The organism is Campylobacter concisus, from assembly GCF_902460665.1.
Taxonomy (GTDB): domain Bacteria; phylum Campylobacterota; class Campylobacteria; order Campylobacterales; family Campylobacteraceae; genus Campylobacter_A; species Campylobacter_A concisus_AL.
The window spans coordinates 110,609-323,266 of record NZ_CABPUR010000001.1; the positions used below are offsets into that span (position 1 = coordinate 110,609).

General features: G+C 37.2%; 210 protein-coding genes, 6 tRNA genes and 1 pseudogene. 132 read left to right on the plus strand and 85 right to left on the minus strand.

The features are described 5' to 3' along the window. Positions 1 to 163 precede the first annotated feature (163 nt). Positions 164 to 2,443: a formate dehydrogenase subunit alpha gene (gene fdhF, locus F3G66_RS09760; RefSeq protein WP_410470306.1), complete on the plus strand. Its 2,280-nt coding sequence runs from the start codon at positions 164 to 166 to the stop codon at positions 2,441 to 2,443. 104 nt (positions 2,444 to 2,547) lie between these two features. Here the strand turns inward: fdhF and cmoA are convergent, their stop codons facing one another. The 12 genes from cmoA to F3G66_RS00645 form a co-directional block, all read right to left on the minus strand. Further along, positions 2,548 to 3,252: a carboxy-S-adenosyl-L-methionine synthase CmoA gene (gene cmoA / locus F3G66_RS00590; protein ID WP_149706804.1), complete on the minus strand. Its 705-nt coding sequence runs from the start codon at positions 3,250 to 3,252 to the stop codon at positions 2,548 to 2,550. Beyond that, entirely contained in the window at positions 3,249 to 4,142 is an 894-nt protein-coding gene (locus F3G66_RS00595) for a bifunctional riboflavin kinase/FAD synthetase (RefSeq protein WP_149706805.1), read from the minus strand. Before F3G66_RS00595 ends, cmoA begins: the two co-directional genes overlap by 4 nt. After that, a complete protein-coding gene (gene tlyA / locus F3G66_RS00600; RefSeq protein WP_149706806.1) occupies positions 4,108 to 4,821 on the minus strand; it encodes a 23S rRNA (cytidine-2'-O)-methyltransferase TlyA in 714 nt (237 codons plus the stop codon). Before tlyA ends, F3G66_RS00595 begins: the two co-directional genes overlap by 35 nt. Beyond that, positions 4,811 to 6,754 (minus strand): NAD-dependent DNA ligase LigA, encoded by a 1,944-nt coding sequence (gene ligA, locus F3G66_RS00605; protein ID WP_149706807.1) that lies wholly within the window; start codon positions 6,752 to 6,754, stop codon positions 4,811 to 4,813. Before ligA ends, tlyA begins: the two co-directional genes overlap by 11 nt. Before the next feature lie 41 nt (positions 6,755 to 6,795). Then, positions 6,796 to 7,227 carry an NADAR family protein gene (locus F3G66_RS00610; RefSeq protein ID WP_223154172.1) on the minus strand — a complete coding sequence of 144 codons (432 nt, stop codon included), beginning with the start codon at positions 7,225 to 7,227 and terminating at the stop codon, positions 6,796 to 6,798. Further along, positions 7,221 to 8,360, minus strand: a complete 1,140-nt coding sequence (gene folP, locus F3G66_RS00615; RefSeq protein ID WP_149706808.1) for a dihydropteroate synthase — start codon at positions 8,358 to 8,360, stop codon at positions 7,221 to 7,223. Before folP ends, F3G66_RS00610 begins: the two co-directional genes overlap by 7 nt. After that, on the minus strand, positions 8,357 to 8,977 hold the full coding sequence (locus tag F3G66_RS00620; protein WP_149706809.1) for a DNA polymerase III subunit delta': 621 nt from the start codon (positions 8,975 to 8,977) through the stop codon (positions 8,357 to 8,359). Before F3G66_RS00620 ends, folP begins: the two co-directional genes overlap by 4 nt. Next, positions 8,978 to 9,520 (minus strand): HobA family DNA replication regulator, encoded by a 543-nt coding sequence (locus F3G66_RS00625; RefSeq protein WP_072594585.1) that lies wholly within the window; start codon positions 9,518 to 9,520, stop codon positions 8,978 to 8,980. Further along, positions 9,520 to 10,722 (minus strand): aspartate kinase, encoded by a 1,203-nt coding sequence (locus F3G66_RS00630; RefSeq protein ID WP_021091541.1) that lies wholly within the window; start codon positions 10,720 to 10,722, stop codon positions 9,520 to 9,522. The genes F3G66_RS00625 and F3G66_RS00630 overlap by 1 nt, the downstream gene beginning before the upstream one ends. Then, positions 10,722 to 11,186, minus strand: a complete 465-nt coding sequence (locus F3G66_RS00635; RefSeq protein ID WP_021091471.1) for an RNA pyrophosphohydrolase — start codon at positions 11,184 to 11,186, stop codon at positions 10,722 to 10,724. Before F3G66_RS00635 ends, F3G66_RS00630 begins: the two co-directional genes overlap by 1 nt. Before the next feature lie 63 nt (positions 11,187 to 11,249). Further along, the gene (locus F3G66_RS00640; RefSeq protein ID WP_149706810.1) at positions 11,250 to 12,347 is read right to left on the minus strand and encodes a PepSY-associated TM helix domain-containing protein; all 1,098 of its coding nucleotides are present in this window, start codon (positions 12,345 to 12,347) and stop codon (positions 11,250 to 11,252) included. Between the two features lies 1 nt (position 12,348). Further along, positions 12,349 to 14,295 carry a TonB-dependent receptor domain-containing protein gene (locus tag F3G66_RS00645; protein WP_149706811.1) on the minus strand — a complete coding sequence of 649 codons (1,947 nt, stop codon included), beginning with the start codon at positions 14,293 to 14,295 and terminating at the stop codon, positions 12,349 to 12,351. Between the two features lie 106 nt (positions 14,296 to 14,401). Here F3G66_RS00645 and F3G66_RS00650 point away from each other — a divergent pair, with 106 nt between their 5' ends. The 6 genes from F3G66_RS00650 (at position 14,402) to F3G66_RS00680 (ending at position 19,423) form a co-directional block, all read left to right on the plus strand. Next, complete coding sequence (locus F3G66_RS00650; RefSeq protein ID WP_149706812.1) at positions 14,402 to 15,286, plus strand: helix-turn-helix domain-containing protein; 885 nt, start codon at positions 14,402 to 14,404, stop codon at positions 15,284 to 15,286. A gap of 54 nt (positions 15,287 to 15,340) precedes the next feature. Continuing rightward, on the plus strand, positions 15,341 to 16,387 hold the full coding sequence (hemW, locus tag F3G66_RS00655; protein ID WP_149706813.1) for a radical SAM family heme chaperone HemW: 1,047 nt from the start codon (positions 15,341 to 15,343) through the stop codon (positions 16,385 to 16,387). A 67-nt stretch (positions 16,388 to 16,454) separates the two neighbouring features. Continuing rightward, the gene (tatB, locus tag F3G66_RS00665; protein WP_149706814.1) at positions 16,455 to 16,853 is read left to right on the plus strand and encodes a Sec-independent protein translocase protein TatB; all 399 of its coding nucleotides are present in this window, start codon (positions 16,455 to 16,457) and stop codon (positions 16,851 to 16,853) included. Beyond that, positions 16,853 to 17,611: a twin-arginine translocase subunit TatC gene (tatC, locus tag F3G66_RS00670; RefSeq protein ID WP_149706815.1), complete on the plus strand. Its 759-nt coding sequence runs from the start codon at positions 16,853 to 16,855 to the stop codon at positions 17,609 to 17,611. Before tatB ends, tatC begins: the two co-directional genes overlap by 1 nt. Next, positions 17,604 to 18,626 (plus strand): tRNA preQ1(34) S-adenosylmethionine ribosyltransferase-isomerase QueA, encoded by a 1,023-nt coding sequence (queA, locus tag F3G66_RS00675; RefSeq protein ID WP_149706816.1) that lies wholly within the window; start codon positions 17,604 to 17,606, stop codon positions 18,624 to 18,626. The genes tatC and queA overlap by 8 nt, the downstream gene beginning before the upstream one ends. Then, positions 18,623 to 19,423, plus strand: a complete 801-nt coding sequence (locus tag F3G66_RS00680) for a hypothetical protein (RefSeq protein ID WP_149706817.1) — start codon at positions 18,623 to 18,625, stop codon at positions 19,421 to 19,423. Before queA ends, F3G66_RS00680 begins: the two co-directional genes overlap by 4 nt. A gap of 15 nt (positions 19,424 to 19,438) precedes the next feature. Here F3G66_RS00680 and ruvX read toward each other — a convergent pair whose 3' ends face one another. From ruvX to ilvC, 4 genes are read right to left on the minus strand one after another with little or no spacing between them, the layout of a single operon-like run. Continuing rightward, complete coding sequence (ruvX, locus tag F3G66_RS00685; protein WP_149706818.1) at positions 19,439 to 19,822, minus strand: Holliday junction resolvase RuvX; 384 nt, start codon at positions 19,820 to 19,822, stop codon at positions 19,439 to 19,441. After that, positions 19,819 to 20,589: a DNA-processing protein DprA gene (locus tag F3G66_RS00690; RefSeq protein WP_149706819.1), complete on the minus strand. Its 771-nt coding sequence runs from the start codon at positions 20,587 to 20,589 to the stop codon at positions 19,819 to 19,821. Before F3G66_RS00690 ends, ruvX begins: the two co-directional genes overlap by 4 nt. Then, positions 20,586 to 21,977 (minus strand): divergent polysaccharide deacetylase family protein, encoded by a 1,392-nt coding sequence (locus tag F3G66_RS00695; protein ID WP_149706820.1) that lies wholly within the window; start codon positions 21,975 to 21,977, stop codon positions 20,586 to 20,588. The genes F3G66_RS00690 and F3G66_RS00695 overlap by 4 nt, the downstream gene beginning before the upstream one ends. A gap of 3 nt (positions 21,978 to 21,980) precedes the next feature. Further along, entirely contained in the window at positions 21,981 to 23,003 is a 1,023-nt protein-coding gene (ilvC, locus tag F3G66_RS00700) for a ketol-acid reductoisomerase (RefSeq protein WP_054196937.1), read from the minus strand. Positions 23,004 to 23,145: 142 nt separating this feature from the next. On the opposite strand from ilvC, the gene F3G66_RS00705 reads away from it, so the two are divergent. The 12 genes from F3G66_RS00705 to F3G66_RS00760 all read left to right on the plus strand — a co-directional run bounded on the left by F3G66_RS00705 (position 23,146) and on the right by F3G66_RS00760 (position 29,412). Next, positions 23,146 to 23,964 carry an HDOD domain-containing protein gene (locus F3G66_RS00705; protein ID WP_149706821.1) on the plus strand — a complete coding sequence of 273 codons (819 nt, stop codon included), beginning with the start codon at positions 23,146 to 23,148 and terminating at the stop codon, positions 23,962 to 23,964. Beyond that, positions 23,961 to 25,880 (plus strand): RNB domain-containing ribonuclease, encoded by a 1,920-nt coding sequence (locus F3G66_RS00710; protein ID WP_149706822.1) that lies wholly within the window; start codon positions 23,961 to 23,963, stop codon positions 25,878 to 25,880. Before F3G66_RS00705 ends, F3G66_RS00710 begins: the two co-directional genes overlap by 4 nt. Then, entirely contained in the window at positions 25,873 to 26,871 is a 999-nt protein-coding gene (gene holA / locus F3G66_RS00715) for a DNA polymerase III subunit delta (protein ID WP_149706823.1), read from the plus strand. The genes F3G66_RS00710 and holA overlap by 8 nt, the downstream gene beginning before the upstream one ends. A gap of 77 nt (positions 26,872 to 26,948) precedes the next feature. Further along, the gene (rpsF, locus tag F3G66_RS00720) at positions 26,949 to 27,368 is read left to right on the plus strand and encodes a 30S ribosomal protein S6 (RefSeq protein WP_087580576.1); all 420 of its coding nucleotides are present in this window, start codon (positions 26,949 to 26,951) and stop codon (positions 27,366 to 27,368) included. Between the two features lie 13 nt (positions 27,369 to 27,381). Next, complete coding sequence (locus F3G66_RS00725) at positions 27,382 to 27,939, plus strand: single-stranded DNA-binding protein (protein WP_149706824.1); 558 nt, start codon at positions 27,382 to 27,384, stop codon at positions 27,937 to 27,939. Positions 27,940 to 27,954: 15 nt separating this feature from the next. Further along, positions 27,955 to 28,215 (plus strand): 30S ribosomal protein S18, encoded by a 261-nt coding sequence (gene rpsR, locus F3G66_RS00730; protein ID WP_021091467.1) that lies wholly within the window; start codon positions 27,955 to 27,957, stop codon positions 28,213 to 28,215. 570 nt (positions 28,216 to 28,785) lie between these two features. After that, positions 28,786 to 28,861: transfer RNA gene (locus F3G66_RS00735), tRNA-Lys, on the plus strand. A 13-nt stretch (positions 28,862 to 28,874) separates the two neighbouring features. Then, positions 28,875 to 28,950 (plus strand) — tRNA-Glu (locus F3G66_RS00740). An 18-nt stretch (positions 28,951 to 28,968) separates the two neighbouring features. Beyond that, positions 28,969 to 29,044, plus strand: a tRNA-Val gene (locus F3G66_RS00745). A gap of 8 nt (positions 29,045 to 29,052) precedes the next feature. Beyond that, positions 29,053 to 29,129, plus strand: a tRNA-Asp gene (locus F3G66_RS00750). A 124-nt stretch (positions 29,130 to 29,253) separates the two neighbouring features. Beyond that, a tRNA-Lys gene (locus tag F3G66_RS00755) sits at positions 29,254 to 29,329 on the plus strand. A gap of 8 nt (positions 29,330 to 29,337) precedes the next feature. Further along, positions 29,338 to 29,412 (plus strand) — tRNA-Glu (locus F3G66_RS00760). A gap of 527 nt (positions 29,413 to 29,939) precedes the next feature. On the opposite strand, the gene F3G66_RS00765 is transcribed toward F3G66_RS00760, so the two are convergent. The 27 genes from F3G66_RS00765 to rpsU all read right to left on the minus strand — a co-directional run bounded on the left by F3G66_RS00765 (position 29,940) and on the right by rpsU (position 56,464). Then, positions 29,940 to 32,315, minus strand: coding sequence for a tetratricopeptide repeat protein (locus F3G66_RS00765; RefSeq protein ID WP_149706825.1), 2,376 nt, complete (start codon positions 32,313 to 32,315; stop codon positions 29,940 to 29,942). 22 nt (positions 32,316 to 32,337) lie between these two features. Next, positions 32,338 to 33,828 carry an NADH-quinone oxidoreductase subunit NuoN gene (gene nuoN / locus F3G66_RS00770; RefSeq protein ID WP_149706826.1) on the minus strand — a complete coding sequence of 497 codons (1,491 nt, stop codon included), beginning with the start codon at positions 33,826 to 33,828 and terminating at the stop codon, positions 32,338 to 32,340. Then, a complete protein-coding gene (locus tag F3G66_RS00775) occupies positions 33,825 to 35,336 on the minus strand; it encodes an NADH-quinone oxidoreductase subunit M (protein ID WP_149706827.1) in 1,512 nt (503 codons plus the stop codon). Before F3G66_RS00775 ends, nuoN begins: the two co-directional genes overlap by 4 nt. Beyond that, positions 35,336 to 37,174: an NADH-quinone oxidoreductase subunit L gene (gene nuoL, locus F3G66_RS00780; protein WP_149706828.1), complete on the minus strand. Its 1,839-nt coding sequence runs from the start codon at positions 37,172 to 37,174 to the stop codon at positions 35,336 to 35,338. The genes F3G66_RS00775 and nuoL overlap by 1 nt, the downstream gene beginning before the upstream one ends. Positions 37,175 to 37,177: 3 nt before the next feature. Beyond that, positions 37,178 to 37,480 (minus strand): NADH-quinone oxidoreductase subunit NuoK, encoded by a 303-nt coding sequence (gene nuoK, locus F3G66_RS00785; protein WP_004317991.1) that lies wholly within the window; start codon positions 37,478 to 37,480, stop codon positions 37,178 to 37,180. Further along, on the minus strand, positions 37,477 to 38,013 hold the full coding sequence (locus tag F3G66_RS00790) for an NADH-quinone oxidoreductase subunit J (protein WP_107796827.1): 537 nt from the start codon (positions 38,011 to 38,013) through the stop codon (positions 37,477 to 37,479). The genes nuoK and F3G66_RS00790 overlap by 4 nt, the downstream gene beginning before the upstream one ends. A gap of 12 nt (positions 38,014 to 38,025) precedes the next feature. Next, entirely contained in the window at positions 38,026 to 38,643 is a 618-nt protein-coding gene (gene nuoI, locus F3G66_RS00795) for an NADH-quinone oxidoreductase subunit NuoI (protein ID WP_149706829.1), read from the minus strand. Between the two features lie 8 nt (positions 38,644 to 38,651). Then, positions 38,652 to 39,647: an NADH-quinone oxidoreductase subunit NuoH gene (gene nuoH, locus F3G66_RS00800; RefSeq protein WP_004318044.1), complete on the minus strand. Its 996-nt coding sequence runs from the start codon at positions 39,645 to 39,647 to the stop codon at positions 38,652 to 38,654. After that, positions 39,640 to 41,940, minus strand: coding sequence for an NADH-quinone oxidoreductase subunit G (locus F3G66_RS00805; protein ID WP_149706830.1), 2,301 nt, complete (start codon positions 41,938 to 41,940; stop codon positions 39,640 to 39,642). The genes nuoH and F3G66_RS00805 overlap by 8 nt, the downstream gene beginning before the upstream one ends. After that, a complete protein-coding gene (locus tag F3G66_RS00810; protein ID WP_149706831.1) occupies positions 41,937 to 42,647 on the minus strand; it encodes a hypothetical protein in 711 nt (236 codons plus the stop codon). The genes F3G66_RS00805 and F3G66_RS00810 overlap by 4 nt, the downstream gene beginning before the upstream one ends. Next, positions 42,644 to 42,874, minus strand: a complete 231-nt coding sequence (locus F3G66_RS00815) for an NADH-ubiquinone oxidoreductase subunit E family protein (protein WP_148821771.1) — start codon at positions 42,872 to 42,874, stop codon at positions 42,644 to 42,646. The genes F3G66_RS00810 and F3G66_RS00815 overlap by 4 nt, the downstream gene beginning before the upstream one ends. Beyond that, positions 42,871 to 44,100: an NADH dehydrogenase (quinone) subunit D gene (gene nuoD, locus F3G66_RS00820; protein WP_149706832.1), complete on the minus strand. Its 1,230-nt coding sequence runs from the start codon at positions 44,098 to 44,100 to the stop codon at positions 42,871 to 42,873. The genes F3G66_RS00815 and nuoD overlap by 4 nt, the downstream gene beginning before the upstream one ends. Continuing rightward, positions 44,097 to 44,861 (minus strand): NADH-quinone oxidoreductase subunit C, encoded by a 765-nt coding sequence (locus F3G66_RS00825; RefSeq protein ID WP_149706833.1) that lies wholly within the window; start codon positions 44,859 to 44,861, stop codon positions 44,097 to 44,099. Before F3G66_RS00825 ends, nuoD begins: the two co-directional genes overlap by 4 nt. Then, positions 44,858 to 45,370: a NuoB/complex I 20 kDa subunit family protein gene (locus F3G66_RS00830; protein ID WP_149706834.1), complete on the minus strand. Its 513-nt coding sequence runs from the start codon at positions 45,368 to 45,370 to the stop codon at positions 44,858 to 44,860. The genes F3G66_RS00825 and F3G66_RS00830 overlap by 4 nt, the downstream gene beginning before the upstream one ends. Then, positions 45,352 to 45,741 (minus strand): NAD(P)H-quinone oxidoreductase subunit 3, encoded by a 390-nt coding sequence (locus F3G66_RS00835; RefSeq protein WP_021090439.1) that lies wholly within the window; start codon positions 45,739 to 45,741, stop codon positions 45,352 to 45,354. Before F3G66_RS00835 ends, F3G66_RS00830 begins: the two co-directional genes overlap by 19 nt. A gap of 105 nt (positions 45,742 to 45,846) precedes the next feature. Then, entirely contained in the window at positions 45,847 to 47,481 is a 1,635-nt protein-coding gene (locus F3G66_RS00840; RefSeq protein ID WP_148821775.1) for a multidrug ABC transporter permease/ATP-binding protein, read from the minus strand. Next, positions 47,481 to 48,845: a coproporphyrinogen III oxidase family protein gene (locus tag F3G66_RS00845; RefSeq protein WP_149706835.1), complete on the minus strand. Its 1,365-nt coding sequence runs from the start codon at positions 48,843 to 48,845 to the stop codon at positions 47,481 to 47,483. The genes F3G66_RS00840 and F3G66_RS00845 overlap by 1 nt, the downstream gene beginning before the upstream one ends. Positions 48,846 to 49,029: 184 nt before the next feature. After that, the gene (locus F3G66_RS09550; protein WP_223154173.1) at positions 49,030 to 49,815 is read right to left on the minus strand and encodes a hypothetical protein; all 786 of its coding nucleotides are present in this window, start codon (positions 49,813 to 49,815) and stop codon (positions 49,030 to 49,032) included. Between the two features lie 34 nt (positions 49,816 to 49,849). After that, entirely contained in the window at positions 49,850 to 50,347 is a 498-nt protein-coding gene (locus F3G66_RS09555) for a hypothetical protein (RefSeq protein ID WP_223154174.1), read from the minus strand. Positions 50,348 to 50,376: 29 nt separating this feature from the next. After that, a complete protein-coding gene (locus F3G66_RS00855) occupies positions 50,377 to 51,168 on the minus strand; it encodes a YegJ family protein (protein WP_149706836.1) in 792 nt (263 codons plus the stop codon). Positions 51,169 to 51,506: 338 nt separating this feature from the next. Further along, entirely contained in the window at positions 51,507 to 52,004 is a 498-nt protein-coding gene (locus F3G66_RS00860; RefSeq protein ID WP_149706837.1) for a YajQ family cyclic di-GMP-binding protein, read from the minus strand. A gap of 16 nt (positions 52,005 to 52,020) precedes the next feature. After that, positions 52,021 to 52,779, minus strand: coding sequence for a hypothetical protein (locus F3G66_RS00865; protein WP_149706838.1), 759 nt, complete (start codon positions 52,777 to 52,779; stop codon positions 52,021 to 52,023). After that, positions 52,779 to 53,714, minus strand: coding sequence for a D-2-hydroxyacid dehydrogenase (locus tag F3G66_RS00870; protein WP_149706839.1), 936 nt, complete (start codon positions 53,712 to 53,714; stop codon positions 52,779 to 52,781). Before F3G66_RS00870 ends, F3G66_RS00865 begins: the two co-directional genes overlap by 1 nt. 2 nt (positions 53,715 to 53,716) lie before the next feature. Beyond that, the gene (locus F3G66_RS00875) at positions 53,717 to 54,898 is read right to left on the minus strand and encodes a glutathionylspermidine synthase family protein (protein ID WP_149706840.1); all 1,182 of its coding nucleotides are present in this window, start codon (positions 54,896 to 54,898) and stop codon (positions 53,717 to 53,719) included. 3 nt (positions 54,899 to 54,901) lie between these two features. Beyond that, a complete protein-coding gene (locus F3G66_RS00880; protein WP_149706841.1) occupies positions 54,902 to 55,519 on the minus strand; it encodes a UPF0323 family lipoprotein in 618 nt (205 codons plus the stop codon). After that, entirely contained in the window at positions 55,516 to 56,148 is a 633-nt protein-coding gene (locus F3G66_RS00885) for a DNA-binding protein (RefSeq protein ID WP_149706842.1), read from the minus strand. The genes F3G66_RS00880 and F3G66_RS00885 overlap by 4 nt, the downstream gene beginning before the upstream one ends. A 103-nt stretch (positions 56,149 to 56,251) precedes the next feature. Beyond that, complete coding sequence (gene rpsU / locus F3G66_RS00890; protein ID WP_009294994.1) at positions 56,252 to 56,464, minus strand: 30S ribosomal protein S21; 213 nt, start codon at positions 56,462 to 56,464, stop codon at positions 56,252 to 56,254. 138 nt (positions 56,465 to 56,602) lie between these two features. Between rpsU and ccoG the strand changes: the two genes are divergently transcribed. The 14 genes from ccoG (at position 56,603) to F3G66_RS00960 (ending at position 77,536) form a co-directional block, all read left to right on the plus strand. Next, a complete protein-coding gene (gene ccoG / locus F3G66_RS00895; RefSeq protein ID WP_149706843.1) occupies positions 56,603 to 57,928 on the plus strand; it encodes a cytochrome c oxidase accessory protein CcoG in 1,326 nt (441 codons plus the stop codon). A gap of 69 nt (positions 57,929 to 57,997) precedes the next feature. After that, positions 57,998 to 58,585, plus strand: a complete 588-nt coding sequence (locus F3G66_RS00900; RefSeq protein ID WP_107792870.1) for a TetR/AcrR family transcriptional regulator — start codon at positions 57,998 to 58,000, stop codon at positions 58,583 to 58,585. A 109-nt stretch (positions 58,586 to 58,694) separates the two neighbouring features. Further along, a complete protein-coding gene (locus F3G66_RS00905; protein WP_149706845.1) occupies positions 58,695 to 59,855 on the plus strand; it encodes an efflux RND transporter periplasmic adaptor subunit in 1,161 nt (386 codons plus the stop codon). 10 nt (positions 59,856 to 59,865) lie between these two features. Continuing rightward, positions 59,866 to 62,991, plus strand: a complete 3,126-nt coding sequence (locus F3G66_RS00910; protein ID WP_149706846.1) for an efflux RND transporter permease subunit — start codon at positions 59,866 to 59,868, stop codon at positions 62,989 to 62,991. Beyond that, complete coding sequence (locus tag F3G66_RS00915) at positions 62,981 to 64,363, plus strand: efflux transporter outer membrane subunit (protein ID WP_149706847.1); 1,383 nt, start codon at positions 62,981 to 62,983, stop codon at positions 64,361 to 64,363. Before F3G66_RS00910 ends, F3G66_RS00915 begins: the two co-directional genes overlap by 11 nt. A 16-nt stretch (positions 64,364 to 64,379) precedes the next feature. Then, positions 64,380 to 64,607, plus strand: a complete 228-nt coding sequence (locus F3G66_RS00920) for a hypothetical protein (RefSeq protein ID WP_021090435.1) — start codon at positions 64,380 to 64,382, stop codon at positions 64,605 to 64,607. Between the two features lie 27 nt (positions 64,608 to 64,634). Continuing rightward, on the plus strand, positions 64,635 to 65,324 hold the full coding sequence (locus F3G66_RS00925) for a tRNA 2-selenouridine synthase (protein ID WP_223154175.1): 690 nt from the start codon (positions 64,635 to 64,637) through the stop codon (positions 65,322 to 65,324). Then, positions 65,325 to 65,462 (plus strand): diadenosine tetraphosphate hydrolase, encoded by a 138-nt coding sequence (locus tag F3G66_RS00930; RefSeq protein ID WP_149706848.1) that lies wholly within the window; start codon positions 65,325 to 65,327, stop codon positions 65,460 to 65,462. A 147-nt stretch (positions 65,463 to 65,609) separates the two neighbouring features. Continuing rightward, positions 65,610 to 66,269, plus strand: coding sequence for a tRNA 2-selenouridine synthase (locus F3G66_RS00935; RefSeq protein ID WP_149706849.1), 660 nt, complete (start codon positions 65,610 to 65,612; stop codon positions 66,267 to 66,269). Continuing rightward, the gene (locus F3G66_RS00940) at positions 66,270 to 69,770 is read left to right on the plus strand and encodes an Mbeg1-like protein (protein WP_149706850.1); all 3,501 of its coding nucleotides are present in this window, start codon (positions 66,270 to 66,272) and stop codon (positions 69,768 to 69,770) included. A gap of 2 nt (positions 69,771 to 69,772) precedes the next feature. Then, entirely contained in the window at positions 69,773 to 73,549 is a 3,777-nt protein-coding gene (locus F3G66_RS00945) for a hypothetical protein (protein ID WP_149706851.1), read from the plus strand. Positions 73,550 to 73,643: 94 nt separating this feature from the next. Beyond that, positions 73,644 to 74,921 carry a thioredoxin reductase gene (locus F3G66_RS00950; protein ID WP_223154176.1) on the plus strand — a complete coding sequence of 426 codons (1,278 nt, stop codon included), beginning with the start codon at positions 73,644 to 73,646 and terminating at the stop codon, positions 74,919 to 74,921. A gap of 413 nt (positions 74,922 to 75,334) precedes the next feature. Further along, complete coding sequence (locus tag F3G66_RS00955) at positions 75,335 to 76,525, plus strand: NifS family cysteine desulfurase (protein ID WP_149706853.1); 1,191 nt, start codon at positions 75,335 to 75,337, stop codon at positions 76,523 to 76,525. A gap of 18 nt (positions 76,526 to 76,543) precedes the next feature. Beyond that, positions 76,544 to 77,536 (plus strand): iron-sulfur cluster assembly scaffold protein NifU, encoded by a 993-nt coding sequence (locus F3G66_RS00960; RefSeq protein ID WP_054196048.1) that lies wholly within the window; start codon positions 76,544 to 76,546, stop codon positions 77,534 to 77,536. Between the two features lie 30 nt (positions 77,537 to 77,566). Here the strand turns inward: F3G66_RS00960 and miaA are convergent, their stop codons facing one another. Beyond that, positions 77,567 to 78,442 (minus strand): tRNA (adenosine(37)-N6)-dimethylallyltransferase MiaA, encoded by an 876-nt coding sequence (miaA, locus tag F3G66_RS00965; protein WP_149706854.1) that lies wholly within the window; start codon positions 78,440 to 78,442, stop codon positions 77,567 to 77,569. Positions 78,443 to 78,444: 2 nt separating this feature from the next. Next, positions 78,445 to 79,659, minus strand: coding sequence for an FAD-dependent oxidoreductase (locus F3G66_RS00970; RefSeq protein WP_149706855.1), 1,215 nt, complete (start codon positions 79,657 to 79,659; stop codon positions 78,445 to 78,447). Between the two features lie 105 nt (positions 79,660 to 79,764). Here F3G66_RS00970 and mqnP point away from each other — a divergent pair, with 105 nt between their 5' ends. The 24 genes from mqnP to F3G66_RS01090 all read left to right on the plus strand — a co-directional run bounded on the left by mqnP (position 79,765) and on the right by F3G66_RS01090 (position 96,793). After that, positions 79,765 to 80,625: a menaquinone biosynthesis prenyltransferase MqnP gene (gene mqnP, locus F3G66_RS00975; RefSeq protein ID WP_149706856.1), complete on the plus strand. Its 861-nt coding sequence runs from the start codon at positions 79,765 to 79,767 to the stop codon at positions 80,623 to 80,625. Continuing rightward, positions 80,622 to 81,143, plus strand: coding sequence for a hypothetical protein (locus tag F3G66_RS00980; RefSeq protein ID WP_149706857.1), 522 nt, complete (start codon positions 80,622 to 80,624; stop codon positions 81,141 to 81,143). The genes mqnP and F3G66_RS00980 overlap by 4 nt, the downstream gene beginning before the upstream one ends. Before the next feature lie 10 nt (positions 81,144 to 81,153). Continuing rightward, a complete protein-coding gene (locus tag F3G66_RS00985; RefSeq protein ID WP_021091068.1) occupies positions 81,154 to 81,660 on the plus strand; it encodes a DUF6115 domain-containing protein in 507 nt (168 codons plus the stop codon). A gap of 139 nt (positions 81,661 to 81,799) precedes the next feature. Next, positions 81,800 to 82,768 (plus strand): GTP 3',8-cyclase MoaA, encoded by a 969-nt coding sequence (gene moaA / locus F3G66_RS00990; RefSeq protein ID WP_107785486.1) that lies wholly within the window; start codon positions 81,800 to 81,802, stop codon positions 82,766 to 82,768. Next, entirely contained in the window at positions 82,768 to 83,523 is a 756-nt protein-coding gene (locus tag F3G66_RS00995) for a 7-carboxy-7-deazaguanine synthase QueE (RefSeq protein ID WP_149706858.1), read from the plus strand. Before moaA ends, F3G66_RS00995 begins: the two co-directional genes overlap by 1 nt. Next, positions 83,523 to 84,104, plus strand: a complete 582-nt coding sequence (locus F3G66_RS01000; RefSeq protein ID WP_085657891.1) for a 6-pyruvoyl trahydropterin synthase family protein — start codon at positions 83,523 to 83,525, stop codon at positions 84,102 to 84,104. Before F3G66_RS00995 ends, F3G66_RS01000 begins: the two co-directional genes overlap by 1 nt. Next, on the plus strand, positions 84,104 to 84,307 hold the full coding sequence (locus tag F3G66_RS01005) for a hypothetical protein (protein WP_149706859.1): 204 nt from the start codon (positions 84,104 to 84,106) through the stop codon (positions 84,305 to 84,307). Before F3G66_RS01000 ends, F3G66_RS01005 begins: the two co-directional genes overlap by 1 nt. Next, entirely contained in the window at positions 84,304 to 84,705 is a 402-nt protein-coding gene (locus tag F3G66_RS01010; RefSeq protein ID WP_149706860.1) for a hypothetical protein, read from the plus strand. Before F3G66_RS01005 ends, F3G66_RS01010 begins: the two co-directional genes overlap by 4 nt. Then, a complete protein-coding gene (locus F3G66_RS01015; RefSeq protein ID WP_149706861.1) occupies positions 84,706 to 85,362 on the plus strand; it encodes a 16S rRNA (uracil(1498)-N(3))-methyltransferase in 657 nt (218 codons plus the stop codon). Positions 85,363 to 85,445: 83 nt separating this feature from the next. After that, entirely contained in the window at positions 85,446 to 85,646 is a 201-nt protein-coding gene (gene rpmE, locus F3G66_RS01020; RefSeq protein WP_002942443.1) for a 50S ribosomal protein L31, read from the plus strand. 3 nt (positions 85,647 to 85,649) lie between these two features. Next, positions 85,650 to 86,465 (plus strand): 16S rRNA (cytidine(1402)-2'-O)-methyltransferase, encoded by an 816-nt coding sequence (rsmI, locus tag F3G66_RS01025; protein ID WP_149706862.1) that lies wholly within the window; start codon positions 85,650 to 85,652, stop codon positions 86,463 to 86,465. Between the two features lie 111 nt (positions 86,466 to 86,576). After that, the gene (rlmB, locus tag F3G66_RS01030) at positions 86,577 to 87,257 is read left to right on the plus strand and encodes a 23S rRNA (guanosine(2251)-2'-O)-methyltransferase RlmB (protein ID WP_107690683.1); all 681 of its coding nucleotides are present in this window, start codon (positions 86,577 to 86,579) and stop codon (positions 87,255 to 87,257) included. Then, a complete protein-coding gene (locus F3G66_RS01035; protein ID WP_149706863.1) occupies positions 87,250 to 88,191 on the plus strand; it encodes a phosphatidylglycerophosphate synthase in 942 nt (313 codons plus the stop codon). The genes rlmB and F3G66_RS01035 overlap by 8 nt, the downstream gene beginning before the upstream one ends. Then, a complete protein-coding gene (locus F3G66_RS01040) occupies positions 88,185 to 88,967 on the plus strand; it encodes a hypothetical protein (protein WP_149706864.1) in 783 nt (260 codons plus the stop codon). Before F3G66_RS01035 ends, F3G66_RS01040 begins: the two co-directional genes overlap by 7 nt. Positions 88,968 to 88,976: 9 nt before the next feature. Beyond that, positions 88,977 to 90,185 carry an LL-diaminopimelate aminotransferase gene (locus F3G66_RS01045; protein ID WP_084109200.1) on the plus strand — a complete coding sequence of 403 codons (1,209 nt, stop codon included), beginning with the start codon at positions 88,977 to 88,979 and terminating at the stop codon, positions 90,183 to 90,185. After that, positions 90,182 to 91,444 carry a homoserine dehydrogenase gene (locus F3G66_RS01050; RefSeq protein WP_149706865.1) on the plus strand — a complete coding sequence of 421 codons (1,263 nt, stop codon included), beginning with the start codon at positions 90,182 to 90,184 and terminating at the stop codon, positions 91,442 to 91,444. Before F3G66_RS01045 ends, F3G66_RS01050 begins: the two co-directional genes overlap by 4 nt. Before the next feature lies 1 nt (position 91,445). Beyond that, positions 91,446 to 91,787 carry a YraN family protein gene (locus tag F3G66_RS01055; RefSeq protein WP_149706866.1) on the plus strand — a complete coding sequence of 114 codons (342 nt, stop codon included), beginning with the start codon at positions 91,446 to 91,448 and terminating at the stop codon, positions 91,785 to 91,787. Positions 91,788 to 91,860: 73 nt separating this feature from the next. Continuing rightward, positions 91,861 to 92,175, plus strand: a complete 315-nt coding sequence (gene trxA, locus F3G66_RS01060) for a thioredoxin (RefSeq protein WP_012001054.1) — start codon at positions 91,861 to 91,863, stop codon at positions 92,173 to 92,175. Continuing rightward, positions 92,175 to 92,621, plus strand: coding sequence for a hypothetical protein (locus tag F3G66_RS01065; RefSeq protein ID WP_054196066.1), 447 nt, complete (start codon positions 92,175 to 92,177; stop codon positions 92,619 to 92,621). Before trxA ends, F3G66_RS01065 begins: the two co-directional genes overlap by 1 nt. 9 nt (positions 92,622 to 92,630) lie before the next feature. Beyond that, a complete protein-coding gene (locus F3G66_RS01070) occupies positions 92,631 to 93,569 on the plus strand; it encodes an NAD(P)/FAD-dependent oxidoreductase (RefSeq protein ID WP_021090494.1) in 939 nt (312 codons plus the stop codon). Positions 93,570 to 93,715: 146 nt separating this feature from the next. Further along, positions 93,716 to 94,486 (plus strand): 4-hydroxy-tetrahydrodipicolinate reductase, encoded by a 771-nt coding sequence (dapB, locus tag F3G66_RS01075; protein WP_149706867.1) that lies wholly within the window; start codon positions 93,716 to 93,718, stop codon positions 94,484 to 94,486. Next, positions 94,479 to 94,787, plus strand: a complete 309-nt coding sequence (locus tag F3G66_RS01080) for a DUF2314 domain-containing protein (RefSeq protein ID WP_149706868.1) — start codon at positions 94,479 to 94,481, stop codon at positions 94,785 to 94,787. Before dapB ends, F3G66_RS01080 begins: the two co-directional genes overlap by 8 nt. Before the next feature lie 9 nt (positions 94,788 to 94,796). Beyond that, positions 94,797 to 96,134 carry an amidophosphoribosyltransferase gene (gene purF / locus F3G66_RS01085; RefSeq protein ID WP_149706869.1) on the plus strand — a complete coding sequence of 446 codons (1,338 nt, stop codon included), beginning with the start codon at positions 94,797 to 94,799 and terminating at the stop codon, positions 96,132 to 96,134. Continuing rightward, complete coding sequence (locus F3G66_RS01090; protein WP_149706870.1) at positions 96,131 to 96,793, plus strand: hypothetical protein; 663 nt, start codon at positions 96,131 to 96,133, stop codon at positions 96,791 to 96,793. Before purF ends, F3G66_RS01090 begins: the two co-directional genes overlap by 4 nt. Before the next feature lie 119 nt (positions 96,794 to 96,912). Here F3G66_RS01090 and F3G66_RS01095 read toward each other — a convergent pair whose 3' ends face one another. From F3G66_RS01095 to F3G66_RS01130, 8 genes are all read right to left on the minus strand, one after another. Next, the gene (locus tag F3G66_RS01095) at positions 96,913 to 97,464 is read right to left on the minus strand and encodes a DUF2393 family protein (RefSeq protein WP_021090969.1); all 552 of its coding nucleotides are present in this window, start codon (positions 97,462 to 97,464) and stop codon (positions 96,913 to 96,915) included. Next, entirely contained in the window at positions 97,464 to 97,994 is a 531-nt protein-coding gene (locus F3G66_RS01100; RefSeq protein ID WP_149706871.1) for a DUF2393 family protein, read from the minus strand. Before F3G66_RS01100 ends, F3G66_RS01095 begins: the two co-directional genes overlap by 1 nt. Continuing rightward, positions 97,984 to 98,718: a bifunctional phosphoribosyl-AMP cyclohydrolase/phosphoribosyl-ATP diphosphatase HisIE gene (gene hisIE / locus F3G66_RS01105; RefSeq protein WP_149706872.1), complete on the minus strand. Its 735-nt coding sequence runs from the start codon at positions 98,716 to 98,718 to the stop codon at positions 97,984 to 97,986. The genes F3G66_RS01100 and hisIE overlap by 11 nt, the downstream gene beginning before the upstream one ends. 2 nt (positions 98,719 to 98,720) lie before the next feature. Continuing rightward, positions 98,721 to 99,839: a prohibitin family protein gene (locus F3G66_RS01110; protein ID WP_149706873.1), complete on the minus strand. Its 1,119-nt coding sequence runs from the start codon at positions 99,837 to 99,839 to the stop codon at positions 98,721 to 98,723. 17 nt (positions 99,840 to 99,856) lie between these two features. Further along, positions 99,857 to 100,771 carry a branched-chain amino acid transaminase gene (locus tag F3G66_RS01115; protein ID WP_054196075.1) on the minus strand — a complete coding sequence of 305 codons (915 nt, stop codon included), beginning with the start codon at positions 100,769 to 100,771 and terminating at the stop codon, positions 99,857 to 99,859. A gap of 105 nt (positions 100,772 to 100,876) precedes the next feature. After that, on the minus strand, positions 100,877 to 101,518 hold the full coding sequence (locus F3G66_RS01120) for a thiol:disulfide interchange protein DsbA/DsbL (protein WP_149706874.1): 642 nt from the start codon (positions 101,516 to 101,518) through the stop codon (positions 100,877 to 100,879). A gap of 9 nt (positions 101,519 to 101,527) precedes the next feature. Next, positions 101,528 to 102,025: a thioredoxin-dependent thiol peroxidase gene (bcp, locus tag F3G66_RS01125; RefSeq protein ID WP_149706875.1), complete on the minus strand. Its 498-nt coding sequence runs from the start codon at positions 102,023 to 102,025 to the stop codon at positions 101,528 to 101,530. Further along, the gene (locus F3G66_RS01130; RefSeq protein WP_021090801.1) at positions 102,022 to 102,225 is read right to left on the minus strand and encodes a tautomerase family protein; all 204 of its coding nucleotides are present in this window, start codon (positions 102,223 to 102,225) and stop codon (positions 102,022 to 102,024) included. The genes bcp and F3G66_RS01130 overlap by 4 nt, the downstream gene beginning before the upstream one ends. Before the next feature lie 116 nt (positions 102,226 to 102,341). Here F3G66_RS01130 and F3G66_RS01135 point away from each other — a divergent pair, with 116 nt between their 5' ends. Further along, positions 102,342 to 102,746 (plus strand): hypothetical protein, encoded by a 405-nt coding sequence (locus F3G66_RS01135; RefSeq protein ID WP_107769786.1) that lies wholly within the window; start codon positions 102,342 to 102,344, stop codon positions 102,744 to 102,746. On the opposite strand, the gene F3G66_RS01140 is transcribed toward F3G66_RS01135, so the two are convergent. Next, positions 102,743 to 106,051 carry a DUF748 domain-containing protein gene (locus tag F3G66_RS01140; RefSeq protein WP_149706876.1) on the minus strand — a complete coding sequence of 1,103 codons (3,309 nt, stop codon included), beginning with the start codon at positions 106,049 to 106,051 and terminating at the stop codon, positions 102,743 to 102,745. The two genes, F3G66_RS01135 and F3G66_RS01140, sit on opposite strands and share 4 nt — an antisense overlap. 172 nt (positions 106,052 to 106,223) lie before the next feature. On the opposite strand from F3G66_RS01140, the gene F3G66_RS01145 reads away from it, so the two are divergent. The 16 genes from F3G66_RS01145 (at position 106,224) to F3G66_RS01215 (ending at position 120,822) form a co-directional block, all read left to right on the plus strand. Then, complete coding sequence (locus tag F3G66_RS01145; RefSeq protein ID WP_149706877.1) at positions 106,224 to 107,756, plus strand: ABC transporter substrate-binding protein; 1,533 nt, start codon at positions 106,224 to 106,226, stop codon at positions 107,754 to 107,756. A 12-nt stretch (positions 107,757 to 107,768) separates the two neighbouring features. Further along, positions 107,769 to 108,725: an ABC transporter permease gene (locus F3G66_RS01150; RefSeq protein ID WP_223154177.1), complete on the plus strand. Its 957-nt coding sequence runs from the start codon at positions 107,769 to 107,771 to the stop codon at positions 108,723 to 108,725. Continuing rightward, on the plus strand, positions 108,722 to 109,522 hold the full coding sequence (locus F3G66_RS01155) for an ABC transporter permease (protein WP_149706878.1): 801 nt from the start codon (positions 108,722 to 108,724) through the stop codon (positions 109,520 to 109,522). Before F3G66_RS01150 ends, F3G66_RS01155 begins: the two co-directional genes overlap by 4 nt. Beyond that, positions 109,519 to 110,199 carry an ATP-binding cassette domain-containing protein gene (locus tag F3G66_RS01160; RefSeq protein WP_149706879.1) on the plus strand — a complete coding sequence of 227 codons (681 nt, stop codon included), beginning with the start codon at positions 109,519 to 109,521 and terminating at the stop codon, positions 110,197 to 110,199. The genes F3G66_RS01155 and F3G66_RS01160 overlap by 4 nt, the downstream gene beginning before the upstream one ends. Then, entirely contained in the window at positions 110,196 to 110,945 is a 750-nt protein-coding gene (locus F3G66_RS01165) for an ATP-binding cassette domain-containing protein (RefSeq protein ID WP_149706880.1), read from the plus strand. Before F3G66_RS01160 ends, F3G66_RS01165 begins: the two co-directional genes overlap by 4 nt. A 27-nt stretch (positions 110,946 to 110,972) precedes the next feature. After that, positions 110,973 to 112,046, plus strand: a complete 1,074-nt coding sequence (locus F3G66_RS01170) for an epoxyqueuosine reductase QueH (RefSeq protein ID WP_149706881.1) — start codon at positions 110,973 to 110,975, stop codon at positions 112,044 to 112,046. Positions 112,047 to 112,195: 149 nt separating this feature from the next. Beyond that, entirely contained in the window at positions 112,196 to 112,642 is a 447-nt protein-coding gene (gene fabZ / locus F3G66_RS01175) for a 3-hydroxyacyl-ACP dehydratase FabZ (RefSeq protein WP_004317884.1), read from the plus strand. Positions 112,643 to 112,663: 21 nt separating this feature from the next. Then, positions 112,664 to 113,452, plus strand: coding sequence for an acyl-ACP--UDP-N-acetylglucosamine O-acyltransferase (gene lpxA, locus F3G66_RS01180; protein ID WP_149706882.1), 789 nt, complete (start codon positions 112,664 to 112,666; stop codon positions 113,450 to 113,452). After that, complete coding sequence (clpX, locus tag F3G66_RS01185) at positions 113,452 to 114,684, plus strand: ATP-dependent Clp protease ATP-binding subunit ClpX (protein ID WP_021090629.1); 1,233 nt, start codon at positions 113,452 to 113,454, stop codon at positions 114,682 to 114,684. Before lpxA ends, clpX begins: the two co-directional genes overlap by 1 nt. Before the next feature lie 9 nt (positions 114,685 to 114,693). Beyond that, positions 114,694 to 115,731, plus strand: coding sequence for a rod shape-determining protein (locus F3G66_RS01190; RefSeq protein WP_021090637.1), 1,038 nt, complete (start codon positions 114,694 to 114,696; stop codon positions 115,729 to 115,731). Further along, the gene (mreC, locus tag F3G66_RS01195; protein ID WP_084109149.1) at positions 115,721 to 116,476 is read left to right on the plus strand and encodes a rod shape-determining protein MreC; all 756 of its coding nucleotides are present in this window, start codon (positions 115,721 to 115,723) and stop codon (positions 116,474 to 116,476) included. Before F3G66_RS01190 ends, mreC begins: the two co-directional genes overlap by 11 nt. Then, positions 116,476 to 119,736 (plus strand): carbamoyl-phosphate synthase large subunit, encoded by a 3,261-nt coding sequence (carB, locus tag F3G66_RS01200; RefSeq protein ID WP_149706883.1) that lies wholly within the window; start codon positions 116,476 to 116,478, stop codon positions 119,734 to 119,736. Before mreC ends, carB begins: the two co-directional genes overlap by 1 nt. Continuing rightward, positions 119,733 to 120,116, plus strand: a complete 384-nt coding sequence (locus F3G66_RS09560) for a hypothetical protein (protein ID WP_223154178.1) — start codon at positions 119,733 to 119,735, stop codon at positions 120,114 to 120,116. Before carB ends, F3G66_RS09560 begins: the two co-directional genes overlap by 4 nt. Further along, positions 120,100 to 120,438 (plus strand): hypothetical protein, encoded by a 339-nt coding sequence (locus F3G66_RS09565; RefSeq protein ID WP_223154179.1) that lies wholly within the window; start codon positions 120,100 to 120,102, stop codon positions 120,436 to 120,438. The genes F3G66_RS09560 and F3G66_RS09565 overlap by 17 nt, the downstream gene beginning before the upstream one ends. Further along, complete coding sequence (locus tag F3G66_RS01210; protein WP_103592802.1) at positions 120,438 to 120,638, plus strand: DpnD/PcfM family protein; 201 nt, start codon at positions 120,438 to 120,440, stop codon at positions 120,636 to 120,638. Before F3G66_RS09565 ends, F3G66_RS01210 begins: the two co-directional genes overlap by 1 nt. Positions 120,639 to 120,660: 22 nt before the next feature. Next, the gene (locus F3G66_RS01215) at positions 120,661 to 120,822 is read left to right on the plus strand and encodes a type II restriction endonuclease (protein WP_223154195.1); all 162 of its coding nucleotides are present in this window, start codon (positions 120,661 to 120,663) and stop codon (positions 120,820 to 120,822) included. Here the strand turns inward: F3G66_RS01215 and F3G66_RS01220 are convergent. Then, on the minus strand, positions 120,778 to 121,074 hold the full coding sequence (locus F3G66_RS01220) for a type II restriction endonuclease (RefSeq protein WP_262483385.1): 297 nt from the start codon (positions 121,072 to 121,074) through the stop codon (positions 120,778 to 120,780). The two genes, F3G66_RS01215 and F3G66_RS01220, sit on opposite strands and share 45 nt — an antisense overlap. Before the next feature lie 39 nt (positions 121,075 to 121,113). Here F3G66_RS01220 and F3G66_RS01225 point away from each other — a divergent pair, with 39 nt between their 5' ends. The 14 genes from F3G66_RS01225 (at position 121,114) to F3G66_RS01290 (ending at position 130,789) form a co-directional block, all read left to right on the plus strand. After that, positions 121,114 to 121,449, plus strand: a complete 336-nt coding sequence (locus F3G66_RS01225) for a type II restriction endonuclease (RefSeq protein ID WP_223154196.1) — start codon at positions 121,114 to 121,116, stop codon at positions 121,447 to 121,449. Further along, positions 121,442 to 122,245, plus strand: coding sequence for a DNA-methyltransferase (locus tag F3G66_RS01230; RefSeq protein ID WP_223154180.1), 804 nt, complete (start codon positions 121,442 to 121,444; stop codon positions 122,243 to 122,245). The genes F3G66_RS01225 and F3G66_RS01230 overlap by 8 nt, the downstream gene beginning before the upstream one ends. Before the next feature lie 287 nt (positions 122,246 to 122,532). Continuing rightward, positions 122,533 to 122,973 carry an isoleucyl-tRNA synthetase gene (locus tag F3G66_RS01235; protein ID WP_149706888.1) on the plus strand — a complete coding sequence of 147 codons (441 nt, stop codon included), beginning with the start codon at positions 122,533 to 122,535 and terminating at the stop codon, positions 122,971 to 122,973. Between the two features lie 49 nt (positions 122,974 to 123,022). Beyond that, positions 123,023 to 123,574, plus strand: a complete 552-nt coding sequence (locus F3G66_RS01240) for a DUF507 family protein (RefSeq protein WP_103588814.1) — start codon at positions 123,023 to 123,025, stop codon at positions 123,572 to 123,574. Next, entirely contained in the window at positions 123,574 to 124,692 is a 1,119-nt protein-coding gene (carA, locus tag F3G66_RS01245; protein ID WP_149706889.1) for a glutamine-hydrolyzing carbamoyl-phosphate synthase small subunit, read from the plus strand. The genes F3G66_RS01240 and carA overlap by 1 nt, the downstream gene beginning before the upstream one ends. A 1-nt stretch (position 124,693) precedes the next feature. Next, positions 124,694 to 125,359 carry a sulfite exporter TauE/SafE family protein gene (locus tag F3G66_RS01250; protein ID WP_223154181.1) on the plus strand — a complete coding sequence of 222 codons (666 nt, stop codon included), beginning with the start codon at positions 124,694 to 124,696 and terminating at the stop codon, positions 125,357 to 125,359. A gap of 80 nt (positions 125,360 to 125,439) precedes the next feature. Continuing rightward, positions 125,440 to 126,123 (plus strand): response regulator transcription factor, encoded by a 684-nt coding sequence (locus tag F3G66_RS01255; protein ID WP_021090989.1) that lies wholly within the window; start codon positions 125,440 to 125,442, stop codon positions 126,121 to 126,123. 92 nt (positions 126,124 to 126,215) lie between these two features. Continuing rightward, positions 126,216 to 127,703: a cytochrome-c oxidase, cbb3-type subunit I gene (gene ccoN, locus F3G66_RS01260; RefSeq protein ID WP_084041628.1), complete on the plus strand. Its 1,488-nt coding sequence runs from the start codon at positions 126,216 to 126,218 to the stop codon at positions 127,701 to 127,703. Beyond that, positions 127,703 to 128,368 (plus strand): cytochrome-c oxidase, cbb3-type subunit II, encoded by a 666-nt coding sequence (gene ccoO / locus F3G66_RS01265; protein WP_084041629.1) that lies wholly within the window; start codon positions 127,703 to 127,705, stop codon positions 128,366 to 128,368. Before ccoN ends, ccoO begins: the two co-directional genes overlap by 1 nt. A gap of 9 nt (positions 128,369 to 128,377) precedes the next feature. After that, positions 128,378 to 128,587 (plus strand): cytochrome c oxidase, cbb3-type, CcoQ subunit, encoded by a 210-nt coding sequence (locus tag F3G66_RS01270; RefSeq protein ID WP_021090915.1) that lies wholly within the window; start codon positions 128,378 to 128,380, stop codon positions 128,585 to 128,587. Beyond that, positions 128,575 to 129,438, plus strand: a complete 864-nt coding sequence (locus F3G66_RS01275; RefSeq protein ID WP_021091000.1) for a cbb3-type cytochrome c oxidase N-terminal domain-containing protein — start codon at positions 128,575 to 128,577, stop codon at positions 129,436 to 129,438. The genes F3G66_RS01270 and F3G66_RS01275 overlap by 13 nt, the downstream gene beginning before the upstream one ends. Further along, positions 129,438 to 129,650, plus strand: coding sequence for a DUF4006 family protein (locus F3G66_RS01280; RefSeq protein ID WP_149706890.1), 213 nt, complete (start codon positions 129,438 to 129,440; stop codon positions 129,648 to 129,650). Before F3G66_RS01275 ends, F3G66_RS01280 begins: the two co-directional genes overlap by 1 nt. Before the next feature lie 106 nt (positions 129,651 to 129,756). Further along, a complete protein-coding gene (locus F3G66_RS01285) occupies positions 129,757 to 130,326 on the plus strand; it encodes a hypothetical protein (protein ID WP_149706891.1) in 570 nt (189 codons plus the stop codon). After that, complete coding sequence (locus tag F3G66_RS01290) at positions 130,319 to 130,789, plus strand: FixH family protein (protein ID WP_149706892.1); 471 nt, start codon at positions 130,319 to 130,321, stop codon at positions 130,787 to 130,789. The genes F3G66_RS01285 and F3G66_RS01290 overlap by 8 nt, the downstream gene beginning before the upstream one ends. A 123-nt stretch (positions 130,790 to 130,912) precedes the next feature. Here F3G66_RS01290 and F3G66_RS01295 read toward each other — a convergent pair whose 3' ends face one another. Next, positions 130,913 to 131,500: a flavin reductase gene (locus F3G66_RS01295; RefSeq protein WP_149706893.1), complete on the minus strand. Its 588-nt coding sequence runs from the start codon at positions 131,498 to 131,500 to the stop codon at positions 130,913 to 130,915. A 150-nt stretch (positions 131,501 to 131,650) separates the two neighbouring features. Between F3G66_RS01295 and F3G66_RS01300 the strand changes: the two genes are divergently transcribed. From F3G66_RS01300 to F3G66_RS01325, 6 genes are all read left to right on the plus strand, one after another. Beyond that, positions 131,651 to 133,996 carry a PD-(D/E)XK nuclease family protein gene (locus F3G66_RS01300; protein WP_149706894.1) on the plus strand — a complete coding sequence of 782 codons (2,346 nt, stop codon included), beginning with the start codon at positions 131,651 to 131,653 and terminating at the stop codon, positions 133,994 to 133,996. Next, complete coding sequence (locus F3G66_RS01305) at positions 133,993 to 136,812, plus strand: RecB-like helicase (RefSeq protein ID WP_149706895.1); 2,820 nt, start codon at positions 133,993 to 133,995, stop codon at positions 136,810 to 136,812. Before F3G66_RS01300 ends, F3G66_RS01305 begins: the two co-directional genes overlap by 4 nt. Before the next feature lie 80 nt (positions 136,813 to 136,892). After that, on the plus strand, positions 136,893 to 137,321 hold the full coding sequence (gene rplM, locus F3G66_RS01310) for a 50S ribosomal protein L13 (RefSeq protein ID WP_002939292.1): 429 nt from the start codon (positions 136,893 to 136,895) through the stop codon (positions 137,319 to 137,321). A gap of 2 nt (positions 137,322 to 137,323) precedes the next feature. Next, on the plus strand, positions 137,324 to 137,713 hold the full coding sequence (rpsI, locus tag F3G66_RS01315) for a 30S ribosomal protein S9 (RefSeq protein WP_021084780.1): 390 nt from the start codon (positions 137,324 to 137,326) through the stop codon (positions 137,711 to 137,713). A 153-nt stretch (positions 137,714 to 137,866) separates the two neighbouring features. Next, positions 137,867 to 138,883 (plus strand): OmpA family protein, encoded by a 1,017-nt coding sequence (locus F3G66_RS01320; protein ID WP_087585416.1) that lies wholly within the window; start codon positions 137,867 to 137,869, stop codon positions 138,881 to 138,883. Between the two features lie 74 nt (positions 138,884 to 138,957). Then, entirely contained in the window at positions 138,958 to 139,596 is a 639-nt protein-coding gene (locus F3G66_RS01325; RefSeq protein ID WP_149706896.1) for an HAD family hydrolase, read from the plus strand. Between the two features lie 197 nt (positions 139,597 to 139,793). Here the strand turns inward: F3G66_RS01325 and F3G66_RS01330 are convergent, their stop codons facing one another. Together F3G66_RS01330 and F3G66_RS01335 are read right to left on the minus strand one after the other, a co-directional pair. Then, positions 139,794 to 140,945 (minus strand): BaiN/RdsA family NAD(P)/FAD-dependent oxidoreductase, encoded by a 1,152-nt coding sequence (locus tag F3G66_RS01330; protein ID WP_149706897.1) that lies wholly within the window; start codon positions 140,943 to 140,945, stop codon positions 139,794 to 139,796. After that, positions 140,942 to 142,243: an MFS transporter gene (locus tag F3G66_RS01335; RefSeq protein WP_149706898.1), complete on the minus strand. Its 1,302-nt coding sequence runs from the start codon at positions 142,241 to 142,243 to the stop codon at positions 140,942 to 140,944. Before F3G66_RS01335 ends, F3G66_RS01330 begins: the two co-directional genes overlap by 4 nt. Positions 142,244 to 142,356: 113 nt before the next feature. Between F3G66_RS01335 and F3G66_RS01340 the strand changes: the two genes are divergently transcribed. After that, positions 142,357 to 142,998 carry a non-canonical purine NTP pyrophosphatase gene (locus F3G66_RS01340; RefSeq protein WP_149706899.1) on the plus strand — a complete coding sequence of 214 codons (642 nt, stop codon included), beginning with the start codon at positions 142,357 to 142,359 and terminating at the stop codon, positions 142,996 to 142,998. On the opposite strand, the gene F3G66_RS01345 is transcribed toward F3G66_RS01340, so the two are convergent. Further along, entirely contained in the window at positions 142,991 to 143,713 is a 723-nt protein-coding gene (locus tag F3G66_RS01345; RefSeq protein ID WP_103577058.1) for a tetratricopeptide repeat protein, read from the minus strand. The genes F3G66_RS01340 and F3G66_RS01345 overlap by 8 nt on opposite strands. A gap of 93 nt (positions 143,714 to 143,806) precedes the next feature. Here F3G66_RS01345 and F3G66_RS01350 point away from each other — a divergent pair, with 93 nt between their 5' ends. Further along, positions 143,807 to 145,021, plus strand: coding sequence for a saccharopine dehydrogenase family protein (locus tag F3G66_RS01350; RefSeq protein ID WP_149706900.1), 1,215 nt, complete (start codon positions 143,807 to 143,809; stop codon positions 145,019 to 145,021). A 39-nt stretch (positions 145,022 to 145,060) separates the two neighbouring features. Here F3G66_RS01350 and F3G66_RS01355 read toward each other — a convergent pair whose 3' ends face one another. The 11 genes from F3G66_RS01355 to F3G66_RS01405 form a co-directional block, all read right to left on the minus strand. Further along, positions 145,061 to 146,677 (minus strand): AAA family ATPase, encoded by a 1,617-nt coding sequence (locus tag F3G66_RS01355; protein WP_103649531.1) that lies wholly within the window; start codon positions 146,675 to 146,677, stop codon positions 145,061 to 145,063. Between the two features lie 44 nt (positions 146,678 to 146,721). Beyond that, positions 146,722 to 146,934, minus strand: a complete 213-nt coding sequence (locus F3G66_RS01360; protein WP_223154183.1) for a hypothetical protein — start codon at positions 146,932 to 146,934, stop codon at positions 146,722 to 146,724. 101 nt (positions 146,935 to 147,035) lie between these two features. Further along, positions 147,036 to 147,581 (minus strand): hypothetical protein, encoded by a 546-nt coding sequence (locus F3G66_RS01365; RefSeq protein WP_149706901.1) that lies wholly within the window; start codon positions 147,579 to 147,581, stop codon positions 147,036 to 147,038. A 111-nt stretch (positions 147,582 to 147,692) separates the two neighbouring features. Next, positions 147,693 to 148,799: an NnrS family protein gene (locus F3G66_RS01370; RefSeq protein WP_149706902.1), complete on the minus strand. Its 1,107-nt coding sequence runs from the start codon at positions 148,797 to 148,799 to the stop codon at positions 147,693 to 147,695. After that, positions 148,792 to 149,481, minus strand: a complete 690-nt coding sequence (locus tag F3G66_RS01375) for an ABC transporter ATP-binding protein (protein ID WP_107792814.1) — start codon at positions 149,479 to 149,481, stop codon at positions 148,792 to 148,794. The genes F3G66_RS01370 and F3G66_RS01375 overlap by 8 nt, the downstream gene beginning before the upstream one ends. Continuing rightward, positions 149,481 to 150,278, minus strand: a complete 798-nt coding sequence (locus F3G66_RS01380; protein ID WP_149706903.1) for an ABC transporter permease — start codon at positions 150,276 to 150,278, stop codon at positions 149,481 to 149,483. Before F3G66_RS01380 ends, F3G66_RS01375 begins: the two co-directional genes overlap by 1 nt. Then, complete coding sequence (locus tag F3G66_RS01385) at positions 150,275 to 151,240, minus strand: ABC transporter substrate-binding protein (protein WP_107792813.1); 966 nt, start codon at positions 151,238 to 151,240, stop codon at positions 150,275 to 150,277. Before F3G66_RS01385 ends, F3G66_RS01380 begins: the two co-directional genes overlap by 4 nt. Before the next feature lie 11 nt (positions 151,241 to 151,251). Beyond that, positions 151,252 to 153,102: a TonB-dependent receptor domain-containing protein gene (locus F3G66_RS01390; RefSeq protein ID WP_149706904.1), complete on the minus strand. Its 1,851-nt coding sequence runs from the start codon at positions 153,100 to 153,102 to the stop codon at positions 151,252 to 151,254. Between the two features lie 240 nt (positions 153,103 to 153,342). Next, positions 153,343 to 153,804, minus strand: coding sequence for a molybdate transport repressor (locus F3G66_RS01395; protein WP_149706905.1), 462 nt, complete (start codon positions 153,802 to 153,804; stop codon positions 153,343 to 153,345). A gap of 11 nt (positions 153,805 to 153,815) precedes the next feature. Further along, a complete protein-coding gene (locus F3G66_RS01400) occupies positions 153,816 to 154,250 on the minus strand; it encodes a molybdopterin synthase catalytic subunit (protein ID WP_149706906.1) in 435 nt (144 codons plus the stop codon). A 1-nt stretch (position 154,251) separates the two neighbouring features. After that, positions 154,252 to 154,473 carry a MoaD/ThiS family protein gene (locus F3G66_RS01405; protein ID WP_002941462.1) on the minus strand — a complete coding sequence of 74 codons (222 nt, stop codon included), beginning with the start codon at positions 154,471 to 154,473 and terminating at the stop codon, positions 154,252 to 154,254. Between the two features lie 84 nt (positions 154,474 to 154,557). Here F3G66_RS01405 and nspC point away from each other — a divergent pair, with 84 nt between their 5' ends. Further along, positions 154,558 to 155,697: a carboxynorspermidine decarboxylase gene (gene nspC / locus F3G66_RS01410; RefSeq protein WP_149706907.1), complete on the plus strand. Its 1,140-nt coding sequence runs from the start codon at positions 154,558 to 154,560 to the stop codon at positions 155,695 to 155,697. 86 nt (positions 155,698 to 155,783) lie between these two features. Here nspC and F3G66_RS01415 read toward each other — a convergent pair whose 3' ends face one another. Then, on the minus strand, positions 155,784 to 156,380 hold the full coding sequence (locus tag F3G66_RS01415) for a DJ-1/PfpI family protein (RefSeq protein WP_149706908.1): 597 nt from the start codon (positions 156,378 to 156,380) through the stop codon (positions 155,784 to 155,786). 235 nt (positions 156,381 to 156,615) lie between these two features. On the opposite strand from F3G66_RS01415, the gene F3G66_RS01420 reads away from it, so the two are divergent. The 9 genes from F3G66_RS01420 to F3G66_RS01460 all read left to right on the plus strand — a co-directional run bounded on the left by F3G66_RS01420 (position 156,616) and on the right by F3G66_RS01460 (position 167,393). Next, positions 156,616 to 157,563, plus strand: coding sequence for a formate dehydrogenase subunit gamma (locus F3G66_RS01420; protein ID WP_021090567.1), 948 nt, complete (start codon positions 156,616 to 156,618; stop codon positions 157,561 to 157,563). A 150-nt stretch (positions 157,564 to 157,713) separates the two neighbouring features. Further along, complete coding sequence (yedF, locus tag F3G66_RS01425; RefSeq protein ID WP_021090823.1) at positions 157,714 to 158,313, plus strand: sulfurtransferase-like selenium metabolism protein YedF; 600 nt, start codon at positions 157,714 to 157,716, stop codon at positions 158,311 to 158,313. Then, positions 158,310 to 159,332: a selenide, water dikinase SelD gene (gene selD, locus F3G66_RS01430; protein ID WP_410470307.1), complete on the plus strand. Its 1,023-nt coding sequence runs from the start codon at positions 158,310 to 158,312 to the stop codon at positions 159,330 to 159,332. Before yedF ends, selD begins: the two co-directional genes overlap by 4 nt. A 92-nt stretch (positions 159,333 to 159,424) precedes the next feature. Continuing rightward, entirely contained in the window at positions 159,425 to 160,054 is a 630-nt protein-coding gene (locus F3G66_RS01435; protein WP_084041656.1) for an NAD(P)H-dependent oxidoreductase, read from the plus strand. A 146-nt stretch (positions 160,055 to 160,200) separates the two neighbouring features. Continuing rightward, positions 160,201 to 164,292 carry a diguanylate cyclase domain-containing protein gene (locus F3G66_RS01440; protein ID WP_149706909.1) on the plus strand — a complete coding sequence of 1,364 codons (4,092 nt, stop codon included), beginning with the start codon at positions 160,201 to 160,203 and terminating at the stop codon, positions 164,290 to 164,292. Further along, a complete protein-coding gene (locus F3G66_RS01445; RefSeq protein WP_021090725.1) occupies positions 164,292 to 165,158 on the plus strand; it encodes an ATP phosphoribosyltransferase regulatory subunit in 867 nt (288 codons plus the stop codon). The genes F3G66_RS01440 and F3G66_RS01445 overlap by 1 nt, the downstream gene beginning before the upstream one ends. Positions 165,159 to 165,160: 2 nt before the next feature. Continuing rightward, positions 165,161 to 166,411, plus strand: coding sequence for an adenylosuccinate synthase (locus F3G66_RS01450; RefSeq protein WP_084041659.1), 1,251 nt, complete (start codon positions 165,161 to 165,163; stop codon positions 166,409 to 166,411). Then, positions 166,408 to 166,830: a flagellar export protein FliJ gene (locus tag F3G66_RS01455; RefSeq protein ID WP_149706910.1), complete on the plus strand. Its 423-nt coding sequence runs from the start codon at positions 166,408 to 166,410 to the stop codon at positions 166,828 to 166,830. The genes F3G66_RS01450 and F3G66_RS01455 overlap by 4 nt, the downstream gene beginning before the upstream one ends. After that, positions 166,830 to 167,393, plus strand: a complete 564-nt coding sequence (locus F3G66_RS01460) for a MotE family protein (RefSeq protein WP_084041661.1) — start codon at positions 166,830 to 166,832, stop codon at positions 167,391 to 167,393. Before F3G66_RS01455 ends, F3G66_RS01460 begins: the two co-directional genes overlap by 1 nt. 74 nt (positions 167,394 to 167,467) lie before the next feature. On the opposite strand, the gene F3G66_RS01465 is transcribed toward F3G66_RS01460, so the two are convergent. Both F3G66_RS01465 and F3G66_RS01470 read right to left on the minus strand, forming a co-directional pair. Next, positions 167,468 to 168,469: a TerC/Alx family metal homeostasis membrane protein gene (locus tag F3G66_RS01465; RefSeq protein ID WP_149706911.1), complete on the minus strand. Its 1,002-nt coding sequence runs from the start codon at positions 168,467 to 168,469 to the stop codon at positions 167,468 to 167,470. 17 nt (positions 168,470 to 168,486) lie between these two features. Next, positions 168,487 to 169,674 (minus strand): molybdopterin molybdotransferase MoeA, encoded by a 1,188-nt coding sequence (locus F3G66_RS01470; RefSeq protein ID WP_223154198.1) that lies wholly within the window; start codon positions 169,672 to 169,674, stop codon positions 168,487 to 168,489. 144 nt (positions 169,675 to 169,818) lie between these two features. Here F3G66_RS01470 and yedE point away from each other — a divergent pair, with 144 nt between their 5' ends. Beyond that, positions 169,819 to 170,877 carry a YedE family putative selenium transporter gene (gene yedE, locus F3G66_RS01475; RefSeq protein WP_149706913.1) on the plus strand — a complete coding sequence of 353 codons (1,059 nt, stop codon included), beginning with the start codon at positions 169,819 to 169,821 and terminating at the stop codon, positions 170,875 to 170,877. 80 nt (positions 170,878 to 170,957) lie between these two features. Here the strand turns inward: yedE and F3G66_RS01480 are convergent, their stop codons facing one another. From F3G66_RS01480 to F3G66_RS01490, 3 genes are all read right to left on the minus strand, one after another. After that, the gene (locus F3G66_RS01480) at positions 170,958 to 172,562 is read right to left on the minus strand and encodes an ABC transporter ATP-binding protein/permease (RefSeq protein ID WP_149706914.1); all 1,605 of its coding nucleotides are present in this window, start codon (positions 172,560 to 172,562) and stop codon (positions 170,958 to 170,960) included. A 53-nt stretch (positions 172,563 to 172,615) separates the two neighbouring features. Continuing rightward, positions 172,616 to 174,922, minus strand: coding sequence for a TonB-dependent siderophore receptor (locus tag F3G66_RS01485; protein ID WP_149706915.1), 2,307 nt, complete (start codon positions 174,920 to 174,922; stop codon positions 172,616 to 172,618). A 185-nt stretch (positions 174,923 to 175,107) separates the two neighbouring features. Further along, positions 175,108 to 175,938, minus strand: coding sequence for a peptidylprolyl isomerase (locus F3G66_RS01490; protein ID WP_149706916.1), 831 nt, complete (start codon positions 175,936 to 175,938; stop codon positions 175,108 to 175,110). A gap of 70 nt (positions 175,939 to 176,008) precedes the next feature. Between F3G66_RS01490 and gltX the strand changes: the two genes are divergently transcribed. The 6 genes from gltX (at position 176,009) to F3G66_RS01520 (ending at position 180,811) form a co-directional block, all read left to right on the plus strand. Next, a complete protein-coding gene (gene gltX, locus F3G66_RS01495; RefSeq protein WP_149706917.1) occupies positions 176,009 to 177,388 on the plus strand; it encodes a glutamate--tRNA ligase in 1,380 nt (459 codons plus the stop codon). Further along, complete coding sequence (locus tag F3G66_RS01500) at positions 177,385 to 178,638, plus strand: malic enzyme-like NAD(P)-binding protein (RefSeq protein ID WP_087585442.1); 1,254 nt, start codon at positions 177,385 to 177,387, stop codon at positions 178,636 to 178,638. The genes gltX and F3G66_RS01500 overlap by 4 nt, the downstream gene beginning before the upstream one ends. A gap of 84 nt (positions 178,639 to 178,722) precedes the next feature. Further along, complete coding sequence (upp, locus tag F3G66_RS01505; protein ID WP_004317747.1) at positions 178,723 to 179,349, plus strand: uracil phosphoribosyltransferase; 627 nt, start codon at positions 178,723 to 178,725, stop codon at positions 179,347 to 179,349. 9 nt (positions 179,350 to 179,358) lie between these two features. Beyond that, the gene (locus F3G66_RS01510) at positions 179,359 to 179,865 is read left to right on the plus strand and encodes a ribonuclease domain-containing protein (protein ID WP_149702496.1); all 507 of its coding nucleotides are present in this window, start codon (positions 179,359 to 179,361) and stop codon (positions 179,863 to 179,865) included. Further along, on the plus strand, positions 179,862 to 180,134 hold the full coding sequence (locus F3G66_RS01515; RefSeq protein ID WP_149706918.1) for a barstar family protein: 273 nt from the start codon (positions 179,862 to 179,864) through the stop codon (positions 180,132 to 180,134). Before F3G66_RS01510 ends, F3G66_RS01515 begins: the two co-directional genes overlap by 4 nt. Further along, positions 180,131 to 180,811, plus strand: coding sequence for an MqnA/MqnD/SBP family protein (locus F3G66_RS01520; RefSeq protein WP_149702498.1), 681 nt, complete (start codon positions 180,131 to 180,133; stop codon positions 180,809 to 180,811). The genes F3G66_RS01515 and F3G66_RS01520 overlap by 4 nt, the downstream gene beginning before the upstream one ends. A gap of 44 nt (positions 180,812 to 180,855) precedes the next feature. On the opposite strand, the gene F3G66_RS01525 is transcribed toward F3G66_RS01520, so the two are convergent. From F3G66_RS01525 to F3G66_RS01535, 3 genes are all read right to left on the minus strand, one after another. Then, positions 180,856 to 181,461: a DUF6803 family protein gene (locus tag F3G66_RS01525; RefSeq protein WP_149702499.1), complete on the minus strand. Its 606-nt coding sequence runs from the start codon at positions 181,459 to 181,461 to the stop codon at positions 180,856 to 180,858. A gap of 131 nt (positions 181,462 to 181,592) precedes the next feature. Beyond that, positions 181,593 to 182,306 carry a TorD/DmsD family molecular chaperone gene (locus F3G66_RS01530; RefSeq protein ID WP_149706919.1) on the minus strand — a complete coding sequence of 238 codons (714 nt, stop codon included), beginning with the start codon at positions 182,304 to 182,306 and terminating at the stop codon, positions 181,593 to 181,595. After that, the gene (locus F3G66_RS01535; protein WP_149706920.1) at positions 182,299 to 183,972 is read right to left on the minus strand and encodes a 4Fe-4S binding protein; all 1,674 of its coding nucleotides are present in this window, start codon (positions 183,970 to 183,972) and stop codon (positions 182,299 to 182,301) included. Before F3G66_RS01535 ends, F3G66_RS01530 begins: the two co-directional genes overlap by 8 nt. Positions 183,973 to 184,126: 154 nt before the next feature. Between F3G66_RS01535 and selA the strand changes: the two genes are divergently transcribed. The 14 genes and pseudogenes from selA to F3G66_RS01610 all read left to right on the plus strand — a co-directional run bounded on the left by selA (position 184,127) and on the right by F3G66_RS01610 (position 200,491). Next, entirely contained in the window at positions 184,127 to 185,452 is a 1,326-nt protein-coding gene (selA, locus tag F3G66_RS01540) for an L-seryl-tRNA(Sec) selenium transferase (protein ID WP_149706921.1), read from the plus strand. Further along, on the plus strand, positions 185,449 to 187,269 hold the full coding sequence (gene selB / locus F3G66_RS01545) for a selenocysteine-specific translation elongation factor (RefSeq protein WP_149706922.1): 1,821 nt from the start codon (positions 185,449 to 185,451) through the stop codon (positions 187,267 to 187,269). The genes selA and selB overlap by 4 nt, the downstream gene beginning before the upstream one ends. A gap of 53 nt (positions 187,270 to 187,322) precedes the next feature. Next, the gene (locus tag F3G66_RS01550; protein ID WP_103580015.1) at positions 187,323 to 188,063 is read left to right on the plus strand and encodes a thioredoxin domain-containing protein; all 741 of its coding nucleotides are present in this window, start codon (positions 187,323 to 187,325) and stop codon (positions 188,061 to 188,063) included. Between the two features lie 302 nt (positions 188,064 to 188,365). Further along, a complete protein-coding gene (locus F3G66_RS01555) occupies positions 188,366 to 188,572 on the plus strand; it encodes a twin-arginine translocation signal domain-containing protein (protein ID WP_009294906.1) in 207 nt (68 codons plus the stop codon). A gap of 11 nt (positions 188,573 to 188,583) precedes the next feature. Continuing rightward, positions 188,584 to 191,490: pseudogene (locus tag F3G66_RS01565) on the plus strand (formate dehydrogenase subunit alpha); the annotation flags it as partial. A gap of 80 nt (positions 191,491 to 191,570) precedes the next feature. Next, positions 191,571 to 192,131 (plus strand): formate dehydrogenase FDH3 subunit beta, encoded by a 561-nt coding sequence (fdh3B, locus tag F3G66_RS01570; protein ID WP_084109006.1) that lies wholly within the window; start codon positions 191,571 to 191,573, stop codon positions 192,129 to 192,131. A gap of 267 nt (positions 192,132 to 192,398) precedes the next feature. After that, the gene (locus F3G66_RS01575) at positions 192,399 to 194,339 is read left to right on the plus strand and encodes an FTR1 family iron permease (protein WP_149706924.1); all 1,941 of its coding nucleotides are present in this window, start codon (positions 192,399 to 192,401) and stop codon (positions 194,337 to 194,339) included. A gap of 20 nt (positions 194,340 to 194,359) precedes the next feature. Continuing rightward, positions 194,360 to 194,881 (plus strand): iron transporter, encoded by a 522-nt coding sequence (locus F3G66_RS01580; RefSeq protein ID WP_084041674.1) that lies wholly within the window; start codon positions 194,360 to 194,362, stop codon positions 194,879 to 194,881. A 50-nt stretch (positions 194,882 to 194,931) separates the two neighbouring features. After that, positions 194,932 to 196,311 (plus strand): Fe-S-containing protein, encoded by a 1,380-nt coding sequence (locus F3G66_RS01585; RefSeq protein WP_149706925.1) that lies wholly within the window; start codon positions 194,932 to 194,934, stop codon positions 196,309 to 196,311. Continuing rightward, positions 196,308 to 197,600, plus strand: a complete 1,293-nt coding sequence (locus tag F3G66_RS01590; protein WP_149706926.1) for an ABC transporter permease — start codon at positions 196,308 to 196,310, stop codon at positions 197,598 to 197,600. Before F3G66_RS01585 ends, F3G66_RS01590 begins: the two co-directional genes overlap by 4 nt. Beyond that, complete coding sequence (locus F3G66_RS01595) at positions 197,587 to 198,729, plus strand: ABC transporter permease (RefSeq protein ID WP_149706927.1); 1,143 nt, start codon at positions 197,587 to 197,589, stop codon at positions 198,727 to 198,729. The genes F3G66_RS01590 and F3G66_RS01595 overlap by 14 nt, the downstream gene beginning before the upstream one ends. Position 198,730: 1 nt before the next feature. Next, positions 198,731 to 199,420: an ABC transporter ATP-binding protein gene (locus F3G66_RS01600; RefSeq protein ID WP_021090626.1), complete on the plus strand. Its 690-nt coding sequence runs from the start codon at positions 198,731 to 198,733 to the stop codon at positions 199,418 to 199,420. Then, on the plus strand, positions 199,410 to 199,904 hold the full coding sequence (locus F3G66_RS01605) for a TlpA family protein disulfide reductase (protein WP_021090806.1): 495 nt from the start codon (positions 199,410 to 199,412) through the stop codon (positions 199,902 to 199,904). Before F3G66_RS01600 ends, F3G66_RS01605 begins: the two co-directional genes overlap by 11 nt. Positions 199,905 to 199,912: 8 nt before the next feature. After that, on the plus strand, positions 199,913 to 200,491 hold the full coding sequence (locus F3G66_RS01610; RefSeq protein WP_107686262.1) for a hypothetical protein: 579 nt from the start codon (positions 199,913 to 199,915) through the stop codon (positions 200,489 to 200,491). Between the two features lie 145 nt (positions 200,492 to 200,636). Here the strand turns inward: F3G66_RS01610 and F3G66_RS01615 are convergent, their stop codons facing one another. The 6 genes from F3G66_RS01615 to der form a co-directional block, all read right to left on the minus strand. Continuing rightward, positions 200,637 to 203,009: a tetratricopeptide repeat protein gene (locus F3G66_RS01615; protein WP_149706928.1), complete on the minus strand. Its 2,373-nt coding sequence runs from the start codon at positions 203,007 to 203,009 to the stop codon at positions 200,637 to 200,639. Then, entirely contained in the window at positions 203,009 to 204,253 is a 1,245-nt protein-coding gene (serS, locus tag F3G66_RS01620; protein WP_149706929.1) for a serine--tRNA ligase, read from the minus strand. The genes F3G66_RS01615 and serS overlap by 1 nt, the downstream gene beginning before the upstream one ends. A 9-nt stretch (positions 204,254 to 204,262) precedes the next feature. Continuing rightward, entirely contained in the window at positions 204,263 to 204,703 is a 441-nt protein-coding gene (locus F3G66_RS01625) for a copper resistance protein CopD (protein WP_087585163.1), read from the minus strand. A 12-nt stretch (positions 204,704 to 204,715) separates the two neighbouring features. Continuing rightward, positions 204,716 to 205,678 carry a tryptophan--tRNA ligase gene (gene trpS / locus F3G66_RS01630; RefSeq protein ID WP_149706930.1) on the minus strand — a complete coding sequence of 321 codons (963 nt, stop codon included), beginning with the start codon at positions 205,676 to 205,678 and terminating at the stop codon, positions 204,716 to 204,718. Between the two features lie 405 nt (positions 205,679 to 206,083). Further along, positions 206,084 to 206,605, minus strand: a complete 522-nt coding sequence (locus tag F3G66_RS01635) for a shikimate kinase (protein WP_103592859.1) — start codon at positions 206,603 to 206,605, stop codon at positions 206,084 to 206,086. Further along, the gene (der, locus tag F3G66_RS01640) at positions 206,589 to 207,974 is read right to left on the minus strand and encodes a ribosome biogenesis GTPase Der (RefSeq protein ID WP_149706931.1); all 1,386 of its coding nucleotides are present in this window, start codon (positions 207,972 to 207,974) and stop codon (positions 206,589 to 206,591) included. Before der ends, F3G66_RS01635 begins: the two co-directional genes overlap by 17 nt. A gap of 152 nt (positions 207,975 to 208,126) precedes the next feature. On the opposite strand from der, the gene F3G66_RS01645 reads away from it, so the two are divergent. From F3G66_RS01645 to F3G66_RS01665, 5 genes are all read left to right on the plus strand, one after another. Continuing rightward, positions 208,127 to 209,017 carry a DMT family transporter gene (locus F3G66_RS01645; protein WP_072593874.1) on the plus strand — a complete coding sequence of 297 codons (891 nt, stop codon included), beginning with the start codon at positions 208,127 to 208,129 and terminating at the stop codon, positions 209,015 to 209,017. Between the two features lie 10 nt (positions 209,018 to 209,027). After that, on the plus strand, positions 209,028 to 209,834 hold the full coding sequence (kdsA, locus tag F3G66_RS01650; protein WP_149706932.1) for a 3-deoxy-8-phosphooctulonate synthase: 807 nt from the start codon (positions 209,028 to 209,030) through the stop codon (positions 209,832 to 209,834). Beyond that, positions 209,824 to 210,153: a DMT family transporter gene (locus F3G66_RS01655; RefSeq protein ID WP_149706933.1), complete on the plus strand. Its 330-nt coding sequence runs from the start codon at positions 209,824 to 209,826 to the stop codon at positions 210,151 to 210,153. Before kdsA ends, F3G66_RS01655 begins: the two co-directional genes overlap by 11 nt. Continuing rightward, positions 210,150 to 210,473: a DMT family transporter gene (locus F3G66_RS01660; protein WP_149706934.1), complete on the plus strand. Its 324-nt coding sequence runs from the start codon at positions 210,150 to 210,152 to the stop codon at positions 210,471 to 210,473. Before F3G66_RS01655 ends, F3G66_RS01660 begins: the two co-directional genes overlap by 4 nt. 12 nt (positions 210,474 to 210,485) lie before the next feature. Beyond that, a partial coding sequence (locus F3G66_RS01665; protein WP_149707137.1) for an AAA family ATPase occupies positions 210,486 to 212,658 on the plus strand: 2,173 nt, incomplete at its 3' end.

Here is a 212,658-nt window from a genome sequence, read left to right on the forward strand (position 1 = left end):
AATTTTAAAATCCCTAAATAATTGACTTTAGTGGAACTAAATTAATTTTAACTTAAATTAAAAATTTATTTTTATAGATAAAGAATTTTTATTAAAGATTAAGAATTCGGCTAGTAATATTATCCATATAAAAATATGCACATACTGCATAGTAAAGGAGAAAATGATGAAAGAAGGCAAAGTCATCTGTCCTTATTGCGGGACAGGCTGTCAAGTAACCTTGCATGTGGAAAACAATGTCGTTCGTGCCGCCACTGGTGTCGAAGACAATCCAGTCAATCAAGGAAATTTATGTTTAAAAGGCTTTTATGGCTGGGATTACGTTGCAAGTCCAGATAGACTCACAAAACCACTTATCAGAAAGAAAAATGGCGTATTTTCAAAGGATGGTGATTTTGAGGAAGCCAGCTGGGACGAGGCACTTGATCTTGTCGTAGAGAAAATGAAAGAAACCAAAGCAAAATATGGCCCAGACGCATTAGCTGGAAACTTCTCAGCACGCTGTACGCTTGAGGACAACTACGTCGCTCAAAAGCTAATGCGCGCTGTAATTGGCACAAACAACGTCGATCACTGCGCTAGAATTTGACACGCTCCGACAGTAGCAGGACTTGCTAAAACAATCGGAAACGGAGCTGCCACAAATAGCTTTACAGAGATTGGCACTTATAGTAACTGTATATTAATGATAGGCTCAAACCCAGAAAATGGTCACCCAATCGCAGCTATGCACATCCAAAGAGCACTAAACCGCGGTGCGAAACTAATCGTTATTGATCCTATTAAGACTGAGTTTGCAAGCAGAGCTGACATTCACTTACAACTAGAGCCAGAGCACAATATCCCTGTTATAAACGCACTTCTTTACACCATCATCGAAGAAGGCCTTGTAAATGAGGAATTTGTAAGAGATCACACAATAGGCATTGAGTATGTCAAAGAAGCTGTAAAAGACTATGCTCCAGAGGTCGTGGCTAAATACACAAGGCTAAATCCAGAGGATATCAGAGCGGCTGCTAGAATGTACGCTACCACAAAGCCAGCTGTCATCACTCACGGTATGGGCGTAACTCACTTTAACCACGGCGTTGGCGGAGTTTGCGATGTATCAAATTTATTCTTGATCACTGGCAACATATGCGAACTTGGCACAGGCGACTTACCACTAAGAGGCCAAGAGAATGTTCAAGGCTGCTGCGATATGGGCGTTTTGCCAAATATCTTCCCAAATCTTGGCTCAGTCACTGATCCAGAACAAAGAGCTTGGTTTGAAAAAATGTGGCACCTAGAACCTGGATTTTTGAGCTCAAAAATAGGCGTTCACAAAACCGAAGTACCTGATGCGATTCTTGATGGCAAGGTGCATTTCTTCTGGACTATCGGCGAAAATCCAGTCATCTCTGAGCCAAATACAAACCACTTCTTAAAAGGTATCGCTCATGTTGATTTCTACGTCGTGCAAGATCTATTCTTGACCGAGACTTCACTAAAAGCTGATGTCATACTTCCAGGTGTTGCAAGTAGCGAGAAAGAAGGACTTTATACAAACGCAGAGCGCCGCGTACAGCACAACGAAGCAGTCATCACACCTCCAGGCGATGCTAGACAAGACTGGTGGATCGTTTGTGAGATCGCACGCCGTTTAGGTGCAACAGAGGGCTTTAACTTCAACTCACCTGAAGAAATTTGGGAAGAAGTTAGAAAATGCGACCCAAGACGATATGGTGGCATGAGTTATTACCGTATCAAAAAGTATCACGGACTTCACTGGCCATGTCCAAACGAAGATGATATGGGCGGTCAAAGCTTGTATCTTGATAAGAAATTCTTTACTCCTGATGGCAAAGGTCGCTTTGTGCCATGCTTATTTGTGGATAAGGCTGATGAGATCGAGAGCGCAAAACTTGAGTTTGCTAAGAAGATGAATATGTCGCCTGAGTATCCTATCATGGCTGGTTCAGTCGATGAGAAGACTGACGCTGAGTATCCGATACAGCTTCTAACCACTAGAAAGGTCTATCAATACACCGTTGGCACTATGACAAGACGCTCACGAGCGATCGAAGAGGGTGGAGATAGTATCGGACCTATCGCCGAGATGAATCCAGCACTTGCAGCAAGATATGGCTTAAAACAAGGCGACTTCATCAAAGCATGGAGTAGATACGGCTATATCGTCGTAAAAGCTGAAGTAACAGACATCGTGCCTGATGGCATCATTCAGATGACTTTCCACTACTGGGAGAGCTCTTGCAATGAGCTAACAAGCAGTGGCTGGGACTACATCAGTAAGACTCCGACATTTAAAGCAGCTATTCAGATCAAAAAGATCGATGAAGAAGAATTTTTACGAGTTCGCGAACTAAAACGCATAAAATTCCAAACTTCAAAGATCATCTACGACGACTTCCACCATCACGGAAACGCAGCGATAAATGAGTAAATTTAGCGGGAAATTCCCGCTAAATTTCTTTACTACCAAATTTCATAATCCAAAAATTTTGACATTGCGAAGCCAAAAAAATACAAAAGCAGATATTTTTAAATTTATTTAAATGCCAAAAAGCTCATAAAATTTCCCCACTTAAATGTGCTCTCGACTCGCTTAAAGCCAGCATTTAGGGCTAAATTTCTATTTTCTTCTTCGGTGTATGGCACCAGCACATTTTCAAGTGCCTCTCTTTTTTGAGCGATCTCATAGCGTGAGTAGCCTTGTGCTTGTTTGTAGCCTTCATAAATTTCTATAACGCTTTTAGTAAGCTTTTTATCTTCAAAGATGATCTTTTCACTAAACAAAAAGACTCCATTTTCATTTAGTCCGTTATAAATTTTTTGCACTAGATCAGCTCTTTTTGGTGGTCTGATAAACTGCAAAGTATAGTTTGCCAAAACTGCGTCAAAGCCCACTAGCTCACACTTTAAAATATCATCAAGCAAAAATTTTATCTTTGCTCCATAAGCTTTTGCCTTATTTTTGGCATTTACTAGCATAGCTTCAGAGTTATCCACGCCACTTAGCACGAGGTCGTTTCTAAGGTTGTTTAGCAAAAGCAGGCTATTTGCCGTCGAGCAGCCAAGGTCGCATACACTTGCATCTTTTGGCAAAATTTTAGCAAGCAGCTTTGCGTTTAGATTTGAGCTCACATCGTAAAACGGCACCGAGCGCGAGATCATATCATCAAAAACACTTGCCACAAAGTCATCAAATTCAAACTGCTTGCTTATAGGCTCTTTAAAAATTTCATCTCTCATATACCAGCTCCGTATCCGTCAAAGTATCTCATCGTCTCTCCAAAAAAGAGATCGCACACGCCCACGCACTGTCTAGCCTCGTTTATATCACGCTTTATCTGCTCTTTTAGCTCGCTAAGATTATTAAATTTTTTATTATCTCTTAGGCGTTTTATGAAGCAAACGGCAACGTGTTTTGTTACTTTTGGCGCGACCTCGTCTAAGATGTGCGTCTCGACACTAAAATTTCCATCCGTACTAAGCCTATTGCCTATAAAAGTGACCGAGCCATATGTGTATGAGCCCATCCTAGTTCTTGTCACATAGACGCCCTCGCGCGGCAAAAGATAGCTTTTGATCTCTAAATTTAGCGTTGCAACTAGCTCCTTTGCACCGATGCCCTGCCCTTTTATCACATTGCCCTCAATCGAGTACTCCCTGCCTATTAGCCTGTTTGCCTCTTCGATGTTACCTTGGCGTATCAGCTCTCTGATGGATGAGCTATGCACGCCCATGCCGTCATAACAAACCTCATCAACGACCACTACCTCGCCATCAAAAATTCTTTTCAGATCGTGCTTATCCCATGCTCTATTTCTGCCAAATCTAAAATCAAAGCCAACAACGATCTTTTTTAAATTTTTAAAATCATGTTTTAAAAGAGCGATAAATTCCTCTCCGCTAAGCCCTTTAATGGCGTCAAAATCATACAAAAAGCAAGGATAGTTTGAGTACTCCGCTCGCTTTAGCTTTGGCGTGATGTTGGCTTTGTTTTTATCGATCACAACAAGTCCGCCAAACTCGCCAAGCTGCTTTAAAAGCTGTTTATGCCCTCTATGCACGCCGTCAAAGTGCCCGATCGCAACGACAGTGATGTTATCTTTTGTTAAAAGCGTAGAAAAATTCGGCATTTCCCTCTTTCCCTTTTACTTCGCACTCTTTGCAAGCTATCATTTTAAATCCTAAGCCATTAGCCATCACTTCAAACCTCTTCATCACTAAATTTATAGCTTTCATATCAGTGACGACGCCTTTTTTATTTCGTTTTACGCCGACACCCACTTCAAATTGTGGCTTAAAAAGCGTGATAATGAGCGAATTTTCACTTGCTAGCTCACAAATGGCGGGCAAAATTTCAGCTAAAGAGATAAAGCTAACATCGCAGGTTATTAGATCAAATTTATCTTGCCCTTGCTTAGCAAACTCTCTGATATCAGTCTTTTCATAAATTTTTACTCGCTCATCGCTTCTTAGACTGGCATCTAGCTGATCAGTGCCCACATCCACACCAGTCACGCTTTTTACGCCACGCTCAAGCAAAATTTGCATAAAGCCACCAGTTGAGCTGCCGATATCAAGCGCATTTTTGCCAGTTAGATCAAATTTCATCGCCTCCAAAAAGCTCTTTAGCTTCAAAGCTCCTCGCCCAACGTAAATTTCATCAAGCAGCGAAATTTTAGCCTCACTAACCTCGCTTGAAACCTTGGTGCAAATTTCGCCGTTTGAGAGCACCTTGCCAGATTTTATTAGCTCGCTAGCCTTGTTTCTACTGATATTTAAAACGCTTGCGACGTAGTTATCAAACCTCAAGTTTTAGCCTCTCATATTCTCTCTCATCGATTACTTGCACGCCTAGCTCATTTGCTTTATCAAGCTTGCTGCCAGCCTCCTCGCCAGCTAGGACAAAGTCCGTTTTTTTAGAAACTGAGCTTGAAACCTTTGCGCCAAAACTCTCAAGCTCCGCCTTTATCTCATCTCTTGGGCGACTTAGCGTGCCAGTTATTACCACCGTTTTACCACTTAGCGCATTTGAGATGCTCTGCGCCTGCGTCACGCTTGGCTGCACGATCTGGCTAAGGGCTAAAATTTCTGCTCTATTTACCTCGGCAAAGTCAATTAGGCTATTTGCCATCTCCACGCCAAAGCCTTCAAGCGAGGTTAGCTCTTCAAAGCTAGCATCAAGCCAGCCTAGTCCAAAACTACTTGCAAGCTTTTTAGCTGCCACTTCGCCGATGTGCTCGCAGCCAAGGCCTGTGATAAAGCGCGATAGCTCCGCACCTTTGCTAGCCTCTATCGCATTTAAAAGATTATTTACCTTTTTTTCTTTAAAGCCCTCAAGCACCATGAGATCATCAAATTTAAGACCGTAAATGTCTTTTATGCAGGAAATTAGCCCCTTGTCAAATAGCAAATTTACGATCGCATCGCCAAGGCCGTCGATGTTTAGGCATTTTTTCGATGCGTAGTGAATTATTGAGCCAACCACTCTTGCCCTGCAGCTTAAATTTTGACACTTTACAAAGACCCCTTCATCAAGTAGGTGCGAGCCACAAACTGGGCAAAATTTAGGCCTTTCTATTGCCTCTTCGCTGCCATCTCGCCTATCCTTATAAACCTTTGTGATCTTTGGTATGACATCGCCTGAACGGATGATGCCGATGTAGTCGTTTTTCATAACGCCAAGGCGCTCTATTTCATCAAAGTTATGAAGCGTGGCTGATTTCACATTTGCACCATCGATATTTACCTCATCAAGCACGCCAACAGGCGTTACTACGCCGCTTCTGCCAACTTGAAGTGCGACATCTTTTAGCCTAGTCACCTTTTCAATGGCTGGAAATTTAAACGCCACCATAAATTTTGGAAATTTGACCGTATAGCCCAGCTCTTCGCAGCGTGTAAGGTCGTTTACGCGTATCACCATGCCATCCATCATTACGCTTTTTGAGTCACGATTTGCCAAAAGCTCATTATACGCGCCTTTAAGCTCATCTTTTTTTAAAATTTTGAAAAAATCATCTCTTTCAAAACCAAGATCACGCACAAATTTCATTACCTCGCTGTGATCTTTTAGCCCAAGGCTCTGCTCGCCCACGCCCCAAGGTATGAAAAGCAGCTTTCTTTTAGCAGTAACTGCGCTATCAAGCTGTCTTAGACTGCCAGCTGCAGCGTTTCTAGGGTTTGAAAGCGGCGCCTCACCCTCTTTTGCGCGCTCTGCGTTTAGCAGCTCAAAATCTTCTTTTCTTATAACGACCTCGCCCCTGATTTCAATTAGCCCTTTGTAATCAATACTCTTTAAAACAGAATTTATCGTCTTTGCATTTTGTGTCACATCCTCGCCTGTAACGCCATCACCCCTCGTGATCGCCCTAACCAAAACGCCGTTTTCATAAAGCAAATTTAAGCTCGCTCCATCAAATTTTGGCTCAGCCACAAATGTTAGATTTTCTTTCTCGCCACGCTTTAGCCACGCATCAAGCTCGGCTAGATCAAAAATATCTTCCATACTCCACATGCGTTTGATGTGATTAGCCTTGCTAAAGCCCTCTTTTACGGTGCCACCCACGCGTTTTGTAGGTGAAAAGATAGAAATTTCGCTTGGATTTGCCTGCTCATAATCAAGCACCTCGTGATATAGCGCGTCATACTCCTCGTCGCTTGCAAGTGGCTCGTCCTCGTCGTAGTAGGCCTTTGCCCATGCATTTAGCGTATCTACCGCTTTTTCGTACTCTTGTTTTGTCATTTTTGCTCCAAATTTACACCGCATTTTATCTTAAATATACTTTATAAATGATCTAAATTTAGCTCTCTGGCGTCACGTAAATGGACATTTTTATAGACCTTTGCTGTCTCGTCTCTAGCCCTCATCAGCGCAAAGCCAAGCAAATTTTGTCCGTACCACTTCATAGGATTTTTCGCATTTTCATCACTTGCGCTCATGCCTATGCCCCAAATTTTATCAACTGGGCTTGCCTCAACCAAAACTTTACTCCCAGTTTGGATCAAAAAGTCTCGCAAAGGGGTATTTTGGCTAAATTTTAGATAACTCGCATTTAGCACGCCGCCAAATTTGATCTCATCCCAGACCTTAGCGTCAAAGCCTCGCACCTGCCTACCAAGCGCCTTCATCTGCACTGGATCTTTAGCGGATAGAATTTGCCGCAGAGCCTCTTTATCGCCAAAGCATTCAGCCTTTTTAGCCTTGCACTCTACCAAAGCGTGGCTTGGCTCATCGCCTCGTGCATATTAAAAAGCTGCTTGTGCTCGGCTACATCGTGCGTTCTTATGATCTGCGCGCCGTTTTCGAAGGCTTTTAGATGCAGATAAAGCGAGCCTGGCAAGCGGTCTTTGACCTCGCTTGGGTGGTAGTGATTTATGACTGATTTGCGGCTCGCACCAACTAATAGCGGGCACTCAAATTTCAAAAAATGCTCCAAATGCTTAATAAGCAGCAAATTTTGTTCAGCCGTCTTGCCAAAACCGATGCCAACGTCAAGCACTAGTTTTTTGGCGCCAAGCTCCTTTGCTAGGGCTATCTTTCGCTCAAAAAAGTCTGCTATCTCGCCGATTAAGTCGTTATATTTTGGTGCGACCTGCATAGTCGCAGGATCGCCTTGCATATGCATCATACAAAACTCAGCGTCATATCGCGCCGCAAGCGTGGCAAGTGAGGCGTTTGCCGTGATGTCATTTATCATTTTAAAGCCGTGATTTAGGGCAAATTCAAGGCAATAAGGATCAAAGCTATCAAGACTAAATTTCGCTTTTTCATGTAAATTTAGCTTGTAAATTTCCTCCACAATATCTTTTATGCGCCTAAATTCCTCTTCACGGCCGCAATACTGGCTCCCTGGCCTTGAGCTAACACCACCAAGGTCGATATAGTCTGCACCTGCTTCTATCATGTATTCTATTTTTGAGATACCATTTTGCATATTTATGCGGCTTTGTTCATTGAAGCTATCTGTATTTATATTTGCAACGCCCATTATAAGAGGCTTTGTTGGCTTTATAAATTTTGTCTCTAAAAAGACTGCTAAATTTTTAAGTCCAAAGTCTTGCAACTTCTCCTTTTTAGCTAGCTGCCTAAGCTGCGCATTTGTCGCCATTAGCAATGCTTTATTTAGACTCTGCTTGCCCAAAATCGTATCTTTATGCGTCACAAGCTCAGCTCCAACGCTTAGGGCATCTTGCTTTAGAATATTTGCCGCTGGGGTTTTTATCTCATCTATAAATATAAAATTTATCTCGCTCTTTTCGTGCATGAGCTTAGCACCAGCAGGACTTGGTGAAATGGCTTTGCAAATTTCATCAAAGTTGCTTTTGTTATTTATCTTATAAAATTTCAACGTCGTCCTTTTTGAAATATAGCAAGCAGTAGTGGCGTTAGCACGGCGTGAGACTTGGCATTTAGATCTGCTAGCTTTATAAGCGAGAAAAAATAATCCATTTCATCGCCGCTAAATTTATACCCACTATCAACCGCCTTTGTCACGATAACGCCAACAAGCTCTTTTAACTCATTTTTGCCAAATTTTTGAGCTTGCTCGTCTGCGATCTTTTGATCGATAAAGCTTGTTAGCTCTTTTAGGCTAAGCGATTTTAAATTTAGATCAAGAGTTATTTTTGGCTTTTTGGTGAGATTATTTTCTATGAGCATTCTTGATCTAATCGTTGGTAGAAGTAAATTTTTACTCTGCGTTACTATTATAAATTTGATATTTCTTGGAGGCTCTTCGATGATCTTTAAAAGTGCGTTTTGAGCCTCTGTCCTAAAAGAATTAGCATGTATTACTAAAATTTTTTCATCTTTTTCAGCAATGTAAGCTTCTGCAATGACCTCTTTTGCGTTTTCTAGCAAAAAATCATCGCTTATAAAAAATCTTAAATTATTAATACCAAACTCGCTTTCAAGCTTGGCTTTTAAACTTTCAAAATCGCTTGTAACGACGATTTTATTAAGCATTTAGAGTATCACCTTGGCAAAAAGCGCCGCATCGATGCTTTTATCAAAAATTTTGCAAAGACTTATTAGTTTAACGTCTAAATTTTCATCGCTTGAGCTAAGAGTAAAGCTATTTTGTGCCTGTTCGTCAAATAGCCACATATAACTATCCTCATCACTTTTGGCTAAATTCGCATATCTATCAAGGCTCTTTCCGATATAAAAAAACAAGTATCCGTTTGGAAAAGCAAGACTTAGCATATCTTTTAGAAGCTGCTTTTGTTCATTTGTCTCTATCTCATCAAGCGATGGATAAAGCGATCTTAGGCTAAAAAATGGCAAAAATGGCCTTATGCTTTTTGAATGGTTCATCTTTTTTAAAAGATAAATTTCAAACCATCTTCGCTCTTCATCGCTTATAGTTATAAAAGCCCTTCCTTCAAGTAAAAATTTAAGCCTAGATGCGAGCAAAGGCGTCCATTCGACACGCCTTTCCTCCATCCAGCTCATCAAAGGGCCTTCGTCTCTAATAGCCTTTAACGTCCACTGAATAAAATCTTGCATTATTTATCTAGCTTATAAGCATCGTGAAGTACGCGAACCGCTAGCTCACCATATTTTTGATCAACGATCATTGAAATTTTTATCTCACTTGTTGAGATCATTTGGATATTTATGCCCTCTTTTGCAAGCGTTTCAAATGCCAAACATGCTACGCCGCTATGACTCTTCATGCCGACGCCAATAACTGAAACTTTTACGATCGCGTCATCAAATTCTATATGTTTTGCAGCCGAGAGCTTTTGCATAGTCTCTTTTGCTAGTTCAAGCTCATTTTGTGGCACTGTAAAGCCTAAATTTGTAGTGCCGTCATGTCCTACGTTTTGGATTATCATATCTACGTTTATGTTTTCATGAGCTAAAGCTGTAAAAATTTCTGCTGCGATGCCAGGCTTATCAACTACGCCTCTTAATGTTACTCTTGCTTGATTTTTATCTAGTGCTATTCCGCTTACTAAAACTGCTTCCATATTGTCATCTTCCTTTGCTATTAATGTACCTTCGTTGTGATTAAAGCTACTTCTTGTAATGAGTTTTACATTTAGTTTTTTTGCTAGCTCGACTGAGCGATTTTGTAGTACCTTTGCGCCAGCAGAAGCGAGCTCAAGCATCTCATCATAGCTTATTTTCTCAAGTTTTTTTGCCTTTTTTTCTATCCTTGGATCAGTTGTATAAACGCCATCAACATCGGTAAAAATTTCACATAGATCAGCATCAAGCGCCCCTGCTAAAGCAACTGCACTAAGATCACTGCCGCCTCTACCAAGGGTTGTGATATTACCTTTTTCATCTATGCCTTGAAAGCCAGCTACAACTACGATTTTACCGGCTTTTAGCTCGGCTTTTAGCCTAGCAGTCTCTATCCTTTCGATCCTTGCTTTTGTATGAATATCATCAGTAATTATGCCTGCCATCGCACCTGTCATACCTACACACGCATAGCCTTTTGCATTAAGTGCGATCGTTAAAAGCGCGGTCGTTACTTGCTCTCCAGAGCTTAAAAGCATATCAGTGGCGACGCCATCTGGATGTTTTGAAAAATACTCACTATATTCAACCAATTGATTTGTAACTCCGCTCATCGCAGAAACTACCACAACTACGTCTGCACCGCTATTTTTTGTCTCAATGACTCTATTTGCCACAGCTTCGATGCGTTCAAGTGTTCCTACGCTAGTTCCGCCAAATTTTTGAACGATCAACATCAAAAATATCCTTTCTCTTTAAAATAACTCAAAACCTTTTCATAAATAGGCTTTTTAAAGTGATTTATACCCTCTAAACTTCTACCAAAATCTACAAATTTATACTCGCTAAACTCTGGATGCTCTGTCTTTAAATTTATGCTGGCACCATTTTTAAGTCTAACCAAAAAATATTTTTGCGTCTGTCCGTCAAATGGATAAAATTTCTTTGCCGCATTTGCTGGAAAGTCGTAGCTTAGCCACTGCGGATACTCATCTAAGATATCGATTTTATCAGTTCCGATCTCTTCTTTAAGCTCCCTTTTTAAAGCCTGCTTTGGACTCTCGCCTTCGTCTATTCCGCCTTGAGGAAACTGCCAAATATCATCCATATCCACCCTTTTTGCGACTAAAATTTCACATTTAAATGGATACAGGCTAGACAAAATAACAGCTGCCACATTTGGTCTGTATTTTTTTTGCATGATTTTTCCAAAAATTTTATTTGGGATAATAACTAAAAAGAGTTAAGAGATAGATAAATAAGACTACCTTTTACGACGTTTGTAGTAAATCACACAGCCGCTAAAAAGTAGCACGCCAACTCCACAAGAAGCCATAAAAAAGATAAATTTTCCAGCCTCTTTGAATATATATCCAGCGTGCAAATCAAGCATAAATTTATAAATTTCAAAAGATTTTGGCATGGTATTTTTTAAAATTTCTCCACTTGCCGTATCGACCGCAAGCCTAACACCATCACTCTCACTAGCACCTTTTGGCAAGTAAAAGATCATAAATTTTACGCCGTCTTTATTGAGAATAAAATTTAAAGCGTCAAACTCGTTTCCAAATTTTAAAGTAAAAATTTCATAAGCTTTTTGAAGATTTTCTACCTTTTGCTTTTCATTTAGGCTAAAGCCATTTTTGCTAGTAAAATTTGGCTTTTTAAAGACCTTCTCTTCGCCATAAATTTGATTTATAACCTTAGCAAAGCTCTCATAAGAAAAGTATAGACCGCTAACACAGATAATAAGCAAAATGGATCCCAAATAAAGCCCTAAAAATCCATGCAGCGAATATAAAAATGCAAATTTCTTTGCCTTTAGATTTAGCTTAAAGGCGCTAATAAATTTGCTTCTAAATCTCCAAAATTGTATAAACGCTCCAGTTAATAAAATCGCAAGTAGCGCAAGCGTCGAAATCGCCACTAGCTCACTTGCAAATTTAGATAAATTTTCATTTTTAAATAGAGCTAGCCCTAGATTTTTATGTAAATTTAAAGCTAGCCCTATAAATTTTTCCACACTATTTTCAGAGACTATCTCGCCCGTATAAGGATCTACAAAGAATGACTTAAACTCGCCACTCTCGCTTGTGCCGCTTACCACATAAGCTCTATTTATCTCACCTTTTATCTTTATATAGCTAAGGTTAAAATTTGGCCAAGTCTTACTAAAGACCTTTAAAATTTCATCTATTTTTAAAGCACTTTTATTGGTTGCTATGTCTATCTCATCTTTACTAAAAGCTTCAATTATCTCATCGTGATACGAAATAATCGCTCCACTAATTGAGATTATCAAAAGCGGCAAAGCAAAGATAAGAGCTAAAATTAAGTGAAATTTTCGCCAAATTTTAAACATTTTAAAACTTTAGATTAAAGCCAAGCTCGATCTTTTGTCCATCGACTATCAAAATATCGTATCTGCCTGATCTTGTCGTAAAAAACTCGTTAAAGAGATTATAAACGCTTAAGTTTAGGCTGAAATTTTTAGTTACATTGTAATTTATGCCAAGATCTGCGATCACATAAGCTCTCATATCATCAGCATAGCTAAATGAGTTTTTAGTTCTACCATAATAATTTATCTGTGACCAGAAATTTAGCCATCTATTTAGCTCGTAGTTCGCTCCAAATTTAAATGTATGAAGCGGATAGTTGTTTAAGCTTTTGCCAACTTCTGTTCCATCTTTTTGTTTTGATTTTGTATAGACGTAGCTTTGATTTAGTCTAAGAGCATTTGTCACCTGCCACTCATTTGTTAGCTCAACTCCGTAAATTTCAGCCTTGCCGATATTTATACTCTCCCAAATACCATTTGGATAAATTTTGCCTTTGTGTCTGCAAACACTGCCTCTTGAGCAGATAGGGCTATAGCTTAACATATCTTTAAAACTTGTGTAAAAGCCGGTTAAAGACGTTTCAAAACCTTCATTATTATTATAAACGCCACCAAATTCATAACTTACGCTTGTCTCTGGCTTAAGGCTGCTTCTGCCAAGCTGTGCTCCACGTCCTCCAGCAAATGGCAATGCAAGATCTTGTGTTCGTTGCTTGATATCGGGTGTTGCATAACCTGTGCTAACTCCACCCTTTAAGGCAAAAAAGTCGTTTAAGCTATAGATGCCATAAATTCTTGGTGAAACGTGCGAGCCATAGTTCTCATCGTAGTTATAGCGAATACCAGTACTTAAGATAAAATCTTTTGTAAGATGATAATCATCTTCGCCGTAAAGTGAAACATCATATCTTTTTACATTTGCCGCATCTGCCGTGGTAGCCTTTTCGTCTAGCTTTTCTTTTTTGGCATTTAGTCCTAATGTAAAGGCATTATTATCAGTAAAATATGAGCCTTTTGTATCAAAATTTAGAGTCTTTAGCGTCAAATTTTGTTGTGCTATCTCTTTTTGCTTGCCATAAGATAAATAGCTTTGAAGCAAGATATTATCAAGCCTTGCTTCGTGGCTTAAATTTATCATATCGCCCTTTATTCTCTCGCTAGCAACCGAGTTAGTACCAGTTGATAGTGTTTTGCCTTTAGTTCTTTTATATTTCACATCGCTTCTTGCAAGCTCAAGTATAAGATCATTATTTTCATTTGGCTTAAAAAATAGCTTTGTACCAAAATTTCTATCCTTTTGCTCTCTATTTGCATAAGAAATTTTATCTTCTGATTTATTTAAATTTTTGCCATAAACAGAAACACTTAAAACATCATCAATTAGTCCAGAGTGAAGATAAAGGCTATTGTAAAGCTCGCCACTTATATTTTTATTTCTAGCAAATTTATAACTTGAGCCAAGATTTGCACCAAATTCATTACTAAACTCATCTGTAATGATATTTATAACTCCGCCTAGTGCGTCACTTCCATAAAGTGAGCTCATAGGTCCACGTATCACTTCGATACGGCTTATCGCACTTGCTGGTGGGATGAAACTATATGAGCCTCCAACACTTCTAAGCCCTTTATAGGCGTTATCGCCTGGTACTGGCATGCCATTTACTAGAATTTTAGTAAATCTTGGAGAGAATCCACGTATAGAAATTCCTCGTCTATTTGCCGCTTCGGAAGTCGTTCCAAAAAGACTTGGGATATCCTTTGTCATGCTCTCGATATCTTTATGGTTTTTCTTTTCTAATGCCTCTTTGGTTATAACGCTAAGCGTTGCTGGTGCGTCTTTGATATTTTGCTCAAATCCTGTCGCACTAACTACTTTAACTTCTGGCAGAACCTTATCTTCATTTGCAAAAAGCGGTAAATTTATAAAAATTGCCGCACAAATAGAAATTTTTAATGCACTTTTCACAAAAACTCCTTATAAAAATTTAATGCACATTTTACTAAAATTAAATAATCGTTATCAATATCATACGTAACGCTAAAGGGATTAAATTTAACGCTTGAGGGATAAAATGATAAATTTAGACAAAAAATATGGAACGAGCAAGATATCTCAAAAGGAAAAACAAGTAAGCGTAGAGTTTTTCAAGCAAAGCAGCGGTATCAGCTATCTAAAAAGTGAAATTTTATGTAATGGCAGGATAAAAAGGGATCGTCACAAGTCTAAAAAATACCTATTTTTAATGTTTAATGAGGATAAAAACGATCTTTGCTTTAAGCTTGATAGAAAAGAGTATATTTTAAACAAAGATGAATTTTGCATTGGGCTTGTTAATGATGATTTTAAAGGTGTCTTTGAGTATCAAAATAAATTTTATAAGACAAAAACACTACTTTTTGACGAAAGCTACGCAAATAAGCTTGAGATATTTGCTGGGCTTAGATTTGATGATAAATTTGAGCTTTTAAAATATAAAAAAGATTTAGCTCAAATTTGCGTTTTAAATGAACTTGAGACGACAAATTTATATGAAGGCGCGATGAGGGAAATTTTTACCGAGTCAAAAATTTTAGAGCTTATTTATAAAAGTAAAATACGAAAAGAGAGCGAAATTTCACTTAGCAGCGATGAAGAAAAAACTCTTTTAAAAGCTAAAATGATCTTATTAAGTCGCATGCAAAATCCTCCAAGCATCAAGGAGCTAGCCCATCTTTGTGGCACAAATGACTTTTGGCTAAAGAAAAATTTTAAGCTATTTTTCAAAGATACGATCTACCAACTCTTAGCAAAAGAGCGTCCAAAGCTGGCTTTTACTCTTTTAGAGCAAAATGATATAAGCATAAAAGAAGCCGCAAATATCGTAGGCTACGCAAATACTGCACATTTTGCAAAAATTTTTAAGATAAATTTTGGCTTTTTGCCAAGCAAACTCTTAAAGACAAAAAGCTACTTTTAAACTGCTATAAATGCCAAATTTCTTATAATCGCCAAAATTTAAAAAGAGAGAAATTTGCAAGTTTATATCCACGTGCCATTTTGTGAAAGCAAGTGTCCTTACTGCGCCTTTGGCTCAAGCGATGACGAATTTAACAAGGTCAGCGCCTACTTTAAGGCACTTTGCCTTGATCTAAATTTTCAGCTAAAAAGCCAAAATGTAAAAGAAATTTCTACTATCTTTTTTGGTGGCGGCACACCAAGTGCGGTAAATGCTAAATTTTATGATGAAATTTTTAGCATTTTAGCGCCTCTTTGCACTCCAACAACTGAGATCACACTTGAAGCAAACCCAAACTCAGCAAGCCTTGCTTGGCTAAAGCATGTTAAAAATTTAGGTGCAAATCGCATAAGCTTTGGCGCTCAAAGTTTTTTTGAAGATAAGCTAAAATTTCTGGGGCGCATTCACAGCAGGGAGCAAATTTTTAAAGCAGTTGAAAATGCCCAGACAGCTGGCTTTAAGAGTATAAATTTAGACCTCATCTACGACACCAAATTTGACACTAAAAAACGTCTTTTGGCTGAGGTTGAAAATTTAAAAAGTCTTGCTATCACGCATCTAAGCGCCTACTCGCTCACTCTTGAAGAAAATACTCCATTTGCTGGTAAAAAAAGTTATAAAAAAGATAGCGACACTTTGGCTAAATTTATGATAGAGCAGATCAAGCGAGCTGGCTTTGGGCAGTATGAAATTTCAAATTACGGTCAAATTTGCAAGCACAATCTTGGCTACTGGCAAGGCAAAAACTACCTTGGTGTGGGGGCTTTTAGCGTGGGCTTTGTGAATGACACCAGATACTACGCCAAAAATAGCATAGATGCCTACATCTCGCAACCAACTTACAGAGAAAAAGAAATTTTAAACGAGAGTGAGCTAGTAAGAGAGCATATATTTTTAGGGCTTAGAAGCATAGTTGGCGTGGAGGCTGGACGCTTAAGTGAGGCTCAGAAAAAAAGAGCAAATCTGCTTGTAGAAAATGAAAAACTGCTCTTTAAAAATGGTAAATTTTACAATCCAAATTTCTTACTAAGCGACGAGATCGCACTCTTTATCGAGGACTAAATTTATAAAATTTTGAGCAAAGTCAAGATAAAATACAAAGCTTAAATAAAATTTAATAGAGGCAAAAATGTTTGGAATGAGTTTTTCTGAAATCTTAGTTATCGCCATTATTGCAGTGTTAGTTTTAGGTCCTGACAAGCTGCCAAGCGCGATGGTTCAGATTGCAAAATTTCTAAAAATGTTTAAAAAAGGCATAAACGACGCAAAATCAACATTTGATCAAGAAATGAAGATAGCTGAGCTAAAAGAAGATGCTCAAAAATATAAAGAAAGCATAACTCAAAGTACGCAAAGTGTGCGTAAAAAGCTCACTTTTGAAGAGCTTGACGAGATCAAAAAAAGCGCTACTGATATCACAAACGACATACAAAATGTCGTAAGCGACACCAAAAAAACGGTAGAAAATATACAAAATCCAACAAATTTAGTTAAAGATGCGATCTTAAACGATAAAAAAGAGGCGTAATGTTTGAAGAGCTAAGACCCCATTTAATCGAACTTAGAAAGAGACTTTTTATAAGCATAGTAAGCGTTTTTGTCTGTTTTGGCATCTGCTTTACGTTTTGGAACCCACTGCTTGCATGGATGAGCGAACCGCTAAAACAAGTCTTGCCAGCTGGCTCAAATATCATATTCACTCAAATTCAAGAGCCATTTTTTACAGCGATGAAGGTTGCATTTTTTGCTGGTGTCGTGATCGCGCTACCTATCATTTTTTGGCAGTTTTGGCTATTTGTCGCTCCTGGGCTTTATGACAATGAAAAAAAATATGTGATCCCATTTGTCATCTCAGCTTCATTTATGTTTGCGTGCGGGGCAGCATTTTGTTACTACGTGGTGATTCCACTTGGCTTTGCATTTTTGGTAAATTTTGGTGGCCAACTCTTTACGGCTTTACCAAGCATTGGCGAGTATGTTGGTTTTTTTGCAAAACTACTAATTGGCTTTGGAATTTCATTTGAGCTACCAGTAATTACATTTTTCTTAGCAAAGATCGGACTTGTCGATGACAAGATGCTAAAAGATTACTTCAGATACGCTGTTGTTATTATCTTTATCTTTGCAGCTATCGTTACACCACCTGATGTGATAAGTCAAGTCTTAATGGCACTACCACTCATCGGACTTTATGGAATTTCAATAATCGTCGCCAAAAGAGCTAGCAAGAGCGACGATGGAGACGAAAAAGAAGAACAAGACAGCGACGTAGCAAGCGATGAGTAATATAAACGACGTCTCAAGTTATGATTATTTTTTACCAGAAGAGCTCATCGCGAAAGAGCCAATTTTGCCAAAAGAAGAAGCAAGATTGCTTGTCTATTTTAAAAATACAAAAGAGATAAAACACTACAAATTTAAAGATCTCTCCAGCCTCATCCCAGAGGATGCAGCGGTCATTTTTAATAACACAAAAGTTATCAAAGCTCGCATTTTAGGACAAAAAGAAAGCGGCGGGGCTTGCGAAGTGATGCTAAACCAGCCCATAGGCGAAAATAAATTTAGCGTTTATATAAGAGGTAAAGTAAGCGCTGGTAGTGTTTTAAATTTTCCTGATAATCTAAAAGTAAATGTGCTTGAGCTAAATGATGATGGCACAAGAGTGGTAAATTTTACGCAAAATGGCGTTTTGCTTGATAATGTTCGCCTTTTTAGTGAGCTTGAAAAGATTGGTCACGTCCCGCTTCCGCCATACATTAAAAGGGCTGATACAAAGGATGACGAGAGCTGGTATCAAAGTATATTTGCCAAAAATAGCGGTGCGGTAGCAGCTCCAACAGCTAGCCTTCACATAAGTGAACAAATGTTAGAGCAGATAAAAGCAAAGCATGAAGTCGCCTACATTACGCTTCACGTTGGCGCTGGGACATTTAAAGGTGTGGAATGCCAAAATATAAATGACCACAAAATGCACTCAGAATTTTACGAGCTAAGCGAGCAAGCTCAAGAGATTATAAATTTTAATAAACCAATCCTTGGCGTTGGTACGACGGTTACTAGATGTGTTGAAGAATTTGCAAGAAGCAAGCAAGCAAATGGCTTTTGTAAGTTATTTTTAAACCTAAATAATAAGCCTATCAGGCAAAACTACCTTCTTACAAATTTTCATCTACCAAAATCAACTCTAATAATGCTAGTTACTAGCTTCATAGGGCTTGAAGAGACGATGAGAATTTATAAAACGGCAGTTGATGAAAAGTATAGATTTTACTCATACGGCGACGGAATGTTGATAATATGAAAGATAAGCCTATCGATATCATAAACAGAATGGAAATTTTTCTTAGCGCCATATACCAAGATGCGCAAGATACTAAAAATTCCATCATTTTTAGTTACGATCCAAGTTATCCAAGGTTTTTAAAATTTGATGCTACAAATCTCATAAAAACACTTGAAAATATTTGCAAATTTTTCCTTTACTCTACCGAATATGCAGACATTTACATTCTCTTTCAACTTAAAAATTATAGTCCTAAATCTGTACATTTTGACATTAAGATAAAATCTAGCCATAGCGTAATGAGACCAAGTCACTACTACCTCAGCAAGATAAATAACTATCTAAAAAAAGCAAATGAATCTATGATCTCTCACAATGATGGAGAATTTTTAATATCTTTTAGCGCGGCACTAACAGGCGATAGAGCCATCCAAAGACAAATAAATATCAAAAATCAAACAAATACAAATATCTTAGTCGCTTGCGATGACGATGCTTTGTTTGACACCATTAGTACTCAGATAAATTTTTTAGGTCTAAAAGTTATCGGTAAAAACGACCTTGGCAATCTAATGAGACACATAAAAGATTCTATTTTTACTCCATTTGTTATCTTTATCGATAGTAAAATTTTAAAAAATGAAGCGATGCTAGAAGATATACTTGAGTTTAAAAATATTAAGAATTTTCGTATTGTAGCCATTTGCAAAAACGATGAGTCAGCTAACGATCTGCCAAATCATGTCACAGTATTAAAGCAGCCTTTTAGCACAGATAGCTTTCAGCTAGCTTTTAAAAATTCGCTTGAGAAATAGACCGATTTTTACTTTTTAATTTATCCTAAGATATCTTTTTAAAATAATAGTGGCTGAAATGCTATCCAGCCTACCATCTCGTCTTGTATTGGTGTAAATTTCACTAGCTTCGCTGCTGCTAAAGGCTTCATCTTGATAGACAATATTTGCCTTTACATCAAGAAGTGAGACAAAATGCTCGATACGTCTTCTCATCTCATCTTCGCTACTACCACCAATTGGCACGCCAACTACTAGAGTATCTGGGGCATATTCATTTACTTTTTGGCTCACATCTCTTGCGGCTTGATTTCTATTTTTTCTAAGCACTGGCTCAAGCGGGGCCACGATCTCACCAAAACCAAAGGCAAGTCCTATTCGCTTTAGCCCAACATCGATCGCCATAAATTTCTCTCTCATAGCAAGCTCTTTACTCTTAGATTTGAAATTTCAACTAGCCCTTCAAGCTCATACTCATAGATGATATCGCCAAATTTTGCCAAAACTTCATCAAGGCTTATGCCATTTTTACAAAAATCCAATATCTCATCATCGGCTTTTTCTTGCTCTTTTGTCTCGCCAAAAAGTGAAGCAAATTTATGATAGTCATCGATAAGTTCGGCTTTTTTATTTGCAAGCAAAAAATTTGTCCCATCGCTTTCGCCCATGCGTTGTGGCAGTACATAAACTGGAATTTTAAGCTCATTTGCAAGCCTCGCACTTTGCATAGAGCCACTTTTAAGATCAGCTTGCGCGACGACTAGAGCTTCACAAAGCCCCACAACTATGCGGTTTCGCTCCAAAAATCTATAAGCAAGTGGTGGCTCACCTTCATCATACTCACTAAGAGCCAAGGCTTTGGCGTAAATTTCTTTTATCGCCACTTTATTTTGGCTTGGATAGATGGTGTCAAGCCCGCTCGCAAAAATGCCAACCGTTCGTGGCATAGCAGCTTTATGAGCTGCAATATCAACGCCGATTGCTCCACCACTTACCACGCATATGTTTGCACTTTTTAGTGCTGTGCAAAGTGCTGTGACGCACTCTTTTGTATAAACACTTGCCTTTCTTGAGCCAACAACTGCGATCTTTGGTAAGGATAAAAGCGAAGTATCTCCGATAAAATTTAGCTGCTTTGGTGTATTTTTTAGTCTATTTAGTGGCTTTGGAATAAAGTCAAGTCTCATAAAATATCTTTTAAATAAACTACATCAACATCTTTTAAAAGATTATTTTTGCTCTCTTTTATAACTGCGATCGTATTTTTCTTTGGATGCCCGATGGCGATCGCGTAGCCTCTTTTTTTAGCCAAATTTACAGCAGCCACAAGCTCACGTCTAACAGCACTAGCCGATGGATCGTCGTCTAAAAATATATCTCTTGAAATGTATGGCTGATTATGTTTTTTTGCAGCTCTTGCGACTGCGGTTTGGGCGATAGTTTTGCTATCAATAAAAACAAAGCCCTGCTCTATCAGCGCCCTATAAGCCTTATCCATAGCGTCAAAATCGCTTGTAAAGCGCGATCCTGTGTGGTTGTTTGTGTATTTTGCACGCGGGAAGTCTTTGCGTATCTTTTTTATCTTTTCATGCATGCTCTCAAAACTCTCGTTGATCGTAAGAGTTCCTATCTCTGGGCTATCAAAGTGTTTTGCTTGCATCGGAAGATGTATCATATAAAACTCAAATGTTCTTGCGATATTTGGCGTATCTGGATGAGTCTTTGTCGCTGGAAAAATAGACGGTGTGATTTTTAAGCCAAGCGACTTTATCATACTTGCATGTTCAAATGTCGCCACATCGTCTATTATGATGACGAGCTTTGCACGCCCTTTTATGCTGGCATTTGGCGTAAAAGGTACCGCTTCAAAGCTATCTTTTTTTATATTCTTTTCTTCATACTTTGTTTTTTCTATCTTTTTAGTGGTTAAATTTTCAGCTTTTTTAGCTGACTCGACTTTTGTGTTCTCGCTTTTGAATTTTTCTTTTTTTTCTATTTCAGTGCTTTTATTTTGATCGATTTTTACTTCAAAATTTTGAGATTTTAGCTCAGTTTTTTGTTCGGTTTTTGAGTTATAAAATGGCTCTATCTTTTGTTCATTTTCTATTACGCTAGGCTCTGTATTTTTATAATTTGCAAGCAAATTTTTAGTATCGTTTTGCTCTTTTTTTATCTCTTCTTTTTTGACTTCACTCTTTACTTCAGCTATCTTTTTTTGCTCTTTTGGCTCAACTTTTGAATTTAAAACAAGCTCACTTTTATGCTTAGGATCGGTAAAAATTTTACTTAAATTTTCATCTTCATCAAATTTTAGAGGGTATTTTCTCTTTTCGTATTCTTGCTTTTTCTCTTTACTAGCAATCTTTGGCTCAGCTTTTTTTAGAATTTGCTTCTCTATCTTTGGCTCATTTGCTTTGCTTATCTGTTCTGCACCATTATTTTTTATACTAAGAGCCACGCTAAGTGCTATTACCAAAATAGCCGCGATAATGCCGATACCAAGATAGGTTTTATTGTGAGAGCGACCTGCACCCTTTTTTGTAGGTCGCTTCTTTGTAGTCTTTTTTTCGATCAAGGCTTAGTTTTTATTCTGATCTATAAGTTTGCCGTTAGTTATCCAAGGCATCATCGCGCGAAGTTTTTTGCCAGTTTGATTTAGCAAACTTCTCTCAGCTATACCGCGCTCAGCGTTCATTCTAACATATCCTGCTTTTCTCTCTAGGATAAAGTCTTTTGCAAATTTGCCATTTTGAATCTCTTTTAAAACTTCTTTCATAGCTTTTCTGCTCTCTTCGCCAACTACTCTTACGCCGCTTACGTAATCGCCGTATTCAGCTGTGTTTGAGATAGAGTAGCGCATATCAGCCATGCCACCTTGATACATTAGATCAACGATTAATTTTAGCTCATGCAAGCATTCAAAATACGCCATTTCAGGCTCATAACCAGCCTCTACAAGTGTATCAAAGCCAGCATTTACTAGCGCGCAAAGACCGCCACAAAGAACAGCTTGCTCACCAAACAAATCTGTTTCAGTTTCATCTTTAAATGTTGTCTCAATGATGCCGGTTCTGCCGCCGCCTATACCGCAAGCATAGCTTAGAGCGATCTCTTTTGCCTTTCCACTTGCATTTTGCTCAACGGCGATAAGATCAGGTATGCCGCCACCTCTTACGAATTCGCTTCTAACTGTGTGTCCTGGTGCTTTTGGAGCGATCATAATGACATCTATATTTGCTGGAGCTTTGATCTGCCCAAAATGAACGTTAAATCCATGTCCAAATGCGATAGCAGCATGATCTTTTAAATTTGGCTCGATCTCGTTTTTATAAATTTCTGCTTGAAGCTCATCTGGAGTTAAAATCATAACCACATCAGCGCCTTTTGTAGCTTCGCTTACGGTTTTTACCTCAAAGCCTTTTGCCTCAGCCTTTGCCCAGCTTTTGCCACCTTTTGAAAGGCCAATCACAACGCTTACACCGTTATCTCTTAAATTTTCAGCATGTGCATGACCTTGTGAGCCAAAGCCGATGATTGCTACTTTTTTACTTTGAATAAGGCTTAAATCGCAGTCTTTATCATAATAAACATTTATAGCCATTGTTACTCCTATTATTAAAATTTGGCGAAATTATAACTTTAGCCAGCAAAAATTCGGCTGAAATATATGGAAACTCTTTTTAAGTTTTATGATAATTTATTTTGATAAAATACGCTGAAATTTCAAAAAAAGAGATAACTCAATGAATGAATCAGTTTTTAAAAAAATCAAAGCACTTCCACCATTAGATGATACAGTTATACAAATTCAACGCTTACATGCGGACGAAAACAGCTCAATAAGTGATCTTACAAAAGTGGTCGAAAAGGATCCGATGCTAACAGCAAATATCTTGCGTTCAGCAAACTCTCCACTTTATGGGTTTTCTCAAGAGATCACAACCATTGCAAGAGCTATTTCTCTTTTTGGTATGGCTACTATTCGAGGTTTTGCACTTTCAAGTACGATTAAAAAGAGCTTTTCTATAAATTTAGAGCCTTATGGCATTACTACACAAGATTTTTTAAATATCTCGATAATACAAAATGCACTGATGTACAATTGGCATTCTAAAGTTAATCCTAAAAGCTTAGAAATTCTCTCTCCAGCTTCATTTATGCTTGAGATTGGCAAGATAGTTCTTGCTCACGAATTAGCCGAAAATAAGCAAGACGCCGAATTTAGGGAAAAACTTAAAAATATATCTAGCCCAATTGATCTTGCCCTATTTGAAACAGAAATTTTAGATATGTCAAATGAAGAAGTTACAGCTAAAATTTTTGAACAATGGAACCTTGAGACAGAGCTTAGTAGCTCGATACTCTATTCAAATAATCCAGAAGAGGCACCAGATCATATAAAAGATTACGCGAAAGCCCTAAAAGTGATAAAAACGGCTGTAAATATCTTTAATCAACTTGATGATATAAGCATACAAAATACTCTACCTCTTCTTGACGAATACGGCTTTGGACATGATACGTTTTTAATGGCTGTCGCTAAAGTCAAAGATAATTTGTGAAAGAATTTCTAACATCACTACTAGTTGGCATCAAGGAAAAAGAAGTTTCAAACGAAGATAAAGAGATTTTACGAAATCTCTTAAATCTTGGTGCCGTAAGCTCCCATAAAGATAAATTTTACCTAAACAATGGCTACGTCTGCGGCAAGCTAGACATCAGTCAAAACGCAACTGGCTTTATCATGCCGTTTGATAAACGCTTCAAGCAAGATATCATCGTAGAAAATAAAAATTTAAACAACTCTCACCTTGGCGATATCGTGTTAGCGAAGCTTTTGCCACTTAAGAAAAAACGCCAAAGCGCTAAAATAGTAATGAGCCTAAAGCTTGCCAATGAGACAAGCGTGGTCTACACAAAACGCTTTGGAGCAGCTATTTTAGGGGTAAATTTAAAAACAGGGCTAAGCACGACCTTAAAAGCGACACAAAAAAGCCTAAAGATGCTCCCACTTGGGACGCTGCTTAAGATAAACAACCTAAATAACGAAATAGTCGAGGTTTTAGGAAATTTAGAAGATCCGCTAAGTGATGAGAAAATTTCGCTTGCTATTTATAATAAAAACGATAAATTTAGCGAGGCTTGTGAGCTTGAGGCAAAGGCTTTTGGCGACGAAGTCGATGCTAGCATGTATCCAAATAGAGTTGATCTAAGAAATTTAGAGTTTTGCACGATCGATCCAGTCGATGCCAAAGACTTTGACGATGCCATATATTTTGATGAAAAAAAACGCGAAATTTACGTCGCAATCGCTGATGTGAGCGAGTATGTGACCGCATATAGCGCCATTGATAGCGAGGCCAAAAAAAGAGGCTTTTCTATCTACTTTCCGCACATTTCAGTACCGATGTTACCGCGCGCGCTTAGTGAAAATATCTGCTCGCTAAAACCAAATGTGCCTCGCCTTGCATTTTGTTTTAAAATTTCACTTGATGCAAATAACGAGATAAAAAAAGAGGAGCTTTTTGAGGCGATCATCCTTTCAAAAAGGCGCTTTAACTACGACGAGATCGATGAAATTTTAGAGGGCAAAATAGAGTGTGAAATTTCATGGATCAAGCCACTTTTTAAACTCACTACAAAGCTTCGCAAAAAAAGGCTTTTGCACGCATTTGACTTTAGGACAAAAGAGCTTAGAATGAGCCTTGATGAAGAGGGTCAAATTTTACAAACTAGATTTGAAAGTGACTCCGACTCACATAGACTAGTCGAGGACTGCATGCTTTTAGCAAACAAGGCTGCCGCAAAGCTCATCACAAAGGGTGTTTTTAGAAACCACGCATCGCCTGATTTTAAAAAGATAGATACCTTGCTTGAAGACTTGCAGCTTTTAGGGCTTGACTTTGCCTACGAAAGCGACCTTGCAAATTTGATAAGAAAGATCCAAATAAAAGCCGATGAACTTGGCAACCGCGAAGAGATAGATAAGCTCATCATCAAGTCTCAAAAAAAAGCTGAATACTCAAGTGAAAATTTAGGCCACTTTGGGCTTGGATTTGATAGATACACGCACTTTACAAGCCCTATTAGACGCTATTCTGATCTCATTTTACACAGACTTTTAAAGGCTAAAATTTCAAAAGATGACAAGCTTTACAACTTTTTGCTTTTAAACATCCAAAGCACCTGCGCAACCTTAAGCGAGCTTGAAAGAGAGGCCGACAAGGTAGCCTACGACTTTATGGATAGGAAATTTGCACGCTGGGCAGCCGCAAACATCGGCAAAGAGGTGCGCTGCTATGTGAGCGAAAACCAAAATGTCTTGGTTGCTAAGCTTGATGATTATTTTGTTGGAGCTAGAATTTTTATAACTGGATACAGCGCAAATTTACTTCAAAAGCTTGTTGTAAAGATCACAGAGGCCGACATCGCGAGTGCTAAAATTTTTGCAAAAGTGGTAAGAAAGATCGATGTATAGAAAGGATTTGGAGCTAAATTTAGCAAATGCAAATTTAAGCAACTACTTCTTGCTTTTTGGAGCAGATGAGTTTCAGATCGAGCTTTTTGGTAAGGAAATTTTGAGCTTTTATTCAAGCGAAGATGCAAATTTATTAAGCCTTTATTTTGATGAGTACAACTACGCGCAAGCAAGCTCTCATCTAAGCGAGCAGTCGCTTTTTGGTGGCAAAAATATCCTCTATGTAAAAAGCGACAAAAAGATCCCAGCAAAAGAGCTAAAGGAGCTCATCTCGCTTTGTTCAAAAAGCCAGGACAACTACTTTTTGTTTGAGCTTTATGAGTCCGATATGAAACTAGTTTTTGATACACAAAAGGCTTTTGGGACAAATTTTGCTAGATTTTTCAAGCCCTCAACTCCAGATGAAGCGATAAATTTACTAGCCAAAAGCTCAGCTAAGATAGGCCTAAATATAACCAAAAACGCACTTTATGAGCTTTACTTTACACATAATGAAAATTTATACCTTGCTGCAAGCGAGCTAACAAAACTAAAGAGCCTAAACACACATATCGAACAAGATGATGTAAAAAGGCTAGTTTTTGGGCTTGGCGGGATAAATTTTGATGATTTTTTTAATAAATTTATGGCCCTAAAAGACATAAAAAACGACTTTTTTACCTATCTAGAAGATCCAAATTTTAATGAAATTTTACTTCTAAACTCACTTTACAAAGCATTTTTTAGGCTATTTAAAATTTACTCTTACATTAAGATAAATGGCCGCTTAAATTTAGATGAGGCGATTGGTTATCAACCGCCTGTAAATGTCGCAAATTTATTAAAAGCAAATAGCTTAAAACTAAATTTAAATACCTATTTGGAGATATTTAAAACGCTAAATTTAGCCGAGCTAGAGCTAAAAACAAACACAAAAATGGATAAAGAAATTTTTGCATTATCAACTATTTTAAATTTGCAACATCTTATATCAACAGCAAATATTAAGTAACTTTAAGCTAAAATCCACCCTTGCTTAAAGCAAAATCCTTGCTCACAAAGTGAGCTAAATATCCATAAGGAGAAGAAATGAAACATTACGAGCTTTTATTTATTCTTAAGCCGACATTAACGGAAGAAGAAGTTAAAGCTAAAGTTGACTTCGTAAAAGAAGTTATAACAAAAAACGGCGGCGAGATCGCTACTGTTGTTGAGATGGGTACTAGAAAGCTAGCTTACACCATCAAAAAATATGAGCGTGGAACATATTTTGTTATCTATTACAAAGCCCCACCAGCGCTTCTTGCAGAGCTTACAAGAAACGTAAGAATCACTGAAGATATCATAAGATTTTTAAGCGTTAAATATGAAAATAAACGCGAAATCGCAGCTTGGGAAAGACTTTGCAAAGGTATCAAACAAACCATAAAAAAAGAGCCTCGCGAGCCAAGAGTACCGCGTGAGCCAAGAGTTGAAAAAGTAGACGAGCAAACTTTTACAGAAGAATAATCAAGGATAAAAAATGTTCAATAAAGTAGTACTAGTTGGGAATTTAACAAGAGATATCGAGCTAAGATACACTACTAGTGGATCTGCTATAGGAAATTCCGGTATTGCTGTTACTAGAAAATTTAATACTAACGGCGAAAAACGTGAAGAGACATGCTTTATTGACATATCGTTCTTTGGCAAATCAGCTGAGATAGCAAATCAATATTTAAGCAAAGGCTCCAAACTTCTAGTTGAAGGAAGATTGAAATTTGATCAGTGGACCGACAACAATGGACAAAACCGCTCAAAACACTCTATTGTAGTTGAAAATATGGAGATGCTTGGTGGAAATAGCGGAGCTGGTGGACAAAACCAAGGTGGATTTAATCAAAATAGTTCGTACTCACAACAACGAAACTATGGCTCAAACAACAACTATAGCAATGGTGGATATCAAAATTCAGCACCACAAAGACAGCAAATGCAACCACAAAATAAAAAAGCACAAGAAGAGTACTATGAGGAGAAAATCCCTGATATAAACATTGACGCCGATAATTTTGATGGCGACAACGAAATACCGTTTTAATTTAAAGGATAGAAAATGGCAGAAAAAAGAAAATATTCACGTAAATATTGCAAATTTACAGAAGCAAAAATTGATTTTATAGACTATAAAGATACTTCTCTTTTAAAGTATTGTTTATCAGAGAGATTTAAAATCATGCCAAGACGTTTAACTGGCACATCAAAAAGACATCAAGAAATGGTAGAAAAAGCGATCAAAAGAGCTCGTCATGCAGCTATTATACCTTACATAGTAGATCGCAAAGATGTAGTTTCAAATCCTTTTGATGGACTATAATTATTTAACTTATTAAACCCCTATTAATGGGGTTTAATCCTAATCTTAAATATCCTAGATTTATGTTCTTATAGATTTTTGTTTATTGACTGCAGTTTAAAATATTTTTCAAGCACTATCTATAATTTTGATTTAACTTGCACGAGGTAAATAGAATTTATTCAAGTAGACATCTCAAATATATACTGTCTTTAAACAACTCTTTAGTTCAAAAATAACTTATTTAGCCATATGTGCAATCAATGTCGTCGATTTACCACAATTCTTACTATTATGAATCACACATCATCTATCGTATAGCAATAGCTGTTCACATGAGGCTAAAAAGTAAGATGCTTAATATAGAAGAACTTTACAATAAAAACATATCTTAGTAAATCCAATATTCATCCATTTGGTGTCCGCATATCTTACAAATGGCCTTTATTATGTATTTTTTATTTTAAAAATTTACCGATGTCAAATCAGCTTAACCGTACAATTAATATTAGCCAAAAACAAATTTTAAACATCCTTTTCTTGACATGTAATAATGTTTTTTGTATAATCTCAATTCTTTTTTAAGCAAATGTCTTGCTAGCTCAGTCGGTAGAGCATCTCACTTTTAATGAGGGGGCCGTTGGTTCGAATCCAACGCAGGACACCATTTTTGGGTTTATGACCCTTTCGTCTAGTGGCTCAGGACTCTACTTTCTCTGTGTAGAAACAGAGGTTCAAATCCTCTAAGGGTCGCCAGATATTTTTAAATTTTTAGGTCGCTTAGCTCAGTTGGTAGAGCGCCACCCTTACAAGGTGGATGTCATAAGTTCGAGTCTTATAGCGACCACCATTTTAGGTGCAGCGGTAGTTCAGTTGGTTAGAATGCCGCCCTGTCACGGCGGAGGTCGCGGGTTCGAGCCCCGTCCGCTGCGCCATCTATATAAACCTTAGGTTAAGGTTGCGTCTCATAGAGCGCATCCATTAATGAGTGTCAAATTAAATTTTAAGATTATAAGTTCTAAGATAACACTTTAAGATTTATTATTACTATTTAATCTTGCCTCGTTAGCTCAGTTGGTAGAGCATATCACTCTTAATGATGGGGTCGTAGGTTCGAGGCCTACACGGGGCACCATCCATTTTGGCCCATTCGTCTAGCGGTTAGGACACCAGCCTCTCACGTTGGTAACACGAGTTCGAGTCTCGTATGGGTCACCATTTTTCTAATCTTTATTACTTTTCAATTTGTTACATAGAAATTTTTATAGAAAATTTATTAAGAATGTATACTTATTTGCTTGGCAAATTGCTACTAAAAACATAAAAATTAATTTTTATAATGTTGTTTAATTAGTGCGTAGTAAGTGATAAAATTTAGAAGCTAACTTACAATTAAGCTAAAAATCTTTATAAATATAATTACAAGCGTTACAAGTTATTTTTTTGCTTTGATCTACTGGGCAAAATTCATTAAGTATTTTTAATTTTTAAGCTTATAAATCGCAAAACAGCCTACATTTGTTAATAAAGAAAGATGCTTAAAATTTTTAAGATCATACCAGGGCTCATGCATTAAAACACATTAGTGCTTACGATAAAATATAGCTCTTTTATAATATAAAGAGCATTTGATGGCAATATAAAAAATTAAATACGTAATTAAAGAAAGCTTGACTTAAATAGCAAAATAAAGGCTAAAATTTAAGCTCAAATATAAAACTAGCAAACAAGCTATTTCTTTGTATTTAGTTTTTGCCTATCATATCAAGCTTAGCTTTGCAAGCATCTTTATACGGGCTTACAAAATTTGAGTCAGAGCACTCATTTAAATAAGGCCTAGCCAACTTAAACTGCTTTTGTCTTATATAAATTTCGCTTATCAAATTTAAAGCGTGTAAGCGATCTTCTGGCTCAAGCTTCATGTTTAGTATAAATTTCGCCTCATCAAGTGCCTCACTTAGGTTATCTGTCTTTAGTGAAGCTTCTGAGTAGTTAAAATTTATCTTTGGCGAAAATGTATTTATCTTGGCTTTTGTTTGTAGCTCAAGAGCTTTTTTAGCATACGTTGTAGCTATGGCGTAGTCATTACTTTTCATCGCATAGTCGCTTATAGCTGTATATGCTTCGATAATCTTAAAGTCTTGGCCTCTTAGCTGCTCAATAGCGCTAATGGTTGAGATCGCCTCCGTAAAGCGTTTTAATGCAAGCAATGAGTAAAACCTGTCAAAAAGAGATGGTGTTGGATCTGAGTATTCGACTGATGAGCCAAGTGAAAGCGCATCATTTGCGGCAATGATCGCATGCTCGTAGTCTTTATTTTTATATAAAATTTTGCTCAAATTTACCAGCCACTCAACTCTATCTTCTAAATTTTCATCTTTTGCATGAGCTTTTGCGAGCTCAAGTGCATCGTTGTAGCGGGCCGTTCTGTAATAGCAGTTAAAGAGCTTAAATTGCGGTAATGAGATTTTATTTATATCGTAGTTTTCAAGTAAATTTATAACAGCCGTGCAATCATCTTTTATAAAATACTCTTTTGTAAGCTCTAGCGCAGCCTCATTTATCAGCTCCATTGCCTTACTTAAATTTCCATCTTTTGCCATGGTTTTGTAAAATAGTGCATCGGAGAATTTACGCTCTTTAATATCCAGCTCAAGCTCGCTTATTAGAGCCTTTTGGCTAATATTTGTCCCGGCATATTTTTCAATTAGCTCTTTATATCTAGCATGAAGTGCAGTAGCATTTTTATCCTTTTCTTCAAAAAATAACCCATCTTTTGCTTTAGTCACCTCATCGATATAATCACCATATTTAAACTCTGTCTCATATCTATTTAAGTATTCGTATGCTTTTTTCTCATCTTTTGTTTTGGCTAGATTGAGTGCTAAATTTTTTAAAGCAACTTCATAAAAATCTTTCGTTCTATCGCTATTATTTATCAAGATTTCATAAATTTTAGCAGCCACATCAGGCATATCTTTACTTGCAAATGTAGTTGCAAGATTCATCGACTTCGTTGGGTTATTCATAAAAAATTTTTCATTCGCATTTGCGATTTTTAGTATAAATTTCTTTGCTTCATCAAATTTTTCTTTATCGATATTTGCATCAGCTAGGCTTAATGCCGCTCTACTTGCAAGGTCGATGTCGTTTGTGGAGTAAAGCACTTTTTCATAGTCTTTTAGCGCCTCTTTTTGTCTGCCTATTTTATAGAGATAATCAGCATAATCAAGCGCTGCAAGTTTCGTAAATTTTGAGTTTGCGTGCTCTTCGTTTAAGATATCAAGCATATATTTTGCATCACTTGCAATGCTATCTTTTAGGTAGGCTCTAGCGATTAGGTAGAGCACCTCTGGATAGTTTTCATCAGATGGGAATTTTCTAATCCAAGCCCTACCTTCACTTACGATATCTTTTGGCTCGATCTCTTCAAACTCATTTTTTGTCTCAAAAATTTTATCAAGAGCCCTTAGACGAAATAGTAAAAATTCACTTGAAAAAAGGCTATTTGGATGCCTTTTTATCGCTGTTTGAGTATCTTTTACTACATTTTCATAAGCGCCCTTTTCATAAGCTCTTTTTATGCTTATGTATATATCAATGTCATTACTATCAAGCCCAGCAATAGGGGCTTTGTTAAGATCAAGCGCTCCGATACTAGGATTTAGCATATCTTTAAAATCAGGTTTAAAATTTAGCCCAGACTTTCTCTTGCTATTTTCACTGAGCGAAGTATCTATAATTATGCTAAAGTGTTTTGAAATGGTTGTTTTTGGGCTATCTTGTACGTTTTGACTGCTATAAAGCTCAGTTTTTATATTTAGCAGTTTTGACGGAGCTTTTGGCATTATGACGATAAAAAGCTTGCCATCTTGCTTTTTATATTTTATATCCATTAATGGCAGTGTCGTATCTTCAATTTTTGGCAAAATTTCATCATCTAGCATGCATACATAGCGTTTGGTGTCGTAAGCTAAAATTTGCTCCACGCATTCAAATTCTTGCTCATCGCTTAGCTGAAGAACGCTATAAGGTTTATCACCATTTGCGCCGCTATTTAGGCTAAGATTAAAAGCGGTTAGATAAAGCGGAAAAAATAAAATAATTAAGAGCTTTTTCATGCCGCAATTATAGTTAAATTTTCTAAAATCCTGAAGCAAAGACAAAATGCTCAATAAATTCTAAAATCGCTCCAGAAAATAAAAACGAAAAGGCCGTTCCAGCTACTGCAATGCCAACAATTACTTTTAATGCCATCGAGATATTTGCAGTGTAGAGATTTTTATCTTTTACGATCGGCTCTTTTAAAAACATAAAGACGATTAGCTTTAAATAGTAATAAATCGCAATGGCAGAATTTATCATAATTATAACGCTAAGAACGACGTAATCAGATTTTATGAGCGATGAAATAAGCACCATCTTGCCCCAAAAGACGCTAAAAGGCGGAATGCCAGCAAGGGCGATCATAAAAATTCCCATTATCACAGCGTAACTTGGTAAAATTTTTATAAGTCCTGAAAATTTCTCAAATGGGTGCTTAAAGCGCTTATCCCAGCAGACCACATCGTCGCACCTTGCCACCCAGAGCATAGAAAATGCGCCCAAATTTGCAAACAAAAACATGATCCAGTAAAAAAACAAGGCGACATTTGCCTCGTGAGAATTTGCCACAAGCGCGCAAAGCACGACACCAGCGTGAGCTATGGAGCTAAAGGCGAGCATTCTTTTGACATCCTTTTGTACTAGTGCCATGATATTTGCAAGGCTCATCGTAAGCACGGCGATGATGTAGAGCATATCTTTTATCCACAAAATTTGTGAGCCCTCAAGCATGGCAAAGACGCGAAGTGCGACGATAAAAGCTGCCACCTTTGGCACGATAGACATATAGCCTGCTAGTGGGGCATTTGAGCCTTCATAAACATCTGGTATCCATGTGTGAAAAGGTATGAGTGAGAGCTTAAAACCAATGGCAGAGGCTATGAAAACGCAGCCAAGCAAAATGATCAAATTTTGATTTAGGCTAAGATCTTTTATCACAATGCCGATACGAGCGATGTCTATTGAGTTTGTCGCTAGATAAAACATTGCTATTGCCATCGCAAAAAAGCCAGCCGAGAGCGAGCCCATTGCAAAGTATTTTATAGCAGCCTCAACGCTTTTTGCCTTGTTGTGAAGGGCGATTAGGGTGTAGAGGCAAAGCGAACTGATCTCAAGGCCTAAAAAGATTATGAGTAGGTTATTTGAGCTCACCATAAATAAAAATCCAGCGATCATAAATAAAAATAGCGCGTAATACTCATAAATTTTGTACTCAAAATACTCTTTTGTGCTAAGTGCGAGTGGGATAAAAAGGGCTGAGGCGATTAGGATGATGACTTGAGAGATGACCGAAACGCCATCAACCAAAAGCATATCCCAAAAGCTAAGGCTAAGACCGTTAAAATCAAGTATTAGACCTAAATTTACAAATATTGCGATGATACAAAATACGCAGTAGAAATTTCTTGAAAGATCTTTTTTTATAGTGCCAACGATTAAGATAAAAAGCGCAAAGATTATCATACTAAGCATCGGAGCAACTGAAGATAAAGAAATTTCTTTAAGGTCTAAAAAGGCTATTTCGTTCATAGTTTGCTCCCGCCGTTTAAAGATGAAATTTTATCCTTTATGCCGCTATTTACAGCTCTAGTTTGCATTTTGCTTATGATATTTTGCACACTTGGCTCAAGCGGTTTTAGTATCAAATTTGGTGCGATACCAAGAGCGATTATGAGCAAACAAAGTGGCACAAGAGCGACTAACTCTTTAAAATTTAGATCTTTTAGACTTAAATTTTTCTCCTTGCACTCGCCAAAAAAGATCCTTTTATAAAGTACCAGCATATAAACAGCGCCCACAATGATACTAAAGCCACCAAGTAGCGCAAAGAGCTTGTTTAGCTTAAATACGCCAAGTAGGCTTAAAAACTCGCCCACAAAGCCGATCGTTAGTGGCAAGCCGATACTTGCAAGCGTTGCTATAAAAAATATAAGCGCATACTTTGGCATCACCTTGGTAAGGCCGCCAAATTCGCAAATTTCTTTTGTGTGAGCCCTCTCGTAGATGACGCCAACTAACAAAAATAGCGCGCCACTAACGATGCCGTGGCTTATCATTAAAAATATCGAGCCACCAAGGCCTATTAAATTTAGTGAAAAGATGCCAAGCATGATGACGCCCATGTGTGAAATGGAGCTATAAGCGATCACTTGCTTCATATCGCTTTGTGCGTAGGCAACAAGGGCTGCGTAGATGATCATGATGATAGCTATGACGCAGACAAAGCCGCTTAAAAGCAGGCTTGCGTCTGGAAAAAGTGGGAGTGAAAATCTCACAAAGCCGTAAGTGCCCATCTTTAAAAGCACGCTAGCAAGCAGCACTGAGCCGATCGTAGGAGCCTGTCCGTGCGCGTAAGGTAGCCACGTGTGAAATGGAAATAGCGGAGTTTTGACGCCAAAAGCAAAGAAAAATGCTAAAAATAGCCAAATTTGAGCATTTTCTCCGATGCCAAGCTTGTACCAATCAAGCAAGTTAAAGCTAAAGACGCCGCTTTTTTGATAGCACAGATATCCGATAAAGATGATCGCCACTAGCATAAAGACAGAGCCTAAAAATGTGTAGATGAAAAATTTAATCGCAGCGTAAATTCTATTTTTACTGCCAAATGCGCCGATGATGTAAAGTAGCGGTATGAGGCTAAGCTCCCAAAAGCTGTAAAACAAGATCATATCAAGTGCGCTAAAGACGCCCATCATCGTGCTCTCTAAAAATAGCACACTAATAACAAGGTGCTTTAAATTTCCATCATCGCTAAGTGCTGCGATAGAGATGAAGCTCATAAATGCGCTAAGGACTATAAGCACAAGCGAGATGGTATCGATGCCCACAAAATAGCTGATATTTAGGCTAGGTATGAGCGAGACTTGATGCGTTAAAACAAAGTCATAACCCTGAAAATCGACATTTACGCAGATAAAAATGGCTAGTAAAAGCTCGATAAGAGCGATGCTTGCTCCATAAAATTTGATGCTTTTATTTTCTATCAAAAAGCCAAGTATTGCGCTTATTGCTGGGAAAAATATTATGACACTTAGCATTATTTGGCTCCGTTTAATAAAAATATAAAGCTTAAAAGCAAGGCAAATCCTGCGACCATAAATCTAAGCATGATGCTTAGATCTCCACTTTGCATTTTGTTTGCAAGATATGCAAATTTAGTAACCACAAATGCGACGAAATCAACACTTCTATCAACTATCATCTCATCAAATTTCTTACAAATTTTAGAGATTAAAGCGTAGCCATTTATAAAAAATTTCTCATAAAATTTTGGGATAAAGTAGGCATTTTGCAAAATTTTGTAAATTTTACTTTCGCAAATGCTCTCTTTAAAAATTTCTTTTTTATAAGCAAAGACTGCAAAGCCAGCGCTTGCAAGCACTAAAGTAAGCGTTAAAACGAGTAAGAAAATTTCACTGCTGTGAGATAAATTTAGCTTAAAATCCCCAAGGCTAGCACCCAAAAAGTCGCTAAAGTTACTCCAGAAAAAGCCGCTGATGACCGAGAGCACTCCAAGCACGCTCATGCCAACAAGCATGTAGTTTTTGGCTTCATGTACGTGCTCCTCGCTCTTTGGTCTTGCAAAAAAGACAAGCATGACAAGCCTAAAGCTATAAAATGCCGTAAGAACCGCACCAAAGAGCAATACAAGCCACAAAATTTGATCTTCACTAAAGGCGACCTCTAAAATTTTATCTTTTGAAAAAAAGCCAGCAAATGGATAAAAACCAGCCAGCGCGCAGCTTGCGATGATAGAAAGTAACGCAGTTGGCTTCATAAATTTATAAAGTCCGCCCATTTTTTTGATATTTAGCTCATCATTCATCGCGTGCATGACGTTTCCAGCGCATAAAAAGAGAAGCGACTTGAAAAAGGCGTGCGTGACAAGGTGAAAAAGTGCGATCTTGTATGCTCCAAGACCAGCTGCTACAAACATATAGCCAAGCTGCGAAAGCGTCGAGTAGGCGACTATCTTTTTAAGGTCATTATGCACAAGCGCGATGCTTGCGGCAAATATCGCTACAAATGCGCCAAGGCAGGCAATAAAGTGCGATACTTCAGGCACATTTGCAAAGATGAAATTTGCGCGTATGACTAGATAGACGCCAGCTGTTACCATGGTCGCAGCGTGGATGAGCGCAGAAACTGGAGTTGGTCCCTCCATGGCGTTTGCAAGCCATGTGTGAAATGGAAACTGCGCGCTTTTGCCCATTGCGCCTATAAAAAGAAGTGTGGCGATGATGCCTAAATTTAGCCCAGAAAGGTCGCTTCTAGCGTTAAAAACCTCGCTAAATTTAAGCGAGCCAAAGCTATAAAATATATAAAAGATACCAACAAGCATGGCTAGATCAGCCACTCTGTTCATCACGAAAGCCTCGTTTGCAGCGACGTTTGCGCTAGGTCTTCTATACCAAAAGCCAATGAGCAGCCACGAGCAAAGCCCAACGCCCTCCCAGCCGATAAATAGCCCTATGAAGTTATCACTTGTTACAAGGACGTTCATGCAAAAGACAAAGAGCCCAAGGTAGCTAAAAAAGCGGTTAAAGCTCGCGTCATCTCTCATGTAGCCAATGGAGTAGATATGCACGATGCTAGCGACCACGCCCACGGTGCTAAGCATCACAAGGCTGATCGCGTCAAGGTAGAAGCTAAAGCTAAGATCAAGCGAGCCTAAGTTTATAAACTCCTTTAGGGTTAAATTTAGTGGCTCATCTACGCTAAGACTAGCCGTTAGCATGAGTGAAGCTGTGGCGCTAACGATCATGAGAAGTGAGCAAAAAAGACCGATAAATAAATTCTTACTACTATGCGAAAAGATGCCAGCTATGATGAAGCTAAGAAGCGGGAAAAATAGCGAAATACAAAATAAAATCATCTCTTAGCCTTTCATATTTGTCATCGAATCTAAACTGATGCTGCCAGTCTTTTTATACCAAAGCACGAGCAGTCCAAGCCCCACAGCGACCTCGCTAGCGGCGATGGCTACTATGAAAAATGCGATGATCTGCCCAGTTAGGTCAAAGTAGTATTTTGAGATAGCAGCAAGTGCGATGTTTGCTGAGTTTAGTAAAATTTCGCTTGAGAAAAATAGCATTATCAAATTTCTTCTTCTCATTATGCCAACAAGCCCTATGACAAAGACTAGGCTTGCTAGGATGAGGTAGTGAGTAAGGCCTATCATAGCATCTCCTCAAGGCTGCTTTGCGCGTTCATGTCTTTATGTATCAAGATGATGCCAGCCACCATCGCCACAAGTAGCATGATAGCGCACATCTCAAAGGCTAGCAGATACTTGCTAAAGAGTAAAATTCCAACCGCTTCGATGTTACCAAGACTAGCGAGGGTGGAATTTACCACCTCTTGCTTAGCGCTATAGATCGGCGCTAAAAAGATAAATATCAAAAGAAGCGCTATGAAGCTGCTTAGAAGATAGACGATGATCTTTGCTTTTTTGCCACTTTTTGGCTCGCACTCCTTGCTGGTGTCAAAAAACATCATCGCAAATGCGTATAAAACGACAACCGCGCCTGTATAGACGACGATTTGCACCACGCCTAAAAACTCAGCCCCAAGCAAGAAAAATATAGCTGATATAAAAACCATGCCAGCAGCTAGCGCAGAGACTGCATTTAGGGCGTTTTTGCAAAGCACGCTAAAAGAAAAACTAACTAATATAAGGGCGCTAAAAAGATAAAATGCAAAGCTCTCATACATCGCTTGACCCTTTTAATTTATATCCATCACTTCTGCCTTATCTTCATTTGTAAGCGCATTTGGCGTCTTTTTCACTAGGCTACCAGCATTTTTAGGTAGTGCACCATAGCCCTCAAACTCAGCTTGATCTTTTAAAAATTTATTATCCGTCAAAAACTCAGCCTTTGTGCCAAAGAGGATTTTATTTTCACTTGCGACCTCGTACTCTTGCCCGCAGACGATAGCAAGCTCAGGGCAGACATCAGCGCAAAATCCGCAATAGACGCACCTGTTTAAATTTATCGTGTAGCTTGCGACCTTTTTGCGGCCATCTTCGCCAAGCGAAGTTTTCATCGAGATGCAGTTACTAACGCAAATTTTCTCACATAGCCCACAGCCTATGCAGCGCTCATTTTCGCTTTCAACAAATTTTAAAAGCCTATGAATTCCCCTATATCTGGCGTTTAGCTGCATCTTTTGCATAGGGTATTTTAGAGTGTGCGACTTGCTAAAGAGCATCTGCTTTAGCGTGATCTTTAGCCCCACCAAAAGATCGAGCTTAAAAGTAGCGGCGATGAAGTGCTTAAATTTATCAAATGCCCCTTTTGGCTCTATCTTTTCGTCTATCAAAATATATCTTTTCTCGCTCATTTTACGCCTTAGATAAGTAGTGCAAAGCCGGTGATTACGACGTTTAAGATGCCAAGCGGAAGTAAAATTTTCCAGCAAAGCATACTAAGCTGATCAACCCTTAGATGCGGCCACGACGCCCTCGTCCAAAGGAAAAAGAAAAAGACTAGGCTTGATTTTAAAATGATCATCAAAGCGCCTGGGATAAATAAAAACTCGTTAAAACCACCCAAAAACAAAAGCGTGATGATGATACTTGCTGCGATCATGTTGGTGTATTCGCCGATGAAAAACATCGCCCATCTCATGCCGCTATACTCAGTGCCGTAGCCTGCTACGATCTCGGTCTCGTTTTCTGTTAGACAAAACGGCGTTCTGTTGCACTCTACAAAGCTTGCCATCACGAAAAGCACGAAGGCAAGGGGTTGCTTGAAGATGAGCCAGTTAAATATGCCTTTTTGGTAGTTATTTATATCAACTAGCGAGAGCGAGCTAGTCACCATGACAACGCTTAAAAGTGCCATGCCAGCGACCACTTCGAAGCTAAGAAGCGCCACAACTGCACGAGCGGCGCTAATTAGTGCAAATTTATTGTAGCTTGCAAGGCCTGCTGCAAGTGGCGAAAAGACGCAAACTGCTGCCACGCCAGCGATATATAAGACGCCCACGTTTATATCGGCAAGTATCGGTCTAATCGTATGCCCAAAAACCTCAAACTCAGGCAAAAATGGCACAGGCGCAAGCGCTGCAAATGCCGCGATAGCAGAGATTAGAGGGGCTATTAGAAAGATAAATTTATTTGCATTTGCAGGCACGATATCCTCTTTTGTAAAGAGCTTTATCATGTCAGCCACGATCTGAAGCACACCAGCAGGCCCCACCATATCAGGCCCCACGCGGCGCTGCATGTAGGCTAGCACCTTTCTCTCAGCATAGGTCGCAAGCCCTGCGAGGCTAGCCATGACGGCCAAGATGACGACTGCTTTAACAATAGTTGTTATCACAAAAAATAGCATTTCACTCATTCTCTGCCTTTATTATTTTTACGCTAGCAAAACTCTTGCCCTCAAAAATGGCGCTTACATCAAGCTTATCATCGTAGTCACCAAGATAGGCTGCCACGCCTCCTAGCTCACTATCAAGCTCCACGCAAATGGCAAGCTTTTGCCCATTTTTTTCTAAAATGACAGCTTCGTTTTGTGAAATTTCAAATTTAGCCATAAACTCGCTACTTGCATAAAGTTTCGCGCGTTTAGCAGTTTGGCTAGCATAGTTTGCAAAAAATGAAGGCAAATTTATAGGATTTGCAAGGCTTATTAGCGCTTCGTCCTCTTTTAAATTTAGCTCATTTTGCTCTTTATAAAGTGGCTCTATGTCCTCTTTTGGCGTGAAATTTGAAATTTCAAGCTTGTAGCCTCTGTGGCTTGTGCCGTCATTTGCGTAAAAATTTTCTAAATCATCAAATTTAACGCCCCTGTAACCCTTCTCTTTTGGCAGCTTCGCTGTGTAATCAATCGTATTTTTAGCCGATAGCCCAAGTGCATTTGCGATGTCGTTTAAGAAGTAGCCATTATGAGCTAAAGCCGCATTTGTCGGCACTACTTCGTTATTTATGCTTGTAAATGTGCCCTCTTGCTGATTTAGCGCACCAGCGTCAAGATCGCCCTCAAAGATGCTAAATTTAAACTCGCCCATTTCGTTATATCCTAGCGTCTTGCCAGGCTTTTTCTCGTGTGAAAGCGTACAAATTTTAGCCACGCCAAGCGAATTTGTGCGAGGTGGTATCAGCATCACATGAAAGGGCGTAGTTCTTGCGATCACTCCAGCAAGGGCTGCAAGTAAATTTGCATTTTCATGAGCGTAAAAGTCGCTACCTAAAATAAGCGTAAATTTAGCCTTGCCCTCGCTAAGAGTGGCTACTTCTAAGCCAAAGCTCTCTTCAAATTTTTCAACTCTTGCCCCAAGCGCTGCTGGTAAATTTTCGCCCCAGTTTTTAAGCACAAAGAGTAAAATTTGCTCCAAATCCCCAGCCTCATAGCTCACACAGGCGAAATTCTTTGAAAATTTCTTCACCACCTCATCAGCGATGTGATGAAAGTAAATTCCACTAGCTTTATTCATCTTAAGGGCGTTATTTAGCTTATAGCTTGTAACTGGGCTCTCGTGGCGCAAGAAGCTACCAGCCGTGATGATAAAATCGCTATTTTTTAGGCTCTCATAGTCTGCGTTGTATGAGCTAAGGCCGCTAAATTCGCTAAAAATATTTAAGAAATTTTGAAATTTAAAAGCCTCATCGTTTAATAAATTTAGATCAAATTTCTCTCTCAAGCGCTCCAAAATAAGCGCCTCCTCGTTTGTTATGAAGCTATTAAATTTTATATTTTTTATATTGCCGTTTTTAAAATTTGAAATGAGTTCATTAAATTTCGCCTCATTTTTGCGGGCATTTTCGTTGTGAAAGTCGTAGCCAAACCTTGCCGCACCGCTTATCTCGCCAAAGTGAAAGTCGTTGCTCACACGATAAATTTGCTTGCTTCTATCGCTAGTGCTTTTCTCTTTTACGTCATAAAAAATGAGCTCGCAGTCGCTTTGATGCGGATTTGCAGCTGGGACGTGGCTTAGCTCCCAGACATTTGAGCTATACTGAAAATTTGAGCTAACAAGCGCGCCAACAGGGCAGACGCTGATGCACTCGCCGCAAAACGAGCAGTCCAAATTTTCGCCAACGCTTGGGGCAATTAGGCTCTTTTGCATCTTGCTAAAGACGGCGTAAGCATCTTTTGGCATGCTCTCTTTTAGCTCTTTTGGCACCTCAACGCCTCTTGGCACCGTTTTTAGCGCGCTCTCGCCGATCTTATCTTTACAGACCGTCACGCACCTCTCGCAGACCACGCAAAGGGCTGGGTCGTAGTTTATTAGCCCCCATTTTTTGTGCGGTTTGTGCGTGTCAGTAATGGCAAATTTTTGCTCATTTACACGCAGATGCATTGTCAAATTTTGCAATTCACACTCGCCACTTTTATCGCAAACACCGCACTGAAGGGGGTGATTGACGCAGTAGGTCTGCATGATCGCATTTCGCTCGGCGGCGATCTCTGGCGTATTTGTGTAAATTTGCATATCCTCTTTGGCTTTGGCGTTGCAGCTATAGACCACTTTGCCGTTTGCTTCGACCATGCAAAGCCTGCAAGCAAGCGTTGGCGAACAGCCGCTAAGGTAGCAAAGCGCAGGGATGTAGATGCCATTTGCCCTTGCGATATTTAGGATGCTCTCGCCTTCATCTGCTTCTAAAATTTGATCATTTATGCTTATTTTCATTTACTAACTACTACTTGTTTAAATGCGTATCCATCAAACTCTTTTGCACCAAATATCGCAACTGTGCCTTTTAGCGAATAGTCTAGTTTAAATTTTGCCCTCACGCTAAAATCTTTTGCTTTAAGCTCTAGCATATCGCCATCTTTTGCCTTTGCTACGATGCCAAACTGCACGCCGCCCACGATCTCATCGCTTGCGTTTTTGTTTAGATAAACGACCGCTCCGTCAAAATTTTCAAGCTCTTTTAGCTCGTCTATTTTGTGATAATCATTAAATTCTTTCCTGCAACCACCAGCTAAAACGACATTTTTGCCTAAAATTTCAAGTAGCCAAAAGATCGCATCTTTGTCTGGATGAGTAAAAAATGAATCATCAATAACGATGTTTTTAACATCCTTTATCCACTCGCCTAGCTCTTCAAATTCCTCTTCACCAACATTGCACTCGCCGCTTATCAGCCCATCATCAAGCTCGCTAAAAAACTCATCGCAAGATAAATTTGCGTATTTGCAAAGAAGAGCTAAGACGTAGCTTATTGAGCCTATTTCGCAGCGGATTAAATTTTCGCCGCCAAGCTCGCTATCTTCGATGCAAGAGATGTACTTAAACTCGTGCTCTTTTATCTTTTTTGCTAAATTTTTATCGCTCAAGCTTAGCAAATTTGCGATACTTAAGCTTTTGCCTGCTATTAAATCATTAAATTTCATATCTTGCCCTTTTTTATAGTTAATACCCAATCAACTTGGTTAAATTTAAGCGAGTTCATCACTTCGCAGTTTAGATTATAGGCTAAATTTACAGCCTTTGTCACACCACTAAAATCGCCTATCTCAAATAAAAATATAATCACTTCGCCAGGCTCGCCAGCCTTTATCTGCTGTCCAAGAGCGCTCAAAAACTCACTCTTTAAGTGCCTAAGATCGACCCTTCTCATCTATCGACCTCGCCTAAGATGATATTTGTGCTACCAATTATTGTAGCGACGTCAGCAACGTACTGGCCTACCAATAAATCTTCATAAATAGCGCAGTGCCAAAAGCTTGGTGTGCGAATTTTTAGGCGGTATGGGCTTGCACTGCCGTCCGAGTTTATATAAATTCCAAGCTCGCCCTTTGGCGACTCACTAGCGAAGTAAATTTCGCCCTTTGGTGGCTTTAGACCCTGAGTTATCAGAACAAAATGCTGCATTAATGAGTAGTTTTGGCTCATTATCTGCTCTTTTGAAGCGCTCACGTAATCTGGCGCATCGGCGATGATAGCGGGGCTGCTTGTTTGATACTTGCTAACGCACTGCTTTAAAATTTTCACGCACTCATGCATCTCTTTCATGTAAAGCAGATACCTTGCGTAGCAGTCGCCGTGTGTCGCATAAGGCACGTCAAATTCTAGCTCATCATAGATGAGATATGGCTCTTCTTTTCTTATATCACGCGCCACACCGCTTGCTCTTAGCATGACGCCAGAGCAGCCGCTACTAAGGGCTAGCTCTTTGCTAATTACGCCCACATCAACAAGTCTTGCTTGCCAAATTCTATTTTCACTTAGCAGATCTTCGTAAAGCGTGATGTCACTTGGAAATTTTTCACAAAATTTAAGCAGCTCCTCGCACCAGCCATCAGGCAGATCAAGCGGCACGCCACCGATCCTTATGGAGCTATGCGTTAGCCTTGCGCCGCAGTATTTTTCTATGAGATCAAGGACATATTCGCGCTCTCTAAATGCATATAAAAAGACGCTCATAGCCCCCACGTCAAGGGCGTGCGTAGCTAAAAATAAAAGGTGCGAGCTGATGCGGTTTAGCTCCAAAAGCATCACTCTAATGATCTGCGCACGGCGAGGCACTTCTATGGCACAAAGCTTCTCCACGGCCGCGCAAAATGCATAGTTATTGGCGCTTGAGGCGATGTAATCCACCCTGTCAGTCACTGGGATAAATTCCTGATAGGTCATATTTTCAGCCATCTTTTCAACGCCTCGGTGCATGAAGCCAACCTCTGGCATAGCGCGCACGACCTTTTCTCCGTCAAGCTCAAGCACAAGCTTTAGCTGTCCATGAGCGCTTGGGTGCTGTGGGCCAAAATTTAGTATCATCTTGCCGTCATTTTGCTCAAATTCTAAATTTTCAAAAAATGGTTTTAAGCGGTTTGGTGCCTGGCTCAAGGTCTTTCCTTTACTATCTGGCTTTGGTTAAATTTAGCCTTTTTGACAAATCTCACGCCGCCTTCTTCTTGATACTCGTAGTCTTCATTTTCGTCAAACACTCTTGAAAAGCCAAAGGTATCTTTCTCTTCAATATAAGCTGGGTCGCGGTTCTCTTCGCCGATCTGCTCTCTAAATTCACGCCCAAAAATTTTATCCACCTCGTACCATTTAGCAGCCTCGTCGCCAACTAGCGGATAGCTTTTTAGTAGAGGGTGCGAGTGCCAGTCATCAGGCATGATGAGGCGCTTTAAATTTGGATGATCTTTGATGAGAACGCCACTTAGATCATACATCTCACGCTCAGCCCAGTTTGCGCTTTTATAAAGCTCGCAAACGCTTTTTAGCATTTCGTCCTTTTTGACAAAGCATTTTACTCGCGTGCGCCTATTTTTGCTAACACTTAAAAGCTGATAAAAGACCTCGTATCCGCCTTTTTGTGCTATATAATCAATCGCCGCAAGCTCACAAAGCTGCTCGTAGCCAAAGCCTTTTAACACTTCAAGCGCTTTAAAATTTTCACTTGAATTTACGTAGAGAACAAGTTGGTCAAACTCCACGTAGCTAGATAAAATTTGTACTCCGCTTTGCTCTAAAACAGCCAGTTCCTCGTCAAATTTAGAGCCACTTACTGCCTCTTTTGGCGTCTGCTTGGCGATATAAAATTTCTCGCTATAGTACTGCTTTTTTTGCAGGTCGTTTTTTGGCTTATACTCTCTCATATCTCAAGCTTTCTTGGCTTTTGCGCCCTAAATGCACTTTGTTTTCTTATCTTTTTTTGAAGTATCATAAGTGCGTACTGAAGCGTCTCTGGGCGCGGGGCACAGCCTGGGATGTAGATATCAACTGGTATTATTCTATCCACACCTTGAACGGTTGAATAGGTGTTAAACATGCCACCAGTATTTGCGCAGCTACCCATTGAGATGACCCATTTTGGCTCAGGCATCTGATCATAAAGACGCCTTGTAAATTCAGCGTGTTTTTTAGTTAGCGTGCCAGCTATGATCATCACCTCTGAGTGTCTTGGGCTAGCCCTAAAAATGGTGCCAAACCTATCAAAGTCATATCTGCTAGCGCCACTTGCCATCATCTCGATCGCACAGCAAGCAAGCCCGTAGCTAAGCGCCCAAAGTGAGTTGCTCCTGCCCCACTGAACGAGCTTATCAACGGTTGTTAAAACTACTGGCAAGCCGCCATTTGCAGCGTAGTTTATCTGATGCTTTGCCATTTAAAGACTCCTTTTTGCCAAGCATAAGCAAAGCCGATAAGTAAAATCGCCACAAAAAGCAACATTTCGATTAGTCCAAAAATTCCAAGTAGCCTAAAATCCACAGCCCACGGATACATAAAAATGACTTCAACATCAAACAAAATAAATAAAATTCCATAAAAAAAGTAGTGGATATTTATCTTATTTGGTTGTTTTACGGTGGTTGGACCACACTCGTAAAAGCCAAGTTTTAAACGCTGGGTATTGCGGTTGGCTAATTTTTTACTTATTTTTGAAGATAAGAATGTTATTAAACAAAATGAACAAGTCGCTAGTAAAAGTATGATAAATGCACCAAAATAGGTACTTTCAAGCTCTGAATGTGACATACTTTGCCTTTTTTAATTTTTAAGATTCTACTAAATTTAAATTTATTTGAGCTTGAAACGGCTTAAGAGTATGGTGAGTATTGTGCTTTTGTGTAAAAATTACTCCTATTTTATCTTCTCAACTGCGTCTTTTGCAGCACTTATTCGCTCGCTCTCGTCTAGCTCACGCACAAAGCCATCTTTTACTAAGATGATCCTAGTTGCTACATCAAAATAACTATCATCGTGGCTAACAGCGATTATGCTGATGCCCTTACTTTGTAAAAACGGCAAAATTTCTTTGTAAAATTTTCGTTTAAAGAGCGGATCTTGATCGGCCGCCCATTCATCTAGGATAAGGATAGAGCGGTGCTCTAAGATGGCTATTAAAAGACTTAGACGCTTTCGCTGGCCGGTTGAGAGTTGCGTGGTGCTAAGCTTATTATCTATGACACTTACTTTTTTGTCGATCTCAAGCAAGGCTAAAAGCTCGTCTATTTCGCTTTGGCTGGCAAAGCCATTATGAGAGAGCGTTTGTGAAAATAGATAAAAATCAGCAAAAATAGCGCTAATCTTTGCCTGGTAGCTTTGTAAATTTGCCTCATCTATCTTTGTGCTATCAAGGTAAATTTCGCCACTACTTGGGCGTATTAGCCCGCAAAGTAAATTTATAAGCGTACTTTTACCACTACCATTTTTACCAATGATAAATGTTATCTCACCGCGTTTGATCTCTAAATTTACGTCTTTTAGGCAAAATTTGCCGTGAGTGTAGTTGAAATTTATATCTTTTAGTTTTATGTTTTGCCAATTATCGCTTAGGCTGTCATCAAATTTAAAGCCTTCCTTAAATTTATTTAGATTTAAACTCATGATCTTTTCTAAACTCACTTTTGCGCTAAGTGCGGCTGGTATGGAGCCAACCATGCTCATAAATGAGCCTCTTAAAAATAGTATCGTTAAGCTAATGCTTAGTGCCGTTTGCAGGCTCGCCCAGTCAAATGCCACGCACAAAAATACACAAAGTCCTACTGAGCCAAGCAGCATAATGTTTGTAAAATTATCGCTTAATGCGTGATAAATATCGGCCTTTACCATATTTTGGCGTTTTTTATCGCCTGTAAAATTTAACTCATCAAAGCAGACACTTGCCCTTGCCCTGTTTAAACTAAGCTCTCTATGCCCCTCTACGATATCGTCGTAGTGCTTTTGCAATGCGTCATCTTGAACTCTAGAATACTTAAAATAAAGATGAATTTTTTTCATAAAAAGTGTATTTATAAAAAGAGTCGCACCGATCCAAATGGACAAAAAGATAAAAATTTTTGGAGCGATTACACAAAGATAGATGCTGGCACAGATGATAAAAACCAAGCTTTGTATAAAGCCAGTAGCGCTCATAAAAGCAAATGTGATCGTTTTTATGTCATTATTTAGGCTAGCTATGATCTTTGCCTTGCCGATCTCGTTTATCACGCTATTTGGCGTATCTAAAATTTGCTTTACACTTTGATATCTTAGCTCGTAGATAAATTTATGCCCAAAATTTGTAAGCGATATATTTGCTGCGATGGCGCTTGCAAAAAATAAGAGCAAAACCACTATAAATTTAACCGCTAAAAAGGTGTCAAATTCTTTTAAGCTTACAAGCTCATTATTTATAAATGAAAGGGTCCAGACGCCAAGCCCGCTAAATACGAGTGTTAATAATACTATTTTAGAAATTTGATATATGTTTTTTTTGATTAAATTTGCAAGCATTACATCGCAGCTCGTGGCTGAATGATATTTGGCTCATACTTTTGTTCAGTATTTTCGCTCATTATACGAAGCACCTTGCTTCGTTTTATTTTAGCGTCGTCTTTAAATATCGCACGCACTTTGTCCATACCAGCGTAAAAATCACGCATGAGCACGATGCAGATATATCTGCCAAAAAATGTCGGCTTAATAATGCCATTTTCTTCATATATTGCATTTACAAGCTTAAGCAAGCTAAGCTCCATAAATAAGGCTTTGTTAATGTTTGTGCTATTTTCATCGTTATATCTTTTAATATCAACTCCGCCATCAAAAAGCCTTGTTAAAAACGTGTATTTAAGTCGCTCTTTCTTGCTAAAACCACATTTTGCGATGACTGGACTTTGCCTATTTTTTATCCTTTTGCCGTATTCAAGTAGATTAAATGCGTTTATTACAAGCTCACCGTTAAGAAAACTAAATGCTCCGCTACCAACGCCAAGATACTCTAAATTTGAACCAACATATTCGTCGCGAAGGTCGGCACTTTTTTCATTTGAAAACGCCCAAGCATTGCTTTGTTTGTAGTTACTTTTGCTAAATTCTTCAGTGATTATCTCATAAAATTCACGCTCGTTATCTACGTTTGAAACGCCAAGTGAGCGAGCTATATTCTCTCTTGTTAGCTCTGATTTCATGAGTGGATAGAAGGTAATTTGCTGCGGAGAGATCGATTTTGCAGTATTTATGTCATTTATGAGCTGCTCTTTTGTTTGATTTGGCAGGTTAAAGATGAGATCCAGGCTAATGACTGGAATTTTGCCAAGAGCGAGCTCAAGTTTTCTTTTTACCTCCTTGGCTGAGCCAAATTTTTCATATCTGCCAACTCTTTTTAACGTTTCATCATCAAAGCTTTGTACGCCAACGCTTAAGCGATCAATTAATCCATCAAATCTAGCTAAACTCTCGGGTGAGATGTGATTTGGATCGCTTTCTGCTGAAATTTCATCTATACTAAAAAGCTCTTTTGCAAGCTTAAGCGTTTTCTCAAGCTCAGGCTCATTTATAAGCGTCGTGCCACCACCAACATAAAGTGAATCAAAGTCAAATCCAGCCTCTTTAACCTGCCTCATCTCCTCACGTAAATTTTCAAAGTAAACTCTTGCAAGCTCTTGTTCATAGTGGTACTTATGAAACGAGCAATATGGGCAGAATGTGTGACAAAATGGTACATGCGCGTAGAGCATATACTTTTTGTCTTTTTTGGGAGTTTTAGTGTAGGTTGTGGTTAAAATGTCTATATTAAATTCATTATATAGTGATCTTTGAATAGAATTATGAGCGTAATTTACGGCAAAATTCTCGACAATATTTTTAAAGATCATAACTAATCGCCTTAAATAAGTTTGGTTTTAAATTGATGTGTTAGGATAGCTAACTTTTAATAAATTTAGCCTTGTGCTAAAGAAATTTTTAGCTTAGCCAGATAAATTTGGCCTATAAATTTTAATTTTTTAAATCTACAAATTTCACGTATCGATCAAATTTTAGCCCCAAAGCTTAAGGAATTTACTCCTTGGCTCTTGAGATAATTTTGCTTGCATCAAGCTCAAATTTTGCTCCATCTTTCGTCTGCAGATAATAAAATTTACCAATATTACAAAGCGACTTTACATTATAAATTTTAACTGCCTTTTCATCTATCTCGCAAGCCGTTTGGTCTTTATCTTTTGCCTCGCAAAACGAGCTTGGCAAAGCTTTTAAAGCGCTTTTATCAATAAGCAAAAATTTATAATCAACATTTCCTATAGCAAGCGTTTTTGCTGTGTATTTTATAAATAAAAGAGAGTTTGAAATGATCATAAAAACGAGCGCCGAATAAAAAATAATAGTAAAATCTTTCGTCTCTTTTATGCTAGCTATTCCAAGAATGAATGAGAGCATAAAAGAGCAAAATAATATCCAAAGTGCCAAAAATCCACTAATGCTATTTGAAATAACAATCGATGCGATAAATAAAATAAGCATTATAATAGTCAAGAAATATATAACAAAATTTGATCTATCCTTAAAGGAAACTGCTAAATTTACACAGATATAAGAGAGTGGAAATAGTGATATTATCATTAGCCAATTATAATAAAGCCTATAAGCTATAAAAGCAAAAATAAAAAATGATATGGATGTCAAAAAATATATAAAATTTGAGCTATAGAAAAAGAGAAATTTTGGCTTTTTAAATTTATATTTTTTATTATCATTTTGATAAAGGTTTGAGACAAAGACTAAGATACCGATCTCAAAAAACGTGATAAATGCAGTCGCACAAAATAGTAAAATACCTGTAAATATCATCTCTGAGCTATCTAAAATAGGAAAATATTTTACTTCAAAACCAAAATAAAAAGTAGCAAAAGATGCTAGCGATTGGCACGATAAAATTTGAGTGTTTAAAGAAAAAAGTAACACACTCTTTTATGAAATTTGCCTTTAAATTTGCCGAATATTCGCTAAGTCTACTCTCAAAATAAGTGTTATTTAGCAAATCATTTTTAATTTTTTCAAGATATTCTGGTTCCTTATAGCTTGCACCTATATAAATTTCATAGTTTTTCTCATCGAAATCTTTTATAATCTCATCTTTTATATCCAAAATCATAAAACAAATTTGCTTTTTTAATTCGTTAAGTTTTTTTAAAATTTCAATAAAATTTGTTCTATTTAGCTCAAGATAAGACTCATATTCTTCATTTAAAAGAGCTATGAGTTTACCTTGTTTACTGCTTGCTATGTGAGCATTTGAAAACTTTTTCTTAATGAAATTTATAAAGATTATAGAGTTTTTAACACTCTCATCTTTTTTATTTAAAATATCTTGATAACTCAAATTTAAATCCTAAAATTTTAAAAAACTTGCTATTTAAGCACCTTTGCGATTTCGCTCCAGCCCAAAATCTTGGCAAATTCAGCCGCCGTTTTGCCACTTTTTGTCCGGGCATTTTTATCAGCGCCGTTTTCTAGCAAAAGATTTACAAGATTTAAATTTCCAGCGATCGCCTCGTTGTGAAGCTGCGTATAACCAAACTCATCAGCGTCTGTGACCATATTTGGGTGCTCTTTTATATATTGCTTTACTTGCTCATACGTATTTTTGCTCATTGGATGCTCTATCAAATTTTCAGGGTGCTCTTTTTGCTCGTAAACAACCAAAATATCGTTAAAATCGCCAAAATCAAGCCCCCACTCTTTATCGTGCTCTTTTAGCTCTTTCTTTTGCATGCGTGAGCGCATCGCCTGCACGCTAAATCCGCCGTATGCGCGTCCATCTATCGAAAAGAGCCAGTCACTCATCTCGTCTATCTTTGCGCTTATTTGGTCGCCTATTTTCACGTTTTGTACGCTATCTGGCTCATTTACAAGCGTGCCATATATCGTTTCACCGTCAAATTCCACATCGTCTATCCACATGTGCTCGCCGACTTCTTCGCCATTTACGACATCTAGGAAGCAAATTTTTACCATCGCATAATCAAGCATAGGTACGATCCTGTGGCGCTCCCAGTAAACCTCACGCCAAAAATATCTAAAGCTCTCTCTGGCCTGCTCAAACGCACGCTGCATATAGTCTTCGTCGCTACTTACAAAATAGATTGGCATTTGCTTGCCAAGATCGATTTGTTTACCGAGAATTTTCTTAAAAAAGCTCATTTTTTGTCCTTATTTTTCATTTTAGATAGATCAAATTTGAATGCAAAATGATAAGATAAATTTCACTCATAAATCCGACAAATTTTAAATACAAAAACTATGCGAAATTTCGCAAATTTAGCCCAAAATCCTATAAAATTTTAAATATAAAAGTCACGCAGCCATTTCGCAAAATTAGGCGAGGCGATTTCAAAAATTTAGCCTACCAACTTCAAATTTAAACAAAAATGTCGCGAGATGGATTTAAATATTGCGACGAAAAAATAAGCCTGCGCTAGGCATACAGCCTGCTGAGTGAAAATTTTTCTAGCTCGTTTAAAGGCACTCACGAGAAGCTGCTACTTGAGGTTTTTAAAGCTTATTGGAAGTTCTAAATTTAACCCCCTCACTAGCTTTATGCACTCTTGCAAGTCATCTATGCTTTTGCTTGTCACTCTGATCTCTTCGCCCCTGATCTGCGCGCTTACCTTGATCTTTGAGTCTTTGATCGCTTTGGTGATCTTTTTTGAGTTTTCAGCGTCAAGTGTGTCGTTTAACTTTAGCGTCGCCTTTAAATTTCCGCCACTCGCTGGCTCTCTTTTTGTCTCCGTGATCGCTACTGGCGGGATGTTTCGCTTGATGAGCTTTGAGATCACGATGTCTTTTAGTGCGTCGATCTTATTATCACTTGAGCTAAGAAGCGTGATAAATTTTTCTTTTTCGTTTAGCTCGACTTCAGCTGTAAGCCCTTTAAAGTCATACCTAGCCGCGATCTCTTTTTTTGCTGTCTCAAGAGCATTTTTAACCTCCATCATATCGACCTCGGCACTTATATCAAAACTATGCTCAGTTGCCATTTTTATCCTTTCAAATTTATTTAAATAGTCCTTTGATCTTCTCAAAAAGTGACTTTTTGCCAGTCTCTTCTTGCTTTATCGCCTCGCCAATCTGCTGCACCGCGGTCTGTGCGTAGATGATAGCGCCTTTTGGATCGCAGTTAAAGAGGTTTGAATATGAGCTTGATTTGTTTAGATCAAGTGGATTTGGCTCCACGACCTCAGTGGCCTCAAGCAGGCCTGTTTCTAGCTCGCATGCGTAGTTTAGCGCATCTAAAAATGCAGGTAAATTTTGCGCGTAAAAACCATCAACCGCCTCTTTTATCTCACCACCTGCTTCATAGTCAGCCTTTAGTTTAGCTACGTTTTTAGCGTTTACATAAGCGCCACAACAGTAGTTTTCGGTGATCTCATTGTAAATTTTGCCACTAAATTTATCCAAAAACTTACTTGGTAAAATTTCTCGCCAGTTGCTGATGTAGTTTTTAAATTTCTCATTCTGCCGCGCCAAAGAGCTTAGTGCTGTGCCGCGAGTGTAGAAATATTTTCTAAAAAATCCCTGCGTGACAGCTATACAAAAGCCGTGAGTTTTGTTAAAAATTTCATCGTCTTTATATTGCAGTGCAGTATTTAGCGTATCTTTGTATTTTTGGGCGTAAAATTCCTCTACGCCAGCCTTGCTAGCAAGTGCTAAAACCTCGTCAAATTTACCAGCCCTTGCAAGCTCAAGTGCCTCAAAATACCACTTTGAAATTTCATCTTCGCTAATGGCGTGATAGCTTATATCATAGCCCATTATCTACTCTCATTGATGAAATTTTCTATGTTTGCGACGATCTTTGTGATGAGCGTCTTTCTAGCCTCCAAGCTGCCCCATGCTACGTGTGGTGTGATGAGTAGATTTTCTTTGTTTTTTACATTTAAAAATGGGCTATTTTTGCTCATTGGCTCGCTCTCCAAAACGTCGGTGCCAAAGCGTAAATTTCTCTCATCTATCGCCCTTGCCATCGCTACTTCATCCACTATGCCGCCACGTCCTAAATTTAGCACTATTGCATCATCTTTTAGCAAATTTATCTCGTTTGCGCCAAGTAAATTTCTAGTCTTTTCATTTAGCGGTGCGTGGATGCTGATGATGTCGCTACTTCTTAGTAGCTCGTCTAAGCTTTTTTGCCTAAATTCGCTATTGTTATTTACTCCGCTTGTCGAGTAGTAGCTCACGTTTGCGCCAAATGCACGTGCCGCTGCCGCCACACCGCGTCCTATCTCGCCAAGTCCGATGATGCCAAATTCTTTGCCAGCGATCTCGCTAATGTTTGCGCCAAGATAGGTAAAAATTTCACTCTTCACCCACTCTCCGCTTTTTACGTAGCGATCATAAAATTTGATGTGATTTGTTAGCTCAAAAAGCATCGCAAACGTGTGTTGCACGACGCTTGCGGTTGAGTAGCCAGCGACGTTTTTAACAGCTATATTTTTAGCTTTTGCATGCTCTAGATCGACATTATTCATCCCAGTTGCGCTTATGCAGATAAGCTTTAAATTTGTCGCGTCCATCACGGCTTTGTCGATGATGACCTTGTTTGTGATGACGATATCAACGCCCTTTATACGAGGCACGACCTCTTCGCTTTTAGTTTTTTGGTAGCTGACAAACTCGCCAAATTTCTTAAAAACACTAAGATCAACGTTTTCTCCAAGCGTTGCCGCGTCTAAACAAACGATCTTCATCTTTAATCCTTAATAAAATGTCCTACAAATTTAGAGTAGTTATCTAAAATTTTGCCGCCTTTTCTATATCCAAGCGCGCACGCCTCATAAGCGTAAAATACGCCTGCTTGGTAGTTATCGCCTCTCTCATCTTGGTTAAACTCGTAAAATTCTTGATAGATAGCTTTATTTGAGTCGTATTCGCCGTCATTACTTGCTATTTGTGCGCCGTTTTCATCGTGTATCGAGACGTTTGCGCCCTCTCTACCAAATACCGGCTTTTTCACATATTTTTTGCCCTTTAGCGGCTCGTTTGAGGTCTCAAGTAAGAGTGGATGATTTGGATAAAGATCCCAAAGAATTTTTAAAATTCCCTTACTTTGGAAAAGTAACGTGTAGGCTGGGTTTATGATGATGGCTTTTTGATTTTTGATGATATTTGAAAGTATGAGTGCTAGCTCGCCCTCATCGATCGCTATGCTCTCCCAAGGCACAAGCTTAAACCAGTATTCAAAATTTTCATCATTTTTAAAAATGCCCTCGTCATCGTTAAAAACGACCTCATCAACGTAAGCAAAGTCGGTTTTAAAGCCGGCTTCTTTTGCGATGTATTGCAGCAATTTCACGGTTTGCTCATCCTCGATACTGCCAGCGATAGAGCTAAAGAGTATCCCCCAGCCCTCGTAAACATCCTCGAAATTTACATTATCGTCGCCAAGCGTGATAAGGCGTTTAAAATTTTGTTTTAGAGCTTCGTAAAGGTTATTAAATTGCTCAGCTTCATCCATATGATTTAGCTTTAGCATCGCCCACTGAATGATCGCTGTCTCAAAGACTGCCGTTGGCGTATCGGCGTTAAATTCGATCAGTTTTATCGGCTTGCCATCAAGCCCGCCTGCAAGATCAAATCTACCATAAAGATGCCAGTGAACGTCATTTTCCCAGCTTTTTTTGATGCTATCAACTAGGTTAAATGGTATGCCTATCTCGTGAAAAAGGTTGTTGTCAATGACGTACTGAGCGGCATTTACATACATATCGTATAGCTCATTTGCCGCTTCGTAGTAAGCATCCGCCTCGCTTGCTTTTACCTGTACGATCTCATCTGCGATATATGAGCTGTTGTCGCTATCTGTATGCCACGCAAAGCCGATTTTCTCCATAAATTCGTTATTTAATGGCGTGATTTTTCTTAAATTTATCATTTTTCAGCCTCCAAAGCTTGATGAGCTAGAGCTTGATTTTGATCCACCACCGAAAAATCCACTCTTGCCGCCACTGCTTCTTGCATCAGAATTTGCTGCTTTTTGCTTATTAAAGCTATCAACGCTTCTTGTGTATGCACTTGGATTTTTGTAAGAATTTTGACGAGTAGCTTGGAAATTTTGATTTCCAAAAAGCTTACTGCCTATCCAGCTACCAAGTATCGCACCAGCTGCTGAAGCAAGGATCGTCTCGCCAAGGCTTAGACCGCCACTGCTTAGCTGTGCGTCACTCGTTTGTGTTAAATTTGAAGTACCATTGTCAATATTTGCATTTGCTTGAGCTAGGAGCTTATCGATCTCGTCTTTGCTTAGCACACGCTCAGTACCGTTTATGTCTTTTAGTACAACTCTAGTTTCAGTACTTGGATACTCTTCTAAAATTTTATAAACTCCAGGCGCGCTCTCTTCGATGATGACAAAGGCACCATTTTTTTGTGCAACCTCATTTAGTGCGTTTTCATCACCGCCATTGTCACTGCCGCAACCAGCAAGACCTGCCATAACGATCGCACCAAATCCGCCTACCGCAGCATAAGTAGCTATCTTTTTAATGTGTTTCATATCTCTCCTATCAACTCTTTTAAATTTTTATGTCTTCTAACAAGTATCACGCCTCGTTTAAATTTTATAAATTTTGAGTGGTGTATCGCTTTTATTATCTTTTCACTGGCTTTTTTTGTTGCCTTTGGCTTTAGATTTAGCTCCTTTAAAAATTCACTTAAATTTATCCATTTTGACTCATTTTCTATCTCGGCCTCTATCGCTTCGTTATTTGGCATATCGTCATTTTTTTGTGCTAAAAGCGGCCTTTGCATGGCATTTAGAAACTGCATGAGCTTCTCGTCTCTATCTTTATAAATTTGCAAAATTTCATTTTTTCGCTCAATTAGCATCTGCTCCTTTTCTTTAAAAAGCCTATCTTTATCAGCCTGTAAGTTTAAATTTAAGCTCTTTAACTCGCTTAACTCATTTAGCAAATAATTTACAAACTCATCATTTTGGGATTTGGTTTTTGTACTTTTTGGAGTGGATTTTGTGGTTTTTTCGCTACTTGGTTTCTCATCAAGGATGACAAATTTTGTGCCATTTTCAATGACCGTTTTTAACGAGCCTCGGCGAATTCTATTATAGACTGCTTCTTTTGTTATGCCTAAAATTTCTGCAGCTTCATTTACAGCTAGCTTTTGCATCGGATTTCCGTTTAAAATAAAATAAAAAAATTGCTTTGATTATAAAAAAATAAGGCTAAAAGAAGAGTTAAACAAAGAGAGCAAAGCCCTCTTTGTCTTGGTTTTAGAGTCTTGACTCGTAGCGTCTAAGCATATAAAGACGTTTAAGCATTTTCTTGCGAGCAGCAATTTTTTGTTTCTTGCGGATCTCAGTTTTAGGCTCAAAGAAGCGTCTAGCTCTTGCTTCAGTAACGACTAAATTACGGTCAGTTTGTTTTTTAAACTTTCTGTAACCCTCGTCAAATGACTCGTTAGGATGTACCTTAATACCAGGCAACGTCCTCACCACCTTTCAGATTAAAATAAGCCGTGAGTATAGTTTAATTTTCATAAATTTAAGCTTTTAACTATTTTTTTTTAAAACTCTTTTAATGCTATAAGCTTTATAATCATAAAATTTCAAAAAAGGCTTATTATGTCAAAGGATTTTCATCTTAGCTACGCCAAGAGGCGTTACATTTTTTTCGCCTGTATTACGCTATTTGTCTTTGTTTTGCCATTTATCAGAGTAAATGATGCGCAGCTATTTTTGCTAAGTTTTGATAAAAGTAGAGTTGATCTATTTTTTACAAAATTTGATATGCAAGAGCTTTACTTGTTGCCATTTTTATTTATCATTTTGTTCTTAAGCATATTTTTTCTAACGACACTTGCAGGGCGTGTTTGGTGCGGTTGGAGCTGTCCGCAAACTATTTTTAGAACGATATTTCGTGACCTTTTGCAAACTAAAATTTTAAAGATCAGAAAAAATATACAAAATAAGCAGAATGAGCCAAAAGGACAAATTTTAAAGCGTGCTTTAGCAGTTGGAATTTGGTGTGTTTTAGCTCTTGTTATTTCGGCAAATTTTTTATGGTATTTTGTGCCACCGCTTGATTTTTTTGCTTATTTAAAAGAGCCAAGCGAGCACGGAGTTTTGCTTGCATTTTGGCTTGTTATCGCTATTTGGTTAGTTTATGATGTCATCATTTTAAAAGAAAATTTTTGTATTTATGTTTGTCCTTACGCTAGGGTGCAATCAGTGATGTTTGATAACGATACGATCCAAGTTATTTACAATCAAAAAAGAGGCGGCGTAATCTATAACGGACAAGAGAAATTTAAAAAGCCAAAAGAAGAGGGTGCGCTGTGTACTGGCTGCGAGGCATGCGTGAGGATATGTCCGACGCACATTGACATAAGAAAAGGTATGCAGCTTGAATGTATAAATTGTCTAGAGTGTAGCGATGCTTGTGCTAAAGTGATGAAGCATTTTGATGAAAACTCGCTTATTGAGTGGAGAAGTATAAACTCTATAAAAGAGCAAAAAAGAGTCAAAATTTTACGTTTTAGAACGGTTGCTTATCTCGTCATTCTGGGCATTGTATTAACAGCTGGGGTATTGATGAGTGGCAAAAAAGAAAGTATGCTTTTAAACATAAATAGAACAAGCGAGCTTTATAAAATTTTAGGTGAAAATGAAGTCGAAAATTCTTACGTATTTTTGGTGCAAAATACACAAAATAAAGAGCACGCCTTTTACTTTGAAGTAGATGATAAGAATATAGAAATTTCTCGTCCAAATAAGCCGTTTATATTAAAAGCTGGTGCAAAGCAACGAGTAATCGTCACGTTAAAATCAAAAAATGAAAATTTAAGCGATAAAGATCTTTTAAAACATATAAATATAAAAGCCTATGCCACTGACGAGCCAGCTATCAGCGTGCAAAGACAAAGTACTTTTATCTATCCTAAAAGATGATAAAATGGCAAAAATTTAATAGGAAGCAAGACGGCGATCTCAGAAAAGGGTAAAAAAAGATACGAACTTATCGTAAAAACAGCACTTGAGCTATTTTTAGAAAAAGGATATGAAAAGACAAGCTTAAGTGACATCGTAGCGATAAGTGGCGGATCGCTTTCTAGTATTTACACGTTTTTTGAGAACAAAGAGGGGCTTTTTGAGGCGATCGTTGAGCAAGAGATAGATAGCCTTATAAAAGAGATCGATGAGAAAATAGATCTTAAAATTTCTCACAGCTTGGAGGAATTTTTAACCAAATTTGCAACCATAATATTTTCTATTACTTGCAGCAAAAGGCATATCTCTCTTGGTAGGATAATGATGAGTGAGGGTTCTAAAAATGGTGGCAAACTTGGTAAGACGTTTTTGGATCAAATTTTAAAAAAGATCGATCTTGTGCTTATAAATTTCTTTGAAAGAGATGAGGTAAAAGCCAAACTTGATCCAAAATTTTCAGCCAAATTTGCTGCGAAGTACTTTATACAAAGCGTGATTGGGGCTTATTACTATGATTCGCTTTTGATAAATGAAGAACCAAAGCTTAGTGAAAAAGAGCGTAAAAAGCATGTTGGCTTGTGTGTTGAGCTGTTTTTAAATGGAGTTAGTAAAAAATAAAATTGACTTTTTATTTGTTTTCTAATAGAATCGAGAACTTTAAATTTTTGTAACAATTATTACAAAAAACTAAATATGATATTAAAATTTAAAATTAAGAGAGGTTTTTATGGCAAATTTTAAAAGTGCTCTTGTGCTTTCGGTTGCAGTTTTATTTCTAAGCGGTTGTTTTGAAAATAAAGAGAATAAAGCGGCAGCAGGTCACCAGATGCCACTATCTCATGTAGATATTTTTACCGCACAAAAAACAGACATACCTATTAGTTTTGATTACACCGCAACGGTTGTAAGTAGTCAAGATGTTATTATCTATCCAAAAGTTGGCGGAACTATCATAAAGCAGTTTTTTAAGCCGGGAAGCAAAGTAAAAGCGGGCGATAAGTTATTTTTGATAGATCCAGAAAAATATCAAGCTAGCTTTGACTCACTTGATGCCTCTGTTGGCGTAGCAAATGCAAATTTAAAAAATGCCGAGACCGAGTTTAAAAGAATTTCTGCCCTTTATAAGAAAAATGCAGTCTCTCAAAAAGACTACGACGCAGCAGTTGCGGCTTATGACATTGCAAATGCGAATTTAGTAAGCGCAAAAGCAAATTTAAAAAATGCGAAAATAGATCTAGGATACACGACTATTACAGCGCCATTTGACGGTGTAGTGGGTGATAACCAAGTAGATGTTGGCTCACTTGTCATAGCAAATCAAACAAAACTTGTAAGACTTACAAAAATAAATCCTATTGAAGCAGAATTTTATATCGCCGATGTGGATAATCTAACTAGAAAGACAAATTTGGATAACGGCTCATGGCAACAGCTAAATAGTGACACTGTGTTAAGTGTCAATGGCGAAAATTTTAATGGTAAAGTAAATTTTATAGATAGTGTCGTAAATACCGCGACTGGCAGCGTTTTAGCAAAGGCTAGCTTTGATAATAGCGAGGGTAAAATTTTACCAGGTGCGTTTGGTCATATAAAGATGAGTGGATTTGTTCAAAAAAATGCCTTTAACATCCCACAAGTTGCCCTTCAACAAAGCGCTACAAACTCTTATGTTTTAGTCGTGAAAGATGGCAAAGTAAGCCAAAAAAATGTAAAAATAGGATATCAAACAAAAAATATGGTAGCAGTCACTGAAGGTCTTGAAGAGGGTGATAAGATAATTGTTAATAACTTCCTTAAAATAGGAGTTGGTGCACCAGTTGAAACTGATAAAGACCTAAGTGCGGAATTTATAAACGGCAAAGATGTAAACGCTACAAGTAGCAAGTAAAGGCAGATAGATGTTTTCAAGATTTTTCATAAACCGCCCGATATTTGCAACTGTTATATCTATCATCATAGTTATAGCAGGCTTTATGGGTATCAAGGGGCTTCCAATAGAGGAGTATCCAAGCCTTACACCGCCTACCGTCTCTGTAAGTGCGACATATAGCGGTGCTGATGCGCAGACTATCGCCGACTCAGTCGCAAGTGCGATTGAAGATCAGATAAATGGCGTTGAGAATATGCTATATATGCAAAGCACCTCAAGCTCAGCAGGTACTATGAATATAAGCGTATATTTTAAGATCGGCTCATCGCCAAAACAAGCTACGATCGATGTAAATAACCGCGTGCAAGCTGCCCTTTCAAGGTTACCTCAAGAAGTGCAAAATATGGGCGTAACGGTGCGTGAAAGAAGTGGCTCGATCCTTCAAGTTGTTGGCTTTACAAATCCAAATATGAACCAAGTTGAGCTATATAACTATGTAAATTTAAACATTGCTGACGAGATTAAAAGGGTAAATGGTATCGGCGATACAGTGCTAATTGGCAACAAAGAGTACTCGATTAGAATTTGGCTAAAGCCAGACAAACTTGCTCAGTTTAAACTAACTCCAAGCGACGTCATTTCTCAAGTAAAAATTCAAAACTCACAATACGCCGCTGGCAAAATAGGCGAGCAGCCGTCAAAAGGCGATAATCCTTATGTTTATTCTGTCGTTTCTGAGGGGCGTTTTAAAGATCCAAAACAATTTGGCGAAATTTTGATAAAAAGTGAAGATGGCACAGTCGTCAAGCTAAAAGAGGTCGCCACAGTCGAGCTTGGAGCTGCTAGCTACGCATCTGAAGCTATGCTAAATGGCAAACCAGCAGTGCCACTTTTGCTATTTTTACAAAACGATGCAAACGCACTTGCGACATCTGAAGCAGTCGCTGCAAAGCTTGAAGAGCTAAAGAAAACCTACCCAGTTGGCCTAGAGCACACCATAGCTTACAATCCAACTGAATTTATCACCGTCTCAATAGACGAAGTTATAAAAACTTTTATCGAGGCGATGGTGCTAGTTCTTGTCGTAATGTACTTTTTCTTAAAAAGTTTTCGTGCAACTATCATTCCGATGCTTGCTGTGCCAGTCTCTATCATAGGTACATTTGGCGGACTTTATGTGATGGGCTTTAGTATAAATTTGATCACACTTTTTGCCCTGATCCTAGCCATCGGTATCGTCGTGGATGACGCGATCATCGTTATAGAAAACGTCGAGAGAATTTTGCATGAAGATAAAGAGATAAGCGTAAAAGACGCGACATTTAAGGCAATGGAGGAGGTGCAAACTCCAGTCATCTCTATCGTGCTCGTGCTTTGCGCGGTTTTCGTGCCAGTTTCATTTATGGAGGGCTTTGTTGGCGTTATACAAAAGCAGTTTGCGCTAACACTTGTCGTTGCTGTTTGTATCTCGGGCTTTGTCGCTCTTACTCTTACACCAGCACTTTGTGCGGTTATGCTTAAAAAGCAAGAGAACAAGCCATTTTGGATAGTTCAGAAATTTAACGACTTCTTTGACTTTAGCACTAAGCTCTTTACAGCTGGCGTGGCAAAAATTTTAAAACATGTCATCATTAGCTTTATAGTCATTGGCATAATGGGATTTGCAACGTATGGCCTATTTCAAAAGGTGCCAAAAGGGCTTGTGCCTTCAGAAGACAAGGGTGCTTTGATGGTTATCACCTCACTTCCACCTTCAACAAATATGCTTAAAACTAAAGAAGAGGTAAATTCTATCAGCAATGCCATTTTGAGCAATCCAAATGTTGAATTTAATATGGGCTTTGCAGGATACGATATGCTAGCTAACTCGCTTAGAGAAAACTCAGCCATTAGCTTTATCAAGCTAAAAGACTGGAGCGAGAGAAAAGGTGCAACGGACGGCGCAGATGCTTTGGTCGGTCAGTTTAACGGCATGCTTTGGGGATCAAAAAACTCAATGACCTTTGTCGTAAATGTGCCACCTATCATGGGTCTATCAATGACTGGCGGCTTTGAGATGTATCTACAAAACAAGAGCGGCAAAAGCTACAACGAGATAGAAGCAGACGCTAGAAAGGTAACTGCAGCTGCAAACGCAAGACCTGAGCTAACAAATGTGAGAACTACGCTTGAGACAAACTACCGCCAGTTTAAGATCACGGTTGATAAAGAAAAAGCAAAGCTATTTGGCGTAAGCGAGAGCGAAATTTTTAGCACGGTAGCGGCTACTTTTGGCTCTTACTATATAAACGACTTCAACCTTGCTGGTAAATCTTACCGCGTATATGCAAGGGCGAGCGATAACTTTAGAAACAACCCTGAGGATCTAAGAAAGATTTTCGTCCGCTCAAATGAGGGTGAGATGGTGCCATTAAATTCAGTAGCGACGCTTACAAGATCGATCGGACCTGATATCGTTGATAGATTTAACCTCTTTCCAGCGGCTAAGATCATGGGCGATCCAAAACCTGGCTACACATCAGGTGATGCGATAAGAGCGATCCAAGAGGTCGTAAATGACACGCTAAGCAGCGAGGACTACGCTATAAGCTGGGCAGGAACTGCGTATCAAGAGGTAAATTCTCAAGGAACAGGCACGGTCGCCTTTATCTTTGGTATGATCTTTGTATTTCTCATCCTTGCTGCTCAGTACGAAAGATGGCTCATTCCACTTGCGGTTATCACAGCCGTGCCATTTGCGGTATTTGGCTCGTTGCTAGCTGTTTGGATAAGAGGCCTAACAAACGACATCTACTTTGAGATCGGACTCTTGTTACTTATCGGTCTAGCGGCTAAAAACGCCATTTTGATCGTAGAATTTGCAATGCAAGAGCGTGATAGCGGCAAGAGTATATTTGACTCAGCGATAAATGCGGCAAAACTTCGCTTTAGACCTATCGTAATGACATCTATCGCATTTACTCTAGGCGTATTCCCGATGGTTATAAGCACAGGCGCAGGCGCTGCATCTCGCCACTCACTAGGAACTGGCGTGGTTGGTGGTATGATCGCTTCTACGACGATAGCGATATTTTTCGTGCCAATGTTTTATTATTTGCTTGAAAATTTAAATGAGAAATACTGGAAAAAGGGAGCAAAAAAAGATGAAAAATAAGGCGTTTATACTTATAGCGGTGGCGTTTTTAACTGGTTGCTCATTTCGTCCAGATATGCCAAATGTAGATACAAATTTCACCTCAACATATACTTTCGAGACAAGCGATATAAGGGATCTTTGGTGGAGAGAATTTAACGATGAAAATTTAAATTCTCTAGTAGAAAATGCACTCGAGAAAAATACAAATTTACGTGTTGCTTATTTAAATTTAGAGAAAGCAAAGGCAAGTCTTGGCGTAGCTGAGGCAGATTTGCTTCCTGGTATAAATTTAAATGTAGGCTACACCAAGGCAAAAACCAGTGGGGAAACATACACTAAGCAGCCTCAAACACGTTATAGAAGTTCGAGCATAAATTTAGGACTAAACTACGAGATAGATCTCTGGGGCAGAGTAAGAAATAATGTAGCTGCAGCTGAAGAAAGCCTAAATGCAACCAAATTTGACTACGATAGCGCGAGACTAAGTATCAGCTCAAGTGTTGCAAAAAGCTACTTTGCGTTAGTTTCATTAAATATGCAAGAAGCTGTGCTAAGAGAGACTTTAAAAACTTATGAAGACACGCTAGCGCTTCGCAAAACACAGCTTGATCTTGGAAGCATAAATGAGATGACTTATTTGCAAAGTAAGGCAGCAGTAGAAAGCGCTAAGACCAATCTTACTTCTATATTAAATGCAAAGTCAAAAGCTATCACCTCACTAGCTATCTTGACTGGTAAAAGTAATAATGAAATTTTAGGTGGAGCTGTTGCTAGCTCGCAAAATTTACCAGCTTCTCCAGAGATAAGTGCTGGCATCAGCTCTGAAATTTTGCTAAGAAGAAGCGACGTGGCAAAGGCACTGGCTGATTTAAAAGCTACAAATGCTCTTGTTGGTGTTGCAAGGGCTGAGTATTTTCCAAGCATTTCAATGACTGGACTTTTTGGCTTTTCAAGTATTGATTTTGAAAATATCTTTGTTGGAAATGCCAATACATGGAGCATAGGTGGCTCTTTAGCACAGAAAATTTTTGATTTTGGTAGGACAAAAAATAATGTTGCAGTGGCTAAAACAAATGAACAAATTGCTGCTGTTAATTATGAAGCCGCGGTAAAATCGGCTCTTGGTGAAGTAAGAGATGCGCTTGTTTCAAGGCAAAATGCAAAAATTTCTTTGGAACAAGTGAAAAATTTGCTAAAATCCCAACAAAGAATTTACTCGCTTGCTAAAGAGCAATATGACGCTGGCTATATCGGCCACTTAGAGCTTCTTGATGCGGAGAGAAATTTGCTTCAAGCAAAATTACAAGACGTCTCAGCAAAGCTTGATGAGGTTGATAGTGTAGTCGAAGTTTATAGAGCTTTTGGTGGCGGTTTTAAGTTAGAAAAATAATTAAAAAGGAGAGAAATTGGGAACTAAGATATTAAATTTCTTGTTTTCTTGGGGATTTTTTGTTTTTGCTATCGCTCTTGGCGTAGCATTATGGTTTGCGATAAATTACGTGGATACATTTAGGCTTGAGTCAAGCTTTTATGATATCGGCGAGATATTTATGATGGCGGCTGTTTTTTGTATTGCCTTTTATGTGATCGCAGCAATATTTGTTATTCCTATTAGAGCGATCAAAAAATCTTAATCTTTCATCTAAGGACAAAATCCTTAGATGAACTTCTTGACTTCATTATGCAAAATTCTTAGATTTTTGATTATTTATTTTAAAAATTTATTTATGAAATTTACCGCATTTATATTACTACTTCTAACAAGTATATTTTTAATAGCTTGCTCAGCTAATCAAGTAAACAAAAAGATAAGTAACTCTGAACTAGAAAACTTAGCTAAACAATATGGTGGAGTATATATATTTAATCAAAAATTTGTTGATGAGATAGAGAGAAGAGAAGCTGAAAGAAAAGAGTTAAGAAAAAATACAAAAGGTAAAGATTTAGGTGGCGGTCTTTATGCTGTAAATACAAAGTTGGTAGATGAAAAATTCCCTCAAACTCTCTCAAATGGTAAAAAATACTATACTCGTTGGATAGATTATGAAAGAGATACTGGTAAAAAAGCAGAAGTACCAGAAATTTATATAAATAAAATAAAAGAATTTATGGGAGATGATTTTTTAAAAGAAGAACCTAGAATTTATCCTAAATATATGTATTTTGATGGAAAAGAGATGAGAATTATAAAAATATATCTTTCATATACTTATATTGAAACCAAATATGGATTATTTGGTGATGAAGGTAGAGGTGTATCATTTACTAAAGAGTCTTTTGGTACAAAATCAGGAGATAATATTTTCTACTTAATAAACAACAAATTTATAAAAGCAAACAAGGACAAGTAAGTGCAAACTAAAAAATCAAATAAAGAGCTAATAAATTGCTTTAAAGACTATATTGATATAGCTGATGCAAGTTATGCAATGCTTCATAATGTATTTGAGAATGAAAGAAATGGACTTGATGAGCTTTATGAAAAATGAACTAAGTTATGAAAATACTTGAAATAAACTTTTATCTGCATAATAAATTTTAATAAACCCCAAACAGCACATAATAAATTAATAATATTATAAATACAATAACAATAAAATATCCAAACTAAAATTTCAAACATAAAAGGATAATCAATGAAATTTCTAGCTATAACACTCTTACTTCTAACAAGTATATTTTTAATAGCTTGCTCAGCTAATCAAACAAACAAAAAGATAAGTAACTCTGAACTAGAAAACTTAGCTAAACAATATGGTGGAGTATATATATTTGATGAGAAATTTATTGATGAGATAGAGAGACAAGAACAAATAAGAGATAGTAAAAGAAAAGAAATTTTAGAGAGAATAAAGACAATACCTAATAAAAATGAAAGAAATCAAAAAATGAGAGAAATTTTAAAAACAGAGTTTTACGATAATCCAAAAATGGATCAAACCCTCTCAAATGGTAAAAGATACTACACTCGCTGGATAGATTATGAAAACCAAACTGGCAAAAAAGCTAAAATCTCTGAAATCTATATAAATAAAATAATTGAGTTTATAGGTTTAGAAAATTTTAACAAAGAAAAACCATATTTAGATTTAGGAAAATTATATATAAATGATAATGGAGAAATAGTTCCTATAAGCATAGATGTTTATTATGAAACATATAGTACTAAATATGGCTTATTTGGAGATGAGGGAATGGGAATAAGCTTTAGTAAAAAAAGTATAGTTCCAGTAAGCGGTGGAAACAAATTCATTCTAACAAACAACAAATTTATAAAAGCAAACAAGGACAAGTAAGTGCAAACTAAAAAATCAAATAAAGAGCTAATAAATTGCTTTAAAGACTATATTGATATAGCTGATGCAAGTTATGCAATGCTTCATAATGTATTTGAGAATGAAAGAAATGGACTTGATGAGCTTTATGATAAATTTGGTAAAGATAATGTCCCTGAAAACATTGTAAATTCTTATAGAGAAAATGAAAAGAAAAAGCCTGTTTGGAGATATGCAGATGATATTACCTTGGGTGATAAAATTGATATAAGCAATGAAACAGACACATCACAAACAAACAATAGAAAATTTGGTGACCTTACCGCTTATGCTCTTTGTATAGAAGCAAGATTTATGGCAGATAAAATAGTAAAGAAACCAGTTGGGGCAAATGGAGAAACAAAAGATACTGAACTCAAAAATGATGTAAAAAATTTTATAGCTTTGGTACCAGATCAGCCACCCTATATCTTTTATAAACCCGAATCCCTCTCTCCTCGCACAAAACTATTTGTCAATCGCTATGAGCTAGTAAAGCACATACCTAATCAAAAGTCAGGTTTTAGCTCAACTATATTTTATGATACGCTTAAGTCAAACTATATCATAGGCTTTAGAGGAACAGAGATGAAAATAAATGATCTCTTAGATGATGCCTTTATGGCTATCACATCAAGAGCGCTTATGCAAATATCTGCTTTAAAATCACTTCAATCCTCTATGCAAGAAGCAATAAATTCTCATAGTCAAAACTTAAGTGGTTTAGATAACACTGCCAAAGATATCATCCTATCAGGTCACTCATTAGGAGGTCATCTAGCTCAAATATATGCAGTAACCTTTAAAGATAGCGGAGTAAAAGAACTTTATACTTATAACGCTCCAGGAATTTATGGTGGTATATTGGCTTCAGCTTTTACTTGGAGCTTAAGGCTTCTTAGCTTTGTGGCTAAAGCCATAGCAAAAGGTGCAAGATGGATAGCAAGAGTCATAGATAAAGATGGCTTTATAGGAAAGATGGTAGGCTCAGTCTTTAACAAGATAAAAGGTATGTTTGGCTTTAAAGATGATAAGAGCAGTGTAGATGAATACGTAGATGTGGTTAAAAATAATGAACAAGCTCAAAAGACTCTTGCAGATAAAAAGGTTAGCTCTAATATAAATAAAGCTAGCAAAGAAAAAGACATAGACATAGAGATACATCACGTAGAGAGCGTTAAACAAAGTATCAATAGGGATGAAGATAGCTTTTCAAAAGATGTAGCTGTTTTGATAGAACCTACCTTTTCGGTCATATCTGATCTAGGCTATAAACTAGGCATAGATACAACTGGCGAAGTAAAGTATAAAAATACTGAGAATAGACACTTGGTGAATATATTAATTAGATCTCACTTTTTAAAAGAGAGTGTTTTGGTTTTATATATGTTGTGTTATCTCTTGGAAAACAAAGAAAATGAAGCCAAGATAGAAGGCAAAGATATAGCTGAAGCACTTGATTATCTAAATGAATATATCCAGTCGCTTAAATTTAAACTAAAATGCATAAGATCGAAGTTAAATTTGGATGTAAATATAGATGATATAAGCGATGCTTCTATGCTAGATACGCCTTTATATATTTTTTATGCTTATTTAAATCTCTTTTATGAATATGGCAAATTTAGTGATGAAAATTTTAAGCAAGATATGGTCGGGTATATAATAGAAAATTTAGGCAGCAACATAGATAAAAATAGCAATAAAGAGGCACATCTAGTAAAGATACTAGATATAGATGATCTAGATAAACTAGATGCGACAAAGATAGTAAGTGATGCTAGGGCTGGTGATATAGATATGCTAGTGGCTATTTGTGCTTTGAATTTATTTGTATTTGAAAAAAAGATAGATGTAAATGAGCTTAGTAAATACTTCTCTTATAGCAAAAACATCTATAAAAATATAACGATACTACGAGATAATAGAGTAGATATAGCAGAGGCTAGCATCTTTGTAAAAGATAGAATAGATATGCTAAAGAGCATAATAAATCTAAAATATGCGGATCTAGCAAAGTTAAAAGAAAATGAAAATTTTTTAGCTAGCATAGACTCTAATGACATAAGCTCTAGCGATGAAGCCATAGTAATAGCTAATAATAAATCTGCTCAAAATAACGATGATGTAGCTTACAACAATAAAGTAGCAACCGATGATATAAAAGCTCTTATGAATGAGAGCGTGGGAAGTATCTTTTATAAAAACAACGATACCCTTAGTGTAAGTGCAGTAGATAAAAGCATAGTCGATGTTGAGGTATTAAATGAGATATTTAAGCTAGATAGTAAAAATATGAATCAAAGAATATATCTAAACTCTGCTCTTTTGTCTAAAGCCAATGAAGAGGAGGATTATCCACTTTATTTTAAAGATGAAAAATATAATAGTGATGAGAATATACCTCTAAATTTTACTCATCAGCCAAGAGATGAGGATAAAGATATAGGAAGGCTAAATGTTTCTTATAGAAATTCTCAAGCAAATATATTAAATTATTCACTATCAAATAAGAGCCTAAATATCGATCTAAAACCAATGAGTAAAAAGACTAAAGAGGCTCTTTCAAATTTAAATCAAAGGCAAAATTTACAAAAAGATAATCAATCTAAAGAAATTTCATCTACTGCAACTTCATGCCCTGTCATAGAGGATGACACTATCATTTGCCCACATGGTGGTCATGTGATCTTAAAAAGTAGGGCAGGCAGGAGTATAAGATCAGACGATCAAGGTGTGATACTTGACGTTGATTTTATAAACTCGCCGATAGTAGGTTGCTCAGCTAGGATCCCATGCGTCATAGTAGCTTATGTGCCAAGATCGGCACTTAGTCTAAAAAGCATGAATGATCACTACGCTGTAATGCAAGATCTAGTGCCAAACTGCCTAAGCAACACCGGCTCTTCGCTAAGGTGCATAAAAAAAGAGAATAAACTTAAACTAGAGCATAGTTTAAGTAATCCTGGTATGCAAGATAGTAGCGAAATAATAAAAGATATAAATTTAAATAATGCCTACATAAGGCTTCATATAAAATCAGCCCTTAATCAAATAGATAATCTTGCCGTTTGTATATATAAGCTAAATGATGTGGAATATAAAAACCAAGAGGGGTTTAAAGAGATGGAGCTAAATTTAGACGAAGGCTCTGATATAAAAGATAAGAAGCTAAAAGAGTATCTAAAGGCTCGGTTTAGAGATGACAAATTTAGTATCTCATCATTTAACTTTAAATACTCGCTTATGGATAAAAATTTTATTTTTATTACCCCTAAATATACTGAGCCTATCTATAAAGATATGACGCTTCCTAAGAGTGGAATAGGATTTTTTCAGTTTGTAGATGATATGAGTGACGATAACAATCTTATCTATATTACGCCAAGTAAAGCAAAAACAGTATGCATAAAATTTGCTTGTGGGCTAGATAGTGAATATAGCGATGATATAAATATAATCAAAACAGTAGTGGTGGCATAACGATGAATGATATAAATATAACCTACTCTTGCGAAGAGAGTTTAAAAAAGATAAAAGAGTACATGGCTGATGCAAAGAGCGTAACGCTTTATACGTCTAGTTTAAACTATCTATCTTCATATTCTGGCAATATAATTGCGGAGATTGTCTCTGATCTTATCTGTTGTAAAGGTAAAGATAAAGACATATCAATAATAACTGATTTTTATGTAGACAAAGAGAGCTTTAAAGATAGCAAACTAAATAGAGTAAGGGAGTTTAAATATAAAGGCATCCCAGTAAAAGTAGTTCATAAAAAAAGTGCTATTGATAAATTCTTTGAAAATTTAAGAGAAGGGCTTACTCCTTTACAAACAAAAATACATAATCAAGAGATATTGGATTTAGCTCAAGATGAGCATGATAGGGAGTTGCTAAAAGATGGTAATGATGTAGAAGATAAACCGTCAAGTTTTTATCATATGTTTGAGCTTATTGTTTCTAATTATAATGAGGCTAAAAATATTTTAAGAGATTGTTTAAATACTCTAAAAAATGATCTACTAAATGACGCTAAATCATTGATAGCTAGCGAAGGATTAGACGAGGGCAAATTTGAAAGAAGCATAAAGGAGTGTTTTGATGAGCTAGATAAAAATTTAAAAGAGCTAAGCTCGGAAAATGGAGAATTTATAATAAAACAAATAGCTCTTTTTATATTAAGTCTAGTCGATATAACCGATCCAAAGGCCATAATAAAAAAATCAAATCTTGGTTTTGTGGCTTATGAGCTTGGAAAGATGGCGTATGCAATTCATGAATATGATAGCAATAGGGCATTTTATGGTGTATCCTTACCAATACTAAGTTTTTTTACATCTAGGTTTGCTTCTATCGTAAATACTTTAAATATAAGTTCAAACTGCAATGTCTTAGTGTTTAAAAGTGATAAAAATTCTAGATCTGGTTTTTTCTTGGACTTTACTCACTTAAATTTAGACTACCGCCCTTTTAAATATAGCATTAACGAAAAAGAGACAAACTATAATACAGATGAAGGATATAGTGTATATGGATATTTAGATGATGTATCTGTATTTGATTACTCCAAAGAGGTTTGCTCTTATGACGTGGTAAATAAAAATTTAGGCTTTGGCTCAAGTGATGATACTTTATTTAGTAGATTAAAAGATGAGATAAAATGTACAAATGCAAATTTAAATTTTATCTGTGCTTCAAATTTTAACTCTGTAAAACTAGCCAATCTAATATCAGATAAGTCTGACAAAAATGGCACATCTACAAATGATGAAATGAATAGCAAAGACTTCTCAAATTTAAATAAAAACTACATCGTTCTTTCAAACTCCCCTTTTAGATCAAGTGCAGGATTAAGAGAGGAAGTTATTAGTAAAAGTCTTGATCAAACTATAAAAGACGATATAAATAGATCAAAAAGTAGCAATCTAGTAAAACAAAAATTTAGTGACATAAAGACTCTAAATCCAGTAAAAGACTATAGCAAATATAGTATAGATATAGATCAAAACAATGATAAATCAACTCTTTTACTAAATTTATCTCCATTTGCAAGGATAGAAAAAAGCTATATAGATAATATTGAAGAGAATAGAAAAAAATATAGCGATATTCCTCGTAATGCTAATTCGAAGTATATAGATAATTACATGAAATATATCGAATTATTTGATATAAATATCTCTCATGTAAATGCTTATACAAAACAACCAAATGATATGGAGAAAATAAAAGAGAGTGAAAAAGAGTATATGGAAAAATCAACTATAGCATTTAAAGTAGTCTTTGATAGAGTTAATAAAAATGTTATTGATAGGATGAAGTTTGAAGAGCATGACCACAATAAGACAGAAGAGGTAGAAGAGTATAAGGAGTTAGAAGATATAGACTATTTAGTAAAGAAGGCGCTAGAAGATCAGCCAACTCCGTACTACTCTCTTTTAGAAGTACTTTGCCTTGGTGTGGCTTACTTTATAATGACTAAGAGCTATTCAGGAGAGTTATTAAATAAATCTATAAAAAACTCCCGTGAATATATAAAAATAGGTGATGAAGAGATAAGTACTATAAATGTAAATTCTTTTGTGAAATTAGGTGATAGTGATATAAGATTATTCTTTTATAAAGATAGTGCTAAAAGTAGTGGATTAAACAAAAATGAGTATCTATGTATAGAAGAGATTAGTGATTATATGGATGGCGCAGGAAATACTAAGGATGTATATAGCATAAAAGAACTTTTGGAAGAAAATGATAGTAGTGTAAGTACAAATATAAAAGATCCTTTACAAAGTGATCTAATGAAGCTTCTAATAGAGCAAGCCAATGATATAGATGAAAGCTGCAAGAAAGATAAAGCTTTGATAAAAGAAGTGATAGCTTCTAAGGATAAAGACGTTTTAAAAAAAGCCATAGACTTAGAAGATAAGGCTTATCATAATGATAGAGATATGGATAAAGAGGTAAGCTCTTTACTTGTAAAAACAGCCATTGAAGGATTATTCCCAATAGCAGGCTTTGCAAGTGAAGATGGCATATCTAAAATTTATGAGATGCTTAGCTCTTTTATATTTGAAAGGGATGCAAAGAAATTAAAAGATGCCTTTTTAGACGAGCTTGGAGTATTAAATTTAATAAAAAAACTATTTAGTGCAAAAAAGACTAAACAAATAGATGAATATTTTTTGTATATTACAAGATTAAAAACTACAAATATAGTACTTCAAAGATCAAAGCTAAATTTAATTTTGCAAGCCCAAAATACCTCTATGCTTTATAGAACGATAGAGCATTTTAAACTAAATATATCTTACAGCGAGATAACGACATATACTTTTATGAGATACACGTATAGCTTTAATATAAGAGATGTAGAGCTTATGAAAAAAGAAATCAAAGACTATACTAAAACTCTTGGTAAAGACATAGGCATCTCTATGATAACCGGGCTAATAGAACTTTATAAAACCTCATATGAAAAACTAGAAGAAAACTACAATGAAATAATGCATACAAGATATACATATAAATTTAATGAAGCTTACGCACTAAATAATGTATCTTATAAGCCATTATCTATTAAAGAAACTTTTGACAAAACAAAGAGCAATACATATATTTACTATCCAGTAATGATCTATCAAAACTATATAAGTCTAAATTTAAATAGATTATTTCTAGGAGCTAATATAAGTAGTGGAGGACTAGACTATAACTCATTTATCTACTATGATATAAACAATAAACAAAGCAAACTCTCACATAACCTTGCTTCAAAGCTAGCACTAAATAACCTTAGTACTTATCTATGTTTAGATGAACTAAGAGGAGCTGGCAATGAAGTAGATGCAAACTATTTTAAATATGCAAGAAGTAGATATACAAACTCAGATGTAGAGATAAGAGAATTAAACTTAGATGTAAAAGAGGAGAAAGAAATTTATGATGTGTATAAGCAAAATTCGCTTGCTAACTTAGTAGCAGGCAAACCAAAATACGCAATAGACTCTTATCAAGAAGCAGTAAAAATCATAAATTTATTTAAAAAAGGAATCTTTAACACCAGTGGTGAAAACAATCACTCTAATCTCTCAAGAGATCTAATAAAAGCATTAGACACCATAGGTAACAATAACATTAAGGGCGTGTATGTGGGGTGCAAAGTAGATTTAAAAGATAGAGCTAAAGAGAATATCCCCCCTCGCCTAGTAGGTCGTCTAGCCACCACCATAGTCATGGAAGATGGTCTTTATATAGGATAATATGATGAAAAAGATTATATTTACAGCTTTAGCTATCTTAGTAATGGCTATATCACTAATAGTGGTAAATAAAAGAATAAATAAAGGAAATTTAATGGATAACAATAATACATATATAGTTATAGCTCCAAATGGAATGAAAATACCATTTGATAAAAATACAAATTTATCAGTCTCACCGCTTGATTATGGAAATGAAACTATAGGCGTAAAAGAACACTCCCAAATGCTCCTCGACTCCCGCTCCATCCTAGACTCATCTCCATATAAAAACTATAAACCACTATACTATAATCCTAAACCAAACTCTTTAGGCCAAACAGACTATCTATCATTTAAACCGTGGCTAGATATTAGCTATAAACCAAGCTCAACTAAACTATCACCTTGGACTAAATCAGAAAAAGCTTACTATGAAAGCTTAAAAGATAAAAGAGATAGATATATCTATCTAGTAAAAAGAAGTAATCTAAAATGCACTATGATAGATATTCCTGAAGATGCAATAGTTAGAGTAGATAGTAAAGGCAAACTAACTAAACCTGAATACGCTGAAATTTATGATGAAGTAAATGCTAATAGAAATACTCTAAAATCAGAACTGTTTGCAGCAGAGTGGAATATATGTGCTGGAACTTTAGGAAATACGGCTGGATTTTCAAGAGGAGTTGGACTAGGATATGCAGGATTTAAAGCAAGAGCATATCAATCAATGTTTTTATCAGCTCAACTTGGTCAAGATGGGGCTTTAGAGGCTTTAGCTGATATGTTTGAATATTCTACCTACCTAGCAGGTCTAAATAAAAATTTACAAATGGCTAAAGAATTTAGAAAAGTAGCCAGCAATCCCCCACTAGATGAATACGGAATGATGCCTTATCTAGATGAGATAGTAGGTAATTACTTCGTGATGGATTTTAATAGGGACGGAGTAGCATTTGATCCAGAAGGAACAACACATAAATTTTTAAGAGAACTTGTAGAAGATAAAGGTGAACTATTAGACCCTAGAGACTTTGATGCTAATGAAACAACGAGGGAGGAATTTATGTCATATCTCAAAAAGGAAATGCCACATTTTACAACTAGATTTGACAAAAAAGGCTTTCCAAATAAGATGACACAAAGAGACATAGACCTTTACATCGACTCCACCCTTCTAGAAGCTAAAATAATGTCTCTAACTCCACCAGAAGGATATCCAAATGCACCATACTACAACACACCAGAAGAGCTAATAAGACTATATGAGGCTGGTAAATTAGATAAAAAGCTAAACCCTCTAACACCGGTAATGTATAGACAAAGCTTTCCTGAAGATCTTAGAGCTAAGATCCTAAGCTATGCTAAAGAGCATAATATAAAGGATTAGATAATAAATTTAATATCTATGGCTCCAAGCGGAGCCAAATATAAATATATTAAGCCACTACAATCAAAGACATAGGACCTCTATGATAACTGGACTAATAAAACTTTATAAAACCTCATATGAAAAACTAGAAGAAAACTATAAAGAGATAATGCACGCAAGTAATATGTTTATCGCGCTATAAACTTAAAAAAATAAATTAATTTTAGGAGATAATTAGACTTTTTTATAAGAAAAATCGCAAATAGCGATCTATACAAATTTTGATAAAGAATTTCAATATATTTTAATATCAAAATGAGCTGAATTTTGAAAAAATTAAAGCATATTTTTAAACTTGCTTTTAACTTTTTTGTTATAATATCCCAACAAAAATAAAAAGGATATTTTTTATCCTAATTAAGGTTTTAAATTTGAGAGTATATTTAGACAATAACGCTACAACAATGGTTGATCCTGAAGCTTTTGAGCTTATGAAGCCATATTTTTGTGAAAAATACGGTAATCCAAACTCGCTTCATAAATTTGGCTCTGAAACACATCCAGCTTTAAGAACAGCACTAGATCAGCTCTATACCGGACTAAATGCAAAAGATAGCGATGATATCGTTGTTACCTCATGCGCGACTGAGAGCAACAACTGGGTAGTAAAAGGCATCTACTTTGACAAAATAGCAACTGGTGAGAAAAAGCGTATCGTAACAACCGCAGTTGAGCATCCAGCCATTTTGGCGACTTGTAAATTTTTAGAAAAATATGGCGTAGAGCTTACTGTTTTAGATGTAAATAACGATGGTGTAGTCACACCAGAACAGCTAAGGGCTGTAATGGATGAGAATGTAGCACTTGTTTCTATAATGAGTGCAAATAACGAAACTGGCATGATCTTTCCTATAAAAGAGCTTGCTAGTATCGCTCATGAATATGGGGCTTTATTCCACACGGATGCGGTTCAAGCAGTTGGTAAGATAAAGATAAATGTTCAAGATCTTGACGTTGATTTTTTAAGCTTTTCTGCGCATAAATTTCACGGACCAAAGGGAGTTGGAGCACTATTTATAAAAAATAGTATGCCACTAAGTAGCTTGCTTCACGGCGGCGAGCACATGGGCGGACGTAGAAGTGGTACACTCGATGTTCCTGGCATCATCGGCATGGGTAAAGCACTTGAACTGGCAAATAAATTTATGGATTATGAGCACTCTCATGTTCGCCGTTTGCGTGATAAGCTTGAAGATGCAATTTTAAAAATTCCTGACGTTAGCGTCGTTGGTAAAAAAGAGCAGCGTGTGCCAAATACCATTTTGGCTTCTATAAAAGGCGTTGAAGGCGAAGCTATGCTTTGGGATCTAAATAAAGCTGGCATCGCAGCTTCAACTGGCTCAGCATGTGCAAGTGAAACATTAGAGAGTAACCCAATAATGGAGGCTATAGGGGCAGATAAAGAGCTAGCTCACACCGCACTTAGACTATCTCTTTCTAGATTTAATACAGAAGAAGAGATTGATTATGCGATCGAGCACATAACAAAAGCAGTAAATAGACTAAGAGGTATCTCTAGTACATTTGCCTACGCCCCAGAATGGCATAAGAGTGGATTATAAAATTTAAAGGAAAATAACATGGCAAAGAATAATTTGATCGGAGGCTCTATCTGGGATGAGTATTCTAAGGTAGTGCAAGATAGGATGAATAATCCTAAATTTATGGGAGAGATAACCGAAGAAGATGCTAAAAAGGCAAACGCAAAGCTTATTGTGGCTGACTTTGGTGCAGAAAGTTGCGGTGATGCGGTTAGGCTATACTGGCTTGTTGATGAAAAGACAGACAAAATAATAGATGCTAAATTTAAAAGCTTTGGCTGTGGCACAGCGATAGCTAGCTCTGATACGATGGCTGAGCTTTGTATCGGCAAAACAGTTGATGAAGCAGTCAAGATCACAAACCTTGATGTCGAAAAGGCTATGCGCGACAATCCAGAAACGCCAGCAGTTCCACCTCAAAAGATGCACTGCTCAGTTATGGCGTATGACGTTATAAAAGCAGCAGCTGCAAGCTATAAAGGCATAGACCCAGAGCATTTTGAAGACGAGATCATCGTTTGCGAGTGCGCTAGGGTAAGCCTTGGTACGATTAAAGAAGTGATAAGGCTAAATGACCTTCACACAGTTGAGGAAATCACGCAATACACCAAAGCTGGTGCATTTTGCAAGTCTTGTGTAAAGCCTGGTGGCCATGAAAAAAGAGAATATTATTTGGTGGATATTTTGCGTGATACTAGGGCCGAGATGGAGCGTGAGAAGATCGAAGCTCAGGCAAATGCCCAAGCAAATCACACTTTAGGCGACATTAGCTTTGAAAATATGACGATGGTGGGTCAGTTAAAAGCGGTAGAGTCTGTCATAGATAAAGAAATTCGCCCAATGCTCGAGATGGATGGCGGAAATTTAGAAATTTTAGATATCAGAAATGATAATGGAGAAAATACTGATATTTATATCCGCTATCTTGGTGCTTGCTCGGGCTGTGCAAGTGGCTCAACTGGCACTCTTTATGCGATTGAAAATGTCTTGCAAGAGAGCTTAAGCCCAAAAATTAGGGTAATGCCTATTTGATTTTATTGACTAGCCCTTGTGGGCTAGTTTTTATTCTTTTAAGAATTTTAAAATTTCACTTCTAATTTGATTCAAATCACCCACAAATTTTTTTTCAAACTGTGAGCGATTAAAGGTTCGCTGACGTTTTGCTAACTGAGCCGTATGCGTAGCTATGAGCTCTTCAAGCTCGTTTTGAGAAATTTCTTTATCTAAAAATTGCTTGCACTCTTTTAAACCTATTGATTTTAGTGGTTTTGGCTCACTTTTGTATTTATTAAACAAAAATTTCGCCTCATCTACGAGCCCGGCTTCAAGCATGCCTTTTGTTCTCTTTTTGATACGTTCTCTAAGCTCATCTTTATCCCATAAAATTTCAAATATAGCTAGCTCTTTTATGATGCTCTCTTTGGTGTTTTCTCTTAGCCAAATGCTTGGGATTTGGTTACTAAATTTATAAATTTGATACCACTTTTCGAGGCGATAAGAGTCGTTTTGGCTAAATTTGCTTGCAAACTCTGGATCGATTTTTACAGCTAACTCGTAAATTTCTTCATTGCTTAAATTTAGCTCACATTTTGGCACATCTGGTGCAAGTCCGCTAAGCATTGATTTTAGATAAAAGCCGCTACCTCCTGTAATGATGAGTGGGCAGTCTTGTGAGCGCGCAAAATTCTTTGCATTTTTATAAATTTCAAAAAATGCCCCAACGCTAAATTCTTCATCAGGATAAATTTCATCTACACCAAAGTGCTTTATGGCTTCAAGCTGTTCTTTATTTGGCTTTGCGCTGGCGATATCTATCTCTTTATAAAGTGCAAGCGAATCAAGGCTTAATATGACGACATTAAGCTCCTTTGCAAGCTCAAATGCAAGATCGCTTTTGCCACTTGCCGTGGTGCCAATTATTGCAAATTCTTTAAACAAGTCTAGCCCTCGTAAAACGAGCTAAAGAGTAAAATTTCATCATTTTCCTCGTTATTTTTACCATCTTTTATAAGACTTGCCAAAACACCGGCAAAATACGGAGCAAAGCTAAGTTCATTTAGTCCATAAGCTTGGTTATAGATCAAGTTACTATATATGTTATCGCGTCCAAGAGCTGGCTTATCGTTTGAGCTAAGAAGCACGTAGTTTGCTCTAAAGCTAGGCTCTTTTAGCTCGCTTATACCAAGATGTATCTTTAGCTCATTTAAAAATGCATTAATCTTTTCAGTTTTAACAAGTGTATCGATAGCGCCGACTTGTAAATTTGTAATAATCGTAACACCATTTTTAGTTGGATAAATTTTGGCAAATAGATCATTTAAAATGATTGGTTTTTTAGGGATTTGTCCTTCGTTTAGGCTAATATCAATGGTATAAAATTTAGCCAAAATCGCATTTAAGCTCGTGCCTAGCTTATTTGAAAGCTCTAAATTTTTTGAAGCGATCACAAAGTTATCGGCATCATATTCGCCGTTATTACCAATAGCTTTTTGCACTATTTGCCCCTGCGTTTTTAGCTCATAAATTTCATCATTTATAAATTTTACCCCGAGAGAATTTAGCTCATTTATCAAAGCTTTTTTGAGCTCATTTGTATCAATACTTGCGTTTTTGGCTAAATTTATAGCGCCTTTTATGTTTTTATTTATTAGCCCAAAATTTGCAAGCTCTTTATCTACGCTTAAAATTTCTTGCTCGCTATGGGCAACCTTTATCTCATCAAGCCTTTTTTTAAAGCTTTCGTCATTGCTAAAAAGTAGATAAACACCGCTCTCATCGAAATTTATCTGCGGATATTTGTTGTTTAAATCTCTTAAAATTTCAAAGCTTTTCTTACCAAATTTTGAAAACAAAATTTGCATCTTTTTGTCGTGAGCTTTGGTTGATTTAAGTGTAAAATTTGTCATCCAAGCTCTAAAATTTTCATTTAAGCAAATACTTATATCAAGCTCGCTTTTTTTGCTAACTAATCCCATAAACGAGCTAGATATCGCTCCATCTTTTGCAAGAGCGTGTGTGCCAAAGGGTGCTAAAATTCCATTTGTAAAATCATCTTTTTGGCTGCTAATAATTAAAATTTCTTCACCTTTTTTAGCTAATTCGTAAGCCGTAAATAACGCACTAAAACTATCTCCAATAATCGCTACTTTGCCCATAATAACCCTTTGTTTTAAATTATTCTTGTAATGATAATATAAATTCAAATTTAAAGCAAAATGGTGTAAAATCAACCATTTTTAAAGAAAATGGAAATTTATCAAATGATAGAAAAATTAAAAATTATCGCTGAACTTATCGTTTTTAAGCATTCTGTTTTTGCTTTGCCTTTTATTTTTGTTGCGATGATAGTTGCTAGCAAGATAGAAAGTGGCTCGGCTTGGTTTGGCTTAAAACTGCTTATCTTAGGTACTTTTTGCGCTATTAGTGCTAGAAATTTTGCTATGGCTTTTAATAGATATAAAGATGAAGATATCGATAAGCTAAATCCGCGAACTGCAAGCCGCCCAAGCGTTGATGGTCGTATCGGCAGGAGTAATATGCAGCTTTTTATTGCGGCAAATGCGTTTATTTTTATCGTATGTGCTTATTTTATAAATTCGCTCGCATTTTGGCTAAGTTTTCCTATTTTAGCTGTTCTTGGCGGATATTCGCTATTTAAACGCTTTAGCGAGCTAGCACACTTGGTGCTTGGACTTAGCCTAGGCCTTGCTCCCATCGCTGGCGTGGTCGCAGTGAGCGCTGCTATACCGCTTTGGAGTGTGCTACTTTGCCTTGGTGTGACATTTTGGGTAGCTGGATTTGACTTGCTTTACTCGCTTCAAGATATGAAATTTGATAAAGAAAACAAGCTCTTTAGCATACCAGCTATTTACGGCGATAAGGCTACGCTTTTTTTATCGGCCATTTTTCACGCTTTAGCTTTTATATTTTGGCTACTTTTTGCTTGGGCGGCTGGGCTTGGAGCGATGGCATTTTTTGGAATTTTAGTAAGTGGTGTGATCTTATTTTTTGAGCATAGGATCGTAAGACGCGACTTTAGCAAGATAGATAGAGCATTTTTTACATTAAATGGCTATTTGGGAATTTTATTTTTTATCTTTGTTTGGATTAGCGTATTATGAGCGAGATTAAGCTGTTTAAAGCACCTCTTGATATGGAATTTGAGTCTGATAAAGATGGGAGCGAGAAATTTAAAAGAGAGTTTGACTCCATCTTGCCTGGTGAAGAGGATGCGCTTGGGGCTTGGCTAAAACGAGCTAAATCACGTGGCGAAACCAAAGAGAGCGATCAAGTTTTATTAACTTTGCTGATTGAGCTTCATAGAAAAGTTGATGCACTGAGTGATTATATTAAAAATGAGCATAAGCAATATTTGCCACTAAAAGAGAGGGTTAGTATCGAAGAAATCGGTTTTACACATATAAAAATAAGCGAAGAAAAATTTATAAAAGATGAAATTTACTACGCAAGGATTGCTATGCCTATCTTTCCAAAGAGAAATTTGAGCCTTTATTTAAGGGCTGTTAGTGAAAATTTAGCAAAGATAGAAAATATGCACGAAGAGGATGAGGCTGACTGGAACGCTTATGTGACGGCTAGGGAACGTGTAATGATAAGAGAAATGAGAGCGAACTCGTAGAAGGAAAAATATGGAAATTTATATCTTTTTAGGCTTTGGTATCGTTTTAGCGATAATAGTAGCTTTGATGTTGATAAAAGATAGTGAGACAAATAAAAAATTTGCGAGATTTGAGCGAGCGATAGAAAGCGTTATGCAAGAAAATTTTAATCTAAAAAAGCAAATTTCAATGCTTGAGGGCGAGGCGTTTAAAAATAGTGAACAATATGAGCCACTTAAAAAACAGATAAAAGAAAATATTGACTTGCAAATAAATGAGAAGATTGTGCCAATAATTCGTGCGATTAAGAGCATCGAGCGAGTAATTGATGATTTTGCAACAGAGCAAAAAGATAGGATAGTTAGTCTTGAAGAGCGAACAAGAGATATTAATAAAATCGCACCAAGCGTCATCAATGAAGAAGAGCAAATTTTAAAAATGTTTAAAGACGGAAAAAGTGCAGCGATGATCGCAAAGGACCTTCATGTTGGAATGGGGCGAGTCGAGTTTGTGCTTAAATTTCATAAATTAGCCTAAATTTACAGGCTAATTTTAAAAAGACTAATCTACTCTTAAACTACAAAAATTGGCTTAAATTTTTATTTTGATTTAAATCTTTTAACATATAATTGAAAAAATTATAAAAAAGCTCTAACCAAGCTTAAGAAGGTGCTTTATGCTAATCGATAAATATGGTCGGGTTGTTGATTATTTAAGGATTTCTGTAACTCAGCGTTGCAACTTTAGGTGTAGGTATTGTATGCCTACAACGCCATTTAGCTGGACGCCAAGGGAGAATTTATTAACCTTTGAAGAGCTATTTTTATTTGTAAAAGTGGCTATCGATGAAGGTATAAAAAAGATAAGAATCACTGGTGGCGAACCGCTTGTACGTAAGGACTTGGACGTTTTTATAAAGATGATAAGTGATTATAATCCAGATATCGATCTAGCACTTACTACAAATGGCTATATGCTTTCACACTTTGCCAAAAGGTTAAAAGACGCTGGACTAAAGCGCATAAATATGTCGCTTGATACACTAAATGAGCAAAAGGCTAAATTTATCGCACAAAAAAGTGTCTTGCATGAAGTTTTAGCTGGCTTTGAAGCAGCTCATGATGCTGGATTAAAGGTAAAAATCAATACTGTCGCACTAAAAGGTGTAAATGATGATGAGCTTATAAATTTGCTCGAGTTTGCTAAATTTAGAGATTCTCAGATCAGATTTATTGAGTATATGGAAAATTCACACGCTAAAGATGATCTAAAAGGGCTAAGTAGCGATGAAATTTTAAAAATCATCTCACAAAAATATAATGTCACAAAAGATGGAAAACTACCAAATGCGCCTGCGTCTATTTATAGACTTGATGATGGTTATAAATTTGGTATCATTGATCCGCATAAGCACGACTTTTGCGAGAGCTGTAACCGCATCAGACTAAGTGCTGAGGGACTTTTGATACCTTGCCTTTACTTTGAAGAGGCTCTTAGCATCAAAAAAGCGGTTGAAAAAGGTGATATCGTAGCTGCAAGTGAAATTTTAAGGCAAGTACTAGCAAACAAGCCAAAAGAGAACAAATGGGCGATAGGTGCTAACAATGAAACCTCTTCGCGTGCCTTTTATCAAACTGGTGGTTGATGAGCAAAGAGCTAGAGCTAGTTGAGGCGTTTTTAAGTATCCAAGGCGAGGGGGCTTACCAAGGCAGACTCGCCATATTTTTACGCTTTTTAGGTTGCAACTTAAACTGCTCTGGCTTTGGCGTGCAAACAAAGTCTTTAAAAACCGGTGAAAACCTACTAGGATGCGATAGTATAAGGGCTGTTTTTAAAGGGCATTTTAATTATAAAATTTACAGTGTAGATGAAATTTTAGGCTTAGTTGATAACCTATGCAAAGGCTTAATGCAAAAACCGATCATTGTTTTAACCGGTGGCGAGCCACTCATCTGGCATGAAAATAAAAATTTTATAAATTTGGTAAAGAAATTGCTTGAAGATTATGAAGTGCATTTTGAGACGAATGGCACTATCTTAATTGATTTTGCTAAATATGAAATTTATAAAAAATGCCATTTTGCACTTGGTGTAAAGCTAGCAAATAGCGGAGTTAGCGAGCAAAAACGTATAAATTTAGATGCTATTTTGGCTATTAAAAATAATGCAAGAAGTAGCTTTTTAAAATTTGTCCTCTCGCACTTTGACAAAAGCGAGTTAGACGAAATTATAAATATAAAAAATCAAGTGGATTTGCCAGTTTGGTGTATGGCAATAGGGGCGAATAAAGCTGAGCTAAACGAAAATGCTTTAAAAACAGCAGAATTTGCCATAAAGCATGGTTTTAACTATTCAGAGCGTATTCATATCAGGCTTTGGAGCGATAAAGAAGGTGTTTGATGATTATTAGAAAGCTTTTTAGATTTGAAAATGCACATATTGTGAGATTTTGCAGCTCAAAGCGTTGTAGGACTAGCATCCACGGGCACAGCTATGTGGCTGAAATTTTACTTAGCTCAAATTTTCTTGATAACGCCGGCATGGTTTATGACTTTGGCTTAATGAAGCAAAATATAAAAACGATCATTGATAGTTTTGATCACGCTACGACAATATTTTCAGGCGATAATGATGAGTATAAAAATGATCTAAAAAAGCACTCGGCAAGATGGATCGAGATCCCGCTAAATCCAAGTGCAGAGCAGTTTTGCCGTATATTTTTTGTTATGATAGAGCGACTGCTTGAACTTAGCGTGATGAATAACGGTGAGCGTGAAGTGAAGCTTCATAGCATTATCGTGCATGAGACTGATACAGGCTATGCGCAGTGCTTTAAAGAGGACGCCGTAAATGCGCAAATGGGCGAGATAAAGCTAGATGAGATCAAATTTTCAGATGCTATCATAGAAGAGTGGGAAGATAAAAATTTATTCGAGAAGATGAAAAATAGGTTAAAAATAGAAATTCCAAAGGACGTTTGATGAAAAAAATTATAACTTCTTTTTTATTTATAGCTGGTCTATTTGTGGGTTGTGGGGATAAAGATGAGGTTAAAAACGATATTAGCGAGCCTGTACCTAGTGATGTGACCATAGCTCAACCAGACGCAAATGTCACAATCGATGAACAACTTCCACCTGAGCCAGTTGTGGAAGAGAACGAGCCTTCTAAAGATAAGAAATGAACGAACATCTCTCCTCGCTTTTTGCATATACTTTGCCTTTTCATGTGACATTTTTTTATGCATTAGTTGCCTGTAATATACTTTATTTAATACTTACTCAGTTTGGCAACAATAGTAAAAACTATGTGCTTCGTATAAGATATTTTTTACCAATTTATCATATGCTACTTAGTTTTCTTGTGCTAACTGGACTTATTTTATGGGCGTATTATGGATATGAGCTTAAATTTAATGCCATAAAAATGTTAATCATCTTAATAATTTTAATTGCACTTAGTGCTATAGGTTTTAAAAGGCTAAAAATTTATGCAGCTAATGGTGACTTAGAAAAATTTAAAAAATTCGCCCTTATTAAGGGATTTTGTGATCTTATTTTAGTCTTAGTTGCAGGGAGTTAGATGAAATTTTTATATGATAAAAATGCAGGTAATGAAAGCTTAAAGATAGTAAATGAAGCTTTTTTGCACCTAAAAGCTAGAAGAATGCAAGCTGGTGAGCGAATAAGTGTTAGAAATTTACGAGACTTTAAAGAGTATATTTATGAAATTGATGAGATTGATAGGCGAAGTGCGAGCTTAAGTCTTGTCTTTGCTAGCTTAAATGGCGAGCATAAATTCGACTTTACGATCGCTTGGGCTATCGTCGATCCAAAGACGATCGAAAAGACATTGCCATTTTTAAACGAACTTGGTGTTGGTAAAATAGCTTTTGTCTATACTAAATTTTCTCAAGCAAATTTTAAGATAGATATTGAAAGGCTAAACTACATAAATGCTCTCTCTTGCGAGCAGTGCGGACGAACTTCATTAATGGAGTTTGAAATTTATAAAAATTTGGACGAGCTAATGAGTGTTTATAAAAATGTCTCAGCTATAAATTTTGGTGGTAAAAGCTTAAATGAGAAAAAAGATGATGAGCTTTTAATAATTGGTCCAGAAGGTGGATTTAGCGAGGAAGAGACGGCTAAATTTAAAAATAGCTACTGCCTAAATACTAAAAACACCTTAAGATCACAGACTGTAGTTATCTCAGTAGCGGCAAAATTCCTAGCTTAATTTATTTGATTTTTAGATTTCTTTTTATATAATCAGCAACTTTTAATGTAGATAATTAGCCCAAAAATAATAAAGGAAAAATGATGAAAAAAGATATCCATCCAGAATACGTAGATTGCACTGTAACTTGTGCTTGCGGAAACACTTTTAAAACAAAGTCAAACAAAAGCGAGATCAGAATTGACATTTGCGACAAGTGCCACCCATTTTTTACAGGCAGCGAAAAGATAGTTGATAGTGCTGGCCGTGTTGAGAAATTTAAGAAAAAATACGCTCAAAAATAAGCCTTGCTCTACTTTATTCCTACTCCAATAGGAAATTTAGAAGATATCTCGCTTCGTGCGATTAGAATTTTGCGTGAATGCGAGATAGCTATCTGCGAAGATACAAGAGTTTGCAAAAGTCTTATAAACTTGCTAAACGAACGCTTTGACGCAAATATAAATATCTCAAATTTTATCCCGCTTCACACTCATAACGAAGATGAATTTTTCGCAAATTTAAATGATGAAATTTGGAGCAAAAATATAGCTTACATGAGCGATGCTGGCATGCCAGGCATAAGCGATCCAGGCGTTAGCCTAGTAAGATACGCTCAAAAAAATGATATCAAATACGAAATTTTAAGCGGAGCAAATGCGGCACTTTTAAGTGTGGTTGCAAGTGGACTTTGTGATAAGGAATTTATCTTTTTGGGCTTTTTGCCAAACACTGGTAGAGATAGAGCCCTCGCTATCCAAAATGCTCTAAATTTAGCCTATCCAGCCGTTATTTACGAAAGTCCAAAACGCATACTAGGCTTAGTACAAAGCATCGCAAATCTAGAGCCTGAGAGAGAAATTTTTGCCATAAAAGAGGCCACTAAAAAATTTGAGACTAAATTTAAAGAAAAGGCTCAAAATTTAGCTCAAATTTTAGAAAAAGCAAATTTAAGCGGAGAGTGGGTGGTTGTCATCTCAAAAAGTGACAAAACAGCCACTCAAAATATCACAAAAGATGAGATACTTTCGCTTAATCTTGCCCCAAAAGTAAAAGCAAAATTGCTTAACAAAATAACCGGAGAAGATGTAAAAAAGATATATGATGAGCTTATAAAAGCTTAAATTATATGCTACAAAACTGCTAAGTGATACTAAAACGAAAGTGTAAAATTTACTCTAGTTAGATACAAAAATAAGTTAAATTTTAATTGACTTTAGCTACCATAAGTTACCATGATAATATACGGAAAACAACTATTTTTACATATTTTGAATAAGCGACCACAGATATTAGAAGAGATATATCTCTCAAAAGAGTGTGACAAAAAACTCTTCTCTAAAATTTGTGGCACAGGCAAAAAAATCATCCGCGTAGATAATCAAAAAGCACAGTCTTTAGCTCGCGGTGGAAACCATCAAGGTTTTTTAGCGAATGTTAGTGAGTTTGAATTTTCAGACATTGCTGAGCTTAAAAAGCTAAATTTTATCGCCATTCTTTATGGCATAAGCGACGTTGGCAATATCGGTGCTATCGCTAGAAGTGCTTATGCTCTAGGCTGCGAAGGTCTTGTGATAGTGGCAAAAAGTATAAATATGCAAGGCGTTTTAAGATCAAGTAGTGGTGCTGCTTATGAGATACCAATAGCGATTTTTGAAGACGGACTTAGTTTGTTAAATGAACTAAAGCAATTTGGCTTTAAAATTTATGCAACAGCAAGTGATGGCAAAAACGTAAAAGAGATGAAGTTTGCTGGTAAAAGAGCTTTGGTGATGGGCTCAGAGGGCGAAGGCATACCGCAAAAGGCTCTAGCAAAGTGTGATGAGTGTATTGGTATAAAGTTAAAAGAGGGCTGGGACTCCTTAAATGTAAGTGCAGCTTTTGCAATAATTTGTGACAGGATGATAGATGAATGAATTAGAGAATTTAAAAGAGATAGGCATAAAGGAAATTTCACGTAAAACGCACATTGAGCCTACATTTTTACAATATATTTTTGATAAAAATTTTGAAAAATTATCACGTTTAAACATTCGAGGCTATGCCAAAATTTTACAACGTGAATATGACGTTGATTTAAGCGAGTTGCTCGCTGAATACGATGCCTTTATGCAAGAAAACACTCCAGATGAGAGTCACAAAACTAAAGTTACTCCAAAAATTTCTTCTTACACTCCAAAAGATATTACCATACAAAAACAAAGCGGTAGTAGCGGTGCTGGATTTTTATTTTGGCTCATCATTTTAGCTATTATCGCTGGTGGGGCATATCATTTTGATGCTTACAAATATATCGAGAATTTTTTATCGTTTTTAAATGACGAGAATAAAAGCGTGAGCTATTCGCAGTCAAGCATAGTAAATGAGGTGAAGAAAAATATCATCGATACAAATATCACCATCTCTCAAAATAGCCCTAAAATAGAAGCAAACGTATCAAGTGTAAAAATTTCAGCTCCAGTTGAGCAAAATGTGACAACAAGTCCTGCGAATATAGAGCAAAACGCTGTGAAGCCAAGTATGGCGGCTCAGCCAGCTCCTAAGATAGAGCAAAACATTACAAAGCCACTAAATGAGGCGGTCATTACACCAAAACAACGTGTCTGGATAGGCATCATTAACCTTGAAAATGGTCAAAAAGTATCAAACGACACAAGTAAAAGCATAAATATAAATTTAGACCAAAGACAGCTCGTAGTTTGTGGAAATGGTAACATTGAGCTAAAGATCGGCGATAAGGTGACAAAATATAATCCAAGTCGCCCAGCTAGATTTTTAGTAGAAAATGGAGAGATGAAATTTGTGAGTTATGATGAGTTCGTAGAACTTAACAAGGGTAAATCTTGGTAAGAAAAATAGCGATTTTTACCGCTTTTAGTGTATTTGCCTATGCCTTTAGCTTACAAACTAGCGCAAGTGCTTTAAGCAATGTTGAAAATGTGCAAATTTCTTTAGAAAATTTAGACCAAAATGGCTCACTCAATGTCAATGAGTTAGTATCAAGATTAAAACAAAACTCAAGTTACGATAGCATTTCATTTGGTTCAAGTAGTTTGAATTTAAAATTTATAAGCGAGCAAAAGGTTCCTTCTACATTATTTGTAAAATCAATAAATTCAACTCTAGATGATGCCAACATAAGTATTTCAAGGATAAATTCCCTAAAAAATGGAGATAAAATTTCTTATGGAATTTCAGCCATAAAAAATGGCGGAATAGATCCAAACTTATTAAGCTTAGCACTTAGTCAAAGCGGTTTTAGAATTTTAGGATTTGATAGGGTTGATGGGAATTTAGAGATATTTTTAGATGCTCAGAATATGATCCTTAAGGCTACAAAGGTAAATTTTGACGAAGAGACGCCACTTTTAAAAAGCGGTGGTACTTATTTTGTTGATGTTGAGGGTGCAAGTAGTCTGGATATCGCATCAAAAGAGTCAAATAGATGGATGCCACTTGTTAGGATTTATGATAAAAATTTAAATCAGATTGACTCTATAAAAGAGGAGCAAGCAAAAACCGCCATTTCTATAAATTTAGCAATAGGCGCAAAATACGCATTAATTAGCGACAATGTTGATATAAATAATATAAAAAATGAGATAATTATCAAGCTTATAAAATAGGAGTAAGCAGTGTTTGATGAGATAAGATTTAATACGATTGAGCGTTTGCCAAACTACGTTTTTGCCGAAGTGAATGCAATAAAAATGGCTGCGCGAAGAGCTGGAGAAGACATCATCGACTTTTCTATGGGTAATCCTGAGGGCAGAACGCCACAGCACATTGTCGATAAACTATGCGAAAGCGCGCAAAAGGACAAGACTCACGGCTACTCAGCCAGTGCTGGAATTTATAAGCTTCGCCTTGCCATTTGCAACTGGTACAAAAGAAAATACGGCGTAAATTTAGACCCAGACACTGAAGCAGTTGCCACGATGGGTAGCAAAGAGGGTTTTGTTCACCTAGCTCAAGCCGTGATAAACCCAGGCGATGTTGCTATTGTGCCTGATCCTGCCTATCCGATACACACGCAAGCGTTTTTATTTGCTGGAGGAAGTGTCGCAAAGATGCCACTTCACTATAATGATAAATTTGAACTAGATGAGAATAAATTTTTTGAAAATTTGATCCAGACTATACACGCTAGCTCACCAAAGCCAAAATATGTAGTCGTAAATTTCCCACATAACCCAACGACCGTGACAGTGCAAAAGAGCTTTTACGAGCGCCTTGTAAGCATCGCAAAACAAGAGAGATTTTACGTCATATCTGACATCGCCTACGCTGATCTTACATTTGATGGCTACAAAACGCCAAGTATCTTTGAAGTAGATGGCGCAAAAGATGTCGCAGTCGAGTGCTATACACTTTCAAAAAGCTATAACATGGCTGGCTGGAGAGTTGGCTTTATGTGCGGAAATAAAAGACTTTGTGCAGCACTTAAAAAGATAAAATCATGGGTTGATTACGGCATGTTTACGCCGATACAGGTGGCTGCTACCGTTGCACTTGACGGCGATCAAAGCTGTGTTGAAGAGATACGCCAAATTTATGAAAAAAGAAGAGATGTGATGATAGAGGCCTTTGCTCAGGCTGGCTGGGAGCTTAAAAAACCAAGCTCTAGTATGTTTATCTGGGCAAAACTACCGCCAAAAGTTAGTCATCTGGGCAGCCTTGAGTTTTCAAAGCAGCTTCTTACAAAGGCATCAGTCGCAGTTAGTCCGGGTATTGGTTTTGGCGAGGGCGGAAATGACTATGTGCGTCTAGCTCTTATCGAAAATGAAAATAGAATAAGACAAGCAGCAAGAAATATAAAAAAATATTTGAAAGAATTTGAATGAATGTAGCGATATTGGGCGTTGGAACCGTTGGCGAGTCAGTTGCAAAAATTTTACTAAAAAATAAAAAGCTAATCGCAGCAAGAAGTGGCGAAGAGATCGTACCAGTTATCGGTGTGGTTAGAAATTTAAACAAAAAAAGAGATGCGGGCATCCCTTTGACTGACGATATAAATAGCGTTATAAATCGCGATGATATCGATGTTTTTGTCGAACTTATGGGTGGTGTGGAAGAGCCTTTTAGGGTTGTGAGTGAAATTTTAAAGCGAAAAAAAGCAGTTGTAACCGCAAACAAAGCACTTCTTGCCTATCATAGATACGCCTTGCAAAATTTAGCCAAAAATATACCATTTGGCTTTGAAGCAAGTGTGGCTGGGGGCATACCGATCATTAGAGCATTAAGAGAAGGCTTAAGCGCAAATCATATCGTTAGTATAAATGGCATACTAAACGGAACTAGTAACTTTATCCTAACCTCGATGATGGACGAGGGCTCAAATTTTAAAGACGCACTTAAAAAGGCGCAAGAGCTTGGATACGCTGAGGCTGATCCTACTTTTGATGTGGGTGGCTTTGATACGGCTCATAAGCTTCTTATACTGGCAAGCATCGCATACGGTGTACACGGCGATCCAGAGGATATTTTGATCGAAGGAATACAAGGTATCACACCTGAGGATATATTTTTCGCAAAAGATTTCGAATACTCAATAAAACTTCTAGCAATTGCCAAAAAAAGTGAGGGTAAAATCGAGCTACGCGTGCATCCAGCACTTGTACCACAAAATAAAATGATAGCAAAGGCAAGTGGCGTGACAAATGCGATCAGTGTCGTTGGCGAGGTCGTTGGCGAGACGATGTACTATGGACCTGGAGCTGGTGGCGATGCAACGGCAAGCGCGGTGATCAGCGATCTTATCGACATCGCAAGAGATAGCAAATCGCCGATGCTTGGATATAAAGCGCCGTTTGAATTAAATACGCTTGAGCTACTTGACCGCGATAGGATAAAGACAAAGTATTACTTTAGATTAAAAGTCGAAGATAAAATGGGTGTGCTAGCAAAGATTACAAATTTGATGAGCGAAAATAATTTATCGATCGATAGCATACTTCAAAAACCAAAAGATGAGAGCGAATTTGCGGTATTGTTTTTTACGACACATACGAGTCTTGAGGCTGATGTAAGAAGAACAATTGAAATTTTAAAAGAGCAAGAGTATATAAAAGAAGAGCCATTTATGATGAGGATTGAGGAGTAGCTTGGGACTAAAAGAGTATCTCTTTGGCAAAAGCTCAGAAGATAGGGCATGCGAATTTTTACAAAAGATCGGTTTTGTCATTTTAGAGAGAAATTTTCACTCTAAATTTGGCGAGATCGACATCATTGCACTAAGTAGTGATAAAATTTTACACTTTATAGAGGTAAAAGCAACTAGTGGAGAATACGAGGCAGAATATAGACTAAATAAGGCAAAATATATAAAAATTTTAAAAACTATAAATTTTTATATGATGAAAAATGAGCCAAATAGAGATTTTCAAGTTGATTTACTCGTTATAAAAAATAAAAATTTAGAATTGATAGAAAATATTAGTTTATAATAAAATTTATTATTTAGATAAAATTTAAATTTAATTTGTATAATTGCAACATTTTAAAAAATAAGGAGAAAAAATGGGAAAATACATCGAACTTACAAAAGAAAATTTTGATGTTACAAAAGAAGGCGTTGCTTTAGTAGACTTTTGGGCTCCATGGTGCGGACCTTGCCGTATGCTAGCTCCAGTGATCGAAGAGCTTGCTGAAGACTTTGACGGCAAAGCAAAAATTTGCAAGGTTAACACTGACGAAGTGCAAGATCTTGCGGTTGAGTTTGGCATCAGATCGATCCCAACATTGCTATTTTTCAAAAATGGCGAGCTAGTTGAACAAATGGTCGGTGCACAGTCAAAACAAGCCTTAACTGACAAACTAAATTCGCTTCTTTAATGAGCGAAAAAAGAAGAGGAAGTCTGCTTCCTCTTACATATATATTTGGTTCATTTTTTGGTGCAGCTATGATAGCAGCTGCATTTGCGTATAGTAACTATCGTTTTTCACAATATAAATTTGTTGATTTTGCGAAGCTAGTTTTCTACGAAAAAAGCGAAATTTTTACTCCAAAAGAGCCAAAATACACGCTTTTAATCTTTAGCTCAAATCAATCAAAATTAGACGAAATTTTACCAATCAAAAACGAAACAGTTGTGGCAATTGATATCTTTCAAAAAAGATATGAGTCAAACTCAACACTAAAATATATAAGCTCAGATATTAATACTGTCTTGGAGCTAATGCGAAATTTAAGCATTACAAAGCTTCCAAGTAGTGTTGAGATAGTTCATCAAAGGGGCGAAATTTATAAACAAAATTCACCCATAAATGTTTTAGAATAAAGGAAATTTATGCTTGATTTAGCGATCATCGGAGGCGGTCCAGCAGGACTAAGCGCCGGACTTTACGCCACTAGAGGCGGATTAAAAAATGTTGTAATGTTTGAAAAAGGCGAGCCTGGCGGTCAGATCACCTCTAGCTCAGAGATAGAAAACTACCCAGGCCAAAAAGCACCTGGCGAGAGTGGGTTTGACTTTATGAGTACTTGGTGGAAGCAGTGCAGCGCATTTGGACTAGTTCACAAGTGGGCAAATGTCATTGGCGTTAGAAAAAACAGCGACGGCATCTTTGAAATTTTACTTGAAGGCGGCAAAAGCGAGCAGGCAAAGGCTGTCATCGTAGCGACTGGCTCAACCCCAAGACGCGCTGGCTTTAAAGGTGAGGACGAGTTCTTTGGCAAAGGCGTTAGCACATGCGCAACATGCGATGGCTTCTTTTATAAAAACAAAGAAGTGGCTGTTCTTGGTGGTGGTGATACAGCTGTTGAAGAGGCACTTTACCTAGCGAATATCTGCTCAAAAGTCTATCTAATCCATAGGCGTGACGAGTTTAGAGCGGCGCCAACAACCGTTGAAAAAGCTAGAAAAAATGAAAAGATCGAGTTTATAACAAGCGCAACGATAAAAGAGGCGCTTGGCGATAAGATGGGTCTAACAAAGATCGTGCTTGATACTAAAAATGGTGAGCGTGTGCTTGATGTGCCAGGAATTTTTACCTTTGTCGGACTAAATGTAAATAACGAAATTTTAAAAGATGAAAATGGCAAATTTATCTGCGAGATGGTTGATGGTGGACAGGTTAAGACAAACCTTAAGATGCAAACTAGCCTAAAAGGGCTCTTTGTAGCGGGCGACATAAGAGAGGACGCTCCAAAGCAAGTCATCGTAGCTGCAGGTGATGGCGCAGTGGCTGCACTTAGCGCTATGAGCTACATAGAAAGCTTGCATTAATACTAAAATTTAGCCAAATTTTTTGGCTAAATTTCTCTTCTTTTTTCTATTAAAATTTTGATTTTATATACATTTTCAAAGCCTATTTGTAATCTATCTATAATAAATTTTATGTTAAATTTCAACCAAAAATCAAAGGATAAATTTTGGTAAAAATAGGCCTTTATGGTGCTAGTGGAAAGATGGCTCAAAGTATCATTTCTTGTTTAAAAGATGAAAAAGATGCCACTTTAAGCATCGCTTTTAGCCAAAAAAATCAGGTTGAAAATTTAAATAGCGAACTTTTGACAAATGACTTTGCTAAATTTTTTGAAGCATGCGATGTAATAATCGACTTTAGTCAAAAAGAGGCGACCATGGCACTGCTGAACTATGCTAGAACTAATCCAAAACCACTAGTTATCGGTACAACTGGCCTAGATAACGAAGATAAAAACTTACTTCACCTAGCATCTGGAACTATGCCTATTCTTTACGCAACAAATATGAGTTTAGGCGTAGCTGTACTAAACCGCCTTGCAAGGATTGCTTCAAAAACATTAAGAGAATTTGACATAGAGATAGTAGAGCAACACCATAGGCACAAAAAGGACGCTCCAAGCGGCACAGCGATGACTTTAGCTGGCTGTGTGGCGGAGGCAAGGGATCTAAATTTAAAAGATGTTTTAGTAACTGGCAGAGCTGGCATGGTGGGCGCAAGAAGTAAAGACGAGATCGCAGTTATGGCACTTCGTGGTGGAGATGTGGTTGGTCGCCACACAGTTGGCTTTTATAATGACGGCGAGTTTATTGAGCTAAATCACACCGCAACAAGTAGGGCAACCTTTTCAAAAGGTGCGATCAGGGCTGCTATTTGGCTAAAAGATCAAAATAGTGGACTATACTCGATAGACGATAGTTTAGGGCTTGATGATTAAATTTGAGCTTGATGATGTAGAGAGTTACAAACTAGAATTTGGTGATAAATTCTACCTGCTGGAGCGTAAAAAGCGTCAAAATTTAAGAACTGGCGATATAGTAAAGCTTATATTTAGATTTGAAGATGATGAGTTTGCTCAGGTTGAGCGCATGTGGGTGGTCGTTAGCGAGACAAATAACGGCGAATTTACCGGCATTTTAGACAATGAGCCATTTACAAAAGGCTGTTTAAATGCTGGCGATGAGATCAAGTTTAACTACAAAAATGTTCTTGAAATTTACAAAGATGATGAAAACTAAAGGAAAAAAATGTGTGCAATAGTTGGTATTATAAATTCTAAAGATGCAGCAAAGACTGCCTATTATGCGTTATTTTCTATGCAGCATCGCGGTCAAGAGGCGAGTGGCATTAGTGTTTGTGATGACGGAGAAATTTCTACTCACAAGGGTAATGGCCTAGTTACAGAGGTCTTTAATGAAGAAATTTTAAGATCACTAAAGGGTGATATGGCGATCGGTCACAACCGCTATGCAACGGCTGGTAAAAACTCAGGTCGTGATGCCCAGCCAATAGCCGCTAACTACTCTTTGGGACAAATTTCAATCGTCCATAATGGAAATTTGGTAAATAAAGATGAGGTTAGAGATGAGCTTATTAAGGATGGTGCGATATTTCAGACAAATATGGATACTGAAAATATCATCCATCTAATCGCAAGAAACCATAGCGAACACTTGCAGGGCCGTATTATTGCGGCACTTGACAAGATAAAAGGTGCTTATTGTCTGCTTATCCAGTCACGCCATAAAACCTTTGCCATAAGAGATCGCTGGGGTGTTAGACCGCTAAGTCTTGGTAGACTAAAAGATGGTGGATATATCGTAGCTAGCGAGACTTGTGCTTTTGACCTTGTGGGAGCTAGCTTTATAAGAGATATTAGGCCTGGTGAGATGATAGTTTTTGAACATGGAAAAAGTGAGTTTCAAAGCATTCAAATTTATGAGCCAGATCCTAGAATATGCGCATTTGAATATATCTATTTTGCTCGCCCAGATAGCGTGATAGAAGGTAAAAGTGTCTATGAAGTTAGAAAAAAAATGGGTGAAGTACTAGCTAAGAAGAGCAAAATTAAAGCAGATTTCGTCGTGCCTGTACCAGATAGCGGAGTACCAGCAGCACTTGGATATGCAAACGAGAGCAAGATACCTTTTGAGCTAGCTATCACTAGAAACCATTATGTGGGTAGAACCTTCATCGAGCCAAGCCAAGAGATGAGAAATTTAAAAGTTAAGCTAAAACTTAACCCGATGTCATCGGTTCTAAAAGGTAAAAGTATTGTTGTTATCGATGATAGTATCGTTCGCGGTACTACTTCAAAAAAGGTGGTTGATCTTTTAAGACATGCGGGCGCTAAAGAGATTCATTTTAGAGTCGCATGCCCTGAGCTTAAATACCCTGAGCGATACGGTATCGATACGCCAAGCTTTGAAGAGTTAATAAGCTCTAAAAAAAATGCAGAGGAAGTAAGAGAATATATCGGTGCAGATAGCTTAGAATTTTTAAGTATAGACGAACTTAAAGAAAGTATCGGCGATGAGCGAAAATATTCGCTTGTAAGCTTTGATGGCGACTATTTCATAAAGTGAAAAATTTAGCCATTTTTTTGCTCGCTATAATATTTTTTAGTGGTTGCTCACAAAAGAATCCAAGCAAAAAAGACGAAATTTCTATTTACGTAAGCTACTATGAGATAAATGGCACAAAACAGCGGCTGCAAATAAAAACTGCTCAAAATTTTGCAGAACAAAATGCTAGTGTGCCATTTTTTGGTGTAGTAAATTTTTTAGTAGAAGATAAAATTTTAAATGCTTATTCGCTTGCAAAGGGCACTATAAACGTACTTGAGGTAAATAATAGCTCTATAAATTTAAATAAATCAAGTGATATTCTGGCTTTAAAAAAAGCTAATGAGATAAAATTTTATGAGATAAGACCTGATGCGCTTGAGAGCGTTAAATTTACCTCACAAAATAGTGTTTGTGGTGATTTTTTGCTACAAAAGCCAGTGCATGTAAATGTAGCAACAAACTACTATTTAAGAGATGATAGCTTTTTTGCAAGCTTAATAGAGGCAAATTTCTTTTATAAAAAAGGTGCAAAGATCCTAAAAAAAGAGTTTGTTTATAATATAGCCGAGACTAAAATCCTAGAGGAAGCAAAAGAATTTACACAAAAGACAAAGCAACTCTTCTTAAATGACCTACAAAAATTGGGTAGGCTACTTGACATACTTTGTACTTTTTAAGTCTTTAGCTTAGAAATTAGTGTTTATTGCAGATACTAAAAAGAAAAAATTAATCTAAAATCAAACTAAGACTTAGCGTTTTATCCTATGAAATTTGTAAAAATTTGCTTTAAATTTGATTAGTAGCAATTTAGTTTTGTGATATTCATGCCATTTTTAAAGTAAGGCGGATATGGCATATATACGGTAAATGGTGTGCTTTTTTGCTTTGGTAAATTTTTGGCTACATCAAATTTATATTCAACTGTATTTGGCCTCTCGTCCTTATCTGTGCCAAGAACCCATGAGAAAAATGAAAGCCCACTTGGCTTAAAAAATGCTTCACCGCCAAGGTCATTTTTATTTAGCGGTTGGTTGATTAGTTTGACTGTCAGCGTGCAGTTGCTAATTGTAAATTTACCGATGTTTCTCACTTGCCCCTTAAAAACGATACTCTCGTTTCGCAAAATTCGCTCACTTTTTACATTTTCGAGCATACCTTTTTTTGTATATTTATCAAGCACTAGCATTAAAAAAACAGCAAGTGTGGTTGAGACTAGAATGTTTGTAAAAAATAGTGATAAAAATAACTTTCGCTCAGCTCTAAGTGAGAGAACAAGAAATAAAATGGAAAGCAGAGCAATCGCAAAAAGAACGATAATATGAACGATCGTAAAATATGCTGAGCTCATCAAAAACACTCCACTTTCTTAGAGATATTGTAGTCTATAAATGCGAAGTCATTGACAAATTCTTTAACCTCAATGCTTTGCTTTGGTAAAAATTCTTCGTTTAAGATGATTCTTTTTCTAGCAAATGGATTAAGTGAGTTAAAAAAGTCTTTCGTATTTTGCCTTGAGCTTAGATAGAAGTCAAGCTCGATTTTACAGATACTAAGTGCATTATTTGAATTATTTGTAATATTAAAATCAACCATTAGTGCATCGACATATTGAAGCTGTTTGGTGGTTATTTTGCTTATGCTAACTGGTCTTAAATTTTCATTTATATATTTGTTCACGTAGTAATTACCTACAAAAAGTCCGAAAAAACCAGCTAGAATAAATAAAAATCCTATCTGCCACCACGACTTTATCGCTATAAAAATCCCTAAAAGCACAATTAGTATAAATGCTAAAAATATCCAGCCATAGGTTAAAAAATCAATGAGCTTTGCATTTTGCAATACAAAAAGCAAGTTGTGCTTAATGCTATTTAACATCTCGCGATCTTTTCTCTTCAATGCCGCTCATGCCAAAACGCCTTGCAAGTTCGTTTTTTACAGCATCTGGATGGATATTATGGGCTGAAAGTGCTACAAGTGCATGAAAACAAAGATCGGCTGCTTCATAGATCAGATCATCTTTTGCTTTTTGCTCATTTTGCTTTGAGTTTTCTGCGAAACTAAGATCCTTTGCGGCCATTATAAATTCGCCAGCCTCTTCGCCAACTTTCTTTAAAATTTGATTTTCGCCTTTTTTAAAAAGACTTGCCACATATGAAGTTTCAGGGTTGGCATTTAGCTTTCTATCTTCTATTACATGGTAAAGCTCGTCAAGTACGCCATAATTTATTTTTTTGACTTCAGTTTTTGTATCTAAAATTTTACCGTCATGCAAATTTATTTCATTAAAAAAACACGACCTTGCTCCAGTGTGACAAGCAGCGCTTCCGTTTTGAATCACTTTTAAAAGCAAAGTGTCGTTGTCGCAGTCTAAAAACGCAGCCTTGATCTCTTGCGTGTTGCCACTCTCTTCGCCTTTTTTCCAAATTCTATTTTTAGTGCGTGAAAAGTAGTGAGCGTAACGGCTAGATAGACTTAAATTTAATGCTTCTTCGTTCATATAAGCAAGCATTAAAACTTCATTTGTGGCATGATCGCAAACCACTACTGGAAGCAATCCACCAACTTTTTGCCAGTCTATACTTTTTGTTACGCTATTCATTTTTATCTCTCGCTTACTGAGCTAGCTCTTGCTTTATCTTTTGCGTCCAGCCAGATATTTGGCACAGCTCCGCCAGGTGTTAAGAAAATTTTAGCATCTTTGTTTTCTTTTAGAGCCTCGTTAAATTTGTTTTGCGTCTCGATCTGCTTTAAATTTAGTAGATTTTGATCGACACTTTTTGCGATCTCTTTGTTTGCATACGCAGTCGCGTCAGCCTCGATCTTGATAGCATCGGCCTTACCCTTTGCCTCGATGATCGCAGCTTTTGCAGTGCCTTCTGCAAGGGCAGCTTGTTTTAGAGCCTCTTGATTTGCACGCTCGACCTCGTATTTTGTCCTCTCAGCCTCTTGTTTAGCGATCTGGACACGCTCTATCTGCTCTTTTACCTTTGAAGGCAAGATGATCTCACGAAGCTGCACTGTTAGAAGCTCGACTGGCTTGTTTGGCTGTGAATCGATGTCTTTTCTTATGCCCTCATCGATCTGCCTTGCTAGGTCGTTTCTCTTAGTTGGTAGCTCTTCTGCTGTATATTTACCAGCGATACTGCGAACCACGTCACGAACGACAGGATCAACTATCTTGCTCTCCCAGCTAAGGCCCCAAGAGGCAATAGTTTGAGGGGCATTTTCTGGATTTAAACGGTATTGTACAGTAATATCAATGCTAACTGGCAAATTTCTAGCATCAAGCACTGAAATAGAATTTTTACGTAAAATTCCAGCGCCAACGCCTTGATATGATTTTTGCATTGATTCGCCCATATCCTCGCCAGAAGTATAGTTTATGATCCTAACTCTGGTGTCCACGATGATGATGTCTTGGATAAAAGGTAAAAAGAAATGAAAGCCTGGTTGCAAAGGATTTGGCTCGTATTTACCTGCTGTAGACTTAATGCCAACTTCACCTGAGTGAATCACTTTAAATGGCTGAGTGATAGCAAAAATAGCAATAATTGCAATTATAATATAGGCAAGTGCTCCAAATTTACCAAAACCACTTGGTAAATTTGGCATTTTAAAGTCCTTTTTGAAAGGCGGCTCTTTGTCGCTATTTTGACCTGAGCCTCTGTTGTCATTTCCTGGCTTTTTTTTATTGAAATAATCGTTTAAATCAGCGGGCATTTCGTTCCTTTAAATTTTTAAATATATGTTAAAAATGATTCATATTTTTTATTGAGTCCATAAACTACGTCAAAATAAGCTTTTTGTAGTCTCTTTGTCACTTCGCCTCTAGCGCCGTTACCAATGATACGGTTATCTATGCTATTTATCGGTGTTACTTCAGCTGCTGTGCCTGTGAAAAACGCCTCGTCAGCTGTGTAGGCCTGATCTCTTGTGATGCGCTCTCTTCTTACTTCGATGTCAAGATCGTGAGCAAGTCTTATGACTGTATCTTGAGTGATGCTAAGTAGGCTGTTGTCGTTTGGTGGAGTGATTAAAACGCCATTTTCAACGATAAAGAAACACTCGCCTGGACCCTCAGCCACAAAGCCCTCGCTATCAAGAAGTAGCGCCTCGTCGTATCCAGCCTCTTTTGCCTCGTAGTTTGCCATTTGTGAGCTTAGGTAGTTTGAGCTAGCTTTTGCTCTGTTCATTTGGGCAGCAGGTGCAAGTTTTGCAAAGCTTGAAATTTTAACTCTGATACCTTTTTCTAGGCCTTCATCGCCAAGATAAGCACCCCATTCCCATGAAGCGATAGCAGTTTGCACTGGTGCTTTTGTGTGAGCTACGCCCATTACGCCGTATCCTAAAAATATAAGTGGGCGGATATAAACATTGCCATTATATTTATTTGCACGAAGAAGCTCTATTTGCGCTTTTTCAAGCTCTTCCTCAGTGTAAGGTACATTTAAAACAGTCATTTTTGCTGATCTTAAAAGCCTTTTTGTATGATCTTGAAGTCTAAAAATAGCTAGACCTTTTTTTGTTTTATAAGCTCTTGTGCCCTCAAATACGGCATTAGCATAGTGTAAAGAGTGAGTTAGAACGTGTACTTTTGCATCGTCCCATTTAACTAATTTTCCATCCATCCAGATAAATTCTGAAGCATTCATTGTTAAACCTTTCTTTTTTCTTAGAAATTTTGGTCTGAGTTTATCTAAAATTGCTTTAAATTTATATTTCTAAGACCAAAATTTGCAGATATTACCTGCTAAAAACTACTTATCTAAAAGCTCTTGTATGATCTTTGCCATCTCATCGATTGATGAAGCTGCGTTTAAATTTATTAAGTATTTGCCGCTTACTACAAAAGCTGGCACACCGCTGATACTTGCCACATCATAAGAGGCGAACCATGCGTCTAAAAGCTCTTTTGCACGATCTGAGCTTAGCGCTTTTTCGTATTCGTCTTTGCTCACGTGAGCTGCATTTAGCGCTAGATCTATAAAACTTTGCTTATCTTTGCCGTCATTAAAGTCATCTTTTTCATCGTGTCTTGCTTTGTAGATCGCAAATTTAGCTTGCTTAAATTTAGACTCATCGCTTAGCAGATCAGTCCCATTTGCCTCATCTATCGATATAAGAGCGGCAAAAATTTTACTCGCGGTCTCGCCAAGCTTGCCTTTGGTGCTTAGGTGATATTGGATAAATTTAACCCCGTCAAGCTTTGACATCAGCTTTCTTGTGATCGTTCGGTCAAATTTATAGCAGTGAGGGCAGTCGTAGCTAAAGACCTTGACGACTGAGTTTTTAGGCACGTTAAGCGGTTTTGCTAGAGTTTGATACTCCACGCCTTCAGTGAGTGCTGATAAATTTAGTGCAAAAAATGCACTTAAAATTAGCATTTTTATAAGCTTCATCTTTGCTCCTTATTTTACAAGATCAGCTAGCACTTTTGCGGCGTGGTCTTTGGCTTTTACACTTTTGTAAATTTTAGCGATCTTGCCGTCTTTGCCGATCACAAATGTGCTTCTAACGATACCAAGATACTCTTTGCCGTAGTTTTTCTTAACCTGCCAAACGCCATAAAGCTTTGAAATTTCTTTATCCTCATCACTTAATAGAATGTGCTTTAAATTTTGCTTTGCGATAAAGCCAACGTGAGACTTCACACTATCTGGGCTAACGCCGATGATAACGGTGTCATTTTTGATAAACTGATCGTAGTTTGCGCTAAATTCGCAAGCCTCGGTCGTGCAGCCTGGAGTGTTGTCCTTTGGGTAGAAGTAAAGCACTACATTTTTGCCTATAAAGTCCTTTAGTGCGACCTTTACGCCGTCTTGATTTAGCGCTTCAAACTCTGGCGCTTTGTCGCCAACCTCAAGCGTTATCTTTCTTTCTAAGTCTGCTTTGTTAAATTCGCTCATTTTATCCCCTTTCTCTTATCTTCTACGCTCTCGCCGCCTACGCCGATGTTGCTAGCATCATGAGTTTCTATGAAAATCATAACCGCCTCTTTTTTCTTGCCAAGTACTCTTACAAGCGTCTCAGTCACCTCTTTAAAGACTTGATCTTTTTGCTCTTTTGTCGGCTCTGGGCCTGCTATTTTGATATTAACATAAGGCATTGTTGCTCCTTTTTCAAGATGTAAAATATTAGCCAAAATGAGTGAAATTTCAGATTAAAGCCTTTATTTAAGAATTTGGCATTAAAATACAAAAACTTGTTACATAGGAGCGAAAAATGGACTACAACAAACATAACAAAGGCTTTGTTTGCTTTATGTACGGCTTTGGACGAAGCAGGGCAGTTTATGCTGTTTTGATGGTTTTAGTCATATTTTTGCTTGGTTTTTTGACATTTGGCTCAAGTGCTCAAGCTGACATTTTAAATTTACAAATAGCCCTTAGTGTCATGCTTTGCGGGCTTTTACTCATCCTTGTAAATCCAAAAATTTTTATCATTAAGCTAATTGGCTATTTAATTTCACTTGCTGGCGTTATGATCGCTCTTCACAATGCAAATTTACTAGGCGAAGGCTTTAGCTTATATTTTTACGCAAGCCTAGTTTTTGGCGCATTCATGATGCTTATGCTTCTTAGCTGGTTTGTTTACAACGCAAGAAGCAGCGAGATAAATGAAATTTAGTTCGCCACTCCCATAAGCACGCTTGTGTAGGTGTTTTGCTTAGGCTCTGAACTTGTTGCATCATTTACATTTATGCGGCTAGTCTCAAGCCCAGCCTTTATGAGCGCTTCTTTTACCGCATTTGCACGCTCATTTGCAAGTTCAACTAGCTTTTCTTTATCCACTTCGATAGTTTTTATTGCCTCTTCTCTTAAGGCCTTATCGCTTTTATCTTTAGCGTTTGGAACGAGAGAATTTAGCACAGTGATATAATCTTTGCCGCTTGAGGCGATTATTTGATTTATCTTTTGATCAAGCTTTTTTTCTTTAAAGTAGAGCACATCTATCTCGGAGTAAGTAGGCGTGATGCTAAGTTTCATCATAGGCTTTGCAGTAGTTAATTTTATAAAATCAGCTATTTTTGGTGCTTCTGAGCTTATTAACTCGCTACTTCCAGCAAGAAAATCAATAGAGCTAAGATCCTTGCTGCCAAGTCCTAGAGCATTACCTAAAAATCTAAACGGAGCTAACGTAATGTCTGCAAAGAGTTTTTTAACAGCAGCCCAAATGACACTGCCATATTTAAAGTCAGGATCGTCTAAATTTCCTTCAACTGGCAGGTCGATATTTATTTGATTATTTTGATCGCTTAATATCGATATAGCAAGCGAAAGTGGTAAATTTACAGCATCTTTTGAATCAACCTTTTCTCCAAGTGTGAGTGTGTCAAAATTTATAAGATTTGAGCCGTTTAGTTTTGAATCAACAACGCTATAATTTAGATTTAAATTTAACTTACCTTTTTTTATTTTATAACCCAAAAATTGCCCACTATATGGTGTTATATCGATTAGATCGATGTCTTTAAAATCAAGCTTAATATCGGTATTTTGCTTTAGCTCAAAAGGAAATAGTTTTGCTGTAATCTGAGAAAAACCGTTTTTGCCAACTGTGCCTTTAAACTCGCCTAAACTCGGACGTTTTTTATCGATGTCAGTTAGCTTGCCATTTAGATTTGAAATTTTCGTAGCAAATGGCATAAATAGTGACGCATCTGAAAAATCAACCTCGCCGTTGTTAAGTGAGAAATTTTTGATACTAAAATTTAGCTCGTCATCTTTTTTACTAGCCACCTTTTTGCTCTCAGCTTTTTGCTCATTTTGGGCTTTGTTTTTATCTTCTTTTACGATTTTGCTTAGATTAAATTCGCGCTCTTTGCTTAGATGAGCCTTGATAAATGGCGAATTTAGAGCAACTCCAGTAATTTCAAGATTATTTTTAAAAAGTGAAATTTTATCCACTTCTAAACTTTTAAACGCGATTAGCTTTTCTTTATTTTTATCATCTAATCTAATATCTTTTACACTAAGTTTTGCATCTGCTTTTATATCTTTTGCATAGTGAAGCTCGGCGTTTGCACTCATCTCTCCACTTGAAAGGTCTGCCTCTAAAAATGGCTTTGCGTAGGCAAAATATTTTGGCAAATTTTTATCTTTAAGTTTGATTTTAGCAGTTATATCAAGAGGTTCAAGTTTGATCTTTGAGGTTAGGTCTAAATTTAGCTTTTGCGAGCTTTTTATATCCACTTTCGCGTCAAATGGCTTATTAAAATCGCTACTTAAATTTGCTATTTTTACAAACAAATTATCAAATTTATGAGCGATTTTCTCGCCTTCAAAAAGATGCGTCAAAGCGATACTAGCATTATTTACATTGATATTTTTTATATCAAATTTAAATTCACTCTCTTTGCTTTTTGAAGCTGATGTATTCTCTTTTTTAGTTTTAGTGCGATGATTGGCTGTTTTTGCCGGCTCTTTCTCACCAAGCCCAAGCTGGCTTATCGCGCTTAATCCGCTACCATTTAACTCTGAGTTAAATTTTGGTCTATTTACATCAATATTCTCGGCACTCAAAGCCATATTTAAAATATCAAATTTGATCGTTTTTGTCAGCACATCAGCGATATCTAAAATTTCTTTATTTTGTGCCTTTAAATTTATGCCATTTATACTAAGCTCATCAAGAGTTGCAAGGCTTTTATTAGTATCTTGAGCGAAGCTAATGTTTGAGAATTTAGCCCCTGCCACATTTGTATTTGCATTTTTACTAAGTGGGGCATTGATACCATCAAACTCTATTTTTTCAAGCGTGAGAGCTGTTTTGTTATTTGCTAAATTTGCATTTAAATTTGAGGCATTTATATCTTTTAGGTTTAATAAATTTTTACTAGATTCATCTATTTTTAGGGTATTTGCATTTATGCTATTTAGCGTAGCTGTTGCATTTAGTTCACTTTTTTCATTTAAATTTGCTAAAAGCGAAATATTGCTTAAATTTAGTGATTTTAAGCTTGCTGTTATTGCATTTTTAAATGAAACATCGCTTAAATTTATGGCATTTAACTCTAATTTAGCATCTATCTTGTCTGCTATTTTACTCGATAGATCAAATTTTGGAAGCTCTAGCTCACCAAGACTTAGTTCGTTTTTGCCCTCATCTATGTTTAGCGATTTTACATTTAAAAAGCTATCCTTTAAATTTATATTTGTAGCGTTCTCGTCGGCAATTAAAGCGTAATTTATTCCTAAATTTATGACCGCATTTTTAAGATTTAGTGTGTCGTTATCGATAAAGCTAATCGCCACTGGATCGATACTAAAGTTCTTTATGCTGATATTGCCCTCAATTTTTAGTGGATTTAGCTTGATATCACCATTTAGATCGATCTTGTGAGCTAGGCTTGAGTTTGAGTCAAAGATGTGGCTGCCTGCACTATTTTTCTTCGTATTTAGTGAGCTTAGCTCGTAGTTTATATCATCAAAATTTACGTTAAATGGATTTGTTAAATTTTGATCGCTATATGAAAATGAGCCTTTGATGATTTTTGCGTTATTTAGGGCAAAATTTATAGAGCTAGTGCTGTTATCTTCGGTAGTTACGTTATCGTCGCTTATAAAATTACTAAAGTTAAATTTTGAATTTTTATCTCGTAAAATTTTGACATTTGGTTCTTGAAGCCTAAAAATATCAACTTCAACTAATTTTTTAAAGATAGAAAATGGCTTTAGCTTGACGTCAATTTGCTTTGTGCTAAAAAGTGGCGAAGTAGTGTTTAACTCGACATTTGTGGCATTTAGCTCGAAGGTAAAAGGATTAAATTTAGCACTTTCTACAAAAAGCGTTGCGTTGTAGTCTTTTAGATATTTTGGAGTGATATTTTTAATGCCATAAGGTACTCCAAAAAATCCAAGAATAGTATAAATAACTAAAAGTGAAACTACGCAGATGGCTGAAATAAGTGCTATTTTTTTATTTTTATTCATTGTAAAATTTGCCTTGTTGTTGTCTAAAATAGGGAGAGATTTTACTTCAAAAAAGGTTAAAAGATAGTTAGAAATTTAAAACTTCTATACTTTAAATTTACATTTAGCTTAATAACACTTTTATACGATTCGTATTACTATGCAGAAATATTTTTAAACAAAGGGGATTGTGATGAAGAAAATTTTGCTTATCTTTTTTTTGTTGTTTGGTACTCTTTCTTATGCAAATGAAAATGCCGTTGTGGTCGCTATCGAGGAGCAAACACCTCGTATAAATCCACTTTACGACGAGGATCACGATCCTACGCTTTCGCTGGTTTTTTCTGGACTTACTAGCCACGATGAAAATAGCCACGTCGTGCCTGAGCTTGCCAAGTCTTGGCAGGTGAGCGATGACGGGCTGGAGTATGTTTTTGAGCTAAGAGATGATGCGTTTTGGCATGACGGGGTGAAATTTAGCGCAAAGGACGTTAAATTTACCATCGAAGCGGCTCAAGATAAGAAGCTAAACGCACCTGCTATCTCAAACTACGAGGTAGTAAAAAGCGTTGAAATTTTAGGAGATTATAAAGTCAAGATCACGCTAAAAGAGCCTTTTCCACCGTTTCTTGACGCACTTAGCTTTGGCGTTTTGCCTGAGCACATTTTAAAGGGCAAAGATATCGCAACTGATAAATTTAACGACGCTCCTATTGGCACTGGCGCATACAAGCTTGTAAAATTGAAAAAAGATGAGAGCTTGGAGTTTGTGGCAAATGATAAATTCTATAAAGGTGAGCCAAAAATAAAAAGGCTATTTTTAAAGATAGTTGGCGATGAAAATTTAAGACTTGTAGGTCTTAAAAGCGGTGAGATCGACGTTGCGCTCATCTCTCCAACTGGTGTAAATTTCATAAAAGATGATAAAAAACTAAGCTTGCTTAAATTTAAAAGTGCGGACTATAGAGCTTTGATGTTTAACTTTAATGATCCTATCTTTCAAGATAAAAATGTAAGGATAGCCCTAAACTACGCTGTCAATAAAGATGAGATAGTTAAAAAACTATTTCACGGATATGCAAGCGTAGCGAACAATCCGATAGAAAAAAGCTTTGCAAACGACAGCGAGTTTAAATTTAGCTACGATCCGCAAAAGGCTAGGGAGCTACTTGAAAAGAGTGGCTTTAAGAAAAGCAAGGCTGGCTTTTTTGAAAAGGACGGCAAAGAGCTTGGCTTTGACATCTACGCTTTTAATAACGACATCTTAAGGGTCAATCTAGCTAAAATTTTAAGCAGCGAGTTTGAGAAATTTGGCGTAAGAGCCAAAGCCTATGCAAAGCCAAAAACAGCCTTTAGCATAAGCAAGGTTGATAGCTTTGTGATCGGCTGGGGAAGCCCATTTGATCCAGACTTTCACACATATAGAATTTTTGGAGGATTTGCCGACATCGATGTCAATGAAAATGGCTGGAATTTTAGCCACTACAAGGACGCAAACGTCGATCTTGCCCTAAAAAACGCAAGATATACAAAGGACGTGGAGCTTAGGAAAAAATACTACAAAGAATTTCTAAAAGCGCTTTTTGAAAATCCACCTTACATTTTTATAGCCTATCTTGACTATCCGCTTGTCTTTAATAACAAAATTTTAGGCATAAAGACGCAAATTTTAGGCCACCATGGGGCTGGATTTTTATGGAATATAAGAGAGTGGCAAGTAAAATAGTGGATAAAAACTTTGTTTAGAGCCATTTTAAAAACAGTGATCTCATTAAAAACAGTGATCTCAAGCCTTGGATTGCTGTTTTTCATCTCATTTTTTCTATTTTTGCTCATATATTTTTTGCCAGGAAACGTCACTGACGCGATGTTTTCAAGGAGTGAAGCGCTAAGCGTTGCTATAAAAGAGCAAATTTTAGAAAATTTAGGGCTAAAAGATAACTTTTTCGTGCAGTATTTTAGGTGGCTAGCTCACTTTGTTGCAGGGGATTTTGGCACCAGCTTTGTAAGTGGGGCAAGTGTTTTTTTACTCATTAAAGAGAGGCTTTTAAACTCGCTTATTTTATTTTTTGCTTCGTTTTTTCTGATAGTTTTTTTATCATTTTTCTTAGGATTTTTAAGCGCCATTTATAAGAATAAATTTGCCGATATCTTTATAAATTTTAGCTCATTTTTACTGGCTTCACTGCCGCATTTTTACGTAGCTCTCGTGCTTATAGCGATCTTTAGTGTATATCTAAACGTGCTTCCAAGCTCTGGGGTAAACGAGCTAGGATCTAGCGGTGTTGGGGCTAAATTTATTATCTTGCCAACGCTTGCCATCATCTTGCCGCACCTTGGCGCAAACGTGAAATTTGTAAGAGACAGGCTAAATCAAAGCCTAAACGCTGATTTTATCCAGACAGCTCACGCTAGAGGTTTGGGGCGCGGCAAAATTTATCTCTTTGCCATAAAGCACGCAAGCACCGATATGGTCTATTATTTTGCAACCCTTGTGGCCGGCGTTTTTGCTGGATCATACGTCATCGAGAGCATTTTTTCATTTCCAGGCATAGGCAAGCTTAGCCTTGATGCGGTGATCGCCAAAGACTATCCAGTCGCACTTGCGACCATTTTGCTAACGTCCGTTTTTGTCGTTTTTGCAAATTTACTGGCTAAAATTTTCGCTATCTTGGTAGATAAGAGAAATTTATGAGAAAAGTCATATTTTTCCTAGCCTGTTTTGTCTTTTTGGCTCTTGTCACATTTGCCTTTGTAACGCCATTTTTTTCTAAATTTGAGCCAAATTTCACTGACTTTATGGCGGTAAATTTAGCCCCAAGTAGCGAGCACATCTTTGGCACTGACATCCTAGGCAGGGACAATCTCATAAGAGTGTCCTATGCGCTTAAAAACTCGCTTCTTATCTTGCTTCTTGCTGGCTTTTTAACGACACTTTTTTCGCTCATATATGCCTATTTTGGCACGAGCAAGAGCAAAATTTACGAGAGCCTTTTTGACAAGGGGCTTGATGCCTTTTTAAGCATCCCAAACATCGTTTTTATCATGCTTTTTAGCTCGTTTAGTAGCGGAGATCTGCTTATCACCTCTTTTATCATAGCCATTTGCTCGTTTATGCAGGGTGCAAAAGTTTTTATGCAAAATTTTAGACTTAATAAAAAGTGCGACTACGCCGAGCAAGCCGTGATAAATGGGGCTGGTAAATTTAGCCTTATTTACTTTGAAATTTTGCCAAATTTAAAGCATCTAATAGTTAGTATCTTTGGCATAAACGCGATAAACGCAGTCGTCATGGAGGCCACACTTGGCTTTTTTGGCGTGGGTAGCGACGCAAATAAAATAAGCCTTGGCATCATGCTAAATGAGAGCAAAGAGGCGCTTTTCCTTGGCTCTTGGTGGATGGTGCTTTTCCCTGGCATGACGCTCTTTTTGCTCATCCTTGCAACCTCGATTATCATGTCAAATTCAAAAAATGGCAATATAAAAATATGATAGAGATTAAAAATTTAAACGTTTTTTATAAGGATAAGAAGCTTTTGTGTGAGCTTGATTTTGCCATGAGTGAGGGTAAATTTATAGGCGTCACGGGTGCAAGTGGTAGCGGTAAATCGCTCTTTGCAAAGAGCCTAATAAGGCTTTTTGATGATGATTTTAGAGTGAGGGCGGATAATTTTAGCATTTATAAAAAAGATATCTTAAAACTTAGCCAAAATGAGCTAAAGGAGCACCGAAGAAAGGTCGCCTCGCTCATCTTTCAAAACTCCGTTGCTAGCCTTCATCCGCTCTTAAACGTGGGCGATCACTTTAACGCATATCTTGGCGGCGATAATAAATCAAATAAAGAGCTTGCATTTGCTTATTTTAGGGAGTTTGGGCTGGGTAATGCTAATCTCATCTGGCACAAATACTCATACGAGCTAAGTGGCGGTGAGGCTAGCCGTGTGCAGATCGCTCTTGCGCTTTGTCTGAAGCCAAAAATTTTAGTCTGTGATGAGATAACAAGCGGGCTTGATAGCATTAGCGCTAGCCACGTGGCGGGTATCTTGGAGAGTTTAAAGGGCAAGATGAGTGTTATCTTTATCTCGCATGATGAGGCGCTAACAAGCTATCTTAGTGATGAGATTTGGCAGATGAGAGATGGACGGCTAAGCTTAAAGGAAAATGCGTGAAAATCAGGCTTGAAAACGTCTCAAAAAGTTTAAGTTTTAAGGAGCATTTTAACGCTAGAGCTGAAGTGCTGCACCTTTTGGATAGGATAAATTACGAGCTTGATGATGGCGAAAATTTAGCCATTTTGGGGCAAAGTGGTAGTGGCAAAAGCACGCTTGCAAAGCTCATATCATTTAGTGAGCCAAAAAGTGGGGGCAAAATTTACATAAACGATGAGGAGATCACGGATAAAAATGAGCTCAAAAAGGACATCAGATATATCTTGCAAAATCAAAAGCAAGCCCTAAATCCAGCGCTAAAAGTAAAAACCGCGATCGCTCACGTGAGGTCATATCTCAAGCTTAGCTTTAGTGAGAATGAGCTTAAAGAGCTTTTAGCTAATTTAAATTTAAAAGATGAAATTTTAGAAAAATTCCCATCTCAGCTAAGTGGCGGTGAGGCGACGAGAGTCGGGATACTGTTAGCGCTTCTTTCAAAGCCAAAAATCCTAATCTGCGACGAGATAACAAGTGGGCTTGATAACGAGACAAAGCAAAAGATCATAAATTTGCTTTTAAGCTTAGATGAAAAGATCAGCATTATTTTTATCACGCACGATATTTTAAGTGCGATGAAGATAGCGCAAAAAGTACTTATAATCGAATCTGGCAAGCAAGTGGCTTTTGGTAAATTTGATGATCTTGCAAGCCAAAATGTCCTTAAAAAATATCTTGATGCTGCAAAAATTTATAAAAATAATCTTTGATATAATGCGAGCAAAAAAGGTTAAATTTTGCTAGTTCACATCTGCTGCTCGGTCGATAGCCACTACTTTTTAGGGCGCCTACGAAAAGACTATCCAAATGAACGAATAGTAGGCTATTTTTACGATCCAAACATACATCCATATAGCGAGTTTTTACTGCGTTTTGAGGACGTGAAGCGAAGCTGCGAGAAGCTAGGCATCGAGCTAATATGTGGCGAATACGACTACGAAGCGTGGCTTGGCGGCACAAAGGGGCTTGAAGATGAACCAGAAAAGGGTAAAAGGTGCGAATACTGCTTTGATTTTCGTATGAAAGACTCCGCTAAAAAGGCGCTTGAGCTGAGACTTAATAAGATCACGACAACGCTTTTGATGAGCCCAAAAAAGGACTTTTCTCAGCTTAAAAAGGCTCTTGATGAGGCGGTGGCTGGCTCAAATTTGGAGGCTGTTGCGGTTGATTATAGAAAAAATAGCGGCACAAGCGAGCAATTTATCCTCGCTAAAAAAGACAAGCTCTATCACCAAAATTACTGCGGCTGCGTCTTTGCACTAAAAAAACAGCGCGACTCGCAAAATTTGCCCCAAAGTGAGCTAATGAGCGAGCTACACGCAAGGGCGCTTTATGGCAGCATAGAAGCTAGGCTTGAGCTTTATAAAAAGGTGCGCGAGTGCGAGGCGAGAGGTGAGAAATTTCATCTTTTTAGAAGGCGATTTTTAAACTACAGGCTTTTACGTGCTAGTGTGAAATTTCAAAACGCTGTGATACCAAGCTACTTTGTGCTTTACTCTGGCTTTAAAAGAGAAAATTTGAAGCTAAATGTAGAAAATTCTTGTGATATGGACGATGAGCTAAAAGAGTGTGCAATCTTTATGAGTATAGAGCGCTTTAATAAATTTACAAATAGCAAATTTAAAAGCGTAGATGAGCTTTGCAAAAGGCCGCTTGAGCTTGATAAGGAGCTAAAATTTCGCCGTGATATAAGCGGAGAATTTTCGCAAAATCCTATCATCGTCTTAGACGAGGTCAAAAAGGGTAGCTACGAAATTTACGCAAAGGCTGTTTTTTATAACGATAGCGAAGAAATTTTGGTTTTAGACTAAAAGTGGGTTTATAAAATTTATCTTAAAGCAGTGAATTAAATTTTTGCCACATAAGGCGAAATTTAGAGATTTTTAAAAGAGGCTAATAATTTTTTTCTTAGTATAAATTTGTTACAATCGCCACAAATTTACATTACTAAGGCTAAAACGTGATAGACGTCGTAGAAATTCAAAAAATTCTTCCACATAGATTTCCATTTTTACTTATAGATAGAGTTGTTGAGCTAGAGCCAGCTAAGAATATCGTGGCTTATAAAAATGTAACCATTGGTGAGCCGATATTTCAGGGGCACTTCCCGGGCCATCCGATATATCCTGGCGTTATGATAATCGAAGGCATGGCGCAAGCTGGCGGCGTGCTAGCATTTAAAAGCATGAGTGATGAGCATCAAGCTGGCATCGAGAATAAAGTGGTCTATTTTATGAGCATTGACGGAGCGAAATTTCGCCATCCAGTCCGCCCTGGAGATAGGCTAGAGTACAGACTAAACGTGCTAAAACACAAAGGTAATATCTGGGTGCTTGAGGGCAAAGCATACGTCGATGATGTGCTATGCGCCGAGGCTGAACTAAAAGCGATGATAGTCGATAAATAGGCTTTAAGAAAAAGAGAGACAATGAAAAATATCCACCAAACAGCCGTTATAGAAGATGGAGCGATCATTGGAGATGACGCAAATATCGAGGCTTATGCATTTGTAAGTAAAGATGCGGTCCTTGGCAACAACGTCACGATAAAACAAGGCGCAAGGGTGATTGGCAAGACGAGGATCGGCGATAACTCTCGTGTATTTAGCTACGCGATCGTGGGCGATATCCCGCAAGATATCAGCTATAAAGATGAGACTGATACCGGCGTTATTATTGGTGAGCACGCAACTATACGTGAGTTTTGCACGATAAACTCAGGCACGCACAAGGGTGATGGTATAACAAGGATTGGCGATAACGCCTTTATCATGGCATATTCTCACATAGCACACGACTGTATAATAGGCAACAACGTCATTTTGGCAAATAACGCAACCCTGGCAGGTCACGTCGAGCTTGGTGACTACGCTGTTGTGGGTGGTCTTACGCCTATTCATCAGTTTGTTAGAGTAGGGGAAAGCTGCATGATCGCAGGTGCAAGCGCGCTTAGTCAAGATGTAGTGCCATTTTGCCTAGCTGAGGGCAATAGAGCATATATAAGAAGCTTAAATTTAGTTGGCATTAGACGTAGATTTGATAAAGAGCAGGTTGAAGAGCTAGTTCGCGCTTATAAATTTTTGTTTAATCAAGGCATTAGCCTAAAAGATCAAGCAAACGAGCTGATCGCAAAAACTAGTGATGAAAATGTTAAAAAAATGTGTAAATTTATATTAGAAACGACAAGAGGAATTCCGCTTGCAAAAGGAAGAGATTAATGGCTAGAAAGTGTAATTTTTGTGGCGAGGCTGAGTCTGCTGAGAGAAGATTACTCGCTGATATCGAAGGAAACGCCTATATATGCGAGTACTGCATAGCAGCCGCATACGATATGATACATGGAGATACTAGCGTAGAAGAGAGTAAAAATGACGAAACGATAGAGTATCAAAAGCTCACACCAAAGGAGTTAAAAGCGGTACTTGATAACTACGTGATCGGTCAAGACAGGGCTAAAAAGGTCTTTAGTGTCGGCGTATATAACCACTATAAGAGAATTTTTAAACAAAGCGACATTAAAGACGATACTGAAATTTCAAAATCAAACATCTTACTTGTTGGCCCAACTGGAAGCGGCAAGACGTTAATGGCTCAGACTTTGGCAAGATTTCTTGATGTGCCTATCGCAATTTGTGATGCCACAAGCCTAACTGAGGCTGGATATGTCGGTGAGGACGTTGAAAATATCCTAACAAGGCTTTTACAAGCTGCAAATGGCGATGTTAAAAAGGCGGAGCAGGGCATTGTCTTTGTCGATGAGATCGATAAGATCGCTAGAATGAGTGAAAATAGAAGCATCACAAGAGACGTTTCGGGTGAAGGCGTACAGCAAGCATTATTAAAGATCATCGAAGGAAGCGTCGTGAACATCCCGCCAAAAGGTGGCAGAAAGCATCCAAACCAAGACTTCATCCAGATAGATACGACAAATATCTTATTCGTTTGCGGTGGTGCATTTGACGGACTTCTTGATATCATCGAGAGAAGAGTTGGTAAAAATGTTCTTGGATTTAATCAAGAAAAACGTGGCAAAAATGAAAAAGAAAATTTACTAAGCCTACTTGAGCCAGACGATCTTGTAAGATATGGCCTCATTCCAGAGCTTATTGGCAGACTTCACGTAGTAGCTACTTTAAACGAAATAACAAAAGAAGATATGGTTAAAATTTTAACCGAGCCAAAAAATGCGATACTAAAACAATATCAAAAGCTTTGTGCGATTGACGGTGCTACGCTTAAATTTGATGATGAAGCACTTGAAGAGATAGCAAGTTTAGCTATCGAGCGAAAGACCGGAGCAAGAGGGCTTAGAAGTATAATGGAAGAGCTTATGACGGACATAATGTATGAGCTGCCAGAGTTAAAAGAATATGATATTGTTATCTCAAAAGAGACTGTAAAAGATAAGGCAAAGCCAATTTTAATAAAGCACGATAAGAAAATAGCGTAAAGGAAATAGATGTTTTTAGATCAGGTTATAGGTTTTTTCTCAAGTGATATGGGTATAGATCTAGGTACGGCAAATACACTTGTTTTGGTAAAAGATAAAGGCATAATAATAAACGAGCCTTCTGTTGTTGCAGTAAGGCGTGAGAAATATGGCAAACAAAAAATTTTAGCGGTCGGACATGCTGCAAAAGAGATGGTAGGAAAAACTCCAGGCGATATTGAGGCGATAAGGCCAATGAGAGATGGCGTTATTGCGGATTTTGATATGACTGAGCGTATGATACGCTATTTTATAGAAAAGACTCACAAAAGAAAAAGCTTTTTACGCCCAAGGATCATCATCTCAGTTCCTTATGGGCTAACCCAGGTCGAAAGAAAGGCTGTTAGAGAAAGTGCCTTAAGTGCTGGAGCAAGAGAGGTATTTTTGATCGAAGAGCCTATGGCAGCAGCAATTGGCGCAAATTTACCAGTTCGTGAGCCACAAGGCAATCTAGTAGTTGATATCGGTGGTGGTACGACTGAGATAGGTGTTGTCTCACTTGGCGGCCTAGTAATCTCAAAATCAATCCGCACAGCTGGTGACAAGATTGATATTAGCATTGTTAATTATATAAAAGAGAAATATAACCTACTAATAGGTGAGAGAACAGGCGAGGAGATAAAGATCGCCGTAGGTTCTGCCGTGCAGCTTGAAAAAGAGCTAAGCGTAGTGGTAAAAGGTCGCGACCAAGTGAGCGGTCTTTTAAGTAGAGTAGAACTAACAAGCGAAGATGTGAGAGAGGCGATGAGAGAGCCACTAAAAGAGATTGCAGATGCGCTTAAAACCGTGCTTGAGATGATGCCGCCTGATCTTGCTGGCGATATCGTGGAGACTGGTATCGTACTAACTGGCGGCGGAGCGCTTATTAGAGGACTTGATAAATTTTTATCTGATATCGTTAAACTTCCAGTTTTTGTAGCAGATGAGCCACTTCTCGCGGTTGCTAGAGGAACGGGCAAGGCACTTGAAGAGATTGGGCTTTTACAACAGCTGACAAATGAAGAGTAAGATTGTTCTTTTTGTTTTTATAGCATTGCTTGCTACGGCCTCAGTTTTTAAGGGAGAAATTTTAAGTAATCTTTCTATCGGGTTTAGTAACTATGCTACAAATTCATACGACAATTTTGCTAAAAGCGTGAAAGATTATATAAACGAATATTTTAGGCAGGCTAGTGAGATAGAAAAACTAAGAGCACAAAATGAAGAACTAGAGCGCTCGGCCACACTTCTTTCTACTTTTGCAAACGAGCTAAATCAAATTTTAAAAGATAAAAACTCGACTGCCTATGCCCCAGCTGTAAAGCTTGTAAAAGGGCTTAGCTACGTGCATATCGGGGATTATAATAAAATTTGGATAAGTGAGTTTGAAGGATACGATCCAAATAAAATTTATGGACTCATCTATCAAGGAAATAGCGCTGGCATCGTCATCGCAAAAGATGGCAAGCCACTAGCTTACTTGCAAAATGACCCAAAAAGTATATTTGCGGTTTACATAGGAAATGACAAAATTCCAGGCGTCGCGCATGGAAATCAAGGCCAAATAATGGTGAAATTTATCCCACAATGGCTCAGCCCAAAAGAGGGTGACGAGGTCTTTACGAGCGGGCTTGACGGGATATTTTTTAGTGGGGTGCCAGTAGGGCGCGTGAGTAAAATTTTAAAAGAGAGCTCCTATCAAAGTGTGATAGTTGAGCCCTATGCGAAGCTAAACATACCAAACTATCTATACGTTGTAACAAAGGAAAAATAATGCCAAAAAGAACAGACATAAATACCATTTTGCTAATCGGCTCAGGCCCTATCGTCATCGGTCAAGCCTGCGAATTTGACTACTCAGGCACGCAAGCAGCCAAGACGCTAAAAGAGCTTGGATACCGCGTAGTACTTATCAACTCAAACCCAGCCACTATCATGACTGACCCAAATTTTGCCGATGCAACGTATATTGAGCCGATCACAAAAGATAGCATTTTAAAGATCATCGAAAAAGAAAATATTGATGCTATCTTGCCAACGATGGGCGGACAAGTAGCGCTAAATGCCGCTATGGAGGTCTTTGAGAGCGGCCTTTTAAAGGATGTGAAATTTCTTGGTGCAAACCCAGAAGCGATAAAAAAGGGCGAAGATAGACAAATTTTTAAAGCGACCATGCAAAAGATCGGCATGGACTTGCCTGAGAGTAGATATGCCTACAACATGGACGACGCGCTAAATGCGGCAAATGAGATAGGCTTTCCGCTCATCATAAGAGCTAGCTACACGCTTGGTGGCGCAGGAAGCGGCGTGGCTTACAATATGGACGAATTTAAAGAGTTAGCCAACACTGGCCTTGACGCAAGCCCAATACATGAAATTTTGATAGAAGAGAGCCTGCTTGGCTGGAAAGAGTATGAGATGGAGGTTATCAGAGATAGAAACGATAACTGCATCATCGTCTGCTCGATCGAAAATTTTGACCCAATGGGCGTTCACACAGGCGATAGCATCACGGTTGCACCAGCACTCACACTCACAGATAAAGAGTATCAGGCTATGCGTGACGCTAGCTTTGCCATACTTCGTGAGATCGGTGTTGATACTGGTGGTAGTAATGTGCAGTTTGCCATAGATCCAAAAACGGGCCGTATGATCGTTATCGAGATGAATCCACGTGTGAGCCGAAGCTCTGCACTTGCAAGTAAGGCTACTGGCTATCCTATTGCAAAGGTCGCGACTCTACTTGCAGTTGGTTTTAGCCTAGATGAGATCAAAAATGACATCACAGGCACACCTGCTAGCTTTGAGCCGGTGATTGATTACATAGTGACAAAAATTCCACGCTTTACATTTGAGAAATTTCCAGGATCAAACCCATATCTAGGCACTGCGATGAAGTCAGTTGGCGAGGTTATGGCCATTGGCAGGACATTTAAAGAGAGTATCCAAAAGGCGCTTTGCAGTCTAGAGCGCGATTTTTGCGGATTTAATAGCCTTAGCCTAGAGAAAAACGCTCTGATTTATGGTATCAGAAATGCAAATGAGCAGAGAATTTTATATCTAGCACAAGCTTTTAGAGATGGTTTTAGCGTGGCTGAGGTGCATGAGTTTAGTAAGATTGATCCTTGGTTTTTAGAGCAAATTTATGAGATAGTTAAATTTGAAGATAAGATCGACATGGATATCTTAAACAACGAAGAGCTTTTGCGAGAGGCCAAAAGTATGGGCTTTTCAGACAAGATGATAGCTGTGCTTATAAATGAAAAAGACGATCTTGAGCTTAGTCAAAATGATATCTATTTTGCTAGGCAAAAGCTTGGCATCGAGCTTGAATACAACGAGGTCGATACTTGTGCGGGCGAGTTTAAGGCACTAACGCCGTATCTTTACTCAACCACAAATATCACTAAATTTCCTAAAAAAGAGCTAGCAAAAGACGCTAAAAAGGTGATGATAATAGGCGGCGGTCCAAACAGGATCGGCCAGGGCATAGAGTTTGACTACTGCTGCGTGCATGCAAGCTACGCTCTAAGAGACCTTGGCATAAAAACGATAATGTACAACTGCAATCCAGAAACCGTCTCAACCGACTACGACACGAGCGATATTTTATATTTTGAGCCGATTGATTTTGAGCACGTGAGAGCAGTCATCGAGCGCGAAAAGCCAGACGGGGTGATCGTGCATTTTGGCGGCCAAACTCCACTTAAATTTGCAAAACGCCTAAGCGTGATCGGTGCTAAGATCATCGGAACAACTGCAAGAGTGATCGATGTGGCCGAAGATAGAAAGAAATTTAGCGAATTTATAAATAAAATAGGCGTTCTTCAGCCTAAAAATGACACCGCCACTAGCTTAGAGGAAGCCTTACAAAAGGCCGCAAATATCGGCTATCCAGTGCTTGTTCGCCCAAGCTACGTCCTTGGCGGCAGGGCGATGAAAAGGGTACACAACGAGAGTGAGCTAAAAGAGTATATGAGTGAAGCGGTAAAGGTTAGCAACCACTCGCCAGTGCTACTTGATAAATTTTTACAAGATGCAAAAGAGCTCGACGTAGACGCGATATGTGACGGCAAAGAGGTCTATATCGGTGCGATAATGGAGCACATCGAGGAGGCTGGAATTCACTCTGGCGACTCAGCTTGTATACTGCCACCGATGAGTTTAAGTGATGGAATGATAAAAAAAGTGGAGAAGCAAACCAGAGATATTGCTCTAAATTTAGGCGTTGTCGGCCTTATGAATATCCAGTTTGCTATATATGAAAACGAGCTTTATATGATCGAGGTAAATCCTCGCGCGAGTAGGACTGTGCCGTTTGTGAGCAAGGCTACTGGCGTGCCTATGGCAAAGGTAGCGACAAGAGTTATGTGGCAAGGAAATTTACGTGAAGCGCTTAAATTTTATGATGATTACAAAGTGGTTTATGAAGATGGCGATATCCTAAAACCTCGCGTTAGCTCGTATATTTGCGTAAAAGAGTGCGTGTTGCCGTTTAATAAGCTAAGTGGCGCCGATCTCATCCTTGGTCCTGAGATGAAGAGTACGGGTGAAGTAATGGGTATAAGCCACGATTTTGCAAGCTCGTTTGCAAAGAGCCAGATCGCTGCTAGCAATACTTTGCCAAGCAAAGGCAGGGTATTTTTAACGTTAGCTGACGCTGATAAATCTTACGCGCCAGACCTTGCAAGAGAGCTAATAGCGCTTGGCTTTAGCATCATCGCAACTGGTGGTACGCATAAAATTTTAAGCGAAGCTGGCGTTGAGGCTGAGTTTGTCTATAAGATAAGCGAAGGCAGACCAAACGTCGAAGATAGGCTAAAAAACGGCGACATCGCGCTTGTCATCAATACAAGCGATACAAAATCAAGCGTGGATGATGGCAAAAAGATCCGCCAAAATGTGCTTAGATTTAAAATTCCTTACTTTACAACGATCCGCGCAGCACTTGCTGCTGCTAAGTCGCTAAGTGCAGTTCAAACTGGCAAAGCACTTGAAGTAAAAAGCTTGCAAGAGTATCTAAGCGAGAAATGAACCAAAAAGAGTGTGTAGTAGAAGCGTTAGCTAGCCTTGGTGGCATGGCAACGCTTTTTGATCTTTATCATAAAACTGATGTTAGCACTTGGGGTAGTAAAACCCCATTTGCTAGTATAAGACGGATAGTGCAGACTAATAAAGAATTTTATAAGATCAGAGCCGGACTTTGGGGACTTTGCGAGTTTAGGGATAAAAATTTAGCCAAAACAGGTGATAGTAAGAGTGAGCAAAATGAGAAATTTACACATTCTTATTTTCAAGGCGTTATTGTTGAGATAGGAAATTTAAGACATTTTCAAACATTCATCCCAGCTCAAGATAAGAACAAAATTTATAAATCAGATAAGAAACTTTGCGAGCTTGAGTGGGATATATAAATTTAGTTACGAAGATATCGTTAAAAGAGCAAAAACAATAGATGCAATATGGTTTAACGAAAGAAATTTACCAAACTCATTTTACGAAGTTGAACATAGTACAGACTTTAAAAATTCACTAAACAAATTTTTTGAGCTTCAAGACTTTAATGCTAGGATGTTTATAGTCGCAGACAAAAAGAGGCAAAGAGAGTATGAAAGCGTTTTGAGAGCTAGCATCTACAAGCAGATAGCTCAAAAGGTGAAATTTGCTAGTTACGAAGATATATCAAGGCAGCTTGAAAGAGAGAGTGAGCAAGCATTTACTAAAATGGGAATTTAATGAAAGAATTTGAAGTTGAGATAACTGAAATTTTAAGTAAAAAAATAAAGTTTAAAGCAAAAGATCAGCATGAGGCATGTAAGATCGCCAAAAAGGCTTATGAAAAGAGCGAGATCGTGCTTGGAGCTGATGATTTTACTGAAGTGAAATTTAAATCTTGTCCACAAGTAAGTCAAAAGATCAAGGTAAAAAATGAATAATATAACTCCTTTTGATGAATTTATGGCAAGTTTAAAAGAGACAAATGCCACGCTCGGCTACTTTTGTGATTTTGAAAAATGTTCTAAAAACCTCGTGAAGGTCGCTATCAAACTTAATGCTTTAAATTCCTTGCTTGGTTCAAAAGATTTGAAAACAGATATTTTCAGAGCGAAACATTTCTGAGATTAAATTCGAAAAATTTGTTCCACTGCGGTTTTTTCTGGCATTTGTGTCAAGTCCAACCTCTACGCCAAACACATAATCACATAAATTTTTAACTTTTCTATCCTTGAAAATTTCATCAAGTCCAGTCTCTAAAAGAAAGTTGTAAATTTTCTCTGGCTCATCAAAATAACTCTTTAACTCAAGTAAACTGCCGCTTGAACTCACAACTTTTCTACCACTTTCTCGAACGGCAATTAGTAAATTTAGCACCTCAAAACAGCTTCGATATTCTCTAAAAAGCGTGAAAATATCTGCTTTCAAGCTGAAGTATCAAGCTCAAATTTTTCATTAAATTTAGGTAGTGATGTGAAGATATTTGATTTTGCGACTCGTATACAAAATATCACTTATCTAATCGAAGCAAATTTTTATAGTGGCGGTGGCTCGAAATTAAACGAAGTAGCAAGAGCCTACATCGAAATAGCCAAAAAGATCTCATATTTGCCAGAGTATAAATTTATCTGGATCACTGATGGCTGGGGTTGGCACGATGCTAGAAATAAGCTACAAGAGGCCTATAAGTGTGTAAGGATTTATAACCTTGCAAATTTGCACCTTTTTATAAATGAGCTTAAAAATGCATAACGATTTCAGACTCATAAATGGTGACTGCTTTAGCGAACTAGCTAAATTTAAAGGCGAGTTTGATCTTATCTTTGCGGATCCACCATATTTTCTTTCAAATGGCGGACTTAGCATCCAAAACGGGCAGATAGTTAGCGTAAATAAAGGCAAGTGGGATGAGGGCACAAATATCGATGAAATTGATGAGTTTAATCTAGAATGGCTCAAACTCGCTAAAAACGCACTTAGTAATAATGGTAGCGTGATGATAAGTGGGACATATCACAACATCTTTTCTATAGGTAGAGCGCTTCAAAAGCTTGATTATAAAATTTTAAACATCATTACATGGCAAAAGACTAATCCTCCGCCAAATTTTAGCTGTAGGTATCTAACGCATAGCACCGAGCAGATAATCTGGGCGAGAAAAAGCGAGAAATTTAAGCATATTTTCAACTACAAACTGATGAAAAAGCTAAACGACGGCAAGCAAATGAAAGACGTTTGGAGTTTTCCCGCGATCGCTCCTTGGGAGAAAGTATGCGGTAAGCACCCTACACAAAAACCACTTTCGCTTTTGATAAGGCTTATTTTGATGGCAAGTAATGAAAATAGTGTCATTTGTGATCCATTTGCAGGCTCTGCAACAACTGGTATAGCTGCAAATTTACTAGGTAGAAATTTTATAGGTATTGAAAAAGAACAAGAATTTATAGATATTGCACTTAAACGAAAGGCTGAGCTAGAAGCAAATTTTATAAATTTTAGAGATAAATTTAGTGATATAAAAATGCTTGAGAGCTTAAAATTTTTCTAGATTTAAGATACCTTACTTTACAACGATCCGTGCAGCACTTGCTGCTGCTAAGTCGCTAAGTGCAGTTCAAACTGGTAAAGCACTTGAAGTAAAAAGCTTGCAAGAGTATTTATCTAAAAAATAATAAATTTAAGGCAGTTTAGCTTATAGCTAAACTGTTTTTAAAGTATTGCTAGAAGCAGTAGATGTCTATGTATGGCATTTTGCTTTGAATTTTAGTCTAGCTTTCATCAATCTAGTAATATTAAAGCTTATGTTTAATATAATCTCACTCAAAAGGAGAGATTATGAAAATTTTAAATGCTTTTTTTACGGGTATTATATTTGTCCTTGCTCCTATTTTTACGCTATTTGTTGGAATTTACAACAACTACTTTTCTTACTATGGCATAAGCGAGTATTTTAATGTTATTTTTGTTGATAACGTGCCTTTTTTATGGCTTTTGCCTATATTTTTTATATTTGGGTATTGCTTTTTTTACGCGCCATTTAGAAAAATTTTTAGAGCCTTTTATTTAGTTTTGCTGATAGTTTGTGCTTTTAGTTGGTATCCTGACTTTGGACGCACCTTAGGAGAGAATTATTTTATGAGCAAATCGCTATCTTTAGATATCTCATCAAATTTAGAAAATGAGCAAAAGATTGATGGAAAGATACTTTATGATGGACGAAGAGAAATTTATTTTTTAAGAAGCGATAATAATAAAGTCGTTAAAATTTCAAAGTAAAGTTTTACCTTTATTTAGTTAAAATGGCATAAAAATTTAAAGGTTTAAAATGCGTTTAAAACTCCCACACGTTCCGTATATTTCACATAAAATAGCAATAGATCTTCTAAATTGTGGTTTCGTAAGACTAAATAAAGGCATTGAGCCAATCGTAGCAAAAACAAGTGAAATTTTAACAGTCGATATTCAAAAAGAAAGAGCTTTAGATGAGCGAGCAAATGAGCTTTTGGAGAAAAATGAAGACGAAATGCAAACTATGCAAATTGACCGTAAAAACATGTTTTGGCTCGTTAAAAAGAAGCTTGCAGGTGAATTTGATGTAATCTTAACCCACGAAGATAGATTTAGCAATATCGCTCACAAAGTGCTTGAAACTATTTGGAAGAGTGGTCTTGTTGACTATAATGTATCTGAAAATCGCGTAAAAAATGTGATTTATAACTCAATAGACGAGTACTTAAAAAGCTATGAGAAGATAGAAGATGATGTTTATGAAATGATGCAAAATTATAAACATAAGCTAATCCCAGGAACTGATGAATATGATCTTGTCTTTGAGCGTTTGTATCAAGATGAGCTTAAAAAAAGAGGCATGCTTTGATGAAAGCTTACATTTATATTGAAAATGGTGTTTTTTTAGAAGCAAAAGCTTTTGGTGCTCACGGCGAGTGTGCAGGTGAGCTCGTTTTTAATACCTCGATGACTGGCTACGAAGAGATCATGAGCGATCCAAGCTATGCTGGTCAGTTTATCGTCTTTACGATGCCAGAAATAGGCATAGTAGGTATAAACGAAGACGATATGGAGAGTCTTAGAATTCATGCAAGTGGCGTTATAATGAGAAGCTACAACGAGACTCCGTCAAACTACCGCTCACAAAAATCTTTGGGAAAATTTTTCGAAGAGCAAGGTAAATTTGGCGTTTATGACGTTGATACTAGATACCTCACAAAGATGCTGCGTGACGAGGGTGCCTTGATGGCTTATATCTCAACGCAGATAAGCGACAAAGATGAGCTAAAACGTAGGCTTGAAAGTAGCGGACGTATAGAAAATATAAACTATGTAAAAACAGTTAGTGCAATGGATGAATATGAGCACAAAAAAGGTGCATGGGATAGAAATTTAAAGTCATATAAGCCGCTAAAAAGTATTGGCAAAAAAATAGCTGTTTTTGACTTTGGTGTAAAGAGAAATATCTTAAACGAGCTATGTGAAATTGGCCTTGAAGTCATCGTCGTGCCACACGACACTAAGGCTGAAATTTTAATAGAAAAATTTAAAAACGGTGAGATAAATGGGGTATTTTTATCAAATGGTCCTGGTGAGCCAAAAAATTTAAAGGCTGAAATAGGCGAGATCAAAAAGATGATTGAGGCTAAGATACCTATATTTGGCATTTGTCTTGGACATCAGTTACTCTCAAACGCCTTTGGGTACGAGACATATAAGCTTAAATTTGGTCAGCACGGAGCAAATCACCCAGTGCTAAATTTAGAGACAAAAGCAATTGAGATAACAACACAAAATCACAACTACAACGTGCCAGAGAGTATCGCAGAAGTAGCGGTTGTGACTCATAGAAATTTATTTGACAACACAATTGAGGGTGTGAGATACAAAGACTATCCGATCTTTTCAGTTCAGCACCACCCAGAAGCAAGTGGTGGTCCAAGTGAGAGTAAATATATATTTAAGCAGTTTTTAGAAATTTTATAAGATGCAAAATATAAACCTTTACATGATTATCTCAGTTGCATTTTTAAGTAGCTTTAGTCATTGTGTAGGTATGTGCAGCGGATTTTTGAGCTTACAGACTCTATTTTTTAAAGGCAAAAGCAAGAGAGAAATTTTAATGCTAAGTACGCTTTATAGTCTAGCTAGAATTTTTGCTTATGTAGTTTTAGGAGCTTTGTTTGGTGCCTTTGGAGCTGTTATTAGCTTTAGCATGCAAGTAAGAGGTTTGATATTTTTCATAATTGGCTTAATGATCGCGTTTATCGGCATTGCCTTGCTTTTTAGGGGCGAGCTTTTAAAATTTGTAGAGAATCAAAAGGCACTTAATTTTGTAGTAAGAATTGCAAAAACGAGGATTCAAAAGAAAAATTTAACAAATTTTTTATTACTTGGTTTTTTAAATGGCTTTTTACCTTGTGGTGTGGTTTATTATTTTTTGGCACTTGGGATTTTAAGTGCAAATTTTATTGATTCGGCTTTTACAATGCTTGTATTTGGTCTTTGCACATTGCCAGCTATGCTTTTAGCTAGCTTTGTATTTGGAATTTTAAATGAAAAATTTAAAGACATAATGTTTAAGATTTCAGCTAGCATAATGATAATAAATGGAATTTATCTATCATTTTTAGGATATAGAGCAAATGCTTAAGATAGAAAAATAAGAGAAATAATTGTTAATTGCGTCAAAATTTATGAAGTTTGATAAATATAACCAAAAAGGAAGAATAAATGAGCAAGATTCTTAATAATCTAACTGTTCTTATCGTTGAAAATGAGGGAGATGGTAAAAAAATAGTACAAGAAGTTATGCGAGATAAATTCGAAAAAGTTATCACTGCTCAAAATGGCGATGAAGGACTTAAGAAATTTAAAAAATATAATCCAAATATGGTTATAACAGACGTTTTTATGCCTATAATGAATGGCCTTGATATGGCTAAAAGTATTAAAGAAATTTCAAAAGATACACCTATTATAGTTTTTAGCACAAATAGTGAAAAAGAAACACTTCTAAAAGCGATAGATGTTGGTATTGATAAATACGTTTTAAAGCCGATTGATCTTGATGATTTTTTGGTTACATTAGAAAATGTTGCTAAAAATAAGATAGAAACAGCAAATATTATTCAGGTTACAAATGGATATAGTTTTAATAAAATAAAACGTGTGCTTATCAGAGATGGTGTTGAAATTTCTCTTACAAAAAAAGAGCTTGCATTTATATCTTTACTCATAAAAAGACTTGGTACGCTTGTGCTTCACGATGAAATAAAAAATGTTGTTTGGGTTGGCGAGAGCGTGACAGAGGCTGCTATTAGGACCTTCGTTAAGCGTGTCAGAGATAAAGTCGGTAGTAATTTTATAAAAAATGTTCCTGGACTTGGTTACAAAATAGATAGAAGACTCTCCTAGTAAAAGAGAATTTATATTAATTAAGTCTTTTTATAGTTTTTCTACTCTAAAATAACCGAAAATTAATATAAATTTAACTAGGAGGAAAATTTATGCGACCATCCCAGTTGCTACATTATGATTATAGTGTGGCAAAACTCTTTATGTTCTCCACGATATTTTTTGGTATTGTTGGTATGGCTATTGGTGTTTTGGTAGCTTTTCAGCTTGCCTGTCCTGATCTAAACTATATAGCTGGTGAGTATTCGGCATTTGGTAGATTGCGTCCTCTTCATACTAACGGTATCATTTTTGGTTTTATGCTCTCTGGTATATTTGCCACTTGGTATTACATAGGACAGCGTGTTCTAAAAGTATCAATGAGCGAATCTCCGTTTTTGATGTTCATTGGTAAGCTTCATTTTTGGCTTTATATACTTGTTATGATTCTAGCTGTTGTGACACTTTTTATGGGCGAGAGTACATCTAAGGAGTATGCCGAGCTTGAGTGGCCACTAGATATTGCTGTAGTAGTAGTCTGGGTGCTTTGGGGCGTAAGTATATTTGGACTTATTGGCATACGCCGCGAGAAGACACTTTACATCTCAGTTTGGTATTACATTGCTACATTTCTTGGTGTTGCTATGCTTTATCTATTTAATAACATGGAAATTCCAACAAGACTAGTTAGTGGATATGGCTCATGGCTACACTCAGTTTCGATGTATGCTGGCTCAAATGATGCTTTGGTTCAGTGGTGGTACGGCCACAACGCAGTTGCGTTTGTATTTACAGTAGCGATCATCGCCCAAATTTATTATTTCTTGCCAAAAGAGAGCGGACAGCCGATATTTTCTTATAAGCTTTCGCTATTTTCATTCTGGGGTCTTATGTTTATCTATCTTTGGGCTGGCGGTCACCACCTAATATATACTGCTGTGCCTGATTGGATGCAGACTATGGGTTCGGTTTTTTCTATTGTTTTGATTTTACCTTCTTGGGGTTCAGCTATTAATATGCTTCTTACAATGAAAGGCGAATGGACACAACTTCGCGAGAGCCCGCTTATTAAATTTATGATCCTAGCTTCAACTTTTTATATGTTTTCAACTCTTGAAGGCCCTATCTTAGCCATCAAATCTGTAAATGCACTAGCTCACTATACTGACTGGGTGCCAGGACACGTACATGATGGTGCACTTGGCTGGGTTGGTTTTATGACTATGGCGGCACTTTATCATATGACGCCACGTGTCTTTAAGCGCGAAATTTATTCAAAATCCTTAATGGAAGCTCAATTTTGGATACAAACAACAGGTATTGTTTTATACTTTGCTTCGATGTGGATTGCTGGTATTACGCAAGGTATGATGTGGAGAGCGACTGATAGCTATGGAAATTTACTCTACTCATTTATTGATACTGTTGTAGTGCTTATACCTTATTATTACATTAGAGCTATTGGTGGACTTTTGTATTTGATTGGCTTTTTGATGTTTGCTTACAATATCTACAAATCAACTTCTGCTAAAGCTATTTTGGCAGAGCCAAAAAGTGCAACGCCTATGGGCAGTGCTAAAGCCAATGCGGAGGTGATGTGATGTTTGCTTGGTTAGAAAAAAATCCATTCTTTTTTGCAGTTTGCGTCTTTATAGTCATAGCTTATGCTGGTGTGGTAGAAATTTTACCTGACTTTGCAAATAGAGCTAGGCCACTTGAGGGTACAAAACCTTATACAGTTTTAGAGCTTGCTGGAAAAAATATATATATACAAAATGGTTGCAATACTTGCCACTCACAGATGATACGTCCGTTTAAAGCAGAGACTGATAGATACGGCATGTACTCGCTAAGTGGCGAATTTGCTTATGATCGCCCTCATCTTTGGGGTTCAAAAAGAACTGGCCCAGATCTTATGCGTGTGGGTAATTATAGAACGACAGATTGGCATGAAAATCATATGTTAAACCCAGCCTCTGTTGTGCCAGGTTCGATCATGCCAGCATATCCATTTTTATTTAAGAAAAATGCTGATATAGAGACTGCTTACGCTGAAGCGCTAACTGTTAAAAAGGTTTTTAACACACCTTATGATGAGAAAGATATGCCAGCTCTTGGCACTTTTGAGCAAGCAAATGCTAACGTGAAAGAGCAGGCTGCAAGTATCGTTGAAAGTATGAAAGACGAGCAAGTAAAAAGTGCCTTTGCAAAGGGTGAAATTCGCCAGATTGTGGCACTTATCGCCTATCTAAATAGCCTAAAATAGGAGTTAGTAATGGATATTAGAGAACTTCAAGCTTATGGCTATTTTATTTTGACAGCATTCTTAGCTATCACCTTGTATGCTTATTTTTTTCATCTTTACAAAAGTGAAAAGCAAGGTAGAAGAAATTATGAGAAGTATTCAAGATTAGCCCTAGATGATGAGATCGGAAGTAAAATTTTAGAGCAAAAGGCTACAAAGGAGAGCGTATGCAATGGCTAAATTTAGAAGATAATATAAATTTACTTGCGTTAATAGGTGCCATCTTAATTATCGTACTAACTGTCGTTGTAGCTGGCAAGTATGTTGGTCAAATGAAAGTTAAAAAGGATGAAAGCGTAGAGCTTAGCGAGCACAACTGGGATGGGATAGGCGAGTATAAAAATCCAGTTCCATTTGGTTGGGCGGTAGTTTTTTTACTAACGCTTGTTTGGGCGATCTGGTATTATTTACTTGGTTATCCACTAAATTCTTACTCACAAATCGGTGAATACAATAAAGAGGTAAAAGAGGCAAACGCTAAATTTGAAAAAGAGTATGCAAACCCAAGCAAAGAAACGCTTCATGCTATGGGAGAGAGCGTATTTTTGGTGCAATGCTCAGCATGTCATGGCATCACAGGCGATGGCATTGGTGGCAAAGCTGCAAATTTACAAATTTGGGGTAGCGAACAAGGAATAGTCGATACGATACTAAATGGCTCAAAAGGGCTTGATTATCCTATGGGTGAGATGCCAGCAGGGTTAGCTGATGCTGATGGAGCAAAGGCTATCGCAGCTTATGTTGCAAAAGAGATAAGTGCTATAAAAAGTACAAAAAATGAAAATTTAGTAGCTATGGGAAAAGAGCTTTACGCAGCTTGTGCAGCTTGTCACGGAGATGATGGCAAAGGCATGGATGGCATGTCGGCTGATCTTAGTAAATATGGTTCAAGTGAGTTTATAGTGGATGTACTAAATCGTGGTAAAAACGGCAACATCGGTGTTATGCCTAAATTTAATGATGGCAGATTAAACGAGATACAACAAAAAGCAGTTGGCGAATATGTCATATCGCTATCAAAGGGCGAATAATGGAAAATAAAAATAGAAACATCTTTGCTTTAAATGGCATTAGCGGTTATTTGGTGGCAGTTTTGCTTTTGCTATCTATCCTTGGCGTACTTACTTATATTGGTATTGGCTTGCAAAAAGATGTAGCAACCAGGCCTTACTCATTAAAAGATGCAAGTAGTATTGAGATGAAGAGCGTTGATAACGCTAAACACGTCATTATAAAGGAGTAGTGATGCTAGGCATAATAGAAAAAGCCATAATCTTGCTGATAGTTGTTGCAGGAGCTATTTGTGCGTGGTCAGTGCTTACATCAAACCACCTTTTTGTAGGCTAGGTGTGAGAAAATTTATACTCATTTTTATATTTTTGCTCTCACAAAGTTTGGCTTTGGGAGCAAATTTTGTGATAAATAATGATGAAATTCTAAGCCAGAAAGTAAGTGTAAAGCTAAATGAGATCGGCAGTGAGCTTTACGCAAAAAGCGGTATAAATTTAGTAGTTGGCGTATATAAAGATGGTGAGCTAGAAGCTCTTTTTAAAGAGCAAAACCTTAGCTCGCCTTATGCCTTTTTACTGCTTATAAAGGATAAAAAGAAAGTAGAAATTTTTGCCGACAGCAAAACCTCACAGCTCTTTAACAAGGAGCAAATTTTAAGTCCTAATCCAGAATCAGGCACCATCATCCCCATTTTAGTTTCAAAAAATGGCAAAGACGTCTATAACGCCGCTATCTTAAACGGCTACGCAGATATCGCCGAGCAAATCGCATCTAGCTTAAATTTACAGCTTGAAAGTAGTGTTGGAAATTCAAATAAAACTACGTTAAATTTTTTAAGATTTTTCATCTATGGTTTGGTTGCATTTTTTATAATTGTTATCTTTTATAAAAAGGTAAAAAATGGATAAAAAAACCTTTTGGCCTTATGCTATCGTGCTTAGCTTCATTGCTATCATTATCGCTTGCGCAGCAACGATCATCATAGCGCTGAAACATCCAGTCGAAATGGATAGCTCTTATATGCAAAGCTACCAAAATGTCGATGAAAACATAACCTTTATCAAAGAGAGTGAAAAACGTTTTGATGAGAAATTTGATCTAAAATTTGAGCCAAATTTTAATGCTCTAAATGCTAAGTTTAAATTTCATCTAACTCCAAAAAAAGGAGAAATTTCAGCTTTAAAATATGAAATTTTACTCACTCGCCCACAGACAAATAAAGAAAATAAAATTTTAAGAGCTTCATGGCAAGAAAATGATCTAGTAAGCGAAGAAATAAGTCTAAAAGAAGGTAGATGGCAACTACTTTTAAGGCTAAGTGACACTAATGATACAAGGTATTATAAATTTGATCTTAATGTCACAAAATGATCTTAAGATTGTAGCTTTGGTATCTGAGAAAGATCTTAAAGTCAGATTTAAATTTTAACAAACTAATCTTTTTGGCTAAAACTAAAACCAAGTTGCTAAGTTCTTATCAAATAAAGCTATAAATCAAATCTCTTTAAATCCAAAATTTAATCCCAAACGCTCGCAAGTGCCGACATATTCTTTAAATTTATAGATTAGTGGATGCCATTTTTGCGTATCTATCTTTTCATCTTTTAGTAAATTTTCATCTACAAAAATGCCTGTAATCTTACAAGTAACGATGCTAAACCACTCTTTTAACTCTATCTTTTCTGCAACCGTTTCTATCTGTATCTTACACTCTTTTATCCTGGCAGTTTTTGCATTTATGCCAGGCTCTTTGCTGAGATTTGCTGCCTTAAATTTGTCGTGCTCGTAGGTGTAGCCAAGATTCTTTTTTTCTTCTGGCACGTCACTATCACCAGTTAGTTTTTCCATTTTTTGCACAGCTTCTAGCAGACTCTCATCACATAAATTTAGCGTGATATCTGAACCATTTTTGATATTTTTAAAGCCTTGATTTTCAATGCCTATGCCAAGCACCACTGTATTTCCTAACGTCCAAGAGGATGAAAGCACTGTGATATCATCGTTTGCATTTTTATCTTTTGTGGTGGCTAGCAAAACCGGAAAGCCGTAGTAAAAACCTTGTCTGTTTAACTCTTTATGCATTTTTGCTCCTTTTTTGTGATTGTAGCTTTTGGCTCTTTAAGGCTTAAAATTTTAATGTATTTAGATAAAAATTTAAAGCTTTGCCTAAGCGTAAAAAGCGCTCTTTTATAAGCATTTAGCTATCATTGCTTAAAAATTTAAGAGAGAAAAATGCATAACCTAAACCAACTTTTTGTCTTTACGAACTCGCGTAAGATTCGTGAATTTAATGCAAGTTTTAATGATGAGTTAATCCCAAAAAGCCTAAGTATCGCTGAGTTTTATAAAAAGATAGTTTATGTAGATGGTAGGTTTGAGATTGATAGCACCTATGCTTTAGTGCTTATGAATAGAGCCTGTGCCAGTGTCAAAAAGGCAAACTCGGTGCTTAAAATTCCAACTGAGTTTTTTGAATTTTTGAAAAACAATGACTATCTTTTTTCATTTTTTAAAGAGCTAGCTATTAGTAAAAAGAGTATCTCTGAGATCAAATTTAACGATATTTACGCTAATTTTGAGGAGCATCTAGACATACTTGAAGAGGTTTTAAAAGAGTATGAGAGCTTGCTTGATAGAGAAAATCTCTACGATGATATAACCTTGCCAAAAATTTATAACGTAAATGAAGCCTACATTAAGAGCTTTAGTGAAATTTCACTGCACATAGATGGAATTTTAAGTGAATTTGAGTGGGAAATTTTAGAGAAAATCTCAAAGCTAACTGCGCTAAAAATTATCTTTCAAACCAGTGTTTTCAACACAAAGCTAATCAATAAAATAAAGCAAATTTCAGCTATTAGCGAGATTGAAAACTATAAAAAATATGAGCTAAATTTAAAGACAAATGAGCTAATTTGCTTAGAAAATATCAAAAAATTTGAGCCAGTCTTAGAAAAGCGATTTGCCACTAGAAGCCTGCAATGTGCCTACGCTATGGCAAAGGCGAGCGAGTTTGTGCGTGATGGAATAAAGCCTGAAAATATCGCTGTCATATTACCAGATGAGAGTTTTAGTGAAATTTTAAGGCTTCATGATAGAGATAAAATTTTTAACTACGCTATGGGCGAGAGCTTTAAAAATACAAAATTTTATGAGGTACTTTTTTACATCACAAGAGCGATCAATGAAGAGGTAAGACCGGTTTTTGATCAAGGCAAGTGTGAGAGCTACGAGGAGCTTGGCTTTATCTTGAGCACGCTTGGCATAAGCGAAGAGCTTTTTAATAAATTTAAATCAAGCTACTTTGAACTTTGTGACTTTGCGAAATTTAAAGAGCTAATAGACGAGCTTTTAACGCTTGAAAATGAGCCAAGATGTGAAGAAAAGCTTGCGCTTGAGCTTTTTAGGATTGAGAATTTATGCAGGTATTTTAGCTTTAACTTAAAGCAGTTAAGTGAAATTTTCTTGCTAAATATCTCGCGTCTTAGCATCGATGATGTGGGTGGTGGAAAGATTAGCGTCATGGGCATGCTAGAGAGTCGTGGAATAAAATTTGATGGTGTGATCATAGTTGATTTTAATGATAACTTCATCCCAGCAAGAAGCACAAATGAGATGTTTTTAAACTCAAAAGTGAGGCAAAAAGCAGGACTTATAAGCTACCTTGAGCGTGAAAATTTGCAGAGATTTTACTATGAAAGTCTTATAAATAATGCCAAAAAGGTCGCCATAAGCTGTGTTTTAAACGAAGAGAGTATTCCTTCAAGATTTTTAAAAAATTTCAAAACAATAAAAGATGAGAAATTTAGTGACGAGGCGTATTTAGAATTATTTTTAAAAGGAAGTACAAGCCTAAATTTAAGCGATGATGAGATCATTTTGGAGCATGATTTTTTCACTAAACCGCTATCATTTTCTACACTAAATTTATTTCTAACTTGCCCAAGAAAGTATTATTACGCAAAGATAGCTGGTATAAAAGGAGCAAAAGCAATAGCAACTGAGCCAGGATCTAAGCAAGGAAATAGCGTGCATAAGGCGCTTTATGAATACTATACAAGTGATTTTTATAGACAAAAAAATATATTTGATTTGGCTATTTTTAAAGAAATACTTGCAAAGCAAGATTTTTCTTCGCTTGAGCTTGAGATTTGGTCGCAGAAATTTAAAGAATACGCAGAGTTTGAAAATGAACGTTTAAGTGCTGGCTTTAGAGTGCTTGAGTGTGAAAAAGATATAGAGAGTGATTTTTGTGATGTAAAGATAAAAGGCATTATCGATAGGATCGATGCTAGCCCTAATGGTGAGCCTTTTATACTTGATTATAAAACTGGTGAGGCAAATGCGAACTCGCTTCAGCTTGCATTTTATGAAGCACTTTACGGTAGAGAGGTAAAAAGTGCTTACTTTGCTCTAAAGAATGAACCAGTACTTATCAGCTCAAAAAAAAGCGTAGATGATCTAAAGGCTGAGATAGAAAATCTAAAAAGTATAAATAACACTAAGATAAATTTTGAAAGAAAAAGCGGAGCTTGTAAATTTTGCGAGTATGCCATACTTTGTAGGAGAGAGTTATGAAAGATTTTTTAGCCCTAAAAGCAAGTGCTGGAAGCGGGAAAACATTCGCTTTAAGCGTTCGTTATATCGCTTTGGTGCTTCGAGGCGAAAATATAAACGAGATCATCGCTCTAACCTTTACCAAAAAAGCGGCCAATGAGATGAAAGAGCGCATAATCACAACTTTTTTGGACTTGCAAAACAAAAAGGACGAGCTTGATAAGCTTTGCAAAGAGCTTAGCTTGAACCAAGATGAGGTCATAAAAAGACGCGATGAGAAGCTTGATAGATTTTTGCAAAGTGAGTTAAAAATTTATACATTTGATGCATTTTTCTCTGGAATCCTAAAAAAATTTAGTCAAAATTTAGGACTCAGTCCTGATTACAGTGTGCAAGATAGTCTGCAAGATCTGGCGTGGAAAAAATTTGTAAAAGAGGCAAGCAAAGATCAAAAGCTTCTTAGTGAGCTTGCACTCATGATGATAATCTCAAGCCAAAAAGAGGCGAGTTTTTCACAGACTTTGGCTAAATTCTATGAGAGCTTTGGTGGTGAGCTAAAAGATAGTGGTGCAAGCTATCCAGATGATAGCAAGGTAAGAGCAGCGCAAAAGGAGATAAATGAGCATATAGCCTTGCAAAATGGTGCTAGCGATACGGCTAAAAAGACATTTAGTGAGCAAAATTTATTTGAGCTTTTTAAAAATAAGGTCTTTGAAAGAGAGAGCCTAAATTACCGCACTTTTAGCAAAATTTATACAAGTGAGCTTGATGAGCTTTTTGTAAAGCTAAAAGAGGCGGCAAAAGAGTATACTTTGGAGGTCGAAAGATACAGACTTAGCGGTTTTAGTAAGCTCTTAAATGTTTATAAGCACTCAAATTTAGAGCTAAATAAAGAGATAAACGCTTTAAGCTTTGCTGATATAAATAAGCTGGTCTTTAAGCTTTTGGTTGAAAATTTTGATAAAGATGTGCTTTATTTCAGGCTTGATGGTCGCATAAATCACCTTTTGATAGATGAGTTTCAAGATACAAATGTGATCCAATATGAGATCATCTTGCCACTTATCACTGAGATTGTTTCAGGATACGGACAAAACGGGCTTGGAAGCTTTTTTTACGTTGGAGATACGAAGCAGAGCATTTATAAATTTAGGGGCGGTAAAAAAGAGCTTTTCGATAAGCTTGGAGATGATTTTAGTCAGATAGATATAGAAAATTTACCAAGCAACTACCGCAGTTTAAAGGTTTTAGTGAAATTTAATAACGCTATTTTTGAAGAAATTTATCATAGATATGGGCTTAGCTTTGAGCCGCAAAAACCAGCTAAAAAAGATAAGGAGCTAAGCTACAAAGTAAGTGGCGAGTGTCCTTATTTTGAAGCCAAAGAAGATGACTACGGCTACTTGCGCGTGCTAAGCGATGAAGATATCGCTGGTGCAGTCGTTTCACAAGTAAAAGAGCTACTTGCAGCTGGCGTAAATGCAAGTGAGATAACTGTGCTTTGCTGGAAAAATAGCGATATCAGCCTCATCTCAGAGGTGCTTAGCAGTGAGGGGATAAAAAGCGTAAATGAAGGCACCTTAGAGCTAAAGCGAACGTCATTTGTTGCAGCGATCATCGAGTATGCGAAATTTTGTCTTTTTGGTGAAGAAATTTATGAAAAAAATGTAAAAGCACTCGTAAATACAAATCCTAAAAGGCTAAAAATAAAAGCTGAAGATAGTGCGACAAAAAGCCTATTTTATCTAGCTAAAAATTTATATATAAATATGGCTGATGTTGATATTTTAAGGCTTTTTGAGCTAAGCAATGGCTACAAAAATTTAAGTGATTTTATCTTTAATCTTGAAAATTTTAGCTCTAAAATCAGCCCTAAAAATGCTGACGGCGTAAAAATAATGACTGTTCATAAGTCAAAAGGGCTGGAGTTTGCTCACGTGATAGTTTGTGATATGATGAGTAAGGGCAGAGGCGATGACTCAAACTTTATAACAGAATATAGCGAAAAAGGCGAGTGGATAGTAAAAAGCCGAATTTCTGGTAGAGAAAATTTTGACCCTGAGTATGCTGGTGTGTTAGAGCAAATGAGAGAGCTTGAGAAGCAAGAAAATATCAATAAAATTTACGTCGCCTTTACAAGAGCCACAAAGTCGCTTATCATCATTAAACAAGCTGCTCCAAGTGGAAATAGTCCTAGCTTTTTTTCTTTTTATACTAGAAGTGATAAAAGCGAAGTAAACGACTATCTTGATCTAAAAGAGTTTAGTTTTGGTAAAATTTTGCCTAGCAAGAGTGAGCAAAAAGAGGCAAAAAAAGATGAAAAAATGCCTGAAATTTTAAAGATAGAAAGGCAAGAGGTAGAGGCAAGAGAGCAAAAAACGAGCGGTAAAAATTTAGAGGCAATCTATTTTGGTTTAGCGTTTCACTATTTGCTTGAGATGAGTGAGAAATTTGATGAAAATTCGCTTTTAAAAGCTAAAAGTTTAATGCTAAATAAATTTTATAAATTTCTCTCACCTGATAGACTTGAAGATACCTTTAAACGGGCAAAAATGCTAATAAATGAGCCAAAATTTCTAAAGTGCATAAAAGATAAAGAAATTTACAAAGAGCAGCCATTTAAAGTAAAAAATGAACTAAAACAGATGGACTTATTTTGTATTGGAGAGAGCGAAATTTGTGTGATTGACTATAAAACGACCGATAAAAATATCGAGGAAAATAAAAAACAAGTTGGAGAATACAAAGAGGCATTAAGTAAATTTTATCCAAAGCATAGTATAATCGCCGTCATCTTCTACGCTCTTGATGGAAAAATTTCATATATTGAAGTTTAAATGCTACTTAATTTAAGCTTTATAAAAGCATTGTTTAAATACAATCACAACTCAAAAATTAACTTGGCAAAGGTAAGAAAATGACAAAAATAACAAAGCCAAACGAAGTTAAACGAGACTGGATCGTTGTTGATGCAGCTGGTAAACGTTTTGGTAGATTGCTAACTGAGGTAGCAACTATACTTCGTGGCAAAAACAAACCATGCTTCACGCCAAACGTAGATTGTGGCGACTATGTTATCATCATAAATGCTTCAAAAGTAGAATTTACTGGTAATAACAAAGCTGAAGATAAACTTTATCACAGACACTCAGGATACTTTGGTAGCGTAAAGAGTGAAAAATTTGGCGATTTGATAGCAAATAAGCCAGAAAAACTATTTAAATTAGCTGTTCGTGGAATGCTTCCAAAAACTAAACTTGGAAGAGAGATGATAAAAAAACTAAAAGTTTATGCTGGCAGTGAGCATCCTCATACGGCACAAATAGCTAAAAAAGAAGGAAAATAATTATGGCAAAAGTTTATGCAACTGGTAAAAGAAAAACTGCCGTAGCAAAGGTTTGGATAAAAGCTGGAAGCGGTAAAATCGTAGTAAATGGTATGGATCTTAATACTTGGCTTGGTGGACATGAAGCTATAAAGCTTAAAGTAATTCAGCCACTTCTAGTTACTAAACAAGAGAGTTTAATAGATGTAGTAGCTACGACTTTAGGTGGTGGTTATTCAGCACAAGCAGAGGCTTTAAGACACGGTATTTCACGTGCTTTAGCTGATATGGATGCTGATTTTAGAGCAGCACTTAAACCAAAAGGCTTATTAACTAGAGATTCTCGTGTTGTTGAACGTAAGAAATTTGGTAGAAGAAAGGCAAGAAGAAGCCCACAATTCTCTAAACGTTAATGAATTTTTGCAAGTGCTTTTGCATTTGCAAAATTTAAGTTGTGTAAATTTCAAATTTACATTGTTAATTAAATTATGATTTAGAGTCGGTTAAATTTTATTCAGTTAAAATGTAACCACTTTAAAATAAATCCTAAGAAAGGAATTCTAAATATGAAAAAGATTGCTTTAGCTATGGTTGCCGCAACAGCGGTTTTTGCGTCTAACGCAGCATATAATTATGAAGTTACTCCAACTATTGGTGGTGTTCACCCAGAGGGAAATTTGCGTGTAAAAGACCACAACTTCGTTGGTGTTAGAGCTGCTAGAAATCTTGAAGATTTTTTCTTTGATCAAGTAGAGCTTGGTGTTGATTACACTCAAAAAGCAAAAGAAAAAACAGGTAGCTTAACAAGAGAAGGAAGAGTTCTTAGATATCATGCAAATCTTGTAAAAGATATAGTTGATTTTGGACCAGTTAGTCTATATGGCTTAGTTGGTGCTGGTTATGAAGATGTTCCAGCTATTTTTGTTAAAAATGAAGATGGCGGTTTTGGACAATATGGTTTTGGTTTAAGATATCAAGTAACTGATAGATTTGCTCTTAAAGCAGAAGCAAGAGATGCTATCAAATTTGAACATGCTGATCATAACCTATTCTATTCACTAGGCTTTGGTATCGGTCTTGATTCAAAAGTAGCTCCAGTTGTAGCAGCAGCTCCAGTTGCAGCAGCAACTCCAGCAGCAACTCCAGTTCTTGATGATGATAATGATGGCGTGCCAAACGATATAGATCAATGCCCTAACACTCCAGCTGGCGTTGTTGTTGATGAAAGAGGATGCGAGAAAGTTATCGTTCTTAGAGATCTAGATGTTAACTTTGCATTTGATAGCTACAAAGTTGGACCAAAATATGCAGCTGAGATCAAAAAAGTAGCTGACTTTATGGGCGAACACCCAGATTATAAAGTTGTACTTGCTGGTCACACTGATAGCGTAGGTGCAGAAGCTTATAACCAAAAACTATCTGAAAAAAGAGCAAAAGCAGTAGCTGATGTTCTTGCTGGCTATGGCGTAAGCGAGGATAAAATTTCAACAGTTGGCTACGGTGAGCTTAAACCAATTGCTACAAATAAAACTAAAGAAGGTCGCGCTCAAAATAGACGCGTTGAAGCTACTTTCAATAAATAATCTTATTATTCAAAGTTACTTCTTTTAGGGGCTTAGCTTCGGCTAGGCCCTTTTTTATTTCTACGGAGAAAATGATGAAAAAAACCATACTTTTTGATTTGGACGGTACGCTTATTGATTCGACTTCTGCTATTTTAAAAGGATTTGATAGAGCTTTCTTATCTCATGGTAAAAAAGAGCCAGACCATAATGCATTAAAGTCTTTGGTTGGTCATCCGCTTGAAATAATGTTTGAAAGACTTGGTGCAAGCAAAAATTTAATTGACAGCTATATAAAAGAGTATAAAGCTTGCTACGAAAAAATTTATCTTGATGAGACGGTACTTTTAGATTATGCAAATGAAGCATTGAATGAGGCAAGTAGCTTTGCTGATGTTGGTATAGTTACTACGAAAACTTCAAAATTTTCTATTATTTTGTTAGAGCATCTAGGCGTTATGAAATTTATAAAAACGGTTGTCGGACGAGATGATGTCGTAAATCCAAAACCAGATCCAGAGCCAATAAATTTGGCTTTAACTAGACTTAATAAAGATAAAAATAATGCATTTATGGTAGGTGACACCATTATGGATCTAATGGCTGCACAAGCTGCTTTTGTTACAGGCGTGGGACTAACTTGTGGATATGGTCAAAAGAGTGATTTGGAGAAATTTAGTAAACATATTTTCTCAAACCCATTTGAAGCCGTTAGCTTTATAAAAGAGGTTTAATAATCTAATATTCCTAAACTGCTTATATTTTAAATTAAATTCAACATAACGTTTAGCTTGCTTAGCTATAAAATTTACTCCAAAATCTTTTTAAAATATTTTAAATATCTAAATTACTCTAAATAAATTTGCTTTAAAAGCCTACTTTCATAGTAAATCTATCTTATTTAAAATATGAAAATTTGTCTAAAAGTTAGCTAACTTCTAGGAGATCGTAGGTTTAAGACCCTAGCCACCTTTAGAGCGCTTGCAAATGCAAAATGTAAGTTATATCCGCCAAGCATGCCAGTGATGTCCAAGACTTCACCAACAAAATAAAGTCCCTTAACGTTATAAGCTTGTAAATTTTCATCTAAAAATTCACTCTTTATGCCACCTTTTGTAACTTCCGCTCTTTCAAAGCCAAATGTCCCAGCCGGGGCAAATTCATAAGCAAAAAGCCTTTTTATGATTTGTCTCTCTTCATCGCTAAATTCATAAAAAGCTCTATCTTTTAGGCCAAAATTTTTTAAAAACTCCAGCACAAATCTCTTTGGCAAGGGCAAAACCGAGCTAAGCTGCTTTTTGCCATCTATTAAATTTTTCTCACTAAATTTGGGCAAAAAATTTATGCAAATTCGCCCCTTTTGCCAAAATAGCGAGGCATTTAGTATCGCTGGTCCGCTTATGCCCCTATGCGTAAAAAGCAGATTGTCACTAAATTTATGGCTTTCATTTTTGATATTTATCTCCACCTCGGCGTTTAGGCTAATGCCACTAAGTTCTTTAAACCAAAACTCATCTTTTTGTACACTAAATCCAACAAGTGCAGGCGCAAGAGTTGATGTTCCAATGCCAAAATCATTTGCTATTTTATAGCCAATGTCACTTGCGCCAAGGGCTTTGTAGCTTAATCCTCCACTTGCGATGACTAAATTTCTAGCTCTAAATTTCTCATCTTTTGTCAAAATTTCAAAAATTTCATCTACTTTTTTAGCGCCAAGAACTTCTTTGTTATAAAAAATATCTGCATTTTGCCTTTTTAAAAGTACGCTCAAGACGCTCTTTGCGCCGCTATCGCAGAAAAACTGATTTTGCTTTTCCTCACTAAATTTAAGCTCGCTAAAAAATTTTAAAACTTGATCTGGAGTCAGCACTTTTAAAATTTGTTCTATAAATTTTTGCTCGCCAAGATAGTTTTTAGCGCTTATGAAGTGATTTGTGATGTTGCATCTGCCACCACCGCTTGCTAGGATCTTTTTGCCAGCGCTGTTATTTTTTTCTAAGATGGCAGCCTTTTTACCATTTAAATTTGCTCCTAAAAATAGTCCGCTAGCACCGGCGCCAATGATGATGACGTCGTAGATCAAAACTTCAAGCTCTCTTTTAAAGCAGCCTCGCTTGTTAGGCGAGAGTCAAATTTGATCACTTGATTTTTCTCGTTTTTGTAATAATCCACGACACCTTTTTGGCTATTTAGTAACTCTAAATTTAAGCTTACCTCAGGGCTTAGGTAGATGTTTTTAAAAATTCTTGGATCACTTAGGCTAAAGAGTAAAATAAGCCAGATCACGCAAAGCACCACGCAGATGATGGCGAGTACTTTAAAGCCAAAGGCATGCAAGATGTATCCACCAAATGCACCTCCAACAAAGCTTCCTAGATAGCCAAATGAATTAAATACACCGAGAGCTGAGCCTTTTTGTGAGGATTTTACAAATTTTGTTGCAGTTGATTGCATAATGGGCTCGTGAAGGTTAAATCCTATAAAAAATATAGCAACTCCCAAAACGAAGATAAAAAGCGTAAAACTAATGGCAAAAATAGTGTAGGTTAGAGCAAAAAGCAGCGTACCAGCTATCAAGATGACCTTGCTAAGCCCCTTGCCATCGCCAAGGGCGCCAGCTAGCCCCATAGCCAAAAAGCCAAGTACGGCACCAAGTGAATAGATCTTGTAAAGCTCGCTGCTTTCGTAACCGTACTCTTTTACTAAAACGATAGGGATCACCAGAAATGCGATGCTTGCTAGCATCTTTTGCATAAAAGAGGTAAAATTTATGATCATGTAGTCTTTTTGTAAAAAAAGCTTACCAAATGGCACTTTTTCACTTTTAGCACTCACTTTTATCTCTTTTGGCACAACGGTGTAAAGAAGTACAATGCAAAGTAGGCTAAGAGCGGCACTTAGATAAAAGAGACTTGAAAGTCCGTAGTCTTTGGCAAGAAGCGGCCCAAGCACCATAGAAAGTGTGAAACTAAGCCCTATAAAAGCACCCATTATCGCCATGGCTCTTGAGCGTTTTTCTTCTGTTATATAGTCACTTATCATCGCAGTTGCAACTGCTCCGATAGCACCTACGCCTTGTAAAAATCTACCAAATAGCATGATAAAAATATCGCTTGTAAGTGCACAAATTATTGAGCCGATGATAAAAACCAAAAGTCCGATTGTTAATGTTTTTTTGCGTCCTATCCTATCCGAGAGCGCTCCAAAAGGTACTTGAAATATCATCTGCGAGATCGCATAGACGCCTACTATTAGCCCTACTAAAAACTCGTTTGCTCCTCGTAAATTTAAGGCATAAAGGCTAAGCACTGGCAAAACTATAAAAAGACCTAAAAACCTACTTGCTATGATAAAAGATAGTGGTAAAACGCTTTTTAACATAAAATTTTCCTTATTTTTAAAAGGACTAAGTTTATCATTTTAACGCTAATTTAAATTTAAAAATTTAATCTACTTTTTTGTAAAATACGCCCAAAAATCAAGGAGCTCTTGCAATGAAGATCGTGCTTGCGACATCAAATTTAGACAAAGTAAAAGAGATAAAAGAGTATTTAAAAGGCTATGAAATTTACGCCTTAGGCGAGGTTGTAAAGCCATTTGAGATCGTTGAAGATGGCAGCACTTTTCAGCAAAATGCACTCATAAAGTCAAGAGCCGTCTTTGCAAAGCTTAAAGAGCAGGGGCTTGATAATGAGTTTATCGCTCTTAGCGATGATAGCGGTATCAGCGTGGATGCACTTGGTGGTGAGCCGGGAATCTACTCAGCTCGCTATTTTGACCTTGATGAAAATGGCAAGGTATGCGGTAAAAACGCAAATGACGCAAACAATAGAGCAAAACTCATTAGCAAGCTAAAGGCGCTAAATTTAGAGAGTTCATCAGCGCACTATACTGCCTGTATCGCTATTAGCTCAAAATTTGGCGACTACACGACGCATGGCTTTATGTATGGCAAAGCGGTAAATGAGGAGCGTGGTACAAATGGCTTTGGCTACGACGCGATCTTTATCCCAGATGGCTTTACTAAAACGCTTGGCGAGCTAGATAATGAGACGAAGCTTAAAATTTCTCACCGCTCAAATGGGCTTGAGCTTGCAAATTTCGTGCTAAAAAGTCTAAAGAAAAACTTTAGTTAAGCTCTTTTAGCCCTTTGTTGGCTCGCTCTAAAAGATCCCGTGCGCGAGGATTTTGCTCTTTTCCATTTAAAATTTCAAGCACTTTTTTGTAGTTTTTGGCGGCTTCGTCCTTTTGCTTAAGCTTTGCTAGGTCGTTAGCAAGCTCTACTAAAAGCTCTGATCGCACAAGCTCGTTGCTGCTTAACTCTGGCGTGATATCAAGTAAATTTAGCGCTAGAAGGTGGTTTTCATGGGCTTTGTCAAAGTCGTTTTTTAGGTAGTAGGTGCTAGCGATGCCTTTTATACAGATGAGTTCGTCGTGCATCGGAGCATTTGGCACGTCGTCATAAATTTTTAGAGCTTCTTGAAAATTAGCAAGCGCCTCGTAGTATCTGCCTAGCGCCTTTTGTGCTGCACCTAGGCTGTGATAAGAGCGCGCTAGCAGAAGTTTGTCACTAACGTTTGCCGCGAGCTCTAGGGCTTTTTGCGAGAGCTCTAGCGTCTTTTGTGGCTCTTTATTTACCATGCACATGCTAGCGCCATTTATGAGCGAAGTGATCGCCTGCTCGGTGTTGCCCTCTTTTAAGCAGACATCAGTCGCTTGCTCGGCTAAATTTATGGCTCTCTCCAAATTTCTATCGCTTTTATAAAACTCCCTCACACTCTCTTGTATTAGCTCGTCACAGCTACTTGCAAAGAGGCAAATAGGCGCTAAAAATGGCAAAATTTTCTTCATCTTTTTACCTTTAAATTTTTGCCTTATTTTACCTTTTAAAGCGAGAAATTTATATTAACTTCGCTAAAATCACTAAAATTTAAAGGAGCCCAAATGTCAAATATCTTAATCATAGGCGCGGGCGGCGTGAGCCAAGTCGCAACTGTAAAATGCGCGATGAACGCGGACGTTTTTAGCAAGATCACCCTTGCAAGCCGTACCAAAAGCAAGTGCGACGCAATCGCTAAATTTATCAAAGACCGCCTAGGCGTGGCTATCGACACCGCTCAGATCGACGCAGACGATACCGATGCCGTAGTCGCGCTCATCAAAAAAACGGGCACCGATTTACTTTTAAACGTCGCACTGCCCTATCAGGACCTAACTCTCATGGATGCGTGCTCTCGCGCCGGCATCCCATACATCGACACCGCAAACTACGAGCATCCCGACACCGCTAAATTTGAATACAAGCTGCAGTGGGCGAAGGACGAGGACTTTAAAAAGGCGGACACCATGGCGCTTCTCGGCTCTGGCTTTGATCCGGGCGTGACGAACGTATTTTGCGCCTACGCGCAGCAAAATCTATTTGACGAGATCCATGAGATCGACATCCTGGACTGCAACGCGGGCGATCACGGCTACCCGTTCGCGACGAATTTCAACCCCGAAATCAACCTGCGCGAAGTGAGCGCAAAGGGTCGCTACTGGGAGCGCGGCGAGTGGAAAGAAACCGAGCCGATGGAAATAATGTTCAAATGGGACTACCCTAAAGTCGGCGTCAAAGATAGCTATCTGCTCTACCACGAGGAGCTAGAAAGCTTAGTAAAAAACATCAAAGGACTAAAGCGAATCCGCTTTTTCATGACCTTTGGACAAAGCTACCTCACGCATATGAAATGCCTAGAAAACGTCGGCATGCTACGCATCGACGAGGTCGAGCACAACGGCGTGAAAATCGTGCCGATACAGTTTCTAAAGACACTGCTACCAGATCCTGCAAGCCTAGGCCCTCGCACGAAGGGCAAAACCAACATCGGCTGCGTGATACGTGGCTTAAAAGACGGCAAAGAGCGCCAAGTCTACATCTACAATGTCTGCGACCATGAGGCTTGCTACGCCGAGACGGGTGCGCAGGCCGTGAGCTACACGACGGGCGTGCCTGCGATGATCGGCTCGATGATGGTGGCAAAGGGTATCTGGAGCGGCAAGGGCGTCTTTAATATGGAAAATTTCGACGCCAAGCCCTTCATGGACGAGCTAAATAAGCAGGGCTTGCCGTGGGAGATAATCGAAATGAAACCCGGCGAGAGGTATGAAGTAAAGTAAGAAATATTCTAACAAGATGGTAAAATTCTTTACCATCTTTTATTTTCTATTAAATATGCAGTCTTCAAGCTCTTTATAAACCAAAGTGTCTGGTAAAATAAAATTTGATAAATTTTCTTTGAAGATTTCAATATTAATAGGCGTCGTTATGCCACAACACTTTTTAATTTCTCCACCCTTATCCTTCACATTGTTATTTACTACATCTGTTACTACAGCATCATACCTACTCTCATCAAATTGGCACCCCTTTTTGTCGCAATAAGCCTTTAAAATCTCTTTATCAAATAAATAATTTTCTATTTCCCATCTTTTCATAACTCTAAAGCTATTTTCTTGACCATCAAGGTATTCTTGCCTATCAAATTCACTCACATTGCCGCCTGAAGCTATATCCCTATCTTTAAATACCCAAATTTCCAAGTCTTTAAATACTTTTCCAAGTATGGCTATCGCTATTCTACTTCTATAGTCTAGCTCAGTATTTCCACCACTTGATACAAATAAAGTATCTGGATATTTTTTATTGAAAATATTATTTAATACCTTTGCATCCAATCCTTTTTCATAGCTATCTTTTAATTCTGCTCTCCCTTCGCAATAAATTATTCTTTTAGGTGCAATTAAGCCTGTTAAATCGTCTAAGGCAGTTTCAAAAATTTCTTTCCATTCATTATAGTTTTTATCAATGGGTTTTAGTTCTATTTTATCGGATAGATTAATGTTTTTATGAAATTTAATGATTTGACTATCGCCTATAAAGTCCGTTTGTAAGGCCCTTAAAAAACCTATACTGTGCGTTGTTATCCAAATTTGACCTTCATCATCTATTAGATTATTTATCTCTTTCATAAGATTTCTTTGTATACATGTATTTATATGAAGCTCCGGCTCGTCTATTAAATAAATAGAGCCTTTATATTTTTCTTTTCTCAAAAATAAATCTAAAAGTATATCAACTACTTCTTTTTCGCCAGAAGATAAACTATTGAAAGAAAATTTTACATCAGAATCAGGCTTTTTGAAAAATAAAGTGCCATTGCCACCTTCAACTTCTCCCATACTAACTATTTCTAAATCTAAACAGTTTTTAATTGAATTATTTAGTTGGTCTATAACATGTTTTCTAGCTTCAGACGGTTTTAAATCATTGTCATCTCTATATGAATTAAAATATGCAAGCAGTCCCCTATAGTTTTCTTCTATTTTTTCATCAATGCTAACGGAATAGCTAGCACCATATCTATTTTCCTCTATTGGGCTGACTGCTCTAATTTCTTTAATATTTAAATCATTGTTATATCTATATGGGCTTCTAAACGAAAATAGACTATTTAGACTATTTTTATATTTTTCTATATTACGCAGTTCATCCTTTCTATAAACAATACCACCTACAACAAAATCTATATCAATTAGTTCATAGAAATTTTTATTATTTGATCTAAAAAAATAATTCTTAACACTACCGGATGGGTCTGTTCCTATACGTGCACCAAAAGATGGGCCTAATGCAATAAAAGCGTCCAATACACTACTTTTACCACAACCATTTGGGCCGACAATAGCAACGATTTTCTTTGGGCTATCTCCTAAATCAATAGTTAAATCCTTAAAACGTTTAAATTCTTGTATACGCACTTTAGATACCTTCATTGTTAAACCTTATTATTTTTAATTACACTTCTCAAATTTCTGCTTTAAATTTTAAAAACTTCGTGCTTGGATAGCTCGTATTTGTCGTATATCACGGCATTATCATCGCCGGTAGGCTGCATGAGGTCGTATGCTAGCCCACCTTTTTTAAATTTTATATTAAAAACACTAATTCTGCGCTTGGCGTCTATCTTGGGGATGCCGATTTCATCGATATCTTTAAAATAAAATTTCGCTTTCTTACCGCCCTTTTGCACTAAAAGTCCGTCATCTTCGATTTTTTGGTATCACAGAATAAGAAACTAGGATAAAGAGGTAACTTCGGCACAAGCTAACTTACTGGCGCCGAAATTGAAAGTTATTTTATCGCTGCCTCAAATCCAACATCTACATCTGGATAGCTCTTTCCGCCGTGAAATGGTTTGGCGGCAGCGGCAAATTTATCAAAGCTCTCATTTAGCTTCAAATCATTTACAAGATCAACCGAAAATTTTGCTACTAGCTTGCCATTTTGCACTTCATATTTTGTTTTAAAAATTTTTGAGTTGCCATTTATGCTAAGCTCAACATCCATTTCTCCGGCTTTATTATCGCCATTTACCGCTACGATCTTGCCATCTACGGACTTGCCATCGAAAATAATGCCAATCCTTTTATCGCGGTCAGGCAGCTTTGTATCGATATCTTTTGGCTCAAGCTTAAATTCAAAGCTCTTTAAAAAATCAGCAAAATTTGCGTTTTCTTGACTTTTAAAATTTATCGTTTTAAAAGTACCTGGTACGGCTGTTTTATTTGCTAGCTTGTAACCAGTAAATGTTACCTTTGGTTCACCTTCTACGCTAAATGCAAGAGCTGAAACTGCGAAAAATGAAGCTGCTAAAGCAACAGAAGTAAGTTTGTTCATAAAGAATCCTTTTTATAATATTGATAATAAATATCGCAAATTATATACCCACTTACTTCAAAAAAGACTTAAAATCTCTTTTTAATTAATGAATAAATTTTTAATAGCTTCTTACTCTGGATCATCGCTAAAATCGTTATCCCTAAAGATCACATAAAAATTTATGAGCCAAAAAACAAAAGCAATTGCTATGAGTGTTGCTGGTAAATGAATATAAAAGCCACTCCAAAAATAAGCCAAAATTCCTCTACTAATGCCAGCTAAAAGAACTAAAATAAATGCAATTTTGCTAAGGCGTAAAAACTCAAGCTCTTGCCCGCTGTGACGAAGTCCTGCGACATTAAATATAAGCATTACGCTAAAAATTACTGCATTTATCGCTATTAGATGCATAAAATTTGTTTCAAGATGAAGCCCAAAAATACCGCTAAAGCCGATCCCTAAAAATCCAACTGCTAAAAATAGTTGCATAAAATAGTATAAAAGCACAAAACTATGCTTAAAAAGCTCTTTATAATGCCACTCTTTAAGCTTTGCAAGTACCGCACTTCCACAAGCTATCGCAGCATAATAGACACCTAAGCTTGTTTCAAAAAATATATTTAAAAGTAAAAAGGCACAAACGCAGCAAATAGCGATATTTTTATAGATAAAATTTGGCACAAAAACAGCTTCATCCATATCGTTTTCTCGCTTTAGCGCTTCTTTGCCAAGTACAACGCTAACACGATATGAAATAAGCAAGATAGCGATGATATGAAGATAAATTTGCAAATTTAAAAATTTTTCGTTGCCACTTATTAGATAGTAAATTTCAAAACCTAAAATGCCAAACAAAAATCCTAGCACGCCAAATTGATCAACATTTTTATCTCGCCAGATCATATAAAGACAAAGCATAACGAGATATGCCCAAAAAAACGTAATAAAAAAATGTGCTAAAAATAAGCTAAAAAGTGCTGCTATAAAGCTAGTAGCAAAGAGTGAAAATAAAATATAAGCGTGGACTTTTAGTGATGAGCTGAAATTTGTCCAATCAGTTAGTCCAGTTAGCAAAAATCCAGCATAAGCAAGCGCCAAAAATAGTTGCAAAAATATAAATTTATGTAAGCTCACAAAATCAGTTGGAGTAAAAAACACACTAGCGCCAAGCACCGCACAGGCGGCACTCATTAAGAAAAATATCCTTATAGGATGAGTAAAAAAGTTATTAATCATAATAAATTTGCCCTTTGAAATTTTCATCTATCATCTTGCTAATAAAAGTAAAATCGCGCTCTTTGAAATCTTTGTCTATTTCAAGTTCTCTTTGTATGACTGCACCTTTACTTGATAAGAAATAAATTCTATTTGACATCTTTACAGCTTCCATTCTATCGTGTGTGACAAGAACTACGCTCATACCTTCGCTCACTCTTTGGCCAATAATTTCAATTAAAATTTCTTTCATATCATAATCAAGCCCAGAAAAAGGCTCATCCATCAAAAGTAGATCAGGCTTTGTTACAACCGCTCTTACGAAAGCTACCCTTTGCCTCATACCGCCGCTTAGCTCGCTTGGGTATTTTAAAGTATCCTTTTGGCTTAATCCAACCTTTTTAAAAAGCTCTAAAACAGCGTTAATGTCTGGTTTATCCATAACCAAAAGCACATTTTCAAGAGCATTTTTCCATGTTAGCAGGCGATTTTCTTGAAAAAAGTATGTAGTCTTTTTAAAGTTATTAAAAATTTTTCCTTTTCTAGGCTCATTTAGTCCGCTAATAAGCCGAAGTATCGTTGTCTTGCCACATCCTGATGGTCCAAAAAGCGTCACTACCTCGCCACCTTTTACATTTAGGCTAAAATTCCTTACGACCTTATCTCTTAAAATTTCATACTCTACATTTTTAAGCTCAAGCATCATCTTCTCCAAGGCATCAAAGCTATTTTTAGTGGCTCGATGATGAGATATTCAAAAAGCATGATAAGAGTGATACTTAAAAGAACATACGCCATTACCTCGGTTGTTTCAAGCATTGCCCTTGCATTTGATATCTTTGCTCCCATGCCGTTATTTGCACCTAGTAGCTCAGCCATTATGACTATCTTTACACCCATTGCGACAGCTACGCTAATAGAGCTTATTATGTAGCTCGTAAGATGCGGGATGTAAAGGTGTCTTATCTTTTTTAAAATTCCTAGATTATAAGCGTCAAACATCTCTTTTAGCTCCTCATCTACGCTACTCATAGCAACTGCTGAGCTTGCAAAAGTAAGCGGTAAAACGGTTATAAAGATAGTAAAAACGGTGCTAAAATTTCCAAATCCAAACCAAAAAATAGCAAGCACTATCCAAATAATTGGTGGCATTGACAAAAGCAAGGTGATAACAGGCTTTAAAAAGGCTGCAAAACTTTTAAAGCTACCTGCTATTAGCCCTAAAAATATACCAAAAAATGTTGCCGAGCAAACTCCGATCAGTGATCTGCAAAGCGTTATATTTATCTCGCTGTTTTTATAATCTTTTAAAATTTCACAGGCTTTTAAAAATACATCTTTTGGTGGCGGAAGCAAGAGTGGGGAGCTAAACTCGCTTCCCACTTGCCAAATGGCTAAGATCAAAAAAACTACGGCAAATCCGCTAAATCCACCCCAAAAATAGTCAATTATTTTTAAAAAGCTTGAGCGATCTTTTTTAATGCCATCAATTAGTATCATAAAAATAGACCTTTATCTGGCATCTTGCCGCCTAGAAATTTTGGATTAAACTGATAAATTTCTTCAAAAAACGCCATGATCTCATTTTGCAGTTCATTTGCTTTTGTTACTGTTAGATTTGCTTTGTCAAAAGCATTTGCAAGTGCTACTTCTGGAGCTGGCAAGTAGCTTGAGCCGATCTTTGCTGCGCTTTGTTTATTCTCAAGTATCCAAGAAAGTGCATTTTTAAGATCACTATGAAGCGTATCAAATAGACTTAAGTTTTTCTCGTAAAAGCCTCTTTCTACGATAATGCCAGCCATTGGGATTATCGGTTTTGTGCCAAAGCTCTCGCCCCAAATTTTTGGAAAATCAACTGAGTAATGCACGCTAACGCCTGCTTTTTTGCCACGCAAAATAGTCGCTTCGCCAAGAGGTTGTGGGACTATTAAAATGTCAAAATCTTTTTGTAAAAATAAAAGTAGGGCTTCAGGAGGCGTTGCTGTATAGGTGATATCTATCTTGCTAACGTCTATGCCTCGCTTCTTGCAAAGCGCTCTTAAAACAAGATCAGGCATGTCACCTCTAAATGGCATGATAAGCTTTTTGCCTACAAAATCCTCTAAATTTTTGATCTTTTCATCCTTAACCATAGCGTTCATAACGCCAAGTGTCAGTAAATTTAACATCGCAAAATCAAGCCCTTGGTTTCTTAAATTTGCAGCGACATTTGAAGGCGACATTGTGACTTTGATATCTCCACTAGCTACGCCTGCACGCAGCTGATCTGGTGTTTTCCAGATATTTAGGCTTACATCATAAGTTTTATTTAACTCGCCTTGCAGTGCAGCAACTGCCATTATGACACTTGGGATCGCTGGCGCGCCCCACATATTAAAGCTCTCTTTTGCAAATAAATTTGGTGCAAATGCGCTAACGCCTAAAGCTGTGCTAAGTCCTAAAAATTTTCTTCTATCTAACATCTTTTTCTCCTTTAAAAACTGCTGTGAAAGCTAATGAAAAATATCCTACCAGGGGCATGAACGACTACTGGATCAAGTGCTGCCACGTGATCGCCACTGATAAATTCCGCATAATCTTTGTCAAATAAATTTGCTACGCCAAACCTTATGCCAACTTTGTTTTTAAACTCTACGCCGCCATAAAGATCAAGCAAACCAAATCCTTTTGCGGCCTCTTTCTTGTCGATACCTAGACCATTTTGCTTGCTAAAATCGCCTCTAGTTTGCTTTGAAACTAGCCTTAGTGCGGTGCCTAGGTTGTAGCTGCCAAAGCTTGCATAGTCTTTGTAGTCAAATGCAAAATTTGCCTCAAAAGGCCTTATTTGATAAAGCGGCCTGCCATCAGTTTTGTTTTGTCCGTAGTTGTAGTAAAACGAGCTTTTTAAGCCAAAGTGCCTTGCAAAACTATATTCTGTATTGAAATTTACACTATAAAGCGTTGCATCAACGTTTCTTGAGACGACAGCATTTTTATTTAGTGGCATCGCAGCTTTTGAGTGGCGTCTATCAAAAATAATCAAATTTTTAACGCTATCAGCGATGAAATGTCCTCCAAAGCTAAATGCATCTTTGTTTTGAAGCGAGTTTAGGTATTCTTTGTAAAACTGGCTGCCAAATTTAAAGCCAAGAACCGCTCTATTGTGTCTTTCTGGCTCTAAATTTGGATTTGCTATCCAGCCTTTATCGCCCACGCCATAAAGTGCGTTAAAACGCTCCATGTTGCTTGGCAAACGAGATAAACTCTCAAGTTTTGCAAAGTAGCTATCCTTGTCGTTTGGTGTAAATTTATATTTTAAACTTGCACTAAAAGCGTCTTTTTTGATCTTATCGCTTACGTCTTTGCCATAAATTTGACGAAGTAGTCCACGAGTCGTACTAATAGCTGGATTTGGTGCAAAAAATTTAGTATCAAGTCCGTTAAGCTTACTTCTTTGCTCTTCATATTTTAAGGCAAGCGAGGCTTCATTTGCTTCATTAAATTTATAAGCAAGTGTGTCAAAGAGCATAAATTTATCATTTCTGACATCAGCAAATCTGTATCCGTTAAAGACCCAGTTGTTGCCTTGTTTCATGTATCTTTTGCCGTCATGTTTATCTTTTTCAAAGCCAGCGCCTATTTGATTGTGAAAGCTTGCAAAGTCAGCGTCATATTTTAAATTTGCCTCAAATATATTTCTCTTTAAATCCACTTTTACATTTGGAGTGGCATCCCTTAGATGAAAATTATCAGCTTTTCGCTCAACCTTTTTTGTAGCAAGCTCAAAATTTAGCGTATTTGAAAGATCTTCTTCACCCAAGCGAATATTTAGCTTGCCAACTTTTCTTGTCGTTTTAAAGGCATCCATCGCGTGCTCTGGCTGCTTGTCTTTATCAATATTGTCTCTTAAAAACGTAAGCCTAAGCTCGCTAAGATCATTTGGCACGAAGCCTAAGATAGCGCTTTGGCCTTGCCTATTGTAGCCATAGTCCCATCTTTTGCCACTTCCATCTTTATAATTATTTGCTTTGGTGAAATTTGCATTTAAAATGGTATAAAAATTTGCGCCGCGATATTTAAAAAGCGATGAGTTGTAAAAGCTTTTGCCATACATTCCAGCCGAGATATGAAACATATCAGCTGAGTTGTCAAGCAAATTTGTAACAAATGGGTATTCGCCTCTTTGAGTGCGGTCAAATTGATTTTCCACAAAGGCACTTTGTGCAATGTTTGGCGTAATGACTGGTGGCGGAGCAAATTCTCTAATAGGCTTTATAATGTCTAAATTTGCTTCATTTGCTAGAAGCAGTGATGAAAGAACTGCTAGGCTTAAAATGGGCCTCATGTAAACTCCTTTTTAAAGATATAATTATGATTTCTTTTATCAGAATTATAGTAGTAAAAGCCTTTATAAAAGTTGATGTAAGTCATCTTTTAAATTTTTAATCCATAATTACGAGCTTATTGTAGATAAAATGCTTAATTTTATTTTTGCAAGAGTAGCTAAATGGTGTAAATTTAATGTGAAAAATGTATAAAATTTTGATAATTGTTATATAAAATTTTAAATCATAGGTTGATTTAATTATGCTCTAAAATTATTAAGCCTATCTCTTAGCTCTTTTGAAATGGTAAATTTTGAGAGTTCATATTTATCAAAAATGATGATCAAATCATCACCTAGTGGTTGCACTAACCCAAAGCAAGCATCTCTATCAAGACGGTTTTTCTTAAATTTTACGCTTAAAGTTTCAACTTTTTTCTTATCACCAAAGCTCTTAATGGCGATTTCGTCGATATCTTTAAAGTAAAATTTTATACTTTTTGAGCCTTTTGTGATGATAAACCCATCATCTTCAATACGTAAAAAGTTGTTTTGAAAAATTTTTCTAACACAAAAGAACACTGAGAGAGCACCAATGATGATGCCAAAGAGAGACACTGCACCAAGAGCTAGATAAAAGTAGCCAACGATGCTAAATATAAAAAGTCCAAGCCCAAAGGCTAGTGCCCAAAAAACATCTTTTTTACTCTCTTTTGTTATCATCATTTTTCCTTTTAAGCTAAAATTCCAGCACCATTTATCGCTTGGCTGCGCTCTTTTGCATAAATTCTCTCGCCATTTATCACGTCATATTTCCAGATCGGCGCATTTGCCTTAAAGTCCTCGACAAACTCGTTTATAAGCCTTAGCGCGACCTTTCTTTGAGGGCTCACTACACCTGCTACATAAGAGCTCGTATGCACCGGTACATCGCCTTTTGAGTGAGCAAAGAGCACGTAGGCATTTTCTTTTTTAGCTCGCTCCTGCCAAGCATCTAGCCATTTTTTAAGGATCGGCTCATAAATATCGAAGCTAAGCGCCGAAATACCGCCCTCTTCTCTTACTATGCCTACAAAAGTGATGAGCGCGCCGCAGTTTTTATCTTTAAATTTATCATACCACTCGTTTGTGATGCTTTGAACGTCCAAGCTTCCATTATAAATTTGCATCTTAGCCTCCACAAACTGGCGGTAATATAGAAATTTTATCGCCTGATTTAAGAGCGAAATTTATATCGCTTACGATCTCGTCATTTACAGCCACAGCGCAGATATTTAGCCACTTTTTAAGCTCTTCTTTCTCGCTTAAAGCCGCTTTTACCTCGCCTAAATTTTTTGCTTCTACTTTTATACTCTCAAGCCCTATAGGCCCAAGAAATTCGATCTCTACCACATTTTATCCTTTGAAATTTTTGCTGATTTTACTTAAAAATAAATTTAGATATACTTATTTGAAAATTTACAAAAGAGATAGAAGATGAACGAAATTTTAAAAAGCATAAAAACCCCAGCCTACGTCTGCGAAGAGGCCAAAGTACGTAAAAATTTGGAGCTTTTAAAGTATGTAAAAGAGCAAAGTGGAGCTAAAATTTTAGTGGCTCTTAAGGGTTTTGCATTTAGCGGAGTGATGGACTTGGTGGGCTCATACCTTGACGGAGCGACTTGCAGTGGGCTTCACGAAGCTAAATTTGCGAGCGAATACGTAAAAGGCGAGATCCACACGTATAGCCCAGCCTTTAAAGATGAGGATTTTTATGAAATTTTAAAAATTTCAAAGCACATCACGTTTAACTCTTTTGCTCAGTGGCAAAAATTTAAAGGCATTGCCCTGCAAAATGGCATCATATGTGGCCTGCGGGTCAATCCAGAGGTTTCGCTCGCCCCAACTGATAGCTACAACCCATGCGCTAAATTTAGCAGGCTTGGCATCACGAGAGCAAATTTTAAGCCAGAACTTCTTGATGGCATCACTGGGCTTCATTTTCACGCGCTTTGCGAGGAGAGTGCTAGTAGCTTGCAAACCGTACTGGAGGCATTTGAGGAGAAATTTGGCGAGTTTATACCAAAGATGAAGTGGATAAATATGGGCGGCGGCCACCACATCACGAGGGCTGATTACGACGTGGAGCTGCTTATAAATATCATTAGGCGCTTCCGCGAAAAATACGGCGTAGAGGTCTATCTGGAGCCTGGCGAGGCTGTGGGCTGGCAGACTGGCTTTTTGATAAGCAGCGTGCTTGACATCGTGCACAACGAGAAAGATATCGCCATCCTTGACACCTCAGCTGAGGCGCACATGCCAGATACTGTGCTCATGCCTTACCGCCCAGCCGTTAGAGGCGAGAGTGAAAATGGCAAATTTGCTTATAGATTTGGTGGCAATACCTGCCTAGCTGGCGATATAGTGGGGCTTGAAGCGGGCGACGCGGAGTATAAATTTGATAGCGAACTTAAAATCGGCGAGCGCGTCATCTTTGAAGATCAAATCCACTACACCATCGTGAAAAATACGACATTTAACGGCATTAAATTGCCTAATTTGGTGCTTTTAAAAGAAAATGGTGAGATAAAGATGATCCGTGAATTTGGATACGAAGAGTATAGACGCAGAAACTAATCACTAGTGTTTTGGTTAGCTTTTGATAGCTAAATACTAAAAGTTCATTTGTATGTTTGTATGTATATCTATAAAATTTTTATAGATTAATATCCATAAATTTTGGAAAATTTATCTATCTTTGAGCTTTCTTGCCAGTTGTATTCGGTCTCGTTTGCGATATTTTGGGCTAGCTCCTTGCCAAAATGATCGCTGATAAAGCCAAGCGCCATGTCCATGCCAGCAGCCACGCCTGAAGCTGTGTAAAATTTACCTGCCTTCACCCACCTAGCGCGCTCTTGCCACTTTACAGCTTCGCCGCAACTTTTTACCCACTCAAGCGATCTTTTATTTGAGGTAGCCTTTAGTCCGTCAAGCTCTCCAGTGCGAGCGATGAGAGCAGAACCCGTGCATACGCTTAGGCAAATTTGAGATGCCAAAACGCACTCTTTAAGTCTTGAGATAAACTCACTATCATCTACAAGTGCCCTCGTGCCCTGACCTCCAGGGAGTAGCAAAACGCTCTTTTTTGGTATCTTACTAAGCTTTTTGGTCTTTATAAAAAAGCCTTGCTTGCTTCTTTTCATCCCGCCATCAAACGAGACGTAGTTTATCTTCATTTCAGGAACCCTTGCTAAAAACTCCACTGGCCCCATGAGATCAAGCGTCTCGTACTCATCAAATATAAGGCAAAAAAGATGCATAGTGCGATCCTTTTTCGGCTAAATTTTGGCTTTATTTTAGCTAAATTTTCAGATCAAAAAACTCTAAAAATTAACAAAACTTAAATGTTTTTTATAAAATTTTTAGTAATCTTTTTTGCTAAGGTTTGCTTGTGATTAGCTCTGATATAATAGCGACCAAAATAGCGTAGCTATGCGATTTAACGTATTTAACCAATACTTAAATTGTTTAAGCTCAAACTCATAAAGGACTACAATGACGAGAATTCTTACTCTGCTTTTTACATTATTTGTAACAGCAATGGCAACTCAAGGACCAACTGGCGTCAATCAATATAATAGTGCCATTTGGGCGGCTGAAAGGATAGAAAATATCAAGCCATACGAACAAGGTTTGGGGCCGATATTTACTTTTATCCAAGGTAATGACTACTTTGCAATAGCAGCACTTTCTATCATTTTGGCTGTTATTGGAGCATTTGCATTACACTTTTTAATCATTGGACCAAAACATTTTAGTCATGATGGTAAAAAGGTGTTTGCTTTTTCATTGATCATACGTATAGCTCATGGTTTGGCAGCGATCTCATGGATCATTTTAGTGCCAACTGGTATCATCATTATGTGGGGTGCAGAGCTTGGCGGTGGAACATTTGTGCGTTTCTGTAGATACTTGCACGATACAGCAACTGTGATCTTTGCTGTTTCTGTGCTTCCTATGTTATTTACCTGGACAAAGAGAATGCTTCCGGCAATTTATGATATCAGATGGATGATGATAGTTGGTGGCTATTTATCAAAGAAAAAGAGACCTGTTCCAGCTGGCAAATTTAATGCTGGTCAAAAAGCATGGTACTGGATCGCTATCCCTGGTGGTATCGTTATGATAATTACTGGCGCGATTATGTATTTTACGGACTTCAAAGAGCCAGCGGTTGCTTCTTGGTTTGGTCTTACACAAATCGATCTTTTAAGATACAGCGTAATTATTCATAATTGTCTTGGCATCGCATGTGCAGTATTTTTCTTAGTTCATATTTATATGGCAGCTATTGCTATTCATGGTGCTATTTGGTCGATGATTACTGGATATAAAGAGGAAGAAGAAGTTTATGTTCTTCATCACTACTGGTACCAAGAGCTCGTTAGAGAAAATAAAATTCCAGTATCTGATTATGAAAAGTCTTATACAAATTTAAAATAATTAACTTTACTTTGACCTTGCTAGTAAGCGAGGTCAAAGCTCTCTTTTATCTCAAATTTATACATTAAAATTTTTAAAATAATTAATATTTTTTGGCTATAATCCAAACTAGTTTCAAGGTTTGAAATACTAATTGCAAAAGGAAAAATCATGACAACAATTGATTGTAGAAATTTAGAGTGTCCAAAACCAGTCATAATGACAAAAAATGCACTTGATGGCTTAAGTGAAGGTGAAAGCTTAGAAATTTTGGTAAATGCACTAGCCCCAAAAGAAAATATTTCAAGATTTTTAAAAAATCAAAATATAGAATTTAGCCTAGAAAGCAATGGCAACGAGACTAAAATTTTAGCTACAAAAGGCAAAAATGCGCTTGAGCTTACAAATTTTGATGAGTTTGTCTGCGACATAACACCAAAAAATAATAAAGTACTCTATCTGAATGAAGAGCGTGCAGGTAGCGGCGAAGTAGGAATAAATTTACTATCAAAATTCTTAGGAGCTTTTCTTCAAGTTGAGAAAAAGCCAAAGATAATAATCTGCGTAAATAACGCTGTAAAGATGACTACAAACCGCTCACACCCAAGCTTTAAGCCGCTTAAAGATCTTGAAGCTGCTGGTGTTAAAATTTTAAGCTGCGGAAGCTGCTTGGAGGCTTATAAGCTAGTAAGTGATCTTGCGATTGGCGAAATTTCAAATGCTTATGAGATCATCGACATACTCTCAACTCACGAGCAAATCAAATTATGATCTATCACGACAAAAAGCTTACGCAGTTTGTTAGAGCCGCTGGTTGAGCTGCTAAGCTTGACCCGTCGGGTCTAAACAAAACGATTAGTAGTTTAAATTTATCTCATCCAAATCTGCTCTCAAGCACCAATTCTAACGAGGATGCGAGTGTTTTTAAAATTTCAAGTGATCTTGCACTTGTTCAAACGCTTGACTTTATAACGCCTGTGGTAAATGATCCATTTATTTACGGTCAAATCGCTGCTGCAAATAGCCTAAGCGACGTTTTTGCAATGGGTGGCGAGGTGATAAATGCTCTAAACATCGTGGGCTTTGATAGCTGCAACTTGGCACCTGAAATTTTAGGCGAAATTTTACAAGGTGGGGCCGATAAAGTAAAAGAGTGTGGTGGCATTATAGTTGGCGGGCATACGATCGAGACACAGCAGATGTATTATGGGCTTAGCGTTACTGGAAGGGTACATCCTGATAAATTTTGGGCAAATAATACAGCCACAAATGGCAATGTTTTGATACTTACAAAGCCCCTTGGAAGCGGTATTTTAAGTACAGCAATAAAGGCTGATTTATTAAGCATTGAGCAAATAAAAGAGGCTGCAACTATCATGGCACAGCTAAATTTTTATGCATTAAAGGCACTTGATGACATCAAAGTTTACGGCGCTACTGATGTGACTGGATTTGGCTTTTTGGGGCATTTAAGCGAAATGTTAAATGAAAAGATCAGTTTTGAAATTTATGAGAAAAACGTACCAATCATTGCAAGCGCAAAGGAATTTGCAGATATGGGCATAATTCCAGAGGGAAGCTATAAAAACCGCGAATTTGCAAAGCATTTTGTAGACAAAGAAGCTGATATTTTGCTATTTGACGCACAAACTTCAGGTGGGCTTTTGCTCGCAGTTGGTGAAAAGGACGCGATGCTTGCAGTAAAACGCTTAAAAGAAGTAGGCTATGAGCACTCAGCTATTGTTGGCTCCGCGGTGTCAAAGAGCGAGTTTGGTATATTTTTAAGATAAATTTTTAAAAATAGCATGCTATCCATTGCGTTAGTGAAATCTTTTAATTTACTTAACCATTCTATAATTTCAAAAACTACAAAGGAGAGATGATGAATTATCTTGAAATTTTAAAATTTCGTCATGCTTGCAAGGTTTTTGACAAAAGCAAAAAAATCAGTGCTGGAGAGTTTGATTTTATACTAGAAGCTGGTAGATTAAGCCCTAGCTCAACTGGCCTTGAGCAGTGGGATATCTTAGTCGTTCAAAATAAAGAGCTTAGAGAAAAAATAAAAGCTCTTTCATGGAATCAAGCACAAATCACATCTTGCTCGCATTTAGTTGTCGTTTTAGCTAAGATCAAAGAGGTAAAATTTGGAAGCGCATACGTTAATAAAATGATCGCTAGAAATACCAATAAAGATCCTGAAGCCATTGCTGCAAGGCAAAAATTTTACCATGACTTTTTGCTAGCAAATTTTAAAAATGATGATGAACTAACATTTCAGTGGTCACATGAGCAGTGCATGATAATCGCCACAAATATGATGAATGCAGCTGCGAGTTTGGGCATTGATAGTTGCCCGATAGAAGGCTTTGACAGACACGCTTTAAATGAACTTTTAGGGCTTGATGAGAGCTTTCAAAGATTGGCTATTATGGTACCATTTGGCTACCGCCTAAATCCACAACCAAAAAAACTTCGCAGAGAAATTTCTGATATCGTTACTTGGATCTATTAAGATATTTGAGCCAAATTTTAAATAAATTTTTGGCTCAATTTTAAATAAATCAATAAATTCTAAATAAATACTTACCTTTATAAACCCAAATCAAGTAAAAATGGGATAAAATCAGAGCCAAAACCTAAACTAACGAGGTGTCTATCGTGCTTGAGAAACAAAAAACCAGCCTTCAAATAGTAAAAATGTTTTATACAAAGGCTATTTTACTTCTACTCTCATTTATATTTTTAGCATTATTTGTAGTTTGTGCCGGTACGAACGATATAAAGTATGATCTTAGCTCAACTAATTCGAATATAAAATCATCAATCTCAAATAGCTTTTTTATAATAAAAAACGATCTATTTTTAAAATCAAAAATGGTTGAAGCAGGTCTTAGTGATATACTATTTGATAAAAATTCAACAAAAAATGATCTTTATATAGCTTTTTACGTTTTTGATAAAAATAGAAATTTAATCTATTCAAAGAGATTTTTAGGTGCTGATGACATAGCTGAAAAGGATCTATCTCAGCTTAGTTTAAACGAGACAGATGCTGGAAAATTTACAGTATCAGATCGTGTCTACAGAAATAATCGTTTTAGAGACATTTATGCATCTTATGGACTAAAAAATGGAGGCAGCATTTTAGTTCAAATTGATATAAAATTTTTGCAAAACTACACTAATGTAGGTTACGATGATAAAAGCAAAACTTATGCTTATCTAGTAGATAAATATGGAAATTTATCAAGAGATGAGTTTTATAAAAAATTTGATGAATCGATGTTTTTGCCTTATGTGAGTCTTGGCGACGAGTTTAAAGAGGATAAAATAATATTTTCTTTAAGCCATATGGGCTTTTATCTCATAAGCTATATGCCAGAGTATAAAATTTTTGTTATTACCGCTTCAACGAAACATTTTCATATCTTTATGCAGTTTGTGTTATTTTGGCTATCGATCTTTTGTTTTATATCTTCCATATTTTTATGGGTTAGAGATGTAAAATTTATAAAAAATAGAATAATGCCAGCTTTAAAAGAGGTAAGAGATACTTTAGATGGCGATGAATACGAGATAAGACGAAGCTTTAATGTAACAGAATTTGAAGATATAAAAAATGGAATAAACAAGCTAAAGATAGAAACCAAAAAAGCAACTGAAGGGTTAGAAGAATACAAAAGTAGATTTGGCTATATTTTTGAGCAAAGCTTTTTGAAAATAGTAGTTTATGATGCTTATAGCGGCGATATTATTGATGCTAGTAATGCATTTTTATCTTCTGTTGGCTACACAAAAGATGAGATTATAGAGCTAAATTTAAATGATTTAATAGATGGTGATTTTGCATTGTTTATGCAAATGAAACAAGACGCTCAAAATAGCGATATGAGCTTTAAAATCGAGTTAAAAACAAAAGATGGCGGCACTAAAGAGGGATTTTTACAAGAGTCACAGATCGAGCTAAGGGATTCTAGGCTAAATTTTATGCTTATACATGAGCTTGATGATGGAAAATTTACGAAAAAGGATAACGAAGCAATAAATGATTATTCGTTTTTATCGCCAAATGTAATAGCAGAAGCATTAAGTAGCGATCCATTTTCTATCGTAAGAAGTACGCAAAATATCGATAGTGTCTTTAAAGTCCCACAAGATAAGAAGCTTATAAATTTAAAAGATCTAATAAGTCCTGAAAGTTTAGATGAGTTTGCTGTAAATGTTTCTAATGAATCTAAAAAATTCTTTGAAAAAGGTAGCAAAAATAGCGAGATAAATCTCGTAGCCAATATGCAAACAAATGAAAACAACAAAACGCCATTTAAGATAAAAGTAAAATTTATAGATAATGGTGCTGACAAAGAGCAAAAAATCATCTACTTTTTTAATGACCTAAGCGATATAGCAAAGTTGCAAGAAAAATATGATGCTGAATTAAAATATTTTCAAAGCATACTTTGGGCAAGTCAAGCGCTTGTCTTTTCATGGGATAAAAAAAGCGACACCCTTTATATCCCAAATGCTATCGCCAAGTCGCTCGGATATGCATTAAATGGAGATATGAGTATAAATTTTGAACGTGCAAAAACTATATTTGTAGATGAATTTGTAAGCTTTAAGGACTTTTTTGACCTTATAAAAAAAGGTGAAGTATATGATGGCGAAGTGCGTTTTTATAGGGCTGATAAAGAGATTATTTATGTAAGAATTAGAGCAAAAGCAGTAGCTTTTTATGATGGTGAAGTAAGCGTTATAAAGGGCACAATGCAAGATCTTAGTGTGCAAAATAGCTTTTTTTCTTATCAAGACCTTTTAGCAAAAATTTTCTCATACGCAAAAGAGCAAATTATTATGCTTGATGATGAGTTTAGGATCATAGATGCTAATGACGCTTTTTTCGATACGCTTGATATTTCTAGAGATAAAAATTTTATAGAGAAAATTTACTCAAAAGATATAATAAATTTTAAAAACGGACTAAAAGATATTAAAGATGAAATTTTAAATTCACTTAAAATAACTGGCTTTTGGCAAGGTCTTATTCATGATGTTCGAAGCAAAAACAGACTCGAAGTCATAAGTATAAGTAAGCTTTTAAACGCGTTTGGTGATCAAGAGGGATATATTTTGTTAGCTTCAAGCGCAAATGATGATTGCTACAATAAAGAATATCTCGAATTTATCGCGTATCACGATACGCTGACTGGGCTGCCAAATAGATTTTTACTTTTTAATAAGCTAGAAAATCTACTAAAACAAGCGAAAAAAAGCTTAAAAGTAGCAGCCTTTTATGTTGATTTTGATAATTTTAAATCGATAAATGACGGATACGGACATCAAGTAGGCGATAAAATCCTAATAGAAATTTCAAAAAAAATAGATGAAATTTTTCCAAAACAAGGAATATTTGCAAGAATAGGCGGGGACGAGTTTATAGGTGCTATGCCTTATGAAAATTTGGGAGAAATTTACGAAACTGCTGAGAACATCTTAAGAGTGGGCCAGAGTAAAATTTCTATTGATGATGAGAAAAAACTTAGCGTAAGTATTGGTATTAGCTTAAGTAGCGATGCGCTTAGTGTTGATGATCTAATTGAAAGAGCTGATTGGGCTATGTATCAAGCAAAGCTTAATGGAAAAAATAAATATTATGTATTTAACTCGAAAAAAGATACGTACTTTAAAAATGAATATAGAGATGACTCAAAGATCATTGAAGCTATCGATGCTGGCGAGATGTTCTTGCTTTATCAGCCTGAGATTGATATAAAAAGTGGGGAAGTTAGTAGCTTTGAGGCATTTATTAGATGGAAAAATGGCGATAAGATATTAAGGCCATCAGACTTCTTGCCACTTGCAAAAGGCTCAAAAGCAGTTGTTGCTATCGCATTATTTACACTAAAAGATGCTTTAAAGGCTAGGGCTGTATGGCTAAAAGATGGAATAAATGCAAAAGTTAGAGTAAATTTATGCATTAAAAAGCTAATGACTTCTGAGTTTTTTGAGAAATTTAAAAAGCTTTTAAAAGATGAGCAACTAGACGCTAATGGTCTAATCATAGACATTGTTGACTCCGCAAGTGGCGTAAATTTAGATGATGTTGTTAGATATATCGATGCTTATAAGGAGCTAGGCGTTAGCTTTTCGCTTGATGATTTTGCATCTTATTCAGGCTCGGTAGAAGCTTTAGGCATGTTAAAAACAAACAGGTTCAATATAGACAAAAGGTTTTGCAAACAAATTTTTGATTCAGTAGAAGCACTAAAGACCATGCGCATGATAAAGTATATATCAGATACATTTAATTTTGATGTCATGATAAAAAATTTAGAAGATAAAAGCATGCTTGAAATTTTTGTTGGATTTGGCTTTAGTAGATTTCAAGGACGACTTTTTGCGCCAGAGCTTAGCCTGGATGACGTACTAAAATTTAAATTCACTCTATCATCTCCGCTAAATGTAAGAAATTTTCAAGATGATGAGAACTACAATATGCTTTGCAAAATAGTAGGCGTAAAAGAGCTTATGATTCGTTTGATAAATTTGCTTAAATGCGATGAAAAAGTAAGCGAAAAATTAAAAATCGAAATAGCAAATCAAGTAGATGATATCAGAACAATAAATGAAAAATTAGCTGAAATTTTAGATACGATCCTTGTAAAAATAGACAAAGAGAACGTAATAAATTTAGCTAATGAGGCAATTTTGTTATGCGACAATGATCTAAATTTGAGTGGAGCGAATAAATAATGAATGAAAATGCTTTAAATGTTTATGAGCATGAAATCCCAAATGGAAGCAAGCTATACTTTGCTAGTAGCGCAAAGCTAAAGAGGCAGATTGAACAAAAAGCTAGTGAAATTTTAGAAAATGAAGGCTTTAGCGAGATCGTAACACCATTTTTCTCATATCACCAGCATTTAAGTGTAGATGCTACAAATCTTTTACGTTTTAGCGATAGTCTAAATCACGAAATAAGCCTAAGAGCTGATAGCACGGTAGATACTGTAAGGATCGTGCTTAGAAGGCTAAAGGCAAATGAATCAAAAAGATGGTTTTATATCCAGCCAGTCTTTCGCTATCCAAGTCAAGAAATTTATCAAATCGGAGCCGAGCTAATCGGTGAAAATGATGTTTTAAAAAGCATAAATATCGTAGCAAAGCTTCTTAATGAGCTAAAAATGGATACATTTTTGCAAGTGAGCAATATACAAATTCCAAGAGTGATTTGTGAAATTTTAAGCGTGCCTATTGAAATTTTTGAAAATGGACAAATGGAAAAAATTTTATCTCAAAATGTTCCATGGCTAAGCGCTCTTGCTCTTTTAAAGTCAGTTGATGAGTTGGATGAAGTGATTAAAATTTCTCCAAGCAAACTAAAAGAACCGCTTGAAAATTTGAGAAATTTAGCCAGTGCTTTAGAATATAAAAATTTAAGAATAGTTCCGCTATATTACTCGAAAATGAGATATTACGATAGTTTATTTTTTAGATTTTTAAGAAATAATAGCATAATAGCAAGTGGTGGCAGCTACGAAATAGACGGAAAAATAAATAGTGGTTTTGCTGTTTATACAGATGCATTGATAGAAGAAAAAATTAATTTAAGGAAGTAAGAATGAGAAAGGCTGATTTAGTAGTTGGAGTTCAATGGGGTGATGAGGGCAAAGGCAAGATAGTTGATATGCTAGGACTAAACTATGACATGATCTGTCGCTCACAGGGCGGCCATAATGCCGGCCATACAATCTGGGTTGATGGTGTTAGATACGCGCTTCACCTTGTTCCAAGTGGAATTTTGCATAAAAATATCATAAACATCATTGGTAATGGCGTTGTTGTTTGTCCAGAAGTGCTAATCACTGAAATGGCACAGTTTGAAAATTTGGAGGGAAGACTTTATATTAGCGATAAAGCACATTTAAATCTAAGCTACCATAGTCAAATCGATCAAGCAAAAGAGAGACTAAAGGGCGAAAAGGCTATCGGTACGACTGGCAAAGGCATAGGACCAACTTATGCTGATAAAATAAGTAGAAGTGGCCACAGAGTAGGCGAGTTACTTGAGCCAGAGCGTTTGTGCGATGCTTTGATGCATGATTTTGAGACAAACAAATGCGTATTTGATGCACTTGGAGTAAAAATTCCTAATGAGAATGAATTGCTTGAAGAGCTAAAAAGATATAAAGAGGTTTTAGCTCCATTTATCGCAAATACTACAAATCTAGTGTGGAAGGCACTTGATGAAAATAAAAAGGTATTACTTGAAGGCGCTCAGGGCACGCTTTTAGATATCGACCATGGCACATATCCATACGTAACTAGCTCAAATACCATAAGTGCAGGTGCTTGCACAGGTCTTGGACTAAATCCAAAAGAAATCGGTGAAGTAATAGGCGTAATAAAGGCCTATACGACTCGTGTTGGCTTTGGCCCTTTCCCAACAGAAGACAAAGGCACAAGTGGCGACAAGATGTGTGATATCGGTAAGGAATTTGGCACAACAACAGGCCGCCGCAGACGTTGTGGCTGGTTTGATGCTGTGAGTGTAAAATATGCTTCAAGACTTGATGGTGTTGATACTTATGCGCTTATGAAGCTTGATGTACTTGATGGATTTGAAGTGGTAAAAATTTGCAAAGCTTATCAATATAATGGTGAAACTATCGATTATATGCCGACAGATCTTGAAAATGCAACTCCTATCTATGAAGAACTTGCAGGCTGGGATAGCGTAAAAGGCATAAGCAAATATGAAGACTTGCCAGCAAATGCAAGAGCTTACATCGAGCGAATAGAAGAGCTAACTGGCGTAAAGATAGGCTACATCTCAACAAGCCCTGAAAGAAGCGATACGATCATTAGATGAAAAGTAAATTTACCTCTATCGTCCGCGTAAAAAAACAAGAGATGGATAAGGTAGAGGCAAAGCTCGCCGTTGCTAGGCTTAATGTAAGAAATTTTGAAGAAAATTTAGTACATTTAAGAGCAAGGCTTGAGGAGTTTTGCTTGCCAAAAAGTGGCAATATAGGCGAGCTAAAGGAAAATTTAGAGTTTATAAAGATAGCAAGGCAAGAGTTAAATGCCTGCAAAGAGAGCCTTGAAATAGCTAAAAAAGAGGTTTTGCATTACGAACATAAATATAAAAATGCAAATTTAGAGTACGAAAAGATGAAGTATCTAGAAAAAGAAGAGTTTAAAAAAGAGATAAAACGCATACAAAAGGCCGAAGCACTTGCACTTGATGAGTTTGCAGTGATGAAATTTACAACTAAGAGTGAGTTGTAATGAGAGCGGTTTTATTATTCTTTATTATTTTAAATTTTGCATTTTGTTTTGAAGTACCAGTTGACTGTACGCAAATTTTTGAAGCTAGAAAAGAAGAAATTTCAAAGGAACTTGAGATCATAGATGAGCAGCGCCAAGCTTTAGAGGTATTTCGTGCAAGCTCGGCAGCAGCCTATGAAGAAAACAATAAAAAGCTTGCCAAAAAAGAAGCTGACCTAAATGCAACAATGAAAGTGATCGAGCAAAAACGCAAAGAGATCGATGAAGTGGTCGCCAAAAATGAGAAAATTTTAAAAGAACTTCGCACAATGACTAGTGATAAAGTCAATGAGTCATATTCTAAGATGAAAGATGGCGCGGCAGCTGAGGTGCTCTCTAAAATGCCTAGATCAAACGCAGCCACCATACTTTATGCTCTTGATGCCAAAAAGATATCAACTATCATGGCAAAAATGGATCCAAAAGTAGCATCTGAGATCACCACTTTGCTTCAAAAAGGGCCACCATTTGCTGATGAAAAAGGTGATATGCCAACTCCAGCCGGTAGCATAAATATACAGTAATCAATCTTTTACACAAGCAAGTAAAATTTTAATTCTAAGCTCACCTAACTTTAGCTTGTATACTTTTGTGGTAGCTATTTTTTAACCAAACTTGCTACGACCCCAACTCCAAGGATGGCTAGAATGATAAAAAGGCTAATTTGTGCAGAAATTTCAAAACCATGGTGAAAGATATGAGCAGTCGCATTTATAGCTAGCTTTGCTGCGATAAAAAATAAAAGCACTATCACAGAAATTTCTAAATGCTTTAAAAAATTTTTGAGTGCTTCAAGCACAAAATAAAGCGTTCTTAGCCCAAGTATCGCAAATATCATCGCTGAATAAACAATCACAGGATCTTTGCTCACAGCAATGACGGCTGGAACGCTATCAAAAGCAAATATCACATCGCTTAGCTCAATCACACAAAGACACAAGAATAATGGTGTTGCTATCCAAGTGGCTTTTAGCCTTAAAATTTGATCGTTAAGAGTAGTTTTTTGACTATCTAAAATTTGATTAGAAATTTCGCTAAATCTAACAAAAAAGCTATGTCCAAAAAGCTGTGGTAAAACAGGAAAGAAGCGGTAAACTGCCCTATAAGCTATGTGGTTTGAATAATCTTTTATATCTTCATCACAGTTATCTTTTTTTATCATCATTACGGCACTATATGCGACTATTGCTGCAAATATTAGCTCCATCCAAGGCGAGATGGCAAAAAGCATCGTACCTACGGCTACAAAGATGAGCCTAAATACCATAGCTCCTATAACGCCAAAATAAAGCACTCTGTGGCGATAAATTTCAGGTATCTTAAACCATGAAAAAATCGCCATCATCACAAAAAGATTATCTACTGAGAGCGACTTTTCTAGCGCATATCCTGCAAAATAAAGACTTGCTATTTCACTGCCTCGCTCAAAATATAAATATATGCCAAAAAGTACCGAAACTCCTATCCAAAAGATAGACCAAATGCCAGCTTGTTTTAGTGAAATTTTCTCATCATGCTTATGAGCAAAAAGATCTATTCCAAAGGCAAGTGATGCCATTAGCAGAAAAACTATAATTGTTTGAATTTCTAATGCGTTCAACTTTTATCCTTAAAATTTTAACAAGGCATCATCAAGACTTCTACTATCTCGCCTTTTTTAAGAATTTCTTTATCCATTGGGATCATTAAAAGTGCAGCTTTGTTTGTTAAATTATTTACGATCGCTGAACTACCAAGCTTTTTGCCATTTAGATTTACAAAATTTTTTCCTTCACGATTTTCTAAATTTACAGCCGTAAATTCTAAAAATGGCGAACGCTTTTTATAGTCTTCGTCCATTATCGCCGTGATCTTTGGCTCGTCATTGCCTAGCCATAAATTTATCAAAACTCTAACATAAAGCACGCACATAACCATCGCCGAATACGGAAAGCCAGGCAGTGCAAATATATATTTTTCGCCTGATTTTGCTATCTTGATGTGACGCCCTGGCTTAACAGCAGCTTTGTCTATGATGACGCTAAAATTTTCTTTTAAAGTATCTTTTACAAAGTCATAATCTCCCATGCTAACGCCACCAGTTGTTATTAAGACATCAGCTGATTTTAGTGCATTTATGATAGCTTTTTTAACAAGCGTAGCCTCATCTTTTACGATCTCGCAAAGGATTGGCTCAGCTCCCATTTTACGTATTTGCATCGCTATACCTATGTGATTTGAGCTATGAATTTGTGCAGCGTTTTCTAGTGGCTCGCCAAGGTCTTTGATCTCGCTACCAGTTGCAATTATCGCTACTCTAGGGCGGATGAAAACGCTTACGTGAAAGATGCCAAGCTCAGCAAGAAGTGCGATTTCTGCGTAACTAAGTTTGGTTCCTTTTTTTATTAAAATTTCTCCCTTTTTGTAGCTCTCGCCCACCGCACGCACGGCAAAGCCTTTTGATACATTTTTTTTGATAGTGATTTTTGAGCCACTAACTTCGACATTTTCAACTGGCACAAGCGTATCTGAGCCCTCGCTCATGAGCGAGCCAGTAAAGGTTTTAACGCATTTGTTCCCGCTTATTTTTATCTCCTTGTCGCTTCCTGCGGGAAGATCGGTGATGAGCTCAAGCTCGCTTAAGCTATCACCATATGCAAATGCGTAGCCATCCATCGCAGAAACTGGCTTTGCTGGATAGTTTTTATCCGCTATCACATCGTGTGCGATATTTCTATCAAGAGCGTCTGTGATGGCGATCTTTTCTACTTTATCCCAAATTTCAACTGTGTCTTTTAAAATCTTTAAACTATCCTCATAACTCATAATATCTCGCACTTTGTGTCCTTTTTCGTAAAATTTTATTATTTTAACTATTTGGCTCTTAAATTTTATACTTTCTTTATTTATGCTCTATTAAAATGCCATTTAAGAAATCAGTTTGATTTTACCCTATACACAGGAAAATTTATGAATAAAACAGTGCTTTACATCATCGCAGGTGCAAGCCTTGGCATTCTTGGCCCAGTGCTTGTTTATTTTGGCAACCCAGCAAACATGGGCGTTTGTGCGGCTTGCTTTTTAAGGGATAGCGTAGGTGCTCTTGGTTTTCACCAAGCTAAGGTCGTGCAGTATCTAAGGCCTGAAATTCTAGGTCTTATCATCGGAGGCTTTCTAGCAAGTATGCTTTGGAGTAGAAATTTTACTCCAGTATCAGGCAGTGCGGCATTTTCTAGATTTTTCTTAGGCGTGTTTGCTATGATTGGTTGCCTTATCTTTTTGGGTTGTCCATGGAGAGCGTTTTTGCGCCTTGGCGGCGGAGATATGACTGCTATTGCTGGTCTTGCCGGTCTATTTGCTGGCGTTTTTGTTGGACGATTTTTCAAGAAAAATGGTTACGTCATACCTGAAAATGATGCTACGACAAAACCAGTTGCATTTTTGCCATTGATCATTGCTATTTTGCTTTTAATAGCCCTTGTCTTTGGCTTAAAACTTGGCGATAATGGTGCATTATTTAGCTCAGAAAAAGGCCCAGGCTCACAGCACGCAAATATCTTTATCTCACTTATTTGCGCCATTGTTATTGGCATTTTTATGCAAAGAAGTAAATTTTGCTCGGTTGGAGCGATTAGCAAAGTTTTTGAGCGCGATCTTTCAATGTTTTATGGCATTGTATCTATCATCGTTTTTGCAAGTATCACAAATTTAGCTCTTGGACAATATAAATTTGGCTTTGAAGCTCAACCTATCGCTCACAATGACGTTCTTTGGAATTTCCTTGGCATGAGCTTGGCTGGTCTTTGCTTTAGCCTAAGTTATGGCTGCCCAGGCAAACATTTAGTGCAAATGGGAGCTGGAAATTTAAGCTCGGCTGTATTTGTTTTAGGCATGGGAGCAGGCGCTGCGATAAGCCACAACTTCATACTTGCAAGCTCTGGAGCTGGTATAACTCCTTACGCCCCATATGCCGTAGCGATCGGCTTTATCTATGCTATTTATGTTGGAGTTTTTACTAAAAAAGCATAATATAAATTTGGCTGCCTTTGCAGTCAAATTTACTCACTTTTTATATCTATCACCTCATCAAAAAGTCCAAAAAGCTCACGTTAGTGTGTGATCATCATCACGCCAAGTTCCTTAAAATCGCTCTTTAAATTTTTCAAAATTTCAGCTGCTGAAGTATTATCAAGTGCTGAGGTTGCCTCGTCTAAGAATAAAAATTTAGGCTTTGCAAGATAGACTCTGGCAAAATTTAGCCTCTGAGCCTCGCCTCCACTCATAATCTTAGGATAGTCTAAAATTTCATCTAAATTTTTAAATTTGCTAAGGCCAACTCTGGCTAAAATTTTATAAATTTCACTATCATTTTCCTCATTTTTGTTCGGATAGGAGATGAGTTCTCTTAGGCTAGATCTGACCAAATAAGGCTTTTGGGGTATAAACATCACTCCATCTTTTGGCATCGATACTTCTGCTTTGCCATGCTGCCAGAGATTTGCTAGGTATCTAAAAGTCGTACTTTTACCAGCTCCACTCTTTGCACTTAATACCAACCATTTTTTTGTTGTTAAACTAAAGCTCAAGTCCTTAAATAAAATTTCGTCATTTGGCGTCTTTAGCGTTAAATTTTTACAAATCACAGCTTCGTCATTTTGACTAAATTCGTGAGCCTTTTTTATTTCGTTAAGCATACTTATAAAGGCATATATACGCTCTACGCTAGCGGCAAATTCCATTATCTGCTTGTAGTAGTCCATAAACCACGCAAGACCATCTTGAACTTTATAAAATGCTGTTCTTGCCTGCATCATATCACCAAAGCTCATAGTACCAGCTAAATAAAGTGGCAACGAGGCAAAGATTGGGATTAGGTTTGTTATTTTTAGGTAGCTTGCACTAAAGCACTCAAGCCTAAATTCGGTGTTGATAATATGCTTATAATTTTTGACTATTTTTAAGAAATCATCTCTAAACCTCCTTTTTTCTCTCTTTTCTCCGTTTAAGAATGCGGCTGCTTCTGCATTTTCTCTAAGGATTAGTAGGTCTGCTCTATAGTTGGCTTCAAGGTGTTGTTTATCAAAATTTAGTGGCTTTAGCTTTCTGCCAATAAGGTGAGTAATGAGTGAACAAATGAGTGTATAGATGATAGCTATGTAGACTAAAAAGCCACTTATCTCTAAATTTATTCCAGCAAGTTCAATCTTTAAAATTTTAGAAGCTTGCCAAAGAATAAAGACGAATGCTATTAAATTTGCGACATTATAAACAAAGGACTTTACTAAATTTACACTTCGCTCGACAAATAAAAAACTATCTTCAGCGATCCTTTGATCGGGGTTATCAAAATTTGTACTTGTAAAGCTTGCTTTGTAAAAACTAGAGTTTTCAAGCCACAGATTTTCTAGTTTTGAGCTTAGACTCTCTCGCCAGGAAATGATGAGAAATTTCTTTAAATAACTGCCACAAACTATGAAAATAACAATAAATAACGTGTAGAGTGAAAATTCTCCCACAAGAGACAAGATCACACCCTTGTTAAATGTGCTTAGTGCGTCGTAAAAACGCTTCTCCCACTCATTTATCAAGACTGCTATTTTTGTCACGCTAAGACTTGCAAATATCATTAAAGCTAGAACCACCCATGCTTTTAAAGCTTTTTTATCTAGCCAAAACCAAGCTGAAATTTCAAAAAACTGCCTTAAAATTTTCAAATTTTTCCTTTAAATTTAAAGGCCCAAGAGCCCAAAAGGCCTTGGGATTAAATTTAGTATTTGTAGTTAAAGCTTAACATAAAGCTTCTTGGCTCACCGTAGAAATTGTTCATGCCAGCGGTTCTATTGTGTGTATTGTAAAAATACTTCTTGTCGGTTATGTTTTTAACGATCAGACCTACACTAAAGTTATCATTTATCAAGTAGTTGATATTTGCATCCCAAAGGGCATAACCTTTTTGCTCTGGTACGTAGTAGCTTATGGCTGAGCCTGAGCTCATATTGTCTTTCATATAGATACCACTTGTTTTACTTTGGTATCTAACACCTGTGCCAATGCTTAGTTTTTGAGTGCCAACAAGTGGTATTTCATAGCTTGTATAGAGCTTAAACATATGTCTTGGGATATATTTTTTAGCGTCAGCCCCTTTGTTGTAATCAACATTTGATGATGTTTTTCTTTCACTTTTTAGATAGATGCTTTTGTTAAAAGTATACCCAGCCATCACGCTCCATCTCTCAGTTATTGAGCCTGAAATTTCAGCGTCTATACCTCTACTTCTCACTTTTCCCTCAGCGATAGAGTAGTTTGAGTTGTTTGGATCTGTTATGGCTCTATTTTCTTGGATTATTTGAAAGAGTGCCACAGCCGTATTTAACGCACCACCTAAAAACTCAGACTTCACGCCTGTCTCAATGTTATATCCTACGACTGGTTCAAGGACATTTTTATTTGCATCAGTTGCGCTTTGAGGCTTAAAAATTTCAGCATAGCTTACGTACCAGCTATGATCTTTTAAAAAGTCCCATGTTAGGCCTGCATAAGGTGAGAATTTTGATTTTGTAATGTATGTGTTTGGAGATCTTACGCCAGTTTTATGATTTTCATTAAATTTGTCATATTTCACTCTAGCAAATCTTCCACCAAGGATCATGTGCCAATCATCACTAAAGTTATATCTAGTGCCAGCTGTTAGAGCTTGCTGGTAAATTGTATTTGTAAAAGTTTTATTTAAAGTTGCATTTGTTCCACCCCAGTTTGGCTCGGCTATGGCTGAAGAGCTCCAGTTATATATGCCAAGTCCAAGCGCTGCTAAAGATATACTTGGCATTCTGATATCATGCTCTACAAATTTCTCCTTACTAAGTGAGCCATTTACGAAGATATCATGTTTTTGTCCAAATAGTTCGTACTTTCCATCTACTCCAAGCTTTAGATTGACCTCTTTTGAGCCATTGTCGTATTTTTGTAAGCGTATATTATGAGAAGGTGCTGCTGGATCATATGGATTCGTTCCACCCATTGAGCCAAATTTTATTATGCCATCGCTTTTTGTATAGTTTAGCTTTGCATAGGCTTTGTAGTCATCATTAAACTGATGAGAAATTTCTGTAAAAGCATTATACTTTTCATAGATGCTATTGTTCCAATTTGCCCCAAAGTAACTCTTTCTATCTAAATTTAAATTATTGCCATCTTTATCAAGCGCTGGTACGCCGTATATGTCATAAACTTCGCTTGTCTTTTGCCATATAAGCCCAGCAGTAAGTAGTGTTTTATCAGTTAAATCAAACTCAAATATCCCGCCCAGCGCTCCACGCCAGCCGTTGCGGTAGTGCTTATATGTGCCATTTTTACTTAAAACACCAATGAGTCTTCCACGTACTGAACCAGATTCATTTAATGAGTTGCCAATATCAAACGTGCCTCGGTAGTTGTCCCAGCTACCTAAATTTAGGCTTGTATTAAAGGCAAATTCGCTTGTTGGACGTTTGCGGACTAAATTTACAGTACCACCTGGCTCACCATTACTTTGTGTAAGTCCTGCTGCGCCTCTTAAAACCTCAACTCTATCGTAAAACTCAAGATCTGTAAATTCTTTAGAATAGCCAAGTGGTCCTTGGACTGATGAGGATACAGACGAGGCGATACCATCTTCTTGGATATTATCTACATCAAAGCCACGCGAATTTATCCTAAGGCGTCCACTATCGTTTCTAACGGCAATTCCAGGAGCATATTGCAAGGCTGAATTTACATCTTTTAAATTTAGATCTTTTATAAGTTGATTTGAAATGACAGAAACTGATTGTGGTGTCTCTTTTATGCTTAAACCTAGCCCAGTTGCAGTATTCATCCTGTCGGCTGTATATGAGCCAGTACCTTCAGTCTTTGAAAGATCACCCACTACTTGCACCTCTGAAAGACTAGCGTCATTTACTAAATTTTGGTCGTTTGGACTAGTGCTATTTTGGATAGTGGCTGCATCGTTTGTCTTGTTTAGATCGGTGCTATTTGCTGCACACAGTGTATTTACACTAAGAGCTACCGCAAGTGCAATGGATAGCTTATATCTCATAATATACTCATATTTTAATAATCATTATTGTTTTGGAATTATATAAATCATAGATTAAGAAATGATAAAAATTTGACCTATAATTTACAATTTCTTTATAAATTTGAAGAGATTTAAATAATAATTTTAAAAATTAAATTTTGTAAGTTAGTGTATTTTAGCCGCCAAATGACGGCTAAGAGAAGTTATCTTAAAATTTGAATCTTTGCTTTTGCACGGAGTTTATCAAAATAATCAGCCATAAGTTTTTCTTGCTCGCCTTGATAAAGCTCGTTTATAACATTATCCTTAATGTCTGCAAAGCTTGGAGTGTATGAGCCTATTTTTTCCTTTACATAAAACATATCAAAACTATCAGCGCCTTGTAGTATTTGGGTAAATTCGCCATTATTTGTGCCAGATATTATAGCTGCTAGCCTTGGATCTATGCTTTGATAGTCTAAACTTAGCTCTTGCGTTTGTACGCTGCTAAGTAGTGATGGACTTGTTTTTTGAGCTTCTAGTTCTTCAGGATTTTTTGCCCTATAAAGGACCACTTTAGCAGTGCTAAAGACCTTAAATTTATCGGGATTAGCATCAAAATACATCTTTGCTTTTTGCTCATTTACATTTTTGCCAGCTTCAGCCAAGATGCTTTTATAAAGCTTTTCTTGAAGCATCTTTTTTTCTATGTTGTTTTTAAACTCCAAAAAGTCCATGCCTTGAGCTTGGATGGAGCTTCTAAACTGCGAATTTGTCATACCATTTTGCTTTGCGATTGATTCGATTCTGTCGTTTAACTCAAATGGCGTTACGCTAATGTTTAAATTTTTTATCTGAGCATCTTCGAGTCTATCTCTTATGAGTAAATTTAAGGCATCTTGTTCGCTAGCTCTTAGCTGCTCTTTCAAGCTATAAACTTCATAAAGCGTGATTGGTTCGTTCTCTACAATGGCTGCGATACCATTTATCATCTGAGCCGAATATAAATTTAAAGCACTTAGCATACTAGCAGCCAAAAAGAGCAATTTTTTCATAATAAAACCTTTATTTAAGTATTTAGTAAATATAATTTTGGGCAATTATAACATAAAAATAAGGCACAAAATGATAGTTACTAGATTTGCTCCGTCGCCTACTGGATACCTACATATAGGCGGACTTAGGACAGCCCTTTATAATTATTTATATGCAAGAGCTAATAATGGAAAATTTTTACTTCGCATCGAAGATACTGACTTAAAACGAAACTCAGAAGAGGCCACGCAAGCCATAAAAGAGGCATTTGCTTGGTGCAAGCTAGATCACGACGGCGCAGTGACCTATCAGTCAAAGAGATTTGGTCTTTACAAAGAGTATGTTAAAAAGCTGCTTGATGAGGGCAAAGCCTATAAATGCTATATGAGCAAGGATGAGCTTGAAGAGCTTAGAGCTAGTCAAGAGGCAAGAAAAGAGCGTCCAAAATATGATAATAGATATAGAGATTTTACTGGCACGCCTCCAGCTGGCATCGAGCCAGTCATCCGTATCAAAGCCCCACTTAGCGGCGAGATTGTCATACATGATGGCATAAAGGGCGAGGTTAAATTTAGAGTTGAAGATATCTTAGATGACTTCATCATCGCAAGAAGTGACGGCACACCAACTTATAACTTCACGGTTGTGATAGATGACGCATTAATGGGTGTAACAGATGTCATCCGCGGCGATGACCACCTCTCAAATACTCCAAAACAGATCGTTCTTTACGAAGCACTTGGCTTTAAGGTACCAAAATTTTATCACGTCGCTATGATAAACGGAGAGGATGGTAAAAAGCTTAGCAAAAGACACGGCGCAACTGACGTTATGGAGTATAAAAAGATGGGCTACCTGCCTGAAGCGCTCTTAAATTTTCTCGTTCGTCTTGGCTGGAGCCACGGCGATGATGAGATTTTTACTATCGATGATATGCTTAAATACTTTAATCCAAACGATATCAACAAAAGCTCAAGCACCTACAATGCTCAAAAGCTTGACTGGCTAAATTCTCACTACATTAAGACTTTACCTTACGAGAGGCTAGCGCACGATATGCTTGAGTTTGGCGTTGATTTTAAGGCTTTGGTAAAGGGCGAGCTACTGCTAAATTCGCTCCGTGAGAGATCAAAGACATTAATCGAAATGGCAAATAGCGCAAACACGATCATCAACGCTCCAAAAAGCTACGATGAGAAAGCTTGGGCTAAATTTATAAATGAAAATAGTAAAGAAATCTTGGCTAAATTTGCTCAAATTTTAGACCGTGACCTCGACGCGAAGAGCTATGAAGAGCTAACTAATAAATTTTTAGAGCAAAATGGCTTAAAGCTAAAAGACCTAGCTCAGGCTCTAAGAATAGCGCTAACTGGCTCAAGCGTGAGCCCAAGCATCTTTGAAGTGCTTGAAGTAGTGGGCAGTAGCGAGACGAAAAATAGAATACAAAATTTATTAAAGGAAGAGAAATGACACATGTAACTAAAGAAGAAGCATTAAACTACCATATAGGTGGTAAGATCGAGATAAAGGTAAAGACGCCTTGCGAAACATCAAGAGACCTTTCAATGGCCTATACACCAGGCGTTGCAGAGCCTTGCAAAGAGATAGAAGCTGATAATGAACTAGCTTATAAATATACAAATAAAGCAAATCTGGTAGCCGTCATCACTGATGGCACAGCTGTTCTTGGACTTGGCGATATTGGCGCCATCGCTGGTAAGCCAGTTATGGAAGGAAAGTCAGTTTTATTTAAAAAATTTGCAAATGTTGATGCCTTTGACATCGAGCTAGATGAGCACGATCCTGATAAGATCGTTGAGATTTGCAAGGCTCTTGCTCCGACATTTGGCGGTATAAATTTAGAAGATATCCGTGCTCCAAAGTGCTTTGAGATCGAGAGAAAACTTCAAGAAGCAGTCGATATCCCAGTCATGCATGACGATCAGCACGGCACGGCGATGATAACAAGTGCTGGTATGATAAATGCGATGGAAATTTCTGGCAAAGATATCTCAAAGATAAAGATCGTAGTTAGCGGCGCAGGCGCAGCTGGCATTGCATGCGCGAAGATGTATAAAGCGCTTGGTGCAAAACACATCGTGATGATAGATAGTAAAGGCGTAATTCACTCAAAAAGAACAGACCTAACGCCTGAAAAGGTAGAGTTTGCGCTTGAAACTGAGGATAGAACTCTAGCTGATGCGATGAGGGGCGCTGATATGTTTTTAGGCCTTTCAAAGCCTGGCGTACTTACAAAAGAGATGGTTGCGTCTATGAATAAAGAGCCTATCATCTTTGCTTTGGCAAACCCAGTGCCTGAAATTTATCCAGAGGATGTTGAGGCTGTAAGAAGTGACGTTATGATGGGCACAGGCAGAAGTGACTATCCTAACCAAGTAAATAACGTTTTAGGCTTTCCATTCATCTTTAGAGGTGCGCTTGACGTCAGAGCCAAAAAGATCACTGAAAATATGAAAATGGCTGCAGCTAGAGCGCTTGCGCAGCTTGCAAAAGAGCCAGTGCCAGCTGAAGTTTTAAAGGCAAGTGGCGTTAGTGAGCTAAAATTTGGCAAAGAGTATATTATCCCAAAACCATTTGACAAACGCGTATTAACAGCGGTCGCTCCAGCAGTTGCAAAAGCTGCGGTTGAAGATGGCGTGGCGAGAGTAAAAGATTTTGATGTTGAGGCTTATAGAGCCAAACTTGCAAAAGGATTTTAAATTTTAGTCCAATTTTTGGGCTAAACTCTTTTTGGCATTTTGTAAAGATAAACCTTCTAAAAACAGTAAATTTAAGGATAAAAAATGCAAAACGTGAAGCTCATCTCACATCCACTGATCGAGCATAAATTAACCATTCTACGTGATAAAAATACCCAGCCTTTTCAGTTTCGTATGCTAGTTGATGAGATCAGTTATCTTATGATCTTTGAAGCGACTAGAAATTTAAAGGTAAAAGATGTCAAAGTCCAAACTCCAGTTGCGGTGGCAGATGCAAAGAGGCTTACTACAAAAGTGATGATATGCCCCATCTTAAGGGCTGCTCTTGGTATGCTTGATAGCGTTTTTACTATCATTCCAGATGCGAGTGTGGGCTTTTTGGGCTTTCAGCGAAACGAAGAGACAGCACAAGCTGAGTTTTTCTACGCGAAGCTTCCAAAAGACGCAAAAGAACGCATGGCGATCATCATCGATCCTATGTTTGCAACTGGTGGCACGGCGATAGATGCGGTCAAATTCTTACGTGAAAAGGGCGTTAAGGAGATCAAATTTATCTCTATCATCGCTGCTCCTGAAGGGCTAAAGAGATTTAGCGAAATTTACCCAGACGTCGAGGTCTATACAGCTTCGATTGATGAGAAGCTAAATGAGAAAAACTATATCGTTCCAGGTCTTGGTGATGCTGGCGATAGAGTTTTTAACACGCTTTAAGGGCAAAATTTGAATAAAAGACTTTTGCCAGCCTTAGTCGCCTTTATCATTGCTATTATTGTTGGCACTTTTTTCTTTTCAAATAATGGTAGTGAAGCAAATAAAAATGCTCAAATTTTACTTGAGCAACTAAACAAAGAGGGACAAAAAAGCCAGAGCCTTGCAGAAAATGGCTCATACACTTCAAAAGATGAGGTCGCTCTTTATATCTATAAATTTAACAAGCTACCAAAGAATTTCATAACCAAAAAAGAAGCACTTGACCTTGGCTGGGATGCAAAAAGCGGAAATTTATGGCAGATAAGCGGTGGTAAAAGTATCGGCGGAGATAGATTTTCAAACAGAGAAAAGAGGCTGCCTGAGGCTGATAGTAGAAAGTGGTTTGAGTGCGATGTGAATTATAATGGTGGTAGGCGCGGTGCTGAGAGAATTTTATATTCAAACGACGGGCTTATCTACTACACACCCGATCACTACGAGCATTTTTACCTGCTTTATGAGAAGAGGATGCAATGAAAAGCGTGATCTTAGATGCCAAAAAGATGGCTGAAAAAGAGAAGATGCATGAGTATTTTGCTAAGAAATTTGACCTGCCAGAGTACTACGGCAAAAATTTAGATGCGCTCTTTGACTGCCTTTGTGAGATAAATGAGCCAACGCTTATAAAGCTAAAAAATGAAAATGCTTTGGATGATAGTGCAAAAGAGAGCTTAACCCAGCTATTTCGTGACGTTTGCAACGAAAATGAGCTAGTTAAATTTGAGCTTGTAAAAGATGAAAAATGATATTTGGAAAGATTGATTATCTAAATTTACTCCCATTTCACGTTTTTTTAAAATCAGCTCCACTAAGCTCTCAGATAAAAAAGGCGATCGAGTTTAAAAAAGGTGTGCCAAGCAAGCTAAATAGAGCGCTAAACGCTAGAAAGATCGACGCCGCGGTGATCTCAAGCATAGCTAGCAAAAAGACAAATTTAAAGAAGATAAATTTTGGAATAGTCGCCAAAAAAGATGTAAAAAGCGTGCTTGTGCGCAAAAACTCAGCTCCAAAGCCAGATCCTGCCTCAGCCAGCTCAAACGCCCTAGCTAAGGTACTTCATCTAAATGGCGAAGTGATCATAGGTGATAGGGCACTAAAGGCATACTTAAGCGAGGGCAAAGAGTGCTTTTACGACCTTGGTAAAATTTGGCACGAGAAGACAAATTTGCCATTTGTTTTTGGTAGATTTTCTTATGTAAAAAATGGCTCATTTTATAAAAGGCTGGTTGCAAAATTTCTACAAAAAAATATAAAGATCCCAAACTATATCTTAGCCCAGTATGCCAAAAGTAGAGGCATAAGCGAGCAAGATATCAAGTGGTATCTTAAATTTATAAGCTATAAGATTGGTCCAAAAGAGCAAAAATCACTCCGAAAATTTTTTAAAGAAGATAGATTGTTAAAAGCAGAAAAAAAGAATTAAATTTTTTATAGCTTCTTAGTAGGCACCAATAAGCTATAAAAATTTTAGTGATGCATATGCATGTTAGTTGAGTTATCATCACTCATCTGTTGCATATCCATCATCATCTTGTGGTGATCATGCATCGGCATATCTGCTGGCATGTTCATTGGCATATTCATCTGCATATCCATCGCGCCATCATTAGCCTTGTAGCCAGTTATAGTAGGATCAACCATGCCAAATATCATAGCGACGTGTCCGACGATCAAGAAGAAGATAAGCAGGCAAAAGTGAAGCTTTAGTTTTGCCTTTTGGCTTGCGTTTTTATAGATCAAATTTAGCTCTAAAAGGGCGATGCCAAGAAGTGGGATGACGCCGATAAGATATGAGTAGATAGCGATGACATCGGCATATCCGCGCCATTTTATACTTGGATAAATTTTTGCTAAAAAGTAGATCACAAGAGCTGTAAAATAGACCCCAAGTACTATACCAACAAATTTGCTAACAGCCTTAAAGCCAGCGTTTTTGCCGCTATCCATGTGATACATCGTGAAAAACTCCATCGCCACTAAAAGCTCCGCAAGTCCCATAGGTATCACCATGTAGAGGATTAGATTGTAAGGCTGATCGAGCGATAAAAGCTCCATGTAGTGTGTCATTACCATTGTAAATCCTTTGTAAAAATTTAAAGAAATTTACTACCGAAGGGTTAAGATAGTTATAAAATATTGAGAATAGTTGCGGGATCTAAGCGGATGTTAAATTTACTCCTAGCTAGGCTAAGAGTAAATTTAAGCTAGTCTTTAAACTCGTGTGAGATGACTGGAGAAAATTCTTCCCAATGAAGCTTGGTTTTAAATGTTGGCATCTTACTTTGAAATGGCTCTTTTTTAAGTGCCGCCATAGCGACACTATCGCCTTTTGGTTTAGCTGGTGCTTCTACGTTTAGTATAGAGCGCTCAAGCTCGATGAAGTCTTTTAAAATGACTGTGTATGATTTAAAGAAATTTGCCTCTTTGTGAGCTGAAAGTAGCTGAGAAAACTCATCTACAAATAAATTTAAAGTCTCGCCAAAGAGCTTATTGCTAATATTTTTTGCATCATCAAACTCATCTTTTAAAAATGTAGCCATCGCTAAAAATATAAATCCAACGTAGTCCTCGCTGTCTTTGCAAAGCTCGCTATCACGTCTATATGGGCTTAGTTTTAAACATTCAATAACCCTAAGCCTAGCTGCTCCGTTATCTCTGCCCTCTTCATAAAATGAAGCGCTTAAGGGGATGTTTGTAAAGCCAAAAAGAACGTCATTTTGTTCTTTTGAAAATTCTTCAAAGCTAAATTTATCTAAATTTTTAAATGCAATATCACTATCCTCGCTTAAAGGATTTGCGCTTAAGTATTTTAGCTGCTCTTTCCACCTTGAAAATTTCTCATCATTTGTGTAAAAAAACATAGGATATGCTAGGAATTCGTAAAAATATGATCTTGCTTTTATGATGTTTTTATCCATTTAATAAATCCTCTTTCATCGCGTTTATTTGGGCTTGAACCATTAGTTTGGCCTTACAGTCAGCACAGCAGTAAAGTGCTTTTATCTTGACCCTATCGTTGCCAAATCTTGGTTGCATTATAGTTGCGATCTTTTCGACCGCTTTTTTAGTCGCAAACTCTTTTCCGCACTCAACACAGGCAAAAAGCTCATCTCGTGCCAGCTCATTATATGTAAAAAACTCAGGCTTAAGAGAAATTTTTCCAACTTCAAGGCTTATGGTATCTTTTTCGGCACAGCTTAGTTCGCAGTATCCGCAAGCTGTACAAACGCTTGGATTAAATAAAATCGAATTTGTCTTTTTATCAGCCACTAGCGCACTTACGTTACAAGCGCCAACACAACTTAGACAAAGTGTACAGCTATCAGTGTTTATCTTGACATCGCCATATCTTATCATCTCGCCGCTTTTTACTACGCCAAGATCTTCGCTACCTACTAAAAACTCGAGCCTTTTTGCAAAAATTTCTCTTTTTGGCAAGGCATATTCGTTTATCGTGTGTTGTGAGTCAGCTATAAATTTTGCCTTTTTGAGCGCATCTTCAAGCTCATTTTTATCTTTAGCGTGATAGATCGCCGTCTCTTTAAATTTAAGCTCATAAATTTGATTTAAGATGCTAATGGCGTCTTTTTCGCCTTTGCCAAGAGTTTTGCTAAATAAAATCACACTCGCACCACTTTCTTGAAGCAATGTAAGAAGATGAGCTTGATTTAACATATGCGGTGCTGATATGAAAAAAGGCAGGACATTTTCAGGTAGGCTTATATTTAGCTCATCTAAATTTGTTTCATTAGAGATTATTAGCGGAATTTTACCTTTATAAAGCTTGGCGATAGTAGCAAATGAGCTTTGTGGCATAAGTGTAGAGTCAAGAGATCCGCTAGGGCAGACGCTAATGCAGTTGCCACAATTTACACAATCGATTTGTGAGAAAACAAGATGCTTTGTCTCATCTTCTTTTAAAATGGCTACAGTTGGACAAACATCGACACAGCGTCCACAAATTTCATTTCGTCGTTCGTGATATTGACAGATCGAAGAGTCATATTGAGTTAAGCTTTTGTACTTAAATTTTGGAGTTTTTTCATTTAACATTTTAAGCACAGCTTCATCTTCTAGCCCAGCTATTTCATAACAGCCGCTTTGCTTTAGCATATAATCCCTTGCATTTTCAACCAAGAAAAAGTCGCAATCGACCTCAAATTCGTCATTTGCTCTAAGTATCAAAACACTAAGTTCGCCAGCTGCGCCATAAATAAATTTCACTTCAAAATGCGTTAATTCAATGACTTTATAGCCATTTTCTTTTAATAAATTTGCTAGCTCCGCACGGCCTGAGTTGCTTACTATTACGACATTTTTGCCGACTTCTTTTTCGTAATCAACATCCTTTGCCATGTCAAATGCAGTTGCTCTTGCTTCATAAAGCAAAAGTGTATTTTTAGCTTTTTCTAATACGCTTGCAGTTGTATTTTTTAGATAAAAATTTATCTCAGGTGCGGTAATGTTTGCTTTAAGCTTTGGCGAGTTAGAAACTAAATATTCTTCTTTTTCGTTATTTATTTCTATCTGTTCATTTAGCATTAAAGTATCGTCAAAATCGTTATAAAAGCCAAATTCTTTCATAATTTCTCCTATTATCAAAAACAGGCTTATTTTAATATTAATGGGATTAATGGACTCTGAATTTTATATGTTCCTTTTTACTCTAAGGTTTAATTTATAATATTTTTTATGTTAAAATCACGGCTTGGTAAAACTAACTTACTAGGAGCACAAATTGAGCGATTTAAGAGATATCCCACAAGTTGATAAGATTATAAAAAACGAAGCATTTTCAGGATTTGATATAAATTTAGTCACATTGCTTGCAAGGCAAATTTTAAATGAAGTTAGAGCTAAAATTTTAAATGAAAATGCAAATTTTGCGTTGCAAGAAATAATAGATTTAATCCTAAACGAATATTATAAATTTAATGAATCAAGCCTTCAAAGAGTGCTAAATTTAACCGGTGTGACCATACATACAAATCTTGCTAGAAGTGTTATCGATAAAGAAATTCTAAGCCGTGCAACTCCGGTAATCACAGGGTATTCAAATCTTGAATACAACCTAAAAACAGGCAGTCGCGGCAACAGATACGACTATATCGGTGAGATGATCGCAAGAGCATTTGGTTTTGAAGACGCTATCGTCGTAAATAATAACGCAAGTGCTGTATTTTTGGTGCTAAACACCTTTGCAAAGGGCAAGGAAGTGGTCGTTAGCAGAGGCGAACTAGTTGAGATCGGCGGTAGTTTTAGAGTGCCTGAGGTGATGGCAAATGCGGGCTGCTTTTTGAAAGAGGTTGGCACGACAAACAAAACTAAGCTAAAAGACTACGAAGAGGTAATTAATGAAAATACGGCGATGCTTGTAAAGGTTCATCGCTCAAATTTTGACATCGTGGGCTTTAGTGAAGAGGTTACAGCAAATGAACTAAGTAAATTGGCATGTGAGCAAAATTTGATAGATTATTTTGATCTTGGCAGCGGATTTTATGGAAATTTGCCATTTAACTTAGACAAAAATGAGCCAGATCTAAAAAATTTAAAAGATGTTTCGCTAGTTAGCTTTAGCGGTGATAAGCTGCTTGGTGCGGTGCAGTGCGGAATCATTGTTGGCAAAAAAGAGCTCATCGCAAAACTTAGAAAAAATCAGCTTTTAAGAATGCTTCGCGTAGATAAAGTGATCATCTCGCTTTTGGCTGAGAGCATGAAAGCTTATTTAAATAAAGAATTTGAGCTAATCACAACACAAAAACTACTTCACAAAAGCGTAAAAGAGCTTGAAAGCTTAGCAAATTTTATAAATAAAAATTTAAAAACTCCGCTTGAGATGGTGCGCACACAAACCTTTGTAGGAGGCGGTGCGATGCCAAATAAAAAAATTCCAAGCATGGCTTTGGCAGTTAGTGGAGATGCAGTTTTAAATGAGCAAAAATTTAGGCAAAAAAAGGTGATCGGCCGCATAGAAAATGATAAATTTTTGCTTGATTTAAGAACGCTTTTAGATGACGATGTAAATGAACTAATAAAAATAATAAATGAAACGGAAGAAAAATGAGTCTAATAATAGGAACAGCAGGGCATATCGACCACGGAAAAACCGCGCTTATAAAGGAGCTAAACGGCTTTGAGGGTGATAACCTTGAAGAGGAGAAAAAGCGTGGCATAACGATCGATCTAAGCTTTTCAAATTTAAGCAAAAATGATGAGAATATCGCATTTATCGACGTGCCTGGGCATGAAAATCTCATAAAAACGATGATAAGTGGTGCGTATGGCTTTGACGCGTGCTTATTTGTAGTGGCGGCAAATGACGGCCTTATGCCTCAAAGCTTGGAGCACCTTGAAATTTTAAATCTTCTTGGTGTGAAGTCTTTGATCGTGGCACTTACAAAGTGTGACCTCGTAGATGAAGCGACTATAAATTTAAGAAAAAAAGAGATAAGAGATGAAATTTCTAAATTTAAAAACCTGCAAATTTTAGAAATTTTTGCCGTTAGTATAAAGGATAAGGCAAGCATTGACGAGCTTAGAAACTACCTCTTTACGCTAAGAGCCAAAAAGCGTGATGAAGAGGGCGTTTTTAGATACTACATCGATAGAGTTTTTAGCCTAAAAGGTATCGGAAATGTCGTGACTGGCACCGTTATAGAGGGAAGCGTTAGTAAAAACGAGAAGCTTTTTAACTACGACGCTGGCAAAGAGGTGCTAGTAAGAAGCGTGCAAAGCCATGATAAATTTGTAGATAATGCAGGGGTTAGCAGCCGTGTGGCGCTAAATCTAACTGGCATTGAGCTTAATGAGTTAAAAAAGGGGCAGTTACTTAGTAAAAAAGGCTATTTTAGGGGATTTAGAGAGGTTGATGCGGTCGTAACTGCTAAAAATCTCATCCACTCGCAAAGCGTAACCTTTTGCGTAGGAGCTAAAAATGTGCCTGCAAAGGTGCTGATACTAAGCCAAAAAGATGATAGCTACTTTGTTACCTTTAAATTTCAAAGCGATATGTTTTTGAAATTTGACGAGGCATTTGTGCTTATCTCAGATGCACGCGTGATAGGCGGTGGCAGAGTGCTAAATCCTGTGCTTGAGCCACTAAAAAAGGCTGGCAAAATTCTCTTTTTGGCTGCACTTTTAAAGCATGATTTCATTGGGGCATTTTCTATACTTAAAGAAGCCCACAAAAATGGCTTTGGCATCATCTCCTCTTATCAAAGATTTGGACTAAGTCACGAAGAGGCCGTAAATGTGGCTAAAAAAGTCTCAAACGTCTTTGTCGATGAAAAGGCTTTAAATATCTACGATCTAAGCGCGGTTGAGCGGATAAAATCTGTGGTTAAATTTATGATAGAGAAAAATGAATTTGCTGTTTTCTCAGCTCAAAGCATAAGTCTAAAGCTTGCTTGGGCTAGTCAAAATTTGGCTCAAAAAGCACTTGATGAGCTTGAAAGTATAAACTTGATCTCTAAAAATGATGGCGTCTATACAAAAAAGGGCGTTGATATAAGCAAACTAAAAGTAAGGCTTGAAGAGAAAATTTATGAAATTTTAGAAAGCGGAAAGCTAGCTCCAACGGCACCTTATAATATATATGATGAGCTGGAAATAGATAGGCTAAGTGGCGATAATGCCCTTAAAAAACTAACTGCAATGGGTAGAGTTGTAAGGCTGGAGCATAACCTTTTCATCACTAGAAATTCGCTAAAAATGGCACTTGATAAGCTAAGAGAGATCATCAAAAATCAAGGCTTTGTAAATGTCACAAACGCCAAGGATGCACTAAATTTAAGTAGAAAATATGTAATCGCCTATCTTGAGCAACTTGACCTTGAGAGTGACATAATGAAGCAAGGAAATGATAGAGTCTTTCGTGGTTAGTATTCATTTACAAAAAGCAAATATAATCCGCCAAATTTTTAAAAAGGAAAAAAATGAAAAAAGTGGTTTTAGCCTCAATAATAGCGGCAACTAGCCTAATGGCAGCAAGCGATAAGCAAATAGAAGATTTTTACTCAGAAGTTTTTAAAAATCAAAATATCGATGGTGTTAATGTAAAAGTCGTAGAACGTACTAAAATTTTAGATGATATAGAAAAAGTAAGCTTAAAATTTAGCAAAGGAGATATGTCTCAAGAAGATGTGACTTTTGTTAAGGGCGATCTTATGTTTCCTGATGTTGTAAATTTAAAGGAGCAAAAGTCTTATTTAGCTGAAGAAAAAAAGGTAATCGCAGAAAAAGCAGCACTTGATTTAGTAAAATCACTAGCTAAAATTTATAAAAATGAAGACAAGGCAAATGTTATAACTCTTGGCAATGATAGCAAAAAGCCAACTCTTATCATGTTTTCAGATCCTGAATGCCCATATTGTAGAGCCGAGCTAGCAAAGATCGAAACGACATTAAAAGACAATAACGTTGAAATCATCCTGACTCCAGTGCATGAACTATCGTCTTTACAAAAAAGTGCTTTGATCTATAAAGATATAAAAAATGCAAAAAGTGATAGCGATAAGGTTAAAATTTTAAGAAAGTATTTCTCTGAAGATTATAACGTAGATGAAAAAAATGTTAGTAAAGAAGAGAGCGACAAGATCGATACTTTACGTAAAAAATATTTCTCAGCCGGCGTTAGATCAGTGCCATTTATCATAAACAAAAGTGATCTAAAATAATCTTTTCTAGGGAGCTCTCCCTAGAATTTATACTTTAAATTAGCCTTTCTCTCAAAATTCATAAAAGTTAAAATATTAAATATATTTTCTTATATTTTTAACAATAACTTAACATATTTAATTAAAGCTTTATATTTACTTTGATTATCTTGCAATTATGCTAAATTTACCGAGTTTAAATCTAGGCTATAAAAAGCCCTGAAATAGGCCTTGCAATATTTTAGAATTTCTAAAGTTGCAAATTGTGAAGACCAATCAAACCAAATTCTCAAATTTTTAAGTTTGAGAGCTAAGGAGAAAAAATGCAAGGATCAAGAAGAGATTTTCTAAAAAAATCTCTAAAAGTCGGTGCTGCCGGCGGTGTACTCGCAGTCTCAGCCGTAGCAAAAGTGACTAGTGACGACTTAGCTCCTGATGACAATGGTGTCGTCGTTGGCAAGTCAAACAAAAAAGAGGTGCTTTATAAAAAAAGCAAGAACTGGGAAACCTACTATAAAATCGCTTACTAAGGGAGAAAACCATGAGTGATGCACGTATAGGAAGACGTTCATTTTTAAAGCTAGCCGCACTTGGTGCTGGAAGCACAATGGCTTTTGGAGAAAATGAAACGATAAGAAATGCAAGTGATGAGGAGATAAAAAATCCTTTCCCTGGCTCAAAAAAGGTTAGAACGATTTGTTCTATTTGCTCAGCAGGCTGTGGTATCGAGGCTGAGGTAAAAGATGGTGTTTGGGTTCGTCAAGATATGGCGATGCATCATCCGATATCTCAGGGCTCACACTGCTCAAAAGGTATCGATCAGATCGACCTTACACACAGCAAACAACGCATCAAATATCCTATGAAAAAAGTTGATGGTAAATGGCAAAGAATTTCATGGGATCAAGCTGTAAATGAGATCGGCGATAAGATGCTTCAGATCCGCAAAGAAGATGGCCCTGATAGTGTTGTTTTCTTAGGATCGGCTAAATTTAATAATGAGCAATCATATTACTTTAGAAAATTTTGTGCATTTTGGGGTACAAACAGTAACGATCACGTAGCAAGAATTTGACATAGCGCAACAGTCGCCGGTGTGGCGAATACTTGGGGTTATGGCGCGATGACAAACCACTTTGGAGATATGGCTGCGAACTCAAAATGTATATTTATCATTGGAGCAAACCCAGCTGTGGCAAACCCAGTTGGTGGCATGAAGCACACTTTACAAGCAAAAGATAGAAACAATGCAAAAGTAATTGTGGCTGATCCAAATTTTACAAAGACAGCTGCACATGCTGATCTTTATTTGAGACAAAGATCAGGAACTGATATTGCACTTGTTTATGGTCTTATTCACATCATTCTTAAAAATGGTTGGGAAGATAAAGAATTTATAGAAAATAGAACTTACGGTATTGATGAGATAAGAAAAGAGGCTGAGCACTGGACACCAGAGGTTACGTCTGATGTTACTGGAGTACCAGTTGATAAGCTACTAAAAGCCGCAGATATCCTAGCTCATACAAAACCGGGTACTGTTGTTTGGGCACTTGGTATCACTCAACACTCAGTTGGTACATCAAATACAAGAATTTTACCTATCCTTCAACTAATTCTAGGAAATATGGGTAAAGCAGGCGGTGGCTGTAATATCATTCGTGGTCACGACAATGTTCAAGGCTCAACTGATATGTGCAATCTTTCAGATAGCTTGCCAATGTATTATGGCCTAACTGATGCAGCATGGAAATATTACTGCAAAGGCTGGGGCGTTGATTATGACGAATTTATTAAACGCTTTGCAGTCTCAACAAAAGAGCCAAAGCAAGGCGGCACTCCTGTTAAAAACACAGTCTTTGAAGAGTATTATTACCACGATCCTAAACATCCAGAAGATAGAAACTGGAGAAACGAAAAAGGCTGGTCACTTTCAAAATGGTGGCAAGGCGTATTGAAAGAGGAGAATACATTTAGTAGTGGTGCATTAAGAGTTCTTTGGGTTCAAGGAACTGGTCTAACATCTATGGCGCACCTAGCTAAAATTCAAGAAGCAGCTTCAAAACTAGATATGATTGTTGTGGCTGAGCCATTTGTAAATGAAATTTCTATCCTTTCAGACAGAAAAGATGGCGTTTATATCTTGCCAGTAGCGACTGCATTTGAAAATGAAGGTCACTTAAGCGCAACAAACCGCTCAGGTCAATGGAGAACAAAAGTTGTTGATCCACTTTATGAGAGCAAGGGTGATCACGAAGTAATGTTCCTATTTGCTAAGAAATTTGGCTTTTACGATGAATATGTAAGAGGCATGAAAATGGGTATCGTAGATCGTGAAATAAAACAAGTAAAAGATGACTTTGTATGGCCTGATGATGCGACAAATGAGATAGCAAGGATTGGAAATTCTATAGGTTATGGTGGTAGAACAGCCGAGATGTTTAGACGCCATCAAGCAAACTGGGATAAATTTGATCCAGATACGCTAATAGGTATTGGTGGTGAAGTTAAAGGCGAATACTACGGTAAACCATGGCCAGCATGGGATGAAAAACACCCTGGAACACCAATACTATATGATATGAGCAAGCCTTATGTTGAAGGTGGTTCAGGTTTTAGAAATCGCTTTGGACTCGAACATAATGGCGTTAGTCAGCTAGCTAGCGAAGAGACAACACTTGTTGGCTCAGCTATAAAAGGTGGCTATCCACAAATCACAAAAGAGAATATAGAAAAAGTCTTGGGCATAACTCTAACTGAAGAAGAGAAAGCTAAGATGGGACCAAGCTGGAGCATGGATTATAGTGGTATTATCTTTGAAAAATGCCGTGAAAAAGGTGTTGTGCCTTATGGTAACGCAAGGGCAAGAGCTATCGTTTGGGAATTTCTTGATCCTATTCCAAAACATAGAGAGCCTGTTCACTCACCACGCTGGGATCTTGTTCAAAAGTATCCGACATTTGATGATCAAGCTAGAAATTTCCGTGTTTCTACTAAGTTTAAGTCAGAGCAACAAGCAAAAGATTGGTCGAAAGAGTTCCCTATCGTATTTAGTACGCAACGTGTCGTAAACTTAAGTGGTGCAGGAATGATCGAAAGAACTAGTAAATATCTATCAGCTATTACGCCAGAGATGTTTGCTAATGTTAATCCAGAGCTAGCTTTAAAATACGGCATAAAAGATCGCGATATGATGTGGATTCACAGCCCACAAGGCACAAAGATCAAAGTAAGATGCTATCACAGCCAGATGGTAACTCCAGATAGAATTTGTATGCCATACAACTTCGCTGGTATTATGCAAGGCGTTGATCTTTCAGCTCGCTATCCAGAGGGCACTAAGCCTTATGTTATTGGTGAAAGTTATAACACCGTTACTAACTATGGATTTGATCCAGTTACTCAAATTTCAGAGTTTAACGCAGGTCTTTGCCGTATAGAAAAAGCTGAGGAAAATACATTTAAAACATCGTTTTTCCATGAATATGGCGAGAGAGACGCCATGGGTAAAGAGTAAGGAGGAATAAAATGGCAAGAATGAAATTTTTCGTAGATACTGATAGATGTATTAGTTGTTATGGTTGCCAAGTTGCTTGCTCTTCTGCTCATGAACTTCCAGTGGGAATTTATAGAAGAAAGGTCATTACACTTCATGATGGTATCGAAGGTAAAGAGGTTTCAACTACTATTGCATGCCAACACTGTACTGATGCACCTTGTGAGCAAGTTTGCCCGGTCGATTGTTTCTACATTAGAGCCGATGGTATCGTACTTCATGATAAAAATAAGTGTATAGGTTGTGGATACTGCTTATATGCTTGTCCATTTGGTGCACCACAGTTCCCTAAAGATGGTGCATTTGGCGTAAAAGGCGTAATGGATAAATGTACAATGTGTGCAGGCGGTCCAGAGCCAACAAACTCACACGAGGAGAGGGAACTATACGGTCAAAATAGAATGGCCGAAGGAAAAGTGCCTATGTGTGCGGCTGTTTGTGCTACAAATGCACTTTTAGTTGGAGATGCGGCTGAAGTATCAAACGTATATCGCAAACGCGTTATGCTAAGAAATACTGGGCTAAATGCCTAACAAGAAGGAGAGCATTTGCTCTCCTTTAAATTCTAAATTTTAAACTTAAAACCTTTTCATTATTTTATAAAACTACTATTTTTATATTCAAAAGATAAATTTTAAATTTACATTAGAAATTTCTAAAACCATTTAAAATTGGCTATTTGAAGACAAATTTCTCTTTATTATCTCAATTTGCTCTATTTTATGATAATCGTTTTTATTTTAATCAAAGTAAAGCCTTGGTAATATTCGCTTCAAAAAATCTCACAGGTGGTTTATTTAATGAATAAATTCTTAAAATTTATGCTAATTATGTTGTTGCCTATTTGGCTCGTGGCAAAAAACGACGACTATGAGCAAGTCGCAGCTCAGATAAAAGAGTCGCTACAAAAAGTAATAACAGAGTATAGAGCTGGTAATGTTGAACAAGCAGTCAGTGATACTCAAAATGCTTATTTTGGCTTATTTGAAGATGTTGAAGCCGGCATTAGAATAAATTTAGGTCAGAAAAAAGCTTACTCAATGGAGAAGCAGTTTGGCGAGATCAGAAAGGCGATAAAAGCAGGTGAAGCGCCTGATGATGTTCAAAAAAGAATTGACCAGATAAATAGCGAGATCGCTGAAGTTCTACCGGTTATTTTAAAAGGACATAGGCTAGTTGGTGAGTATTCAGACAGCCCAGCTCAAGCTGCTGCAACTGACTATGATACTTCTAAATTTATCCCTGAGTGGAAGGTAGCATTTACAAATTTATCAGCCGATCTAGATAAAGCAATAGCAAGCTATGAGAGTGATAAGCAAGATGATGCTAAAAGTGCTATCCAAGATGCTAAATTTACAGACTACAGAAATACTCAACTTGAAATCGCTATTCGCCAACATATAGAAAATGGTAAAAGCATAGATGCTGATATCCAAAGAAAGATGGGCGAAGCGATCAGCGGCATCACAAATGGTATAAGCAAAGATGACTTTAAAACTAAGCTAGATGAGATCAAGAAACTAGCATATGATGCTATCTCAAAACTCCCAGCTGATACTGCAAAACTTGCAAAAGTTGATATGAGCGATGTAGAAGCAGCTTCTGAAGAAGATAGTGGTGTAGATTATACCAAAGTCGTTCAAAACATAAACGACAAAATTCAAGCTGCTATCACACTTTATAAAAATGGTGATGTAAAAAAAGCCATGGGCGATATCCAGGACATCTACTTTGATGAGTTTGAAGGTAGCGGCATGGAGAATAAAGTAGGCGCAATAGATGTAAATTTAAAAACAGCTATTGAAGCTACATTTGGTAACCTCGTAGCCCTTATGAAATCAGGCGTAGATGAAAAAACTCTTCAAGAAAGTGCAAGCAAAATGTCATCTCAGCTTGCAACTGCACTTGAGAAAACTAGTAGTTCAAGCTCACCTTGGTCTTTATTTGTTTGGGCTTTGACTATTATTTTAAGAGAAGGCTTTGAGGCACTTATCATTGTTGCTGCTGTTGTTGCATATCTTGTAAAAACTGGTAATGCTAAAGCGATGGGCAAAGTTGTTTATAGCTCAGTTGGCGTGGCTGTTATCTTAAGTTTTGTGATGGCGTGGTTAATGAATGTCATTTTTGGCGAGGCAGCAGGTCAAAAAAGAGAGCTTATGGAAGGCATCACTATGCTTGTTGCAGTGGGACTTCTATTTTACGTTGGCTTTTGGCTTCTTTCAAATGCTGGTGCTAAAAAATGGAATGACTACATCAAATCACACGTCTCTGACTCTATCTCAAGTGGCTCAACTACAACACTTTGGTGGACTGTATTTTTAGCAGTATTTAGAGAGGGTGCTGAAACTGTACTATTTTATCAGGCACTTATTTTTGGAGCTAAAGATTCAGCTGGTTACTCGATGATAGCAGCTGGCTTTGTGATAGGACTTGTCGTTCTTTTAATAGTCTATTTCTTATTTAAAATTTTTGCTGTTAAAATTCCTATTAAACCATTTTTTATATTTACGTCAGCTATTATCTTTTATATGTCGATTGTCTTTGTTGGCAAGGGTGTCGGCGAGCTAGTTGAGGGTAAAATTTTCATCCCAACTATCATAAATGGACTTAGCTTCCCTGACTGGATGAGAGACTGGCTAGGACTTCAGCCATATTATGAGAGCTTAGTACCTCAAATCATTATGGTGCTTGCCCTAGTTATAGGCATCGTTATCATGAAATCAAAACAAAATAAAAATTAATCTTATTTAAAGGAGAGAATATGAATAAAATTCTTAGTTCAGCCCTAGCACTTAGCCTAGCAGCTGGTTTTGCACTTGCTGGTGAGCACCCAATCGGCGAGCCTGTAGAGGCTAATGGCATGGAGATAGCTGCAGTTTATTTGCAACCAATCGACATGGAACCAAAGGGTATTGACCTAGCTCCAAGCCTAGCTGATTTTCACCTAGAAGCTGACATACATGCTATTGCTGGTAATAAAAACGGCTTTGGCGAAGGTGAGTGGATCCCATACCTAAAGATTAACTATGAGCTAAAAAACCTTGATAACGGCAAAGTTAAAAAAGGTACCTTTATGCCAATGGTTGCAAGCGATGGCCCACACTATGGTGCTAACGTAAAAATGGATACAGGCGTAGGCAACTATGAGCTTAAATTCCACATTGATAATCCAGAAAAACAAGGTTTTGGTCGTCACGCTGACAAAGAGAGCGGTGTTGGTAAATGGTTTGAGCCTTTCACAACAACTTATAAATTTCAATGGACAGGTGGTCCTGTTAAATAATCACCAGGGGCGTTCTCGCCCCTTTTAAAAAATTCTCACAGGGTTTAGTTATGTCAATTTATTTCTATCAGGTCTTTTTAGCCCTCCTTGGATTTACGCTTTTTGCTGCCTTAAATAACAATGGCAAAAGTTTAAAAACGATCTTTCTACCATCATTTCTTGGCGTTGTTGCTGGTGTGCTTATCTTTAAAGCTGCTCGTCATGCACTTGTTGATGACCAGTTTAAAATGTTCATAGATTCAGTGACGCTAGTTTTTCTACTAATTAGCATTTTATGGATATTTCTTGAGCTTAAGATAGCAAAAATTGTAACGTTTTTTATTTTAGGCATCGGCTTTGGCTTTGGCTATAGTTCAAGCAGTGTGTTATTTCCACTATTTGGTGGTGAGCTACTAGATACGCTTTCGGTCATTAGCTTCTTTCTAATGATATTTGCAATGATTTTGCTCGTATTTTTATTCTTTTTTATTTCGAATTTAAAATCTAGCATTTCTCCATTAATAGCTAAAATTTTAGCCCTTATCACTTTAGTTTTCTTGCTAATCGATAGGAGCTCTCAGACAGCACTTGAGCTTTTGCGTGCTGGGGCTTTAAAAATAAGTAGTGAGTTAAACTCTCAGATTCTATCTGTTAGTGCAAAAGGTATTTACGTATCAGAATTTGGTACTTATTTTTATATCTTTGTGATCTTACTTTTATGCATCACCGCGCTTTTCTTTATGCCAAAAAGTATTGATAAAAATAAATTTGGTTCTATCAAATACCGCTTTACAAAAGCCATTAGAGAAAATATTTCTGATAATGCAAAATTTGCATTTTGTAGTATTTTGATAGCACTTGGATTTTCGCTCTATTATGACCTTTACGCATCTCGTCCACCTGAAATTTCAGAGCCAGTGCTAGTTGAGCCAGTGGGAGATAAATTTATATTTGATGTTGATATGCTAAAAGACAATGAACTTCACAGATTTGCTTATATTACAGATGAGGGTAAGCAGATAAGATTTTTCTTGTTAAACCGCTTTAGTGACCGCGTCTCGCCTGTCATCGTCTTTGACTCTTGTATGATTTGCGGCGATATGGGCTATATAAAAAGAGGAAATGACCTTATTTGTATCTCTTGTAATGTTAGAATTTTCTTGCCATCAGTTGGCAAAGAAGGTGGTTGCAATCCGATACCAATGCCATTTATCTTCGATGGCAAAAATATCATAGTTGATTATAAAACTATTACAGATGGAGCAAATTTCTTTAGTAAGGTTGTCGAAAAAATGGTGCTTGATCCAGTTAGTCGCAAAAAGGTGAGCAACCTTGAGTCAAGATCATATTTATACTATGGACGCACATATTTCTTTGAAAATAACGAAACTCAAGCGAAATTTGAAGCAAATCCAGAAAAATATGTAGAAACAAATGGAACGTTAAAATGAAAAATATGCAACTAAGAATGATAAAAAGCTCGATCACGGGCTCAAAGGTACAAAAGACGATGGCCTTTATTACCATCTTGCTAGCTGCTCTTTTGATAGCTTGCATGCTAAATATCACGCTAAAAATCGGCGATCAAGTAGCAACTGAGCTTAGAGGATATGGCTCAAATATCGTCGTTTTGCCACGCGGTGAGAGCCTAAGCATCGAGATCGAGGGTAAAAATTTCACCCCACTAAAATCACAAAATTTACTCCCAGAGGCTGATATCTATAAGATAAAAGAGATCTTTTGGAGAAATAATATCGTTGCTTTTGCGCCGTTTTTAGAGGCAAAAGTTAAAGATGAAAAAGGAATTGAATTTGCCTTTGAAGGAACCTATTTTGATAAAAATATCGGACTAAAAGATGAGCCAGAATTTAGCACAGGCGTTAAGAGCTTGTATGGTTTTTGGGGCGTTGAGGGTGTTTGGCCAAAAGATGAAAGTATGGATGAAATTTTAGTTGGCGAAGAACTTTCTAAGGCTAAAAATTTAAAGGTTGGCGACAAACTTAGTCTTGTGGGCAAAAATGGCGTAAGAGAGGTTAGTGTGGTTGGTATCTTAAAAGGAGCTAGTGACGAGACACATAAGCTAGTTGGCTCACTAAAGCTTGCTGGAGATCTTTCTGGGCATGCAAACTCATACACAAAGGCTGAAGTCTCAGCTATGACGATCCCAGAAAACGACCTATCGCTAAAAGCAAGAAGAAATTTAGACAACCTTGATAGTGCAGAGTACGATAAATGGTACTGCTCAGCCTATGCAGGATCAATCGCATTTCAGATAGAAGAAAATTTACCAAACGTTAGCGCAAAGGCAAGCCTTCAAGTAAGTGATGCGGAGAGTAATATCGTAAAGAAAATCCAAAGCCTAATGGGCATCGTTAGCATCATCGCTCTTGTGGTTTCAGCCATTGGTATAACATCGCTAATGACAAGTGAAATTTATCGCCGTAAAAAAGAGATCGGCCTTTTAAAAGCCATAGGTGCTAGTAACTTTGAGATTTACGCCCTTTTTGCTAGCGAGAGCCTTGTGGTTGCCTTTTTTGCGGGCATCACGGGAGCATTTTTAGGATATGCGCTAAGCTACATGATGTCTTACATTATCTTCTCACATGGCATCGGCATAGCTTGGATCGTGCTACCTATAAGCGTGGCATTTGCCTTGCTTATCTCAGTCGTTGGCTCGCTAATGCCAATGAGAAACGTCATAAATTTACTACCTGCGGAGGTGCTATATGACCGCAAATAGCAAATTCTTTTACAATACAATTTATAAAAGTTTAAAAAACGGCTCATCAAGAGTCATGGTCATCGTGATCTCTATCTTACTTGGAGCATGCGTGTGTGCGGCGTTTGTTAATGTATATCTTGATATAGACTCTAAAGTCTCACGTGAGCTAAAAACTTATGGCGCAAATATGATCTTTGCTCCAAAAGATATGGCTACAAGCGATGATATGGGTGAAAAAACTTACAATGAGATGATCGCTAAAGTGCCAAAAGACAAGCTTCTTGGTGAGAGCGGCTATCTCTTTGCTCAGGCAAATATCGGTCCAACAAATGCTATCATCATGGGAACAAAATTTAGCAATCTAAAAAAAGTTAAACCATTTTTAGATGTTAGAGATGGAACGATGATAAATGTCGATTTTGACGATAAAAATGTGCTAATAGGCGTCGATCTAGCTCGTCAGGCTGGCTTTAAAGCAGGCGATGATATAGAAATTCGTGCCATTGGCTCAAATGAGAGCATAAATGTAAAGATAAAAGGCGTAGTGGCAAGTGGAGATAAAGAGGATGCACTTTTGATCACGTCATTATCTTTGGCTCAAAAAATTTCAAATAAAGCTGGCAAAATAAACTATGCTGAAGCTGTTGTACTTGGTAACTTTGATGAGATAACATCACTTGCAAAGACTATAAGTAATGAAGAAATAGCTGCAAAACCAGTGGCAAAGGTCTCAAAGTCTGAGGGCTATATCTTAGAAAAGATCAAACTTCTAATGGCACTTGTTAGCCTTGTTATTTTGCTCATTACTTCAATGTGCGTAAACACAACGCTTAGTGCTATCTTGCTCTCTCGCTCAAAGGAGATCGCACTTCTAAGAGCCATAGGTGCAAGCAAAAAAGATGTATTAAAGCTATTTGGCTTTGAGACATTTGTGACAGCGCTCATCTCAGCATTAGTTGGTGCATTTTTAGGATATTTACTAGCTCAAATTTTAGGTTATGCGATATTTGATTCTAGTATTGATTTTAGAATTTTAAGCATCCCAGTAGCTGTGATAATATCGCTTTTATTTGCAGCGATCGCAGCATTTTATCCGATCAAACGGGCACTTAATAATAAAATGGCAGATACATTAAGAGGAGAATGATATGCAAAATGCACTAGAATTAAAAAATATTTGTAAAATTTTTGGCGATGTTAAAGCACTTGATGATATAAATTTTGAGGTTAAAAAAGGTGAGTGGGTCAGCGTCATGGGGCCAAGTGGTAGTGGTAAGAGTACGCTTGTAAATATTCTTTCACTAATGGATACTCCAAGTAGTGGCACTTATATGCTTGGTGGCGATGATGCGAGCAATCTAAATGCTGATGATACACTTAAATTTAGACGTGAAAAGATCGGTCTTATTTTTCAGCAGTTTCACTTAGTGCCATATCTTAGCGCACTTGAAAATGTAATGATCGCTCAGTACTATCACAGCTCAGTTGATGAAGAGGACGCTAAAAAGGCACTTGAGGCAGTTGGTCTTTCTCACAGGCTAACACACAGACCAAGTCAGCTAAGTGGTGGTGAGCAACAACGCCTTTGTATCGCACGCTCGCTCATAAACGATCCTGAAATTTTAATAGCAGATGAGCCAACTGGTAACCTTGATGAAGCAAATGAAAGAGTTATACTTGATCTATTTTGCAAGCTAAGAAAAGAGGGCAAGACGATACTTCTAGTAACTCACAACCCTGATCTTGGCGAGTATGGCGATAAGATCGTCTATCTAAGACATGGCAAGCTAGAGAAAATTCGCACTATTGAAAACCCAAAGGTACCAAATGAGATATAAAATTTTATTTTTATGTCTAGTCTCAGCCCTAGTTATGGGCTGCGTCAAGCAGTATGAGAAGCATCACATTACGCTAAATGACTCAAGTGGCATTGATACGCAGTTTTTTCCAACAGAAAAGAGGCTAAAGATAGGCGATAAGCCATATATGCTATTTTTCTTTGGCACTGACTGCGGAGTATGCAAGGCCGCAATACCTGACCTAAATACGCTTGAAAAAGAGTATGGTAAAGAGGTTCAATTCATTGGTGTTTTAGGGCCTAGTAAGGGTTTTGATAAAGATATTGAGCTTTTAAAAGAGCACAACATCACCTTTAAAACTACTAGCGATAAGGTTTCGGTTGATTACTTTAGCAAGGCAGTTGGTGGCGTTATGGGCGTGCCAGTTATCTATTTTTTTGATAAAGATGGTAAGATGCGATCGAAATTTATCGGTCTTACACCAAAAAGTGTACTTGAAAGTGCTATAAGATCGCTCTTGTAGGAGTGAATATGAAAAATTTCTTTTTATTTGTCTTAGCGGTATTTTTTGTTGGATGTGCTAGTAGTACTCCAAATATCTCGGTTAAAACGAGCGAGCCTATATTTTTTACGCTTAATGAAGCAAATAAAAGCGTCTATGTAAATTTTAAAAATAGCGCGACCGGACAAGATGTAAATACTGAAATTTTAAGTGAGTTTGCAAAGGCTGGCTTCAGAAACGAGCCAAATATCAAAAATGCTGACTTCATCATCCTTGGCGATGTGCAAAGCTTTTCCAGGATAATCAAAAGAGATCCTAGATTTTCAATGGGGATGGGATATGGCTTTGGTAGACCAAGCTTTGGCTTTGGCTACTCGATGTTTTTCCCATTTGGCTATTACGATGATGATGACTTTAGCACGAATAGCTATACTTATCACATGCAAGTAAGCGTGCTAGTGCGTCCAAAAAATGGTGGCGAAAAGGCGACAAATATCTCACTTATGCAAGCTGGTAATGTCTATTCGCCAAGCTACATTTGGCCGTTTTTTAAAGAACGCCTAGCAAAACAGATCGTTAGCTTTTTTTATAACGTCTCGCAAAGGTAGGGGCACTAACGAGTGCTATTTAAACTAAGCTCGAATAAAAAGCTAAACTTTAATAAAATTTTTACTTTCTTGGTCGGTAATTTTGAGAAATTTTAAAGCTCTTATAACATGGATTTAACTAGGCCAAAGCCTAGTTAAATTTTTATCACTCATTATCTATCTCAAAGTCATAAAATTCGCTTTCATACTCAACATTTCCTATTTTGCTGTATTGTATAAGAGCTGCTTTTATGTTGTCTATCTGCTGATACATTAGACCCAGAGCTATTCTATTTTCGATAGCACTAGCATCATTTAGTTTTGTTAGCTCTAAAAGTGCGATTGCGTTTGATACTTTTCCAGCTCCTGTTGCAGCCACAGATGCTAAAAACAATGTGCTAGCGTCATTTACTTTAAACTCATCGATCGCTTGATTATAAAGTTTATAGCTCTCCTCAAAATCGTTTGTAAAGATATCGATATAGGCTAGAGTTTGGATTAAATTTATATTTTTTGGAGCATTTTTTAGCTCGGCTCTTAACTTATCACGCTCTCTTGTAAGTAGGCCCGAAATTTGAAGTAGCTTGATGTATTGCTTTTTGATGATGTCAGCGCCGTGATAGAAAGCATTTGAATCAAGCTGCTTGCCATTAAAGTGAATTTGTATCGCTTTTGCATACTCTTTGACATTTTGCTCTTTGTTTTTCGAGATGAAATTTAAGATATTTGCAATAATATCATTTGGCAAAATTTTTAGTAGCTCATCAGCTTTCTTTGCCATTAGCTCGTCATTGTTTGTTACTTTTGCGATGATGATATCAAAGGCTAAATTTAGCATTGTCTGCTCTTTTGGCTCTTCAAGCCATCTTATCATCGCACTTTGGTTGCCGCTAACCAGGCTTAGAAGCGAGGCATATAAATTTACAGGCTTTAAGCTCTTATCGTTCTCTAAATTTTCGCCGATCTCTTCAATGAGTTTTGGGTTTAAATTTCTATTTATATCTAGACAAATCGCCCCAAAAATACCTGCAAGATGGTTATTTACATCTTGGTGATAGCTTGCTATGAAGTGCTTTGCTGCAAGGCTAAAATTTCCAAGCTGAGCGTAGCTTAAGGCAAGATTGTATTGCAAGATAGAGTGATTTGGATAAGTGCTAGCTAGCTCTTCAAACTCTTTATTCGCTTCTTTTAAGCGGTAGCTTAGTGCTTTTGCGATAGCTTCGCTAAGTTTGGCATTGACTTTTGAAGCAGCTGCGCTTTGGCTAAGATAGTCATTTGCTGCTGATGTATCGTCTAAAAAGACGCTAACGCCGCCTTTTCTTATCTGCTCAATACTCTGTTTTGCATCAAAGACCTTGTAAGGTGCGAAGTAAAAAAGCGTCTCATAGCGCCTTGTTCTATCAAAAAACATATCATCGCTAAAGTGTGCCTGAGCTAGGCTGACATCAAAAAGATCAGGCTTTAGTATCGTTTTTATCTTGTAAATTTTGCTTGGCAAAGAAGCATTGTAGTCGTAAACATCTTTGATAAATGCAGCCGCATCGCCGTAGTCAGCAGTTTTTAGATCAATTAGCGCCTCAGTCATCTTGATAAGATCGATATTTGGCGTATTTTTAGAAGCTTTTGTTAGATAATCCCTTGCCTTGTCGTATTTGCCAAGTCTTGCATAGAGCTGTGCTAGCGTGAAGTCGGCCTTAAATGCCTTTTGGCTCTCAAGCTTAGCTATTGCTCTCTCATCATCTCCAAGAAGTGATAAAATTTTTGCACTTAAATAAGCATATTCATTTTTATAATCTGCAGTATTTGGATGAGAAAGTGCTTGAAGCGCCTCGTAATAGTTGCCTTTATAATAATTTATAAGTGCGTAGTAATAGCTATAAAGTGGCGAGTTGTTCTCATACTGCAAAAATGAATCAGCAAGTCCTATATAGTAGTTAAAATTTTTGGTGTTATTTAGCTCAAGTGAGCAAACAGCAGCGTTTATGGCGCTAACTGCTGTGTTTTCTCTATCAGTTATTGCTTTGTTAAAAGATACGATCGCCTCATCACATCTTTCTTGTTTCATCTGCGAAACACCGAGGTTGTAGTTTGAGAGAGACTGGTTATAAACAGCTATGTTTTCATAAATTTTTAACGCTTCAAATTTATTGCCACGCTCGTAGAGCTGATTGGCCTTATTTATCATCTCATCGATCTTTGAAGCGCCAAAATTTTGCGTTTGGTAGTTGTTTTCTATATTTTTTACGATACTTGCAGTATCTATGTTCTCTTTTTTGTCTTTCTTTAGCAAAACAACTAGCAAAACCACTATCAAGATGATAAGCACTAGAGCGACCACGCCTGCTATTATAAAGAGCTTTTTATTGCTCTTTTTTACAGGGATTGGCTCCGGGATGCTTTCATCTTGTAGCACACCTTCACTTGCGATACTCTCAAGCGAGACGATCTCTTCAGGTGTCTCGGCTTTTGCCTCTTCAGGCACTTCTTGCTCTGTTTGCTCGCCAGGTGGTTTTAAAACTACAACCTCTTCTTCAGCCACTACATATACCTCTTAAGAACTTCTGGAATTTCGATAGTGCCATCTGCTTTTTGATAGTTTTCCATGATGGCAATAAGCGTCCTACCCACAGCTAGACTCGAGCCATTTAGCGTATTTACAAGCATATTTTTCTTGCCATCTTTAAAGCGAATTTTTGCACGCCTTGCTTGAAAATCACGAGTATTGGAAATAGAGCTAATCTCTCTATATTTACCTTGGCCAGGTAGCCAAACCTCAAGGTCTATCGTCTTTGCCGCGCTAAAGCCAAGATCACCACTGCAAAGAAGCATATGGCGGTGAGGAAGTCCAAGGCTAGTTAGTAGATCGCTTGCGCACGATACCATCTCATTTAGCACATCTTCACTTTGATCAGGTCTTGTGATACTTACTAGCTCGACCTTTTCAAACTGGTGCTGGCGGATCATACCTCTAGTGTCACGTCCTGCCGAACCCGCTTCTTGGCGGAAGCATGCTGAGTAGCAAGTCATCTTTATAGGTAACTGCTCAGCTTCAATGATCGTGTCATTGTATAAATTTGTCACAGGCACTTCGCTAGTTGGGATGAGGTAGAGATCCTCGTCACGCACTTTGTAAAGGTCCTCTTCAAATTTAGGCAGCTGACCGGTGCCAAAAAGTGTGTTTGAGCTTACTAGATAAGGGACATTTACAAGCTCAAAGCCACGCGCGCTGTTAAAGTCGATCATGTAATTAACAAGCGCTCTACTAAGCCTTGCTCCCATGCCGCGAAGCACGGTAAAGCGAGATCCTGAGAGCTTTGCGCCTCTTTCAAAGTCAAGCCAGCCAAGGCTCTCGCCTAACTCCCAGTGCTCTTTTGGTGTAAAGCTAAATTTAGTCGGCTCAAGCACCGTTTTTATGCAGACATTATCGTCCTCGTCCTTACCAAATGGCACGTCATCATCGGTGATATTTGGCACGTTAAATGAAATTTGCTCAAGCTTTTCTTCATATTGTTTAACGATATCATCAGCATCAGAAAGTGCAGCTTTGTTTAAATTTAGCTCACTTTTAAGCTCACTTACGTCCTCACCAGCTCTTGCCTTTATGCCAAGCTCTTTACTCTTTGCGTTTTGGATCGCTTGGAAATTTTCAAGTGCTTTGCGCTTTTGTTTTAGCTCGTTAAAAGTTTGTAAAAGCTCGTCAAGTAGCCCAGCTTTTACATTTTTCCCCTCAAGTTTTTTTACAAATTCATCGTAATTTGTCTCGAGTAGTTTTAAATTTATCATTCCGTATCCTTAAACCATAAACATAACTTTTGCAAAAAGTACGATAAAAACTGCCGCTGTTAGCGCAAATGGATGTATGTTGCCAAGTGGGCTAGGGCGTTTAAATATAAATTTGCAGCTTAAATTTGTTATAACCGCGGCTACGATTAGCATTGCTAAGAAAAATTTGATCATAAAAATGATTTGTAAATTTGTCTCAAAGTAGCCACCAGCCTTTGATCCGACCCAGTTACTCATCATCATACCTCCAGTTAATACCAAAAGCAAGATACAAAGCGGCATTATCTTAATAGCAACTGAACCGATAGCTTGTTTTGCCTTTTGAGCAAGCTCAGGTGGCATTTTTTTACAAGCTGCCTTAAAAATGATTACATCAAAAAAGAGGTAACCAACAAAGATGATTGCACAAAAAAGATGAATTATTTGTGCGTATGGATATAAATTTTGCATATTTTTCCTTTATTAATAAATTCCGACTGCTTCACGAACTTTTTTTATCGTTGTTTGAGCAACATTACTTGCCTTTTTGGCTCCTATTTCTAAAATTCCAGACACTTCGTCAGGATTATTTTGATAATGCTCAAATTTCTCTCTCGCATCTTTAAAATAGTCCCAAATAAGCTCGTTTAGATAAGCTTTAAAGTGTCCATGACCCTCACCACCACGCTCATATCTAGCTTGAAGCTCTTTTTGCCCACTCTCGTCTAAGAAAAGTTTGGCGATATTATAGACGTTGCAGTTTTGCCACTGTTTTGGCTCTTCGAGCGGTGTGCCGTCTGTCACAATGCTAGAAATTTGCTTTTTAAGCGTTTTAGCATCGGCAAAGATGTCGATTGTATTGCCATAGCTTTTGCTCATCTTTTCGCCGTTTGTGCCAGGCACGGTGGCGACATTTTCATCGATCTTTGCCTCAGGCAATGTAAAAATTTCTCCATGCTCGTTGTTAAATTTTATCGCGATATCACGAGCGATCTCTACATGCTGGATCTGGTCTTTGCCCACAGGTACGACCTGCGCATTATAAAGCAAAATGTCAGCTGCCATCAAAACTGGATAGCTAAAGAGTCCGTGGTGTGAACTAAGACCTTTTGCGACTTTATCTTTATAGCTGTGCGCGCGCTCAAGAAGCCCCATAGGTGTGTGCTGACTTAGCACCCAGTAAAGCTCAAGCACGTTTTTAACGTCGCTCTGTACCCAGAAAATACTTTTATTTGGATCAATCCCAAGTGCCAAAAACGCACACGCAGCCTCAAAAGTATTTTGCTTTAGGGCTTTGGCCTCGCTAAGGCTCGTCATCGCGTGGTAGTTTGCTATAAACATAAACATCTCATTTTGCTCTTGCATATCAACCATCTGCTTTATCGAGGCAAAGTAGTTGCCAAGGTGTAGTTTGCCGGAGGGTTGGAGGCCGGTTAATACTCTCATCTTATCCTTTCAAATTTTGGCTTTTTCTCGTGAGCGCTTTTGATGGAGATTTAAAATTTTAAGCTTTCGGCAGACTATGTGTCTAGCCTCGGCTTAAAATTTCTACACAACTATCAAAATCATCTCGCGATACTTCGTCAAAAATACTTTTTAAATTTTTAACGTTACATTAGAGTTTTTGTATCTAATCTAATCTTAAAATTTAGCTTAGCAGGCTAAATGCCTAGTCTTGATCAAAATTTAACCGCACAGCACTTACATTCATTTCAAAACACTTCGCTAAATTTTCTAACTACAAAACGTTAAATTTAGCTCAAACATTTCAAATTTTAACACCACACTAGATAGCTATCTAGCCTGATCTTAAAATTTATCGTTGCAAGCAGCATTCACGCCACTTTACAACTAAATTTTTAAAAGCATCCTTATCTCTTTTACGATTTGCTTTGGAGTTTTACCCTCGACTTCGACGATGTAATCAGCCTTTTTCTCATAAAGCTCCTCTCGCTCCAGATGTAACGCCTCGGCTCTTTTTAGATCACTTAAAAGTGGACGTTTGGCAAGTTTTTTCTCGCTATTTTTACTATTTTTTAGTCTTTGCATGATCGCATCAAAGCTTGCTTTTAGATAGATCACGGTACCAATTTTTTTTAAATTTTTAACCTTGGCAAAGCCGCCACCTGTCGAGATGATTGTGTTTTTGACATTTGTTGCTAAAAATTTAGCTAGATCCTTTTCAAGCTGCCTAAAATGCTCCTCTCCATACTCTTCGAAGATGGCTTTTATCTTCATATTTTGTGAGCTCTCTAGTAAGTCGTCGCAGTCAAGGTTCATCGTCTTTAGTGCCTTGCTTAACGCCCTTGCAGTCGTGCCCTTGCCAACTCCCATAAATCCTATCAAAACGATATTGTTATTCTTTGTTTTCATCGCTCTCTCCACGTTTTTTAGGGATTAATACGATAGGCACGCCAGTTAGGCTAAAACTCTCTCTAAGTTTGTTTGTTAGGTAGCGTTTGTAGCTAAAGTGCAGGCATTTTGGACGGTTCATAATGAGCGCTATCATGATAGGTGCTGTCTTAAACTGCACTGCGTAGTAAATTTTCACAACTCTGCCTTTATCTCGTGGCAGTGGGTGTGCCTTGGTCGCTTCGCCGATCACTTCGTTTAGCTTTGAAGTTTGGATTTTTTGGGTGTAGTTTTTATAAATTTCAACTATGAGCGGGTAAATTTTATGCACTCTTTTGCCGCCAAGTGCTGAGACGCTGATAATCGGCGCGTATGAGAGAAATTTAAATCTATCCTTTATCTCTTTACAGAGTTCGTCAAATTCTTCGCTACTTTTATCCCATTTGTTTAGCACGATGATGACGCCGAGCTCAAATTTAGAGGCGATACCAGCGATACGCTCATCAAGCTCGGTTAGTGGCTCAGAGCTATCAAGCACTAGTAGCGCAACGTCTGTCTCTTCTAAAATTTTCTCAGTTCTATTTAGCGCGTATCTCTCGATACCCTCGATCTTGCCACGCTTTCTGATACCAGCAGTATCGACAAACTCAAAAACCCTGCCATTATGCTCGTAAATTTCATTAACTGGATCGATCGTAGTGCCTGCCACGTCGCTAACGACGGCGCGACTCTCTTTTACAAGAGCATTTAGGAGTGAGCTTTTGCCGACATTTACACGTCCTATGATACCAACTCTAATGTTTTTGCTTTCATAGTCTATTTCGTCGCTTAGCTCGCCCTCGTCGTTATAATTTTCTAAAAAATCATCAAAATCTTCACTCGTATCGGCCTTTATCTGCACTTTGTCATCTATGTGCTTTGTTAGCCACATGCTAAGCTCATCTATGCCTGTGTTGTGGCTTACGGAAATTCCAAAGGAATTTTTCGCGCCAAAGCTTACAAATTCCCACTCTCTTTGCTCATCTTTTTTGCTGTCTATTTTATTAATGACTAATGCGATTGGTAAATTTAGCTTGCTAAGCTCGTAAAAAATGGCTCTATCCTCGTCATCTGGCATCATTTTGCCATCGACCATGTATAAAATGGCGTCTGAATTTTTAGCCTCTGCCAAGGTCTTTGCTTTTACGTTTTTAAAAAGCTCGCTACTATCATCAAGTCCGCCGCTGTCGATTAAAATGCACTCTTTACCCTCGACTTCGATCTTGGCCTTGTTTGTATCTCTTGTGGTGCCGCTAACGTCGCTAGTGATGGCGATGCGTCTTCTTGCTAGGCGGTTAAAAAGTGAGCTTTTGCCGACATTTGGCTTGCCTACTAATATTACTTTTTGCAAATTTTGTCCTTTTCGTGATGGCTGATTATACAAATTTTTGACTTATATAAAGTATAAAAATTTGCTTAAAAGCGCCAAAATAAAAGAAAAAATCAACCAAAATTTAAGCCACTTTTCATTAAAATGGCTACTTTAAATTTAAAGGTCTTGTGATGTTAAAAAGGTTTTATATTTCGCATCTTGGCATTTTTTATATGCTCTTTGCTTGCTTTATGTTTGCCGTTACTGGCGCATTTGCAAAGTATCTTAGCAAAGATATGCCATCTATCGAAGTTGTATTTTTTAGAAATTTAATAGGCCTTTTTATCGTTATTTATGCCATTTATAGATTTCCATTTAAACAAGCTGGTGGACACTTTTTCTTGCTGATGTTTCGTGGTTTTGTGGGCACTGTCGCACTTTTTGCTTTTTTTTACAATGTCGCTCATGTAAATTTGGCCACAGCTTTTACATTTCAAAAGACAAATCCAATCTTTACAGCTATCCTCGCAGCCTTTATTTTTAAAGAGCGTCTAAGCTCACTTGGCTGGTTTGCTGTATTTTTGGGATTTGGTGGAATTTTGCTTGTTATCCAGCCAAATTTAGGCATAAGCAAGACTGATATTATCGGCGTTTGGAGCGGCCTTGGTGCGGCGATCGCATACACGAGTGTTAAGGAGCTAAACAAGAGCTACGGTACAAATGTTATAGTGTTAAGTTTTATGCTTTGGGGCTCGTTTTTGCCACTTATTTGCATGGGTTTGGCAGAATTTTTCACCTACGAGCCACTTGATTTTTTGTTTTCAAAATTTAGCATGCCAAGCTGGTATAACGTTGTTTTTATCTTGCTAATGGGACTTAGTGGATATTTTTTTCAGTCGTACATGACAAAGGCGTTTGCGGTTGGCAAAAAGGCTGGAGTGATCGCTGCGGTTAGCTACGCAGACGTTATTTTCACGCTTATCATTGGCTATTTTATGGGCGATGTATTGCCAAATCAAACGGCACTTTTAGGTATCTTGCTAGTAATAGTGAGCGGAATTTTAGTTGTGAAAGAAAAATAAAGGAGAAAAAATGATACTAATAGCAGGGCCTTGCGTCATCGAGAGCGAGCAGCTCGTTTTCGACGTGGCAAAAAGGCTAGTTAAATTTAACGAAGATAAGCGGATAGATTTTTATTTTAAATCAAGCTTTGACAAGGCAAATCGCACGAGTATAAGCTCGTTTCGCGGGCCCGGACTTGAAAAAGGGTGCGAAATTTTAGCCAAGATCAAAAAGGAATTCGGTTTTAAAATTTTAACCGATATCCACGAGAGCTACCAGGCCGCGCCCGTAGGCGAAGTGGCCGACGTGCTGCAAATCCCTGCGTTTTTATGCCGTCAGACCGATCTACTCGTGGCCGCGGCTAAAACAAAAGCGGTCGTAAACATCAAAAAAGGGCAGTTTTTAGCGCCATCTGCGATGAAACACTCGGTCAAAAAAGTGCTAGAAACGCGCGGCGTAAAGGGCGACGGATACGAGGTCGCTAAACAAAACGGCGTGTGGCTAACCGAGCGAGGCAGCACCTTTGGCTACGGAAATTTAGTCGTAGATATGCGAAATTTGGTGCTTATGCGCGAATATGCGCCGGTGATTTTCGACGCTACTCACAGTGTGCAGATGCCAAGCGCTCTTGGCGAAAAAAGCGGCGGCGACGCGAGATTTGTTCCGTATCTAGCGCGAGCTGCGGCGGCTGCGGGCGTGGACGGATTTTTTTACGAGACGCATATTAATCCTTGCGAGGCGCTTTGCGACGGACCGAATATGCTAAATTTAGACGAACTAGACGCGAATATCGCTCAAATTTTTAAGATAAAGCAGGCTCTTGGCGATGCAAACTAAGGGATTTTTGTGGGTATTAGGCGGCGCGGTCGCCGAGTGCGGCTGGGCGTACGGGCTAAAACACGCCTCAAGCGTGCTGGAGATCGCACTCACGGCGATGCTCGTATGCGTTAGCTTCACGTCGTTTATAATCGCCATGAAATACTTGCCTATTAGCATCACGTACACCGTGTTTGTAGGGCTTGGAGCGTTTTTTGTGGTGATCGCCGAGATCGTGAGCGAATTTCGCGCGAGCGGTCAGATGCCGGATGCTTTGCGGCTATTTTTCATAGCGACGCTGATCGCGGGCGTACTGGGGCTAAAGAGGCTAAAATCTTGACGCACGTCTTAGCTCTTTTGGCGGCCGGGTGCTGCGAGGTCTCGGGCGTGTTTTTTCTAACCAAATTTCAAAAAAGCATCGGCGTGAAAAAGGCGGCGAATTTTTTGATTTTGGTCGCAAATTTCGCCCTTTCGCTCTGGCTTTTGAGCTACGCGATGCAGGCGATGGCGATGTCGGTAGCGTACGCGATTTGGACCGGTATCGGAGCGATCGGAGCCGTGGGCGTCGGAGTGGTTTTTAATGGCGAAAAAATGAGCGCGCAAAAGGCGTTTTATCTATCGCTAATAACGCTAAGCGCGGTAATGCTGAAAATAATCTAAGGGGCTAAGATTATGAAAATATTGGATCAAATAAAATTTATCGATGAAAATATTTGTGAAAACATAGATAAAAATTCGATATTAAACGATCGTGGTTTTCTGTCACAAAATATTCTTTCTCAACTTAGAAATTTAGTAGAGCATTGTTCAATGTATATAAATCTACGTCTTAATGGATTAGATGATAACATAAGCCTAGAGGAAGCTAAAGAAAAAATACCATCAATACCAAATAAAATAGGTGATATGAACAATGAGTTTAGATTTATAAAAAAATTTCATAACTTACTTCAGGTATCAGAATCTCACTACGCGCATGATAAAAATAACTCAGAGCGGTTGATGTTAAAATATTATGAATATATGTTGCGCTTAAAAAAACTTTGTATAAAAACATTAGATTTAAAAATACTTAGTAATTTACATAAATTTCCTTTGGAGTTGGATAAAAACTTAGATGAATATTATGAAAAAATATTATCAAAGTTAAACCAAATAGGAGATTTTAGATTAAAAAATCAAGAAGTTATAAAAAATAGATATTATGTATGGAAGGTTAAACCGATTTTTATAAAAGAAGAGATGTTTTACGAGATCACTTTGACCAACGCTACGGATAATGTTAGTAAATTTAGTCGCATAGTGGCTTTTAGTAAAGTTTTAATAAATGATAATTATGCAATAAAAGCAGTACTCGATAAAACCAATATATTTATTCAAAATAAGAGTATGCCTATTTTTATTATCTCTGAGATGGAAACATCAATAAGGCCTTGTGAATTTGATAATTTTGCTAGAATTTTTGGTGAAAGACAAAAATTTGGTTTAACTACTGAAGTCGAACGTATAAATGAATATATGACTAAAAACAATTATAATTTAGTTGATATTATAAATTTCTCAAGTGCTAACTATGAAGTCTTTATACAAGAGATAAAGGCTAGAAATATTCAAATACATTTTTTAGAAGTTTTAGATAAGTGTAGAAAAATTTGTTTAAGCAACAAAAGCGGATCTAACATATTAAAATATTTACTTTATAAAATGAATAATAAAATAATCAAAGATCAAATTTTAAAACCAAAAGTTGGCTATGAATACGGTCCAAACGATAAATTATCAAATTTATATTTAGAATACAAAAGTATTCCATTTGACCGAACGCCATTTGTTTCAAGTTTATGCTGGCATAATCCAAAAATATCAGATTTGTTTGAATGCGTAGAGCATAAAAATAGAGAGCATGAATTTTTAGCTAGATTTATTATCCAAAATACACAAAGTAACGGAATGCTATATACGGGAAAAGAGGAATTATCTCATTTTTCAGATCTTCAAAATTTAATAAATAAATTTAATAATTTGCTTTACAGAACTCACAATGATCGTAAAATTTGTGAGTGGAAAGGCAAATATTATATACAGAGTTACGAAAAAGACGTCATTAGTATTCTGAAAAAATTAAAAAAACTATCTCAGCAGGGTTCAGACAAATATGAAGAATTTGCTAATACTTGGCTTGAAAATAATGTAAATTGGATTGATGATAAAAATAAAATAGAGATTATTAAAAGGCTTTTTGTTAAAACAAAAGTTGCATTTATTTATGGAGCGGCGGGAACTGGTAAATCAACTTTAGCAGATTATATAGCAAATTTATACCAAGGCAAAACTCAGATATTTTTAGCTCAAACAAATCCAGCTGTAGAAAATATAAAATCAAAAGTACAAAATGCAAATTTTAGAAATACTTATACGATTGCTAAAATTGTAAATTCTAAACAAGATTTTGAGTGTGATTTGCTTTTTATAGATGAGTGCAGTACGGTAAGCAATGCTGATATGGTCAAAATTTTGGAAAAAGTGCAATTTAAACGACTTATTTTAATTGGGGATATATATCAAATAGAGGCCATAAGATATGGTACATGGTTTGATATAGCAAAAGATTTTTTACCAAAACATTGCCTGTTTGAGCTTGTAAAGCCATACAGAACCAACAATGATGAATTATTAAAATTTTGGGAGAGTGTTAGAAATTTTAAAGATGGCGATAATGCAATAACAGAATTCGGTGTATGGGGGAAATATTTTTTAAATTTAGATGAAAAAAATGATGAAATTTTTAAAAAAGAATATGATGATGAAATTGTGCTTTGTTTGAATTATGATGGTCTTTATGGAG

What these genes read in the sequence shown, in the direction of transcription:
- cmoA (WP_149706804.1), bottom strand. Translation starts at nt 3,252, where the DNA reads ATGAGAGATGAAATTTTTAAAGAGCCTATAAGCAAGCAGTTTGAATTT.
- F3G66_RS00595 (WP_149706805.1), bottom strand. Translation starts at nt 4,142, where the DNA reads ATGCCGAATTTTTCTACGCTTTTAACAAAAGATAACATCACTGTCGTT.
- ligA (WP_149706807.1), bottom strand. Translation starts at nt 6,754, where the DNA reads ATGACAAAACAAGAGTACGAAAAAGCGGTAGATACGCTAAATGCATGG.
- F3G66_RS00620 (WP_149706809.1), bottom strand. Translation starts at nt 8,977, where the DNA reads ATGCTTAATAAAATCGTCGTTACAAGCGATTTTGAAAGTTTAAAAGCC.
- F3G66_RS00625 (WP_072594585.1), bottom strand. Translation starts at nt 9,520, where the DNA reads ATGCAAGATTTTATTCAGTGGACGTTAAAGGCTATTAGAGACGAAGGC.
- F3G66_RS00630 (WP_021091541.1), bottom strand. Translation starts at nt 10,722, where the DNA reads ATGTTGATCGTTCAAAAATTTGGCGGAACTAGCGTAGGAACACTTGAA.
- F3G66_RS00635 (WP_021091471.1), bottom strand. Translation starts at nt 11,186, where the DNA reads ATGCAAAAAAAATACAGACCAAATGTGGCAGCTGTTATTTTGTCTAGC.
- F3G66_RS00640 (WP_149706810.1), bottom strand. Translation starts at nt 12,347, where the DNA reads ATGTTTAAAATTTGGCGAAAATTTCACTTAATTTTAGCTCTTATCTTT.
- F3G66_RS00650 (WP_149706812.1), top strand. Translation starts at nt 14,402, where the DNA reads ATGATAAATTTAGACAAAAAATATGGAACGAGCAAGATATCTCAAAAG.
- tatB (WP_149706814.1), top strand. Translation starts at nt 16,455, where the DNA reads ATGTTTGGAATGAGTTTTTCTGAAATCTTAGTTATCGCCATTATTGCA.
- tatC (WP_149706815.1), top strand. Translation starts at nt 16,853, where the DNA reads ATGTTTGAAGAGCTAAGACCCCATTTAATCGAACTTAGAAAGAGACTT.
- queA (WP_149706816.1), top strand. Translation starts at nt 17,604, where the DNA reads ATGAGTAATATAAACGACGTCTCAAGTTATGATTATTTTTTACCAGAA.
- F3G66_RS00680 (WP_149706817.1), top strand. Translation starts at nt 18,623, where the DNA reads ATGAAAGATAAGCCTATCGATATCATAAACAGAATGGAAATTTTTCTT.
- ruvX (WP_149706818.1), bottom strand. Translation starts at nt 19,822, where the DNA reads ATGAGAGAGAAATTTATGGCGATCGATGTTGGGCTAAAGCGAATAGGA.
- F3G66_RS00690 (WP_149706819.1), bottom strand. Translation starts at nt 20,589, where the DNA reads ATGAGACTTGACTTTATTCCAAAGCCACTAAATAGACTAAAAAATACA.
- ilvC (WP_054196937.1), bottom strand. Translation starts at nt 23,003, where the DNA reads ATGGCTATAAATGTTTATTATGATAAAGACTGCGATTTAAGCCTTATT.
- F3G66_RS00705 (WP_149706821.1), top strand. Translation starts at nt 23,146, where the DNA reads ATGAATGAATCAGTTTTTAAAAAAATCAAAGCACTTCCACCATTAGAT.
- holA (WP_149706823.1), top strand. Translation starts at nt 25,873, where the DNA reads ATGTATAGAAAGGATTTGGAGCTAAATTTAGCAAATGCAAATTTAAGC.
- rpsF (WP_087580576.1), top strand. Translation starts at nt 26,949, where the DNA reads ATGAAACATTACGAGCTTTTATTTATTCTTAAGCCGACATTAACGGAA.
- F3G66_RS00725 (WP_149706824.1), top strand. Translation starts at nt 27,382, where the DNA reads ATGTTCAATAAAGTAGTACTAGTTGGGAATTTAACAAGAGATATCGAG.
- rpsR (WP_021091467.1), top strand. Translation starts at nt 27,955, where the DNA reads ATGGCAGAAAAAAGAAAATATTCACGTAAATATTGCAAATTTACAGAA.
- F3G66_RS00765 (WP_149706825.1), bottom strand. Translation starts at nt 32,315, where the DNA reads ATGAAAAAGCTCTTAATTATTTTATTTTTTCCGCTTTATCTAACCGCT.
- nuoN (WP_149706826.1), bottom strand. Translation starts at nt 33,828, where the DNA reads ATGAACGAAATAGCCTTTTTAGACCTTAAAGAAATTTCTTTATCTTCA.
- F3G66_RS00775 (WP_149706827.1), bottom strand. Translation starts at nt 35,336, where the DNA reads ATGCTAAGTGTCATAATATTTTTCCCAGCAATAAGCGCAATACTTGGC.
- nuoL (WP_149706828.1), bottom strand. Translation starts at nt 37,174, where the DNA reads ATGATTTTATTTTGTATTTCGCTATTTTTCCCGCTTCTTAGCTTCATC.
- nuoK (WP_004317991.1), bottom strand. Translation starts at nt 37,480, where the DNA reads ATGATAGGCCTTACTCACTACCTCATCCTAGCAAGCCTAGTCTTTGTC.
- F3G66_RS00790 (WP_107796827.1), bottom strand. Translation starts at nt 38,013, where the DNA reads ATGTATGAGAGCTTTGCATTTTATCTTTTTAGCGCCCTTATATTAGTT.
- nuoI (WP_149706829.1), bottom strand. Translation starts at nt 38,643, where the DNA reads ATGAGCGAGAAAAGATATATTTTGATAGACGAAAAGATAGAGCCAAAA.
- nuoH (WP_004318044.1), bottom strand. Translation starts at nt 39,647, where the DNA reads ATGAGTGAAATGCTATTTTTTGTGATAACAACTATTGTTAAAGCAGTC.
- F3G66_RS00805 (WP_149706830.1), bottom strand. Translation starts at nt 41,940, where the DNA reads ATGAAAATAAGCATAAATGATCAAATTTTAGAAGCAGATGAAGGCGAG.
- F3G66_RS00810 (WP_149706831.1), bottom strand. Translation starts at nt 42,647, where the DNA reads ATGAAATTTAATGATTTAATAGCAGGCAAAAGCTTAAGTATCGCAAAT.
- F3G66_RS00815 (WP_148821771.1), bottom strand. Translation starts at nt 42,874, where the DNA reads ATGAGAAGGGTCGATCTTAGGCACTTAAAGAGTGAGTTTTTGAGCGCT.
- F3G66_RS00825 (WP_149706833.1), bottom strand. Translation starts at nt 44,861, where the DNA reads ATGAGAGAGTATAAGCCAAAAAACGACCTGCAAAAAAAGCAGTACTAT.
- F3G66_RS00830 (WP_149706834.1), bottom strand. Translation starts at nt 45,370, where the DNA reads ATGGCAAAGCATCAGATAAACTACGCTGCAAATGGCGGCTTGCCAGTA.
- F3G66_RS00835 (WP_021090439.1), bottom strand. Translation starts at nt 45,741, where the DNA reads ATGTCACATTCAGAGCTTGAAAGTACCTATTTTGGTGCATTTATCATA.
- F3G66_RS00840 (WP_148821775.1), bottom strand. Translation starts at nt 47,481, where the DNA reads ATGCTTGCAAATTTAATCAAAAAAAACATATATCAAATTTCTAAAATA.
- F3G66_RS00845 (WP_149706835.1), bottom strand. Translation starts at nt 48,845, where the DNA reads ATGATCTTTAAAAATATTGTCGAGAATTTTGCCGTAAATTACGCTCAT.
- F3G66_RS09550 (WP_223154173.1), bottom strand. Translation starts at nt 49,815, where the DNA reads ATGATATTTACAGGTATTTTACTATTTTGTGCGACTGCATTTATCACG.
- F3G66_RS00855 (WP_149706836.1), bottom strand. Translation starts at nt 51,168, where the DNA reads ATGAGCTTTTTTAAGAAAATTCTCGGTAAACAAATCGATCTTGGCAAG.
- F3G66_RS00860 (WP_149706837.1), bottom strand. Translation starts at nt 52,004, where the DNA reads ATGGCAACTGAGCATAGTTTTGATATAAGTGCCGAGGTCGATATGATG.
- F3G66_RS00865 (WP_149706838.1), bottom strand. Translation starts at nt 52,779, where the DNA reads ATGGGCTATGATATAAGCTATCACGCCATTAGCGAAGATGAAATTTCA.
- F3G66_RS00870 (WP_149706839.1), bottom strand. Translation starts at nt 53,714, where the DNA reads ATGAAGATCGTTTGTTTAGACGCGGCAACGCTTGGAGAAAACGTTGAT.
- F3G66_RS00875 (WP_149706840.1), bottom strand. Translation starts at nt 54,898, where the DNA reads ATGATAAATTTAAGAAAAATCACGCCATTAAATAACGAATTTATGGAG.
- F3G66_RS00880 (WP_149706841.1), bottom strand. Translation starts at nt 55,519, where the DNA reads ATGAAACACATTAAAAAGATAGCTACTTATGCTGCGGTAGGCGGATTT.
- F3G66_RS00885 (WP_149706842.1), bottom strand. Translation starts at nt 56,148, where the DNA reads ATGCAAAAGCTAGCTGTAAATGAAGCTGCAGAAATTTTAGGCATAACA.
- ccoG (WP_149706843.1), top strand. Translation starts at nt 56,603, where the DNA reads ATGTCAAAGGATTTTCATCTTAGCTACGCCAAGAGGCGTTACATTTTT.
- F3G66_RS00905 (WP_149706845.1), top strand. Translation starts at nt 58,695, where the DNA reads ATGGCAAATTTTAAAAGTGCTCTTGTGCTTTCGGTTGCAGTTTTATTT.
- F3G66_RS00910 (WP_149706846.1), top strand. Translation starts at nt 59,866, where the DNA reads ATGTTTTCAAGATTTTTCATAAACCGCCCGATATTTGCAACTGTTATA.
- F3G66_RS00915 (WP_149706847.1), top strand. Translation starts at nt 62,981, where the DNA reads ATGAAAAATAAGGCGTTTATACTTATAGCGGTGGCGTTTTTAACTGGT.
- F3G66_RS00925 (WP_223154175.1), top strand. Translation starts at nt 64,635, where the DNA reads ATGAACTTCTTGACTTCATTATGCAAAATTCTTAGATTTTTGATTATT.
- F3G66_RS00935 (WP_149706849.1), top strand. Translation starts at nt 65,610, where the DNA reads ATGAAATTTCTAGCTATAACACTCTTACTTCTAACAAGTATATTTTTA.
- F3G66_RS00945 (WP_149706851.1), top strand. Translation starts at nt 69,773, where the DNA reads ATGAATGATATAAATATAACCTACTCTTGCGAAGAGAGTTTAAAAAAG.
- F3G66_RS00950 (WP_223154176.1), top strand. Translation starts at nt 73,644, where the DNA reads ATGGATAACAATAATACATATATAGTTATAGCTCCAAATGGAATGAAA.
- F3G66_RS00960 (WP_054196048.1), top strand. Translation starts at nt 76,544, where the DNA reads ATGGCAAAGAATAATTTGATCGGAGGCTCTATCTGGGATGAGTATTCT.
- F3G66_RS00970 (WP_149706855.1), bottom strand. Translation starts at nt 79,659, where the DNA reads ATGGGCAAAGTAGCGATTATTGGAGATAGTTTTAGTGCGTTATTTACG.
- mqnP (WP_149706856.1), top strand. Translation starts at nt 79,765, where the DNA reads ATGATAGAAAAATTAAAAATTATCGCTGAACTTATCGTTTTTAAGCAT.
- F3G66_RS00980 (WP_149706857.1), top strand. Translation starts at nt 80,622, where the DNA reads ATGAGCGAGATTAAGCTGTTTAAAGCACCTCTTGATATGGAATTTGAG.
- F3G66_RS00985 (WP_021091068.1), top strand. Translation starts at nt 81,154, where the DNA reads ATGGAAATTTATATCTTTTTAGGCTTTGGTATCGTTTTAGCGATAATA.
- moaA (WP_107785486.1), top strand. Translation starts at nt 81,800, where the DNA reads ATGCTAATCGATAAATATGGTCGGGTTGTTGATTATTTAAGGATTTCT.
- F3G66_RS00995 (WP_149706858.1), top strand. Translation starts at nt 82,768, where the DNA reads ATGAGCAAAGAGCTAGAGCTAGTTGAGGCGTTTTTAAGTATCCAAGGC.
- F3G66_RS01000 (WP_085657891.1), top strand. Translation starts at nt 83,523, where the DNA reads ATGATTATTAGAAAGCTTTTTAGATTTGAAAATGCACATATTGTGAGA.
- F3G66_RS01005 (WP_149706859.1), top strand. Translation starts at nt 84,104, where the DNA reads ATGAAAAAAATTATAACTTCTTTTTTATTTATAGCTGGTCTATTTGTG.
- F3G66_RS01010 (WP_149706860.1), top strand. Translation starts at nt 84,304, where the DNA reads ATGAACGAACATCTCTCCTCGCTTTTTGCATATACTTTGCCTTTTCAT.
- F3G66_RS01015 (WP_149706861.1), top strand. Translation starts at nt 84,706, where the DNA reads ATGAAATTTTTATATGATAAAAATGCAGGTAATGAAAGCTTAAAGATA.
- rpmE (WP_002942443.1), top strand. Translation starts at nt 85,446, where the DNA reads ATGAAAAAAGATATCCATCCAGAATACGTAGATTGCACTGTAACTTGT.
- rlmB (WP_107690683.1), top strand. Translation starts at nt 86,577, where the DNA reads ATGATAATATACGGAAAACAACTATTTTTACATATTTTGAATAAGCGA.
- F3G66_RS01035 (WP_149706863.1), top strand. Translation starts at nt 87,250, where the DNA reads ATGAATGAATTAGAGAATTTAAAAGAGATAGGCATAAAGGAAATTTCA.
- F3G66_RS01050 (WP_149706865.1), top strand. Translation starts at nt 90,182, where the DNA reads ATGAATGTAGCGATATTGGGCGTTGGAACCGTTGGCGAGTCAGTTGCA.
- trxA (WP_012001054.1), top strand. Translation starts at nt 91,861, where the DNA reads ATGGGAAAATACATCGAACTTACAAAAGAAAATTTTGATGTTACAAAA.
- F3G66_RS01065 (WP_054196066.1), top strand. Translation starts at nt 92,175, where the DNA reads ATGAGCGAAAAAAGAAGAGGAAGTCTGCTTCCTCTTACATATATATTT.
- F3G66_RS01070 (WP_021090494.1), top strand. Translation starts at nt 92,631, where the DNA reads ATGCTTGATTTAGCGATCATCGGAGGCGGTCCAGCAGGACTAAGCGCC.
- F3G66_RS01080 (WP_149706868.1), top strand. Translation starts at nt 94,479, where the DNA reads ATGATTAAATTTGAGCTTGATGATGTAGAGAGTTACAAACTAGAATTT.
- purF (WP_149706869.1), top strand. Translation starts at nt 94,797, where the DNA reads ATGTGTGCAATAGTTGGTATTATAAATTCTAAAGATGCAGCAAAGACT.
- F3G66_RS01095 (WP_021090969.1), bottom strand. Translation starts at nt 97,464, where the DNA reads ATGAGCTCAGCATATTTTACGATCGTTCATATTATCGTTCTTTTTGCG.
- F3G66_RS01100 (WP_149706871.1), bottom strand. Translation starts at nt 97,994, where the DNA reads ATGTTAAATAGCATTAAGCACAACTTGCTTTTTGTATTGCAAAATGCA.
- hisIE (WP_149706872.1), bottom strand. Translation starts at nt 98,718, where the DNA reads ATGAATAGCGTAACAAAAAGTATAGACTGGCAAAAAGTTGGTGGATTG.
- F3G66_RS01110 (WP_149706873.1), bottom strand. Translation starts at nt 99,839, where the DNA reads ATGCCCGCTGATTTAAACGATTATTTCAATAAAAAAAAGCCAGGAAAT.
- F3G66_RS01115 (WP_054196075.1), bottom strand. Translation starts at nt 100,771, where the DNA reads ATGAATGCTTCAGAATTTATCTGGATGGATGGAAAATTAGTTAAATGG.
- F3G66_RS01120 (WP_149706874.1), bottom strand. Translation starts at nt 101,518, where the DNA reads ATGAAGCTTATAAAAATGCTAATTTTAAGTGCATTTTTTGCACTAAAT.
- bcp (WP_149706875.1), bottom strand. Translation starts at nt 102,025, where the DNA reads ATGAGCGAATTTAACAAAGCAGACTTAGAAAGAAAGATAACGCTTGAG.
- F3G66_RS01130 (WP_021090801.1), bottom strand. Translation starts at nt 102,225, where the DNA reads ATGCCTTATGTTAATATCAAAATAGCAGGCCCAGAGCCGACAAAAGAG.
- F3G66_RS01135 (WP_107769786.1), top strand. Translation starts at nt 102,342, where the DNA reads ATGGACTACAACAAACATAACAAAGGCTTTGTTTGCTTTATGTACGGC.
- F3G66_RS01140 (WP_149706876.1), bottom strand. Translation starts at nt 106,051, where the DNA reads ATGAATAAAAATAAAAAAATAGCACTTATTTCAGCCATCTGCGTAGTT.
- F3G66_RS01145 (WP_149706877.1), top strand. Translation starts at nt 106,224, where the DNA reads ATGAAGAAAATTTTGCTTATCTTTTTTTTGTTGTTTGGTACTCTTTCT.
- F3G66_RS01155 (WP_149706878.1), top strand. Translation starts at nt 108,722, where the DNA reads ATGAGAAAAGTCATATTTTTCCTAGCCTGTTTTGTCTTTTTGGCTCTT.
- F3G66_RS01160 (WP_149706879.1), top strand. Translation starts at nt 109,519, where the DNA reads ATGATAGAGATTAAAAATTTAAACGTTTTTTATAAGGATAAGAAGCTT.
- lpxA (WP_149706882.1), top strand. Translation starts at nt 112,664, where the DNA reads ATGAAAAATATCCACCAAACAGCCGTTATAGAAGATGGAGCGATCATT.
- clpX (WP_021090629.1), top strand. Translation starts at nt 113,452, where the DNA reads ATGGCTAGAAAGTGTAATTTTTGTGGCGAGGCTGAGTCTGCTGAGAGA.
- F3G66_RS01190 (WP_021090637.1), top strand. Translation starts at nt 114,694, where the DNA reads ATGTTTTTAGATCAGGTTATAGGTTTTTTCTCAAGTGATATGGGTATA.
- mreC (WP_084109149.1), top strand. Translation starts at nt 115,721, where the DNA reads ATGAAGAGTAAGATTGTTCTTTTTGTTTTTATAGCATTGCTTGCTACG.
- carB (WP_149706883.1), top strand. Translation starts at nt 116,476, where the DNA reads ATGCCAAAAAGAACAGACATAAATACCATTTTGCTAATCGGCTCAGGC.
- F3G66_RS09560 (WP_223154178.1), top strand. Translation starts at nt 119,733, where the DNA reads ATGAACCAAAAAGAGTGTGTAGTAGAAGCGTTAGCTAGCCTTGGTGGC.
- F3G66_RS01210 (WP_103592802.1), top strand. Translation starts at nt 120,438, where the DNA reads ATGAAAGAATTTGAAGTTGAGATAACTGAAATTTTAAGTAAAAAAATA.
- F3G66_RS01215 (WP_223154195.1), top strand. Translation starts at nt 120,661, where the DNA reads ATGGCAAGTTTAAAAGAGACAAATGCCACGCTCGGCTACTTTTGTGAT.
- F3G66_RS01230 (WP_223154180.1), top strand. Translation starts at nt 121,442, where the DNA reads ATGCATAACGATTTCAGACTCATAAATGGTGACTGCTTTAGCGAACTA.
- F3G66_RS01235 (WP_149706888.1), top strand. Translation starts at nt 122,533, where the DNA reads ATGAAAATTTTAAATGCTTTTTTTACGGGTATTATATTTGTCCTTGCT.
- F3G66_RS01240 (WP_103588814.1), top strand. Translation starts at nt 123,023, where the DNA reads ATGCGTTTAAAACTCCCACACGTTCCGTATATTTCACATAAAATAGCA.
- carA (WP_149706889.1), top strand. Translation starts at nt 123,574, where the DNA reads ATGAAAGCTTACATTTATATTGAAAATGGTGTTTTTTTAGAAGCAAAA.
- F3G66_RS01250 (WP_223154181.1), top strand. Translation starts at nt 124,694, where the DNA reads ATGCAAAATATAAACCTTTACATGATTATCTCAGTTGCATTTTTAAGT.
- F3G66_RS01255 (WP_021090989.1), top strand. Translation starts at nt 125,440, where the DNA reads ATGAGCAAGATTCTTAATAATCTAACTGTTCTTATCGTTGAAAATGAG.
- ccoN (WP_084041628.1), top strand. Translation starts at nt 126,216, where the DNA reads ATGCGACCATCCCAGTTGCTACATTATGATTATAGTGTGGCAAAACTC.
- ccoO (WP_084041629.1), top strand. Translation starts at nt 127,703, where the DNA reads ATGTTTGCTTGGTTAGAAAAAAATCCATTCTTTTTTGCAGTTTGCGTC.
- F3G66_RS01270 (WP_021090915.1), top strand. Translation starts at nt 128,378, where the DNA reads ATGGATATTAGAGAACTTCAAGCTTATGGCTATTTTATTTTGACAGCA.
- F3G66_RS01275 (WP_021091000.1), top strand. Translation starts at nt 128,575, where the DNA reads ATGCAATGGCTAAATTTAGAAGATAATATAAATTTACTTGCGTTAATA.
- F3G66_RS01280 (WP_149706890.1), top strand. Translation starts at nt 129,438, where the DNA reads ATGGAAAATAAAAATAGAAACATCTTTGCTTTAAATGGCATTAGCGGT.
- F3G66_RS01290 (WP_149706892.1), top strand. Translation starts at nt 130,319, where the DNA reads ATGGATAAAAAAACCTTTTGGCCTTATGCTATCGTGCTTAGCTTCATT.
- F3G66_RS01295 (WP_149706893.1), bottom strand. Translation starts at nt 131,500, where the DNA reads ATGCATAAAGAGTTAAACAGACAAGGTTTTTACTACGGCTTTCCGGTT.
- F3G66_RS01300 (WP_149706894.1), top strand. Translation starts at nt 131,651, where the DNA reads ATGCATAACCTAAACCAACTTTTTGTCTTTACGAACTCGCGTAAGATT.
- F3G66_RS01305 (WP_149706895.1), top strand. Translation starts at nt 133,993, where the DNA reads ATGAAAGATTTTTTAGCCCTAAAAGCAAGTGCTGGAAGCGGGAAAACA.
- rplM (WP_002939292.1), top strand. Translation starts at nt 136,893, where the DNA reads ATGACAAAAATAACAAAGCCAAACGAAGTTAAACGAGACTGGATCGTT.
- rpsI (WP_021084780.1), top strand. Translation starts at nt 137,324, where the DNA reads ATGGCAAAAGTTTATGCAACTGGTAAAAGAAAAACTGCCGTAGCAAAG.
- F3G66_RS01320 (WP_087585416.1), top strand. Translation starts at nt 137,867, where the DNA reads ATGAAAAAGATTGCTTTAGCTATGGTTGCCGCAACAGCGGTTTTTGCG.
- F3G66_RS01325 (WP_149706896.1), top strand. Translation starts at nt 138,958, where the DNA reads ATGAAAAAAACCATACTTTTTGATTTGGACGGTACGCTTATTGATTCG.
- F3G66_RS01335 (WP_149706898.1), bottom strand. Translation starts at nt 142,243, where the DNA reads ATGTTAAAAAGCGTTTTACCACTATCTTTTATCATAGCAAGTAGGTTT.
- F3G66_RS01340 (WP_149706899.1), top strand. Translation starts at nt 142,357, where the DNA reads ATGAAGATCGTGCTTGCGACATCAAATTTAGACAAAGTAAAAGAGATA.
- F3G66_RS01345 (WP_103577058.1), bottom strand. Translation starts at nt 143,713, where the DNA reads ATGAAGAAAATTTTGCCATTTTTAGCGCCTATTTGCCTCTTTGCAAGT.
- F3G66_RS01350 (WP_149706900.1), top strand. Translation starts at nt 143,807, where the DNA reads ATGTCAAATATCTTAATCATAGGCGCGGGCGGCGTGAGCCAAGTCGCA.
- F3G66_RS01355 (WP_103649531.1), bottom strand. Translation starts at nt 146,677, where the DNA reads ATGAAGGTATCTAAAGTGCGTATACAAGAATTTAAACGTTTTAAGGAT.
- F3G66_RS01365 (WP_149706901.1), bottom strand. Translation starts at nt 147,581, where the DNA reads ATGAACAAACTTACTTCTGTTGCTTTAGCAGCTTCATTTTTCGCAGTT.
- F3G66_RS01370 (WP_149706902.1), bottom strand. Translation starts at nt 148,799, where the DNA reads ATGATTAATAACTTTTTTACTCATCCTATAAGGATATTTTTCTTAATG.
- F3G66_RS01375 (WP_107792814.1), bottom strand. Translation starts at nt 149,481, where the DNA reads ATGCTTGAGCTTAAAAATGTAGAGTATGAAATTTTAAGAGATAAGGTC.
- F3G66_RS01380 (WP_149706903.1), bottom strand. Translation starts at nt 150,278, where the DNA reads ATGATACTAATTGATGGCATTAAAAAAGATCGCTCAAGCTTTTTAAAA.
- F3G66_RS01385 (WP_107792813.1), bottom strand. Translation starts at nt 151,240, where the DNA reads ATGTTAGATAGAAGAAAATTTTTAGGACTTAGCACAGCTTTAGGCGTT.
- F3G66_RS01390 (WP_149706904.1), bottom strand. Translation starts at nt 153,102, where the DNA reads ATGAGGCCCATTTTAAGCCTAGCAGTTCTTTCATCACTGCTTCTAGCA.
- F3G66_RS01395 (WP_149706905.1), bottom strand. Translation starts at nt 153,804, where the DNA reads ATGATAACAAAAGAGAGTAAAAAAGATGTTTTTTGGGCACTAGCCTTT.
- F3G66_RS01400 (WP_149706906.1), bottom strand. Translation starts at nt 154,250, where the DNA reads ATGCAAATTTATAATGGAAGCTTGGACGTTCAAAGCATCACAAACGAG.
- nspC (WP_149706907.1), top strand. Translation starts at nt 154,558, where the DNA reads ATGAACGAAATTTTAAAAAGCATAAAAACCCCAGCCTACGTCTGCGAA.
- F3G66_RS01415 (WP_149706908.1), bottom strand. Translation starts at nt 156,380, where the DNA reads ATGCATCTTTTTTGCCTTATATTTGATGAGTACGAGACGCTTGATCTC.
- F3G66_RS01420 (WP_021090567.1), top strand. Translation starts at nt 156,616, where the DNA reads ATGACGAGAATTCTTACTCTGCTTTTTACATTATTTGTAACAGCAATG.
- yedF (WP_021090823.1), top strand. Translation starts at nt 157,714, where the DNA reads ATGACAACAATTGATTGTAGAAATTTAGAGTGTCCAAAACCAGTCATA.
- F3G66_RS01435 (WP_084041656.1), top strand. Translation starts at nt 159,425, where the DNA reads ATGAATTATCTTGAAATTTTAAAATTTCGTCATGCTTGCAAGGTTTTT.
- F3G66_RS01445 (WP_021090725.1), top strand. Translation starts at nt 164,292, where the DNA reads ATGAATGAAAATGCTTTAAATGTTTATGAGCATGAAATCCCAAATGGA.
- F3G66_RS01450 (WP_084041659.1), top strand. Translation starts at nt 165,161, where the DNA reads ATGAGAAAGGCTGATTTAGTAGTTGGAGTTCAATGGGGTGATGAGGGC.
- F3G66_RS01455 (WP_149706910.1), top strand. Translation starts at nt 166,408, where the DNA reads ATGAAAAGTAAATTTACCTCTATCGTCCGCGTAAAAAAACAAGAGATG.
- F3G66_RS01460 (WP_084041661.1), top strand. Translation starts at nt 166,830, where the DNA reads ATGAGAGCGGTTTTATTATTCTTTATTATTTTAAATTTTGCATTTTGT.
- F3G66_RS01470 (WP_223154198.1), bottom strand. Translation starts at nt 169,674, where the DNA reads ATGAGTTATGAGGATAGTTTAAAGATTTTAAAAGACACAGTTGAAATT.
- yedE (WP_149706913.1), top strand. Translation starts at nt 169,819, where the DNA reads ATGAATAAAACAGTGCTTTACATCATCGCAGGTGCAAGCCTTGGCATT.
- F3G66_RS01485 (WP_149706915.1), bottom strand. Translation starts at nt 174,922, where the DNA reads ATGAGATATAAGCTATCCATTGCACTTGCGGTAGCTCTTAGTGTAAAT.
- F3G66_RS01490 (WP_149706916.1), bottom strand. Translation starts at nt 175,938, where the DNA reads ATGAAAAAATTGCTCTTTTTGGCTGCTAGTATGCTAAGTGCTTTAAAT.
- gltX (WP_149706917.1), top strand. Translation starts at nt 176,009, where the DNA reads ATGATAGTTACTAGATTTGCTCCGTCGCCTACTGGATACCTACATATA.
- F3G66_RS01500 (WP_087585442.1), top strand. Translation starts at nt 177,385, where the DNA reads ATGACACATGTAACTAAAGAAGAAGCATTAAACTACCATATAGGTGGT.
- upp (WP_004317747.1), top strand. Translation starts at nt 178,723, where the DNA reads ATGCAAAACGTGAAGCTCATCTCACATCCACTGATCGAGCATAAATTA.
- F3G66_RS01515 (WP_149706918.1), top strand. Translation starts at nt 179,862, where the DNA reads ATGAAAAGCGTGATCTTAGATGCCAAAAAGATGGCTGAAAAAGAGAAG.
- F3G66_RS01520 (WP_149702498.1), top strand. Translation starts at nt 180,131, where the DNA reads ATGATATTTGGAAAGATTGATTATCTAAATTTACTCCCATTTCACGTT.
- F3G66_RS01525 (WP_149702499.1), bottom strand. Translation starts at nt 181,461, where the DNA reads ATGGTAATGACACACTACATGGAGCTTTTATCGCTCGATCAGCCTTAC.
- F3G66_RS01530 (WP_149706919.1), bottom strand. Translation starts at nt 182,306, where the DNA reads ATGGATAAAAACATCATAAAAGCAAGATCATATTTTTACGAATTCCTA.
- F3G66_RS01535 (WP_149706920.1), bottom strand. Translation starts at nt 183,972, where the DNA reads ATGAAAGAATTTGGCTTTTATAACGATTTTGACGATACTTTAATGCTA.
- selB (WP_149706922.1), top strand. Translation starts at nt 185,449, where the DNA reads ATGAGTCTAATAATAGGAACAGCAGGGCATATCGACCACGGAAAAACC.
- F3G66_RS01550 (WP_103580015.1), top strand. Translation starts at nt 187,323, where the DNA reads ATGAAAAAAGTGGTTTTAGCCTCAATAATAGCGGCAACTAGCCTAATG.
- F3G66_RS01555 (WP_009294906.1), top strand. Translation starts at nt 188,366, where the DNA reads ATGCAAGGATCAAGAAGAGATTTTCTAAAAAAATCTCTAAAAGTCGGT.
- fdh3B (WP_084109006.1), top strand. Translation starts at nt 191,571, where the DNA reads ATGGCAAGAATGAAATTTTTCGTAGATACTGATAGATGTATTAGTTGT.
- F3G66_RS01575 (WP_149706924.1), top strand. Translation starts at nt 192,399, where the DNA reads ATGAATAAATTCTTAAAATTTATGCTAATTATGTTGTTGCCTATTTGG.
- F3G66_RS01580 (WP_084041674.1), top strand. Translation starts at nt 194,360, where the DNA reads ATGAATAAAATTCTTAGTTCAGCCCTAGCACTTAGCCTAGCAGCTGGT.
- F3G66_RS01585 (WP_149706925.1), top strand. Translation starts at nt 194,932, where the DNA reads ATGTCAATTTATTTCTATCAGGTCTTTTTAGCCCTCCTTGGATTTACG.
- F3G66_RS01590 (WP_149706926.1), top strand. Translation starts at nt 196,308, where the DNA reads ATGAAAAATATGCAACTAAGAATGATAAAAAGCTCGATCACGGGCTCA.
- F3G66_RS01595 (WP_149706927.1), top strand. Translation starts at nt 197,587, where the DNA reads ATGACCGCAAATAGCAAATTCTTTTACAATACAATTTATAAAAGTTTA.
- F3G66_RS01600 (WP_021090626.1), top strand. Translation starts at nt 198,731, where the DNA reads ATGCAAAATGCACTAGAATTAAAAAATATTTGTAAAATTTTTGGCGAT.
- F3G66_RS01605 (WP_021090806.1), top strand. Translation starts at nt 199,410, where the DNA reads ATGAGATATAAAATTTTATTTTTATGTCTAGTCTCAGCCCTAGTTATG.
- F3G66_RS01610 (WP_107686262.1), top strand. Translation starts at nt 199,913, where the DNA reads ATGAAAAATTTCTTTTTATTTGTCTTAGCGGTATTTTTTGTTGGATGT.
- serS (WP_149706929.1), bottom strand. Translation starts at nt 204,253, where the DNA reads ATGATAAATTTAAAACTACTCGAGACAAATTACGATGAATTTGTAAAA.
- F3G66_RS01625 (WP_087585163.1), bottom strand. Translation starts at nt 204,703, where the DNA reads ATGCAAAATTTATATCCATACGCACAAATAATTCATCTTTTTTGTGCA.
- trpS (WP_149706930.1), bottom strand. Translation starts at nt 205,678, where the DNA reads ATGAGAGTATTAACCGGCCTCCAACCCTCCGGCAAACTACACCTTGGC.
- F3G66_RS01635 (WP_103592859.1), bottom strand. Translation starts at nt 206,605, where the DNA reads ATGAAAACAAAGAATAACAATATCGTTTTGATAGGATTTATGGGAGTT.
- F3G66_RS01645 (WP_072593874.1), top strand. Translation starts at nt 208,127, where the DNA reads ATGTTAAAAAGGTTTTATATTTCGCATCTTGGCATTTTTTATATGCTC.
- kdsA (WP_149706932.1), top strand. Translation starts at nt 209,028, where the DNA reads ATGATACTAATAGCAGGGCCTTGCGTCATCGAGAGCGAGCAGCTCGTT.
- F3G66_RS01655 (WP_149706933.1), top strand. Translation starts at nt 209,824, where the DNA reads ATGCAAACTAAGGGATTTTTGTGGGTATTAGGCGGCGCGGTCGCCGAG.